Genomic DNA, 230,686 nt, shown 5'->3' on the forward strand with positions numbered 1-230,686 from the left:
TGCCGTAACAGGTGGGAGAGTAGGTCGGTGCCTAATTTTAAACGAAGCCCCTTCAGGAAACTGGAGGGGCTTCTCTTTTTTATCCGTATTGCTCCTCGTCTATGCGTGTTACTCCATCCGCATGCTACAACAAACAGTAATGATTTTACTTTTTTTAAGACAAATTGTAAGTTTTATTGTTCTATAAACAAAAATTGATGAAATGGACTACAGACCTCAAATTATAAAATCGTTGCGCACACTTTTTGTTTCGCGTGAGCACCTGTTTACCGATGTTTTGAATATTGCCACGGCAGGAGAAATGCGTCATATCATGGATGCCTTTGAAGAGGGGGATGTTTATGATTTTCAACTTTCCCACGTAGAAGGTTTAAAGGATCCAAATGTTAAAAAGCTCGTTTTTTTGATTCATCAAATGGATCGTGTATTGGAAGAAGTACAAACGAGCAACCATATCTCCGATACGGAACTTTACGAAATAGAGCGTGATATAGATCGAAGAAATTAATCGTAAAGGAGAAACCATCGTTGAAAACATGATACGTGAAAAAATAATGAAAAACATCTTGATAAGTGGCGGAACCGGATTTATCGGTCGCGCGTTGACTTCGTACTTACTGGACAATTATTTGGATGCGAAGCTAACCATATTGGTTCGCTCAAAACACGACCTGCCAGAATTGCCCCGTGTGACATACTGTTTATGGGACGTGAAAAAAAAGATGATAGACGCATCGGTCCCTGATGATATCGATACTGTTATCCATTTGGCGGGCGCGAACATCTCAGCGAAGCGCTGGACGCGAAGTCGGAAGCAGGTTTTATTGGACAGTAGGACGGAGAGCGGTAAGCTATTGGTCGATTGGGTATTGGGAAAGGGGAAAGCTGTGCAGACTTTTATCTCGGCTTCGGCCATCGGCTGGTATGGGGAAGGCGCGCCAGGAACAATCTTTACTGAACATGATCCGGCCGGGCATGGATTTTTGGCGAATGTTTGCCAACAATGGGAGGCAGCAACCTCTTCTTTGGCAACACAGGGTATCCGTACAGCTTGGATTCGAACAGGACTGGTACTGCACCCTACAGGAGGCATGTGGAAAGCGCTATCGCCGGCATTTAGGTGTAACGTGGCGCCAAGGTTCGCGTCTGGTAAGCAATGCTTCAGTTGGATTGCCTTAGCAGATCTGGTATCCTTGTATGCGTATGTTGCTGACCATGACAATATCGCCGGACCCATCAATGCCGTCTCTCCTCATCCGGTTGCTCAAATCGAATTGACCAAGTCGTTAATAGCGAAACAAAAATCTTCTTTTATAGTGCTGCCCGTACCTCGTTTTATGTTACGATTAGCCTTAGGGGAATTGTCTATAGAATTAATAAAAAACGCTAACGTAAGCGCTGATAAAATTCAACAAATGGGCTTCCGGTTTTCTGCCCCGATATTGGCAGATCTTCCAGACTAGCCGCGCGACAGGTCGAATGAATTGGTGCCATCTTCATACGCCTGTCGAACGCGATGATTTGGACAAGGTTATCTATTTAGCCTAATCCCGCGTTAAAGCTTGTTAAAAGTTTGCTAATCAGGTAATGATGTGCTTTTTTTATCATTGTTAAATCTCTACTATGAAAAAAGTACTCGCATTGCTCACTTTATTCGTGACCATGCATGCATCGGCCCAACAAATTACTTTCTTTATTCGCGACAAATATAGCAGTAAGCCCATCACAGGCGCGAATGTACACCTGCACGATCGCCAAATCCAAAGCAACGATGAAGGACGGGTTGTTTTGGATAACATGTTGGCTGCAGACAGTATCACGATAGCTGCTACGCATTACCATCAGGTTGTATTGACCCGTAGTCAGCTGGCTTTTTCATCGTTTGTTGAACTTGAACCACTACCGCAGTTGTTGGATGAAGTCGTGATCGATCGCATGCGGTCTGCATCACGCGATACAAGCAGTTGGCGTCGTGTGTTGGCAAGACGTATTGAGCGGGAAAACAGAAACAAACGGCGCATGGGAATCTTTATCCCACGAGGAAGTACCGACCCCTACTGGCCAAGGCATATGGCATCCGGTAGTACCGCTGCATTGGTAACGTTAAATCTGCGTAGTCTGTTTTCCTTGCTACAAAAAAAGCAGATCGATGTTTTGGAACCGGATCAATGGAGCGACCTTGAGGAAAAGATGTTAGCGCAATGGTTTCGCGCCGAGATCGTAACACGCGTTACCGGATTAAATGAGGATGCGCTATCTCACTTCATGGTTCGATATAAACCGCAAAGAGCAGATCTTCCGGAATTGACCGAATATGATGTTTTGCTGCACATAAAACGGAGCTATAAAATCTTCACCGCGGATACAGCAAAATAGGGTAGTTGTCGGATTTTCCGTATCCTGTTTTCTGCGCACGAAGGCAATACCATAGCCAGAACAAAATGAAAATCCTGAAGCGGGGAGCTTCAGGATTTTACCAAACCAATTATTAACCTAAATTATGAAATTATGAATTATCTTAAAAACGTTGTCTTGTCAACTATATTATGCTTTCCCACTTCTCTTAACATTTTTTAACATTTTAATGGTGGTAAAAAAAAATCCTGAAGCGGGGAGCTTCAGGATTTTTACTAACTAACCAATTATTAACCTAAATTATGAATTACTTATATAACGCACTAAAGGGAAAATATGTATTTCCACAGGCTTTGTTTAACAATTTTTAACAAAAATTCTAGCTGCCATGCCCAAAAGAGCGGAAGTAGGAAGGTGCCTCACGCGCTATGCTCCGTGCGGTTGCGATTGCACTTACCCGAAATGTCCACTGATATAGTTGGCAGTAAGCTCATGTTTGGGATTGTTAAATAGTTGTTGCGTAGAACCCTCTTCTTTTACCTCGCCCAGGTACATAAATATTGTTTTGTCTGCGACTCGTTGCGCTTGCTGCATATTATGCGTAACAATCACGATCGTATACCGATCTTTCAGATCCGTAATGAGTTCCTCTATCTTTAGGGTACTGATGGGATCCAATGCCGAACACGGTTCGTCCATTAAGATGACCTCGGGGCGTAATGCTACCGTGCGGGCAATACAGAGACGTTGCTGCTGCCCGCCCGATAGTCGTGTCGCCGGCATTTTTAGATCATTTTTAACTTCTTCCCATAGGAATGCTTCGCGCAGTGCTTTTTCGACAACATCCTTGGTGTGCGGAAGATTATTTATTTTCAGGCCGTAGGTAATGTTATCGTAAACACTTTTGGCAAAGGGATTTGCTTTCTGGAAAACCATGCCGATCCGCTGACGGATTTTTGTTGGTGGGATATCTTTTCCATATATATCGGTACCATCTATGCGCAGTTTGCCCATTATTTTAGCGTCAGGCGAAAGGTCGTGCATGCGGTTTAAGCTGCGCAACAGCGTGCTTTTCCCGCAACCAGACGGGCCGATTAATGCGGTAACCTGATGCTCAGCAAAAGAGACATTTATATTTTTCAAAACTTCTTTTTGACCAAAATTTATATGGAGGTTTTCGACGGATAATTTACTTGTCATGCTGTCTGTACTTGTAACGAATGATGAAAGCCGTAAGGTTTAGAAAAAATACCACTACAATAAGTACCAACGCGGTGCCATAGGCTATTGGTCGTACTTCGTCTATCGACTGGTGCTGGGTAGATAACATATAAAGGTGGTATGGCAGTGCCATAAACTCCTGATTGACCGACAGGCTTGTTTGGTTAATGTAAAATGCCGCACCGGTAAACAGGATCGGAGCTGTTTCTCCGGCAGCCCGCGAAAGCGTGAGTACGACGCCTGTCAATATGCCTGACATTGATGAAGGAAGAACGATATCTTTGATGGTTTCAAATTTCGTTGCGCCTACGGCTAGTGCGGCTTCACGCATACTGTTTGGGATGCGTAATAGTGCCTCCTCGGTTGTCGTGATGATATAGGGCAGGGAAAGTAAGCCCAATGTCAGGCCTGCCGCAAGCAAAGAGGTGCCAAATTGCAATCCCTGAACAAATAAAGCTAAACCAAACAGACCGTAGATGATAGACGGAACACCCGATAGATTCCTTATCGAAGCGCGGATCAATCGGGTAAGCCAACTGCTTTTTGCATATTCCTGTAGGTATATGGCGCAGCACACACCGAACGGTATGGCAAATAGGGCTGTTAATAAAGTTAGCAGTACAGTGCCCACAATCGGTGTCAGAATCCCACCTCTCGTCATGCCTTCTTTCGGCAAGGATGATACAAATTCCCAGCTGATGACAGCACTTCCTTTTGAACAGATCTCGTACAAGATCACCAAGAGAAAAAAACAAACAAGTGAAGTACTCAGCAACAAAGTTCCCCATTCGATGACGCTTGTGACATTTTTTCTAAGCTGCATGGTATTTTCTAAAACGATTAATAAAATATTCACCCAACATATTAGCAGCGAGGGTCATGATAAACAATGCTGTAGCAATGGCATATAAGGCATAGTAATGCGTGGTTTGATAAGGCACTTCCCCCATTTCGATTGCGATGGTGGCCGTCATGGTTTTTACGGAAGCGAACATGCTGTTCGGTAGCAGCGCCGCATTTCCAGTGGCCATCAAAACGGTCATGGTTTCGCCAATCGCACGACCGACGCCCAGCATCACGGCAGCAATAATACCAGGTGCTGCAGCCGGAATAGTTATTTTTCGCAGGGTCTGCCATTTGTTTGCGCCAACACCATAGCTAGCCTCCTTGTAGGTTTTCGGTACGGCGTGCATCGCATCCTCTGCTACGGTGATGATGGTGGGTAAAGCCATAACTGCTAACAGCATAGCACCGTTGAGCGCGTTCAGTCCATTTGCCAAATCAGCAATATGGGCTATTCCCGGGCCCACCACCACGATGCCTAAAAAACCGATGACGACCGATGGGATCGCGGCAAGCATTTCGATGGTTGGCTTGAGGATGTTCTTTAGTCGGCGACCGGCATACTCTGCTATGAATGCAGCTGTTCCGATGCCTAATGGTATCGCAATCACCATAGCGCCCAGTGTCACTAAGGTAGTGCTTAGCACCAAAGGCAATATCCCATATTTTGGATCGGATCCCGTTGGATTCCATGTTAAGCCCGTTATAAAATCGGCCGGGCGCACATCGAGAAAGAAGGCAACAGAGTTGTATACCAACATGGCTAAAATAGCTCCCAATAGCAACAAAACCAATAAACCAGTGACCTTAAAGATATAATTAAAAAGCAGGTCTATGCAGCGTCTTGATTTACTGTTCATGGTGTTCGATAATGTAATAACCGTGTTGTTTAATGAGGGATTTTCCGACCAGGCTTTTCTCAAAGTCGATAAAGGGCTTCACTTTATCCCACGATTTAGCAAGTATATACTGATACAGCGGGCGTTGAAAATAGTAACGGCTGGCATTGATAGCTACGGGATCAATCGGCGATTGAGCAACATCGTCTGCATGCACCTTGATTTTTAGGATTTTTACCTGCTGTCCGGCAGCCGGATCGTGGGCGACGTAACCCGCCCCTACATAGCCGATCCCTGATCGATCGGCTTTTATGCCCTCGATGATTTGTGCATTGCCTGTCATCTCCTTCGAGGCATTGGAAAATTCGATCTGGAGTTTCTTTTTGATGAACGAGTGCGTTCCAGAGCTGCTTTGACGACCATAGATATTAATGGGAAGGTCAACTCCGGCCACGGCCGACCAATTTCTGATGTCTCCACTCAGTATCTTGCCCAATGTTTCGATATCTATTTCCGTAATGGGCAGCGCAGCATGCACAATAAAGGCTGTTGCATCTTCGGCAAACACAATGGTGCGTAAAGCGATGTTTTTTTGTTGAAACTGGAGGATTTCCTCTTGCGAAAGCGGACGGGATGAGTTAGCGATATCCGCCTGCCCATTCAGTAGCGAAGTGATGCCCATTCCAGAACCACCACCGGATATCGCAATACTGAACGTTGGATCTTCTACTGTATATTTCTCGGCTAGGGTAACCGCCAAATTGACCTCGGTATCCGAACCTTTCATTTTGATGGCTGGAGCTTTCTGCGCGCAGGAAACAACCACGAAAATCATAAATATATAAAATAAATAAATCAGACGGGCGTACCTACCTTTCATGGTATAAAGATCGACTAACTACATAACTAGATCGTTATCCGTGTATTAAGAAGCCGTTAAATTTGCTGCCGTATCAATCATCAAATTTATTCAACATGCCGAGTAGGCCCGTAAGGCCACCAGTATGCACAAGCAATATACGCTGCCCCGGATCAATCAGGTCTTTTTGAAGCATGTCATGCAAGGCAAAGCAAAGTTTTCCGGTATACGTAGGCTCAATAAGGATACCCGTTCGTTGGGTGAACGCCTTTACGAATGCAATAAGCTCGGGTGTAGTCTTTGCGTATCCACCGAAATGATAGTCTAGCTGAAGTGTTAACCGATGATCCAATGACACCCCTAGGTCCGCTATTGCCTTTTGGATAAATTGACCTCCCTTTAAAACCGGGACGACCTGCAGCTGCGTCGTCAGCTGGGCTTGCTGTATCCCTTGCAATAGTCCGGCAGCCGTCGCGCCCGTCCCGCTTGCACAACAAATATGGTCGTATGACTTTTCGAGCTCACTGATCATCTCACTACACCCTTTTGCCGCGAGCGTGCTGTAGCCACCTTCGTCGATAAAGAAAGCTTCGTGATCATCGGCAAAGTGTTGGTCGAATAATCCTCGTTTGTCGCGATAACCTGTTCGATCCACAAATAGCAGTCGCATGCCAAATAGCGAACATAGTTTCAGCACGGGGTTTTCCACCGCTTCACCGCGCACGAACCCGAAGGTTTGGAAGCCAAATTTAGCACCGGCACAGGCCGTGGCGAGCAAATGGTTGGACCAGGCACCTCCAAAAGTTATCAGACGTTGTTTGCCTTGCCGTCTTGCCTCCTGTAGTGGATACTTTAATTTACGCCATTTATTCCCGGAGAGGTAAGGGTGGATGAGGTCATCGCGTTTAATAAATACCTGCACTTTTTTTTGCCGGTAGAGCGGATGCGAAATTTCTTCCTCTGGGCTATAGAAATCGAATGTTAGCATAATACACAGACAAAGTTAGTAGATTTTAAAGGATTTCGATATTTTTGCGTGATGGCAGAAGCATTAGATTTTCAGGATCAGGAAGAGAACGAACTTTTTGAACATTTACGGATAGAGGCCGATAGGGGCCAGGCGCCGTTACGCTTAGACAAGTTCTTGATGAACAGGGTAGAGAATACATCCAGAAATCGTATTCAACATGCGATAGAGGCCGAAACCGTATTTGTAAATGGCAAGTTGGCAAAGGCGAGCTACAAGGTTAAACCTTTAGATGTTATTACATTAGTGCTTCCAGACCCGCCCCGAGATACCGAAGTATATCCCGAGGATATCCCGTTGGATATTCTTTTTGAGGACGACGATGTATTGTTGGTGAACAAAGAGGCAGGCATGGTCGTCCATCCCGGCTACAACAATTACACGGGCACGTTGGTGAATGCGCTTACTTTTCACCTGAACCAACTGCCGACTATGCCCGGTAATTCCGGTCGTCCTGGGTTGGTGCATCGTATCGATAAGGACACGTCCGGGTTGTTGGTTATCGCTAAAAACGAATGGGCAATGACGCACTTGGCCAAGCAGTTTTTTGACCATTCGATCAAAAGGAAATATGTCGCATTGGTTTGGGGTGATATCGTTGCTGACGGTACGGTCACGGGATATATCGGGCGTAATTTGAAAGACCGTCGCGTGATGGACATGTACGATAGTGAAGAAAAGGGCAAATGGTCCGTGACACATTACCGTGTTCTTGAACGTTTGGGGTACGTAACGCTGATCGAGTGTGAATTGGAAACCGGTCGCACCCACCAAATTCGTACCCATTTAAAATCTATTGGGCACCCCCTTTTTTCTGATGAGCTGTACGGCGGCAGCAAGATATTAAAAGGAACGGTTTTTAATAAATATAAGCAATTCGTTCACAATTGTTTTGAATTGCTACCGAGGCAAGCGCTACATGCGCAATCTTTGGGATTCGTTCATCCACGCAGTAAACAATTCGTAGCGTTTGAAGTACCATTGCCGGCCGATTTTCAGCAGGCGCTAGATAAATGGCGGTCCTATTCCACGACAATGGATTCAATGGGTTAAAAGAAAATTTATGTCTATACAATATATTAATTTTGACGGGCAAATTATCGCTGAAAGCCAGCATATAGCAAACATCGACAGCCGCGCTTTGCGATATGGCGATGGTCTTTTCGAAACCATGTTGTGGAAAGATGGGGATATCCGCTTTTTGAAACGACACATCGATCGATTACAGCAGGGCATGCAAACCCTACAGCTGGAGGAGTCGACAAAATTTGACGAGTTTTTTTTGCGTTCCAAAACTGAGGAGCTTATTCGCAAAAACAATATGCTGGGGCAGCAGGCGCGCGTTCGGTTAACGGTATTTCGTGCTGGCGGCGGCCTCTATTCGCCCGATACGAACAAACCGATGTACTGCCTTCAGGTATCTCGGATAGCAACCTCCCTGCGCGACAAGAAGCTTGGGCTCATAGTCGATCTATACACCGAGTTTAAGAAGCCTTACAGTGACCTCTCACATTTAAAATCAAACAATGCGCTGATCTATGTTATGGCGGGTTTGTACAAGAAGAAGTTTGCCTATGATGAAGTGTTCATTCTTAATCAGGAAGGATACCTTTGTGAAGCATTGACTTCCAATATATTTGTGTATTACGAGAAGGTTCTTTATACGCCGGCGATCACCGAGGGCTGTGTAGCAGGTGTAATGCGCAGCGTGATGATGGACATTGCCAAATCTGAAAATATCCAAGTCGTCGAGGCTCAAATCAGCCCGGAAATTATGAAACAGGCTGATGAGATATTCTGTACGAATGCCGTACAGGGTGTACAGTGGGTGATGGGCTATAAACAGAAACGCTATTTCAACAAAATTTCAAGGATAATGCAGGATAAGCTTCAGCACTGGCCGGATGGCGAGCAAGACTAGGGGGCGCAGGAGCGTGGCTGTTATGGAAGTAGGCTTTGACACCACTTTCATAACAACCGGCTCATCCTAGCCTCCTTTTTTTGTCGATCTACCGCTGTCAATGGGGGCGATTTCAGACAGTTCGTTTCCGATTGCGCTGCACCAAAAGATAGCTGATGTACAGAAAAACCAACCATATTGGTATCAGTTCAACAGATATCTTCAATCCCGTAAACCACATCATCACAAGAACGCCTAAAAGAAATAGCAAGCTAGCATAATTCGTTAATGGATACCATATGGTGGGGAAGATAGAACGTTCTTTCTGCTTGCTCAGTTTCTGTTTGAAAAATATGTGCGTGAGGGAGATCATGATCCAGTTGATGACTAGTGAGGATACGACCAAGCTCATCAAGACTTCCAACGCCCTTTCGGGCATTATCTTGTTGATGACAATACAAACTGCGACTAGGCCCGCAGAAACAAGAATGGCATTAATGGGCGAATGGTTACTGTTCAGTTTTGTTAAAAATCTTGGAGCATTGCGCTGTTCGGCCAATCCAAAAAGCATACGGGAGTTACTGTAAACGCAACTGTTATAAACCGAGAGTGCCGCAGTCAGAACAATAAGATTAAGAACATTGGCAATGATATTCGTCAGATAATAGGTCGCTCCAAAAAGCTCGAACTGTAAACCTTTTAGGCTAGCAAACACCTCGACAAAAGGACTTGTTTCCGATGTGATATCTCGCCAAGGCATCAGTGAAAATAGGATGATCAAAGAGCCAATGTAAAAAATCAAGATGCGCCAAAGTACTTGGTTGGTGGCTTTTGGTATGTTTTTTTCTGGATTTTCTGCTTCGGCCGCGGTAATACCGACAAGCTCAAGGCCTCCGAACGAAAACATGATCATGACCAGCGCAGCCAAAAGGCCTTGGTAAGAGCCACTCTCCGTGGTAGAGAGCCATCCTTTTGGAAAGAAGCCGCCATCATTTGTCAGGTTGTTTATGCTGGCATGCTCGCCGGCATTGCCACTGATCAGTAGATATGATCCAAAGATGATCATGGCAATGATCGCGACAACCTTAACAATGGAAAACCAAAATTCTGTTTCGCCGTAAACTTTCACCGAGGCTAAATTCAATGCATTGATTACGAAAAAAAAGAACAAACTGGAAACCCATAGTGGAATCTCTGGCCACCAAAACTGTACGTAGTGGCCTATAGCCGTCAGTTCAGCCATACTGACCAACAGATATAATACCCAGTAGTTCCACCCCGAAGCATACCCGGCAAATGAACCCCAGTATTTGTTGGCAAAATAGCTGAAGCTGCCCGATACAGGCTCCTGCACGACCATCTCTCCGAGCTGACGCATGATAAAGAAAGCTATTAGGCCAGCGATAGCATAACCTAGAATAACAGATGGACCAGCTAAGACGGCAGCTTGGCCAATCCCCAAAAATAAGCCTGTTCCGATTGCTCCGCCTAAAGCAATCAACTGAATATGCCGATTGCTTAGTCCTCGCTTTAATTTCTTTGTTTCTGTTGTTTTAGTTTCCAAGAGATATACAGTGATAGGTGTATTAGTTAGTTTCGATAGAAAACGCAGCATAGCTATGCTACTGTTTTCTATTGTTTATTCCGATTGTACGATAGCCGACCAGTTCATCCCAGTATGTGCCGATACGCCTGTTATAGATTAGTATTTGGTAATCATTGCCCGTGTCAAAATAGCTCCCAGAGAAGGCATCCGTTACTGCTTTTTTGTCGGGTTCTTCCAATACGTAGGTATAGTCATACAGGCCCTGCTTTAACTTCAATGCGGTCGTCCAACAGTCACGTGTTTGATCATATTGAAGCTTGTTTTCGGCGGTGCGTGTGTAATTATTGAATCCGCCGACAATATAGATATTTCCTGTTACCTTTTTCTCTGTTTTTAGTGAAAAGTGAACGATGGCATAGTCGCTGTCGACAGTCTGATCGTTGAAATCTTGGTTTCTGATATAGAAACGTCCGTTCTCATCAAAGGTAGACGCATAGCTGTTTTGCTGCTGGTCGTTATCGGTATACAGATGCACAATGATGGTGGAGTCGCTTGTCTGCAAGGATTGTACCCGCTCCGAAGCGGTACGGAAGCTCCTAAGATCCACAAAGCGAAACTCGCTACCGCCTTCGAAATCCAATGTTTCGGCGTTATTGTAGCGGAACAGGTTGGTATTGAAGAAATTCGGCTGTCGTAGTTTTAAGGTACGGTCTGGGCGTTGGTTCTGCAATACATAAACTGTTAGGTCGCGTTGAGGATTAGGGATAGTAAGCGCTGTGCTTAAATCAATATTGAGTTTCTGATTATGCGGTCGCTTGTGGACATTTAGCGAGGGCTGAATAGCAGCGGTTATCTTCACCAAATCGTTCAGCACGTAAAACCTGCGGGTGAGCAGCAGCCGTTCCTTGTCGCCGTCTTCATATACTTGAAGAATATAATTTCCCGCCAGTTTTGGTTTTAACGTGGCCGACGGAAAAGCCAATGTGTACCGCGTGTAGGGTTGGATTGTGCCCTTGGAGGGCATAAAGTCGTTTATTCTATCTTCGTTGAAACCGTCGACGTAATCCAAGATCGTTGCGCGGCTAGGGGTCCAGTCCTCGTTGCAATGCACGATGCAAAAATAATAATTGCGCACATCGCCCCGCAGATCATCGAAGGAGAGAAGGAGCTTGCTGTTTCCGCCAATTTGGTAAACCGGAAATTCATTTTCCTCACCCTCCGGATAAAGCTGCACGCTGCGAATACTGGAAAGGTATGATCGATCATCATAGCGCAATTCTTGTCGTGGCGACCGTTCAAAACGTACCTTTTGATTTTTCCTCTTTTGTGCGAACGAAAGTACGGCGAGATTCGATAAAATCAGCAATGACAATAATCGCAAAGTGAAAGCGGTATTCATTCGGTAAAAATAACAAAACCGAGCTATTATCAGGGGACACTGCTGAATTAATTTCACCGTCCCGCACGAAAATCGGTCCAGCAAATAATAGTTTCCGCAGGAGGAATGCGATAGCAAACTAGCCTTTACCCTGGCTTTTCTCTACCTGCTGATTGGATAACGCACATCCACAACCCTTGCCGCAACCCGTCGACTTCTTCCTTGAAGGCATAAATCTCCTCAGCAAGTAACCTATTGCAGCGATGAAAACCAGCGCGACGATAATGTATTGTATAGTTAAATCCATCGTTTATTTCATGAGTTGGTACACGACCAATGCGAGCACATAAGCTATACCGGTCATCATGCATGTCTGTATCGCGGTCCATTTCCAGGATCCGGTTTCGCGTTTCATGATGGCGATAGTACTCATGCACTGCATGGCAAATGCGTAGAATAACAATAACGAGATACCCGACGCCAAATTGTACGCTGGCTGTCCTGTATTTCTATTTATTTCGGATTTCATTTTACTCAGCAATGTTTGTTTTTGTTCATCATCTTCGATATCTACGTCTTCGCCCAAGCTATAGACCGTTGCCATCGTGCCGACAAATACTTCACGTGCCGCAAACGAGGATACCAGTCCGATACCCATTTTCCAATCGTAACCAAGTGGTGCAACGATCGGTTCAATGCCCATGCCAATGTATCCCAAGAACGAGTGTTCTAGTTTGAATGATGCGATTTCCTCGCTGAGATCCGCCTCGCTCAAGTCGGGATTTGCTTCGGTCACGTAGCGCTCTGCTTCGTTAAATCGGTCGTTAGGGCCAAAGTTACCCAATACCCACAATACAATAGCCATCGCCAGGATTATTTTACCTGCACCAAAAAGAAAGCCTGATGTCTTGTCCCACACATTATTGGTGACATTGCGCCAGTCAGGTGTTTTGTAAGAAGGCAATTCAAAAATCAAGAACGATTTATGGTTGCTTTTCACAATTTTATTTAGCACCCAGGCTGATAGCAATGCGGCCACCACACCGAGAATATAGAGCAAGTTCAGCACCAAGCCCTGTAAGCCAAAGCCCAAAAAGGTATTGTTGGGTATCACGAGGGCAATAAGCACGACATAGATCGGTAGGCGTGCAGCACAGGTCATAAATGGCGTAACCAACATGGTGATAAGCCTTTCTTTGGTATTCTCTATATTCCGGGCGGCCATAATGGCTGGAACGGCACAACCGACGCCAGACATCAACGGGATAACGGATTTTCCGTTCAATCCATAGGGGCGTAACCATCTATCCATCAGGAAGACCACACGGCTCATATAACCCGTTTCTTCCATTAGCGAGACCAGTAGGAATAGGATAGCAATTTGCGGTACGAAAATAACGATGCCACCGATACCAGCTAAGATTCCCTGCGTAATCAAATCGGAGATCGGGCCTTCAGGCAGGCTGGCGGCCGTCAGGTCAACAAAAGCGGCGAAATGCTCGTCAATCCAGTCCATGATCGGGGCAGATAGCGTGAATACCAACTGGAAAAGTATAAACAGCAGCAAAAAGAAAATCACATAGCCCCACACCGGATGCAGCAGAATTTTATCTATATGATTTGTTTTGCTGACATGTAGATTCTCCTTCACCAACACTACGTTCGCAATATCGCGTTCTACTTGGGCGTTGCGCTGCATGGCTTCCCATTTCTGCAGCTGGTTGCCTGAAATGTTGTGGTGATTGCGAATTTCCACCAGTCGTCGGCGCTGTTCAAGCGAAATAAACGAGACGTGCTCCTGCGCCAAAAATTGCCAAGTCTGGTATTCGGTGCTTAGCGGGAATAGCTTTTTAGCATCATCCAGTGCCTCCTTGTACTGTCCGTCAGCGATGAAACGGCTGAGGTGATGTGAAGGACGGATATCAAAGGCTTGAACAAGCTCTTGTATGCCTTTGCCATTTCTAGCATCTGTAGTCAAGACCTTCGTACCCAGATAGGCTTCCAGTTTTTGATAGTCAATCTCCAGACCTTTTGCCGCTAGCTCATCGATCATGTTGATAACGAAAATCGCTGGCACACCTAATTCGCGCGCTTGCTGGTAGAGGATAACCGAGCGTTTTATGTTGTTGGGTTCTGCGACAACCACGACCAAATCGGGGAATGATAGACTTTCCTTATTGGCAAGTGAATTGAAGACAATTTCTTCGTCCAATGATGTTGGAAATAGCGTATATGTGCCCGGTAGATCGATAACTGTATATGTTTTTCCGTTGGCTTTTACGTACCCTTCCCTTTTCTCCACGGTGATACCGGGATAGTTTCCTACATGTTGATGTAGCTTGGTGATTCGATTAAACAAGGAGGTTTTTCCAACGTTGGGGTTCCCCAGCAGGGCAATGACTGTGTTCTTCATGGGCTTATCTTTCGACAAAAATGTGGGCAGCTTCCGATTTACGTATGGCGACTAAACTGTTCGAACCAAGGAGATGTAGCCCAATAGGGCCGTTGAAGGGGGCTTTATGCCTAACTTCGATCGTACATCCAGGAAGCAGGCCCATCTCAAAAAATTTGGCAGGTAATTCGGTGGCATTCAATTCGCTAATCTTAGCTACATCACCGACTTTCAAGATGTCCAACGTGAAACTTTTTTGCATTTTCTCTGTTAAAATGATAATATAATCTATATTCGTGATCGAAAATATTTCGCTGTGCGACCAAAGATAACTAATTTAGATTTATTCTACGTAATTTAAGTTGTCACACTTTTGTATTACTAAGCCGCGTTTATGAAGATTGAAGAGGAACTTAAAGTAAAGAAATTCACCAATGATTGGCAGCGTGCTACGGTCAACATATTGTTCACGGCCAGTTGGCTGGGGCTTATATTGGAAAAACGCGCTGCAAAAAAACAGATAACCCTGCAGCAGTTCAACGCGTTACGGATATTGCGTGGTCAGTTGCCCAATCCCACGACGAACAATCTGTTGCGTGATCGCATGATCAGCAATACTCCCGATATATCTCGCTTGGTAGATCGTATTGTTAGTAAGGATCTTGCCTCACGTACCAAAAATAAGGATGATAAGCGTGCTGTAGATCTATACATCACCCAAAAAGGACTCGATCTGCTGGATGAAATGGAAGAAGATATGATGCTTACGGATATCTTGCCCGAGCAATTGTCTGCACAGGAGGCCGCTATGCTAAGTGACCTTTTGGATAAGCTACGTGGCCCAGCTGAAAACCGTTAGTGCTGATGGCCCTCATGATCTCCTACGTGATCGTGTACTTCTTCATGGAGATGTCTGTGATCCGTAGGGTGCGTATGATGCCCGTGGTGGTGGTCGTGCCCCTCAAAAAGGAAGTTGGCTAAAGATACCAATACGCCCAGTAGCACAGCGATCATTTTTTTCTTGTTGAACTTGTGGTGATCCGCCGATCCGGATTCGAACAGTATGGTTGTCGATATGTGCAGGAATATACCGATCACAATAGCCATAATTTTATCGAAGTATTTTGCAATACTGCCGATATCGCCCTCACTGATACCTTTACTGGTGATAAATCCAAGAGGCGTCATGGCAGCGAAGAGTAAAACAAACAGTCCGATTTGGGTTTTGGATAAGCGCGTGCTCAATAAAAGGCTACCCAAGGCAAATGCAGCCGGTATGTGATGGATAGCAATACCAAAGACAAGTTCAGATTGATGACCTGCAGCAAGAGGCATGCCCTCTAGGAAAGCATGCAGACAAAGGCTCACCATAATCCCAAGTGGAAAAACTTGATGGTTATGGTGATGGATATGACCATGCTCAACGCCTTGAGAGAATTGCTCCAAAATCAATTGAAAAAGAAAACCGCCTAAAATATATAATCCTAATATCTCTGGCCGTGTGCCATCGCTTAAGTAAACATGGGGGATAAGGTGCAGCACCGTGATGCTGAACAGATAGGCCCCACTAAAGGAAAGCACGAGTTTAAGCAGGCTGGTATTATCTCGTTTTACAAAGAAAACCGATACCCCGCTGGCAAAAGCAGAAATAAATAGGATGCTGACGATTAGTATTGAACTCATGTTGTTGCTGATGTTTCGGTAAGATTATCGTTTTGGAGAACGTCGGGAAAAAATCGCTTGAACAGATAGCCAACGCCTGTTCCGATCAGGATACCGAGTATGGCCCCGCAAAGGATATCGATAGGGTAGTGTACCCCAACATATATTTGTGAAAAACTGATTACGCTGGCCCAAGTGATCCCTAGCCATAAAGCATGTTTCCAACGTCTGCGGAATAAGGCGATCCAAAAGAAAGCCATGGCAAAATGGTTGGTAGCATGCGAAGAGGTGAAACTGAAACCAGAGCCGCAACGCACGCGGATATTTACCTCGTTCTTAAAAACAAGATCGTTGCAAGGACGTATGCGCTTTACATTCTTTTTTATTAAATGGGATGATAGCGCATCTGAAATGCCAAAATTTGCCAATGTAAATGCAACGATCAAAATTCCCATCTTGCCATAGTGCTTGATGAAGAAAATAATCAGAAAAAGATAAAGCGGAGCCCATGTGTATGGGTTTCGCAAAATTGGGAGTAGCCAATCAAAAAAAGGATTGCTTAATCCTTGATTGATGGCCAGAAAAACTTCCTGGTCAAAATGAATGAGTTGATTCAACATGATTTAAGTAGCTATATAAATACCCCCAAAAATAATTAATAAATATATAGGTCGTGTGCTTTTAACAAAACGACACAATGTTGCAACAAAGGTATGCTTTTGCCTGCAAATGTGAAACTTTTATATGATAATTTGTGATATAAAGTTATTTTTACGGTTCAAATAATTGACTATGACACTTATTAAATCAATATCGGGTATCCGCGGTACTATTGGCGGGCGGTCTGGGGAAGGACTCACACCGATAGATATCGTAAAGTTTACTGCCGCATTTGGAAAGATTCTTTTACGCAATACCGGCAACAATAAAATTGTCGTCGGCCGGGATGCACGGTTGTCTGGCGAAATGGTCAGCAACTTAGTTGTGGGAACATTGCAGAGCATCGGCGCCGATGTTGTCAATCTCGGGTTGTCTACGACACCGACGGTAGAAATCGCCGTACCCTTAGAGCAGGCTGCCGGTGGTATCATCTTGACAGCATCCCATAACCCTGGGCAATGGAATGCGCTCAAACTGCTCAACAGCAAAGGTGAGTTTATTAGCGACGTGGAAGGGAAGGAAGTGCTTGCATTAGGTGAAAACTTGGATTTTGATTTTGCCGAAGTCGCTGCGTTGGGGAATGAAACAAAGGAAGATGGCTATTTACAAAAGCATATCGATGCGGTCTTGGCCTTGCCTTTGGTCGATGTAGCCGCAATTCGCGCGGCAAAGTTCAAGATCGCAGTAGATGCCGTAAATAGCACGGGTGGAATCTTTATTCCGGCGTTGTTGGAGGCATTGGGTGTACAGACAGTATACAAGATACATTGCGATCCGAACGGGCACTTTCCGCACAATCCAGAGCCTTTGAAGGAACACTTGACGGATCTTTCAGACGCTGTATTGCAAAATAGTGCGGATTTGGGAATCGCCGTAGATCCAGATGTGGACCGTTTGGTCTTTATGATGGAGGATGGCGAATTGTTTGGCGAGGAATATACACTGGTGGCTGTCGCAGATTATATTTTAGCACATACCAAAGGGAACACCGTTTCCAACTTGAGCTCGACGCGTGCTTTGCGGGATGTGACCCAAAAGCATGGCGGCGAATATTTTGCTGCTGCAGTAGGCGAGGTCAATGTGGTAACGAAAATGAAAGAAGTCAATGCGGTGATTGGTGGTGAAGGAAACGGTGGCGTGATTTATCCAGATTCCCATTACGGAAGGGATGCACTAGTAGGCGTTGCCCTGTTTTTAAGCCACTTGGCAAAAATGGGCGTAAAGGCATCTGCTTATCGAGCCGATTTGCCCCAATACTTCATGTCCAAAAATAAGATTACGTTGACACCATCGCTGGATATAGACAATCTTTTAGCAAAAATGGAAGATAAATATAAGCAAGAACGGTATAGCAACATCGATGGGTTAAAGATCGATTTTGAGAACGAATGGGTACATCTGCGAAAATCCAACACGGAGCCTATAATCCGTATCTACTCAGAAGGGCCTACCCCAGATGCAGCCGAAGCGATTGCACAACGAATCATCCGAGAGATAGAAGAAATTATCAACTAAAAGAAGCGGCCTAGGCCGCTTCTTTTAGTTATGACCATTTCCAAGCCAGTATTCGGATCCTTTTATTGCCGTGCGTCATCGGGATTATTTCCAGCTGTGGCACTTTGTGGTACTCTAAAATAGCAATTAAGGGTTTTAAGCTGTCTTTATCGGATACCAAGGTTGTGATCCAACCCAATTGTTCCTTAAAGTTCATGCTCTCATAAATCATCGTGCGAATAAACTGCTTTTCGCCGCCATCGCACCATAGCTCATTTGGATGGCCCCCAAAATTCTGGACGGGCAGTTTGCTGCTATCTTTGTGCAGATTATTGAATTTACGGGTTGTTTGCTGCCAGTTATCCTCTCGCGACTTGAAGAATGGGGGGTTGCATACCACGACATCAAAGCGATCTTCGGGAATGATAATACCAGTAAACACTTGGTTTTTCTCCTCCTGCAGCCGGAGACTGATGTCGCGTTTCAAACCCACGTTTGATTTGAGGGTAGACTGCGCATGGTTTAATACTGCCAACTCAATATCCGTGCCGACCGCACTCCATTGATAGCTGCGTTGTGCAACTATCGGATAAACAACCGATGATCCCGTGCCAATGTCCAGCATTTTCACCTTATATCCTTTGGGGATACTGCCATCATGGTCCTTGGCAAGTAAATCCGCCACGTAATGTATATAATCTGCCCGACCCGGAATAGGGGGACAAAGACTATTTTTGATGATAGACCAATTGTCTATTTGGTAATAGGTTTGCAAAAGGGCTTTGTTCAGTTCAAAAACAGCCTCCGGATTGGAGAAATCTATGGACTCGGTGCCTGCGGGGGTTGTTACGATAAATGCTTTTAAGGCCGGATTTTTCGAACTTAATTTTTTTATATCATATCCGTTCGCATGTAAGTTACGCGGATGCAGATTTTTGCTTGCTGATGTACGAGGCATGAATGAGTATTTTATGCAAAGGTAGCATAAATATTGTTGTATTTGGCGAAACTGCTATATTTGACAGCTTAAGGCTTTAGGAATGGCAGATGTTGATATCAAAGATTTTTTAGAAAGGAAAGTGCAGGAATTTAACAAACCCAGCTTTATTGATAGCGATCCGATTTGTATACCCCACCTATTTTCCAGCAAGCAGGACATCGAGATTATGGGTTTTTTTGCCGCCATTCTAGCTTGGGGGCAACGTAAAACCATCATCAATAAATGCAAAGAATTGATCGAGCGTTTCGATGGTGTTCCAGCTCAATTTATCCAACAGCACCAAGAACAGGATTTAAAGCAGCTGTTGGGGTTTAAACATCGCACATTCAATGACACGGACCTCCTGTACTTTGTGGCCTTTTTGCGTTTCCACTATCGTTCATTTTCTTCGTTGGAAGATGCATTCCTCTTAACCCGGCCAACGACACATTTCCGAATGGAAGACGCGCTTAACGCGTTCAAGGATTATTTCTTTTCGTTGCCAGAGCATCCAATACGCACAAAGAAACATATTAGCTCGCCTGCACAGAAATCTAGTTGCAAACGTTTGAACATGTTTCTGCGCTGGATGGTACGACGAGATATCCACGGGGTAGATTTTGGAATTTGGACCCGCATAGCCCCTCGAGATCTTATTTGCCCGTGTGATGTTCACGTAGATCGTGTGGCGCGGAGATTTGGCTTGATCGTCTCCGATAAGATCAACTGGAAAACTGCTGTGGAACTGACGAACAATCTGAAAGCTTTCGATCCGCAGGATCCTGTTAAGTATGATTTTGCGCTTTTTGGAATCGGCGTAGAAGGGGAGGTCTAGAAAGCGGGCTGTCATGCCAACGCTTTCCAGGATATTTTAGGTGTTGGCTATGCGCAGCAAGAGATCAACCATTCTGTTGGAGTACCCAAATTCATTGTCGTACCACCCCACGACCTTTACCAGACCACCAACGATCGACGTGAGCTGTGCATCAAACACACAGGAGTAAGGGTTGTTGATGATGTCGACAGAAACGATAGGATCTTCAGTATAGAAAAGCACATTGGATAAACTGCCCTCGGCCGCTTCCTTAAATTTTTGGTTAATGGCCTCGACGGTAGTGGCTGTACGTAGCGTGCAAGTGAAGTCGGTAAGTGATCCATTGAGCACAGGGACACGAATACCAGCACCACCCAGCCGGCCTTCCAAATGGCCAAACACATTGGTGATTGCCTTGGCAGCGCCTGTCGTGGTGGGAATGATGGACGAGGAGGCCGCGCGGGCACGACGAAGGTCCCGATGTGGGGCATCGTGCAGGTTCTGATCGCCCGTCATGGAATGTACCGTGGTAATATAACCATCATTGATTCCCCAATTTTCATCGAGAATCTTGACCAGGGGTGCGACATTATTAGTGGTGCAGGATGCGTTGGAGAACAGATCGCTGCTCCAGTCGAAGTCCGCATCGTTAATACCCAAGACCACAGTAGGTACATCTTTATCTGTAGATGGAGCGGAGATAATCGTCTGTTTGGCACCTGCCTGCAAATGCTTTGACGCTTGTTCACGACTCGTGAAAAATCCCGTCGATTCGACCACGGCATGAATACCCAGATTGGCCCAAGGCAGATTTTCTGGATCTCTTTCCCGAAACACCCGTATGCGATGCCCATCGACATACAGGCTTTCGTCATCGAAGGTAACCGTATGCGGGAAGGGACCATGAACCGAGTCATATTTCAGCAAATGGGCCAGGGTAGCCGTGTCTGTGAGATCGTTGATGGCGACTACCGCTATACGGTCTTGTAAGTTACGGCGGTAAATATTGCGCAACGTATGACGGCCTATGCGGCCAAAACCATTGATGGCTGTTTTCATTATCTGGTAAACTCAGCCAATACGAAACCGATCTCCTTTTCGCCGTCCCAACTGTTTTTTAACTGCCCATCGGCACCATACACGTAGTTTGCGGGAAATTGCTGCGGCACATGGAATTTTTGTATAAATTCTTGGTTCCGATCGTACAGCACTTCAACGTTTGGCTTATCAACAAGCTCTTTACCGAATGTTTCCAGAAAAGAAGCCATCAAAGCGGGGTCGTTCATGGAGATAAAATAAAGATTGACATCCTTGATCGCGGCATAATTTTTTGCGAGCAGGCCGGCTTCATGTTGGCAATGCCCGCAGCTTGGATCAAACAAAATAAATGCGGTATTCTTCCCCGCAGGAATATCTGCTTTCGTGAATCCAATGCCAGATTTCACTTTATAGAATTTAAAATCAGGCATGCTGGGAGCGGCTTCCTTGGCCATGGCAGGAGCTGCCGCCGGGGAAGATGCTGCTGCATGTTCGTGCTGCGCAGGGGTGGGGTGGGGTGCGTTCGGATTGTCGGCGGTTTGCGCGGTGTTGCCCGACTGGCAGGCGCTGAAAAAGACCAACGTACCTAATGCCATGCTACTGAAAAAGTATTTCATTGATAAGGTGTTTTTTTAATATCCAAAATTATGAAAATTTGCTGCAAGGCAACTTAAAAAAAGCAGGAAATGATGATAAAATGAAAAAAGGCTTCTGATTTTACCAGAAGCCTTCATTCGTATGTTTTGCTTGTTTCTTACGGCGCCACAACTTTTGCAGCCGGAACCTTCTCTTCAGAGATATGATTTCCTCTACCCAAGTCGTATACCGCTGGAGCAGCAAGGATAATCGACGAGTACGTACCTACAACGATACCGATTAAGATCGCGAAGGAGAAACCGCGAATAACTTCGCCGCCGAAAATAAACAGGACGACCAATACAAAGATGATGGTTAACGACGTGATGACCGTACGGCTCAATGTCGTGTTGATGGCATGGTTGATGACATCACCGAAATTTTTGCTGTGCGCCCCCGGTTTGGTCAAATCCTCCCGAATACGATCAAATACAACGACCGTATCGTTTACCGAATAACCCAAGACGGTCAAAATAGCCGCTACAAAATGTTGATCGATATCCAGCGAGAAAGGAACGATACCATCCAAAATGGAGAAAAGTCCCAATAAGATCACACCATCATGGATCGTCGCAACAGCTGCCCCGGCAGAATATTGCCATTTGCGGAAACGGATCAGGATATATCCAGCGATGATCAAAATCGAGAATATGGCAGACCAAACAGCTCTGTCTTTAATATCTGTTGCAATACTTGGCCCAACCTTTTGCGAAGAGAGGATTTCGTACTTGTTGTTAGCAATCTTCGACAGACCTTCATTTAACCGAGCTAAAACTTCTGCATCGGCTTCGTCGCTTGTTTCCTCAATATGGTAGGTCGTCGTTACCCGTACTTGGTTTTCGCTACCAAAAGTCTTGACTTCGGTCGTGGATTGGAAGGTCTCGTCCAAATTTTTTCGTACATCTTCCAGATCTACAGGTTGATCGTAGCGTATCGTATACGTGCGGCCTCCTTTAAAATCAACACCCAATGAGAAACCTTTGGTGAAGATGGCACCCAAACTAATTACTACCGCAACGATCGAAATGGCATAGAATAGCTTGCGCTTCTTGATAAACTGGAAGTTGGCGTTTTGAAGGGTTTTTGCAGACCAAGGGTATGATACCGAAATCTTCATGTCTTTTCCGAGCATATATTCGAAGATCAAACGTGAAATGAAGATCGAAGTGAACAAGGATGTAACGATACCGATCATCAAGGTCGTTGCAAAACCTAAGATAGGTCCGCTACCAAAGAAGAAGAGCACTAAGCCCACCAAGAAAGTGGTTATCTGCGAATCCAAGATGGAAGGCATGGCATGTCTATAACCATCGGCTATGGCCTGACGGATACCTTTTCCAGCCCGTAGCTCCTCCCGGATGCGCTCGTAGATCAGGACGTTGGCATCCACTGCGGTACCCATGGTCAAGACGATACCTGCAATACCGGGAAGGGTTAACACGGCGTTTAAGGAAGCCAATATACCCATCAAGAAAAATACATTGAATAACACGGCGATATTTGCGGCAATGCCCGCACGATTGTAATAGGCAATCATGAAGATCATCACGACGACAATACCGATCACAGCAGAGTTTACACCGGCGTCGATCGCTGCCTGCCCTAACGAAGGACCAACAATAGCTTCTTCCACTATTTTCGCCGTAGCTGGAAGACGACCCGCTTTCAATACGTTTGCCAAATCTTTGGTATCTTCTATCGTGAAGTTACCCGAGATTTGTGAACTACCGTTTGGAATCTCCTCATTCACCGACGGAGCGGAATACACAACACCGTCCAATACGATGGCGATGGATTCTCTATTTTGGGCAGCCTGTGCTGTTACCTTGCGCCATTGGCGCGCGCCTTCCGTATTCATCTCCATGGATACGACAGGTCTGTTCTGTTGATCGAAATTGTCGCGTGCATCGGTCACCACGTCGCCCGTCATAACGGCACCGCTCTCCATGCCGGAAGTTTTAATAGCGTACAACGACAAGAAATTCGGCGTTCTTTGCTCCGGTTTAACGGCCCAAAGGAGTTTGAGGTTCCCTGGTATCGTTGCCTTTACTTCTGGGCGATTGAGATAGGCGTTCACACGTGCCGTATCTTTAAGGTTAGCTGCACCAACCATCGGGCCAGGCATCAGGGTAGGCTGGCCATTATCGCCCATGTATGTTGCCGGATTTAATAAGGCGAATAGGGGATTGCTGGCAGCCAGCTCAGCGGGAACGGCAGTAGAGTCAGTGCTGTCTTTCTTGCCAGCACCAAGGTTGGCAAGAAGATTGTCGTCATTACTCGTGCTATCAGCCGTTGCTGTAGAGTCTTTTGACGCAACGGCAGGTTTTGATGCCGCTGGCGTATTGGTTTTTAGCGAAGAAGCTAAAATATTATTGATGTTTTCTAGTAAAGGGTATACTTGAAAGTTATCATGCGTCGCATAAAACTCCAGTTTGGCCGAACCTTGCAAAAGCTTGCGTACCCGATCCTCATCATTTACGCCTGGCAACTCAATCAGTATGCGATTAGTACCCTGCTGAATCTGGATATTAGGTGACGCAACTCCAAATTTGTCGATACGTGTCCGAAGTACTTTATAGGAGTTTTGAATGGCATTATCGGCTTCTTTATCCAAAAAGCTGCGCACATCAGCGTCGGAGCTGGTTGCCTTGATCAAGGACGAATTATCCTTTGTCGCGAAGAATGTCGCTAATGGTGTGGATGCTCCACTCGCTTTATAGGCTCCGATAAACAACTCTACCACACCTTTGTTTTCGGTCTTGCTCTGCTGAACGGCCGTTTCCAGGGCTGTGTTGAATTTATCGTCTTTGGGATTGTTGGCCAAGTTTCTGATCAGCTCGTCCAAGGAAATTTCCATGGTCACGTTCATGCCCCCTTTGAGATCCAGTCCCAACGCGAGCTCATGCGCTTTAGCTTCTCTGTACGTGAACTTTGCAAGTCCTAAATTATAAACTTCTTCACCTGCCATCGAATCTAGATACGCCTTTTCTTTGGCCATATCGCCTTTGGCATAATTAGAAGCATCTCGTTCTACTTTTCGTGTAACAAATGTGAATGATAGGGAATAGAGGCATGCTATTGACACCACTATTACCAAAAATTTAATCAGCCCTTTACTCTGCATTGTCTGTATTCGTGTATTTGTTTGATAGTTTATATTATTCTCTATGTATGATTTAGCCTCATAATACCTAGCCAAGATTCGCAAAGGTATAAAAATTTTGTATAAAGAATACATTCTTCCATAGATATGCAAACAAAAAACGATTTTAATTGTATGCGGGCAGGAAAGGGTCTGTGGATAAGAAGGATGTGTAGGGAAATAGGGCGAAAGAAAGGTAGGGAGGCAAAGAACGGGCTACGCCTCCCTACGCTGGATGTTATTCGAATTTATTTGATGGTAAATTTGAAACCCAACGTAAAACGAGCAGGTTCAAAAGACGAATTGTTGGTTAGATTCCACCAAGGCTTCCAGTCAAAGTGGAAAGCGATTGGTGCAGTTGGGATTTTATACTCCAAACCGGCAGCTGGTCTAATAGCGAAATAGGTTTGGTCTTCATCGCCAAACCAACGGCGATCGTCCACAAAAGTCAACTGCGGTCCTACGCCCACATACCACCCAAGGCCGTTGGTGCCCGAGATTTGCTGGTTGTAGGAGTAGTCTACCCCCAAGGTGATGATGTCATCACCAAACAAGACCTGTGCGTTACCCGCATTAGCTCCGCCAAAAGAGTGCTTTATTTGTGGTCCTACCAAGGTAGGGCCATCACCTACATCTATCCCAATTCCGATAGCCGTTCTGTAAGGTGTCTGTGCAGCCGCCTCCTGTGCGCCCAGCGCCAAAAATGTCGCTGACAATAACGATAAAAATACTTTTTTCATGGTTGCTTAATCTATAATTTCATAGGCCATCGATTTTCGATGACGCGTTTGGCAACCCTTTGCAAATAGTTTGCCAAACATCGTTATTGCCGCCGAAAAAAGCCAAACAAAATCTGATTTTAATCTGAATGTCATCCTTTTCCAAAAAGCCAATAAATTTTGATAATTTCGATAAAATGCTTAGATTTGCCCGGCAAATAGAAACTCCTAAGATATTTGCCCTATGCAATTAGACCCACAAAAATTTGTAGCTGAAGGTCTCACATACGACGACGTTTTGCTTATCCCCGCTTATTCAGAAATCTTGCCTCGCGACGTTGATACGAGCACGCAATTGACTAGAAAGATCAGGTTGAATATTCCGTTGGTATCTGCCGCGATGGATACGGTGACGGGTGCTGAATTAGCTATTGCTATTGCGCAGGCAGGCGGTATCGGTATGTTACATAAAAACATGTCGATCGAAGAACAGGCGGCGGAAGTCCGTAAAGTAAAAAGGTCAGAAAGTGGGATGATCCAAGATCCAGTCACGTTATTGGAAGGATCCACCGTGGGTGATGCCTTTAAGATTATGAAGGACCATAAGATTGGTGGAATTCCCATTGTTAGTGAAGTGGGTAAACTCGTCGGTATTGTTACAAATCGCGATTTACGCTTCCAAAAAGATATGTCGAAACCGATTAATGAGTTGATGACGAAAGCCAATTTGGTGGTGGCGCCCGAAGGGACGGATTTAATTCAGGCAGAAGAGATCTTGCAGAATGAAAAGATTGAAAAACTGCCGGTGGTGGATGGCGAAGGTAACCTAAAAGGTCTGATTACGTTCAAAGATATACAAAAATACAAACATTACCCAAATGCGGCGAAGGACAGCCATGGGCGTCTGTTGGTAGGTGCCGCAGTAGGGGTGACCGCTGATACGTTAGCGCGTATTGCCGCATTGGTTAAGGCAGGGGTTGATGTGGTGACGATCGATACGGCACACGGTCATTCCAAAGGTGTGTTAGAAAAATTGAAAGAAGTAAAAGCGGCATATCCTGCATTGCAGGTTATCGTCGGTAACATCGCAACCGGCGCAGCTGCAACGGCCTTGGCGGAAGCTGGTGCAGACGCTGTAAAAGTAGGGATAGGTCCCGGCTCCATCTGTACGACGCGGATTATTGCCGGCGTCGGTGTGCCTCAGCTGTATGCCGTATACGAGGTTGCGAAAGCGCTGAAGGGCACTGGAGTACCGTTAATCGCAGACGGCGGTATCAAACAGACTGGGGATATTGCGAAAGCTATAGCCGCAGGTGCAGATACCATTATGGCAGGTTCTTTGTTTGCTGGCGTAGAAGAGGCGCCAGGCGAAACCATTATCTATGAAGGACGTAAGTTCAAGTCGTACAGAGGTATGGGGTCGCTGGAAGCAATGGAAAAAGGTTCCAAAGACCGCTACTTCCAAGATGTAGAAGACGACATTAAAAAATTGGTGCCCGAAGGTATTGTGGGGCGTGTTCCGTACAAAGGAACCCTAGGAGAGGTGGTTTACCAATATATTGGTGGCCTGCGCGCATCAATGGGGTATTGCGGTGCAGCATCGATTGAGCAATTAAAAGCCGCGCAGTTTGTGCGTATAACGGGCGCAGGTTTGCGCGAATCGCATCCGCATAATATCTCTATTACCAAAGAAGCGCCCAACTACAACAGCCGAGGTTAAGGGTGTTAAAATTCCGTTAAACTTTGCTATTGCAAATTTTAGTTATTAAATTGCTGTTAACGAATTAATAATTGTAGCATTTAAAACGGAATATTATGGGAAAAGGAGATAAGAAAACACGTAAAGGAAAAATAATCGCGGGATCGTACGGTAAAAAAAGACCGAAAAGCCGTCCGCGCGTTACCGTTAAAAAGACAGCGGAAAAGGCGTCTTAATAGGAAGAGGCTTTCTCGAATGCAAAACTGCCCCCAAATAGTGACTAACTTTTTGGGGGCAGTTCATGTTTGGTAGTGCCAATCCCCCTCGACATCTCCCACAGCGATTGCCTATTTATCCATGTCTACCCACCTTTTAGGTAGGCGGACAGAGGTTGGAATATGGTGAAAAGCCTTGCTTCACTAGCAAAGTGCGTTGAAAGATATGGGAAATGCCTCAGTTCACTAGTGAAATGCTTTGGTTCACCAGGAGAATGTCCTACTTCACTTTTGAACTGCGTCGAAAGATATGGGAAATGTCTCACTTCACTACTGAAAAGCTTTACTTCGCTATGGAAAAACCTTAAAACATATGGGAAATGCCTCACTTCACTAGTGAGGTGCCATACCTCAATATTGAAATGCGCTGCTTGCCTAGGAACTTGTGGCAGTCAATGTATAGGCACAGCTACCAAAAAAAGAGGCACCCGCTATAGGATGCCTCTTTCAATGCGTTTGAGGTGCCGTTTTCAAGCTACTTCAGGTTGTTGATCGCTTGTTGTTCACGCAATTTTTCAACATTGTTCTTTTCGCCGAATTCCTCTGTTTTTTCTTGGAAGGAATCTAGTATGACCTTAATAGCTTCGGCATTATCTGCGGTACGTTGATAGATGTCCGGTAGTTTAGTTTCAATGGTTTTATCACCCAGTTCGATGTTATCAACCTCGATTTTACCAATTTTTTCTAAAACCGCCTGTTGGCTATTTCTTACATCCTCCAGCTCTCTGGTAATCTTCTCCATGAGTTCGAATTTCTTCAGCTTATCCATAGTCTTCATTTTGTTTTAGTACTGATAATAAAACGTATGGGAGAAGAAATTGTTTTAAAAAAACCGATAAGGCGTATCTTTTTCTTTTGCTCGATTCAAAAAGTTTACGGCAACCTAAAAGCTAAACAGACCTGCCCGGATACACTTTAAGCGCTTCAGCAATACAGTTTAATGCAGCTTGCAGATCATCTTTTTTTAGCACATAAGCCATGCGTACCTGGTTTTGTCCGGCCCCTGCGGTACTGTAAAAACCTGTCGCTGGCGCCATCATCACGGTTTCGTTGTTGTAGGAAAAAGATTCCAGCATCCATTGGCAAAAACGATCGGCATTATCTATCGGCAGTTTGGCCACAACATAAAATGCGCCGCCGGGATTGGGGCAGAAGACACCTTCCATAGCATTGAGCCCAGCCACTAACGTGTCCCGACGTGCCGTGTATTCCTCAGATACTGCCTCGAAATAGCTGTCCGGCGTATCGACTGCTGCTTCACTCGCCAATTGTCCCTCGAGCGAAGGGCTTAGTCGCGCTTGCGCAAATTTGAGCGCTGTCTGGTAGAGCTCTTGATTTTTAGTGATCAAACAGCCGATTCGCGCTCCGCAGGCGGAATATCTTTTGGAAACGGTATCGAATATTACCACATGTTCCTCCATTCCTTCCAGATGCATCGGCGAAATAAATGCACGCCCATCGTAACAAAATTCGCGATATGCTTCATCGGAAAATAGGTACAAGTCATGTTTTAGACAAAGTTCGCGCAGCGCTTCCAATTCTTCTCTCGAATAGAGGTATCCCGTAGGATTGTTAGGGTTACAGATCGCAATAGCTTTCGTTTTCGCGGTAATCAATTTCTCGAATTCCGCAATTGGAGGCAGTGCAAAACCTTGCTCGATGTAAGACATGATGGGGGTGACAACGATGTCTGCGGCACAGGCGAAGCCGTTATAGTTTGCGTAGAAAGGTTCGGGGATGATGATTTCCTCGCCGGGGTTCAAACAAGCCTGCATGGCAATGGTGATGGCTTCCGAGCCCCCATTGGTGACCAAAATATCAGTTGGTTTGACGTTGTAATTTAATTTATTATAGTAATCTGCTAGTTTGGCACGGTAGGATGCTGTACCTTCAGATGCGGTGTAGGCCCATACTTTGAAATCGACCCCTTTCAGGGCATCCAGCATGCCTGCCGGCGTTTCAATATCAGGCTGTCCGATATTGAGGTGATAGATTTTCTTGCCATCTTTCTTCGCTTGATCCGCAAAAGGCGTTAGCTTTCTAATCGGTGAAGCAGGCATTGCCATTCCTTTGTTCGATATCTTTGGCATCGTAGATTAATTTGTTTATGTGCTGCAAAAATAAGAAAAAGAAAATCTAGCGCCGCCCGTGCATGCAAAGTTTTAGCTGCAGGGGCACAAAAAAAGCCATCAAAAAGATGGCTTCCTTTAAAATAAGTTTTGTTATTCAACGCTACCTTTAACCGTTAATGTCTTTACCGGTGTCTTGGTGTTTGACTTGACGGTGAATTGTTTGGTAAATGGACCTTTCGCGGCTGCATTATAGGTAACGGTTATTGTACCCGCATCACCCGGTTTTATTGGCGTTTTTGTAAACTCGGCAACCGAACATCCACAAGATGGTTTTACTTCCGATATGATGATCGGTGCATCACCAGCATTGGTAAACTTGAAGTCATATGTAGCAGGTTTGTTCTGCGGAATATTTCCATAATCATGGGTTTCTTTCTCAAATTTGAATTCCCCAATAGCCGTTGCCATGGCTGTAAATCCAATGATCGCTACAAATAAAGCTACTATTCCTACTGTCTTTTTCATTTTTCGTTTCCTTTAGTATAGATACCTAGTTTTATCAAAATACAAGCCAAAACTACGAATAAAGTATGCCTTCTCCTGAAATTGGGGCTAAACAAACAAAAATATTACAGAGATGTTATATAATCCCTTCTTTCAAAAGGTCTTGTAAGTGTATAATGCCTTGGTATCTGTTGTCTTCCACCACCAGCAGTTGGGCGATGTTATCCTGCCGCATACGGTGCAACGCCTCCACGGCCAACTCTTGGCGGGCAATGGTTTTGGGGGCTCTTGTCATGATATCTCCTGCGGTCAGCCCGGTGAGGTCTTCGTACTTTTCCAACATGCGGCGAATATCGCCATCGGTGATGATTCCGACAATTTCATCTGCATGCATGACGGCCGTCGCTCCCAACCTGTGTTTGGTAATGGTGATTATAACTTCGCGGATGTTGGCATCTGGCGAGAGTGTCGGTTTTCCGTTGTTGTCGGCGAGATCAGCGACCCTCAGGTACAGTTGCTTGCCTAGCGCACCTCCGGGGTGATATTTTGCAAAATCACGATCCGAAAATTGCCTACAGGTTTGCAGGGCCACGGCCAGTGCATCCCCCATGGCCAACTGTGCCGTCGTGCTCGTTGTTGGTGCCAGATTATTGGGGCAAGCTTCGCGTTCGACGGTGGTATTTAGTATATAATCTGCTTGGGTGGCAAGGAAAGAGTTGAGGTTGCCCACGATGGCCACGAGTGTATTACCCGTTTGTTTCAGGAATGGAACCAACACTTTTATCTCTGGCGTATTCCCGCTTTTCGATAGCGCGATGATGAGATCGGCCGGCTGGATGATGCCCAGGTCACCATGTATCGCATCCGCAGCGTGCATAAAAATGGCAGGTGTCCCGGTCGAGTTTAATGTGGCGACCATCTTTTGGGCAATGATTGCACTTTTTCCGATACCGGTAACGATCACCCGTCCTTGCAGATTTAAGATCTGGTTGACGACGTCGACGAAATCTTTATCGATAGTTTTTGTCAGCTGTTGGATGGCCGCAGCCTCCAATTCCAGTGTCTCAACGGCGTTCTTTTTAATGTCGATGTTGTGTATCACAGAAAAAATATCTAATTTTATATTAAGAAACTACAAAAGTAGGTTATTTAAGACGCATTAAAGTCACAGGTCCATCTAATTTTTTGTTCTACAGTCAATGGAAATAGAAAAATCACTATTTGACAATTTGCAGGAATTTTTCGGCTTCGATACATTCAAAGGTGATCAGGAAGCTATCATAACAAACATTCTGAATAAAAAGGATACGTTCGTTATCATGCCTACTGGTGGAGGGAAATCAATCTGTTATCAATTGCCCGCTTTGATGAGCGAGGGCACCGCCATCGTTATCTCTCCTTTGATTGCCTTGATGAAAAATCAGGTGGATCAGATGCGCGCTTTCGGAGGAAATGAAAGTATAGCCCATTTTTTAAATTCGTCGCTTAACAAAAGTGAGATCACCAAGGTGAAGCAAGATGTGACGGATGGGAAGACCAAATTGCTTTATGTCGCGCCAGAATCTTTGGCGAAAGAAGAAAATACCCAATTTTTAAGACAAATCAAAGTTTCTTTCGTAGCGGTTGATGAGGCACATTGTATTTCAGAATGGGGGCATGACTTTCGGCCTGAATACCGTAAAATCCGTCAGGTCATCAATGGGATAGGGCATGGGATTCCAATCATCGCCTTAACGGCAACTGCTACGCCAAAAGTTCAGTCCGATATCCGGAAGAATCTGCAGATGAATGACGCCACCTTGTTTAAGTCTTCGTTTAATCGCTCCAATTTGTACTATGAGGTGCGGACGAAGAAAAATGTGGTGAAGGAGATTGTGAAATTCATCCGCGCGAATGCAGGGAAGACCGGGATCATTTATTGTCTAAGCCGAAAGAAAGTAGAAGAAATAGCCGAAGTGCTCAATATCAACGGTATCAAAGCTTTACCTTATCACGCTGGTTTAGATGCCAAGACGCGTGCAGATACGCAGGATAAATTCTTGATGGAAGATGTGCAGGTCATCGTTGCTACCATTGCATTCGGCATGGGTATCGATAAGCCCGATGTACGCTATGTGATCCACCATGATATTCCGAAATCAATGGAGGGCTACTACCAAGAAACAGGGCGTGCGGGGCGTGATGGTGGCGAGGGGTATTGCTTGGCTTTTTATTCCGAGAAGGACGTCGAGAAGCTAACGAAGTTTATGAAAGATAAGCCCGTTTCCGAGCGGGAAATCGGTACGCAGATATTGAAGGAAGTGATCGACTATTCGGAATCTTCCGTTTGTCGGCGGAAACAGATACTGCACTATTTCGGCGAGCAGTTTGACGAAACGGGCTGTAACAATATGTGCGATAGCTGCCGTACACCGAAAACCCAGTTTGATGCCGAGCAATCGCTATTGGAGGTGCTTGGCTTCGTGAAAGAGCAGGGAGACAAATTTGACGATCACCATATCATCAATGTGATGATTGGCCAAAACAATCAGCCGATATCCTCCTATAAGCACGATACGCATCCGTTATTTGGTAAAGGTAAAGAGTTGGGTGTAAGCTACTGGAAATCCTTGATTCGCCAAGCCGAGCTCAATGGCTTTATGAAAAAAGATATCGATCACTATGGTTTGTTGATTTTGACCGAAAGCGGAAAGAAATATTTGTCAAACCCCTATGCCATTAAGTTTATCTTGAATCGCCCGATGGAAAAATCGGACGAGGATCTCGGCGATGAAATGGGAGCTGGCGCTAGTGTTTTGGATACCGAGCTCCTTAACATGTTGAAAGATCTACGGAAGAAATTAGCAAAACAAAAGTCACTTCCACCATTTGTGATTTTTCAAGATCCTTCTTTGGATGAAATGTGTACACATTACCCGGTAAGCTTGGACGAACTGAAGCAAATTCAAGGAGTTGGGGCTGGCAAGGCCTTGAAATTTGGCGGCCCTTTTGTAGAGATGATCAAAAAATATGTGGACGATAACGATATCGATCGTCCAAAGGATATGGTGGTGAAAAGCACGGCTAACAGATCTGCGCTTAAAGTTTCCATTATCCAAAATATTGACCGTAAAATTGGTTTGGATGATATCGCTTCTTCCAAGGGAATTAGCTATGAAGATTTGTTAAAAGAAGTCGAGTCTATCGTTAATTCGGGTACGAAGTTAAACATCGGTTACTTTGTCGATGAAATGATTGACCGTGACCGGCAAGATGAAGTTTACGATTATTTTCGTGCGGCAGAAGTCGACTCGATAAAGCAAGCTTTGGCCGAGCTGGGAGAGGAAGATTATACGTTTGAGGACGTTCAGCTGATGCGGATCAAGTTCATGTCAGAATTAGGAAATTAAAATTATCAGCAGTTTATATGATTCAACAGTATTTGCCGGGCATAAGAAATGCAGTGTCTACGCAATTTTTTTTAATGGCAGGCCCCTGTGCCATCGAAGGCGAAGAAATTGCGATGCGTATAGCCGAACGTATCGTTACCTTAACAGACAGATTGAATATACCGTATATTTTCAAAGGATCTTATCGTAAAGCAAATCGTTCGAGGGTAGACTCGTTTACGGGTATTGGTGACGAAAAAGCGCTTAAGATATTGGAAAAAGTGGGGCAAACATTTGGTGTGCCCACGGTTACCGATATCCATGAAAGCCATGAAGCCGCTATGGCTGCAGCCTATGTGGACGTTTTGCAGATCCCGGCATTTTTATGTCGGCAGACCGAACTTTTGGTAGCCGCCGCGGAAACCGGCAAGATGGTGAATATAAAAAAAGGGCAGTTTCTGTCTGCCGGATCCATGCAGTTTGCGGTAGACAAAGTGAAGGACTCGGGAAATGACAAGGTGTGCTTAACCGACCGCGGAAACTCGTTCGGTTACCAAGATCTTATTGTGGATTTTCGCGGAATCCCGGAGATGCGTACATTTAATGTGCCGGTCATTATGGACTGTACACATTCGTTGCAGCAGCCAAACCAAAGCTCCGGTGTGACGGGGGGGAAGCCAGCACTGATCGAGACGATAGCCAAAGCAGCCATCGCAGTGGGTGCAGATGGGCTGTTTATCGAAACACATCCTGATCCCGCGAATGCTAAATCAGATGGTGCCAATATGTTACACCTGGACTTGCTGGAGGGACTGCTCGAAAAACTGACCCGCGTGCGTGACGCTGTGCTTTGACAGAGGCCATCCTTTAACATAAAAGCTAAAAAGAACGCGCAAGATATCCTGTGCGTTCTTTTTAGTTTTTATCTGATTTAGACCTAAGCAATAGTTGCGTTCCGTTCTTCGAAGGGAGAGCTTCCATACTCCAAAGAGCCCAATAAATGAGGACAGGCTGAAATAACAATCGGATGAAGCGTGCTGTATCCGAATCTAGTCCAAAAGCATCCCGCTTATTCAGGTACTGCGCGATATTGCCAGGGAACACCAATATCAAAAAGATTGCCAGTAGCCAAGGAATCGATCTGCTTCGGTGTCCGGCGAGTATAACGAGTAATCCTAACGCTATTTCTACGACACCCGAAAGCAGTACGACCTGATCTTTATCCATCGGAACCCAGTTCGGAACTTGTGCGCGAAATGTTTTTCGTCCAAAGGTTAGATGCGCAATGCCTGCAAAGAGCATGAAAGCACCCAGCAGCAATCGAGATCCATGTTTCACGAAGCCGTTTCGACCTATCTTTACCATCATAACAACTGAATTTTATTCTGAAGCGGATAACAAATACTTACCCTTGTCATCATTACCGCTATAACTCGTCTTTCCCTGTTCTGCGATCCACGACGATTGTTTGTCCTGTAGGGGCTATATTTGTGCTATTTTCCGCATCCTCCTGATCGGTATGCAGTTCTTCATTTTCTTCCAGTTCTTCCACATCCGGATTCTCCCGCTTTATGGGATCCACATCTGGCTGCAAGGGCGGTAGGTTTTCTACTTCATCTCCTTCGTCCGGAAATTTGTCCCGTTCATCAGGCTCTGGAATTTCTTCGCCTTTTTTCTGCAAGGCATTTCCGTTTGGCGTGTGCGTATCCATCATCACCATGACCAAGGGCGCGCCGAATGTTGCTTTCTTTTTCATACCATTTTTTTTTATAGAACGATGCTCAGCTTTTTTTGTTCATGCTTCGCCAGAGAAAAATCAGCATAGTAGATACTATCCAAAGGCTTTTGCAATAGACCCGGCAGGACAAGGATGCTCTCGATGCTACTCACAAGGTTTCAATTAGCAGCGCAGCCGGTTACGTGGTTAGGCTTGGGAAAAATAGATGGAGACGCTATTGCCAAACGCTCGTTAGGTGTTTATTGCGATCTTTTTATTAAAATTGTTTTTAAAAAAAGGAGTAAGAATGAAAAACGTGGAAAGGGTGTATCGCATGTCATTTGCTAGTGTGTATCCCCATTATGTACAGAAGGCAGAGAAGAAGGGAAGAACCAAGGCGGAAGTCGATCAGATCGTACACTGGCTCACAGGATACGACGCGAAGGCTTTAGCGTTGATTATAGCAAAAAAAATTGATTTGGAGCACTTTTTTGCGGATGCGCCCGCATTCAATCCTCATGCTTCAAAAATAAGTGGGATGATCTGTGGGTACCGTATTGAAGATATCGAGGATCCATTGTTGAAAAAAGTACGGTACTTGGACAAGTTGATCGATGAACTAGCGAAGGGGAAGGCGATGGAAAAAATTTTAAGAGCGTAAAGGGCGCCGATGGAAGTGTTGCTGCTTATGACACTTCCTGTGACACAATGTTTCGCGATAGGTAGGCGCAAACGTTTGTTTATATCGTATTTTTTTCTTTTTGCCAAATATTTCTGATATTGCAGGATCGCTAATTGCATGAATACAATATGCCTTTGTCAAACCAGCTGTCGGATTTCGAGCTTGTAGCCCTAGCCAAAGAAGGCGACGAGGCTGCATTTGCACAGCTCTATAATCGATACTGGGCAGTACTATTTCTCCATGCTCGTCGCATGATCGCAGACGACGAAGAAGCAAAGGATCTTGTACAAACCTTTTTTTACAAGTTGCTCGTCAATCTTTCCCATTTCACTTTTGAAACATCCTTTTCATCGTATGTGTATCGCGCTGTGCGTAATATGGTGCTGGATCATATGAAACATCAAGGTGTCATAAGGAAGTACTTGGCGTCATTCCAGGATTTTGTGGCGGCTGGAGCGCCCATCACCGATCAGGAGATCCGCCGGCGCGAGCTCGAGCGGTTGATCGAGGAGGAAGTATCTGCATTACCGGCGAAAATGCAAGAGATTTTCCGTTTAAGCAGGATGGAACAGCTGACCCATAAAGAAATAGGGAAAAAACTCAACATATCCGAGCATACAGTAAAGAGCCAAATCAGCAACGCGCTGCGTATTCTTCGAAGCCGACTCGGGTCTGGCATGTTGCTGTTCTTGCTCAACCACAGCGACTTCTAGGCGGCATTCTTTTTCGAAAAATTTTTTATTTTTTTTCTCATACCTGTGTTCGAGTATGTCGTCTTACAAGATATTACCTGAGCAACATGGACGAAAAAGAATTCAAAGATCTGCTTGATCGATATAGCAAAAATGCTTGTTCCGAGCACGAGGAGGCGCTTTTGGAAAGCTGGTATCTCCAAGAAGGCCGCAAGCGCACGCCGGGTGGTGCAGCTGATACTGATTTTGCAGGAGTGGAGCAGGAAATTTGGCATAAACTTTCTGTTCAGGCAGGCTGGCATAAGCCACAGGTGATCAAGCCGCGTTTCAGCATATTGCGTTGGGCGGCTGCGGCAAGCATTGTTTTCACACTAGCCCTAGGCTATTATCTTTACAATGGCCGGCTTTCACATAAAGAAGGTATCGTCGGTCGGGAGCAATCCGAGGTGTTGCCGGGATCCAATAAAGCAACGCTTTACTTGGCTGACGGCTCGGCCGTTGTGCTTGACGAGGGGGGAAGTGAGGAGTTGCTTGCACAGGCAGGTCTCCGTATTTCTAAGTTAGAAAGCGGCGAGCTACTTTACACCGTGTCGAGCGCGGAACAGCAAACAGGTAGTCCTACAGGCTTCCACAGCATAAAAACACCGCGGGGCGGGCAATATCAAGTTGTTCTAGCAGATGGTACACGCGTATGGTTAAATGCAGCGTCGAGCATACGCTACCCGGTGGTGTTTACCGGAGACACCAGGGAGGTAGAGCTGGAAGGTGAGGCCTACTTTGATGTGGAAAAAGATCCATCGCGACGTTTTATCGTACGTACGGCAAAACAAGCGGTAGCTGTTTTGGGGACGGAATTCAATGTAAACGCCTATGCAGATGCGCCCACGGTAAAAACAACGCTTATCGAAGGAAGCGTAGCCTTATCTTCGTCCAAGGATGCCAGCCAGCCGGCGGTAACCCTAAAGCCGGGGCAACAAGCAACCCTCAGCGGACAGACATTTGTGGTTGCTGCCGTGGATGTAGAAGAATCGATCGCGTGGAAAAACGGCTATTTTTTCTTCGAAAAGGAAAAGCTAGCGACGGCGTTGCAGAAAATATCACGTTGGTATGATATCGATGTGGTTTACGAAGAACGGTTACCTGCTTTGGAAATCAATGGGTCGGTTTCTAGGTTTGATGACGTCGAAAAGGTATTGGAGGTGCTTCGTGTAGCGACAGGCAAACGTTTTGAGCTTGAGGGAAGGAGGCTGATCGTAGGAAAATAGAAATGCGCAAAAGAATCGGAGGCGTTCCAGCGCCCCCGATTTAGAAACAGGCTTAACTAATCAAGTGATTAATTACTATAAACCCTTTTAACTAACCAAATGTATGAATTTTACAGCTAAATTCTTAGGCCAAATTATGTGTAGCCGAAAGAGAATCAAACCTGGTGTGATTATGAGATTATCTTTAACCGCGGTCTTGATGACCATTATGTTTTTGCAGATAAGTATTGCTGCGGACGGGCAGAGCATCAGTCTTCACGAGCGGGATGCCAAGCTCAAGGATGTGTTGAAAAAAATAAGAACGCAATCGGGGATCAACTTTATTTATGTCGGCGATGTCTTGGAACATAGCAAGCCCGTCAATATCGTGGCGCGTAAACGACCTGTTCAAGAAGTGTTGGAAGAAACGTTCAAAGACCAACCCATCACTTATCGCCTAAAAAATGGCACCATTATCTTGCAACGCAAAACCGCTTCCGATCAGGCAGAGCGTGTGGAAATAAAGCTTGCCGATATTAAAGGGAAAGTGGTCGACGTAAACGGTGAGCCGTTAGCAGGAGCCAGTATCAAAGTGAAAGGCCAAGACATAAGCACAAGTACGGATGTAGATGGAAACTTTTCGTTGGCGGGTCTTCCACAGGCGGCCGTTCTTATTGTTTCGTATATCGGTTATGAAACGCAAGAGCTTGCAGCGATTAGCACAGCGCCGATGACAATTACTTTGGTCGCTTTGGATTCGGAGCTTGGCGAGGTGGTTGTCGTGGGATATGGGACGCAGAAAAAATCAGAGTTAATAGGTTCGGTCTCGCAAGTCAATGCCGACCGGATCAACAACCGTACGGTTCCTTTGCTATCGCAGGCCTTAACAGGACAGATGCCCGGGGTGTCCGTCATTCAGCGTTCCGGCCAGCCGGGTGCTAGTGGCGGGACGATACGGGTTAGGGGAGTGACCTCCGTCAATGCATCTAACAATCCATTGGTTTTGATTGATGGTATTCCGGGTACGATGAACAACGTGGATCCCAATGATGTAGCCTCGATATCCGTGTTGAAAGATGCCTCGTCGGCAGCTATTTATGGTGCACGTGCGGCAAATGGTGTGGTGCTGGTTACGACAAAGACAGGCGGACAGTTGGATCAATTGCGTGTGGCTTACAATGGATCTATAGGGCTGCAGCGACTTACGGCGACTCCCGAAATGGTCAATTCATGGGAATTTGCCCAAGCGTTGAACGAGGCACAGTCGGGTTCGTTCTCTCCCGAGGAAATCGAATTGTTTCGCAATGGTTCCGACCCGGACAATTATCCGAACGTCAACCATTTGGCTGCTATCCTCAAACCCTCAGCGTTACAGACAGCGCACAACGTTAATATTAGCAACAAGACAAAATCCGGACAATATGCGTTATCGCTGGGCTACCTCGATCAGGACGGTATACTGGAGAAAAATAATTTTAAACGGTATAATGTACGGCTAAACCTGGTATCCAATCTTTCCGACAAGCTCACATTGACTTCTCGGTTGTCCGCTGCTTTGGGAGATAATAACCAACCAACTGCCCCTGCGACCCTAGATATCGAAACGATGACAGACTTGATCGGACAGGCACTTCGCTTCCAGCCTCGCTATGCCATCCGATTAGGAAACGGAGACTATGGGCCGGGACACAACCAACAGGGGACGCCGTTGGCCTGGATGGAGAGTGGTTCTTTCTACCGGAGGCAAACAGCCGAGTTGGGGGCTAATTTGCGTTTGGATTGGAAGGTTATTGATGGCCTGCAACTTTCTGCTATTGGTGGGTATACCCAGGATACGGATCGAAACAGGCGTTTCCGCTCTACGCTCCGTATAAATGATAGCCGTACACTTGGCCCATCGACATTGGCTCAAAATAGCAACTATGAACGGTATAACACGGGCCAACTGTTGGCAGAGTATAACAAAGTATTTGGGGACCATAATGTCAGCATGCTGGCCGGTTATTCGTACGAATCATTCTATCGGGAATTAATGGGGGCTGCACGCGTCGGTTTTGCGAGCAATGATCTGCCTCAATTGATCTTAGGCGGAGCAGATAACCAAAGAAATAGCGGTCGGGCGGATGCTTGGGCGTTGCAATCTTTTTTTGGACGGTTCAAGTATAATTATGCCAATCGTTATCTGTTGGAATCGGTAGTTCGGTACGATGGCTCTTCACGCTTCCCGCCAGCTCAAAAGTATGGCTTCTTTCCTTCATTGGCCATCGGTTGGAACCTCGCTGAGGAGTCGTTCTTGAAGGATAAATGGAGCGGGCTGGATGAGCTGCGACTGAAGGGGTCTTTCGGTATGCTGGGTAACCAAAATATTCTTCTCTCAGACGGCTCGATAAACTACTACCCGTATCAGGAAGTTTTAAACGCTGGTGCCGAACGGAATTATCCTTTCGGAGGCGCAATTCGAACGGGTGTCATGCGTTCTTTTGTGCCGGAAGTGATCATTTGGGAATCCACGCGTACGGTTGATGTCGGATTAGTGGCCAATTTGTGGAAGGGGTTACTGGGAATGGAGGTAGGGTATTTCAAAAAAAATACGTACAACCTGCTGATGAATCCAGGTGCGAGTGTTTCCAACGTATTGGGCTTTACGCCCGGAGCACAGAATTCAGGGCGCTCACAGAATGTAGGTTGGGAATTTAACGCGTCGCACCGATACCATATTGGGCAGGTGAACTATTCGCTATCAGGAAACCTCACCTTGCTGCAGAATAAAATGCTGGATTTAGGCGTGGGCAATGTAAACATGCCGAACGGTATGGTAGGAAATGGTTCATCATTATTTATCAATCATCCGCTGGAGCTGTATTATGGTTACGTGGCAGACGGTCTTTTCGTGGACCAAGCGGATGTTAGTAATTGGCATGATCAAACGGCGATCAATGCCGATCCGCAGCCGGGCGATATCCGCTATCGCGATATCAGTGGTCCTGATGGGGTGCCCGATGGTAAAGTGGACCCGATTTATGACCGTGTTGTGCTCGGCTCGCTTATTCCGAAATATAGTTTTGCCTTTAATTTGGGTGCGGACTATAAAGGCTTTGATCTAGCGGTTATGCTACAGGGCGTAGCTGGTGTCAGTGGATACCTCAATTCCAACGCTGGATTTGGGCTCAGCAATTCTGCGACGATACAGCGGTGGCAGTTTGACGAACGCTGGACGTCGGAAAACCCCGATCGGAATGCGGGCTACCCCCGTATGCAAATGGACTTCAATACCACGCCCAATGCCGTGACTTCTTCATTTTGGTTGTTGAACGGCCGTTATTTACGCCTGAAAAATGTACAGCTAGGCTATACACTGCCCAAAGATGCGGCCAACAAGATTGGGTTAGGAAATTTACGGATGTATGTGAACGGAGAGAATTTACATACTTGGAGTGGTTATCGTCCCGGCTGGGATCCCGAAATCAATACAGGGGGAGCGTACTATCCAATCCTGCAGAATTTTACATTTGGAGTGAACGTTAATTTCTAGTCTAAAAAACAGCACAATGAAAAGTCGAATCGTACACGTGACAATTGCTCTGCTAGGCTTATTTGGCTTGGGGAGCTGCAACAAGAATATAGATCTTAATCCACTGAGTGAATTTTCCAATGAAGCTTTTTGGATCAGTGAAGAAAATACATTGATGGCCTTGACAGCGATGTACCGGGCAGGGATGGTGATGCCCCTCAATGGAGGCGCTGAATTTTCGCCTAGCGACTGGTGGTCGTACAACGGTTTACTCTTTCTGGAGTTTGCAACAGACAACGCATACGACCGCCGTGGCGATAACGCCGCAAATAATCGCATGACGAACGGTACCTTGGTATCGGATAACGCAGCTTTATTACAGTATTGGACAGCTAGCTACCGAAAAATAGCGATGGCCAACTTTTTTCTGGAGAATGTGGACAGGGCGCCCTTGAGCGAGGAGGTCAGTGCGCGCTTTAAAGCAGAAGCACGATTTATACGGGCATGCCAGTATTTCTATCTCGCTCAATTTTGGGGTTCGGTGCCTTTGGTGACGACTACATTAACCCCAGCTCAGGCGAACACGGTTACAAAAGCGGCGAAGTCAGCAATCGTTGACTTTGTGATTACGGAACTGCAGGAAAGTGCTGCCGCACTGCCCTTGCATGCCGCACTACCAGCCGCACAGCGGGGACGAGTGACCCGTCAGGCCGCATGGGCATTTTTGGGTCGTATGTTGCTCGCTGAACGACGCTTTGGAGAAGCCGCTGCCGTGTACAGCAATATCATCCAAGCAGGTGAAAATAGAATAGATCCTAATTACAGCAGCCTCTTTAATGGTACGAATGAAAGCAGCTCCGAACTGATTTTTGCCACGCAATATCTGCAAGGGATGGCCAGTAACGGGATGTTGCAGCACATTTACCCAGCAACGTTGGGAGGTTGGCATCTACATTGCCCGTTGGGCAGTATGATGGAGGCTTATCAATTTGTCGATGGGACAGCGTTCTCCTACAACGATCCGCGCTACAATGCACAGAACTTGGGTGCAAATCGCGACCCTCGGTTGAATATGAGCATTTTGTACAACGGCAACACCTTGAATGGGAGACGCTATGTTACGCATCCCGATTCGACACTGTCGCCCGATCAATTGACGACTTCCAGACAGGCAACGCGGACAGGGTTTGGTCTGCGAAAATTTGCCGTTGAAAATTTTACCGGAAACCTGCAGGACGGTGGCGTTGATGTGCCGGTCATTCGCTATGCGGAGGTCTTGCTGAGCTATCTCGAGGCACGATTGGAAAATGGAGACGCCATTGATCAGACGTTGTTGAACAGCACCATTAATGCCGTTAGAGGACGGTCTTCTGTCAACATGCCGCCCGTGCAGGAAACCGATCCGGCAGCGCTGCGCGCAATCTTGCGAAACGAACGGCGCGTTGAGTTGGCTTTTGAAGGCATACGTTATTGGGACTTATTAAGGTGGGGAACGATTGGACAGGTGTTAAACGGCGATTTTTACGGTGCGCCATATCCTGGAGCGACCAATGTGAGAAGAAAGCCGGGAACAGCAGTCCGAGACACCTACAGCCGTTGGTTTGTGACGTCCAAAGCGTTCCGTGTGGGGCAGGACGAGTTATGGCCTGTGCCACTTTCGGAAGTGAATATCAATCCCAATTTGCGATAATATGAGAACTCATTTTATTTTTTTATCCATCCTGCTCTGTTTGAATGCGCTTGCGCAGCGTAAGCCGAATGTCATTCTGATTTACGCAGATGATCTTGGCTACGGCGACCTGAGCTGCTACGGCGCAGAAAAAATCAAAACACCAAACATCGATAAACTGGCAAGTACAGGTTTGAGGCTGACGAACGGACATGCAACATCGGCGACATGCACGCCCTCACGCTACGCGTTGATGACTGGCGTTTACCCTTGGCGGAAAAAAGGCACAAGTATCTTGCCCGGTGATGCTGCTTTGATTGTTCCGACAGATCGAACGACACTGCCCAAGGTGTTCAAACAAGCTGGCTACAAGACCGCCGTTATCGGAAAATGGCACTTGGGTCTTGGCGAGACGTTGGAAAAAGATTGGAATAAGGAAATTAAACCCGGCCCCAATGAGACGGGCTTTGACTACGCTTTTATTTTTCCGGCGACGGCAGATCGTGTACCTACCGTCTTTATGCAGGATCATCAGGTTGTGGCGCTCGATCATAACGATCCCATCGCCGTGGATTACAAAAAGAAGATAGGGGATGATCCAACCGGGGAGTCGCATCCCGAACTGCTCAAGATGAAAAGCTCGCCCGGTCAGGGACACAATAATACGATTGTAAATGGCATCGGACGCATCGGTTATATGGCGGGCGGACACCTTGCCCGATGGGTAGATGAGGAGATCTCCTACACCTTTCTTGATCAAGCCAGCCACTTTATTGAAGCCAACAAAAAAGATCCGTTCTTTTTGTTCTTCGCCACGACCGAGCCACATGTGCCGCGTATGCCCGCTACCGTTTTTAAGGGTAAGAGCGGATTGGGCCCGCGTGGCGATGCGATCCTACAACTGGACTGGACGGTAGGGGAGATCATGAAGCGGCTGGAGGCCGCAGGCATTGCCGATAATACCTTGCTGATATTTACGAGCGACAACGGGCCAGTCTTGGACGATGGGTATCAGGACGATGCGGTGGCACTGCTCCAAGGGCATACGCCTTGGGGACCATTGCGCGGTGGAAAGTACAGTGCTTTTGAAGCGGGGACTCGGATGCCTTTTATTATCAATTGGCCAAAAAAAATCAAGCCAGGTGTGTCCGATGCTCTAGTTTCACAAATAGACTTCCTCCGCAGTTTTTCAACGATGCTAAGCGGTAGAATTCCGGATATGGATGCTTCGGATAGCGAAAATATGCTGAACGCCTTTTTAGGGAAGGATAAAAGAGGACGCGCTAGTTTGGTCGTGCAGGGCGGTGCACTAGCGCTGCTGCATGGCGACTGGAAGTATATCTCACCGTCGGAAGGAGCTGCCTACAGCAAGCTTGTGGGGATTGAAACGGGTAACCTTCGACGGCCCCAGCTGTACAATCTACGGGACGATATCGCCGAGCAACATAATCTCGCCGACCAATATCCGGAACGCGTGAAGGAGATGGAAGCCCTATTGGAAAAAATAAAATTGGAAAATACGCATAACGCACAGTTGCGTTAGCCCTTCATGGAGATGCAGGTAGATTCGGGGCATCGCCAATTTTCGCTCCGTTTCTACCTTTGCTTAACCCAGCGAGGCTGATGGAACAGCTACATGACGTGCTTATGTTAATATGTTGACTTATGAAAGTTTGGAAAATCATCTATCAGATCGTTTTTTATCTTGCTGCTGGCTTACCACTTTGGGCACAGGAGCAGCCGATAAACGGGAAGCCCAATATCATTTACATTTACGCCGATGATTTGGGCTATGCCGAGCTTGGTGCTTATGGCCAGCAACAAATCAAAACGCCACATTTGGACAGAATGGCTTCAGAAGGTATGCGTTTCACCCAACATTACAGTGGTGCTCCCGTTTGCGCACCGTCCCGGTGTATGTTGATGACAGGTAAACATGCTGGACACGCCTATATCCGGGGCAATTACCCGCTTGGGGGCGGGACGGATGAATCCGAAAGGGGCCAAATGCCGCTTCCTGAAGGTACGTATACGTTACCTAAAATGTTGCAAGAAGCTGGATACGTTACCGGCATGAGCGGAAAGTGGGGATTAGGGATGCACAACACAACGGGTTCGCCTCTTCGGCAAGGTTTTGACTATTACTTTGGCTATTTGGATCAACGGCAGGCCCACAGCCACTACCCGACACATTTGTGGGAGAATGATAGGGAGGTCCCGCTGAACAATACGTTTATTGAAGTACATAGGCCTTTAGATCCAAAGACGGCGACCAAAGCCGACTTTGAAAGCTTTAAAGGGGAAACCTTTGCTCCGGCGCTAATGACCGCCCGCGCTTTGGATTTTATCGATGCACACCAAAAAAGACCTTTTTTTCTATATTTGCCCTACACTTTGCCGCACGCTTCGTTGCAGGCTCCCGATGTTTATATAGATCGGTACAAAGACAAATTTGCGGATACTCCTTACTATGGGCAGGGTGGCTATGCCAGCACCCTGTACCCACGGGCTACATACGCCGCGATGATCAGCTTCTTGGACGATCAGGTCGGCCTTATTATGGATAAAATCAAAGAGCTGGGCTTGGATGAAAATACGATAATCATGTTTTCCAGCGATAATGGAACGGCCTTTAACGGCGGTGTCGACTACAACTTTTTTCAAAGTGTTGGCGGTCTTCATGGCTTTAAAATGGATGTTTACGAAGGAGGCATCCGGGAGCCATTTTTGGTAAGGTGGCCTGGGAAAGTGGCACCAAACTCCACCAGCGACCTTATTTCGGCACAGTATGATGTCATGGCAACCGTTGCTGAAGTAGTGGATGCTCGGTTGGCCAACACAGATGGCGTTTCATTGCTGCCGACCTTGCTGGGAAACGACAGTAAGCAGCAGACGCGTAGCTTTCTTTATTGGGAGTACCCAGAAAAGGGTGGGCAGTTGGCTATTCGGATAGGGGACTGGAAAGGTGTGAAAGTTGATCTCAAAGAAAATCCGGGAAATCCTTGGATGCTATTCAACTTACAAACAGATCGAGGCGAAACGAAGGATGTTGCTCGTGAGCATCCCGATCTGTTGAAAAAATTGGATGAGATAGTTGCCAGAGAACATCAGATGTCGCATTTGCGCGAGTGGAATTTTGTAGACAGCAAAAAACCGTAAAGATTAGACATATCGATACAACAGGGGGAGAGAACAAAGATTGGTCTGTTGTCAGAAGGTGAGGGGAGCGTAACAAACCTCGCCTTCAATCTGCAGGCTATTCGAATCTGCGGTCTTTGCCTTGACGTTTACCTGCACTTGCCATCTTTTTAGCGTGTTAAGATGGTTGAACGACCAGCTAGTTGGCCAAGTGTTGAAGTCGAGCTGTAGCATCAAGACATTACCATTTGGGATTTCTTCAAACGCGGGCCTCTTTACAGCATGGTCTAGGGTGGAAAGCAATGTGCCACCAGCTTGCGGGTATTTGTATAGTTTGTAAAACATGTTCTGGGGCAATGATCGGGCTAACGTATCATCAATCTGCCAAAAACTCGCGATGTGCGGGACTTCAATAGATTGGATATGGGTGGTCTCGACACTTTGAAAGTCTTCATCATAATCATAGCTTATGATCGTATCTTGCTGCTGGACGGTCGATTTGTGTACCAATAGATCCAGATAGGGTAGCTTGTGGCTCTGTAGGTTTTCTACATTCAGGTTTAACAGGTTGGCCAAGCTGTGGCGAAGCGATGGCAAAACCATCAGGGGATACCGACTCCAAAACGCGACTGGCGCATCCGTCTCGGTAAAAACGCGCACCCTATTCTTCCCAACCGGTAATTTTTCATGCAGCGGCCATTTGCCAAAAATAGTCGCCTTAGTTCTCGACAGATGAGCGTGTAGCGATAGTTCTTCGTTTACTTTCCAAAAGCTTATATGATCCAATTCCGGCAACTTCTGTTGTGGATGAAGTTGCCGGATCGGTAACCAGTTTTTTTCTTGCGTCAAGTCAGCAGCACGCCACTTGCGGTTAATACTGTCCTGTGGAGATACCTGGATCAATACATGCTCTTCCACCGTAAAAACGGATATGAACTGATTTATCTTCGCAAACCCTCGCCCTTCGCCGGTATGCTGTTGCATCGCATGACGCGCCAGAAATTTATCCCACCGCGCATGATCCTTTACAGACTGCAAGCTGTAGTAGGTAGTCGGATCTTCAGGAAGATTAAAAAAGAACATGTGCGCGGGAATAGCCAAGCCGGCGTTCCATATATTTTTCATGAGCGCCGATGACGTGCTATCGCTACGCTTATGCGGTATGAGTTTGTCGGAGAAAATGGAGTAGATATTGTCAATAAACAAATCGTCCAATGCAATGGCGAGGATGGATACGCTGTCACGATGCACCAGCTGCCGCTTAGAGCGATAATCCCGGCTGCAATAGATCGCTATGCCCACCGCGATGATGGCTCCAAACACGCCCAATACGATTTTGACTAGCCTACCCATGCCCAACAAGCTATTTGTGATCGACGTTTTCTAGGATTTGCTGTAGCAAATACTGGAGTGCGTTGGTGTTTTCCTTTGGAAAAGCAACCGCAAATTCCCCGCCAATACGGTTCTTTTTCAATCCGTTGACCCGGATGCTGATGTCACCAAAGTGCGATAGATCGTTTACGTTTTTCTGCCAACTGCCTATGATCGGAACACCCATCTTTTGAATAACGGCGGGGATTTTTTCCGTATGCACGGTAGCGACCATCGTGTGGTCGAAAATTTGCCTTTTTATCGAAGCATCTTTACTCGCTGAAAAGCGGTTTTCTTTGATCGCCATTACTTGTGCTTGGTCATTACCCACGAAAACGAGATTGTCCTTAAAAAATACATAGATGGGCATAGACTTCTCATTTTCCGCTATTTTGAAAACACCATCTATTTGGCTTGCTTTGTTTTCTTTTTCAGCAAAGGCCAACAGTTGCTTAAAGATCCGCTGATCTTCGGAGGTAAACATCCATAGGAAATTAGGGATCTCTTCCTCTTTGGTTTTGCTCACCTCTCGGTAATTGTAATCTTCATCATATTCGTAGTCGATGTATGTTGATGTTACTTTTTTAAGATCATTGATAAAAATCACATGGTCGCCTTTCATTACCTTGGCAATTGCCTTTTCGTCCAAGGCGATTTGCATGGCTGTCGTCCCAATACGCACAAGATCGCTATAGGTCGGCATTATCGGTCCATACCACCGAGCAAACAAGGCTGGAAGGCTGTTCAAATAGGCTTCGGTATTTACGTTTAGGGAAAGATAGCCGAGGTGGTTTTCGGGAATGTATTTGGCGAATTTCCGATTCACCTTATTTTTATACATCTTGCGGAATATTTTTTGCACGTCCTTATCCAAACCAACCGAGGCTTTTAACTTCAGGACGTTTTTGTCTTGAATGAAATCCAGAACCGCGTCCTGATATCCATAATCCAAGTTTTTCATGTCGAAGCCTAGGCTCATGGTCAGCACCTCATAGGGAAGAGCGCTGCGATAAACATCGTTGAGGTCTTTTACCCAAATATGGAGCAAGGTGTTTTGCTTGTCAAATCGCAGAATCTTTTTATTTCTGGTGACCTCGGTTGTGGGCTTCAGGAAGGCGTCGAAATCACGTGCTATCCAGGTGCTGAACGCCTGATTTCGGATCGAATCATTTTTATTGTTTCGCGCCATCTCGGCTCGGTAAGATTCATCCGAATAACCATCGAAATCGAGGTCGTAGCCTTCGATGTTCGTCGACAAGGTGTCTACGTTGACGCCTGCCACGTCGGAAAGTAGCGGTGCAATGCTGTCGTAGAGCTCGGCGTCAAAATCGATAGCTTCATCATTCATTCCTTCCACCACAGCATATGCGCTGTCTGCCGCCTCGTCCCATGCTGTTGCGATGTCTATATTGTCGACGGCTGCCGTGCTGTCTACTGCGTAGGGCATATCATACCAATCATTTGTTGGTTTGGGTAGGTCAAGGCCATATGCTGCAGCGATGCTATCGTGCTGAAAAAAGCTACTCTTGTAGTCACCTGTCAACAGAAATAGGCTGTTATCATTCCACGCCAGCTGCGTTTTTCCGTCTTTTGCTATGGCCTTACGGAAGCCGCCAGCAACATGCTCGGGCGATAAGTCAGCAAAGATATGCTGTTCAATCTGATGGCCGGCCTTTAGTGGAATAAGGATGCCCAAATAATAAGAACTGTCGGTGTCGGTTTTGTAAATATAGGTATGCCGATCATAAGCGAGGTCAAAATCCTCAAACTTATGGATATCGAGTGCGTGTTGGGTCTGCAAGGCGTCGAATGCGCCCAATTGGGTAAGCACTGCGTTGAGTTTCTCCAACGAGCTGTGCCTGACGATGGCTTGGCTATTGACTACCGCTACGAGGTCGGCCTGTGTTGGAACGCGGTGTAGGAGATCTTGACCATGGGCCAAGGCTGCTGTCGATAGCGCAAACAACGCTATCAAACACTTTTTTGGAGACATCATTTTTATTTCGTTAATGTGATGGTGTTTGCTAAACTCGTGGAACCTCTGAAAAGGGCAATTGCAGGAACTTTCAGCAGCACAGCTTTTCCGTTGCTGGATATTTTTGCCGACGCATTGGTCTGTGTCTTTATATGCTTTTCAAAGCGGATAATATTTGTATAATAGGCATCGCCGAAAAGCTTTTGATCATCCGCTGAGATTTTGGCGAACTCCTTACCGACATCGGGCATATATTTGTAATGACGCGAGAACGCCGGGACAGAAGGTTGGAATGCATAGCTGTTATAGCTGGTGACATTTGTTTTGAATTGTTTGGATAGCATGTTGCTAAATTCGTTCAATGCCTCGACAGATTTGAAGTTACAGGAAAGTGTGGCAATATAGTTATTGAAATCCAACGTATACTGTACGTTGCTTATCCCGGGGGTGGCTTTTAGCGTCCGAACAGCGCGTTCCATTTCTTTTGTAACGGTGGCTTGTGAGGGGATTTGTATACCATTGACGTTTTTTAGTTTCATGAGTGAAGCGACCTTTGTTTTGCTCTTGCTCAGGTTTAACGTTGCTTTGATACTACCCGAACCATCTTGTTTCATGTCAATCTGTTCAACCAAATCAAAACAGCTGGTCAGTAGGCAGCAACCTAACAGACATAGAAATATGGTGTAAAATTTTTTAATACTGTTCATTTTTATAGTATACATGCAGTTGGTTCAATCCATCTCTTCCGCTTGTTGTTATTAAACTGTCTTCCATTAAAACCCCTGGATACATTATCGGAGTGGGGGATAGGAATGCACCTTGGTGTCGCCTTGGTCAGGTTTGGATGGCGAAGGCTTTTTACCGCAGATAGAACAACGCTATGACTCTAGCTTTACGATGGAAATCATCCCTTCACTAGCAAAAAAAGCGCCAACATTATCCGGTAAATGTTACTTTTCGTGTTTTATGGACGTACGAACCTCGCTATGTAAACGGCACATCCTGAACGTTGGGGCGGCTTACGGATCATGTTAGATCTAAGCATCTAGGGGCGCGCATTCGGGCGATAGTCCGGGTGCTGTCCTGATCCTAATTAATAAAGGCCAGCTCTCCTGGGATAGCTGGCCTTGGCGGTAATCTTAAAGCTGTATGTGCCTAGAGCACTTCAGCGATAAAATTTCCTGGTTGGTTGATCAGGTCTCTTTTTGCTATGATCTCTTGCAAATTGATTTTTCCAATCACATAGTTGAAATCTTCACCATAAAAACGTTCGGTTATGGACTCAAATGCCAAGTTTTGCAGAACGTCATCTGCGGCATAACGCAGGTAAACATTCACCACGTAATTGCTTGTAAATCGGATTTGTCCTGCATCCAAATGTTTTTTGTATTCGTAGCGATAGCCGTAGCGTAAGGCGGCAATATCGGAAAGTACAGCCGATCCTGTAGGATGTCCGCCAGCACCTTTACCGTAGAAGAACTGTTCGTCGGCAAAAGCTGCTTTGACGAGCACGCCGTTGTTTTCGTTTTCCACATTGTACAGAATGTTGTCGGGCCGAACGAACTTTGGCAATACATACAGCACCACTTCATTGTTGTTTATTTCTTTGGCCAAGGGCAACAACTTGATTTTGAAACCTTTTTCTTTCGCAAATAGTATATCCTGATCGGCCAGTTTATCGATTCCCAGATTTAGGATATCTTTCGGATCGACGTATATACCATAGGCGTGGGAGGCGACGATTGCCAATTTGTATTTTGGATCATAGCCGCCTACATCTAGCGTCGGATCCGTTTCTGCAAAACCTAATTCCTGTGCTTTTTTTAGCGCGGCATCATAGCTTTGACCTTCGCTAAATATCTTCGAGAGAATATAGTTGGAGGAACCATTAAATATCCCGGTCACGGAGTGCAGTAGCTCGTTGTCGTAGTATTCTTCCAAATTACGGATAATGGGAATACTTCCGCACACTGCGCCTTCATAGAGTAGTGACGTGCCGTGCTCTTGCTGAATCTGCGCCAATTCCTCGAGGTGGGTTGCGATCATCTTTTTATTGGCAGACACCACATTTTTTCCTGATGTCAACGCTCTTTTCGTGAATGTAAAAGCAGCATCGGCGTCGTCGATCAATTCGACTACGGTATTGATTGCTGGATCAGCCAAGATCGCTTCCGGGTCGGTACTGAATAGTTCCGCGGGCAAACTTCTTTTCTTATCCGCATTTTTTATGACAAATTTCTTTATTTCTAAATTTAGTTTTTTTGTTTTTATAATATCATATAGGCCTTGTCCCACGACACCGAAGCCAAACATGCCTATTATTAATTTCTCTCTCATTTGTGCGTTTTTCTCTTTTTTTGCTTTACGTTTTATACCTGGATTCTTCAGGTTTTTTTGTTTATTACTTTACTTTCTCAAAAGCTGCCTGCAGATCATCTTTGATGTCATCCACGTGCTCGATGCCGACCGAAAGGCGCAGCTGACCGGGAAATACGCCTGCGTTACGTTGTTCTTGGTCGGAAAGCTGCTGATGGGTGGTAGCAGTAGGGTGTATGATCAATGTTTTAGCATCACCAACGTTGGCCAAATGGCTGATAAGCTCCAGCGCGTCTATGAATGCATTCGCTTTTTCTGCACCGCCCTTTATCGTGAAGGATAGTACGGCGCCATAGCCGTTTTTTAAGTATTTTTGGGCAGCCTCATGATAGGGATGGCTTTTTAATCCCGGATAGCTCACCTTTTCGACCTGCGGATGTGCGTCGAGCCATTGTGCGATTTCGTAGGCATTGTCCACATGCCGTTGTACACGCAGCGAAAGTGTTTCCAACCCTTGAACCAATAGAAACGAGTTGAACGGCGACAAGGCTGGCCCGAAGTCGCGTAAGCCTTCTACCCGGGCGCGGATGATAAACTGTATATTTCCGAATGGACCACTGTGGCCAAATACGTCCGAAAATACTAATCCGTGGTACCCTTCGGAAGGTTCGGAGAATTGTTTGAATTTACCGTTTCCCCAATTGTAGTTTCCGCCGTCAATGATCACGCCGCCAATGCTCGTGCCATGTCCGCCAATCCATTTGGTTGCTGATTCGACGACGATATGAGCGCCATGTTCCAAAGGCTTAAAAAGATATCCACCTGCGCCAAAAGTATTGTCGACAATAATAGGAAGATCATATTTCTTTGCCAAAGCAGAAATTTTATCAAAGTCTGGAATGCTGTAGCTTGGGTTGCCTATCGTTTCCAGATAAATAGCTTTTGTTTTTTCATCGATCAGTTTCTCGATGTTTTCGGCTTCGCTATCGGCAGCAAAGCGAGCCTCGATGCCTAAGCGCTTAAAGGATACTTTAAACTGGTTGTAAGTACCGCCGTAGAGGTTTGCACCGGCCACAAAATTATCACCGCTTTCCAATATATTGGTCAGCGCAATAAATTGCGCAGCTTGTCCAGAGGCCACAGCCAACGCCGCAACACCTCCTTCTAATGCTGCGATACGTTTTTCAAACGCATCGGTTGTGGGATTCATAATACGGGTATAGATGTTTCCGAATTCCTTTAATGCGAATAAATTAGCGCCATGCTCGGCATTGTTGAACACATAAGAGGTGGTTTGGTATATGGGCAGCGCGCGGGCGCCCGTAGTAGGATCGACCTCTTGGCCGGCGTGGATCTGTAACGTTTCGAATTTGTGGGATTTACTTGACGACATAATATGCAGATTTAGTGATTAAACAATGTTTTAAAGCACGAGAGAGGGGGAATGGCCGTTCTTCAAATAGAAAGGAAAGCGATGGGTTTGTGCAGTTACCCATTGCCGATTTCATGAACGACTACCGCATTCGACGCGACAGGCCGAAACAGCAGCCTACCTGACACAGCGGTTGAACTATAAAACTAGCGGATAAGATTGTTTTTTTTGCTATCATCGTCTTATTTCATTTATATGCTCCAAGGATATATTTCTTGGACAGGAATTGGCACCTTTTCAACGTATGCTGAAGGTTGCCAGTGGGTCATCGAGCCAGTCTCTCGCCACTTCTTTATAAACCAAGACCTAGCTTGCGGAAGGTGTTGATTAGTGTACCACTATCGAAGTACAAGGCAAATATAGCTGTTTTTAAAAATGCTGCAAATTTTTTTTGAAAGTTTAGATGGGAAACCTACACAATACTGCATAAAAAAGACCTCATTGTGCAATGAGGCCTTTGTGGTGCCAGCTGGATTCGAACCAGCGACACAAGGATTTTCAGTCCTTTGCTCTACCAACTGAGCTATGGCACCGCTAAGTGTTTTTTGATCTGTCACTTTTCAGATTTGGGGTGGTGCCAGCTGGATTCGAACCAGCGACACAAGGATTTTCAGTCCTTTGCTCTACCAACTGAGCTATGGCACCGTTAAGTGTTTTTTGATCTGTCACTTTTCAGATTTGGGGTGGTGCCAGCTGGATTCGAACCAGCGACACAAGGATTTTCAGTCCTTTGCTCTACCAACTGAGCTATGGCACCTTCTGCAACGTTTTTATTGTTTATTGCGTTGCAAATCTAGGTTCTTTTTTCGAATTCTAAAACTTTTGCAGCAATTATTTTTAGCCCTTTGATCAACTTATTGATTTTGATCGAGATAAAATTACATCAAATAAACACGGTAAAAGTTCAAATACGCTATCTTTGCACGTTACAACATTATTATGAGTAAGAAAGGTAGAGTTTTGGTCGCAATGAGTGGTGGAGTGGACAGTTCTGTAGCGGCCGTTATGTTGCACGAACAAGGCTATGACGTTATCGGTATTACGATGAAGACATGGGACTATGCTTCTGCAGGAGGATCTTCGAAAGAAACGGGTTGTTGCAGTTTGGACAGCATCAATGATGCCCGTGCGTTAGCCGTAGGATATGGATTTCCTCATTATATCCTGGATATTCGCGACGAGTTTGGCGATTATGTGATTGACAATTTTGTTGATGAATACATTGCGGGCAGAACGCCGAATCCCTGTGTTTTGTGCAATACGCATATCAAATGGTCGGCTCTGATGAAGCGGGCGGATAAATTGGATTGTGAATTTATTGCAACTGGACATTATGCGAATATACGTATGCATGACAACGGACGTTATGTTATATCGAAAGGCCGCGATGAAAATAAAGATCAATCTTATGTGCTGTGGGGGGTATCGCAAGAGAATCTCGCACGAACCCAGTTTCCTTTAGGTAGTTTTACCAAGAAGGAGATCCGCCAGATGGCGTTGGAAATGGGACAGGCGGAGCTTGCGAAAAAGTCCGAAAGCTATGAGATATGCTTTGTTCCGGATAATGATTATCGTGCTTTCCTACGTCACAAACGACCGACGTTGGACCAAGAGATTGGACCGGGTAACTTTATCCTCTCCGACGGAACGGTGGTAGGGCAGCATATCGGCTATCCATACTTTACGATAGGGCAGCGCAAAGGCCTTGGTATTGCCTTGGGAAAACCGATGTTTGTTATTGAGATCCTTCCCGAAAGCAATTCTGTGGTGCTGGGCGAAGAACATGAGCTGGAAAAATCGCAAGCTTTCGTTCGCGACATTAATTTGGTGAAGTATGCATCATTGGAGCGGCCGATGGAGGCGGTTACCAAGATACGCTATAAGGATGCTGGCGCAGAATCCGTATTGACGCAGCAGGGGAATGTTATGCAAGTGGATTTTGCTCATCAGGTGAAAGGCATTGCGCCAGGACAGTCTGCGGTATTCTATGAGGGCAATGACCTGCTAGGTGGTGGCTTCTTGATGAAGTAAGGCCTAGGATAGATCCTATATAAAAGGGGATGCAAATTTTGCATCCCCTTTTATTTTATCGTTGATCTCGTAGCGATTAGAGTTTTGCGATCTCTTGCGCTAAGTCGATAATCTTGTTGGAGTAGCCCCACTCGTTATCATACCAAGATACTACTTTTACAAAGTTGTCATTCAAGGAGATACCAGCTTTTGCATCAAAGATCGATGTGCGTGCATCACCCAAGAAGTCTGTAGAAACAACCTCATCTTCCGTGTAACCCAAAATGCCTTTCAAGTCGCCTTCAGAAGCATCTTTCATCACTTTCTTGATATCTTCGTAAGAAGCGCCCTTTTCTAGGCGTACAGTTAAATCAACGACAGAAACGTCAGCCGTAGGAACACGAAGTGACATACCGGTTAATTTGCCTTTCAATTCAGGAAGAACCAAACCTACTGCTTTCGCCGCACCTGTTGAAGAAGGGATGATGTTTTGGTAAGCACCACGTCCACCTCTCCAGTCTTTTGCTGAAGGGCCGTCAACCGTTTTTTGCGTTGCTGTCACCGCGTGTACCGTTGTCATCAAACCTTCCGCAATACCGAAGTTATCATGCAACACTTTAGCGATAGGTGCCAAACAGTTTGTAGTACAAGAAGCGTTCGAAACGATGGTATATTCGGCTTTAAGGTCTTTATGGTTAACACCCATTACGAAAGTAGGGGTGTCATCTTTTGCAGGAGCAGACATGACAACTTTCTTAGCACCCGCATCGATATGCTTTTGTGCCAATTCTTTCGTCAAGAAGAAACCTGTAGATTCGATGATTACTTCAGCACCAACTTCGTCCCACTTTAAATTTGATGGATCTTTTTCCGCTGTGATACGGATCGTTTGTCCATTAACGATAAGGTTGCCATCTTTCACCTCTACCGTACCATCAAATCTTCCGTGTGTAGAGTCATATTTAAGCATGTATGCTAAGTAGTCAGGCTCTACCAAATCGTTGATACCAACAATTTCGATATCACTGCGATTGATTGCTGCTCTGAATGCTAAACGGCCAATACGGCCGAATCCGTTAATTCCAATTTTCATTTTATTAATTTTTATTAATGTAATACTTTACTAGATTTTGAACTGGTTCTTTGATGATTTGCCCAATGTTCAATCCATACTCCGTTCCCAGTTCACGGAGTGTATCGGCATAGTTACTTGCTACGGATCCCGTAAAATTTAGTTGACTATCGGGATATGTTTCCGATAAAGGGATCAGGTACGTTTTGATGTAGATTTCCAATCCTTTTTTAATCTGTTGGGCAAAATATGGTTCCTCTCTGTATTCGTATATAAAATCTGCGAAACTCGTCAGGAAGAGGTTTGGGTTGGGGTTATAATAAATTCGATCAAGAATAAGGCGGCGGTCAAGGCTGTGTCGCTGCAACAGTTTCTCCTGCACACCGGTGGGCATGGTTTCGGTTAGGAAATCTTTCAGCAACTGCCTACCGAGCCAATTCGTGGAGCCCTCATCAGCTAAAATGTAGCCAAGCCCATAATTGTTGGGCATTAGTTTTCTGCCATTGTAATAGGCCGCGTTCGAACCACTTCCAATAATACCGATGATCCCTTTTTCGTCGCCAAAGGTAGAAATTGCGGACGCAAGCACGTCGTGGCTCGCTTTAACTTTCGCATTTTTAAAGAAAAGCATAAAAACACGCTCTATCTTTTCTTGCCGCTCGGGTGAAGAGGCGCCAGCACCAAAAAAGTAGATCTTTCTTATCTTCTCAGCGTTATTGATCAGATGGGTGCTCTTGTTGAGTAATTGCAGGATATAGCGGTCGTCTTGTATGTACGAATTGATACCCGATGTGCGAAAACCATGAAGCACCCGCTTCTTGTCAGCTATTCGCCAATCTGCATATCTTGATCCACTGAAAACAACCACAATCATCTTTCCTATTTATTAAATAGCCATAATTTTTGCAATCTCGACAAGATCCTCATTCAGTTTGAGTTCTTTTTTGCTCAAAGCCTCTTCCAAGGGTGTTGTCACGATCTCTGATCCGCGTACTCCAATCGTGGCGCGTGAGTTACCTTTCAGCAATTCGTTGACGGCCGCGTATCCCATACGGGTTGCTAAGACACGATCCGCACTACTTGGTGCGCCTCCGCGTTGCAAATGCCCTAAGATACTAACTTTTGTGTCAAAATAATCAAATTTTTCTTTGACCCGCTTGGCGACGTTGTTTGCGCCGCCATTTTTATCGCCTTCCGCAACAATAACGATCATGGATGATTTATTACTGTCTGCGCCTTGCGCCAACATATCAATAAGCTCATCGATGGCCGTGTCTTTTTCGGGTAGTAAAATAGCTTCTGCACCACCCGCAATTCCTGCGTTCAATGCAATACAACCCGAGTCGCGCCCCATTACCTCCACAAAAAAAAGCCTGTTATGCGATGCGGCTGTATCCCTGATTTTATCAATGGCATCGATAACGGTATTGTTGGCTGTGTCGTATCCAATCGTTAGATCGGTGCCATTCAAATCGTTGTCTATGGTGCCTGGGATGCACATAACCGGGATGTCGTACTCCCGCGAAAAAATTTCGGCACCTGTAAATGTTCCATCGCCACCGATGGCAACTAAAGCGTCTATGCCTGCTGCCTTAACATGCTCATAGGCAATTGCACGTCCTTCCGGCGTTTTAAAAGCCATGCAGCGGGCTGTCTTAAGCATCGTTCCGCCCATTTGTATGATGGAACTGACCGACCGGCTGTCCATGTCAAACATGGTATTGTCGATCATGCCTTGATAACCGTGGTAGATGCCGGTTACTTTCTTTCCTTTATATATCGCTGTTCTTACGGCTGCACGAATTGCTGCATTCATGCCTGGAGAATCTCCTCCTGATGTAAAAACACCTATTCTTGTAATTTCTTCCACTCGATGAATCATTTTAGGTATTACGAATATAGTGTGTATTTATTACACTATTAAATTTTTTTTGCTTTTTTTGGATTAATATGATATAATTGAGGAGGATTGTTCATGTAAAATGACAATTCGATTAAAAAGAACGCACTTAAATTTGAGATTATTTTGCAGACTCATTTTACGATAGACTGTGTTATTTACAGTTTTAACGAAGGAAAGTTACAGGTATTGTTGACCGAGCGGAACGAATATCCTTATAAAGACTGGTGGGCGTTGCCCGGATTTTTTGTAGAAAAAGGTGAGGAGATGGAAGACGCAGTGAAGCGCATCCTTTACGAGCATACCGGTTTGAAAGATATTTTTATGGAGCAGCTCGGTGCGTTTGCCGGAGTAAAGAGGCACCCGCAAGGGCGTATCTTGACTGTAGCCTTTTCAACGATCGTCAAATATGAAGATGTAAAGTCCAAAATCAAGCCGATGACTTCCTATATGCGACAGGCGCAATGGTTTCCAATGGATAGTTTGCCCGAGCTAGCCTTTGACCATCTTCGGATTATCGAACAAAGTTTGCTAAAATTAAAGTATGGCATCAACTACTCAACGGCGGTATACGAGCTATTGCCTGAGAAATTCACGCTGACGCAACTGCAACAGGTATATGAAGCTATATTGGGCAAGGATCTTGATAAACGTAATTTTAGGAAGAAGATTGCTAACGATGGCTTTTTAAAAGAATTACAGGAGGTACAAAAGGGTGTTTCGTATCGTGCTGCAAGATTATACAAATTCGATAAGCGCAAGTTTCAAAAGCAGTTGGGGATCGACTAAAACACTTAGATTCGTCATCATTTTGTTATTTTCCTATTAAATGTCAACTCTTTAAGGCGCGGTCCTTGGCGGGTGTTTTACTTTTTTATATTTTTGAACGTTTTTAGAAAAAAGTCAGAAAGTATAAAGGTAAAAATGGACAACAAGAAGGATCAGATAATTCAAGCCGCCCTGAAGCGATTCGCGCATTACGGTTTTAACAAAACAACGATGAGCGAGATTGCCGTGGATTTGAATATCACAAAAGCAAACCTATATTACTATTACCCTGACAAAAATGCGTTAATCAAAGACGTGTTGGTACATATTTCCGAAGATATCCTGCAGAGCCAATATGCCATCATTGAGGATTATGATGCAAATTTGCTGGATATATTACATCGTGTGCTTGAAAAGCGAGCCAGTTATCTTCGTGACTACTATGTTTTGCATATCAGTGAAAACTTGGAATGGATAAAGGGGCAGGGGGTAGGCACGGTGCTCGAGGAGATGCACAGCAGAGATATTGAGATGATGACGGTGCTCTTTGAAAAGGCGGTTGGGGCTGGAGAGGTAGCGCTGGACAACGCTGCCGAGGATGCAACGTGTTTTATAGAGATCATAAAAGGGCTAAGCCTTATTCGAAGTGTGGCTGACGTCCTTTCTGGAATGCCTAATGCATATAACGTGGATGAGATTCTGCATAGCCAAAAGCGAACGACGGAATTCATCTTCAAAAATAAAATAATCAGCAAAAACTAGTTTACAGATAATCTTCTTAAAAATGAAATTGAAATTTTTGAGTGTTATAGCGGTCGGTCTCCTTTTCCCATGGGGTCCAGTACATGCTCAGGAGATGTTGACGCTCCAACAAGCAGTCAAATTTGCCTTGGATAACAAAAAGGAGGCAAAGAATGCGAAGCTTGACCTAAACAACGCCCAATTTAAAATAGACGAGGTGCGAGCTGGCGCTTTGCCGCAAATAAGTGGAACAGGTAGTTTAACATATAATCCGCTCATTCAGCAGAACGTCATTGTCATGGAAGATCCAGTCACCGGGCAGTCTACGTCCACTGTCATTCAGTTTGGACAGCCTTGGCAGGCCAATTCCAATCTGCAGGTCAGTCAGCAAATATTTAATCAGGCACTCTTCACAGGGCTTAAAGCTGCAAACAGTACGCGAGAGTTTTATCAGATCAATAAAGAACTGACGGATGAGCAACTGATCGAGAAGGTTGCAAATGCTTATTATCAGGTTTTCCAGTCGCAGTTGCAGGTAGCCACAGTAGAGAGCAATTTAGGAAATACCGAAAAAAACCAACGAGTCATACAAGGTTTGGTGGATGCGGGGCTGGCCAAAAAAATTGACCTGGACCGCACGACCGTACAGGTGAATAACTTAAAGGCGCAACTTCAGCAGGCGAAGAATGGTATGGAGATTCAGGAAAATGCATTAAAGTTTGCGATGGGGATGGATATCACGACGCAAATTGATCTTCCTGAGGAGACATTTGCTATTGACCCGGAAGCATTGGAAACCCTACCTATCGACCTGTCCAATCGCACGGAAATTCGCGTGTTAGAAAAACAAGCCGAGCTATTGGAATTGGACAAAAAAGCTGCCATAGCAGACTATTATCCGTCTTTATCCTTTTCAGGAAATTTGGGTTATATGTCATTTGCGGAACGTTTTCCGATTTTCAACGGGAATGCTACAAAAACAACGTATTCGGCCGTGGGGCTGAATTTGTCGATCCCAATTTTCAATGGGGGAAAAACGAAGGCTCAGGTTAATCAGAAGAACGTGGAGATTTTGCGTGCTAAAACAGAATTGGAAGATACCAAACTCGCGTTGATTATGGCTAGCGAAAATGCCCGGACACAGGTTAAGAACAGTTTGTTGACGATCAATTCCAACCAGGCGAATGTTACGCTGGCCAAAGAAGTTTTGGATAATACGGAAAACAACTACAAAAATGGCTTGGCCACGCTCACCGAGCTTTTGGATGCAGAGAATGCCTATGCCGATGCACAAAATAATCTGAATACGTCGCTGTTGGATTACAAAGTGGCGGAAGTACAGTTGATCAAATCAAAAGGAAATTTAAAATCATTAGTAAACGAATAATTAACTCGATATGAAACGGATAATAATTACAGTAATCATCGTGGCAGCTGCTTTGGCGGGGATCATGTTTTTATTGAATAAGAATAAAGCTAAAAATGAGGCACAAACTGCGGTTGTAGCGCAGAAAAATGCTGCGGTGGCGGTACGAGCCGACATGGCGGATATTCGGGAGGTTAATACGCAGTATATTACCAATGGTTCGTTTTCTCCCAAGCAAGAGGTCATGCTTTCTGCAGAGGCGGCAGGCCGCGTGCGCAGGGTGCTGGTTGAAGAGGGGGATGCCGTGCGTGCCGGCCAGACTTTAGCTGTGGTTGATGCGGATAAGCAGAGCGTGGACTTGGCGAACATGCAGGCGAACTACGAAAATGCAAAAGCCGACTTGGCCCGCTACGAAAATGCATTTAAGACGGGAGGCGTTACGCAACAGCAGCTCGATCAAGCTAAACTAAAGGTAGAGAACGCCAAAAATAGCTTGAAATCATCGCAGCTCTCTGCATCCGACGCTAATATCTCGGCATCGTTTGCCGGCTTGGTCAATAAAAGAAATATCGAACCAGGTACTTATGTATCTCCAGGCACACAGATGTTTGAGATCGTGAACGTATCTACCCTCAAACTATTGGTCAATGTTGACGAAAAAAATATCGGACAGGTGAAAGTAGGGCAATCTGTTCAAGTAGAATCAACGGTATTGCCTAACCAAAAATTTAACGGTGTGGTGAAGTTTATCGCACCAAAAGCGGATGCAAGCTTGAATTTTCCGGTGGAGCTGGAGATTCGCAATAATGCATCCAATGATTTGAAAGCAGGGATGTATGGTACCGCTTACTTTGGAAGTGACGCTAAAACGCAGGTGCTCACCGTACCACGGACGGCATTTGTAGGAAGTGTAAGTTCTAACCAAATCTTTGTGATAAAAGATGATAAGGCGATCTTGACCAAGGTAGTTTCCGGCAGAAGTTTCGGTGATTATATCGAGATTATTTCTGGAATAGAAAAAGGAACACCTGTCGTTACATCAGGCCAAATCAATCTTTTGGATGGAACTCAAGTGGAAATTATTAAGTAAAAAGCGAAATCTGTTCAATGAAAATATCTGAAATATCCATAAAAAGGCCAAGTATAATTATCGTACTCTTTATTATACTGACACTTGGTGGTATCTTCTCTTACTCACAGATGGGGTATGAGTTGGTGCCGAAATTTGAGGTTAACGTGATCAATGTGCAAACGGTATATCCGGGAGCCTCGCCATCGGAAGTGGAAACCTCCGTTACGAAGGTGATTGAGGATGCCGTAGCCAGTCTAGAGAACGTGAAGAAGATTGAAGCGAAATCAATGGAATCGGTATCCATGGTGATGATCCAATTGAATACTGGTGCCGATGTAAACTTTTTGCTGACCGATGCGCAAAGAAAAATCAATGCGGTGATCAACGAATTGCCCGATGATGCCGAAACGCCTGCGCTCTCAAAGTTCTCCATTGATGACGTGCCGATCATGAACTTGTCCGTAACGTCCAAACTCACAGAAAAAGAACTTTACGATCTATTGGATCAAAAAATCCAACCGGTTTTCGCTCGGATCAATGGTGTCGCGAAAGTCGATATGGTGGGTGGTGAAGAACGCGAGATACAGGTTAGTGTAAATCCAAGCAAATTGGAGGGTTACGGTTTGTCTATCATGCAGGTACAACAAGCTATTGCGTCGGCCAACTTGGATTTCCCCACGGGAAATGTGAAGACTCGGGACAATCAAACTACGCTGCGTCTTTCGGGTAAATTTGCAACGTTGGATGAGCTGCGTGCACTTCCTTTAAATACACCCAGCGGTGTGATGATCCGTTTAAGCGATGTTGCGGATGTGCAAGACGGTATTAAGGATGTCGAGAAAATTGCTCGTATAGATCGCCAGAATACCATTATGTTGCAGGTCTTCAAACAGTCTGATGCCAACGCTGTGGCTGTTTCGGAACTGGTTCAGCAAATGATAGGCTCGGTGGAGCAAGACTTCTCGGAACAAGGCGTTAAAGTTGGATTGGCGAATGACACGACCGAGTATACCTTGACTGCAGCAGATAATGTGGTGCACGATTTGATGATTGCGATCGGATTGGTAGCCTTTATCATGTTGTTTTTCCTCCATAGCTTGCGCGATGCTTTTATTGCGGTGGTTGCCATTCCACTATCTTTGATTGCGACCTTTATCTTCTTAAATATATTGGGATATACGCTAAATTTGATGTCGTTGCTGGGACTTTCCCTTGTGGTAGGTATTCTCGTGGATGATGCCATCGTGGTGATCGAGAATATACACCGCCATATGCAAATGGGAAAAAACAAGGTGCGGGCTGCTTATGACGGTGCGAAGGAAATCGGTTTCACCGTATCGGCCATTACGCTGGTAATTGTGGTGGTATTCTTGCCTATTGCGATGTCTTCCGGTTTGGTATCTGATATTTTACGCCAATTTTGTGTCACGGTCATGGTTTCTACCTTATTGTCGCTATTGGTTTCGTTTACCATTGTCCCTTGGTTGTATTCCCGTATGGGACAGCTGACACACCTGGATAACAAAACCATTTTCGGCCGGATATTAACGGGATTCGAAGCTGGTTTGACAAAATTGACGCACTGGATTTCCGGTATTTTGGAATGGGCACTGAAGAGCCGGTTGAATAAGGTGCTGACCCTAGCATTGTCCTTGGGGCTATTAGTTGCTTCTTTTATGCTCGTGGGCATGGGCTATATCGGTTCAGACTTTTTTCCGGGGAATGATAAAGGCGAGTTTTACCTGCAGATCGAAATGAATAAGGATGCTTCGCTGGAGCAGACAAATTTCATGACGCAAAAGGCGGAAAACTATCTCGCACAAAAGCCCGAAATCGAGCGTATGATCACGACCGTAGGACAAGCCTCCGATGGAACGATGAGTACATCCGGAACGAAATATAAATCGGAAATACATATTATTACTAAACCGGGATATAACCAGGAAAATCCAACGAAAGTTTATTCTGCGCAACTGCGCCGCGAAATGGAAACGGTGCTGGTTGGTGCCAAGGTGAAGACGGTAAATATGGGTATAATGGGTGCAGAACAAGCTCCGTTGATGTTGACATTGATTGGTTCTTCGCAGGCTGATGCGTTGGATGCTGCGCGGAAGTATGAAGCCATTCTTCGCACAATCCCAGGTGCTTCTGAAGTGAAACTAACGTCGGAAGACGGCAATCCGGAGATCAGTGTGAAAGTAGATCGTGACAAGATGAACGCTTTGGGTTTGGACGTATCGACAGTAGGTATGACGATGCAGACAGCGTTCTCGGGTAACGATGATACAAAATTCCGCGCGGGCGATACCGAGTATGATATCAATATCCGCTTTGATGAAATTGGACGAGGTAACATCGCTGACGTGCAGAACCTTAAATTCATGAACAAGGATGGACAGATGATGCGATTGGAACAGTTTGCCGATGTGTCGTACAGCTCTGGTCCAAGTTTGTTGGAACGCCGGGATAAGTCGCCATCCGTTTCGGTGCAAGCGCAGGTAGTCGGACGCCCGCTGGGATCCGTGGCTGCTGATTGGCAAGCGGAATTTGAAAAGGTGCAGTTGAAACCTGGCGTTTCTTATAAATGGGGTGGAAACATGGAGAATCAGGAGGAGGGATTTGGTACCTTGGGAATCGCCCTGTTAGCTTCTATTCTACTGGTTTACCTCGTAATGGTTGCGCTATATGATAGCTTCGTAACCCCGTTTGTGGTGTTATTCTCTATTCCGTTGTCGTTTATCGGAGCGCTACTGGCCTTGGCCTTGACCAACCAAACGCTGAATATATTCACCATCTTGGGGATCATCATGCTGATTGGTTTGGTAGCGAAAAATGCGATTATGTTGGTTGACTTTGCCAACCATAAGAAGGATGCTGGTTCGACAACTCATGAGGCCCTTATGGCGGCCAACCACGTGCGTTTCCGCCCGATTTTGATGACGACCATTGCGATGGTTATCGGTATGATTCCGATTGCCGTAGCAACCGGCGACGGTGCCGATATGAATCGTGGCCTGGCCATCGTGATCATCGGTGGGTTGCTTTCTTCCTTGTTCTTGACCTTAGTTGTCGTGCCGGTTGTTTATTCCATCTTTGATGGCTTAGGACGTCGGTTTGGTAAGAAGGAGAAAACGCAGTATGCCGAATTGATGACAGCTGATTACGTGAAGAGTGACGACTATGTGGACGAAATGGAAGTCCAACATTAACAAGATATTATCTTTTAGTTTTTCAGTATGTAGAAACGGGGAGGGGGCCTAAGCAACCTTCCCGTTTTTTTTAATCACGTAGCACGCTCTTTAGAAATTTACGCAATTTACAAAGGGCATTTCTTCGTATATTTGTTTAAACGCAAAAAGCTATGAGCACATCCGAAACATCTCCAATTTACGATTTGTCTGCCCGCACTCCCGCAGGGAAGGAGCTTTCCATGATCGATTTTAAGGGCAAGGTGCTGCTTGTTGTCAACACGGCTACACGTTGTGGACTTGCGCCGCAGTTTGATGGGCTTGAGCGGCTTCATCAGCTTTATAAGGATCAGGGGTTGGTGATCTTGGGCTTTCCCTGCGACCAGTTTGCGGGGCAAGAGCCAGAGCGGAATGAAGACATGGAGCAGTTCTGTAAGGTGAACCATGGCGTTACCTTTCAGCTAACGGAGAAGTGCGACGTGAATGGTGCCCATACCCATCCCATCTTTGCTTATTTAAAAAAGGAATTGGGTGGCCTGTTTGGACGCCGTATCAAGTGGAACTTCACGAAGTTTGTCGTCGATAGGCAGGGGCGACCTGTAAAACGCTTTGCGCCGATCAGCAAGCCAGAGGCCATGGAATCTTTAATTCAGAAACTACTAGCGAACAGATAAATGCAGACCATCCGCCTGCAAACGTTTATAAAGGCAAAGGCAGAACTTGTGTTCGACCTTTCTCGTGATATCGATTTGCATCGGCAGTCTGCTGCGGGGACCAACGAGACCGCTGTTGCTGGAAAAACCGAAGGGCTGCTTGCACTTGGTGAGACGGTTACTTGGCGGGCTAAGCATTTTGGCCTGTTTCACCGCCTCACCGTTCAGATAACGGAGATGGAAAGGCCGCTGCGTTTTACCGATGTGATGCTCAAAGGGCCATTTAAGTCTATGCAGCATCAGCACCTTTTTTCAGACGTAGATAACGGCACTTGGATGTACGATGTATTTTCCTTCGAAGCTCCTTTTGGTTACTTAGGGCGTTTTGTAGAGTTGTTATTTTTGCGCAGCTATATGACAGCATTCTTAAAAAAGAGAAATGAGATTTTAAAAGCGGTTGCAGAATCAATGGCATTATCCTCTGACGACCTCTATTCTCCAAATAACTGACTTTTCCTTGTGATTCCATTTTCTTCCTAAACAACAAAAGGACATCGGCATAGATGTCCTTTTGTCGTTTAGGCTTTTTAAGCCTTATTTTTTTTGAACAATCGTTTGGTAGACGACCGATCCTTCATGATCTATGCACTGCACGCTAAGCTGCGTCTTGTTGATGGCAAAGTACATAAAGCCATAGGTCGATGCCTCAAAGCGGCTGTAGGGCAAACCCTTTTTTACAGGTGTCACCTCCGAGCCACTGCCGGATATAAACTGTTGAAAAGACTTGTCGCTAACCTTTAGATGCTGCATGGAATGCTCATGGCCGGAAAGGTAAACCGGGATTTCGTGTTTCTGCAAAATAGGCTCTAACACTTTTCGTACAGCAAGGGTATCATAGTTCTCCGTGCGGGGTCCTGCTGTATAGATCGGGTGGTGGCCTACCACAATTTTCCATTGCGCACTAGACTCGGCCAAAAGCTTGTCGAGCCAGGCTAGTTGTTTGTCGGGCTGTTGTCCCGCCACATGAGGGCCGTATTCGCTGTGTTTGTAAAATTCGGGGATAAGGGGATTGGTGTCGATAAAGGCCATCAACACTTCGCCTTGTTCTCTCAGCTTAAAGGTTTTGCTATAGTAGCGCGCCGGCATTTTCCAACGACGACTGATGGCACTATACCGCACTTGCGCATCGGGGTCTGATTTATAGTCGTGGTTGCCGAGGGTTGGATACCAGTCCCATTGCAGGGAAAAGTCGGTATAAACGTTTTCAAAGGAATAATGCCAAAGTGGATCGTGCTCGCTGATCACCCCTGATGGGTAAAAGTTGTCACCGGTGGATATGATAAAATCGTTGGGATGGTTTGCCGTCCATTTACCCATTTGCTGCGCCACTTGCACTTGGTGGTCGGCGCCATTGCGTCCCCAGTCGCCTAAAGCGACAAAATGTAGATCATATTCATCTTGTAGGTATGCACGGCTATTCAGGTCTTCACTTTCGATCATGGTTGGCCGCGAGGCTGCTGCGAGAGCCATTGGCACAGCGGATAAACCAGCACCCAAGGCCGTGCCTAGGGTGCTTTTCATAAAATCTCTTCTTTTCATGTGCTGCTGATACTTTAGTAGCCTCTGTTTTGAGTCCAATTCGTGTTAACATTCATCACATCTCGAGGGATAGGGAAGATTCTCCGGAAGCGCTCGGAAGTTCCTGCAGGATAAAGGGATTTAAACCCCCAGTCTTCTTCAAATTTGCCAAACCGAATCAAGTCATTCCTGCGCCAAGATTCATCGGTAAATTCGCGAGCACGCTCGTCCAGAAGATCGGCAAGTGTTGGTTCTGTTGTTAACAAAGGCGCATTCACGTAACTGCGGATTTGATTGATGAGTGACCTTGCCGTTTCGCCATTGCTAGCTGTTCCTCCGCGGAGGATGGCTTCGGCTTTCATCAAGAGTACATCCGCATATCTGAAAATAGGTACATCGTTGCTTTGGCTACGTTGGTTGGCGGCAGTAACATTAACATCCATATAGAATTTTACCGAGCGGTAACCCATAGAACGTCCTTTTTGGTCGTTCCCAGCATTGAGTGTTGCTGCTCCATCTGGCCGTAGGGTAATATCTTTGGTTGTTTCCATTTGCCAATTAAAAGTGACATCTGCATCACTACCATTATAGTCCTGATCTATTCCTTTTTTAGAAGTACGGATAAGAAAAGGGCGACTTAGATCCGGCGCATAGTCCGCCCAATAATATTGCAGTCCGCCCATGTAGGCATTATTGCGCTCGTCTCCTGCAAGATTGAACTTGGCAAGAAATGCGGGTAACACGCGCAAGGTTCCGCCCACACTTTGTGGCAGTGCTGCAAATTGATTTTGCCCGCTGCGGTGTATCCAATACCGGGCGTAAGTCATTCCCTGTTGCTTTTCGCGGTCAAATGGCATGGCAAAAATAAAATCCTTAATTTGTGGACCATTATCTGGGCGAAATTTCTCTAAAAATTTATGACTTGTTAGATTGAACTGTCCAGACGCGATCACATCATCACACATCGCAATCACTTGATTCAATTTTTCGTTAGTCATTGAAGGCGTATAGCTAGCTACATCTTCTGTGTTGTAAACAGACCAATTTAGATAGAGCTTTGCCAATAATGCATCGGCCATGAAGCGTGTGGCCTTACCATAGGTTGCTGTTGATACCTCTGCAGGAAGACGCTCTCTAACAGCTAGAAGCTCTGATTCAATGAAGCTGCAGATTTCCGCTCTCGACGTTCTGTTCGGTATACGATCCACCTTACCCGTAATAAGCGGAGCCGCACCGAAATTATCCATTAATACAAAGTAAAAGTAGGCGCGCATGGCACGCATCGGAGCTGATTTCTCGCTTTCATCATCGCCAAAAATGGTCAATACATTGTTTGAAAGGTTTATGCCCGTCATAGCGGCGTTCCACATGCCCGGTAAAATGGCGTTGTCTGGCGTCCAGTTGTGCACATGTAGTTCACGGAACCGTCCGCCGTCGTAATAGTCGGTGCCAAGGGCTAGGCTGACGGCTTCGTCAGAAGATAATGTTTGTACCATCCAATGGTTGTAGCCTATTGCCCCCCGATATGCGGCATATACATCAGCAGAAATAGCCTCAGCTGCTCGTTCGGTGTTTGGGAATTCGGTGTATTGCGACTTGATATCCACATCCAAGTCGGTACATGAAGCGACTGAGCTAGCTAAAATGGACGCTGCGAGTAGTCGAAGATATATTGTTGATTTCATGAGTTTTTAGCAATTTTATAGGTTGAAATTTAATCCGAACATGACCGTTCTCGTGCGTGGGTAGGTTTGACGGTTGTCAACGCCTGGCGTTAAGCCACCTAGATCGACTTCGGGGTCGATTCCTTTGTAGTTCGTCAGTACGAAGACGTTGTTCATCGTTGCATACAATCTGACGTTTTTAAATTGCTTGCCGAGATTGCGGAAATTGTAGGAGAGACTTAAGTTGGCTAGACGTAGATAGTCACCACTTTCAAGATAGCGATCAGATAAATAGTGAGCATTGATATCTGTTGCTCTTTCGGTATCGACAACACTTGCCAATAAGTTTTTTTGTCCTGCATTACCCACAACGTTGGAATGTCTTGCCCGAGTGGCATTCATGATCTGCTGTCCGAATACACCCTGAAACATGGCCGTCAATGCAAAGTTTTTGTAACGGAGATTGTTGTTCCATCCCAAAGTGAACTTTGGCTGTGCACTTCCCGTAACTGTTCTGTCCTTGTTGACCGGCGTGATGGTGGTTTCACCTGTACGTTCTCCTGTTTGTGCATCGCGAACAAAGAAGGTTGATACGCCATTTTCATTGTATCCGGCCCATTCCCATGTATAGAATTGCCCAATAGGAGCTCCTTCCATCAATCGCTGTTGAAAAGCATTGCTTTGTCCAGCGCCACCTAGATCGGCAAGGTCAACGTATACGGTAGAAAATTCTTGGTTGGTAATGCGGGTAACGACATTTTTGTTGTGCGAGGCGACGATCCCGCTAGTCCATTCGAAATGCTCGGATTTAACCGGCACGACGTTTAAGGTAAGCTCGACCCCTTTATTGTTGATTTCTCCGACGTTGGCCGTCAAGGAGCCGTAGAGATATTTCGTCGTGGACACGGCATAGTCGTAAATCAGGTCAGTGGTATTCTTGTCGTAAAATTCTACTGTACCGCTTAATCGATTGTTGAGGAGGGCAAAGTCAATACCTAAGTTCAACATGCCTGTCCGTTCCCAGCGTAAGTCGGGATTCGAATTGCGAAGTGCTGCCAAGGTACGTAAGTCATTGCCAAAAGCATCGGTATAGAAACTAGACGTGGCGCCGTATACTTGGCGTGACGTAAACACATCAAAACCCAATGAGTTCCCACTGACGCCGTAGCCGGCGCGCAACTTAAGGTCGTCAAATAAACCTAGATCACGGACAAATGCTTCCTCCGATAAACGCCAGGCAGCAGATACTGATGGGAATGTTGCCCATCGGTTATTTGCGCCAAAAGCGGATGATCCATCACGCCTTACCGTAGCTTGGAAGAGGTACTTACTATCATAAGCATAATTTAGGCGTCCGTATACGGATATCATCCTTAACGTGGAAAGGTAGTAATTGCCGAAACCGAGAAGATCAACGACATTGGCCATTCCGGGATTGTAGTAGCTTAGCCCATCATCGTAGTAATCTGAAGTAGTCAGCTGAAAGCCATCGTTATTATTGTTTTCTTCCCATGAATAGCCAGCTAGAGCAGAAACCTTATGTCTTCCAAAAAATGTCTTGTCGTAGCTGAGGTTCATCTCCATAACCTTGCGTTCATCTTCTACCGACGCACGAATGGATTTACCGTTTTGATTCCGTGCTGCCATGGAAAGGCTCGTGTAGTATTGCGCATTGTTATACTGTCTATTTTGTAAGGACAGATCGATATTGTAGGTTAAGTTCGGTAGTATCTCGTAGCCAACTTTTGCGTGTGCTTGGATGACTTTGGTTTTCGAAAAGTTTGTATTTTCTTCAATCAACGATACCGGATTGACGTATTGCGAACGATCTGTTTTTTCGAACCAACTGCCATCTTCTTGCCGGATGGGGGAAACCGGCAGGTAATAGTACATCGCATCATATACACTGAGCCCATCGCTTAAGGCCAATACGTCATTTTGCTTGGTTATGCTGGTATTAACATTGAACGAAGCGGTGAGCTTGTCCTCCAATGCCTTTGTTTGTACAAAACCACGTCCGATTTGGCGTCCCATGTCGGTGCCTTTGATCACACCATTGTTTTGCAATGTATTTAAACTTGCACGGTATTGCGTCTTTTCTGTTCCTCCGATCAGCGACACGTTATGGTTCGTGGATATTCCCCGCCGTTCCACTTCCTTTTGCCAGTCTGTATCTGCTCCTAGGTCATCCGTCGGTTCCATAGAAAAACCGTTTTGATCGATGAAATTGCGGTATTGTTCGCCATTCATCATTTGGTAGCGCTTGGCTACGTTGTCCAATGCTAAATAGCCATTATAAGAAATAGAAGATTGCCCAGCCTTACCGCGTTTCGTGGTGACGATGATGACACCATTGGCTGCTTTTGATCCGTAGATCGCTGTGGCCGATGCATCACGAAGTACGTCAATGCTCTTAATGTCATCAGGCGCTACCAAGGTAAGTGATGCTCCCGGAACGCCATCGATAACGTAGTAGGGTTCCATAGCTTCACCCGAGCGGAGTGTCGATGCTCCTCGAAGGCTTACCGATGGGCGTGCATTCGGATTGCTATTATTGGTCGAAATGGTTAAACCGGGGACTTTGCCTTGCAACATTTGGGCAGGTGAAGATAATACCCCTACGTTCATGTCCTCTGCTTTCACCGTTGTGATTGAACTGGTTACATCTTTTCTTGCGATACGTCCATAACCAATAACAACCTCTTCGAGTGCGGTGCTAAGAGGCAATAGTTTAACACTTAAGGCCAGCGGTTTGCCCGCTTGCACGTTGTAGCCAGCGAGCGTGTCGGGCTGAAAGCCTACATAGCTAAAGATAAACTGATAGGGACCACCTTCGGGTAGGTTGCTGAAGGAGAAAAGCCCTTTGTCGCTGGAGCTGGTGGCAAAGCTTTTGCCGGTAGCGCCATGCACGGCCTTGATACTTACGCCCGACAAAAATTCGCCGGATTCATTTTGCGTGGCGCCTTTTACCTGCTCCTGTTGTGCCTGTGCTTGCGAGAGGCCGGCCGTGAGCAAAGCGAAGAAAAGTACGCTTTTTCTTAATTGAGACGGTTTGTTAAACATGGGTTGTTTTACTTATAGGTTTTCTTGTTTGTTGTGTGTGTTGTTTTGCTCTTGTTTGTAGATATGGTATTGTCCATTGGCGTCTACCTCGTAGCGTAGATCATTGATCAAACAGATGACTGCTAGTACATCCTGTACCTGCTCGCGTTCCGGCTCGATCGTGCCCGTGTACTGGATTTTTTCTATGCTTTGGTTGTTGATTTTGATGGAAATGTTGTAGGCTTTTTCCAAGGCTGCGAAGACATCGTCCAACGGTATGTTGTCCAGTTGAAGACGTGGGCTGTTTTGCGCCATCGCTGCTGACGCTGTTGTTGGCTTCGGCTCGATTGCCTTCTTCCCGCTGTGTGCAACCAAACGCATGCCTGCATCGAATAGGAGGTTTTCTCCGATATTGTCTAAAAAGATATTAGCGAAGGCTGGCTTTTTAGCTGTGGATGCAACAAGCACCTTCCCGCTGTGTAGCTTGATGGTCGTTTGGCGCTCGTTTGATCGGGTGTCGATGGTAAAGGAAGTTCCTAGCGCGGTGGTTTTTGTGGCGTTGGCATAAACGCTAAATGGGCGCGAAGGATCTTTGGCTACGGCGAAGTATGCTTTGCCATCGAGCTGTATCTCGCGGCTGTGTGCCGTAAAATGTCTACGGTAGCGGATACTACTGTGGGCAAAAAGTTTTACTTTGGATTGATCAGGAAGTACCACAGCGCTGTCGGTACTTTCGTTGTTGGCTAAGACCACCCAGCCGCTATCTGTTAGCGGAACTTGCTTCTGCTCGACACGACTGCTTTGCATGGCCGATTGTTCCTGGCCGTTCCAGCGCCAGAGGTTAAACGTCATCAGCAACAGTACAGACGCCGCCGCCGCATATGCTATTAATCGCCGAATTCTTACTTCTTTCCTCTCCTTGCGACTTTCTTGCTCGCTTGCTGCATGTATATCCTTTTCGATAGCAGCTTGCATTTTCGCAGAAGGAACTTCACGTTCCGTATTCTGCTGTTCAAAAGACTGCCAGTCTTGGTCATTGAAGATATCTTCAATGATGGTGGGATTCTCTAATATTTTTTTTCGCGCCTGCTGTTTCTTGTCGAATGCGTCTTGCTCGCCTTTTCGCCTGCTTTTTCCGAACTTCATATTGATATTACGCGGCTCGAAAGGGTATCCCCCGTTGCTTAACAATTACTTAATGTGGGGAGTGGTGATGGATCGTGATTAAGTGACCATATGATGCATAGTGTTTGACAATTTCAGGTCGTCACCTTATCACGATGTCACCCTATAACTAACTACAACATGATAGAGTACAGATGCTGTTTGAGTTGCAGGAGTGCCTTACCGATATGCTGCTCGACGGTTTTGGGAGAAATGGAGAACAGTTGTGCAATTTCTTTGTGCGATAGTCCCTGTTTTCTGCTGAGTTCAAAAACAAGTCTTCTCATTTTAGGCATATTTTGTATATCATGCTCCATCAGCTGCAAGAGGTCTTTGCTTTCGATGGCATCGATCAAGCTATCTGTAAATGGCGTTACAGCGGAATCTCCTTCATATTTAAATCGGGTAGCCTCTTTGCGCAGGAGGTCGATCATCACTTGTCTAGCCATGCCAAACAACTGGATATTGATGGCGAGCTGCTCACTGATAATATGCCTTTGTTTCCATAATTTGATGAAAGTCAATTGGGTAACTTCCTCTGCAATGTAGGTGGATTGTGTGCGTTGCAGGATAAAACCATAAATCTGACTATGGTATTTATCATAGACAAGATTGAAAATCTTCTGATTATCGGCCTTTATCGCTTTTACATATTCCATGAGTGCAGCAAAGTTAAAGGCTTTGTTTGGACATCTTTGTTAAGGCATTGTTATGCTTATGTGAATTAGTTTCGCATTTGGTTCCGTGCCATATGCAATACGGGCTGCTGGAAAAAAGGAAGTTTATACCTTTTTTCCAGCAGCCCGCAGGCAGGAAGGCTTTGTATTTCGAAAGTCTATGCTGTCTCGTTTTCTACTTTCTCCAATTTATATAACAGCTCATCGAGCTTCGTCAATCGATAGGAAGCACCTTCTGCTAGGTCGAGTTCTGCTGCTGCGACCTTGCCGAGATTAAGTACATGCGATCGGTCGCCACGGTAGGAAAATCTACATTCAAATTCATTAACGATCAGTACTTTGACTTTCTTTGTCCGGTTTGGAAACAAATCCTTAAAATCTTTTGTAATGCGTATTTGATTTTTCTTGACATCGTCTGCTGTGATTTTATTGCCTCTGGAAGGCAAAACCGCTGAGAGCTGCGCGGCACTGTTGACGGTAGGAAGCGCAGCGATAGTGGCAGATGCCGAAGGTTTACCGATAATGTTGCGGATGTAATAAAGCCTATTTCTCGACTTCTCATTGGATCGTTCGTCAATCTCGAAATCTTCTGTTCGCGATTTGAAGAGATGGGACACCTTCTCGAAACCATAGTTTCTAGCATCGAAGTCCGGTTTTCGCTTAATAATGAGGCTGCCTATTTCACCAAGGAAGGCCCATCCATTCTCGTCGGCGGTGTCGTCAACAGCATCCTTGAGCATCAATAGCGTATCTTCGTCCAGTTCTGCCGTTTGGTTTAGCTCTTCCGGTGCATTAGGCTCGCTGATTGTCGTCTCTGCTGTTGCTGCGGGTGCTTCGACCGCTGTCTGCTCAACCGTCGCCGTTTTTGCTGTTGCTTGACTGTTTTTCTTTGGTGTTTTCTTAGCCGGAGCAACTTTCTCTAAAATTTCAACATAAATAAACTTATCACAGGAAGCGATAAAGGGTTTCGGTGTTTTGCGCTCGCCTATTCCTATGACCAACTTACCAGATTCCCGCAGCCGGGTAGCTAACCGAGTAAAATCGCTATCGCTTGATACAATGCAGAATCCGTCCACCCTGTCGGAATGTAGGATGTCCATCGCATCGATAATAAGAGCCGAGTCAGTCGAGTTTTTTCCTTGGGTATAGCTATACTGCTGTATGGGGGTAATGGCATGTATCAGCAAGCTGTTTTTCCAGTTTTCGACGTAAGGTCGCGTCCAGTCGCCATAAATTCTTTTGATAGTCGGGATACCATACCGGTTTACCTCGTTCAGAATTTCTTCCACTTTCTTTGATGATACATTGTCCGCATCAATCAATATTGCAATTTTTAAATCTTTTTGATTTGCCATGATAAAATATATCCATAGGCCGATTTAGCGTATGGTTCTTCTTGCTACAAAATACGGTATTATATAGAGGATTGCAAATGCAAGCGGGATGCCAGGGTGTCGTAGCGGGGGCTAATCCAACTTGGTATGGCAGCTAAAGGGTATGCGAAGAGAAACAAATGTACCGTTAACGTTGTTTAGTAGTAGATTAAAATCAACGAACCATGAAGGAGCGCATAGTTAAACTTACTGTATTGGGAAGTTTCAATCAGGTACTTATATTTTTGGTGTTGCTTTTTGCCATTTTGCATTTTGGCAAGGCGTTCCTTATCCCGTTGCTCACGAGTGCGTTGTTCGCCATGTTGCTGCTGCCGATCTGTCACAGGCTGGAAGCCAAGGGGATTAAGCGGGGATGGGCGGCCGTGGCGGTTGTATTAACGACACTTCTGTTAATGGTTGGCGTGCTTTATGTCTTGGTGAATGAATTGGTAGAGCTCGCGGGTGATCTTGTTGTGGTTGGCGATAAGATCAGTTTGATGCTGGACAGGGCCTACGGATACATCGCAGAGCATTTCGACATATCGGAGGTCAAGCAGAAGGAATATTTGCAAAAGCAAGTGACACAGTGGTCCAACTCGGCAGGGAAGATGGTTGGTGGAGCCATATTTTCTGTTGTTTCTGTACTGGGCAGCCTCTTAATCATCACGATCTATACGATATTGATGCTCATTTACAGGATACGTATTAAACGCTTTGTATTTCAGTTGGTACGTCGGCATGCCGGTTATGGAGAGGTCGATCATGCGCGGGGCATTGTTGAAAAAATCACAAAAGTCTCTAGCCGTTATGTTGCAGGCATCTTTTTGGTCGTCGCGATATTATCCGTAATTTATTTTGTGGGATTGACAATCATAGGTGTCGAAAATGCGCTCTTCTTTGCCATTCTCGCTGCACTAATTAACGTGATCCCCTACATCGGCTCGGTCGCGGGCGGGGCTATTGTGGTCTTGTATACCTTTATTACGGGGGACACATTGACGATTCCAGTGGTTGTGGCTTTGTTTTTTACCGCTGTACAGCAGCTCGACAGCTATGTGCTAACGCCGAAGATCACCGGTGGCCAAGTAAAAATAGGGCCTTTGTTTACCATCATGGCACTACTGCTGGGGGGGATGCTATGGGGGGCTGCAGGCATGATCTTATTTATTCCGCTGCTCGGTATTTTCAAAGTTATTTTTGATAATATTGACCCACTGAAACCCTATGGCCACCTGATCGGCGATTAAGATTCACTTTCCTCTTTCTTCTTTTCGGTGAGGCTTTTGTACTGCACAATGCATTTGAAAGCAAAATAACCAAAAGCAACCAGCATAAGCACAATGCCCAACCCGATAGCTGTATAGTTTAGTGCCGGTGTTTTTAACTTAGCAGCCAAGCCAATTAGCGCGAGGTGCATCCCTCCATAGAAAAATGCAACTAATAACAAGACGCGTTGTATAACTTTCCTCTTCAATTGAAAACAGTTTTGTTTGGATCCCTATCTATTCACGAAACAGCAATCGCGAGCTGCAATCGGTTAACTTTTAATGCCAAATATCCCAAAGATATCATTTTATATTTCTCGTTCAAGAAAATAAAGAGCCTGAGTAAAAAAATCAGTACGGTAAATGATAACGGGAATAAGATGAAAAAGTTGTCTTGCAGGTACACTTTGTTAGATTGCCAAAGTGCATACGTCAACCGTGCGCACGCTAACAAACGTTTTATTGACCGCCACATCCCCTGTGGAAACAAAAAAAGGTTTTCAAACGGGGAGAATGAAAACCTTTAGCTAACCAATTATAAACCTAAATTATGATGATACAAATATAGTGTATTTTATACACTAAGTGCAAGTTTTTTTTTATAAGCATATACGCGTTTGCCTGAATGACTACCTGATAACCAAGGTGGACATCCAGTAATCGAATTTTCTGCGCTGATTCCTACGGCTTTTGGTCATGTTTACCCGATGAATGGCGGCGTCAATATACTTTGAGCGGCAAGGTCACTTTTGTTAGGGATGGGTGACGATTATCGTTATATTTGATGTTAGAACAGTGGTATATGAACGAGCAACAGGCTATAAAGATCGATGACTTTATCGGGAAGCATCTTCTTTTTAAAAAGGATGTTGACGAGCTGTTGCTTTCGGAGATGCAAATGGATGTTGGACAATTCAGTTTAATATATAAAATATGGAAGCGAAATTAGGTTTAATTACTGGAGGAAGCCGTGGATTGGGTCGAGATATGGCTATTCATTTGGCAAAAGAAGGACACGATGTGATCTTAACGTATAATAGCGATCAGCAAAATGCTCTAGCTACGGCGGAAGAGGTTGAAAATCTTGGGCAGCGTGCTTATATATTTCAATTGGATAGCCGGCATGTGAAAGGCTTCGATAAATTTATCGCTGCAGTCATGAAGGCATTGGAAAAGGATGGACGGACGCAGAAAATTGACTTTTTAATCAATAATGCCGGTACTGCGCTGTATGCCAATTTTTTGGATACGACGGAAGAGCAAATCGATGAGATGTTTCTTATCCACTATAAAGCAGTATTCTTCCTCACGCAAAAATTAATACCTTATCTACATGATGGGGGACGTATCATCAATATATCCTCTGGCTTGGCGCGATTTTCCTTCCCGGGCAGCTCGGGCTACGCGTCAATGAAAGGTGCCGTGGAAGTGTTAACGCGTTACTTGGCTAAAGAGCTTGGGGCACGTAAGATAGCGGTCAACGTAGTGGCGCCGGGCGCTATAGAAACAGATTTTGGTGGTGGCAGGACGCGCGACGATGCGACAATCAATGCCAACATCGCCGCAGCGACTGCATTGGGTCGTGTAGGTCTTCCCGAAGATATTGGGCCGGTCGTTGCATTCCTATGCTCCGAAGGGGCTGGCTGGATAAATGGCCAACGGATCGAAGTGTCGGGCGGCATGTTATTGTAAGCCATAAATTTCAACTAAAAACGGCCTAGATCCAATGGAAGCTAGGCCGTTTTTAGTTGATCGATTTAGGGTTCCAATGTTGCGCTCAAGGTAATTGTGAAACTGAATGCGCCACTTACTGGACAGTTTTCCTTCGCTCCCTTGGCGATTTCCTGAAATTGTTCATCGGCTATGCCAGGTACCTTGGCGTTTAAAGTTAATGCCGACTCGACTATTTTTCCGTTATCCAGCGAGATGACCGATGTCGTCTCCAGCTTTTCCGGTGTAAAGCCAGCTTCGGTTAAATCTGCACTTACTTTCATCGTGAAACATCCGGCATGTGCCGCAGCCAGTAGTTCCTCCGGATTAGTACCTATACCATCGGCAAATCGGCTGTTAAATGAATATTGTGTTTCGTTCAAAACCGTACTTTGGGTAGTCAAATGTCCTTGTCCCTCTTTAATAGTGCCGTTCCAAACGGCTGTCGCTTTGCGTTTCATATGCTCTTTATTGATGTATTGGAATAACAACGGTAATCGAAAATGGTGTGCATTTCCGTAAAAACGTGACCGTTGGCTGATAAAGTAAGGTCAATAAACGGCTGTATGCGCTATTGTTTCTACGCATTAAAAATTTTATGCCTATTTTTAGAGTAAATGAGATAGCGTAACGTCTATCTTACCATGGACATTCCACAGCATTTAGAGATGGCGCAGAAAAACTCCAAATCCGTAACAGATTTGATAAAAACCTATAGTGGCCAGCTGTTGCGTTTTGTGAAAGGAAGAGTGAAGAGAGATGAAGATGCCGAAGACATCCTGCAGGAGGTTTGGTTTCAGTTTAGCCGCCTGACCAATATCGATGAGTTGGAAAATGTAGGTGCTTGGTTGTATCGCGTCACACGTAATAAGATCACGGACAGCTATCGTAAAAGCAAGACCGAGGCGCTCGACGAGATGGTGGAGGATGGTGAGGAAGGGGAATTTCCCATTCGGCAACTATTGCTTGCCGATGATTCGCAGGATCCTGAGCTGAAGATGTTTAAGGATATCTTTTGGGACGAATTGATGAAGGCACTGGATGAATTGCCAGAGAAGCAGCGGAAGGTCTTTCTGCTGAACGAGATGGAAGACAAAACCTTGCAGGAAATTGCTGATATGGAAGGCGAGAAGCTGAAGACCATCATTAGCCGCAAAGGCTACGCGGTGAAGCACTTGCGGTTGCGTTTGAAAAGTTTATATGACGAATTAAAATATTAGGAGATATACGATTATGGGATTTAATAGACATGGAAAAAGAAAAGGCAAATTTGTTTTTATCTTTTTTGCGATACTCTTAGGCTGTGGATTGCTGATCGCACTGCTGCAGTATCTGTGGAATACGTTACTGACCGACATTTTCGGCTTAAGAGCCATCAGCTATTGGGAAGCGCTCGGATTGTTCATCCTGTCGCGCATTTTATTTGGGCGTGGATTTGGAAAGTCCAAAAACGGTTTTCGAAGGAACCAACCGTTGGAAGAGTCCATGTCGGAGGAAGATCGGGAGAAATTAAAAAGCGAATGGAGGAAACGATTTGAAGAAAAATGGAAATGTTAAAAATTGCATAAAAATATGAGTGTGTAAAAAAGGTCGGTACGGTATGTTCGACCTTTTTTTGTGCACAATCGTTCATTTCTTGCGGGGATGGATCTGTTTAAAAGAAATTGTTATATCAGTAATGAGCCTATTATTTAATTTTTTTGTCGGTTTGCGAACAATTTATGGAAGAATTTTAAAAGTACTTAAAGTAAAATCGAGAGATTGCTCGTCTACTACAGCAAAGGCCTTTAATATTAATTGTAAAACAAAAGAAAAAATGAAAAATAAATTTAAATATATCTTACCGAGATTGATAGGCTTGACGGTCGTCTTGGGGGCATTGAGCTTCTTGATTGTCGCACTGTTCAAGATCATGTTATTGCTCACCGTTGTCATGGCAATTGGCATGTGGATCGCTGCAAGGCGTTTCAAAAGAAGGGTTCGCCAGCAGGAGATGGCCGTTCCACACTTTGGGAATGCCGGTTTTTTTGCCAATGAAAATATGATCGCCGTCGTACCTGTGTCATTTAAGTCGCAGTCGGCCAAAGCCGCCATTATTCCCGTTCGATAACCCATTAAAAAATTACAACATGTTTAAAAGAAATCAACAATCCGATAATAACTACCAGCAAGCTGCATTTTGTGGCGCAGCGTTCCGCAATAAATTGGAGAAATTCCAGCAGCACTTTTTTGACGGTGCTTTGAATGAAGGGCATGGAGCGGGCTCGCAAGTGCCAGCGAATATCGTCGAACACCCAGCTTATTTTGAAATTCAGCTCTTCGCTGCAGGCAGAAAGAAAGAACTTTTTAAAGTTGTCGTAGAAAACAACCTGTTGCAGGTGTCGTATGAGGAGCCTGTAACCGAACAGACCTCGGAGTTTCGCCATCAGGAATATGTAGCTGGATCGTTCAATCGTGCATTCAAATTGGACGAGCAGGTGCTTAGCGATAACGTGCAGGCTAGTTTTGAGGATGGTGTGCTTACCATTATCTTGGCCAAGAACCCGGAAGCTACTAAGCCAGTCCAAGAGGTGCACATCAGTTAGCCCTATAACCGCTCTTTCCTAAAGAAGCAGGTAAAAAGCCAACACTTTTCGTCATCGCGAGGGGAAATGACAACGCAACAATCTTTGCATGTAAAGTGCAGATTAGTTTCCTGGAAACCAGCTTACAGCGGTCGTTATACATCCTTGCGATGACGTGTTTTTTATCTAGTCGTATTCCCTCAACAAAAGCCTTTTTTTACGATACCCGTCTATTTATGCATCCGCAGTTTTCAATAAACCAATAGTCTTCGCGCTAACATCCCTATGAAACGGAGGAGGTGCATTATGCAAGGAGATGATTGCGCAATGAAACAACTTAAACCGATTGGGAACCCCTTCAAATGCTAACCGTTCTACGTCTATTACTAGCGAAATTTTCACGTTTGCAACCTGACAACATGTAAAACTTATGGGAAATGCCTTAGTTCACTAGTGAAATGCCTTTTTTCTATAGAAAGCCTGTCTAATGCAGTACAAAGCGTGTTTTTCTATTTCCGAATATTTCGACGCGTAGAAAAAACAATCTTTTTTGTCATTTTAATGTCATGTACGGATGTCTTTTGACGGCTATTTGGAGCAGTTTACTATAAGGTCTATATATTTTTATGTTTTTTAATTATACTAATTCTAAATAACAAAACTTTATTTATATTTGCCAGCGGTAGGTTCTTTTGATAGACTTTACTGCTTTCGAATAGATTGAATTGTATAGATAAAAACAAATAATATGAAATCTTTACCTTATTTACTCCTCGTTTTTGTAGCGTTTTTAGTAGGCGGTCAAACCGCAGCAGCGCACGCCATATGGTTGGAAAGTGCCCCGAATGCCGGCAAAGGGCAGTCTCATGAGATTCGTGTATACTATGGCGAGTATGCAACCGCCGAACTGGAAAAGACCACTGATTGGTATTCAGATTTGCGTTCTTTGAAACTATTTGTGATCAAGCCCGACCAAACGCAGATGGAGCTAAGCTTGGAAGATAAAGACGATCATTTTATAGCCTCTTTCACACCAGAAGAAGATGGTACCTATCTCGTCTATACGACGCATCCCACCAAAGATCTAGGCGGCAAAACACGTTACGAATTTACCTCGCAACTTGCTGTTCAGGTTGGTAAATCCGCTGGGGCTGCACAAAGTAAATTAGCTTACCAACTAGCCGTGGATACGAAAGTTTTTAAAAAAGGTGATAAGGTTGCCATTCGCCTAACCAAGGAAGGTCAAGGGTTAGCTGGCCAGGACGTTCTTTTAATGTCCGAATCAGGCTGGTCAAAAACCTACAAAACCGATGCGCAAGGCATCGCGACTGTTGATGTCCTATGGGCAGGCAAATATGTTGCGGAGTTTGGGCATAGCGAGGAAGCAACAGGCACGTGGCACGGAGCCCCCTACAGCGCAACTTGGCAGGGAATAACGACCAGTTTTTACGTTAAGTAACCACATTTTGCAGTTAGCAAGTTGTTTACTTGCCTAAGATCGACAACCAACGGCAGCTGTCTGCAAGGACGCTGCTACTAAATTTACAAACGTTGTAATTGCTATGTTTTCGTTTATTTTATTGATCTTGTTTTTGGGATTTACTTGTTTGATGAATACGTCGAAGCGCATCAGCTGGCCCGGAAAACACCCTTTTTTGCTGAAGTGGAGTGTACGTCAGAGACAAAGCCGGTTCGCGTCTGCTTCTTTATTTATGCTAGCGCTGCTTTTTAATACCTACCTATTGGGCTTAGGAGCAGGGATCTTCGCAGCCGTTGTGATGCTCATGGCTGTCGGAGGTTTGTGTGTGTTGTTCTTCCCATTCCGCTATATAGGAATCCGTGGCTTTGCAACGCTGTTTATGCTCTTTTTTGTGTTGGAAATGATATGCTGATTTTATGCCTGCCAATAAAAAATACTTAACGAAATCCCCGTGGTTGCGACTTTGCAAGATACTAGCGGGAACCGTCGGTGGTTATGCCGTCATGCTAAGCTTCCACCTAGCACTCAGCAGCTTCTTACCGAAGGGCGAAGTGGTGGCTACAGCCATCATACTTGGATATATCATGTGGTCTTTCCTGCTGCTATGGGCATTTGTCGAAAAGAATGTATGGCGTGTATGGCTAACCTACGTGCTGTTAACAGTTATCTTTTTATTACCTTATTTGCTGACCTCCTCCTTTCATTATGGATCATAGAAAGTACAATATCTATTTTCACACACATACCATTAGCGGGATTATCATTGCATCCTTGCTGTACGTCATATTTTTCGCCGGTTCGTTTTCATTTTTTAAAGATAATATTACCGCTTGGCAACACGGAAAGTCTATGGTGGCGGATACCGTTCAGACGGATTACAACTACCTTTTGGATTCGCTATCCAGACAATACAACCTCGTTGGTAGAAATATTGATCTTTATTATCTAAAGCAAGGCCAGGGCGCTTATGTAAATATGAGTGTTTCGGCAGATACGACTGTCAGCAAACCTATAGCTGCGCAAACAGGTAAAGGAAAGGGCAAGCGCCGACGAGGAGCGTCGGCAGAGGATTCTGCCTATTTTCTATATTATTTTGCGGATAAAAGGCCAACTACCTATTCGGAAGGGTACGACATGGGTGAATTTTTGTATCGTTTGCACTTTTTGGCGCAGCTCAATCAATTACCCATAAAAATCGGTACACCCTTTGGCTACCTGCTTGCAGGCATTGTTTCATTCTTATTTCTTTTTGCATTGATAACGGGTGTCTTTCTGCATTGGGAAAAGGTCAAGACAAATTTTTTCGTATTTCGCCCATTTAGTAAATGGAAGACGGTTTGGACGGATATGCACACCGCACTAGGTGTTATTGGCTTTCCCTTCCAGTTTGTATTCGCCGTTACAGGGATTATCCTGATCGTTAATTTTGTACTCATTACTCCATTTAGCAAATTGCTTTACGACGGAAATGAGGAAGCTGTTTACGAAGAGCTTTTATATAACAAGAATATACAGGTGGACTATCGCTACAGCCCGCTTGGCGAAAAATTCGATTTGAATGCATTTGTTTCCAAATGGGAATCCGAATGGAATGATGCGCGCGTAACGCGCCTTTACATCCGAAATTTCCAAGATCAGAGTATGCAGGTAGGCATTGAATTTAAGCCTGTTTCCCAGGTAGCATTTGCCGGATCGGGATATGCCTTGCAGGAAATAGCTACGGGAAAAGTCTTAGCGTATAAATCCCCTACCAAGGACGGGACATATATTGATATGGTCAAGAGTCTGATCTATCATTTACATTTCGGCGATTTTGGGGGAAAACCGATGCAAATTATATTCTTTTTGCTTGGGTTGATGGGCTGCCTCGTCATCATTTCCGGAATCGTCATTTGGCTAGTTGCAAGAGATAAGAACAACGTGCCCGCCTACAAACGCAAATTTAATTTTTGGGCATCGAATTTTTTCTTAGCGGGCTGCTTGAGTATGTTGCCTGTAACGGCATTTACCTTTGTTATGCTGAAGCTGTTGCCCGTCATTAACCAATCAGTGATCTACAATGTCTTTTTCTATAGCTGGTTAATATTGGGGATTTATTTGATGATTCTGCGTAATCTGGCCCGCATGAATAGGCATGTGCTGATTCTTTCTGTACTCACTTGCTTTGCGGTACCCATTGCCAATGGTATGACGACGAAGCTTTGGTTTTGGACCAGCTGGCAATTGGGCGCTACAGATATTTTCTTTGTTGATGTGCTCTTTACTGTGCTGGCTATCGGCTGCCTTTACGCTTTTATCAGGGTGCGTAAACAAGCAAAGCCTTTCCAGCTTTTAGCCAAAACATAATACCGCATAGTTGCAACCTGCGGGAGAACAAAATCGCATCGGTTCCAAAGAGTACCCATGCGATTTTCGTTTTCAAGCACGTGCTTATTTAAGCATTTTCTGTAACGTGGCAGGCTGATGTAAACGTTTTTCGTTTCACGTGGTTCTTTATATAAAAGGATAATTTATATGGAGCAGATAACAGTGACAACTGAGCGCGGTGTGGAAACGACAACAACGATGAAGAATGGCGACGTACTGATCGAGATCGCCCAGATTCCGAATGATGATACGGGCATTCCGCAAGCGACGGCATTTTACATAAACAATGAGCTTGTTGATCGGCATGTATTTCAACAACGATTAAAACAAGTGTAGTAAATTAGTTGAAGTTGGCTTTTTTCTATTTAGGCTCTGCAGGCATTGCTATTTAATGCTGTAAAAAATGTGGGTAACGCATCTTCCAACGTAACAAAATAAGCAAATTAATGTCTACTTTAGTGCATTAAAATTTAAATATGGCATCAGGAATTTTTGCAATCTTCGACGATATAGCCGCGTTGATGGACGATGTGGCAGTTGCAAGTAAAATTGCTACGCGGAAGACGGCAGGTATATTGGGAGATGATCTGGCAGTGAACGCTGAGAAAGCGACGGGTTTTCTTTCGTCTCGCGAGCTTCCGGTCTTATGGGCAATCACAAAAGGATCGTTGCTCAATAAGGTGATCATTGTGCCCATCGCTTTGCTGCTGCAGGTCTTTTTTCCGATCGCTATAACGGTTGTTCTTATCCTAGGCGGTTTTTATTTGGCTTACGAAGGTGTAGAGAAAATTGTGCACTACCTTTTCCACCCGGCAAAGACTGGGGAAGAGGTGATCGCGAAGAGGGAGGACAATGCGGAAGAAGTGGAACGTGCCAAAATCAAGTCGGCTGTAACCACAGATTTTATCCTTTCGGTAGAGATCGTCATTATCGCCTTAGGTACCGTTTTGGAACGCAGTCTGACCGTTCAGATATTAACCGTTTCGGTGGTCGCGCTTTTGGCCACAGTAGGTGTTTATGGCATTGTCGCGCTGATAGTCCGGATGGATGACGCCGGCTATGCCCTAATCAAAAAATCTGATAATAAAGGGCTTTTGTCGAAATTGGGAGCATTCTTGGTTAAAGCTTTGCCCGTTGTCATTAAATCATTGGCCTTCATTGGAACCGTTGCGCTAATTTTGGTTTCTGGCGGTATCTTTGTTCATAATATCGACTACCTGCACCACTTGCTTCCTGCATTGCCCGCTATGCTAAAAGAAGCACTTGTAGGCTTGGTTGCTGGCTTTCTTGTCGTTGCGGTTGTTACGCTGTTTCAGAAAATGTTCAAAGACCGAACAAGTCGCTAAATAACAACGCCTTAAGGGAGGGATACAATGTTGGCCATGTGGGTGCTATCGTCCATGGGGTAGATGAATCTTTACGCCTCATTTTGTGTTGCGCAGGTATCGGTGTTAACGTCTTGTTCACATTGGTTTTTTATTTTTGATTTTATGAAGGATAATAAAGTGAGTACCGCGGTCGTATTGAAAGAAGTGGTGGACGATTCGCATAACTTTAAAGCACTGCCTAAGCCTAGTGGCGCTTATCCATACCGTTTGCAGCTGGAAGCGGTGGTTGGCGATAAGGTGACGGCTTTACGTGATAAAATGTCTTTTCACATGCTTGGTGATACCGGTAGCCCGCGATTTTCAGCGTTTCAGGCTATTGTGGCGCAGGTGCTGAATGAGCAGAGCAATCGTGAAGTCTATGCAGCCGATACGCCAGCCTTCCTTTATCATCTGGGCGATATCGTTTACAACCATGGTGAAGCCGAGGGTTATCCCCAACAATTTTTGGAGCCCTACGAGCGATACGAGGCACCGATCTTTGCCATTGCCGGAAACCATGACGGAGACATCAATCCGGCTAGCAGGACGCCGTACGATAGCTTGCAGGCTTTCATGGACGTTTTTTGCGGTACCGCACGCCGTGCGATCCACTTCGGCGGTGACAGTCAGCGAAAGAGTATGATTCAGCCGAATGTGTATTGGACGCTCGAAGCACCTTTACTCCGTATCATCGGCCTGTATCCCAACGTGCTCAAACACGGCGCTATCGACAAGGAGCAACGTGCCTGGTTTATCGAGGAACTGCGGCACGCATATGCTAATCGGGAGCAGCAGGTTATTATGCTGTGTATACACCATGCGCCGTACTCGGCGGATACCAATCATGGTTCCAGTGAAAAGATGATTTCTTTTCTTGAGGACGCATTTTTGGAATCCGGTGTGCTTCCTGACATCGTTTTCAGCGGGCATGTGCACAATTATCAGCGCTTTACCCGTACTTATGTGAATGGGCAAAGGGTGCCTTACATTGTAGCTGGTGCTGGTGGATATGTTGATCTACATCAGGTTGCTTCCTTGGCAGAAAGGCGAGTTCGGGCGCTAAAGGTGTCTGACGGCTCAATCGAGCTCAATGCTTTTTGCGAAGATCGCTATGGATTTTTGAAGATCACCTTAGAGCGTACAGCTACCGGATTTGTTATTGACGGCGGATACTATGTGTTGCATGCAGATGCCGAAAAAGCAAAAAATAGCCGAGCTACATTATTCGAAAGGTTCACGGTGCCCATTCACCGTACGTCTCCGATATAGTACGATGACGATTATTCTCAAAAATGTTTATCGTTTTGAGGAAGTGATTAAGTCGCTTGCGGTAAATTTCAGCGGTTAATCAAAAGATTTAGGGTTTTAGCATGGGCTGTAGGATTGTCCAGACATTTTCCGCAACAATGACTTGACCTGCTTTTGTGGGATGTATGCCATCAGCTTGGTTGAGGGTTTGCACACCAGCCACGTCTTCCAGTAAAAAGGGAATTAATTCCATCTGTTGCTCTTTCGCAAGTTTAGGGTAAATTGCTTTAAATTCTTCGAAATATTCTTCGCCAACATTTGGCGGAACCAACATGCCGGCAAGCACGAATGCGCAGTCCGGATACTTCTTTTTCACCTTCTGAACAATTTGATGAAGATTTTTATAGGTGCTTTTCGGATCAATACCGCGCAGACCATCATTTGCGCCCAGTTCGAGGATAAAGATGTCTACAGGATGCTGTAATAACCAGTCGATTCGCTCGTTTCCTCCCGCACTTGTTTCTCCGCTAAGACCTGCATTGACCACATGATAGGGCAAACCTAGCGCATCAATTTTGGTCTGAATAATTGCCGGGAAAGACTCTTTGGGGTCATCAAGCCCATATCCGGCTGTCAGGCTGTTGCCAAAAAACACGATCGTTTTCGTTTTCGACGGTATCGTGTCTTGCTGCCGCTGCTCGGGCGTTAATGGAGTTTCTTCGGCTGTTGTGCGACTGGAGCGATCGGTATGCCCGCAGGCAATGAAAAAAATGACAACTAAAGGAAGAATGTACCGTGTGTAAAGTGAAATCATATGACTAATTTAAGCAAAAGTAATAGAACAACAAATATGTCAAAAGCAATACTGCGCGTGCGCAACGTTACCAAATCTTACGGCGTTGGAGAGTCTGCCGTAACGGTTTTACGAGATATCGACTTTTCCGTAGCAGAAGGAACATCTCTAGCTATCGTAGGTCCATCTGGCAGCGGAAAGACAACCCTTTTGGGGTTATGTGCTGGTTTAGACCAATCGACATCGGGAGACATCCTGCTGAACGATATTGCGTTGAATGGCCTACATGAAGACAAACTCGCCGCTGTGCGTAATGCCTATGTGGGTTTCATATTTCAAAACTTCCAACTGCTGCCCACACTCACTGCCTTGGAAAACGTTATGGTTCCTTTGGAACTACGTGGTGTGCGGAACAACAAAAAGACAGCTCTTGAACTTTTAGAGAAGGTTGGTCTTGGCCATCGCTCGTCCCACTACCCCTCACAGCTTTCGGGCGGCGAGCAGCAACGTGTCGCTCTGGCGCGTGCATTTGCCAACCGGCCCAAAATCCTATTTGCGGACGAGCCAACTGGGAATCTTGATGCCGAGACCGGTGAACTTGTTGAACAATTGCTTTTTGATTTGAATAGATCCGCTGGTACTACGTTGATTTTAGTGACCCATGATTTGGAATTGGCGAATAAAACAGATCGTGTTTTATCGCTAAAAGGAGGGGTTATGGTATGAATTGGCAATGGATTTTTTTAATGGCCTGGCGCGACAGCAGGCGCAGCCGCTCTCGATTATTTTTATATGTCACCTCCATTGTGTTGGGTATATCAGCTTTCGTTGCGATGGACACGTTCAAAACCAACCTCAATAGCGATATTGATGCGCAGGCAGCAGGCCTGCTCGGGGCGGATCTGGAACTTTCGTCGCGTACAGCGCCACAAAAGGAAACACGCAATTTCATAGACAGTATTGCTAAACATAGCAGCGCGATGGCAAAAGAAGAGCGTTTTGTTTCGATGTTGCGCTTTGCTAAATCGGGCGAATCTAGATTGATTCAGGTTCGTGGCCTGTCGGCCGGCTATCCCTTTTATGGGGACGTGCAAAGTGAGCCCCAGCATGTTTTGAACGCCCTGAGCGACCGCTCGCAGATCGTATTGGACAACGAGCTGATGTTGCAGTTTCAGGCGGAGATAGGGGATTCCGTGCAACTTGGAAATCAGACGTTCCATATTGCGGGCAAGCTGATGAAGATGGCCGGCCGGACGGGTTTTGCCAGTAGCATGGCACCGTCGGCATTTCTATCCTTGGAAGCGATGCAAGCCACAGGCCTGAAGCAGGCAGGTAGTCGTGTCGACTACTTTTACTATTTTAAGCTACCAAGCTCTTTCCCGATAGCGGATTTTGCACAGCACCATGAAGAGCGGTTGGAAAGGTATCAGCTAAGTTCCGCAACTGTCGCTTCCACCAAAGCAAACACAGGGCGTTCTTTCGCGGATGTAACGCGCTTCATGCAGCTTGTTGGCTTTGCAGCACTCTTGCTTGGCGCGATCGGTATATCGAGTTCGGTTCATGTATATGTACAAGAGAAGATGATGACGGTGGCTACCCTGAGATGTTTGGGAGCATCCGCCAAAAAGACGTTTGCCGTCTTTTTTGTTCAGTTTGCTGTGATCGGAACTTTTGCCGGGACAATAGGCGCTGTCTTGGGTTCGCTGCTACAGTATCTGTTGCCGACGCTACTGCAGGAGTTTGTACCTGTCAACCTTTCGGCAGCGATATCATGGGCTGCGATTGTGCAGGGAATTGTATTAGGCCTCGGCATCGCCATACTTTTTGCAGCGTTGCCATTGACTTCGATACGCAAGGTATCCCCGCTAAATACCTTGCGGGTAGCGAGAGACACGGCTCCCTTGCTAAAAGATCCGCTGCGCTTGGCGATAATTGCACTTATCGTGTTATGCCTAACCTTATTCGCACGTCTGCAATTAGAAGATTGGAAGCAGACCATCTTTTTCGTTATTGGAATAGCATTGACTTTTGGGGCGCTATATGGTACAGCGCGTGGGCTCATGTTTATGGTGAGCCGTTTTTTTCCGCAACAGTGGCCCTATGTCTGGCGACAGGGCCTCGCTAACCTGTTCCGTCCACAGAATCAAACCACCGTCGTTATTTTGGCTACCGGCTTTGGGACGGCGTTGATTGCCACCTTATCGTTCGTGCAGGAGATGTTATTGAAGCGTGTAGAATTGGGAAATGCGCAAGGGCAGGCTAATGTTGTGCTCTTTGATATACAGCCAGCACAAAGAGAAGCTCTAAAATCGTTGATGTTAAATGAAAAAATGCCCGTGATGGAGGAGGTGCCTATTGTCACGTTGCAGATTTTACGTATTAATGGACATGACCTGCCAGCGGTCATAGCAGATTCCACGCTAGGTTACTCGGCTCGTGCTTTCCGTGGCGAAATACGAGCTACCTATCGCGATTCGTTGGCCGATTCGGAGACACTTGTTGGTGGCGAATGGGTAGGTCAGGTGCAACCGAAGGATACCGCGCAGGTATCATTGGAAGAGGGGTACGCGGAACGGATCGGTGTCAAAGTCGGCGATACGCTATTGCTTAACGTACAGGGGCTTCCCATTCCGGCGCAGGTTTCCAGTTTACGACGTGTTGATTGGAACCGTTTTCAGACCAATTTCCGTATGGTACTGGCGAAAGGATCATTGGAACGGGCACCGCAGTTCTTTGTATTGATGACCAAAGCACCAGATGAAGCTGCTTCTGCCAACTTGCAACGAAAGGTCGTTAGGGAATTTCCCAATGTATCGGTCATTGACCTTCATAGCTTGATTGCTACGCTTGGCGAGATCCTCAATCAGATCGGTGCGGTCATTCGGTTTATCGGCTCATTCAGCATCTTGACAGGTATTGTCGTGCTCTTCGCTTCGCTGATGATCAGCAAGTATCAGCGACTTAACGAGTATGTATTGCTTCGCACAATAGGAGCCAGCAAACGGCAGATCGGACAAATCCTACTCGCGGAATACCTATTTCTAGGATTCTTTTCCGCGATTACAGGTCTAGGCATCGCCATCGCTGCTACCAATACCTTGGCTATCTATGTTTTCGAGGCAACATTTATACCTTCTGCCGTTGTGGTTACCGGCTTCCTCTTGGCCGTTGTTGTTGTGTGCGTCGTTATCGGTGTTTTCAATAGCTTGTCTAGCCTGAATAAACCAACCCTCGAAATTTTAAGGGAAAATTAAATAGGGCAAATCTGCACGGTTGTCGTAGCGCCATTATAGAAAGACGCCTTGATTCGGTCAAGAATCAAGGCGTCTACACCGTATCTAGCTACTGTGCTTAGATAACGCGAACGCGAACGGCGTTTACGCCTTTTTTACCGTTTTCAACTTCGAAAGTCACCGCATCGTCTTCTCTCACTTCGTCTACTAAACCCGATACGTGGACAAATATGTCTTGACCGCCATTAGATGGAGTGATGAATCCGAAACCTTTTGTTGTGTTGAAAAATTTGATTTTTCCTTCTTGCATGATAATTATATTTAAATGTATTGAATTTTATTTAACGTAATTTGGCTACTTTGATGGTGTTGCCGGTAAGTTTTTGGATACCATCTAGGTTTTTCCGTTCCTCGGTGCTGCACAGGGATATAGCTCTTCCTGTCTTGCCAGCTCTACCTGTCCGACCAATGCGGTGCACATAGGTTTCCGATACCTCGGGCAGCTCATAATTAATCACATGAGGCAGCTCGTCGATATCTATGCCACGCGCAGCGATGTCTGTAGCGACCAAGATTTGGATTTTACCGTGTTTGAACTCGCTTAAGGCCTTTTGACGCGCACCTTGCGACTTATTACCGTGAATGGCCATGGCATGAAACCCCTGTTTGTTGAGCAGCTTCGCTACACGGTCAGCACCATGCTTTGTGCGCGTGAAAACTAAGGTTTGGTTAGCGGTTTCGTGACGTAAAAGAGAAACCAAAAACTTCGGTTTATCGGTTTTCTCTACATGGTAAACTGATTGTTCGATTAACGCCGCGGTGGAAGATACCGGATTAACATTGATCTCTACGGTGTCGCGAAGAATAGACGTTGCGAATTTGCGAATCGGCGGAGGCATAGTCGCCGAAAAGAACAGCGTTTGCCGCTTCACCGGCAGGAAACTTAATATTTTTTTAATATCATTTACGAATCCCATGTCCAGCATGGTGTCCGCCTCATCCAACACCAATATTTCAATAGACGAAAGTTTCAGCTGATTTTGTCTAGCTAAATCTAAAAGCCGGCCAGGTGTTGCAATGATGATATCTGTGCCTTTGCGCAAGCTGTTTACCTGAGCGTGAGCGGAAACACCGCCAAATATCAACGTTTGTCTGGTTTTTAAATATTTCCCGTAGGCTGCAAAGTTCTCTTCAATCTGCACGGCAAGTTCACGTGTTGGCGTCAACACCAATACTCGCGGGGCACCATGCTGCGCTTTCACTGCTGCGATTTTTTGTATCGCGGGAATGGCGAAGGCCGCCGTTTTTCCCGTGCCTGTTTGGGCACAGCCGATTAGGTCTTTGTCACCCAAAATAACTGGGATGGCCTTCTCTTGGATAGGGGAAGGGGTGTTATAGCCCATCTCGCGTATAGCGTCTAGGATAGGCGGAATAATGTTTAAATCTTGAAATGTCATGATAGGTTCTGCTCCCTTGATATAATTAGACGCTAGTTTTTGCGTCACGGGATCGATCTTTTATAGAGGCTTTAACGATATTGTAAATTTTTATTTCTGCTGAATCAACCAAGCTGTTCATGTTTTTCTTTGTCGGCAGCTGGTAAAGCGAAAACTGAAAAAGAAAAGGATAAACTAACCAAATCAGAAGTAGCAGAGGCAGTAGCCTTGGATAAGCAACAAAGGTACAGTAAATTTTTGTAAACCAAAGTATTTATTTTTTTTATTCGGTAAAAGGTGCTTAACAGTAAATTGTCAAACGAAGTGTACATTTTTTTGTGCTCGGCCTTCTTCTTCAACCGTTTGACGATTTTGAGAGAGGACGTGATACCGTGAAACGAGCTTTTAATCAATTGACATACAATTTGTTTAAGTGATAATTTGCTGAGCGTGATTTCTTTCGGGCAATGTCGATGCCTTTGCAGAACAGCAAATGCCTATTTTATTTTGTACATTTACCAAAATTGGAAACCCATACGTATCCAGTTAGTCATATGAAGGAAAATTATACCATATTTTTAGACCGCTTTTCGAAGCGATTGCATAGCCTCTTCCATAGTGATTCAAATATCAATGAGCTCAGTATTAACCGTGGTCTTCCACCAGAAATTTGGGAAGGTATTATGGAGCTTAAACCCCTTAGCGTAGCTATACCATCAGAGTATGGAGGACGGGGAACCGATGTAAAGGAATGTTTGGGAATCTTAGCGGCGGCTTCATACGAATCTCTGCCCTTATCATTAACGTTTGGCATCAACATCGCTCTTTTCTTGGAACCCTTTGCCAAATATGGACAGGATCCGATGAAGGAGTACGTGTTTAACCGCTTTTTGGAAGGACAAGCCATGGGTGGATTGATGATTACGGAACCAGATTTTGGCAGCGATGCGTTGAATATGCGTACGTTTTATACACAAGAGGCTACATCTTATCGATTGAAAGGAACCAAACACTGGCAGGGGCTTACGGGGATGGCCGAGTTTTGGCTGGTTGCGGCACGAAAACAATTGGCTGATGGCGAGCTAGCGCGCGACATTGATTTTTTTGTAACGGACAACAATAAGGCTGAGCAACGGATCCATGTGGAGCACTATTTCAACAACTTGGGCTTGTACATGATCCCGTACGGATTGAATACTATCGATGTTACCGTTCCTGTCGAGCAAAAGTTGATGCAGCACAGTACGGGCATAAAAATGATGTTGGACATCTTGCATCGCAGTAGGCTTCAGTTTCCAGGCATGGGAATGGGATTTATTAAAAGGATGTTGGATGAAGCGCTGTCGCATTGTATCAATCGTAAGGTTGGTGCGCAGAAATTATTGGAGTTGGACGCTGTTCAGTATCAACTGTCTCGTATTCAGTCTTCCTATTCGCTTTGTTCAGGCATGTGTGCGCGAAGTACATCGATTAGCGGCATAGCGAACGATTTAGCAACAAAGGGTTTAGAAGCTAATTCGATGAAAGCACTTGTAACGGATTTGATGCAGGAAGCGGCGCAAATTTGCGTCCAGCTATCTGGATCGAGTGGATACAAAATAGATCATGTGGCCGGACGCGGCATAGTCGATAGCCGGCCCTTTCAAATTTTTGAAGGTTCCAACGAAATGCTCTATACGCAAATAGCAGAAATTATCCTCAAGCAGATGCGGAAAGAAAAGCAATCGAATTTGGGGACTTATATACTATCATTGGAACAGACGAAATTAGTAGGCGATCGATTTGCTAAACTCCTTAACTTTACCGTGCCCGAGGGATTAGTCCAACGGCAGTTGATTGTTTTGGGCAGAGTTATTGCCCGCCTGATAACGTTGCAGTATGTGTTTGAGATGGTTGCTAAAGGTTTCCGCACTGATTTGTACGAGAACAGCTTTAAGCATATGGAGACCGATATCCGTAAATTGCTTTCTGATTTTTCAAACGTAAACAACGCGGCGCCTATTATCGAATATCGAGAAGCATCTGATTGGATGGATTTTATTTAATAGCAAACATCCCAACATGTGTAACGACATGTTGGGATGTGTTTTTAAATGTATTGTTTGTTTTGTCGTCCTGCGCTCTATAGCTCGTTATGCGCTAGCACGATACCGGAGAAACCGGCCACTTGTATCTCCTCCTGTACAAATTCATCTGTTTTACCAGACCCGCCCCACTTTTCATCATCGCTATTGAAAAGCATGGTATATTTACCGCCGTTTATTTTGATGGCGTTTGCCGAAGCTGAAAAATTCAGTATACAGGAAATCTTTGCCTTTTTATCGACAACGAGTAATGTAATCGTTTCAGCATCTTCATCGACTTCAACAGTCAGGTTTGCGCGGTTCCATCCGTATGATGAGAGCAGTGTTTTGCGAAGGACTAACAACGCCCTGTAATATTGGAAAAACTGCTGGCCCGCTTCTGTTTCTATCGCTTTCCAATCCAGTACGGAGGCGTCGAAAGTCGATACCGCTTGCGGATCAGGCGGATCGCCATCCGTGTGAAAATCAGCAAATTCTTGTTTACGACCTTGTCGGACGGCTTCAATCAATGTGTCCTCACCATGGCTAACAAAGTATTGGAATGGTGTTTTACTGCCCCATTCTTCGCCCATAAACAACATCGGCGTAAACGGAGACAACAACACAGCAAAAGCCATCAATCGTTGCACAGCAGGAGGAAAAAGCACGGCGCTACGCTCGCCCAACATACGGTTGCCCACCTGATCGTGGTTTTGTGAAAATACAACAAAACGTTGACCGTCAATTCCTTCAGCACTGCTGCCAAAGAAATTTTTCCGATGAGTCGAAAAATTTCCGTTAAAAACATAGGCACTTTCATAGGCTTTTGCGAGGTCTGCAATGCCATTGAATTCTGCGTAATACCCCTTTTTGGCTTCCCCTACAGCGACACGCAGGGCATGGTGAAATTCGTCCAACCATTGTCCACTCATGGCGAAGCCGTTTTTGTCCAAGGGCTCCAAGTAGCGCCTGTCATTTAAATCACACTCGACAAAAAGGTAGTGAACTTTGCCCGTTCGTTTGTCAATAGCGTTTGTCAATTGGCGAATTTCTTGCAGGATGTGTGTCGCGCTGAAGTCCTTAATGGCGTGCACGGCATCCATCCGCAGGCCATCGATATGAAAGTCTTCAAACCACATCCGGACATTGTCTAGGACGAAGTCGCGAACGCCGTAGCTGTAAGCGTCGTCGAAATTTACGGCTTTCCCCCAGGGCGTGCTGTATTTATCGGTGAGATATGGGCCAAACTTTGGAAGGTAATTGCCTTCTGGTCCAAAGTGATTATAGACTACATCAAGAATAACTGCTATCCCTACGGCATGGCAGGCATCGACGAGCGCCTGTAGGCCCTTGGCACCGCCATAACTATGTTGGACAGCAAACAGGAAAACCCCATCGTACCCCCAGTTTCTCTCGCCCGGAAATTGTGCAATGGGCATAATTTCAATGGTGTTGATACCGAGGTCCAACAAATGCGGCAAGCGCGCAATAACGCCTTGAAAATCGTGACTTTCGGAAAACGTTCCCACATGCAATTCATAGATCAAAAGATCTTTTCGGGCGGGAGGAACAAACTCATGGTCTGTCCAATCATAGTGCAGGTCTACCGCTGCCGATGGGCCGTGCACACCTTCTGGCTGTGACTTGGATGCTGGATCCGGCAAGGCTTGACCATCGATCAACAAGTGATAGGTGTCACCGTCTTGCAGCAAATCTGTATCCAGCGTCCAATAGCCATATTTACCAAGAGTCAATGGCAATTTACGATCCGTTTTCAGTAGCTCACATTCCACGGTTTTCGCTTTTGGAGCCCATACGTTTAGCTGTGCTGTAGTACGTTGAAGGGATAGTCCAATGTTTTTGCGGGCGCTATACATGTGAAATAATCTTTATCAAGTTAAAAGCATTCATCCAATTAATCAACCATTTTAGACATCAACAACACAATAGATCGCGCGGGAACCAAAACCTCAGTACCTGCGGCATATGCTTCGTGCTCTTCGATAACATCTAGGTTAGTATCGAGCATTTTTACCCAGCTTTTGCTGTATTTCTCGCTAGGCAGCTTGTAGGTAATCGATTCCCAGTAAGCATTGAACATGATGTAAAAGCTGTTGTCGACGATTTTTGTACCATCATCGTTCAATGAACGGATACCTTGACCGTTAAGAAAAACAGCAAGAGAACGTGCGAAATCATGTTGCCAGTGTGCATCCTCCATCTCGCTTCCTTCGGGTAGAAACCACGCGATATCTTCCAAGCCAACACCTTTAATAGGCATGCCCTGAAACCATTTGCGTCTGCAGAAAGAGGGGTGGGCTTGGCGGAAGGCAATCAGTTGTTTGGTAAAGCTCAGCAAGCTGTCGTCCTTTGTCGCCCAATCGAGCCAAGAGATCTCATTATCCTGGCAATAGGCATTGTTGTTTCCCTGTTGCGTTCGGCCGTATTCATCACCCGCCACGATCATAGGTACACCCTGCGACAAGAAAAGTGTCGCCAAGAGATTTCGTTTTTGTTTCGCGCGTAACGCATTGATTTCTTCGTCATCCGTTGGTCCTTCGGCACCGCAATTCCAGGATCTATTGTGACTTTCGCCGTCATTGTTGTCCTCACCATTTGCTTCGTTATGCTTATCGTTGTACGAAACCAAGTCGTGTAAAGTGAAACCGTCGTGTGCAGTGATGAAATTTATGCTAGCGGTGGGCTTGCGATAATCGTCCAGATAAAGATCGGACGACCCGGTTAACCGTTCAGCAAATTCGCCCAACATGCTGTCCGCACCAATCCAAAAATCGCGTATACAGTCGCGGTACTTACCATTCCATTCGGCCCATCCCGAGGGAAATTTGCCGACTTGATAGCCGCCTTCACCGATATCCCAAGGTTCAGCAATAAGTTTCACTTGCGAGATGACCGGATCTTGGTGGATCACATCAAAAAAGGAGCTTAGCTTATCCACCTCGTGCAACTCGCGTGCGAGCGCAGATGCCAGATCGAAACGGAAGCCGTCGACGTGCATCTCCTGAATCCAATAGCGGAGGCTGTCCATAATAAGGCGCAACACACTTGGTAGCCGAGCATTGAGCGTATTGCCTGTACCGGTATAATCCATGTAGTATCGGGGATCTTCTGCCAATCGGTAGTATGCCGCATTGTCAATGCCGCGGAATGACAAGGTTGGCCCCATTTGGTTGCCTTCTCCTGTATGATTGTATACCACATCAAGAATGACTTCTATGCCGGCTTTATGTAAGGCCTTGACCATGTTTTTAAATTCATGCACTTGTTGCCCTTCTATCCCATTTCCGGCATAACGCACGTCCGGCGCGAAAAATCCTACCGAATTATATCCCCAGTAATTGGTGAGGTTGTTGTCCTTCAAATGACGATCGGTTATAAAATGATGTACCGGCATCAATTCAACGGCTGTAATCCCCAGTTCTTGGAGGTATTTTATGGTGATGGGATGAGCTAGCGCAGAATATGTCCCACGAATTTCTTTTGGGATATCAGGATGCTGCTCCGTAAATCCTTTGACATGCGTTTCGTAAATCACGCTTTTGTGCAATGGGGTACGAAGTGGGCGGTCGCCTTCCCAGTCAAAAGTGTTATCCACGACAACACATTTTGGAATAAAGGGCGCACTATCTACTTCGCTAAAACTAAGGTCTTCATCAGGATGGCCAACCTCATAGCCAAACAGTGCATTATCCCATTCCAATGTGCCGGCGATTGCCTTGGCATAAGGATCAATAAGAAGCTTGTTTGGGTTAAAGCGATGTCCCTGTTGAGGATCGTATGGGCCAAATACGCGGTAGCCATACAATTGTCCAGGACCAATATCAGGTACGTAGACATGCCACACTTGATGCGTACGCTCCTTGATCCTTATCTTAACGGATTCTGTGGGATCTTCGCTTGTATTGAATAAGCATAGGTCTACGCCTTCTGCATTTTCCGCATAAATGGAAAAATTAACGCCCTTGCCGTCATAGGTTGCTCCCAAGGGGTAAGGCGAACCTGCAAATACTGTTGTTTTCATTTTTTTACTAATTTCTTTATAAGGTCATTTGTATGCTATGCTGCCAGCGTTTATAGAACGTGGCCGGATAGAAGAAGCTTGGTGATACATGATGCATGACGACCATCATATCACCATTTATTTCACAAGCTGAACAATCAGATACAGCGCTAAGTTTTCGGAATAACATTTTATTTTAATAAAAGGATATGCACGCAACTTTTTACAGATAAAAAGGTTATACCAACAACATAGTTATTCGGTTTATGATAGCATTGGAGAAATTATTTGTCGAAGGGGCTGAGTTTGGTTTCCTCGTAGAAATCGTGTGGCGGACGGTAATCATGTTTTTATTGATTTTGCTGATTTTGCGTTTGTCAGGACGGCGCGGCGTGCGCCAACTTACGCTTTTCGAAGTCGCCATCATCATCAGTTTAGGTTCGGCTGCTGGTGACCCCATGTTTCAGGAAGATATTCCAGTGCTCTATTCGGTCATTGTTTTCGCATGTGTTATCGTCGTATATAAGCTGGTCACCTGGATAGCCTCTCGCGTAAACTGGGTAGCCGTAGCTATGGAGGGTAAGGCTATGACCATTGTCCAAGACGGCGTTTTTGATGTCAAAAACGAAAATAAGCACGATTTTTCCAAAATGGAGTTTTTTGCAGAGTTACGCAACCAGTCGGTAGAGCATCTCGGACAGGTGAGGGAAGGGATTTTGGAAGTCGATGGTACAATGAGTATTTTATTTTACTCGGATGAGGATACGAAATATGGTTTGCCGCTGTTTCCATCCCGTTATAAAGAGGTGGATGTGCGTGTGCACAACGGACCCTTAGCTTGCATGTATTGCGGCTACGTACAGCATAGAGAAGGCACTGCCCATTTGCGTTGCAGTCGTTGCCAACATGACCAATGGGCCGTTGCCATCAACACAAAACGAAGCACTTAGCGTGTTATCTCCGTGTGTTAAAGCCTATCGTACGCCGTTGTGTAGTCTTTTAACCTATCCTGTACCTTTTTATTCAATGCTTCAGGCAGCATCTGCCAACACCAATTTCCGGCTGTGCTGGATGGGGTATTCATCCTGTGCTTTTCGTCCAAAGAGAGGATGTCTTGCATGGGGATGACGGCGATGTCGGCGACCGACGCATAGGCGGCTTTGATCAGAAAATCAGCTACATTCTTCGCGTAGATGGCCGAGGATAGGTAAGATTGAAGTCGTTTGCGCCCCGCTTCCTGTAGATCATTTTTAAACCAACCTACCGTTGTATTGTTATCATGCGTACCGGTGTAGACGACGAAATTTTGACTATGGTGGTGGGGGACATGCACCGACTGCGGCATATCTTCTCCAAAAGCGAATTGCAAAACCTTCATTCCGGGCAGCTGATATCGGTCTCTTAAGGCATATACAGCGTCGTCAATGTCTCCAAGGTCTTCCGCGATGAAAGGCATGTCCGGAAAGGTCTTTTCTAAGTGTTGAAAAAGCTGTACGCCCGGCGCCTTGATCCATTCTCCATCAACAGCCGTTTCAGCGGGCATCGTGATTTGCCAATAGGCAGCGAAGGCGCGGAAATGATCCAACCGTACCTTATCGTATAGCTTAAGATTCTGTTTGATGCGCATCAACCACCATTTGAAATGATCTTTTTGGTGGTTTTCCCAACGAAATACCGGCATGCCCCATTTTTGCCCATCGGCATTGAAATAATCTGGTGGGACGCCTGCCATACAGGCGATTTTGCCATCTGCTGTTAGCGAAAACAAGGATGGGTTGGCCCAAACGTCGGCGGCATCGTGCCCCACATAGATAGGGATATCGCCAAGTAACGATATATTTAAATGATAACAGTATGCTTTGAGGGCTCGCCATTGCTTGAAAAATATGTATTGTAGCCATTTTTCGTAGCGTATGTCCGTACTATGGTCTGCCATAAAGTTTTGGAGGGATTTGGGATCCCTATTTTTGAAGGCGTCAGGCCATTGGTACCAAGGCGAGTCGTGGTGATGCTTGCGAAGCGCCATGAATAAGGCGTAGTCGTCCAGCCAAGCAGATTCCTGCATACAAAAGTCATCAAAATCTTTGTCCTCTTGGTTTCGAGCATGACCAAAGGCTTGGTAGAGTAGCTCATTTTTAAGGGTTTCAGCCGCTGCGTAGTTGACCCGCTTCTTGGATTTCATTCGTCTTTTTTGTAGATCGCCGTCATCTAGTAAACCTGCTGCGGCCAGCTGTTCCAAACTGATAAGAAGTGGGTTTCCGGCCATTGCACTTAAGGTGCTGTAAGGCGAAAAAAACTGCTCGGTGGATAGAGGGCCAAGGGGCAGTACCTGCCAGTACCGTTGCCCTGCGTTATGCAGTGCATGAGCAAAATCCTGCGCGGGCTTGCCTAGATCTCCTATGCCAAAACTTGCAGGAAGAGAGCTAATGGCCATCAGTATCCCTGCGCGACGTTTCTTTTCAGGCACATCATATTGCAGCACAGCCAAGGGAATATCCGTGAAGACTGCTTTGATAGATACTGCGTTTCCTTCGCCTTTTGTATGCCGCAGGCAGTCGTTCCAGCAAATTTTTCCTTCGGTCGGCAGCAGAACGCGCGTATCGCCCCAATCAAAGTCGTTCAGTTTGCTGTTGTGCAACTTTTTGATACGCGCTAGATGCAACGGAAGTATAACAACGGTCCAGCTATTGCGGTGTCGCCGCGCGAACGCGAGGATATGTTCGCGGTATTTCCCCGCTGTTTTTAAGGGTACATAATTTCCCTTATCGGACAGGCTTTCCGACATTTTGCGGAGGCTTGCTAAGCGGTTGATCAACCAAAGTTTGACTTTCCCATTTTCTCGTTCCTTCCACAGCGTTGTTGCTTGTTCAGCAGGCTGCATCGCATTGATATCTTGCAGAAACTGTGCTCTTTTATCGAAGTCCACGGGTCTGCGGTTGTCGGGGTCGACGAAGCTGAAGTCCCACAAATCTGTTCCTTGATAGACATCTGGTACACCCGGCGACGTAAATTTGAGCACGACCTGACACAAGGAATGAATCATGGCAAAATCACGGAGTTGATGCAAAAGCTTCCGCATGGTTGGTAAAAATGCGTGCTGTTCTTTCAAAAGAAAACGTGCAAAGGTGTGTACCGTTTCCTCATATTGTTCGTTAGGCTGTGCCCAGTCAGAATTTTCCTTTCCTTCTCGAAGGTATTTGGTGAGGTAGTCAGTCAGTCGTTCCGCAAACTGCGGGTCATGCTCATCTTGCATCGGGTACGAGGCAAAAATAGCTTGAAAGATGGCGTATTGGTCATTCGAGGAAGGCATTACGCCTGTAAACTCTTGCGCGATGGTCCGATGCCATTTGTTGACCATCGATGTCCATAACGAGGGGCAAGCAGTTAACACTTGTAAACGGGCTCTGGCGTCTTCCCCGCGTTTGGTGTCGTGGGTTGCGGTGGTATTCAGCGCAGCGGGCCAATGCCGCTGTCGATTGACCATGAACGCATGAAACTGCTCTACACCGATACCAAAGTTAGCAGGATGGTCTCCAACTTCATTTGTTCCTAGAAAACGATTGTAGGTATACATCAGCGTGTCTTCTACACCTTTGGCCATGGCAGGGCCCGTGTATTGCATACAACGTCCGAAAAACTGCGAATAGCGTGCCGAAAAGTCCGGGTCGTCCCCAGATTGAGCGCGTTCACACGCGGCAGCGAAGAGACGTACTTCTAGCGGGTACTGCGGATTCTTCTTCTTTAGCTTTCGGTATACCGTATCTAGCACCTCGAATTCCGGTTTTGGGCATGGGAAAGCTTCGACATAGCTTCGGTATGTTGGAAACAAGACGAGGAACGAGGTTATGACATGCTCCAAATTCTTTACTGATAGCTGGCTTTCTCCATTATCCAGTCTCAGGCGAACGAAAACATCGGCAAGGTGCTTTACCTCGCCCTGCATATATTTCGTTAGTATGGCTGCTTTTTTATCGTATTGTTGTCTTTTCAGGGAGGTCTGTTTGCCGACATACTTCTCATAAAACTTGGTAAATTTCTTTTTGCCGTCTACATCGATCAGGACATTGTTTACCGTGGCAAGAAATTCGTAGCCGGTAGCACCGGCTATTGGCCATTTAGCGGGAAGTTCCTCCGTATGTTCTAAAATCTTTTCGGCAACAATATAGGTGTCTGGCCCTGTCAATTGTCTTAAATCACGCAGATATTGGGTAGGGTTGTAGATACCGTCAATATGGTCTACCCTAAGACCGTCTATCACTTTCTGCTCAAGCAATTGTTTTAGCAGGTGATGGGTATCTTGAAAGACCGTTTCGTTATTGATTTGTAAGCAAATGAGGCCGTTCACGGTGAAAAATCGACGGAAGTTGATGTGGCTATCCGTTTCTTGCCAATGGCAAAGTCGATAATGTTGTTCTTTCAGCAGTTTATGTAGTTCGGTTTTTGAAGCAGTAAGCCGACCTAAAAAATCCTTGAAATCCGGACCCGCTTGGTTTGACGTACTCGGTTTCCTGGAATTTTTTTCCGTTAAAAAATCATCGTGGATTTGTTTGGTAGTCACTGTAGACAAAGGCCATTGCTGATCAAAATACCGAAAGTATAGTTTTTCGCCGTGTTCAACGATACGAATTTCCTGATCATCCAGTACCTGTTGAAGTTTTTTGCCCAAAGTAGGTACCATCAACGGTTCTTGGGTAAACCATTCACCACTTAGGCTGCTGTCGAAGTAATGTCTATAGCGCGACGCTGGGCCATGCTCGAGTACGTCCATCAGCCAACGGTTGCCGGTGTCAAAAGCCATGTGGTTTGGTACAATGTCCTGTAGCCAACCTATTCCACTATCCGTTAATTTCTTCTTGAGGTCAATCAGCTGATCCAAAGTACCTAGTTCTGGGTTGATCACATGCATGTCAATACCATCGTAACCGTGATTACTGGAAGGTACTGCCTGAAGAATTGGAGATGCGTAAATGGTGTCAATGCCAAGTGCCTGAAGATATGGTATGGCTCGCTCTAAATGGTTTAATGTAAAATCGTTGTTTAATTGAAGGCGGTACGTCGCTTTTGGAGCTTTCATGTGATGTTTCTGTAGCGGTGTTTATGTCGGAAATAGAACAAATATCCGTGCTTAAAGTTTTAGCTTCCTGAAAGCGGAAAATAATAAAACGTTTTTTGCCCGGCAGGTGTTATTGTGGTATATGAAGTGGCAAACAAAACGACAATATTACGACAGTTATTTTCGGGTATCATACAACGTTCGAGACATCAATTTTCCGATGGAAATCGATACCTTACTTTGTAAAAACGAAGCGCTGCGGTTAAAGAATCGGGTGATGTACCATGATCATCTCTTAGCGATCGGTGCAGCCAATGTCGATGTTGAAATGCAACAATTCGACTTGGTGTCTCAGCACTTGCTGCTTCTTGATCCGAGATCGATGCAACGAATGGTCGATGAGTTCAAGATCAATATCTTACAGTCTGACATATGGATTGATGACGAAGACTGTATTTTTAAATTGGCAGACGTGCCGGAAGATCAAGTGCTTTTTGAGCTGGACAAAACCTTGACCGCCATCGTGCAGGTCAATGTACTGCCCCAAGAATTGATCGGCTATCGCCAAGTGTGGATCGATTTCAGCCAATGCCAGCAAATACTAAGCGTTCCCGACTTGGATCGCTACCGTAGCCGTTTGGCCTCGTAGAAAGCTAAAGACTTAATTAATTGGATTAAACAGATAAAACAAAATAGGATGAGTACAGAAAATCTAGCACAACAAGATGCTATTGCAAAGCTTAAAGAAATGGTTGATACCATGGATATAGGGATGTTAGGTTCATATCCGCAGGCCACGGGATTTATACATGCGGTGCCTATGAGCCGGCAGGAAGTGGATGATGAAGGTGCCATTTGGTTTCTATTTTCCACGGAGAGTGATACCTATTCACACTTTGAACAGGATAAGAAAGCGAGTTTACTTTATAGCGATATAGGCAGCTATAGCTTTTTAAGTATCAATGGACACGCTGAAGTAAGCCGGGATAAAGAACGTATTGACAAATACTGGAATAAGATGATGGAGGGGTGGTTTGAAAAAGGGAAAGATGATCCGAGGATTCGTGTTTTAAAAGTGGTGCCAGCCGAGGCACACTATTGGGATAACAAGTCAAATAAGTTGGTCACCTTGTTGAAGGTCGCCGTCAGTGCCGTTACCGGACAGAAAAATGATAGCGGGCGACAAGGCGATCTGGATTTTTGATATCCAGCATGGTATAAACACTCGTTAAATCGGTGTTTATACCATACTTAGGTGCTGCGCTTCGTAGAAACTCCTGTTTTCGCCGTTTAAATAACAATAAAGTGATAAAATTAAAACTTCTTGGATTAATTGCCGTTTTCAATCTACACCAGAAACAAGCAACAAAATTTGTAGACTACGCTTGGCTGGCGATTAAGCATGTCGCAATTGCTTTTTGTAATTAAAAGAAGAAAAACATAAGATTTATACGATGAAAATAGGTATCACTTTCTCCGCTTTCGACCTCCTACACGCAGGACACATTAAAATGCTTGAAGACGCAAAAGACCAATGCGATTATCTTATCTGTGGGTTGCAGACGGATCCGACCCTAGACAGACCTGAAAAGAATAAGCCTACACAAACTGTCTTCGAACGGTATATGCAGCTACGCGGGTGCAAACACGTCGATAAGATCGTACCGTATGCGACAGAACAAGATCTGGAAGATATCTTACGGTCCTTTAAATTTCATGTGCGCATATTGGGCGATGAATATATGGACAAAAATTTCACAGGTCGCGCATATTGCGAAGAGAAGGGTGTCGAACTTTACTTTAATCGGCGGGAGAACAGGTTTTCTAGTTCTTCGTTAAGAAAGATTATCGCAACGAAGGAGGAAGTGAAAGATACCGCTATCGTGAACCTGAAAGAGAATGGAGATTTTGCTGCGAAGCGTGCAAACGGTTAAATAGTTGCTTTAGACAATCGAAAATAGATGAAAATAGGAATAACATTTGGTGTATTTGATCTCCTGCATATCGGGCAGTTGGTCATGCTTGAGGAAGCAAAGAGAAACTGTGACTACCTGATTGTCGCCTTAAAGAGTGATACGTCGGATACGGGGTATGAGATGGCGCCTTCACAAACGATGGTGGAGCGATTCATCAAATTGGAAGGCTGCCAATTTGTGGATGAAATCATTCCTTACGAATCTGATAGGGATGTGATGGATATGCTGCAGTCCTTGGCGATTGATGTTCGCTTTGTGGGACAGGAGTACGAAAATAGCAATTTTATTGGGAAAAAATATTGTATCGACGAGGGAATTGCTTTGCACTATACCAAGCGTAAACATCGGTTTTCCAGTGCTGGGCTGCGTACTATTGTTACGGAAAAGGAAATGGCTAAATCTGCTGCAATCCTGGCAACCGATAAAACCAAATTAACGTTGCAACGTTCTTAATATAACAAATAACACAAACAATTAACAATATATAATTAATACATTTTAATAATACATATCAATATGGGAAGTATAGCAGTTTTAAATGAATTGACAGAGATCAATAATGACCGTGTAGCAGGATTTGAGAAAGCACTAGCAGACATCAACGATGAAAATGTTGATTTAAAAGCTATTTTTCAGCGCTACAGTGAGCAGAGCCGTAAGTTTAGCCAAGAATTGAGCGCATTGGTTGCGAGCCATGGTGGCGATATCGAAACAGGTAATAGTGTTGCAGGTACCTTGCATAGAGCTTGGATTGATGTGAAGTCGTTGTTCGGTGGATCCGATCGCGTTAGTATCTTGAACGAAGCGGAGCGAGGAGAGGATGCCATCAAGGCTGCGTATAAATCCGCTTTGGAGGATGCAGAGTTAACTGGTGAAGCTCGGTCGACCGTGATGAGACAGGCTAGCGAGATCAACGAAGGCCATGATGAAATCAAGGCACTACGTGATGCAGCGCGCGCAGCGGAATAGTTGTAGGGTAAAGGAGAAGTGAAAGCCATGCCAAAGCGCATGGCTTTTTTGTTTTTTGGTTACTTGAAAAGAGTGGTTCAAAATCATGCTAAAAGATTTACGGCAACACTAACTGGGGTTTTAAGAAGTTTAACGATGCTCGTAGGATCTCGTGAAAGAAGCCAAAATAGCGCTGCGTTTGCAACATCAACATGTATAGGTGGTATCGCAAACGCAGCGTTTTCTTTATTTTCAGCTGCCGCTAGAAAAGGACCAAGCTTAGTGCAGGCGTCAGCAAGAGCGAAAGTATAGATGAGAGACCCACCAGTATTGCAGCGTTTTCTTCCTCTGTCTCGAGAAAGGAAGCAAATACGACCAAATTTGCCGCAATAGGGAAGCTAGCCATCAAGATCATAAGCATGCTTTGGTCTTCATCTAGAACGCCGACGAAGCTTTTCTCGATAAACACAAGGGCGAGGAGGATAACCGCGCCGGCGAGGTAACGGAGGCCCATAAGCTTACTGAGCGATTTGTAAGCTATTTTTTTAAACGCAATGGTTCCCAATGTTAGTCCGATCAGGAACATGCCTAATGAAGAGACGACCCAACTGACAATATTAGCGACATCTTCCGCTTGTTCAGGCAATTGAATGCTTGCAACGTTCATTCCTATGGCTACGGCGCAAGCATAAATGGCCGGAATTTTGAAAACGTTAACCACGGCTTCCTTTGCGGAGATGCCCTTAGTTCTAGACATGAGGAAAAATCCTATCGTATCCCCGTATAGCGCATTGCCTACATAAGCACTGATGATAAGGGGCATTTGCTTTTCGCCAAATAAGGCCATAACGATTGGTATTCCAAACCATCCGATGTTATAGTAAGAAAAAGCACCTTTAACTAAATTTCCATCAAAATCCTTTCCTACGATTTTTTTACCTAGGATGGCCGGCAAATTCATGGAGAAAGCCAAAATAAAAATAATAGAACCGATGACTGCCGTTTCTTCCAAATCTGCTTTTAGCAGGTTTTCGATGATCAAGAAAGGAATAAAGACGAATAATAACGACTTTGATATCCATCGGCTGTTCAGATCCCATTTCTTTTTTACGGCCCAGCCTAGCAACATAAAGGTATATAGTGGCAACACTTTGGTTGCGAGTTCTTGCAGCACTTCCATTAGGAGATATTCTTTAATAGATCGTCGGTGAGGATATCCGCTTGTTCGACGTTAAACCAAAGGGCGTTGATGTCGAGTTGTAGACCAGCCAATTGATGCCCGATCACATAGTACGGTGAAGGGCTTTTGCGTTTAGCATGGCAGACACGTAAGCTTTCTAAATCAGCGCATATACCTCCGGCAGGATGCTGTTCGATGTAGCCTCTTTTTAAGAGCTTCGGCAACAACGGTTGATCGATCATTTCCTCGACCACGACGGTCGGTCCGGACGCATTAACCACATAATCTGCTTCATTGCTCGTCCCGTCGTCAGTTGTTAAGATAAAGCGACCGGCTTTCCACACGATGTCGTCGGTATTGCCGATGATTTTCAACTGTCCTGACTGCAATACTTTTTGGATTTTAATGGCGTTTTCTATAGGCATGGCATGTCGGTTGATATCGAAATAAGGTTTTATCCATTTCAAGAATAGCAGTTTTTGGTCTACGGGCAACAGTCGCCATATGGGGTATGTTTCTTCGCGGAGCGAATACAGGATGTTTTGTAGCAAACATTGTTTCCCAGTAGCTAAAGCGATATCCTCTTCCAATAGAGCAAGCTGGTCACGGTGTTCGCGTTCCTCAGCTACCCAGTTTAACTTTTTTTCCAAATGGCTCTCTGCTTCTTGCCGAAACATCCGGATCAGATCCGTAAGCCGCAGCGGTTTCGCCTTTTCGCGGATTGATTTCCGCACATTCGCAAGAGTCAATATACGGCGTTGATATGGAATTTCTACCGGAGATTGTACACGTGGCAATAGCCCTTTCAGCGAGAAAAAACTGATAGGCCCCTCATGCCCGTTGTCAATTAACGTGATCAATGCATCGATTGCAGTTAAACTGCTGCCCACGATGCTTACGCGGGCTTTTTTGTTTTTTATGTGTTTAAGCAGGCGGCTAGAAGGCCATGGAGATGGAAAGAAGTTAGGTTGCTTTAGCAATTTGGTAAAGCTGTTGGATGCCGGGTTACCTGTTGCCAAAATGCTATAGTCGGCTTGAAAGCTTTCGTCGTTATCGGTGATGAGCGTGATTTTGTTGTCTCGACCCACCTTGCCGTCCACAACCTCTGATGAAACAAGATCCACTTTAATGCCGTGTTGCTCGGCCAACTGGCGGTGGGTAGCAAACATGTCTTGCACATATTCTCCGAACAACATACGAGGTGGGAAAGCGTCAGGATGAACACTGACTTGGGGGTGTTTACGAGCGATCAGATCTTGATTTTCATGCATCCACTGTACAAAATGCATGCGCTCATGCGGGAAGATACCCATTAAGCCTGCTTTTGTATTCAACAAATGTCCTTCTTGCCCCGTGCCGAACGCTAAGCCCTCACCAAATTTTGTCCTTTTTTCGAAGATAATGAGTCGCAGGTGGTTTGCTGGCTTCCGGACAATGTGCTTGAGGACGAGCTGTAAAAAACAGGCTGTGCCACTTGCGCCGGCACCAATGATGGCGATTGTCGTGCTTTTGTTATATGTCATATCTATCGTTGAACAATATTTTCCGGACATCGTTCAGACAGACGGCAAAAAACAGCCGATACATTGTTTCTTTGTTGCGGTGGTTATACCTAAGGTCGCCGTCATTGGCTTTTAGATCGCTAAAATCGGTGCCCCGAACCAAAGGGTTGCTCCCCGAACAACTTCGCTTTGATGACCCGTGTGGGCCCCATGTAAATAGGCGATTTATTTGGATACACATCATTCGATTCCGACCCCATTTATTTGGTCTTTAAGCAGGCTCTCAGTACGAAGAAAACGGGTGAAGATCTAGTCTTGGTTTTCTTTGCCATTTCCACGGGCTCGGGCTGGATCGAGGAATACAGCATAATAAAAATCCGTCTCCTATCTTACACGACAGTGTAATCACCGGAGACGGACGCTAAAGTATATAGTGGATTAAAAATGCGATGACTGTTACCTTACGACACGCACATTTTTAGCATTAATACCCTTTTTGCCTTCTTCTGTTTCGAACTCGACGGTGTCGTGTTCACGGATATTTCCTAATAATCCAGTTGAGTGTACGAAAATGTCTTTGCCACCATCTGCAGGTGTAATGAAACCGAATCCTTTTGTTTCATTAAAAAACTTCACTTTTCCTTGTTGCATGTTCTTAAAATTTTGTAAATGATCATTTTGTTGTTTCACGTGTTTAGCGTGGAATGATCTTCGTAACAATTTCTATACCAAATAAATCGATTATCTGTCCCGGTTTCCATTGCGGTTCGGGACGACCAATTGCTGGTTCGTGGAAAACTCAAAAAAACATTCTCTTTGCAACATTGTTTTTTTTATATGGAATGGAAAGAACGACTGTGGGGTTATAATGCCGTAGACGGGTTTTACGAGAATCCCCAAAAATTTAATTTTGAATTTAGTCCGGAGCGACTGATTGTTCGTAATTTGGCTCTCCGGCATGCTGATCGGGATTTGTATCGAAATTTCCTATTGGAAAATTTTCCGTTTCACCTACAGAAAGAGATGGAAAAATTTGATCAAGTGATCAATAATTTGTGGTTGTTAACACCCGCTGAAGCGGCCCAGTATGTCGATGAAAAAGAGGTGAACATGATGTGCGCCGATTTGGATTACCGTGAAGGCGATGCTATTTTTCGAGCCTTGCATGTAGAGGCTGCAGAGCTGGCGACCTTCAAAAAAGAGGTAGATCGTGAACTTTTGGAAAACTATGTCTTACCCGAGCAGGTGTTAAATCGATCCTTTCTATGGATTGATGGCTCAGCCTTCGAAAACCTCTAGCATGGCGGCGGTGATCGTTGGGATGGTGATCATCGAATTCTTAACGCTATAGCGTATCCCAACCAAAGGGGGAGATAGTACGCGCGCTCGCGAACGTTCATACTATCGTATGTGCAAGCCACTCGGCAGGTTGAAAAATTTGATCGACCAGGAAAGGATCTTTTGGTTGCGGAATACTTTGGAGTTGAGGTAATGTTTTTAGCTTCAAACGGTGTCCCAAACCAGCAGCACAATACTTAAATTTCAACTACCTTTCGCGCAAAAAAATACGGATGTAGTAGATCAATCCGAGCACCGAAAGAAGATTGAAAATAAAAATAAAACCAAGTAAGAATAAAAAGGAAGAAGGGGCATATAGGTAGTATATAACGAGCAGAGAGACAACAGCCACGGACGACAGAATACCGATTTTGAAATATTTTTTCTGCTGCGCGATGCGATGGGACACACTTGCTTTGCGCTTGACTACATTCTTTAGCTCTACTGCTTCCACGTTGATCGTATCTTTTGCTTACTCTAGGTTGATTTTCTATTACCGATGTTGATGTTTAAACATAGGCTTTGGAAATCTTTAACAAATAACATGCCGCTTTTTGTCGGCGGATGTCTACAGATTCAAATAATTAAGAAAACTTTTTTTTCCTTAAACGGAGGCGTCGTAGGTATGGCGATCGATAACAGAATTACTCATTTCTTCTTGAAATCAGTCAGTTTGACAATGTTTTTAATTTTTTCGTCGAGCTCTCTGGTACTTAACTTCAGCATGGCTATCTCTTCTGGCATATCTTTTCCAAATTTTTCGGATAGATATTCAGCGATGCCCAAAATAGAGGAGACAGGTCTTCTTAATTCGTGCGATTGATAGAATGTTACGCGACGTAAATCTTCGTTTTGCTGCGTCAACTGGCTTTCCTGCTGGATCTTTTGTGTAATATCTAATGCATTACAAGAGACCCCAATGATGCCACCTTGCGGGTCGAAGGCGGGTTCGAAGTACACGAGCCAATGTACAGAAGCTCTATTTTTCACCGTATCTATACGAACGGCAGTTTGTTTTCCCCGTAAAGCCCGCATGTAGTTCTTTAAAAATGTCGCGGCATTTTGTTGCTGCAAGTACCCGCGGATATCATCACCCTCTTTCGGAATCTTTGCACAGTTTTCCTTAACCAAGTCTTGAAAAACTGCATTGTAGCTTAGGATGCCGTAATTGGTGTCCAATAATAAATGCAGCACTAACTTGCTGTTGAAGAATGATGTCAGGCGTATTTGATAAAGCCTGATATCCGCCAACTGCTCCTTCAGCAATATAATACTGGCCTGCAATTCGAATAATTGTATAATTTGTTTAGCTAATATGTTCAACATGGACCTTTGGGTTTCAGAGAACAACAATAAGTCGTCACTAAACACACATAAACTCCCGATGTGGTAAGCATCATGCGTCAATAACGGGATGTTTGCAAAGGAACGTATAAAAGGGCTACCCAACACAGATGGATGTGCTGCCCACGCTGAATCGAGCAGGGTATCCTTGATAAATAGGGCACAAGGGCTCGCGGTGGACGCGTTCCGAAAAGCGTCGGTCCAACGAGTGTCTTCAGGTGCCGGTCCCCAAAGGTAATGGAAGTGCGGGGCTACGTTATCCAATATCGTGATCGTCGCTATTTTGGCGTGGCAAACTTCGGCAGCTAACCGAACCAAATCGCGAACTTCCTTTTCGTTTTCGAATTGCAGACTGAGAAAACGATCGAGGGTACGGAGTCTTTTTATTTCCCTTAATGGCATATATGTGTCGCTTTATGCAGTATGGTCTTTTTACGAAGCTAGGAGGGGCCGAAAGCTTCCTGAAAAATACGTCGGAAACTATCGATGTCAAGGGGTTTTCTTAAGTAGTCCTTCACGAGTTTTTTGGACAAACTAATCTCCCTGTCACTTTCTGCTGTAGACGAACTCACCATATATATATGGCTGTTCTCAAAGAGGTGTAGTTTATCCATCTCATCAACCATCTCCCAACCGTCGATCTCGGGCATATTAATGTCGACCAAGATCAATTTTGGGATGTTTTTTACTACCTTGGCATTCGAGCGGAAGTAGGCTAGCGCATCTGCTCCATTGCTAAAAGAAAGAAGCTTTATGTCGCTGGAACAATAAGCGAAATATGTTCTGCACAAAAACTGAAATACTGGATCATCATCAACAACACTTATCAACATACGCAAACAATATATTTGTTTAGTTAAATAGAAAACTTTCCAACCATCTATTCTAAACTTCAATTATACAAAAAAATGAGTGGAACAATTATTTTCTGTCATATTATTTGATAGCGAAGCTCCTTTACAATTTTTAGTTAGAAATGATAAATAAGGAAATATAACCTAAAATTAGGGAATAAAACAATACTACCAATGACTGTTCGATGGGGATTTTACTATATTTGAATTTAATTAGATTTAATACAAATAGAGTAAGATATGATCAAGAAGGTTCTGCTATCGTTGTGGATATTGTCTTCCTTATCGGGGAAAGCGCAACAGAGTACGTTACTACATGCCGATTTTTGGAAATCGAGTCCTACATTATTAACGGTCAAGGCTGAAATAGAGAAAGGGAACAGCCCATCGCTGCCAAATCCGGCATCGTTTGATCCTGTGACGATGGCTATTATAAACAAAGCGCCAAATGACGTGATTGAGTTTCTGATTGATCAAGAAGGAAATGGCGTAACAAAGAAAACGCATCATAGCCGTAGCTATCTCCATTGGGCAGCATCAAGCGGGAATCTCGATTTGGTAGAACATTTAATTGCCAAAGGCGCAGATGTGCATTACCAAGATAGTCATGGTGATGCTATTGCGGCTTATGCGGCGGCAACAGGCAATAAAAATACAGCGATATTCGATGCTCTTTTTAAGGCTGGAGTAGATCCAAAGCAGACTTACACAGCTGGTGCCACATTGTTGATGCTGGGTATTGCCTCGGATCCGGATCTAACTGTAACCGACTACTTTTTAACAAAAGGTCTATCTCTTGATATGAAAGATGGGAACGGCCGTAGCGCGGCAGATTATGCTAGTAGATTGGGGGATACGATATTGATTGAAAAATTGGCTAAGCGCGGCGTATATCCTACCAACCAAGCGCTGTTTTTTGTAACCCAAGGCTCGCGTCAAAAAACAAATGGACTGGATACCTACCGGTATTTCGTGGAAAAGTTGAAGTTGGATCCTCGCGTGACAAATAAGGAAGGTGCGACTGTACTCCATTCGTTGATGCGCCGCCCAAACATAGATATTATCAACTATTTCCTAGCAAAAGGGGTCGATCCAAACAGGGCCGACCATGATGGGAATACGGCGTTGATGCAAGCTGCCGCAGGGCGGGATAAGACGCTTATCGAAATGCTATTACCGCATGTCGATGAGGTCAATGTGCAGAATGGGAAGGGTGAATCAGCATTGACAAAAGCCGTGGCGAACGGTTCGGCGGAAATCGCGTCGATGCTCTTAAAGCATGGTGCCGATGTACATGTCTTAGACAAAGACGGCAATAATTTGGCTTACCATTGGTTTCATTCGTTTCGTGAACAAGAAGGCGGAGGGCCTCGAGGCGTACAGGATCCAGGAAACGATTTCGAAGATAAATTGAACCTACTTCAGAAAAGCGGACTTTCGGTCACGGCAGCGCAGCGCAATGGGAGCTCACTTTTCCACGTGGCTGTTGCTAAAGAGAATATGCAGTTGATTAAAAAGGCAGCTGCACTAGGTGCTGACATCAATGCGCAGGATAGCGAAGGCACGACAGCCCTCCATAAGGCAGCGCTAATAGCTAAAGATGACCGATTGTTGAAGGCATTGTTAGCCTGCGGTGCAAAAAAGGAATTGAAAACAGAATTTGATGAAACGGCGTATGATTTAGCGAAGGATAATGAGTTTTTGAGCAATAATCAAGTCGCTATCGATTTTCTTAAATAGCATGATAAATAACATGAAAAGTCTTTTATTACTGGTTGTATTGCCTGTCCTTTACGGAAGTATAAGCTATGCACAAACGAGCAACTATAAATGCATGATCCAGATGAACAGTTATGAAGGCGAGGCTGCCTATGTCATCATATCCCTTATCAATCCAAATGGGTCTTATGCAAAGACCTTGGCGGTACTCGGCCCGGATAAACAGTGGTACAATACTTTGAAAGAATGGTATAAATACCAGACAAAAAGCGGGGAAAAGCTAAGTGCTGTGACCAGCGCTTCTGTCGGCGGCGGGGATAGGGCCGTACGCACTCTTGCCATTGACGAGTCTAGATTAAACAAGGGTTACAAGCTTCGGTTCGAGTCGGCCGTTGAGGAAAAGAAATATCACGTCCAAGATGTCGAAATTCCATTGACAAGCGCCGCCATGACAGAACGCGCGGTTGGAAAGGGTTACATCCGTTTCGTCAAACTTAGTAAAGTCCAATAGCGGCCAAGAGCATGACCTTATCGATATGGCGGTATGCGCATTTATTCCTGGCGATCGTCTCCTCGCTCTTTTTAGGCGTGTTATCTGCCACGGGCGTGATTTTAGCAATCGATGCGATTGTTGAAAAATATCCGGATTACCGAGTAAAAAACCTTGAAGCACTTTCTTTGGCGGAGGTAGTTCCCACATTGCGGGAGCTTTATCCTGAAGTTATATCATTAGCTGTTGATCATAATGGTTTTGTCCTTATCGATGCCATTGACGAGAGCGGTAATGCTGTAAGGGGCTTTGTTGATGCCAATACCGGCAAAATGCTAGGACCTATCGCGCCTAAAAGTTCCTTTGTACAAGGCGTTACCACGTTGCATCGCTCGCTTTTTTTACATGAAACTGGGCGCATTATAGTAGGCATTACCTCTTTCTTGTTGTTGCTGATCACAGTAAGCGGCCTGATCTTGCTTCTTAAGCGCCAGCAGGGGCTACGACACCTATTTGCAAAGATCAAGAAGGATAGTTTTGCACAGCATTTCCACGTATGGACTGGACGGTGGAGTGTGTTGCCATTGCTCTTTATCTCGCTCACGGGAACCTATCTTTTTATGTCGCGTATGGGGTTGTTTTCTGAAGAAAATACCGTCACGAAACATGGGGCGAGCGCAAATAGTATAGTGGCTGAACAGACGCTGGACAACTTTCCGGTTTTTCGGCAGACGTCGCTGGCAGATGTAGAGAAACTGGAGTTTCCTTTTGTGGAAGGTGATCCGGAGGAGTTTTTTATCCTAAAACTGAAAGATGTCGAGTTAACCGTCGATCAATTGACCGGTAAAGTCGTTCGCGAGGCGAAAAGCCCATATCATGTCCTTTTGGAAAAATGGAGCTTGGATTTGCATAGTGGGCGGACCAGCATCATGCTAGCCATTGTATTAGGGTTGGCATCCTTACACATCTTGTTTTTGATATATTCTGGATTCTCCATTACCTTTAAGCGTACACGTGTAAAAATAAAAAACGTTATAGAGGCTGATAGGGCTGAAATCATACTGTTGGTAGGTTCCGAAAATGGAAGCACACTTTTTTTTGCCAATCAGGTGCTGCAACAGTTGTTGCAGGCTGGCTACCGAGCTTTTATGGCGGAAATGAACTGTTACAAAAATTTTCCGTGTGTCGAGAAATTAATTGTTTTTACCGCAACATTTGGCCTCGGCGATGCGCCAACCAATGCTCGAAGATTCCTATCCTTGCTTAAGGCTCATCCTCAGGATCATCCGGTTCAATTTGCGGTGCTGGGTTTCGGATCCAGGACCTATTCACATTTCTGTGGTTATGCAAGCTTGGTTGATACCTCGCTAGCGCAACAGAAATGGGCTGTACGACAGTTGCCTTTGTATACCATTAATGACCGTTCTGCCGATGAATTTGTGCAATGGACACATGCTTGGTCGGAAGCCACTCTACTTAGGTTGGCTACATCGCCTGCGGTTTATGCTCAAAAAATCGAGCAACTGCAAGATCTGCAAGTGGTCGATAAAACGGATGTGGGTTTTGATAACCAGACTTTTATGATTACACTCGCTTTGCAGTCGCGGAAGACTTTCCAATCGGGCGATCTCTTAGCGATATATCCAAACGATAAGGGGGCAGAACGGTTTTACTCTATTGGGAAGCACTTTGGGAATGTGCGATTGATCGTGAAGTTGCACGAGCAGGGTATCGGCTCCAGCTACCTTTACCGGTTGCAGGTTGGGCAATCTATTCGCGCACGTGTCGTGAAAAATCTTTCTTTCCATTTTCCCAAAAAAGCGTCCCGAGTACTCATGATCTGTAATGGAACCGGCATTGCGCCTTTCTTGGGGATGGTAAATTGCAACCGCAATCGAAGACCGATATATTTGTATGCAGGTTTCAGGTATCGGAATTCATTAGCTGTGCAGTACCAGCGATATGCTGATGATGCTATTAGGGAACGTCGTTTGACCTCTTTTGCTATGGCCTTTTCTCGAGAGGAGTGTCCACAGTATGTGATGGACTTGGTGCGGCGCGATGCCGTATTTATAAGTGACGTGTTGCGCAGGCAGGGTGTGGTGATGATTTGTGGATCTTTGTCCATGCAAAAAGATGTCGAATCGTTGCTGGATGAAATCGTGCTTTCCAATGCTGGCCTATCGTTGGCTTCGCTCAAAGAAAATGGTCAGTTGTTAACGGATTGCTATTAATGGTTTGATTAGGATGAGAATTGGTATGTGCGTTGCGTTTCTATGCTTGATCTGGCCGGCTAAGCTTTCAGCGCAGGTTACGGTCAAGCGTGTGCTCACGTTGATGGGTTCACGGTTTGAAGTTACCGTCGTGGAGCGAGATAGCATGTCGGCAGCGAAGTGTATTGATACCGTAGCAGCCGAGATAACACGGATCGAGAACCTGATATCAGAATGGCGACCCCACACACAGGTTTCGGAAGTGAACAGGCAAGCTGGTATTAAGCCCGTCCGGGTAGACCGCGAATTGTTTTCCTTGACGCAGCGAGCGCTGCAATTTTCTCGGCTCTCTGGTGGTGCTTTCGATATCAGTATTGCTGCTATGGATCGCCTTTGGCGCTTCGACGACAGCATGACTGAGCTTCCCGCGGCAGCGGCAATACGGCAATCCGTCGCGAAGGTAAATTACAAAAACATCATATTGGACAGCGTTGCTTCAACCATTTATCTCGCCGAAAAAGGTATGAAAATTGGCTTCGGCTCGATCGGGAAAGGATATGCGGCAGATTGTGGGCGGACGCTTCTGAAAAGTATGGGCGTCAAAGGCGGTATTGTGAACGCTTCCGGCGATCTTTCTACTTGGGGGACACAGATAGATGAGCAACCGTGGCGTGTTGGCATAAAAAATCCTCGTAAGGGGAACAAGATGATCGCTATCTTGAAAATGCGAGAGGCTTCCGTTGCAACTTCCGGCAGTTACGAGAAGTACGTCGAATTTAATGGTAAGCGCTACGCCCATATCATCAATCCAAAGACGGGATACCCGGCGTCAGGATTTATCAGTGTCACGGTCTATGGTCCGTCAGCTGAGTTTGCAAATGGCCTTAGTACTTCCATGATGGTTTTAGGCGCTCGAGACGGTGAAAAGCTGCTCCGCCAATTCCCTGCCTACAAGGCCGTTTGGATGACCGATACGGGACGGATAAAACACTTTCGATGAGCAAAGGTTTATCCTGCAAAATAGGTTTATGCAAGACATTAATCGAATAAATGATGCTACCCCAGTCGCTTGTAACAACATCACTAAAATAATACAAATGCTATTTGCTCTTGATGTTTAGTGCGTTGTCTTTTCGGTCGATGAAATTCCGTGTATTTGCAACGATGATTTTGCAAAAAATACAGTTATCCAGTCAAATTATCCTTTCCTATGGTTAAGGTATTTAGTTTTTATTGATTAGATTTGTTGTTCAATTACGTACTAAATAACCATTTCTGTGGCATTACTATTTAAAGATGGCCGTCCGGTGGTGAGATTAAGAGCTTTCCGTGCTATTGATGATCCAGCCACATGTGAGCGTTTTATAGAAGGGCATGCTCGCGTATTAACTGCGATAGGTGTAAAAAAAGTTACTTCCTCTAAGGATGAATGGATGTATAACCCAGCTGCCTTTGTTTTGATCGTCGAGTCGTTAGACGGCGAAAATGTCTACGGTGGTGCGAGGGTTCATGTTGCAGGAGGGACGCAGCCCTTGCCTATTGAGGAAGCTACCGGAAATATGGATCCCAAAATATTTGATCTTGTTTGGGCTTATGCGCGCCACGGCACCGGTGAAGTTTGTGGCCTTTGGAATTCTCGGGAAATTGCCGGATATGGAGTAGGAAGTATTTTCTTGACTAGGGCAGCTGTAGCGATATCCAGCCAAGTCGGTCTCCGTTCATTGTTCGCGCTTTGCGCCCCTTACACGGTTGCGATGGCACAAAGTGTGGGATACCAGCTGGAAACAAGTGTAGGCAATAACGGAACCTTCTATTATCCTAAACTAGATCTCTTGGCGACTACACTTATCCTGCAGGATGTGAAAGAGCTATCCGTGGCAGATGAAGAAGAGCGGAATGCGATCTTTCAAATGAGGAATCAAGTGAACCTGACCGCGATAGAGAAGCTGCGGCGGAGAGAAATTGAAATCGAATACAAATTGGAGCTCCCAAATATGGAGCAATGGGATTTGAAAGGACTGATTGAAAGCCTACACGGCAACCTGCCACGGCCGAATATCGACCATAGTGATGGAATAAATTTTTTTTAATACAGATTTGCTAACACCTTCTACAGATGGAACATATTTATCGACCGGTTATATTTTCGCTTGGTGATCCAAAAGATAAAGATCGGTTACACGCTTTATTAACCAAAAAATTAAACATAACGGTATTTGATAGCATAGAATCACAAATAAAAGATTTGATTAAGGTGCTCCATCCTGCGCAAAATCCCGATGATCGTGAGCTCGCGGATTACATGGTTCAGCATTTAAATGGAAAATCAGTAGCTGATTATGGTGTGTGGGTTTATTATCCATGGAGCAATCGACTCGTACATACCTTGGATGAAGAAGAGTTCGTACGGGTTCGTACCAATCGGAATCGTGAAAAGATCACCCAAGAAGAGCAGGATGTGCTCGCTGCAAAAGTCGTAGGCATAGTGGGGCTCTCTGTGGGACAATCCATCGCATTGACCATGGCTATGGAAAGGGCTTGCGGAACACTGAGGTTGGCAGATTACGACCATGTCGATCTCAGTAATTTAAATCGGATTCGAACAGGCATACATAATCTGGACATTCCCAAAACGGTTATTGCCGCTCGTGAGATCGCGGAGATTGATCCCTTCCTCCGCGTAGAGCTTTTCCATACTGGCTTGACCACAGACAACATGGATGATTTTTTTGCAGGTAGCGGTAAATTAGATGTACTGGTGGAGGTGTGCGATGGCTTAGAAGTTAAATTAAAGAGTAGGGTGGAGGCCCGTAGGCAACGCATCCCGGTAGTGATGGAAACAAATGATCGCGGTATGGTCGATATTGAGCGTTTTGATACAGAACCAAATCGACCCATTCTCCACGGGCTGATTGCAGAGGAATCGATCGACAATGTTGCGGCTTTGACCGGTCAAGAACGTCTTTCTTTGATTTCGCAATTGGTCGATGCGGAGCAGCTTTCCCCGCGGATGAAGCAGTCTTTTGCGGAGGTAGGCAAGAGTTTACGTTCTTGGCCGCAACTAGCTTCTTCCGTTGTGTTAGGTGGCGGCATCACTACTGAGATTGTCCGTCGCATTCTTTTGGGAGAAAAATTGGATTCAGGAAGACGATACTTCGATGTTGATATGATCTTACCGCAAGTTATCAAATTTTAACACATGGTTACAGAGAACATCGCTAGACAAATAGATCTTGGCTTGGAGAAGAGCGTCATGGCGTTCAGGATATTTTTTCTCGCTTATTTATTTTTAGGCTCTTGGTCCATATCGGTAGCCCAGCCCACTATCCAGACGACATCGCAGCATGTGATCAACTACTTCGGGAAAGCAGTCTCCATTTTTCAGGATTCTAGCAACAATTTGACGCTGGCCGATATCCTATCAAAAGATTCGTTGTTTAGACGTTCTACGATGATTGTTCCCAATTTTGGTGTAAGTAAATTCAATAATTGGATTAAGTTTAAAGTAGTTGATCGTACGGCGGATGCCAGCTTGGTGCTGAATATTAGCAATCCCGTAATTGACGAAATTACACTCTATACGATTCAAGGCAGTAATATAGACAGCACAGTGTTGCAATTAGCCGATTCACTTGGTAAACGGCGTTTTGACCATCAATTTTATACTTTTCACCTAGCGCTGGAAAAAGACGAGCCTGCCATTTGCTATCTTAAAGTTGCAGGCACAAAGCAGGTGCTCGTCCCTATGACCTTATCGGACGAGCGAGCGGTAGTTGGCGAAATTTCCCGATTTGACTTCCGATCGGGTATTTATGTCGGCATCATGCTTACCATGCTCCTGTACAACCTATTTTTATACTTTTCGGCAGGTGATAGACACTATTTAGTTTATGTGCACTATATTTTTTGGGTCGCGGTAGCACAAGTAGCTATTTTGGGATATTTTCAACGTTTTTTTCCGAACTCCATCTTAGCCAGCCGCCATTTGATCACTTTCGCTGGGGCGATGTCGGGCATCGCGTCGGTGATCTTTGTTAAATCTTTCTTAAATGTCCGGGGCTATGCGCCCAAGTTATTGAAATGGCTAAATCTGGTGATCATTGGCGATGTAATCGCGCTATCGCTGTTGTTGTTCAACAAGCCTGTGATTAGTTACAATACAGTAAACTTCGTTGCTGCTACAGGATCTGTTATCGTTTTGCTGACAGCCCTTCGCACTTACAAGAATGGAAATAAATCGGCTAAGCTGTTTTTGATCGCTTGGGGTATTTTCTTGGGTAGTGTCATCATTTACGTGTTGAAAGATTATGGGATTTTGCCATACAACTTATGGACGGCACATATCGTCCAAATAGGCGCATCTTTGGAGGCTCTTTTGCTATCCTTTGCGTTAGGGGATAAAATAAACCTGTATCGCAAGGAAAAAGATGCGTCGCAGGCCAGAGAGTTAGCTAGTTCTTTGGAAAACGAGCGTTTAATTAGGGAGCAGAACACCTTGTTGGAAAAGAAAGTTGAAGAACGTACGAGAGCGCTGACGGACTCTAACGAGTCTCTACACGAAGCCTTGCGAGATTTGAAAGATGCACAATCGCAGTTGGTGGAAGCGGAGAAAATGGCTTCTTTAGGCCAGCTTACTGCTGGTGTAGCCCATGAAATCAATAACCCGATTAATTTTGTGACGTCTAATGTAGCGCCTTTAAAGCGTGACATAAATATGGTTTGGGAGACGCTGGATGCCATTGAACAGATGGCTTTCGACGAAAATCTAGCACTGGCCGAGAAGAAAGAACGCATTCAATTATTCAAAGAAGAAATAGATATAGATTATTTAAAGACAGAGGTTGACTTTCTGTTAAAGGGTATGCATGATGGTGCACACCGTACGGCGGAGATCGTCAAAAGCTTACGGATATTTTCCCGTGTGGATGAGGACACGGTAAAATTTGCCGATATCAATGAAGGTTTGGAATCGACCATGGTGATTTTAGGCAGTTTGGTCAGGGATGGCATTGAAGTCGAAAAGATCTATGGCGATTTGCCGAAAGTGGAATGCCATGCAGGGAAGTTGAATCAGGTTTTCTTGAATGTGCTTACCAACGCCATCTATGCTATCAACGAAAAGTTTAAACAAGAATCTGGCGGCCAGCTGCGTATTGCTACCGGGATTCATGAAGAAGGCGTTTCCGTATTCATTCAGATTGTAGATAATGGAATTGGTATTCCTGAAGAAATCCGCGAAAAAATTTTTGAACCCTTTTTTACCACGAAAGATGTTGGAGAAGGGACGGGGTTGGGCATGTCTATCGCCTATAATACGATTGCAAAACACCATGGCAAGATTATTGTCGATTCAACGGTGGGCGAGGGAACTTCCTTTACACTGGTTATTCCTATCGAGCAGAATATTTTGTAAAAGCCGACCCAAAGCAAAGTAAATATGATTAACTTCGTGTATACGCTTTTCAAATTGAAATTTTAGCGTTTTTCGAATATGCAAAAAAAGCTACAGGTACTTTATATAGATGATGAGGTAAACAACCTAGTTGGATTCAAAGCTAATTTTAGGTATAACTATGACGTGCTTATTGCATCGAGTACTAAAGAAGCCGAAGAGATCTTAGCCGCTAACCCATTCATACGAATTATCTTTTGTGATCAGCGCATGCCGGATGAATTGGGTGTGAATTTCTTGCAACGTATAAAGAAAGACTATCCACGACCCATTCGTATACTGTTGACCGCCTATGCTGATATGGAAACGGTTGTCGATGCGGTAAATAAAGGACATATCTTTCGATTTGTTCGTAAGCCCTGGATGGAAGAAGAGATTATTACTTCTGTCGAAGAAGCGGATAAGTTTTACATGGCCAACTCGATGCTCGATATCCAAAATGAGGCCTTACGAAAGGCTTATGACGAGCTAGATAAGTTTGCCTACAGTGTAAGCCATGACCTGCGGGATCCGTTGTCTGGTGTGTTGTCGGCGGTCAAGTTGGCGCTTCAATTTGATCAGGTTGAGCATATTCATGAACTGCTTCGTTTGATGGTGGGGTCGTTGACAAAACTGGATGCTTATATTGATAGTTTGCGCGACTATTACCTTTTGCGAAGGGGTGATTTGACATTGTCAGATATTAACTTTGAGCAGCTGTTCGAAGATATCAGTGAGTTTTATAAAGTTTCCACGCGTAGCGGCGAAGTGGTGTTAAATACTAAGGTGGATCAACATACCGTTTTTCGGAGCGACAAGGTGGTGCTGGAATTAATCTTGCACAATTTGCTTTCCAACGCATTTAAATACCAAAGGCAGGAACACGCCGACAAAGTGATCGATCTTTCTGTAAAGGTGGCAAACGGTCAGGCAGAAATTACCGTGCGTGACACAGGAATCGGCATTCCGAAAGAACATATGGACGATATTTTTACCCTTTTCTTTCGTGCTAGTGATCAGGCACAGGGTATGGGATTTGGCCTATATAACGTGCAAAGCGCTTTATTGAAGTTGAAGGGAAGCATTACCGTGGATTCCGAACTGGGACAAGGCACAACCTTTACCGTGAAAGTGCCTAGTAAACAGTAGGACCGTGTTGCTCCGATGTCGTTTCTACGTGCAGTATAGCCGAATAATCTGGGTCGTTTATGACGTAAACGGTTACAAAAAAGACATTTCTTCGATCTTTTTAGGATAGTAGTTTTTGCCGAAGCAAAAACTCAAGCTGTTCGTTCGATACTTCTAGTTTGGAGTACGTTTCCAAGATTTGCTTCCGTTCGGCATATAGTTCATAAGCACGCTGGATGGTTTGATCCAATTCTTCTTCACTCCAAGGTTTGTTCAGGTAGTGGAATATCTTGCCTTTATTCACAGCATCAACTACCGCCGCCATATCGGTGTATCCAGTCAGCAAAATGCGCATGGGCTCAGGATCGATCTTAATGATCTCTTCCAAAAATTCAACGCCTGTCATTTCTGGCATTCTCTGGTCGGTTATAATGATGTCAACAGGGGTTTGACGCACGATTTCCAAGGCTTTGGCGCCGCTTATCGCCGTCAATACTTGGTATTTTAGACGGAACGTCGCTTTAAACGACATGAGGTTATTTTCTTCATCGTCCACATACAACACCGTAATTTTCTTGCTTTTCTCTGCCATGGCACTTCGTCTTTTTTCAAAAGTAGATAAAAGAAAAATATCTTTCTAAGTTAGTCAAAAAAAAGACCAAATGCAATAATTTTTTATACCCTTGGCGGCCGGCCGTTCCGCGGGCTCACTAGCTTTCGCTACGTTTCAGCGTGAGCACCGTGATCTCTGGCCAAATACCAATCCTCCCCTGCAAACCGTGAAAGCCAAAGCCACGGTTGACATAAAGATATTTTCCATGACGTTGGTAAAGTCCTGCCCATTCTTTATAAAAATATTGGATTGGGCTCCACTTGAAAAAACCAAGGTCTATGCCGAACTGCATGCCGTGCGTGTGTCCCGAAAGTGTTAATTGTACGGGGGATCGATAGGGCAAAACCTGTTCTTCCCAATGGGAAGGATCATGGGACATTAAGATGCGAAAAGAGTCGTCGGCGATGTTCTCCGTGGCCTTCTGCAGGTCCCCATATCGTTGGAAGCCTCCCTTTCCCCAGTTCTCTACACCGATCAAAGTAATACGAGCATTATCTTTTACGAGCTGCACGGCTTTGTTTCGCAACAGGCTGAATCCCATCTCGGCATGTACTTGTTCCAACTGATGGAGGTTGAACGCTTTTGCTGCATGACTTTCCCATTGCATATAATCGCCATAATCGTGGTTACCCAAGATTGCATACTTGCCATAAGGCGCTTTTAGCTGACTGAAAACATCCTTCCACGGCTCCATTTCGGCAGCGGTATGATTGACCAAATCTCCCGTGAACAGCAATAGATCGCTTCTTTGCTGATTGGCCAAGGTAATACCCTGCTGTACGGCACGCTTGCTGCCTAAGCTACCTGCATGTATATCCGATAGCTGGGTGATCGTGAAGCCATCAAAATCTGCCGGTAAATCGGAAAAGTATAGCGTTTCCTTTCTAACCTTGTAATGGTATTTGCCTCGCGTGATACCAAATAACATGCTGATCAGGACCAGTGCCGCCACGATTAAGACCAAGGCAGCTACCACAATGCTCCGCTCGCCAAATCCTGTCAGTAGGCGATACATATCTTCTGCTAGCAACAGCGGAGACGCTATCAGTTTGGGAAGAAGGGACAGCAATAAACCGCTCAGTAGCCAAGGTAAAAACTGTTTGGCACGACTACGCCAAGTTGGAAATACGGCCATCGCCAATAACACGAGTATGCATGCTATATCGACGCCCCAATACAGTAGCGGTATAAGAGGAGATACCACAAAAACGGAGATGGCTTGGTAAAAGTAAATATCGCCAAATATGAATAATATAGTGAGGAGAATAATGCGTGTTGCCATATGTTTTTTAAGATAGACGTATGAAATCGAAAAATACGCTATTAACTTTTGCCGGTATTTATTGTATGCGGTAAGATGTAGCCTTTATGAGAAGAATCCACAAGATTTTCCGTCCATCGTCAGACTAGCGCCTTAATTTTATAAGCTTTAGACATGTGGCTTCTGGATTTGGATTTGATGCAAAATATTAGCAATAGCTGCTAAAAAGAAAACGTTATGGAATGAATTAGCTTTTGGTGGATCGTACGTTGATTGGTTTCAAAAAAAAACCCTTTATCGCTAAATAAAGGGGATTTTGAGTACGCCAAAAGGGATTCGAACCCCTGACCGACGGTTTAGAAAACCGTTGCTCTATCCTGCTGAGCTATTGGCGCATCATTTCTATGGGACAAAAGTATGGAATTACGACTGCTCTGCAAAATAAAATCGCTTTTTTTTGTGCTTTACCAAATAACTTGTTGCCTCCCAAATATATATTTTTCGGGAATCGTTTATTTAATATGGGACGTACGTATTAAAATTTAGTAGATCAACTTTATGTTTACAGAATTTAAAGACTTCGTCATGACATGATGGAAAGACAAAGTACATTGTGAAATAGCCTTCGAGGTGTGACATCTTCTGATCTCCCACTTTAAATAATTTTTTGTAGTTTTAATAGCGCTGTGAACGATGCTCCCGAAGGTATTATGAAACGCAATCGCATAGTACCTGCCTTATATAAAATACGGATTTCGAAGTAAGAGTCGTGAAGGTGGTGATGGCGTGCCTATCATTGGTGATATACAGGTCATACTAGGCTAATATTCAGCTTAGTGGTGAAATGACTATGGGCTTGATTGTAGAAATATGAAATAAAGTTTTGGAGAAATAAGAAAATTCGTACTTTTGTCGCGGAGAGTTGGCAGAGTGGTCGAATGCGGCAGTCTTGAAAACTGTTGACTGTAACAGGTCCGGGGGTTCGAATCCCTCACTCTCCGCCAGATAAAAGCAGCTTTTTTTAAGCTGCTTTTATGGTTTATATAGCACTCGATTCGAACCGAAGGGCTGGCCGGGGTTCGAACCGAAGGAGGTTTAGGGATGCGTGCGGGTTATGCGCGGCTAAACCAATCCTGAACGCTCCGCCAGATAAAAGCAGCTTTTTTTGAGTTGCTTTTATCGTTTATGTAGCACCTGATTCGAACCGAAGGGCTGGCCGGGGTTCGATCCGCAGGAGGTTTAGGGATGTGTGCGGGCTAGCGCGGCTAAACCAATCCTGAACGCTCCGCCAGATAAAAGCAGCTTTTTTTGAGTTGCTTTTATCGTTTATGTAGCACCTGATTCGAACCGAAGGGCTGGCCGGGGTTCGATCCGCAGGAGGTTTAGGGATGTGTGCGGGCTAGCGCGGCTAAACCAATCCCGAACGCTCCGCCAGATAAAAGCAGCTTTTTTTGAGCTGCTTTTATCGTTTATGTAGCACCTGATTCGAACCGAAGGGTTGGCCGGGGTTCGATCCGAAGGAGGTTTAGGGATATGTGCGGGCTAGCGCGGCTAAACCAATCCTGAACGCTCCGCCAGATAAAAGCAGCTTTTTTTGAGTTGCTTTTATCGTTTATGTAGCACCTGATTCGAACCGAAGGGCTGGCCGGGGTTCGATCCGCAGGAGGTTTAGGCATGTGTGCGGGCTAGCGCGGCTAAACCAATCCCGAACGCTCCGCCAGATAAAAGCAGCTTTTTTTGAGCTGCTTTTATCGTTTTATAGTTACTAGTGGCGCAGTTAACCGTTCAATAAAAGCATACATTAGTCATCATACCATTTCAAGGGTTTTACTATGGTCGACCCGTACTTTACCTGCCCGCAGGGTGTAAGACAAAAGCGGCAATCTTTTCACAAAAATCTGTTCAATGCATCTTATGAGCTTTCTTGTTGCTATTTCTGAAGGGAGCTTTCCGATAACGCTACCGCTCATTTAATCGGACGATTTATTGCAATAATGTAAGTTATCCCTTTCCTTTACATGATATCAGTTTTGATAATAACTGATCAAAAACATAAAACCATAAAGATTATGATACGTAAAAATTATCTAAAAGAGCTCGGAATGTGGGGGCTTATAGGTGTGTTGTTCCTGCTGTCATCTCCTTTTGTTCAGGCGCAAGAAGGAAGTATAAAACGCACAATTACGGTAACAGACCGAGAGGGCAAAATAGCACTACCTGGCGCGACGGTAACAAATATCAACACAAAAGCAACCGGCACGACATCAGCGGCAGGGATTGTCGATATCAAAGCATCGGCCGGCGATTCGATATCCGTTCGGATGATAGGCTACCTCGAAGCGACGGTGGTCGTAGGCGATGACCTATTGGTGAAGGTAGAACTCCTTCAGGAACAGGAAACTATCGGCGAAGTCGTTGTTACCGCGTTGGGTATCAAGCGTGAAACCAGGGGGCTTACATTTGCGACGCAACAACTCGGTGCTGAAGCCGTAAATGACGTGCGCGATAATAGTGGAAATGTCATGAGTAGCTTAACAGGAAAGGTCGCGGGTGCAACCGTCACTACTTCTTCTACTGGGCCGGGAGCTGCGGTAAGGGTTGTCCTTCGCGGAAATAAGTCTATATCTGGAAATAACAATGCTTTGGTCGTGGTGGATGGCGTGCCGTATGACAACTCGCCAGGTGTACAGGCCACCGGTACAACACCTAATTACGGAACGAGCGACGGTGCTGCGAACATTAACCCCGACGATATTGAATCTGTAAATATTTTAAAAGGCCCTTCTGCCGCGGCACTTTACGGGAGCCGGGCCGCGAATGGCGCCATAATTATCACGACAAAGCAAGGGCGTTCTGGACGCTACCAAATTGATTATAACGGCGGCGCTTCCATCGATCAAGTAAATATGTTGGCTCAATTTCAAAACACCTACGGACGAGGTAATGGAGGTGTTGAAGGAACCAATGTTGGGGAAAGTTGGGGTGCGCCAGCGACAACGTATGCTGATAATGTGCGTAACGTATTTCGGCACGCGACCACTGTGAATAACAGTATCAGTGCCTATGGCGGAACCGAGAAGATTAACGGTTACATGTCGTATTCCAACAATAATATCGGCGGGATTACGCAGGGAAATGACTTGAAACGCAATACGGTCAATGTGCGGTTGAATACAGAGCTAATTCCAAGATTGCAGACGGACGTCAAGCTGAACTATATGAACCAGCAGATTGATAACCGGCCACGGTTGGGCGATATGGGGCTGCCCGTTGAAGCTTACATTATGCCTCGGGATATGAGCAATGAGGAAGCCCTGAATTTTGAAACCATAAATCCTGTTAATGGGCAGCCTCGACGAGCATATTGGTCCGGATCTACCTTGTATGATAATCCGTACTGGAGCATAAACCGAACCGCAGTAAACGAAGTACGTGATCGGATTACGGCGCTGGGCAGTGTCAGCTACCAACTGACGCCGGGATTAAATTTGTTAGGACGCTACAGCTATGATAAATATAACGACGTCACCTATGGATCTTTTTACGATGGTACCGTTTCTCTCGGTGATGTCAGAGCGGGTGGAAAATACTATGAGACACACAGCAGCTATTGGGAGCAAAATCTAGATCTTCTACTGAATGGTGAACATAAATTAACAGGGGATATTCAACTTCATTATAACGTGGGGACAAGTTTTCTCCGTCGGAATTACGATACGTACCAAAATATGGCCAATGGGTTATCTATTCCCAACCAATTTTCCCTAATGATGGCAACTACGCCAGAATTTTTACTGGTAAATAGGTACATCCGTCAATTAAACTCTGTATATGCCAGCGCTCAGCTAGGCTTTTATGACAACATCTTTTTAGACCTTACGGCACGTAACGATTGGTCATCCACTCTGCCAAGTCCGCATAGCTATTTTTACCCGTCTGCTGGACTTTCGGTTGTATTTAATGAGTGGTTGAATATGCCTAGCTGGGTAACGTTTGGCAAATTGCGCGCATCCTACACGCAAGTTGGTAATGATCCCGCTACTTACTTGTTAAATCAGCTGTATAATTTCACGCTGGGTGCACAGCGAGGCTTCGTGTCCAGAAGTGCGACGAAAGCTATTCCAGACTTAAAGCCAGAACAAACAAAATCCCTTGAGGTGGGATTGAATATGAAATTTTTTGAAAGCAGATTGTCTGTGGATGCTACGTATTACAAGAGTAACACGATTAACCAATTATTGTTCTTGGCATTACCCATGGCCAGCGGCTTCGGAAGGGAATATATCAATGCTGGGAACATCGAAAACAGCGGATTTGAAGTGCAACTTTCAGCGACGCCGATCCGAAAACAGACGTTTTCGTGGGTTACGGATGTTAATTTTTCTACGAACCTAAACACAGTTATTGCATTGCACGAAACGACCAAGCGGGCAAACATTACCGATAACGCTCGGTATGCTACGGTGGTGGTAAATGAGGGCGAACGCTATGGCGATTTATATGGATACGTTTGGGCGCGCGATGCCGCTACCGGCAAATTTCTGGTCGATGCGCGAGGGTTACCGGTGGTGGAAGCCAACCAAAAATTAGGAAACTTTAATCCAGATGCATTGATTGGCTGGTCAAATAGCTTCACCTATAAAAACTTTACTTTGCGTGGCTTGATTGATGCGCGTATTGGCGGCGAGATGGTCTCGGGCACAGCGGGATACCTCGGCGCTTTTGGTGTCGCGGATTTTACGGAACAACATCGTGAAGGAAACTGGGTGATCGATGCCGTAACTGCCGATGGGCAGGCGAATACCACAGCTATAACCGCACAACAATTTTGGACAGCGGTATCGCAAGCCGGACGTGATGGCTGGGGAGAGTTCTTTACCTATGATATGACCAATGTTCGGATGCGCGAATTGGCATTGACCTATAAATTTAACCTGGAATCGGTTAAAGCAATCAAGGCAGCACAGGTGGCACTCACGGGACGTAATCTCTTTTTCTTCTACCGTGGTAAATCGAAATTGGATATCCCGGGATTAGGGAAAATAGATAATCCTGTTGATCCAGAGGGCGCATTGGGTGCAGGAAATTACCAAGGTGTGGAGGTGGGCCTGCCACCTGCGGTAAGGACATTCGGCTTAAATGTAAAATTAACTTTTTAATTGATTACGTATATGAAAAAACATATTTTATACACACTTGCTGCTGTCCTATCGCTTACAGGATGCACAGAAAGTTTCGAGGATTACAATACAGATCCGAATAATTTAACCGAAGTAGGGGAGCGCGAGCGTCCTTTTATGTTTGCCAAGGCGCAGTCTTCTGCCGCGATGAACCGCTCTTTTTACCAAACGGTACAAAACCTCGGTCCAGATCTGTATGCGCAGTATTTTGCACTCACGACAACGTCTTTTACAACAGACAGGTATCAGCTTGTACCCGATTGGCAACGCCGCTTTTGGACGGTCATTTATGTGGATACCGCTCCTCAGCTAAAGAGTATTTTAGATAACGTGGAGCCGAATTCTGGCGAAGGGGCTTTAGCAAATATTGTATGGGTATATGCTTTTCACCGACTGACCGATCAGTTTGGTCCGGTTCCCTATTTTGCAGCAGCGGAGCCACAACAATCCATTCCATACGATGCTATGGACCAAATTTATGATGATTTCTTTGTACGACTCCGTGGGGCGGTAGATGCACTACAGGCATTACCAGCCGACACCCGAATTTACCAAGGATATGAGTTGATGTATGATGGCAATATCCAGAACTGGATTGCCTTTGCCAATTCGTTACGTCTGCGTTTGGCGCTTCGCATTTCTAACATAGATCCAACGCGGGCGAGGGCAGAAGCTGAGGCTGCCGTAGCAGCAGGGGTCATGCTCACAAATGAGCAGAATGCATCGCTATTAAAATCCTTAAATGGGAACGACACGAATGGCCTTTCGCAGGTTGGGACTTGGAACGAGTTTTCGATGAGTTCTACTATAGCCTCCTATCTGAAAGGATACGAGGATCCAAGGTTGGCAGTTTATTTTCAACCCAGTGTTGCTTCCGGTACTTACAACAGCTTGCGAAATGGGATAAGCGCTGCAGATCTTGGAAATGTTCGGAATCAGGCTGCGGCCAACTCCAATATTGGGCGCTATTGGGTGCAGTATAGTGATGATGTGCCGGTGGGTATGCTTGTACAGCGCTTTCATGTAATGGCAGCAGCAGAGTCGTATTTTCTTCGGGCCGAAGGCGCATTAAATGGATGGAATATGGGCGCTGAGGCCCGTCAGCTTTACGAAGAGGGAATTCGGATGAGCATGGCGCAATGGGGATTAGCTGATGGCGCTGCGATTGACAGGTATATTGCCTCAAATAATTTGCCGGTAGCTCCCGGAGACTTTCATAATTCGCCAGCAGTAGGCACGACGCCTATTGCCTGGTCTGCCGATGTCACGGTTCAGCGTGCGCAAATTGGTGTACAAAAATGGTTGGCTATTTTTCCCGATGGCATGGAGGCGTGGGCAGAGTTTCGTCGGTCAGGTTATCCTGCTATGTATAATTTAGTTGTATCGAACAATGCTGATCTCCCTGTCGGTAACTTTATCAAACGCTTGCCTTACCCATTGACAGAACAAACAAATAACCTAGCCGAGTTAGAACGCGGTAGGGCGCTTCTGGGGGGCACCGATAATGCGGCAACAAAACTGTGGTGGGATGTCCATTGATCATGCATCCCGTGAAATTGCTGACCTAAAACGTTGGGTGGATACGAAATACGCCGCGTTAAAATCGGAGCGGCAACGCGGTTCGGAGAAGCAATCTTTGGCATCACTTTTAGACGATCTTCTGCAGCTCGATGCGATGCCACTCGCAGCCCTAGAAACAATCGTTTTGCAAGAATTTGACGAGAAATATTATAGGCTGCTAACGCTTGTCTTCCAAAGCCAAGAAGGAGTTTTCGTTCCAGCAAATCTCTACATCCCGACTGGCCCTGGGCCTTTTCCAGCCCTACTAAATAGCCATGGCCATTGGCATGGTGGAAAAGCGGGCGATATCGTGCAGCAGTCGGCTCAGCGTATGGCACGTGCAGGTTATGTCGTATTATGTATCGATGCCTGGGGCGCAGGAGAGCGAGGAAGTCGGCAGAACGATGAATACCATGGCGCAAATCTGGGTGCAGCTCTTTTTGATGTCGGCACATCATTGCTGGCTTTACAGCTGATCGATAATAAACAAGCGTTGAACCTGCTTTGCAGTTTGCCCTTCGTAGACGAAAACCGTATTGGTGCCTTTGGAGCCAGCGGCGGAGGGAATCAAACGCTGTGGATAACAGCATATGACGAGCGAATAAAAGCGGCTGTACCTGTCGTTAGTGTAGGCACGTTTGAAGGCTATTTATTGCAGCGAAATTGCATATGCGAGTTATTGCCAAATGGGTTACGCGTTTTGGAAGCAAAAGACTTGCTCAGCAGGATTGGTCCGCGGTCTGTACATATGATTTCAGCTACTCGAGAGGATATTCCGGCTTTTCAGTCTGCACAAATGCTGCGCGCCTATCAAGAGGCACACGCAGAGCAACTAAACAAATTCGGCAATTCCTATCTGAGCTATCGACTGTTTGAGGAGGGACACGATTTTTCGCCTGCGATGCAAGAGGAAGCCTTGCTGTTTTTTAATGAGAAAATGGGATGGAAGGGTCGAGGAGCTAATAACAAGTATAGCCGTCAAGAAGCAGCAAAGCTTCACGTTAGGACATTGCTCGATGCTAGACAGGGCCTGATGGGCACGCTGCATTTCGTCCAATGGCGATACGATAAAGCACGCGCGTCTTTAGATAGCCAGGCTAATATTTCAAAAGATGCCACCTTACGGGCACTTCATAAGGTGCTGGCGCTACCTGCCAATATGGGAATTAAAAATATTGAAACCGTAGCAGGACATACAGGCGATTGGGAACGAACGGTGCTGATAACAGACGATGATTATGAGATCCATTTACTCACCAAAGAGGGTGCAGTGAGCCTTCCTACGCGATTACATATGCCGGCGATGGGTATTGCTTCGGTCAGCGAGGCAGACATGCAGTCGTTTGCGCAAGATCAAGCAACTGTGGTGCTGATCGACCTCTTTGGTATGCGGGCACAGCGGACAACACATATGGCGGCGCTCGACCAAGATCTACCGGCTTTTCATAGTTTAGCTCGCACACTGATGTGGCTGGGAGAGACATTGATCGGTAGATGGGTGGCTGACATGCGGCTCGTGGTGGATCACCTTCATAAGAAAAAAGCAACAACCATACATATGCTTGCCTATCGGGAGACATCGCTGGCAGCCCTGTGTTATCAAGCACTTTATCAAGGTGCAGCACGGCTAGCGTTATCTGAACCTGCGCTGAGCTTAATGCCCAAGGAAACAAATTCAGCAACGATTCCCTTCCATATGGCTACACATGTCCCAGGTATCATCACTTGGGGCGATGTATCTATGTTAAGGGCATTGATCGAGGCGCCGATAACGATAATAGAACCAATCGATACAGCAGGGAAGATATTGTCCAGCAAACAGATCGATGATCTAGGTGAACGGGTATCGGTATTGAAAAACAAATTAAGAGCATAAGTTTAATGAAATCAACCAACTTTTTATATGGCAACAGATAGAAGATCATTTTTAAAGTTATCTGCCATGGCGGGACTGGGTTTGGTCGCCGCGAATGGATGTAACGTAGCAAACAAAGAGCAAGAAGGAACAAAATTAAGCAGCATTCTGAAGGAAGCAGAAAAAGATTACAAACCTATTTTTAACATGTGCGGTTATGCTGCGCCAGCAATGGAACGGGTGCGTATTGGCTTTATTGGCGTAGGCAATAGGGGGGCTGCTGCCGTAGAACGTATGAGCAGAATTGATGGTGTAGACATTCAAGGAATCTGTGATGTACGGATGCAGAAAGCGGAAGAAGCAAAAACGCGCATCGTGGCCGGAAACCACGAAGCGAAGATTTATGCAAGTAGCGATCAAGCTTGGAAAGAACTATGTGATCGGACGGATGTTGACCTGATCTACGTGGCAACCCAATGGGCCCTTCATGCCGAGATAGCAGTTTATGCAATGGAGCATGGCAAGCATGTAGCATTAGAAATTCCTGCAGCAACAACTGTCGAAGATTGTTGGCGACTTGTCATGACGAGCGAAACAACCAAGAAGCACTGTGTCATTCTCGAGAACTGCTGCTATGACTTTTTTGAACTGCTTACGCTAAATCTTGCGCGCCAAGGGTTCTTCGGTGAAATCGTTCATTGCGAAGGCGCTTATATTCATGATATCTTGAACAGCTTTTTCGAAAAAGATGCGCGCTATGATTTATGGCGTCTCAAGGAAAATGCGGAGCGTAATGGCAACTTGTATCCCACACACGGGATTGGTCCCATCTGTCAGATTTTAAAAATCAACCGTGGTGATAGAATGGAATACATGACCGCTATGGCGTCCAAAGATTTCTCGCTGGGTAATAAAGCAAGGGAAGTCGCGGCAACGGATGAAAGCTTTAAAGATTTCGTGGACAGGCCTTTCCGCGGAAATATGAATGTATCCAGTATTGCGACGAGTAATGGCAGCACCATGATGTTGCAGCATGACGTCAGTACGCCAAGACCTTATTCGAGAATTCATTTAGTAAGTGGGACTAAAGCCTTCGCCCAAAAATACCCCTTGCCGGGGAAAATTGCCGTTGGGCATGAAGATTTTCTAGACGAGCAAGCTATGCGCGAGTTGGAAAAAAAGTACACACCCAATATTGTCAAGCAGATTGGCGAACTGGCGAAAAGCATAGGCGGGCATGGCGGAATGGATTTTATGATGGATTGGCGATTGATAGATTGCCTGCGTAACGGACTTCCGGTGGATATGGATGTTTATGATGCTGCTTCGTGGAGTGTGATTGGGCCGTTAAGTGAATGGTCTGTAGCTAATGGCTCGCAACCCATCGCTATTCCAGATTTTACAATGGGCAGGTGGCAGGGAAATAAAGTACATGAAATCAATCTAGAATCCGGTGGAACAACAAAAGTGATCAATACAAATCTATAAAAATCAAAACGAAATAAACTGTGGAAATTCAAACCTACGAAACAAGAAAGGCGCTCGGGCAGGCAGCTGGACAACAGGGAGCGCGACAAATTAAAGAAGCTATTGAAAAACAAGGAGAAGCGAATATTATCCTCGCAACTGGGAATAGCCAGTTCGAAACCATAGCAGCACTGGTTGCCGATAAGACTATCGATTGGTCTAAAGTACGCATGTTCCATTTAGACGAATATATAGGCATGTCTGTCACACATAAAGCTAGCTTTCGGAAATACCTGACAGAACGGTTTTTAGATCAGGTGTCACCCTTGGCGGAAGCGATATTGATTAATGGCGAAGATCATCCGGAGCAGGAATGCAAGCGGCTTGAGAAAGCTATATCTGCACATCCTATTGATGTTGCCTTTGTTGGGATCGGTGAAAATGGCCATTTGGCTTTCAACGATCCGCCGGCTGACTTCGATAATGATCGATCTTACCTAGTGGTTGACCTTAACGCGCAATGTCGGCAGCAGCAATTAGGCGAGGGATGGTTTAGCACCTTGGAGCAAGTGCCTCGACAAGCCATATCAATGTCCATCAAGCAGATTATGAAATCCAAACACATCATTTGCTCTGTACCTGACCAACGCAAAGCACAAGCGGTGAAGGATTGCTTGCTGGGGGGGATCACAAACCTAAACCCGGCAAGTATCTTACAACAACATCCGGATTGTACGTGTTATCTTGATAGAGAATCTGCCTCGCTGCTATAAGACGATGCAATACCGGCGGTTGCATTGTACCAACCGGAAAATCAAATAATAGAAATCTTCTTAACGGCAGGTAGCCGTCGAGAAAATAAAGGGCACCCGATTTATTCTTCCCGATAAAAACACACCGAGTCGCGTTCGATAAGGGTGCAGGGAAGGGTAATTTCGTGTGCCTCAAAATTTTTGTTTTTGATGTGTTTTATCAATAGTCGGCAACTTTGTCGACCTATTTCCAAGGCTGGTTCTTCAATTGTTGTGAGGTTTGGCTCAATAATCGTTGCAATGGGGTCGTTGGTAAAGCCGATGACAGCGAAGCTTCTACCGATATCCAGTTGCGCTCGTTTGAGTGCCTGTATGGCGCCTACTGCTTTCCTGTCGTTTACTGCAAAAATGCCATTTGGTGGCGTTGGTAAGGCAAGAAGTTTTTCAGTGTCTGCAAATCCATCTTGCTGGCTAAAGTCCGAAAAGACTACATAACGGTCGTCTATAGCTATCTTCGCTTCCAATAATGCAGTACAGTAGCCCCGCAACCGTTCCTGTGTGAAGGCTAGCTCGGCCGGCCCTGCAAGATGCGCAATACGTGTAAAACCGCGAGATAGCAAGTAACGGGTGGCCATGTAGGCTCCATCAAAATCACTCTGCATTACTTTTGACGCCGTAATGTCCTTTGGAACGCGGTCAAAAAATACAAGTGGCACGTCGTTGTCTAACAAACGCTTAAAATGGTCACTCATGCTGGAATGTGATGATATGGAGATTAACAATCCATCTAAGCTGGTGGTGGCTATATTTTCCAATAATTTTTTTTCACGTGCCACATCATCGTTGGTTACATAAAGTATAATGGTATAGCCATGTTCGTAAGCCTCTTCTTGTATACCAGATATAACCGTAGCGAAGTAATAATTCGTGATAAAAGGAAGCACCACACCGATGTTTTTGGTGTTGCCAGAAGCAAGTGCAGCTGCGTTATTGTTTCTTTTGAAATTTAACTTCTCTGTTAAATTGATGACGCGCTGTCGTGTCTCTGGATTCACATCATGTGCATCGCGCAGCGCTCGTGAAACGGTTGATACCGATATACCTAAGGCTTGTGCAATGTCCTTTATCCCAAAACGCTGTTTCATTACGATGATCTATATACAATTTTACTAAAAAAAAGACAATTCCCTTACCTCATTTTTCTACGCAGAGGTGGTATTGATTGAAGATTTATCCCCCTTCTTTTTGGAATTGCTATTTCTCCGACAACAGGATTTTCAGCTATTTCTTTATTCATAATAATTATTCCACGACATTGCTGTCTTTTTGCATGATCTTTATTTATTTTAGGCGGCAACTAACTAAAAATGACGGCCACTATGATTGCAATAAGAAAATACGCAGTGCGGCTAGTGATCGTTGTAACGAGTTTCTTCGTTATATCATGCAATGAAGTGACGAAAAACGCGAAAGATACAGGTGGTTTGGAACATGTTGTGCAAGATAGAGAGCGGCCCAACGATAGGAAAGAGCATACCAACGATTCGCTAGTAGTACCAACGGACAGAAACGCGCGATTACCGGTGCACGAGACCTGCCAAGAACCATATGGTGACATGGAAGTCGGTTTTACGACAGTCTGTTTTTGGTGGAATGCCGATTTGGAAACCGCCTATGCACGGTTTCGGACGAAGAACAGCGACAATGATGATGGCCGATTTTTGGAACGCCGATTGCCGAAAACGGCTACGCATATCGTTGCCGGAAGCTACCCGCTTGAAATTAGGTATGCTCGTATGTCTACCGATAGCTTGTTGATCGATTTGTTTTTTCCAGGAGGTGAAACGCAGATTATCTTCGAAAAGAAAACCAACGGTGTTGAAGTTCGGACGTTGCATGCTCCCGATTGATCTTCGTATCGTGTAGCACGAGAAGATGCGGCAGGCCGTTTAAGGAGCCTGTTTGGTAATCGACTGAAAGAGCGCGCTATATTCGTTGACCATCTTTTTCCAACTGAAGGTACGAAGGGTAAACAACCGGTATGCTTTTCGATGTTTGGCGTGGAGGCTTTCTTCCTCCAAGAGTTTCCTAATGACCGTTTGCCATGCCTGTGGGTTTTCGTGAAGCACGTGAAGACCATTTTTTTCATGTACGACCGCGTCGGTAATACCTTCGATATCCGATGCCAGCACCATTGTGCCGCACATGCTGGCTTCTAGGCATACCAGTCCAAATCCTTCCATATCGCCATCGATCTTAATATTGGGCATCAGAAACGCTTGGGCATGTGCCAATAATACCTGCAGATCTTCCAACGGCAGTTTGCCTACATGCTTCAGCCGATGCGCATCTTTATTTTCTTGAAGCAACCTACGGATTTCCTGCTGATCGGAAGGGAAGCCTGTGAAGAGCATGAAAAGATGCTGCCACGACTTAGGTAACCATTGCAGCCACTTCTCTTCTTTTGTTTTTTCGTGCTTGAAGGGACCGGCCATCACGAGCATAGCCTCGCACGGAAGATGGGGCAGTACCTCGCGGATAAACCAAGAAAAGCCTTTTCGCTTGACTGGACGTCCAACCATAACGAGGATTTTTTTGTCAATGGGTATGGCATATTGCTGGCATAAGTCCGACCACCTATCAGGCAAATGATCTGCTGGCACGCTATGGTCAATCCCGTTAACGATAACGGAGACCTTATGTGGGTTGATACCACGCTGAACGATAGCTTGTGCGGTAGCTTGACTTACAGCAATGATGTGATCAAAGCGGTTGAAACGTTTCAAAATAAAACGCTGATAGATGCTTAACGGGAATACCACATCCAAACCATGTACAGTCACTACGCGCTTGATATGAGCATAGCCACTGTGCCATAGGCTCAACGACGCAATAAGACCATCGTTAAAATGGATTAGCACGATGTTTGGATGACTGTGCACCGCTTTGAGTATACGATCATTAAGCCGCCTAAAAAATTGCAGGTAGCTTTCCGTTCCTTTGTATACAATTTCGTGAACTATGGCGCATTCCCGCATTCCGTTGATAAGCTCATAGCTCTGTTTTTCCATACCGCCAGTAGCGGGCGGATGTTTATGGCTAACGAATAGTATTTCCATGTTCGTTCAGCGGTAAGGAGTGGGCTTTTTTTATACCGGCATAGCACAGTATGCCCACGAGTATCCAAAACAGTTGACGCGATCGACGTAACAGGGTTACTGCCAGCCAAATGGCTGTGGTGTGTATACCCACGGCTGTGAGCACGAGTTTGTTTCCAAGCTCTTCGACGCCCAATTGGCCCGGCACCACGGCGCCCAAGCTCTTCACGATCACGACGCCCATATCCAAGAGCAATCCATGTATAATCAAGATATCATAGCCCAGAAATTTTAAGATGAAATAAAATTCCAAACTGCCTACCACCCAATGTAGTGCGGATAGCAGGTAAGCACCCCAAAAGATAGCTGGTTTCTGTTGGTAAAAGCGCTGCGCTTTTACCAACAGTATGCGTAGACGCCAAGTGAATTTTTGCCAGATATTTTCCGGTATGGCCCCAGGTGAGTGGTTTGCTACGGTTTTTCGGTGCAGCGTGTAAAAAAGCAAAAGCTTGACAAGAAATACGGATATAGCCAAACCAATCAATAGGTAGGTGAACAGTCCTGACATATGCACTACCGGAAAAAACAGAAGCCATGCTATGGCGGCGATAAGCAGCAATAGTTGGGAGAGCACCACTGTTATTCGCGAGATTACAATGGAGGTTGCCGCCGTTGCTTCAGGGATGTCGTAAGCTTTGAGCAATTCGCCCTTCAGCAAATCGCCCCCAACTATACTTGTAGGATTGTATAGGCCCACGGTTTCTCCAATTTGTCGCACGCCGAACAGTTGGAATATATTGATACGCTTTCTTTCTTCCACGAGGCATATCCACCAAGCCCAGGTGCCCAAGAGGTAAGCAATAAAGGTGCACAGCAGCAAATACAGCAAACGAAAACCTATTTTTTCTATTTCTTGCAGCACCATCAACATATTGGTTTGCACAATGAATACCGCCAATGGTACGCTCACGCAAGTAAGCACGATGATTTTCTGCCACTTTTTGTTTTTTAGCAAGCTGTCCATACCAGGCTGCGGGTTGTAGCGTTGGCTAGCAATTTCACATCTTCGAAATAACGTTGCACGAGATGTTCCCAATCCAATGCCCGCACTTGGGCTAGAGCAGCGTTGCTGATTACTTGGTGTAGCTCAGGATCCCGTAATAAGAGAGAAAGATGAATAAGGTAATCTTCAGGGGCCTTTGGTATACATTTGTACCCATTGTGTCGATGGCGTATCAAGTCAGCGCTACCGCCGCCATCAGCGATGACACAGGGAAGGCCCGATGCCATGGCCTCGATGACGACGTTGCCGTAGGTTTCCGAAGTGGATGTGAAGACGAAAGCGTCACAAGAAGCATATAAAATGGCCAATTCCCTATGTTCAAGTTTCCCAAGAAAGTAGGCCTCTGGCATATGCCGCTGCATCTCTTCCTTGGCAGCACCGTCGCCGGCAATAATGAGGTTATGCGCCAGCCCATTTCTTTGCAGGTGTTGGTAGATTTCGATGAGCGTCTGTATATTTTTCTCCCATACCAATCGGCTGGCAAATAGTATATTGGGCTTGGTATTCCCTGTAATTTTTTGCACAAAGCACAGATCCCTTTTTATGGGATTGAAAAGTGTCAGGTCGATACCACGTTGCCATAGGGTTAATCGCTGGCTGGAAACACCTAGGTTTTCCAGTTGTTTGGTCATCGATTCCGATGGCACGTAAACTGTCGAGCAGCGATTGTAAAACTTTTTGCTAGCGGCGATCATCCAGCGCTCCACGGGCTTTATAAGTGCGGGGAATTTTCGGAAGTAGTAAGGTATATACGAAATGAAATTAGTATGGTAAATGCTAATGACTGGTATATTGCGCTGCTGTGCGTAGCGCAATGCGAAAAAACCCAATAAGGAAGGCGTAGCAATATGGACTACATCTGGTTGGAAGTTGTCCAACTCCTGCTTCAGCTGTTGCTTCACAAACAAAGGTAGGCTGAAGCTGTAATCCTTGTTCAGTGTCGTATTTAGCGATGGAATTTTGAGCGATTCATGGGTAGCCACACGTTTAGGACCTTTCCCGTAGACGAAAAGATAGGAAAACCGATGGGGATCAATTCGGTTGATGATTTGGAACATAGTACGTGATGCGCCATCAAATTCTTCAATAAGTATCTCCGCAAAAAATGCCACTTTTACCATATGATCAGGTTTCGTTGTTTTTTTCGAAGATATAGGATAGATATGTAGTTAATATATATTGATTATTAATGATTTATGAATTTTCACCGTATTGTTTACATTTTCTGTATGATTTTTCCATAAAAGCTTCACCTAGAATTTATGCAGGGCTAACATAAGGCCCTTAGCTTTGGAAATATCAACTACCTGATACAGATGAGTATACACCCTATTCGATCAAACCGATATCAATGGGCACGACAATTTGCTGTTCTTGTTTTGTTGGGAGCGTATGTATGTCCGATCAAAATCAGTCAGTCGGCGATTTATGATCCCTTTGGATCTTGGGCGCCACTGACGGGCGAAGGAAGCTGCAGGGAGGGTGAGCTGAACTTATTGACGTATAACATAGCAGGTTTACCGGAGCTGCTATCCGGTGCCAAAAGTCCGCGTGCGTCAAGCATGGTGGAAATAGGCGTGCGGATGGCTGCCTACGATATCATAAATGTGCAGGAAGATTTCCACTACCACAAAGAGCTGTACAGGGGGGCGAATAAGCATCCTTATCGTACGGCTCATCAAGATCGATTGCCTTACGGCGATGGTTTAAACACGCTGTCGAGATATCCAATTTTATTCACAAAACGTGTTGCTTGGCTGGATTGCAGCGGCGCAGATTGCCTCGCTGCAAAGGGCTTCTCCTTGTCACGCATAATGGTAGCCCAAGGGGTAACCGTCGACGTCTATAATGTCCATGCCAACTCGGAAGATAACCCGCGCGCGACACTGGCAAGGCGCAACAACATGAAACAACTGGCTAAGTATATTGCCGAAAATTCTGACCAACAGGCATTGCTTTTGATGGGCGATTTTAATGCACACTATGCAGCAGCCTGGGATAAATTGCATGATTTCGTTCTCAAAAATAGGCTCACGGATGCTTGGGTCGTGACGAAAAGAGAGGGACGAACGCCGCCCGTGGTAAACGATTTTACTCCTCCGGATAAGCTCGGGCTCACGGATAGCTGTGAAAGCATTGATAAAATATTCTTTAGAAATAGTGCCTATCTAGCATTTACTCCCTGCTCGTATAAAATTCAAAAACAGTATTTTTCGAATCGCTATGGTCAACCCCTATCCGACCATTGTGCCGTTTCGCTTTCCATGAAATGGAAAAGGCTGAAAGGTAATATGCTGTTGAACGTCCACTGATGTACCATTCGTAAAGTAAATGCTGCGAAATGAAGAGTGGTTGTGACCCCCTATACTAATTGAAACGGAGCCTACATCATGTAGCGTGAAGGGTTGATTAGTAAAAAAGACCTAAGTTTCTCCGGCTTAGGTCTTTTCTATAGTGATAATGGTAGTCCGCTCAATTATTTTATTTCATCCGGCAATAGGATAAATTTAAATAGCTGTTCTTCTTTCAGGTATTTTTTTGCCACCGATTGAACAGACTTGACGGTAATCTTATCCAAGTCGTCTAAGTAACGTGTAATGTATGTCGGATCTTCCTCACGTTGGTAAGCGCCAGATAACTGACCCATCCAAAATCGATTCTCTTTCAATGACAATTCCAGTTGTCTTTTTTGTTCGATTTTGAATTTTTCCAAATCCTCTTGCAGTGGGCCATGTTGTTTCACTTTATTGATTTCGTCGAGGGTAGAGGCGATAAGCCCTTTGTATTTATCCACAGCTGTTCCAAAAGATACGGTGAAGCTAAAACGATTCTTCGGATATTTGCTGGTGGATGCGCGAGCCGCCGTTCCATACACGCCACTTTCTTCCTCGCGCAATCGCTCCAAAAGCTTGATCGTCAGTACCCCCTCTAAGGCATTCATATTTAAATTTTCCGTTTCGTTGTAGTTGTAGTCTCCATAAAAACTTAGTACAGCTGTTGCTTTCTCCTCTTTACCTTTGCGCACTATTTTTTCGAAACCTTTTTCGGGCTCATAAATACCTAAATCTTTGGCCTGCTCCATGCGATTGGTAGAAGGTAAGGCAGCGAGATACTGTTCAAGATAAGGAGTTATCTCGACTTCGGTGAATGATCCGACGATGGTGAACGTAAAGTCGGAAGCATCGGCAAATCGCTCTTTGTAGATTTGCAATGCCCGAGCCTGATCGATCTTTTCTACAGCCTCCATGCTGATGGGGCTGCGCCGAATGTTGCCCTTATAGAGGCTTTCCAGCATAGCCTGGCTAAACACAAAATTAGGGTTGCCTTCACGGTTGGCAATCATAGAACGGGTTTTTGTGATCATACTTTGGAAAGCATCGTCTTCGATGCGAGGCGCGGTAAAATAGCCATAGATCATCTCAAAAGCGGTTTTCAACCCCTCCTTATCACTGTGTCCCGATATCCCTTCACTTCGTTCGCTAATGTAGGGACTTATATTCAAGTTCTTTCCGGCCAGATATTTCTGTAGCTCGATGGTATTGAGCTGGCCAATGCCACTACTGTTCACAAGATCTGCTGCCTGGGCTGCTGAATAGTAGTCTTCGTCGGTGTAGCGTGATGTCCCTCCAGGACTGTAGGCGCTGATGAGGATTTCATCGTTTTTAAAGGTGGTAGGTTTTAGCACGACCCGGACGCCGTTAGTGAGTCTAAGCTCTTTGCTTTGCACGGCAGCAATTTCTTTGGAATTCGCTATTTTCCCGGCTACGGGCTCTTCCGCCAACATAGGTAGATCGGAGACGTTATCCTCATAAGCCGCTATCTGTTCGTTCTGTATGGCTGACACCCACGCTTTTGCCATGTTTTCGTCAGGTAAATTGGCTTTTTCACTTTCAGGCGCCATGATAATCATATCCCTGTTGTGGTCTACATAATACTGCTTGCCCAATTGGTTGACCTCCTTAAGCGTTAATGTCGGAAGTAACTGTTTGTATAGATTGTACGAATCTTCGTTGCTTACGGCCGGCCCGTCTTCCAAGTAGTGGTTTAGATAGGTGTTGACATAGCTGTCGGATTTCTTTTTGTCGCGCTCTATATAGGCCATTTCGCTACCTTTACGTATCGACGATACAGCTCGGTCAAATTCAGTTTCGGTAAACCCGTGTTGCTCGACGCGTTCAAGTTCCCGGATCAATGCTTTAAAGCCCGTTTCAAATTCACCAGGTTTCGCAACGAACACAGCATTATAGGCATCAAGCCCTCCGATGAAACTTCCGATACCGACACTGGCTTGAATAAATGGTGGATTGGCGGATTGCGCCAGTTCGCCCAGCCGCGCATTGAGCATGTCGTTGTAAACAGATCTTAAAAGAGTGGTTCGAAATTCGCGTACGGTTTTTACTTTTTGTTCTTCGTGTTTGATGGTAAGCTGTCCTACCGTATACGTCATCTCTGGATCGGTCACCGCAATAAATTGGTTGGTATGCAGGAGTGGTACCCGATATTCTTCGCGTTTGGGGGCATCTGCAGGAGTCTTCAGGTCAGAAAATAGCCTTTTTACTTCACTTTCCATCGCAGCAACATCAATGTCGCCGACGATGATGATGGCTTGTAGATCCGGTCGATACCAGTCTCTATGAAAGTTACGAAGTGTAGCGTAGGGGAAATTTTTGATATTAGATTCCGTACCTATGGGTAGTCGGTTTGAATACCGAGATTTGTTAAGCATGATGGGCAAATACTGATCGCGCATACGTTGTGACGCTCCGCGTCCGCCTCGCATTTCCTCCAGCACGATGCCGCGTTCTTTGTCTATTTCTTCGTCGCTAAGCAATGCATCTTGTGCCCAATCGCGCATAACCTGCAGGCCATTCCTCAACAGCTCCGCATCGTCCGAAGGGATGGGTAGCTGATATACGGTTTGATCAAATCCCGTGTAGGCATTTAAATCGCTACCAAAACGAACGCCTGCCTTCTGCAAATAGTTTACCAATTCGTTTTTCGGGAAATGCTTTAGGCCATTGAAGTTCATATGCTCTAGAAAATGCGCCAATCCGACCTGTTCGTCAGTTTCTAAAATAGAACCTACCTTGGTGGCTAAGTACATGGTAACCCGATCTTTCGGCTCAACGTTCCGTCGGATGTAATAGCGGAAACCGTTGGCTAGTTGTCCGGTTTTTACCTCCTTGTCAAACGGGAGAGGCGTGTCCCAAGACAACGTGTCTGCCTGTATAATTTCTTTGGCGCCGACCGATATGGTAATGGCTTGCACAGGCATGGCCTGGAAGACAGCAGGCAGTAAAAAAGCTATCGCAACTGGTTTGATTATGTTCATAGATATGGATACTTTTATGAAAATATTAGGTGGTAAACTTACAAAAACCGGTAGAATTTCTGCTGATTTTTCGTGCTTTATTTGCTTATCTTTACCCGTATGGAATGGGATGTTGCTAAAAAAGACTTCAAACGCTATTTACAGTTGGAGCGCAATCTGTCAAGCAATTCAATTGATGCTTATCTCAACGACGTGCATAAGCTGGAGGCGTATTGTAGCTATCGCACTATTTCGCTAACGCAAGTTGACACGAAGATTGTGCAGCAGTTTTTGGTATTTATCAATGACTTTCCCATATCGCCTTTTACACAGGCTAGGTTACTCTCCGGATTAAAGACTTTTTTTTCCTTTCTTCAGATCGAATACGAATGGGAAAAGAATCCTGCCGAGCTATTGGAATCGCCGAGATTGAGCCGTAAGATTCCGAGCGTGCTCCATCTCCGAGAGATCGATGCGTTGATAGAAGCGATCGATCTCTCCACAAATGAAGGTACGCGCAATAAAACAATGTTGGAGGTGTTATATGGCTGTGGACTGCGGGTATCGGAGCTTGTAGGCCTCAAAATCTCTAATCTTTATTTGGACGTTGAGTTTATCAAGGTAGAAGGGAAGGGGAACAAAGAACGCTTGATTCCGATTGGTAAACAGGCCATCAAGTATCTGGAAATATATCTGAAAGAGGTTCGACCAATGCTACCGTTGAAACCGGGTTTTGGAGATTTTGTTTTCTTGAATAGGAGGGGCGCACCGCTTAGCCGTGTGATGGTATTTTTGATTATAAAAGATTTGGCGAAGAAAATTGGGTTGACAAAGCCGATCAGCCCTCACACGTTTCGGCATTCCTTTGCCTCACATTTGGTGGAAGGTGGCGCTGATCTTCGCGCTGTCCAAGATATGCTTGGACATGAAAGTATTACCACCACGGAGATCTATACCCATATCGATAAAGATTATCTGCAATCCGTTATCACGCAGTATCATCCACGTTCTTGATGGTAAACGATGTCTTTTCTATTTTTTTTGCAATGTTGTTGCATTTGTTTTACCTTTGCCTCCATCGTATGATGAAGAAGCTATTGTTGCATATCCTTTTGGTCATCGGGCTCGTTGGTCTGGTGTCGGCAAGTGCACTGCAGTATACGCATCATCAAGACCACCACGATTGTGCGGCCGCCACAGATAAGCACGGCCCTGACGCTGAACATTGTTCGTTGTGCTGGTTTGTTTCCCATCAAGTACTCGGTGAAATCCATTTAGCTTCATTGCTACCGGAAGCGGAGTCTTCCCTGGTGATTCCTGCAGAAAAAGCTCGTTTGCTTGTTCGAGTCCTCGATCAAGTCCATCTCTTAATAAGTAATAAAGATCCGCCTGTTACCCTATAGACAGGGTAAATTGTTTTATATCAAAAAAGGCAGATACATAGATGCGGAATAAAGCTATGGGGCTGTTGCTGGGATTGCTTTTTTGCACACCATTGCTACAGGCTCAACAGAAATGTACCATCCGTATGAGCGGAGTGGTCAAATCGGCGCAGGGAGAACCCTTGTTGGACGTTATTGTTCGAACCGAAGGAAATAGGACGGCAAAGACAGATGCCACCGGCAGATTTGTTTTTAACAAGCTATGTGCAGGTAGCTATCCGTTGTCGTTGTCACGTTTGGGATTTTCTTCGGAATCGTATACCATTATTTTGAGTCGGGATACGGCCTTGCTGTTGACGATGGATCCTGATGCGATACATATCCAAGATGTGGAGATCATCGGCCAGCAGCAGGGGGGGCTTTCCAGCAGCGTCCATCGCCTTTCGGCACAGCAGATACAGGAAAATAAGGGCCAAACACTGGCGGAGTCTCTTTCTGATATTTCGGGCGTGTCGACGATTGGCATGGGTAATAGCATCGTGAAGCCGGTGATCAACGGCTTGCACAGTAACCGAATTTTGATCATGAACAACGGGGTGCGACAGGAAGGACAGCAATGGGGCGTCGAGCATGCCCCGGAGATCGATCCCTTTATCGCGGATCGCTTGGAAGTAATCAAAGGAGCGCAAGGTGTGCGCTATGGCGCCGATGCATTGGGGGGTGTGGTGCTCGTGACGCCAGCTGGCATCAACATGGATAAGGCTTTGAGCGGTAATTTTGACCTCTTAGGGCGTAGTAATGGACGAGGTGGCATGATGCAGGGAAGCCTAGAGGGCATCGTAAAAAGTATCCCGCAGCTGGGCTGGCGGGTACAAGCATCGGCGAAGAAGATCGGCGACTATGAGACGCCTGACTATGTGGTGGGCAATACCGGCGTGGAAGAGCTGAACTATAGCGGTGCTCTGACCTATAAGTGGAACAAAAACGCGTTGGAAGCCTTCTATAGTCATTTCGGTACGACACTGGGGATTTTTCGTGGGGCGCATATCGGCACCGTAGCGGATATTGAGGCGCGTATAGCACATGGACGCCCGTTTGAGGAGTATGATTTCAGCTATACGATCGAAGCGCCTCGACAACGGGTAAGCCATGAATTAGCGAAGCTGAAGTGGACCCATACTTTTAATGCCGATAGAAGCTTGGACGTACAATATGGTTTTCAGCGCAACCATCGTCGGGAATATGATGTCCGTCGGGTGGAATCTGACGATTTGCCGATGGCGGATATGGTACTAAGCGCACAAACCTTGGACGTCGTGCTGAAGCAGAAGAATAGCTCCTTTGGTGTGCAGTCACTCATACAGATCAACAACAATACGCCGGGCACAGGTACGACGCCTATTATTCCGAACTTCGATAGCTATAATTTAGGGCTTTTTGCAATTCACCAGTTCCATATCGGACGCCTCCATGCCGAAGCAGGGGGGCGCTACGATTTCAAATACCTGGATGTTGCCGGTTATCGTTACCGGCGCGATGCCGTAAACGAAGATGGCAGCATTGAGCAATATCTGCTCACCGATACCCGGCGTTTTCACAATGCCTCCGGAACGGTAGGAGTCCTCTATCACATGACGCCGCGGTTAAGCTGGAAAAGTAATATCGGTTTAGCTTGGCGAGCACCGTCGGCCAATGAGTTGTACAGTGATGGGTTGCACCATGGCAGTGCAACTTACGAGTTGGGCGATCAGAATCTTCGAAGCGAAAAGGGTTTAAAATGGATAAATACCTTGATTTGGAATACCGATCGCTTAACGGTCACTGCAGATCTGTATGCGCAGTTGCTTTACGATTACATCTATGCGCAGCCTAATCCGGATTCGGTGAGGCAGACGATACGCGGTACATTTCCGCTCTTCGTCTCCCAGCAACATGATGCCCTTTTTTATGGTGCCGACCTGAAGCTCACCTACCAGCTCACCCACAAGTTGCAGTATGAAGCGACGGCTTCGCTTATCCGTGCGAAGAACATCATGTTAAATACGTATCTGCCCTATATTCCGTCGGATAGATTTCAACAGGGCATTTCGTATGCCTGGCTTGGAGAAGACCAACCGCATAGCTATGTGAAGTTGGTACACCGTTTTGTGGCACGTCAAAGCCGCTACGAAGCAAACAGCGATTATGCTGCCCCGCCACCTGCCTATCATCTGATCGATTTTGTGGCAAGCAAGCAGTTTGATCTTGCATCCGGAAGACAGTTTAATATGCTTTTTTCTGTAGACAACGTATGCAATACCGCATACAAAGATTACATGGACCGTTTGCGCTACTTTACGCACCAAATGGGCCGAAATTTCAATTTAAAATTATCTTATCAATTCTAATGTTATTTATCATGAAAAAAATTAGTTTAGTTGTTTCTTTTTTGGCTGTGTTGTTCCTAGCTCCATCTTGCTCGAAAGATGACCCTACACCCGAAGTGGATCAAGAAGAAGTAGGTACGGCAAAGCTTATATTTACGGAAGTGGAACGTGAGCAGCATGGAGACCATGCACATTATCACGACGTCGACAATCCAGAAGTGGTTTCTGTCACGTTCTCTGGTGCCGAAATGCTGCCTCCTGTCGGGGAACATTTGCATTTGGAAGTGGGTAAGAGCTATAAACTTGAGCTAGTGGCAACGGATTTTGCGGGCCGCGAGACACAGCAGACCTTCGTCGCCCGGCCGGACATCCACCAAGCTTTCATTTTAGGCGCACCAGCCAATAGTCTGTCTTACGAATATGCTGACAAAGATGCCGATGGCATTGCGCTGAATGTAGGTGTAACGGGCTATTTAACGGTGAATGCATTGGCCAATACATTTACCTTGAACTATGTATTGCGCCATTTGAATGCAGGGGTGAAAGCGCGTATAACCGCTGCTGATTGGAACAATGTGAATTACAACCAGTTTACGGGCGAAAACGATCTGGATTTGAAGGTTAGCGTTCACTTGGTTGAAGAAGGCGAGCACGATCATTAACTAGGACATGCCTTTTCTAGGTTTTGATCAAGAAAAGTGCGTAGCTCGCGTGCGAAAATAATATTTTTAAAAAAGATTTGATCTACGCTAAAAAGTGTTATTTTTGCACGCAAAGTTCCCGTAGTTCAATGGATAGAATTTCAGATTCCGGTTCTGACGATGTGGGTTCGACCCCCGCCGGGAACACTCAAAATAAAGGTTTCAGCCAGTTCTGAAGCCTTTTTTTGTAATCGATTTACAAAACTTTCCGGGGTAGAAAGTTGCTGCAATAAAAAGGTCAGGTGCTTACAAGCACCTGACCTTTTTATTGCAGGGAATAGGCCGTCTGCCTAGAGCTCGCCACCGGTGGTATCTGTTGATGATTCCGGTGCTTTGTCAATCAATTCCATAAACTGATCCAGTTTTGGCGTAATGATAATCTGCGTGCGACGGTTTCGAGCTTTTCCATCAGGTGTACTGTTGTCGGCGATAGGGTTATATTGCCCACGTCCACCTGCTGTTAACCTTTTCGGATCAACCCCATATTGATTTTGCAAGGCTTGTACGACAGACGAAGCACGAAGGGTACTCAAATCCCAGTTGTTACGGATATTGGTTTTTGAAATCGGATCAGCATCCGTATTCCCTTCAATCAAGACCTCGTAATCTTTATAATCTTGAATGATTTTCGCAATCTTGCTAAGCGTCTCGCCAGCCTGATCGGAAATTTCGTAACTGCCGGATCTGTACAGCATGTTGTCTGATAGCGAAATGTACACAACACCTTTCAGTACCTTTACATCCACATCGCGAAGTTCCTCACGGCTTAAGGATCGGGTTAGGTTATTGGTAAGTACAAGATTCAATGAATCACTTTTGTTTTTCGTGTTCACCAAATGTTGGATGTACTTGTTGGATGCATTGATTTCATCGACCAGTTTGGAGATGTTCGCATTGCCTTGGCTATTTTGATTGATACTCATGTCCAACGTGCCTTGAAGTCGTGCCAATGCTTCTTTTAACGATGCGTTGTTCTTCCGTTCATACTCCAGCTGATCTTCTAGACTTTTGATCTTTGCTCTGGCTTCGGTCAAATCCATTTGACCTTTTTGATACTGCGCCGCCAAATCTTGATGCTGCATTTGCAAGGTGGCATATTTTTTATTGCTTACACAGCTGGCCAGTAATAAGCCAGATAGCAATATCCCTATGGTAATTATTCTTCTATTCATTGTATGATAGCGTGTTTATAGAAGTAAAGTTACAAAAGTAATGCCTAAACAGAATGGCAACAATTATTAATTATTGTTAAATAATAAATTAATTAGGATATATAGCGTGTGAGTGGAGCTTTTCCAATTCCCCATGCTCATTAAACAAAAAAATGCGCAACCTTTGAGTTGCGCATCGCATAGCATGATACAGGCCAATAGCTGTATTAGCCCAAATAAGATTTTAAAATTTTACTTCGCGAGGTATGGCGTAGGCGTTGTAGCGCTTTGTCTTTGATTTGGCGGACACGCTCTCTCGTGAGGTTAAACTTTTCTCCAATTTCTTCTAGAGACAATTGGTGATTGGTACCTAATCCGAAAAATAGCACAATGATTTCCCGTTCTCTTTCCGTTAATGTAGCAAGTGAACGTTTGATCTCTTCCGATAACGATTCATCGATTAAGATACTGTCTGTATCGGGATCCGCATTTTCCAAAACGTCCAATAAAGTGTTTTCCTCGCCCTGTACAAAGGGAGCGTCCATGGATACATGTCTTCCCGAATTGCTCAGGGTGTCAGAAACCTTGTCCACTGTCGTTTCTAAGATGTCTGCCAATTCTTCTGGAGAAGGTTCGCGCTCGTATTCCTGCTCTAATTTGGAGAACGCTTTGCTGATCTTACTCAACGAACCTACTTGGTTCAAAGGTAAACGCACGATACGTGACTGTTCAGCAATCGCCTGCAATATAGACTGACGAATCCACCATACGGCGTAAGAAATGAACTTGAAACCTTTTGTCTCGTCAAAACGCTTTGCTGCTTTTATTAAGCCTAAATTGCCTTCGTTGATCAAGTCACCTAGGGTGAGTCCTTGATTTTGATATTGTTTTGCAACAGAAACAACGAAACGTAGGTTGGTCTTTGTTAATTTCTCTAAAGCTACTTGATCGCCTTCGCGAATGCGTTGGGCCAAGATTACTTCTTCCTCCGCGGTTATTAAGTCTACTTTACCAATCTCGTGCAAATACTTGTCTAGCGATTGCGATTCGCGATTGGTAATGGATTGTGTGATTTTGAGCTGTCTCATTTAATGTCTAAAAACCTTTCTCTTTGAAATGTTTGCAAAAATAGTAAATTCTCACGAATTAACCTTCATCTAAGTGTAAATTAATCACTCTGTATGAGGGAGTTAAGAATGGAGGAATAACGTTTTCTAAACAGCAAAAACTATTCCAATTCTCGAACCATTGTAGGAATAACGCCCATATTGAAAATTTGTTTTCACGGCGTGCAAAAACATTCGCGTTGTAACAGGTTTATTATGAAATGATTTGACTCGCAACTGCTTCAATTTTTTACAGCCTAAGAAAACTATTGTATCGTATAATTGTTACCTCTAAAATATGGTTTAAATATAAAGTCGATCAGCTTATGCCTATTAGGATTCATCTCGATGACATTATGTCCCAAAAAAAGGTCTCTTTAAACGATCTAAGCCAAAAGGTTGGTATCACATTGTCCAACCTGTCCATCATAAAGAACGAAAAATCAAAAGCTATACGTCTAAGCACACTAGACGCCCTGTGTAAGGCTCTCGACTGCCAGCCTGGCGATATTATACAGTATGTGGATGACGATCAATAAAGAAATTATCCCTTAATCAAACCGATAGCCCCGTAAAAATTCGATCACATCCATTTTCTTTTTGCCCTCGAGTTGCAAGGTAATGAGTTGGATCGTTCCATCAAGGGTTGCAAAACGGAGGAACGTTTTTCCGTCTGTCTCATATTCACCGGCTGCTTTATCTATTTTAGGGCCTTTTTGCGCTGCAAAGATCTTCAATCCCTTACCGTTTAGTTGGGTAAATGCAGTGGGGTAGGGACTCAAACCCCTGATATGGTTGTACACGATATCGGTGCTATTGTTCCAGTCTATTTCACAATCTTCTTTGAAGATCTTGGGTGCTACCTTAAGATCAGCAACGCTGATATTCGTTTGCGGTATCGGATTTATAACGTCTTTTTTCAAGGCCTGCACAGTTTCTAGAAGAAGGCTCGCGCCCGCAAGCATCAATTTATCATGGAGCGTACCTGCATTGTCGTCCGGCGATATGTTTACTTTCTTGGAAAACAGGATGTTACCTGTGTCTATTTCGTGTTGCAGCAAAAAAGTCGTTACCCCCGATTCTTTTTCGCCATTTATAATTGCGTGGTTTATGGGGGCAGCTCCACGATATTGGGGAAGAAGCGATGCATGTACGTTAATTGTTCCTTTGGGCGGCATGTTCCAAACAGCTTCTGGCAGCATCCGGAAAGCGACCACCACCTGTAGGTCGGCCTTATAAGAAGCTAGTTGTGTCAAAAAATCCGTACTCCGTAACTTTTCCGGTTGGAGAACGGGAATATCGTTTGCTGCAGCAAATTTTTTCACGGCGGATTCCTGGACCTTTTGCCCACGTCCCGCAGGCTTGTCTACGGCAGTCACCACTGCCACAACATGTTCTCCAGCTTCCAACAAAGCCTGCAGTGATGCGACGGCAAAGTCGGGTGTTCCCATAAATACGATGCGCATATATTATTCAATTTATTTAGTAATCGCGTCGGCACCCTTGTAAGTGACAAAAAATGCTAACTTTGCGAAGGTACAAATTATTTTCAGGTTGAATTTTCCTTATTTCCTCGCTAAGCGGATCATTTTTACGGGTACTCGAACATTCTCGAAGCTTATTGTGCGGGTAACCATCGGCGCCTTGGCATTGGCCATTTCCGCTATCATCCTCTCTGTGGCTATCTTGAAAGGTTTCAAGACGGAAATTATTGATAAACAACGTGGCTTCTTTGGCGATGTGGTGATTACAAAAAATGACCTGAATGCATCTTATGAAAATACCCCTATAAAATTAGGGAGCAAGGACCTGCAGAAAATAAAAAATATCCCCGGTGTACAGGAGATTACGCCGTTTGCCACAAAAGCCGGCATCATGAACGTGAAAGGCGAGGTGGAGGGGGTGTTGTTGAAAGGGATAGACGGAACGTATAATCAGCAATTCCTGCAAAAAAATATTGTTAAGGGCGATACCTTGGATTTTTCGGAGAATGCGGGTACGCAGCTGTTGATTTCTACCTACTTGGCTAACCGCCTTTCGCTCGAAGTCGGGGATAAGTTTATCATGTACTTTATACAGGAACCCATTCGGAAGAGACCGTTTACGATCCGCGGCATTTATACCACCCATTCCGAAGAATTGGATAAGACTTACGTAATTGGTTCCCTGGATCTGATCAGACGACTAAATGATTTGGACGATACGGATGTGGGCGCATACCAAGTACGCCTGCGATCTTTTGATTCGTTGGAGACGACAGCGCAGCGTATTGCAGCAGAACTACCGTTGGAGTTAAATGCATCAACCATCGTAGAACAGATGCCCGATATTTTCAATTGGCTTAACATGTTGGATATGAACGATAACATCATATTCGTTCTCATGATGATGGTGGCGATTATCAATATGGTTTCCTCCCTGTTGATCAGTATTCTGGAGCGATCTTCTATGATTGGGGTGCTTAAGGCTTTGGGCTACGCCAATACCGGTATTCGGCAGGTTTTTTTATATGGATCATTGTACCTGATAGGAGTGGGCTTGCTTGCCGGAAACCTTATCGCCTTAAGCCTTTATCTGTTTCAGACCTATACGCATTTCTTCGCTTTGGATCCATCCACTTATTACATTGCATACGTCCCGATGGATATAAGCTGGTACCAAGTATTAGGCTTAAATGCGGCCGTTGCCGTTATTGGATTGCTGACGCTCTTCGTGCCGGCGATGTTGATCAGTCGCATCTCGCCGATTAAAACCATACAATTCAAGTAGATACTTTCGCTGATACTTTTTTCGCAAACGTTCAGGCGCAGGAATTGTTCCCTCTATTAGGAATTGGGCCAAATAAGTTGTAAATTCAGGTCCGTTTAACAATGTTCGTTTAACTATTGCATGGATAAATTCATACAGCATATTTCACATGTATTCTCAACGCCAATAACCAATCCGGTGTTGGTCTTCACGATTATCCTGACCATCATTTTGGTGTCTCCCATTATACTGCGGCCGATAAAGGTTCCCGGTATTATTGGATTGATTCTTTTTGGTGTACTATTCGGGCCACATGGCCTCAACTGGCTGGCTAAGATCGATAAAGTCACCCTGCAGGGGAATGGTGTAGATGCTATTGACCTTTTTTCGACCATTGGCCTTTTGTACATTATGTTTATCGCAGGGCTTGAGCTCGATATGAATGAGTTCAAAAAAACAAAAAACAAAAGCCTACTTTTTGGTTTGCTGACCTTTGTAATTCCAATCAGTATTGGTTTTCCGGTCTGCTATTACCTGCTTAACTACGAACTGCTTCCAAGCATCTTAATAGCTAGTATGTTTGCCACACATACATTGGTTTCTTACCCGATCGTGAACAGCTATGGTATTTCCAAAAATGAGGCAGTAGCGATCACCATCGGTGGGACTATTCTGACGGATACAGCGGTATTAATTATCCTCGCTATCCTGACTGGTGCGTCACAAGGAGAAATCAACCAACAATTTTGGGTAACCCTCGGTGTTTCTTTCACGCTGTTTTTGCTGATTATGTTTGGGGTGATTCCGCGGATAGCAAAATGGTTCTTTCAAAAGATTGAAAGCGAAAAGACGGCACATTATATTTTTGTCTTAGCAGTAGTGTTTTTCGCTGCTTTTTTAGCCGAAATAGCTGGCTTAGAACCTATTATCGGAGCCTTTGTTGCCGGTTTGGCCCTAAACAAATTGATCCCACATTCATCCGCGTTGATGAACCGTATCGAGTTTATTGGAAATGCGATATTCATTCCCTTTTTCTTAATATCTGTAGGGATGATCGTTGATGTAAGTGTGCTTACCAAAGGGCCGATGGCGTTGATCATTGCCGGTACCTTGACATTGGTCGCTGTAACGGGGAAATTTTTAGCGGCTACGGCAACCAAATTTTTCTTCAAGTATTCCAAAAACCAACGAAATTTAATTTTCGGGCTAAGCAACGCCCATGCTGCCGCTACGTTAGCCATTATCATGGTGGGGTTTGAAAGGGAAATTATCGATGAAAATGTCCTGAATGGAACGATATTGCTGATATTGATAACCTGTATCATCGCTTCGATTGTGACCGAAAATGCTTCCCGCCGCATCGTTATGGAGGGGCATCAAGATGATGAGCACGTCGAACATGTCCCAGAACATGAAGAGCGGATCCTTATTCCCATTGCGAATCTAGCCAGTATGGAACCCATCCTTGACTTTGCCACCCTTGTCAAATCGAAAAAATCACACCACCCGTTGCACATCCTAAGCGTCGTCGCCGATAACGAACAGGCTGAAATGAATGCCGCAAACGCGCGTAAAAATTTGGATAACATGGCCAAATATGCCTCAGGTTCGGAAACGGAGGTGGAACTTTTGACAACAATCGATTTGAATATTGCTAGCGGTATAGGTCGTACATCAAAAGAGCTTTTTGCGGACTGCCTTATTCTGGGCTGGCCGAGTGCGACTTCCTTTATCGAAAAGATTGTCGGTGAAAAAACGGAAAGTATCTTGAATCGTACGGACGCTAACCTGTTTATGTGCCGACTGGACAAGTCTTTTGTCTCACATAAATCCATTGCGCTCTTCGTGCCTCCGCTTGCCGAATCTGAAGTTGGATTTGAATATTGGTTGGAGAAAATGCTGAAATTGGGGCAGGAGCTTTCGTTGCCGCTACGTTTTGTTTGTAACAGACGAACCGAAGGCGCATTGATGGAGACGCTGACGGCGAGTAAAACGAGTGTCCCCTATGCCTTTGAAAATTATGAGGATTGGGACAACATCTACGGACTGGCGGCGTTTAACACGGTAGACGCACTGTTGGTATTTGTGTCTTCACGCTACGGCGAGGTGTCTTACCGCGATGCGTTGGACGGTTTGGCGAAACGTATAGGGCGTTACTTCAAAAACCAAAATCTGCTCTTGATTTTTCCGAGCAGAAGAGAAAACCAGCACATCGATGACTACGAAGATGTACAGACTGCCCCAATCTTCCGAAAGATTAGTCGCGAAATAGGAAATATGTTTAATAAGGAAAAGTAAATACGAAGAAGCTATGGAAGCAAAGATTTCAATACAGAAAACAGGTCAATTAAATGTTCCAGCTACACCGACAATTCCTTTTATCATTGGTGATGGGATAGGGCCTGATATTTGGCGTGCTGCGGTTCGTGTTTTTGACCAGGCTGTAGCGAAGTCGTATCGAGGCGAGCGTAAGATTGTTTGGAAAGAGGTGCTTGCTGGCGAAAAGGCATTCAACGAAGTCGGTAGTTGGTTACCAGATGAAACGTTGGCAGCTTTCCGCGATTACTTGGTCGGGATTAAAGGTCCGTTGACTACGCCCACTGGCGGCGGCATACGTTCGCTCAATGTAGCGCTAAGAAAATCGTTGGATCTATATGTTTGTTTGAGGCCAACGCATTGGTACGAAGGAGTACCGTCGCCAGTTAAGCATCCCGAACAGGTAGATATGGTTATCTTTCGTGAAAATACCGAAGATATCTATGCCGGAATTGAGTTTGCAGCGGGTTCTGTCGAGGCCGACAAAATACAAAGCTTTTTGCAAGAAGAACTGCATGTTGATTATGGCTTTTCCGGATCAACTGGCGTGGGTATTAAGCTGGTGTCCGAGGAAGGGTCAAAGCGACTGGTGCGTGCCGCCATCTCGTATGCGCTAGACCACCAAAAACCTTCGGTGACGATTGTGCACAAAGGTAATATCATGAAGTTTACGGAAGGGGCCTTTAAACAATGGGGGTTTGAAGTTGCCGAAACGGAATTTGCGGACCGTACCTACACATGGGGACAATGGGAACGCACCAAAGAACTGCATGGACAGGAAGCTGCCAATGAAGAGCAGAAACAAGCGGAGCGCGATGGCAAAGTAATCATCAAGGATATGATTGCAGATAATTTTTTACAACAGATTTTACTTGCACCAAGCGATTTTTCGGTTGTCGCAACGCTCAATTTAAACGGCGATTACATCTCGGATGCTTTGGCTGCCATGGTGGGCGGAATAGGTATTGCGCCAGGTGCTAATATAAATTATGCCACCGGACATGCCATTTTCGAGGCGACCCATGGTACTGCGCCCCGTTTTGCGGACACCGACAGCATGAATCCTTCCTCGGTTATTTTAAGTGGTGCCATGATGTTGGACTATATAGGCTGGAATGAAGCTGCTTCCGCCATCCGACAGGCCTTGGCCGAAACGATAAAAAAGCGTACTGTCACCATCGATTTTTATAATTTGATGAAAGATGCTACGTTGTTGAAGACAAGTGCATTTGCAGATGCTATTATAGCTAAACTTTAATTTGTCAAGCGGTAGCATAGCATGGATATAGAAGACTTGCCTACAATCGTGCGAAAATCTGCGATCTTAAGCGATAGCGAAAAGCTGATGCTTGCAACGGTAGATACCCTGCCTGATGAGGACGAGATCGATCAGGTTAGAGCTTTGCCTGAAATACGCGAGCTGCTTCAATCGTTTATCGGCGATGAACATACTCGAAATACGCATTTGCAACTAAAGGCAAGCGCTTACCTTCAGGCGCAAGATTTGCAGATGGCTTGGAAGGTTTTACTCCTTTAGAAACCCAAGAATGACTTTAAAGCGGAACGCGTTGGTTAGCTATGGAGCGATCTTGCTGACTTGCGATTTGTCGACTCCCTCGCAAGGAGTATAGGCTTTAATACCACCGGTTCCATCTCCTTGTCGTCGCTATCCTTCCGTTCTATGATTTTCAGGAATAGCTTCGCACACTCTTTGCCCATTTGTATGGCCTGTTGATCAATCGTGGAAAGGCTAGGGATAATGTGTTCCGAAAAATTTTGGTTTGCAAAGCCAATGACACCAATAGTTGGCGGCGTTATTTGGTGCTCGTGGAGCGCTTTGATAATACCTAAAGCTACGTAATCATCCCCTCCAATGATTGCATCCGGCCTTTCTTTCAAACGCAACAGTTGATGTGTGCCGAGATACCCGCCATCCACGGTCAGTTCTCCAAAAATGGCGTAGGCAGCATGCGCTTCAAGGCCAGCTTCTTCCAGTGCTTTTTGATAACCATCATATCGTTCTTTAAAAATTTTTATATGATGTTTCGTTGTGATATAGGCAATCTTTTTGTAACCCTGATCAAGCAAGTGCTTGGTGGCCATATAGCCCGCTAGCTCATCGTCAATTTTTACGACTGGTACAAGCAGATCATCATGCGTACGGTCAAAAATAATTAACGGCTTGCCCTCCTCCTTCACTTTCCCAAGGTGAGACAGATCCTGTGTTTCCAATGACAACGAAGCTATGATACCATCTACTTGCGCTTCTAGAAGTGTCGATATACCATTTTTTTCCGATTCTAAAGACTCATTTGTTTGATAAAGCAGGATACTGTATCCAAACGACTTGAGATATTTTTCCAACGAATGGATAACGGATGCGAAAAACTGGATCTGCGCACTGGGCAGAAGCACACCAATAATAAATGTTTTTCCAGAAGTGAGCGACGATGCCACCTTATTCGGACGGTAATTTAATTTCTTTGCCATCTCCAAAACGGATTCACGGGTGCGCTCGCTGATAGTCGAGATGTTGTTTAATGCTCGGGATACAGTGGATACCGTAATGTTAAGTTCCTTTGCAATATCGTAGATGGTAGTTTTCTTTGCCAAAATGAATCTGTTTTTCGAAATATTTTGTAAATATAAAATTTTATAAATAATTTTATGCAAGCGGTTGCATTTACACCAATTGTATATATGTTATTATTAGGAATAGATTTAGGAACGTCATCGATCAAAGTTTCGGTTGTAGACGCTCAAACGAATGAGCGGGTTGTTGCAGCGCAATATCCAGAAGTGGAAGCACCGATTCTTTCTGATAGGCCAGGTTGGGCTGAGCAAGATCCACGTAGCTGGTGGGAATACACGAAGTTAGCAATACAGAAAGCACACCGTTCTGGATTATACGATCCGCAGACCATCGGTGCGATAGGTATCGCTTATCAGATGCATGGATTGGTGCTGGTCGATGATCAACAGCAGCCGCTGCGAAACGCAATTATTTGGTGCGACAGCAGGGCTGTAGAGGTTGGGAATCGCGCGATGGAGGATCTGCAGCACGCAGGCTTTCTTGCCAGCCACCTGAATTCGCCCGGTAATTTCACCGCCTCGAAATTAGCTTGGGTAAAGGAAAACGAACCAGAGATTTATGCCAAGGTGCATAAATTTATGCTACCGGGAGATTACCTAAGCATGTGTTTAACAGGGGATATCAATTCCAACGTCAGTTCGATTTCGGAAGGTGTACTTTGGGATTTCCAAACCAATAGCCTATCTCGCACCTTACTTGACTACTATGATATCGATGAGGCGCTGGTGCCGGAGCTACGTCCCGTGTTCTCCAGCTATGGGCGCTTACGTCCGGAAGTGGCTCAAGAACTAGGTCTTTCTGCGCAGGTTTCGGTAAACTACAAAGCAGGCGATCAACCCAACAATGCCTTGTCGCTTAATGTGTTGGAGCCTGGTGAGGTAGCAGCTACTGCGGGAACATCGGGCGTTATCTATGCCGTAACGGACGCCTTATTGTATGATCGAGAATCGCGCGTAAATACCTTCGCCCATGTAAATCATCAAAAAGAAAACCCGAATTTAGGTGTGCTCCTCTGTATCAACGGAACCGGCATACAAAACAGTTGGATTAAAAAGATATCTGCCAGCGGATATGACTATGATCAAATAAATCAGGAAGCAGCCGCCATACCCATTGGATCAGACGGTGTTCGTATCCTTCCGTTTGGAAATGGAGCAGAACGCATGCTCAAAAATAAGACGGTGCATGCGCATATTGAAAACCTGGATTTTATCAGGCATGGTGAAGCGCATCTTTGGCGTGCGGCTCAAGAAGGTATCGCATTTTCCTTCCGCTATGGTCTCGATATTTTGCGGGATAATGGCTTGCATCCTAAAGTTGTTAAGGCTGGTTATGCAAATCTTTTCTTAAGCCCGGTTTTTCAGCAGTCGTTTGCAGGCGTAACCGGAGTGTCGGTGGAGCTGTACGATAACGATGGCAGTGTCGGAGCGGCGTTAGGTGCTGGCCTGGGCCTGGGAGTTTATCGTTCTCGGAACGAAGCTTTTGTGGGTTTAAAGAGTCGCGCTACAGTTGCCCCGAAAGCGGTGGAGCGATATGAAGATCTTTATCAGCAATGGAAACAAAGTTTAATGTATAAACTATCAAATTTAATATAAATGGACATTTTAGTAGGAAATCAAACGTATTTTAAGGAGATCGGACAAATCAAGTATGAAGGTCCTGATTCGGATAACCCGTTAGCCTTTCGCTGGTATGATGCATCACGTGTGGTAGCAGGAAAGACGATGGCTGAACATTTCAAATTCGCCTGTGCTTATTGGCATTCGTTTAACGGCAACGGTTCGGACCCCTTTGGTGGACCGACACTTTTCTTTCCATGGGATAAAAAAAATGGTATCATCGACCGTGCCAAAGATAAAATGGATGCTGCCTTTGAATTCATGACAAAGATGCAACTTCCTTATTACTGTTTTCACGACGTGGATCTTGTTGACTTTACGGATAATGTATTAGAAAATGAGGACAATTTGGCTGAGATCGTCGCTTATGCGAAGGAAAAGCAGCGGTTAAGTGGTATTAAGCTATTGTGGGGGACAGCCAATCTGTTTAGTCATCATCGATACATGAACGGTGCATCTACAAACCCGGATTTTCATGTGTTGGCACATGGTGGTGCGCAGGTTAAAGCCGCGTTGGACGCCACCATCGCACTTGGGGGCGAGAATTATGTGTTTTGGGGTGGTCGTGAAGGATACATGTCCCTGTTGAATACCAACATGAAGCGCGAACAGGAGCATCTCGCTCGTTTCCTTCATCTTTCTAAAGATTATGCACGTAAAAATGGATTTACGGGTACTTTTTTTATCGAACCGAAGCCCTGCGAGCCGACCAAGCACCAGTATGATTTTGATGCGGCCACCGTGATCGGTTTCTTGCAGAAGTACGATCTGCTGGGGGATTTCAAGTTGAATTTGGAAGTGAACCATGCCACGTTGGCCGGACATACGTTCCAGCACGAACTGCAGGTTGCCGCAGATGCGGGATTATTGGGATCAATCGATGCCAATCGCGGCGATTCGCAAAACGGTTGGGACACCGATCAGTTTCCGACCGATTTAAATGAGTTGACCGAATCCTTACTGATCATTTTGGAGGCTGGTGGTTTGCAGGGCGGCGGTGTGAATTTCGATGCGAAAATTCGAAGAAATTCAACTGATCCAACCGATTTGTTCTACGCCCATATTGGCGGCATGGATAATTTTGCGCGCGCCTTGGTTATTGCGGATAATATCCTCCAAAAATCGGACTATAAGAAAATTCGTGCCGAACGTTATGCGAGTTTTGATACCGGCGCGGGGGCCGAGTACGAAAAAGGTAACCTTACACTCGAAAACCTTCGTGACTTTGCCGTAGAACATGGTGAACCTGCGCGTATAAGTGGCAGACAGGAATATTTGGAAAATTTAATCAATAGATATATTTAATTTTTGAGATCTTTTGCTACCTTAGCTGCATTGATCAAATAAACCGTATGAATAATATACTATCGACCAAAGATTATTTGGTGTTTCTCGTTTACTTTGTTATCGTTGCTGCATATGGCATTTGGGTGTACAATAAAAAGCGGTCCCGCGTTATAGGTGGTGATTCAAAAGATTACTTTTTGGCCGAAGGTTCGTTGACTTGGTGGGCCATTGGCGCATCCTTGATCGCTTCCAATATTTCTGCCGAACAGTTTATCGGAATGAGTGGTTCTGGCTTTAAGATGGGCCTCGCGATTGCCACTTACGAGTGGATGGCTGCCATTACGTTAATCATTGTTGCCGTATTTTTTATACCGGTTTACCTGAAGAATAAGATCTTCACGATGCCGCAATTTCTGAACAAGCGGTACAATGGGACGGTGGCGATGATCATGGCTGTCTTTTGGTTGATGCTTTATGTGGTCGTTAACTTGACATCCATCCTTTACCTCGGCGCGTTGGCGGTAAGTAGTATTTCCGGGTTTAGTATAGAGCTTTGTATGTATGCCATTGCGGTATTCGCAGTGATCATCACCCTGGGGGGCATGAAGGTGATCGGGTACACCGATGTTATCCAAGTATTCTTTCTCATATTGGGTGGGCTTGCTACCACCTACTTGGCACTGGATTTGGTTTCTCAGCACTATGGCGGTGAAGGTGTGATCAATGGCTACGGTATTATGGTCAACAAGGCTTCGGAGCATTTTCACATGATCCTTAAAACAGATAACGAAAATTATCTGGATTTACCTGGCCTGTCGGTCTTGATCGGAGGTATGTGGATCGTAAACCTGAACTACTGGGGCTGTAACCAATATATCACGCAACGTGCACTGGGCGCGGATTTAAAGACGGCTCGGAATGGACTGCTGTTTGCCGCTTTCCTGAAGCTTTTGATGCCGATCATTGTGGTGTTGCCAGGGATCGCTGCTTATGTGCTTTGGAAAGACGGGTTATTTCAAACCGAAATGTTGCAAGGTGGTGAAGTAAACCCTGATAGGGCATATCCGGTATTGTTGAACCTGTTGCCTGCCGGTCTGAAGGGCTTATCTTTTGCGGCACTTACGGCAGCAGTTGTGGCCTCTTTAGCGGGTAAAGCAAACAGTATAGCTACGATCTTTTCCCTTGATATCTATCAAAAGGTGTTCAATAGAACAGCAAGCGAACGTCAATTGGTGAATACGGGTAAGATTACGATTATCATATCAATGATTTTGGCAGTCTTGATTGCGCCGCACTTGGGTATAGATAAAAAAGGTGGTTTTCAGTATATCCAAGAATATACCGGTTTTGTTTCTCCGGGTATCTTTGCGATGTTTATCTTAGGCTTTTTCTGGAAGAAGGCGACGCCGAATGCGGCACTTTTTGCCACAATTGGCGGATTTTTACTGTCCGTTTGCTTTAAATTCTTGCCCACGGTCGTCGATTTATCATTCCTGAGCAGCACTGGGTTTTCGGTGTTAAGCCCTGTGAGTGGTCTATACGAGATTCCTTTTTTGGATCGGATGGGCTTTGTCTTCATCATCTGTATTGTCGGCATGTACCTGATCAGTGTTATCGAAACGTCTCGCGGTGTAGTGCCCAATGGTTTGGAAGTCGATACCAAAATGTTCAAAGCACACCCTGGATTTGTTGCCGGCGCCCTTGGGGTAGCGATTGCTACAGCCGTTCTGTATGCAATCTATTGGTAATAAAGAGTCAGAAAAAGAATATACAACAAAGGAGTTTGACCTGCTGGGCAAACTCCTTTGTTGTATATTAGCCTATTTTATAAACATTAAACATATCCGTCGCTGGATTTGCTCAGTATCTCGCTAAAGGTACAGAAGTATTGGATATGGGAAGGTTCCTTTGCTGAACATCCTTCCGTGTACTGGTATGAAAAAGGAAGAAATCTAGACGACGTTTCCGGCAATTGTTTGTAGCTCAGGCTCCGTCGCTTTAGATTTCTCCTTCCTTATTTCTTCACGAGTAGATTTTAATATCCCGGATTCTGTTGTGCAGCTATACCGGGGTTCGCATTGATTTCGTCCTGCGAGATCGGTAGGATCAATTTATAAAAACTGCTATTTATGGAAGTCTCGCGGGTGGGCACGCTGATTCCCGCGAACGCATCATCAAAGCTGATGGTCTTCTGCAGTCTTAGCATATCAAAATAGCGCAGGCCTTCTTGGTAAAATTCTTTACTTTTTTCGGCTAAGATCAGTGCTTCGCTAACGCTGTTAACATCGATAGCAGGCAGATTGGGCGATCGTTTATGTATCTCCTGCGTGTAGGCTGCGGCTTTTGCTCGGTCAGGAGCAGGGAGCTTCAGGGCTGCTTCGGCCGCAATGAGGTATAGTTCAGAGAGGCGTATGACCTTGATGTTTACGGCCGTGTAATTCGCTGAACCCTTGTCGCCGGCAAAGGTTGTTGATCCGAGGTATTTGTAGCAGGAACCCAAACGGTTGGCGGAGGACTCATCGCGCGCCATGACGCCCCAACGGACATCTTCGGGATCCTGTGCCAATGCCGTTAAGAAGCCCGTGCTTGCCAAGAAATTACCTAAAGCGCCGGTTTGATGCCCTCGCCGCATAAAATAGAAGCCCAAGGAGGCGCGTGCGAGATCCGCTTGGTTTTGCTCGATAACAAGCTCGTAGATGGATTCAGACCCAAACTGGCTTTGCCATGCATTTACCCATTGGGTGTTGCTGTACAGATTGTATAATCCACTTTCGATAACTTCTTCCGCTGCTGCGAGCGCTTCCGTGTAATTTCCCATCGTCAGGTACACACGTGCCTGTAAAGCTTTGTTTGCATAGAAATTAAGGTATCCATCGCGCTTGGTTTTAGGAAGGCCAGTTTCACCCGCAATCAGATCGGCGACAATCTGTTGGTAGTTTTCTTCTACGGTCGCACGTAGGGGCTTTTCATCATAATTTAACGTTTTGATCACCATCGGCACCCCGAATGCCGTCCTGTCGGTAGCAAAAGGTTTTCCGTAGATACGTACCAAGTCAAAGTAGGCCAAGGCACGGAGGGTGTAAGCTTCCCCTTTTGCTGTGGCAAAATTTTCCGTCGACCCGTCGGCTTCTAGACGAGCTATATTTTCCAAAAGGTTGTTGGTTTGGTAGATGACGTTATAGATCGTTGTCCAAAAAGAGGCGAAACTATTTGCTTGTGGATTGTGGTTGAAGGTGTACAGCGCATCCAAACCACGGCCTTGCGAAAAAAGCGTTACATCGCCACCTTTTGCTTCGCCATAAATGATAAAGTTACGTCCATAATAAGCCGAATTAGTCATTTGGCGTTGAATACCGTTGATAACAATCTGTGCGTCGTTTGCGGTCTGTATAGCTTTGTCTGCGTCACTGGCATTTGCTGGAGGTACATCCAAGAAGTCTTTGCAAGCACTGCTGCATAACAAGACTACAAGGGCACAGCTTAGGGTTTTTATATATGCTTTCATTTTTAAGTTCATTGCGTTAGAAGTTTAGTTCGATACCAAAGGTGTAGGTTTTGCCGAGCGGCGTTTCCCAACCACGGGTTCCAAATTGCCCAACTTCGGGGTCGGCCATTTTGTAAGCAGCGGTGGTTAAGAGATTGGTGCCATTAAAGAACAACCGAGCGTTGCTGATTTTGGCACGCTGGGTGAGGGTGGAGGGTAAGGTGTATGCCACATTGATGTTTTTTAACCGCAGAAACGAAGCGTCGTAGATGTGCCTGCTACTAAATTGTATGGCGTCCGTCAAATCGTTTCCATCGATTTTAGGTTGGCTGCCCGTGGGATTGTTTGGGGACCACATATTGTCGTAGTACTGTTGTGAGCGTATCCGTTCCCAATAATAACCATCGTCGTTCACGTCCTTCTCCGCTCCGTCATAAAGCTTGCCACCTATTTTATATGCAAAATTTAAGCCTAGGCTAATACTTTTGTAGCTAAAATCGCTATTGATTCCTCCGTAAACACGAGGTACAGCACTTCCGATGATGATTTGACTGGCTTTTGAATAGCTGTAAGTCGCTGCGCGCCCGTTGAAATCAAAATCAATTGTTTCGTTGTTGGTGTACCAAACATTCCTGCCATTTTCGGGATTGACACCCGCCCATTCATAACCGTAAAACGCAAGGACGGATTCACCCTCTCGGTAAATAAATTGAGCACGGCCATCGCCTCCGGTAGGGTCGTTCCACAAAATGTCGTTTCCAGCATCAAGCGATTTCACGCGCGAGGAGAGAAAGGCTGCGTTCACACGCAACGACCAAGAGAGATTTTCCTTGCGTACGAGGTCGCCGCCAAGGTCCAGTTCTATGCCACTGTTGCTGATCACACCAACATTTTGTAGGGCCCGCGCGAATCCTGTCGTACCAGAGGTTGGTACATCTTGTAAAAGATCTTTTGAGTCGCGGTTGAAGTATTCCACAGATCCAGTTAGCCGATTTTGAAAAAAGCCAAACTCCAGGGCCAAATCATAGGTGTTACTTTTCTCCCAAGTAAGCAACGTGTTTCCGAGTCCTTTGTCAATATTCACCAATGAACCATCGCTCACTAAGCCACCAGGGCTCCCTTTGTAATTGTACTTATAGTACATCAATGTTCGCCAAGCAAAATTGGCATTTGGTAAGGTGCCGTTCACACCGTAGGAGGCTCTTAGACGCAATGTGCTAACAAGTGTACTCTCGGTTAAAAAAGCCTCTTTGTGAAGGCTCCATGCGCCTGAAACCGACCAAAAGGTGCCCCAACGGCTATCGGGATGAAAGCGCGATGAACCGTCCCGACGGATGGATGCGCCTGCAAAATAACGTTCGTCGTAATTATAGTCTATTCGCCCGAGTGAAGACATCAGGTTGTTGCCCCACATATCACTGTCAGCCCGGAAGTTTGCACCTGTGCCAATGGAACTGCTTGTGCTTGATCCCAGATTTACACCATTGCTGAATTGGTAATCCGTGCTGTTTTTTTCAGCTTCATATCCAGCTAGCAAACTGATATGATGTGAATCGACCGTTTTTGTATAGGTCAGCGTATTGGAGGATACATATTTGCGAATGTTGGTATTCCATTTACTGGCTGAACCTCGATCTGTGGCACCGTTAAAGTGCAGTGCAGCATAATATAAATCATCAGTCACAGCGGTGTTGTCAAAGGAGAAGATTGTTTTCGCGGTGAATCCCGGGATGATTTCCCAAGAAAGGGATTGAACAGCTCCCAGCTTTAACGTTCGCGTATTATTGTCCCAGTGGTTATTGTAATAATCGGAGTTAAACGCTAGACTGCCGAATTGGGCCGTCCAAGGATCTCCCGTTTTATAGTCTGTTGGCCAATAAAACGGAAAGAGTAGGTTTCGAGACTGAAAAAAGGGATTCGATCCTGTGCTACGGGTGTCATTAAAACCTGTTTTATCCGTATTGGCCACATTTAAATTGACATTGTATTCGACACGTTTCGAAAGGCGTTGATGGAGGTTGACACGTCCGGCTATGCGTTCGTATTCATTGATGATTGCCCGTCCTTTATCTGTGGTGTAAGAGAGTGACGAATAGTACTTCGTATTTTCTGTACCCCCACTCAGCGATAAGTCATTTGTTTGGAAAACGCCCGTTCTGAACAGGTAATCCTCCCAATCAAAGTAACGTCCGGCCCGGTTTTCGATACCATCTTCCATACCTAATATACGAACATTGGACATTCGATTGGCATCATCGACTTCAAATCGGTAGCCGTGTTTATTAAATCTATTGTTTATTTGATTCAATGCATAGGTGCTAGCTTCCTGATCTGTATAATTCACACCGGTCGCATTATTCCTGTTGGATGTGCGGTAGTCGTGAAAGATTTGATATTCCATGTTAATTTGCGCCTGGGGATCCGCTACCTCGTAATTGTCCGTTGCCCAAGATGGTGTTATACCTAATGAGGATCGTACACTAACCACTGGCTTTCCTGTTTTCCCCCGTTTAGTCGTGATCACAATCACACCGTTAGCCGCTCGCGAGCCGTATAGCGAAGATGCTGCAGCATCCTTCAAGACGGTAATGGATGCGATATCTGCAGGATTCAATGTACTCATGACATTTGAAGTAGCATACAACTGTCCACTCATTTGACCTACATTTCCCGATATAACAGGTACGCCATCAATAACATAGAGCGGTTCATTGGAGGCGTTCATCGAGCCAATCCCGCGGATGCGAATGTTGGATGTGGCGCCCGCTTGTCCCGAAGCCGTGGAAACCTGTAACCCGGCAACACGTCCATTCAACGCGCTCTCAAAAGAGGTTATAGGTTGGTTCTCTATTTCTTTAGGCGTGACTGTTGCAGCAGATCCCGTATACGTACTTTTTTTTGCCGTCCCGTAAGCCACAACCATCACTTCGTCCAAGGCGGTATCATCAGGGCTGAGCGTTATCTGCACGGTCCGTTTTCCGTCGATGGGAATTTCTTGTGTGGCGTAGCCCACAGCGGAAATGACCAATATGCCGTTTGATGGTGCGGGAAGGGTGAAAAGTCCACTTTCATTGGTGGAGGTTCCGTTTTGACTACCTTTTACATGGATGGTCACGCCAGAGACTGGCAGACCCGTGGCATCGGTAACTTTTCCTGCCAAAGCAGTTTGTTGCGCATAAGCGATCTGTGTGGCACTGCAAGCCATGATACAGAGTGAGGTTAGTAGTTTTGTATTCATAATAGTAATTAGCTTTTGTCTAGAACAATTACTGGCAAAATGTGCTACACGAATGTGTAGGCAAGGTGAAAGAACCCTCCCGCCTTGCTTGCTGATTAGTTAGTTAAGCAGGATACCAGCAACGTGGTACAAATTTTTAGGTATTTTTTGGTAAGCGTTTTGCTCCTATTCCCGGTCTATCGGGTAAATGGCACCGGCCGTCCCTTACCTGCATGCCGTCAAAGATGTCGTTGGCTATCAGTAGTGCACCGTCCAAATCAGCCCAATCCACTAAAGGAGCCAGCTGCGCTGCTGCCGATATTGCACAGGACGTCTCGGTCATACAGCCCAGCATGACTTTCATATCCAGTGCGCGAGCTAGCTCGGCCATTTTCTTGGCTTCGCGCATGCCTGTACATTTCATTAACTTAATGTTTATGCCTGTGTAAACACCCAGTAAACCACGGACATCGCTGTAGCGTTGGCAACCTTCGTCGGCTATTGTTGGGATTGGTGATCGTTCGGTGAGCCAAGCCATATCGTCGATTTGCTCTTTGGGCATCGGTTGCTCCAAAAACAATACATTCCTTTCGCTAAGCCAATGGCTCATTTCCAATGCTTCTTCTTTATTTTTCCAGCCTTGATTTACATCTGCACAAAGCGGCACATCACTTACGGATCGAATGGTTTCGATGATCATTTTGTCCGTTTCGAGCCCGAGTTTCACTTTCAGGACTTTATACTGCTCGGCTTCCGCCACTTTTTGCCGAATGACTTCCGCCGTGTCTATACCAATGGTGAAGGAGGTGGGCGGGATCAAGGAGGGGTTTAGCCCCCAAATCTTGTAGAATGGCTGGGCGAGCAACTTTCCGATAAGATCATGCAATGCAATGTCCACAGCAGCTTTGGCTGCCGTATTTTTCGGCATCAACTGGTCTATGTAGTGCAAAATTTCTTCGGTCTCCCAAGGGGTGGAAAAACCGGAGAGATCTATCTGGTTTAAAAAATGCAGAACGCTTTCCTGTGATTCTCCTAAATAGGGAGGCATACTCGCCTCACCGTAGCCGGTCACGCCGTCATAAATTAACTCGGTAATAACTACAGGGGTTGTCGTGCGGCTAAACGAAGCTACGGTAAAAACATGTTTCATTTCTAGCGTGTAAGGAATGAAACGCAGGGTGAATTTACCCATTCTTTTACTTTGCCAAACTGCTTTGTCCATATGCGATCTATTTAACATTATTGTAATACCTGCTCATATCGATCTTTTGAATTCCGGTATCTGTTGTTTGTAGGTATCGTCGCGCGGCCACGACCGTTCGTGCTTGAAAATCGTCGTAATCAGCAGCCTGCTTAAGCATACTATTTATGCGTACGGTACCGGCAGCATGGATAAATTGGCCGTTCCCTAAATAAAGGGCGACATGGGTGACACGGGCATGGCTACTCCTGTTTTTACCACCAGCAAAAAAAAGCAAATCAGCCGGTTTTAGATTTTTGAGTGCCTTTTCTGCATCGAAGTTGCCTACACTATCAAGTATGTCCACCGGCTGTCCATGTAGTACCTGTTGCGATGCGTCTCGAGGAATGACCAGCCCGTTCATGAAGTACGACGTCTTGGTAAATCCGCTACAGTCAACACCTTTCACCGATGTTCCACCCCAAAGGTAAGGGAGGCCCAGCATCGACTTTGCACTATTTAGCACGTTTTCGGCTGACGGAGACCGGCTTTTTAGCCATTCGTCAAATCGAACGGCTTCATCTTTAGGCACGAAAGCTTGGCGGCCGTCAGGGTAGGCAACATGGTAAAATTGCTTGTCTTCTCCTAATAAGGCTAATATGTTCCCATAAACCAAGTCGGATACGCGCAGGCTTTTTCGATCGGGGGCAGATAATGATTTTCCAAATTCATTCGTGTAGATAATCCGATGGCCGTCAATCCAGTTACGAAGTTCATTTTCTGTTTTTGGACTTACCGATGAGGTCGGCACCCAAGCGATATAACCTTCCGGCGTGCGGACTCGGAAATCCCCCCCTTGCTTTTGCAAAATATCCACGGCGGTACCTAATAGTACTTGCGTAGCCATTTCTGCCGCATGCGAGGGCTGGGTACGTAAGTTGGCGACCGAAAGGTTGATAAGCCCCCTTTGCTTGCCCTCAACCGTACTATCTGGTAGCGGTACAATGGTTATGTGATTCGCATCCATGTCCAGCTGCCGTTGCAGCGGTAATCGAAGTGTGGAATCACTGATTAGTATGCGGTAAGAGGGCCTGATGGAATCAATTTTACGCAACTCTAAGATAGAGGTTCGCTTGTCAAGTCCTATGCTAGAAGCGAATTCAGAAAGTTTTTCAGCTATTTGTTTATGCCTGTCACCACTGGTTTGCGCCCGTATTGCCGTGAACGTTGATAGCAGGAAGAAAGAGATGCATAAGAAGCTGATATTTGCCGTATTTTTCATAGTCATTAAGCGAATATACCATTTAGGAAGGAAAGTACCCATTCTATGATGCGTTTTTTTATTTGTTTTTATCTTATTGTTGTATTAATCTGCAAGTATACCTATCAGTAATCGTTTTATTTACACAAGGTGCGTTAGATCTTGCTTTTGAATAACCAAGATTTATCGATTTAGTCCGCAAGGTATCTCGCATGGTTTATTTTTTTGTATAATTGCAGGCATTAAGCAATATATTTCATCGGATGAATTCAAGACGTCAATTTATAAAGAAAACCTTAGTTGGAGCGGCGGCGGCGACAGCTGTCAGTCAAGCTATTGCAGTGCCAGGTTCGCGAAAAGGAGTAAAGCCCATTGTTATATCTACTTGGGATTTTGGTGTTGCGGCGAATAAGGCTGCATGGGAAGTGCTAAAAGATAATGGACGTTCTTTGGATGCGGTGGAACAAGGAGTGAAGGTTGCCGAAGCTGACCTGTCGAACCCTACAGTAGGAAAGGGAGGCTACCCCGATCGAGATGGACATGTGACATTGGATGCCTGTATTATGGATGAGCTTGGTAACTGCGGATCAGTAGCTGCCTTGGAACACATCGCGCATCCTATTTCAGTCGCGCGATTAGTCATGGAGAAGACACCGCATGTCATGCTAGTGGGAGAGGGTGCTCTGCAGTTTGCCATGGAAAACGGCTTTGAACGGGAAAACCTGTTGATCCCGTCGTCCGAAAAAGCTTGGCAGGAATGGCTGAAGGAAAAGAAGTATAAGCCGATCATGAACATAGAAAACAAGTCGTTCAATACCGAGCGTCTTCCGGGAAACCAGTATAACCATGATACCATTGGTATGTTGGCTTTGGATGCAGCGGGCAATCTGTCGGGCGCTTGTACCACCAGCGGGATGGCCTTTAAGATGCGCGGTCGGGTAGGTGATAGTCCGATTATCGGCGCAGGATTGTATATTGATAACGAAGTTGGCGGGGCTACTTCTACGGGCGTTGGTGAGGAAGTTATCCGTACAGTGGGTAGTTTCTTGGTCGTGGAATTGATGCGACAGGGTTATTCGCCGGAGGCGGCTTGTAAGGAGGCGGTAGCTAGGATCGTCAAGAAGAAACCGGATACCGCTAGAGAAATACAGGTAGGTTTTTTGGCGTTGAACAAAAAAGGTGAATATGGGTCCTACGCACTGCAATCGGGTTTTACGTATGCGGTATGTGATGCGCAGAAGCAGGACTTAGTGATTAAGGGGAAGCATATTTTTTAGCGTTGCGTATAGCGTAGCGCGTATTGGGTAGTGCGAATGATGTCATGCGAATCATGCAGGGTGTAATTTTTCTTGACATTGTCATGTTTTAGTTTTTTCACTTTTTAATTTTTCCTTTTTAATTTTAGATATGAAAGCAACATTTGGAGGCGGATGTTTTTGGTGCACGGAAGTGATTTTCCAAAATACAGATGGCGTGAATACGGTTTTGCCCGGCTATATGGGGGGCAAGAATGATCATCCTACCTATAAAGAGGTATGCAACGGCGATACAGATCATGTAGAGGTTGTGCAGTTGGATTTTGACGAGGAGAAGGTGAGCTTTGAGGAGCTCTTGAAAATATTCTTCAAGACGCACAATCCTACGACGCTTAATAGGCAAGGCAACGACGTGGGTACGCAGTACCGCTCGGTGGTATTTTACCACGACGATGCACAAAAGGAAGCGGCAGTGAAGTTTATCCAAGGTTTGGAAGAATCAGGTGCTTTTGAAGATCCTGTCGTGACTGCCGTAGAACCCGCCGTTACCTTTTGGGAGGCCGAGGATTATCACCACGATTACTTTAATCAAAATCCAGGTAACCCTTTTTGCGCTGCGGTGATTGCGCCGAAGCTGCAGAAATTTTTGAAAGAATATAAGAGCTAAGCAAAAAAACACCTCCAAAAGAGGTGTTTTTTTTATCCTATTTCAATCAATTAGTTTCTGTTAAAACAAGGAAGTCTGTCCATCGTCGTCCGACTTAGAATCTTCTCCTTTATCCAAATTGATACCATCGGGGTTTGTGATTTCCAAGCCTACATGGCCATTTCCTGCAGGAACAACCGTGTCGGTCGTTTCGCTATTTTTTGTGTTATCGACTAGGCCTGCTGCCGACTCTTCGCCAGCATGGGTTCCTCCTTCGCTTGTCGCTTTAGCTGCTTCTTCCTGCTCAGCCTTGATCGATAGATCAATTTCTTCGGTCAGCAGTTTTACCGTTTTTACCGTGTGGAAAGATAGTCTGTTGCCTTGTGCCTTCATCCCCTTCACATCAATGATTTCGTTCAGCGGTTGTTCAAGGCTTTCAGGCGTTTGGCTTTTTCCTTTGAGCAAGTTCACTTGGACAATAGGCGAGGAACCGTTTGTTACCACAATTAGTTTGGAACCCGGGCTATCATTGATAAAGGAGAGTCTTTTGCGCACTGGTTGGTCGTCGAATTTAAAACGCTTAACAAAGAAAGTTCCTGTTTTTCCATCCTGATGGATGGCGGTGTAAACGTGTTCGGGGATATATTTCTCCATGCGCAGCAGATTTGTGTCGAAATGGTTGCTGAGATCGAAGCTGGAGAATTCGTATGAACCATCCGGATATACCAACAGTATTTTATCATCCCCATCAAACTCGCCAAGGAAACGCCCGCGCTCGTCAGCATTTAAGCGACGTAGTACATCATCAAACCATATCTTGCGGCCCGCCAAGGTGGATACACCTGCATGTTTGAAGGTGATCTTTTTTACCGGATACTTGGACACGATATTTCCTTGTGAACCACGCCCTTTTATGGCGATCTCCGCAAAGTCTTGGTCGAACGTTAGCTTACGTAGTTTGGAGTGGGGCTTTAGTTGAATGTTAATGACTTCTGCCTCTCCATTAGGGTTAGCGGTGAAGTAAAGCAATTTAGATCCTTTGGTGCCTTTGGTGATATCGTATTCTTTATCGCGCGTTACACCTGTCACGGCGAAGCGCTTGATATAGCTTGTACCTGTGGCGCCATCGCTATATACCGCATTATAGGTGGTGCGTTCATCGCCTTTTTTAAACACCGCAATATGGATAATGTTTTTGCCAACAAACACCTTATCCTGTATTTTTGTAACGGAATATTTGCCGTCTCCACGGAATACAATGATATCGTCGATATCCGAACATTCTGATACGAACTCATCTTTCCGCATGCCCGTACCGATGAACCCCTCTTCACGATTAACGTATAGTTTGGCGTTGGCCAAGGCTACTTGTGTCGCTTCTACCTTATCGAAAACACGAATTTCCGTTTTTCGTTCGCGCCCCTTACTATATTTGCTGCGCAAATGCTCAAACCAGTCAATACTGTAGGCTGTTAAATTCTTTAAGTTTTTACGTACGACTTTGATGTCTTCTTCCAAAGCTCTCATCTGCTCATCAGCTTTGCTCACGTCAAAGCGTGTGATGCTACTCATCGGCTTGTCAATCAGTCGCTTGTAATCATCTGGCTGAATCTCCCTATAAAATTGGGTAAAGAACGGTTCAAATAGGCGGTTTAACACCATAACGACTGTTTGAAAATCGCCTGCATTTTCGTAATCAGCATGTTTGTACATGCCTTCTTGAATAAATATTTTCAATAAAGAGCTAAAGAAAATCTTTTCCTGTAGCTCGTGGAGTTTTATTTCCAATTCCTGTTTAAGCAGGTCCCTCGTTTGCTGCGTATTGGCGATCAAGATGTCGTTCACACTCATGAAGTGCGGTTTGTTATCAATGATTACGCAAGTGTTGGGAGATATGGAAGTTTCACAGGCCGTGAAGGCATATAGGGCGTCGATGGTGACATCAGGCGAGATACCCGGAGCCAAATGGACAATAATCTCGACATTTTCCGCCGTATTATCCTCGATCTTTTTGATCTTGATCTTTCCTTTGTCGTTTGCCGTGACCACGCTCTCGATCAATCCCCCTGTGGTTGTTCCAAAAGGGATCTGCGTGATGGCCAAGGTTTTTTTATCGCGTTCCTCGATGGTTGCGCGTACACGTATTTTGCCGCCACGACGTCCTTCATTATAGTTGGATACGTCTGCTTGTCCGCCCGTAGGGAAGTCGGGAAATAGATTCGGCCGTTCGCCTTTCAATACTTGTATGGAGCCGTCGATAAGCTCGATAAAGTTGTGCGGCATAATTTTGGTGGCTAGGCCGACGGCAATACCTTCGGCACCTTGCGCCAAGAGCAACGGAAACTTGACGGGCAAGGTCACCGGCTCTTTGTTTCGTCCGTCATAGCTAAGTTGCCATTCGGTAGTGTCTGGATTGAACACCACTTCGTTGGCGAATTTCGATAGCCGACCCTCAATATAACGCGGCGCTGCCGCGGAGTCGCCCGTTATCGGGTCGCCCCAATTTCCTTGACAATCGATAAGCAAATCTTTCTGCCCAATTTGTACCATTGCATCACCTATCGAGGCATCCCCATGTGGGTGATACTTCATCGTATTCCCGATGACGTTAGCCGCCTTATTGTATCGGCCATCGTCCATCTCTTTTAAGGAATGGAGGATACGGCGCTGAACAGGTTTAAATCCATCGTTGATATGGGGCACGGCGCGATCCAAGATGACATATGATGCATAGTCTAGGAACCAATTTTCATATAGACCGGATAATGGTATGGTCGTACTATTTAATTCTTGGTCTTGACCTGCTGTATTTGGGTCGCTGTTTTCTTCTGAAAAGTTTGTTTCTTCGCTCATTTACGACAAAGTGGCTTTATTTCGGTACAGTTTCTTTGCTTTTTAAAGCAGGTAAAAATAACAAAATTCGTCCATTATACCGATTAATATTTTTGAGGGCGATAAAAAAAAGGCCGCTTTCCATCCAGAAAGCGGCCACAAACTAACCCACCCCCTTTACGTTGTTAATCTAATAACGTAAATTGAGTTTCCTTGGCATCGTTGGAATTGGTGCCGATAAATAGTTTAAAATCTCCGGGTTCCGCGACAAATTGTAAATCGTTATTATAGAACTTCAGGTCTTCGGACGTAATCTCAAATTGGATGTCGCGGGATTCGCCTTTCTTCAGGAATACTTTTTGGAAACCTTTTAATTCTTTGACGGGGCGGGTTATAGATGCGTATACATCCCGAAGATAGAGCTGCACGACTTCTTCGCCGTCGTAGTTTCCAGTGTTGCTGAGCCGCACGGTAGCCAAGATTTTTTCACTGGGCCGCAGACTGGTTTTGCTTAGCCGGATATCGCCGTAGTGGAAATGGGTATAGCTTAAACCGTAGCCGAAAGGGTAAAGCGGTTGGTTGTCCACATCTAGGTAGTTGGAACGGAATTTTTGAAACCAAGCATCCTCCGCCAAGGGGCGTCCTGTCGTTTTTGCAGCATAGTATAGCGGAATCTGCCCGACGTTTTTCGGAAACGTGGCCGGCAGCTTTCCTGATGGATTCACATCGCCAAACAATACGTCGGCCACGGCTTTACCCGTTTCTGTTCCACCAAACCAAACATTTAATATGGCTGGTACGTGTTCATGCTCCCAAGTTAAGGTCATTGGGCGCCCCGCAAAGAGTACAAGCACAACCGGTTTTCCTGTTTTTAATAAAGCCTCCAGTAGTCGTCGTTGCGTGGCAGGGATATCCAAGTCTGTACGGCTTGAGCTTTCTCCACTCATTTCGGAGGATTCGCCCAAAGCGGCGACAATGACATCGGCGGATGAAGCAACTTGCACAGCCTCGGCAATGATATCTGCCTCGGGGCGCTCGTCACGTGGAATGCTGCGACCGAACATCGTAGCTCGTTCTTGGTAAGCAGCATCGGAGATGAGGTTCGAACCGAGGTGATGGATAATCTTGACTTTGTTTCCAAGGGCTGCTTGCATGCCTTCCAACAGGCTGGGCGTATTTTCGAGGTCAGCGCTGACACTCCAGGTGCCGGGCATATTGGATCCGGTATTCGCCAAAGGGCCGATAAGAGCTACTGTTCCACTTTTCTTTAAGGGGAGTGTGTGTTGCTCATTTTTAAGGAGTACAAACGACTTGGCTGCAACTTCTCGCGCTTTCGCAAGGTGAGTAGCCGTCAGGATATTGTCCTTTGCACGTTTATCGTTGCAATAGCGGAAAGGATCGTCGAAGAGACCTAGTTTGTACTTAGCGATCAATACCAAGCGACAGGCTTCATCGATTTCTGCAAGCGAAATTTTGCCTTCATCTAGTGATTTTTTTAAGGTCGTCAAAAATCCTTCGCCCACCATGTCCATATGGATGCCGGCTTTAAGCGCAAGTGCGGATACGGTCTGTAGATCGCCTAATCCGTGATCCACAAGCTCATTGATACCGGTGTAGTCGGTTACAACCATGCCTTTAAATCCCCATTGCTGACGCAGTACATCGGTCATGAGCCATTTATTGGCCGTTGCGGGCACGCCATTGATATCGTTGAATGAGGCCATAACGGTTCCTGCTCCCGCGTCGATTGCTGCTTTGTATGGCGGCAGGTATTCGTTGTACATGCGGTGTAGGCTCATGTCTGTTGTGTTATAGTCTCTGCCCGATTCGGCCGCGCCATATAAGGCGAAATGCTTAACGCAGGCCATCAGGGTGTTGTTGGCTTTCAGGTCTGTGCCTTGATAGCCTTTTACCATTTCGGCAGCAATGCGCGAACTGAGGTATGTATCCTCGCCACTTCCTTCGGATATACGTCCCCAACGCGGATCGCGCGAGATATCTACCATGGGCGAGAAGGTCCAGTTGAGGCCGTCGGCCGTAGCCTCAATGGCAGCGATACGTGCCGACTCGCGGATAAGGGTCATATCCCAGGTAGCGGCCAGACCTAAAGGAATAGGGAAAAGCGTTTTATAACCATGGATGACGTCCATACCAAAGATAATAGGTATACCCAATCGCGATTGTTTGACAGCGAGCTCCTGCGCAGCCCTGATCTTAGCGGGACTAGACATGCTGAAAATACCGCCGATTTGGCCGGACTTGATTTTGCTTTCTACTCCAGTAGAGACAACCGATCCGGTAACGGCTTCGCCGCCGGTGACCAAGTTTAACTGACCGATTTTTTCGTCTACTGTCATCTTGCCCATCAGTTCGGAAACGAACTTGTCCATCTTGGGATTATTCTGCGCCTGCACCCGCACGCTACAACCGGTGGCGATAGCGAGCATCCATATTGCTATTTTTCTCATATATGTCGTTTGTTGTTTAGGTGATTTTGTGTCTGTTTTCGCTACTCTACTTTGACGATCGGGTAGCGTGTCGATATGCCGTTTTCATTGATGGCTTCGATCGTGAAATAGTAAGGTTTTTGACTATCCATAGCTTTGTAATAGTATTCATTGGCATCGTGAACCATGATACAGTTGTATAGTTTATCCGGTTCCAAGCCCGTGTAAATATTGTAAGCGTAGGCATTGTCCAGGGGGCTCCATTTAATCCAAGCACTGCGTTTGTCTTTTTCGGTGCGCATAACGACAAACTGCTTCACAGGATCGGCAGTAGCACGATGGCGATCCCATTCCGAAAAATTGGGAATAGGGGTGTAGCCGTAATCGATATTGATCGGATTGCAATAGGTTGTTTGGCGTGTTTGCCCCTGCACGGTGCACAGGAGCAATATCGCCATACCGAAACAAGCAAGTAGTTGTTTCATTGTTTAGTTGTTTAGTTCAGGACTTTGGAATCCCAATTTCTTTAAGCCGGCCTGCACATCGGCTGCCTGCATAAACAGTTTCCAGATGAAGCCATCTTTGTAATTTTGTATCATAACGACAATAGGACCTTGGTCGATGGCTAAATACCGCTGTGGATACCAGTTTTTTGTTTCGCTGTAGGCATCGTAGAAACCATATTTTCCCCATACGTTGTCGCCCAGGCTATCACTTAAATAGTGCATAAAGCTTATGCTTTCTTTGGGCGTGTAGGGCATAGAAGATAAAGCTGCGGTAGGGGAAATTACGCCTGTAGGGTCATTGTCCGGGTGATGTGCGTTGTAGCCATTGGTTGAATAGCTTGCTGTCCAGCCCCAGCCTTTGTCGGCGCCATAGCCTTTGAAGTTATTCGGATTTTCGTTAGCGTAAGCGATGTTGATTTTCGTATGGTTGGTAACGACATCCTCGTAGTTGGCATATTGGTCTTTCAACCCAATAGGGTTGAGACCCAAAAAGGAGTAGTGCGCCCAAAATAGTGGTCCCACTTCGCCTTCTTTAGCGTTGTGTTTGACGAGCGTCGGTATATCGTACTTTTTTATGTCGGTTTTTATTGCGCCATCGCGCGCCCAGCCTTTATGGTAGGTGGATGCCGGGATAGGATGGGTAGGGGAAGATGCGGCCATGATGTAGGCGATCATACACTCGTCAAAGCCTTGGATGGCATGGTTCATGCCCCAACCGTGTTTCGGGCTCCAGTGCCAGTAGAGGAGGTCTTTGCCGTTACGGTAAAAATTCCAGTTAATGCCTTTCCATAGTTCGTCGGCTTGGGCAGCTACCTTTTGCTCCTCTGTAGAACCATTTTTGTAAAACTCGCGAATACAGATTAAAGCTTCCGCCATAAAAGCTGTCTCCACGATGTCGCCACCATCATCGTTGGCACTGAAGGCTTTTGCCTTGCCGGTGTCGCCAAAGTACCAGTGCGACCAGGCGCCCTGAAATCGATCGATCTTGCCCAAAAAGTTTAACGACTTCTGCAGGTGGGATAGCCCTTCTTCTTTACTGATAAACTCATTATGTATACCCACTAAAATTGCCATCAATCCAAACCCGCTGCCACCGATCGTTACTACATTTTGATCGTTCTCCGGATATTCCCCATCGATATGTATGCGTTCGCGTGCCAATCCGGAATTGGGCTCGGCGCCTTCCCAAAAATATTGGAAGGTTTGCTTTTGTACGGCGGTGAGCAGGCTGTCATCGGTACGGAAATCATGTCCGTTCCTATCATTTTCGCTATCCAAAGAAGCATTACATGCAATTAAAAAATAGAGAGTAGCCGTAATATAGAGTAAGAATTTCTGCATAACTAAAGAAAAAGGGGTAGGGGTCTACGAAGCGGCCCCCCAACCTAAATAAGATAATTTATACTAATGACAATCAATAACGAACTTTCTGCACTTGACCTATATGTAAATCTCCCCTTTAAATTATTAATAATTTGGGTTTTGTATGAGCACGCCGCCTGATCTGTCGATCTCAGGTTGTGGAATAGGGAAATAGCGATTGCGTGTTTGATAATTGGTATGTCCCGCATCATGTAACGTCTCCACATCTATACCCCAACGTACCAAATCGAAGAATCGCTCATTTTCCATTCCCAATTCAACCTGTCTTTCATGGCGTATCGCTGTCCTTAACGCGCCTTGATTGGTTGTTGTTATTGGAGGTAGTATAGATGAGTTGTTTCCTCGAGCTCTTGATCTAATCATCTCTAAGTAGTTCAGGGCAAGCTGGACATTAGCATCGCCTCCTACCTCGTTCGCAGCCTCGGCAGCAAGTAGCACAACATCAGCGTAACGAATGACCCTAAAATTAAACCAATTACCGGATCTACTACCGTATTGCCGTCTGAGAGCAGGGTTTGTATACACCTTCTTATTCCAGTACGGCCGGGGTAAGTTCGCGGGAAGCGTTTCTCCATAAGGTGCATTGGTGCTGCCGCTGTACAATAGTGTGGCATCCTTCCTTGGATCACCATTTTCAAAAGCATTGACAAGCCTTTCATTCGGAACATTCCATCCCCAACCTAAATCGAGCTCTCCGGATCCCCTCACACCTTGTCTGTTCGCATACGTAATGCCGAAATCTTGAACACCGTCGAACAATGCCTGAATTTCAAATACGGATTCTCTACTGTTTTCATTTTCTTCTCGAAAGATCATATTGTAAGGTACACTTAGATCATAGACACCCGAATTAATAATTTGAGTGGCCGAATTTAAGGCCTCTGCGTAACGTTGTCTAGCCATAAACGTTTTTGTCTGGACAGCCAGCGCGCTGCCTCTTGTCGCGCGACCTGGAAAATTATCCCATCTTTCCGGTAGAATAGCAACTGCCTCTCTTAGATCTGCATCAATCAGCTCATAAATTTGCGCAATGGTTGACTTTGGTACGTTCGCTGACGCCTGATCTATGATACGAAAGTTGATAAGAGGCACTTCACCGAACGTTCGTACAAGATTGAAGTATGCCCATGCACGTAAGAATTTCGCTTCCCCAACATTGAGTGCAGTTATCTCAGTAGCTGTACCGATAGAATCAGCCGCGGCCATAACATTGTTGGTCAGGTTTATCAGTGCATAATGCCCCGTCCAGTAGCTATTTGTTAGCCAGTGGGAGAGTGGGTAGTTGAAATCATCATAAATAGGACTGGCAGCAGCAAAGTCTCCTGGACTACTGCCAACGATGGCGTCATCCGACCTGATATTGTGTACAGCAATGTATGGAAGTCCGCTTGTTGCCTCGCTTCGTAAGCCTGCGTAGGCAGCGAATACCTGACCTTCAAGCGACCCTGATGGGAGGTCGTCTTCTGTAAATCGTCCCTTAGGTTTAATATCTAGCCAATCGGTTCCACAACTTGCAAATATCGTTACGATTATGGCGGCTAACGTCTTTAAATATATGTTATTTATTTTTTTCATTTCACTGGTAGCTTAAATTAAAAATTGATGTTTACGCCGAAGGTATATATCGCGGGTACTGGATAGGTACCATTGTCAACACCAAACGATGTCGCACTACCTCCTATTTCGGGAGTAAAGCCCGTATTGTTAGACCAGGTAATAGCATTTTGTGCATTCAAGAATAATCGCAGATTCGTAAGTTTCAGGTTGTTTATGCTTGATTGTGGAAACGTATATGCTAATGTTACGTCGCGAAGACGGAAAAAGCTTCCACTTTCGATAAAGTAAGTAGAGTATTGCCTATTGTTTGCTCGTCCCTCATGTACAATTGGCTCCCAATCACTGGTTCCGGGGCCATTCCATCGCTGTAGTCTATCTGTTAAGAAGTTATACGTTGCAAATTGGTTTTGGTTCCATGTGCGCATAATTTCGTTTCCATGCACGCCTTGAAACTCTACATTCAGGTCAAACCTCTTATAGGCCGTACCCAGTGATAAACCGTAAAAGAAGTCCGGCGTAGGGTTTCCGATCATTGTTCTGTCACTGGTGTTGATAACTCCGTCGCCATTTATATCTTTAAACCTTATGTCTCCCGGTCTAAATTCGCCTCCTCCTAAGCCATTTGTAGCGGCTTGCGCAATCTCAGCTGGTGTTTGAAAGATACCGTCATGCACGTATCCCCAAAAGTAACCTATAGGCTCGCCCGCTATCGTTCTTGAAGGTCCATCGATGATGTCATAACCGCTTGTAGAAAGGGAAATAACCTTGTTGTTGACGGTTGTTATATTACCGCCTATGCGAAAACTTACATCATCTGAAATTTTTTGATTCCAGTTTACTGAGGCTTCTAGCCCATTGTTTTCTATATTTCCAAGGTTGCTTAGGCCAGGCAGACTACCTGCAATACCGGGTACCGTAACTAAGACACCATCCGTATTTTTTCTATAGTAAACCGCTTCAATATTTAGTCTGTTGTTGAAAGTTGTCGCTTCGAATCCCGCTTCCCAACTTTTTACCACTTCCCAACGTAAATTTTGGTCTGGTATGTATGCCGGACCGTACGCCGGGATCAATAAGTTCCCGAAAACCGCAGAACTACTGGGTACTAATTGAGGATACATAGGATATCTGTTTCCTCCTACATTTTGATTTCCCAAGGTACCCCACGACCCTTTAATCTTTAAGTTGTTGAAAATATTTTGGTCTGCCATGAAACCTTCGTTTGTAACAACCCAAGCCGCACCAAGTGCGTAAAAATTTTGCCAAGCAGAGGTTCCCCGTGCAAAAGCAGAGCTACCATCTCTTCTGAAAGAGGCATTCAAAAGGTACTTAGAATCGTAGTTGTAAATTGCTCGCGCTAGATAGGATAGCGTTCTATATTCCGAGGCGGTGCCATTTCCAGTTTGCGTACTGACGTCACCAATCCCAGTGTACCAGTAATCGGGATCATTGGGGATTTCAAGACCTGATCCCTGCGTTCTGCGGCTAGTGACGTTTTCTACTCCTTGCATGTAGGTGGTGTAGCCAAGCGTAGCTTGCAGGTTGTTTTTTCCAAAGCTATTTTTATAATTCAACAACCAATCTGTTTGATATTTGTAATGCTTATTTTGTTCTTGGTTGACTGATGTCAACAAATTGTCAATACGTTCTCTTTTGTCATCCCCAGCAATGTCTGGATTGTACACAGATACCAAACCATTATAGGCTCTAATCTGATTAAACCCATAATCAGCGGACAGATTCACACGGAAGGAAAGGCTTTTTAGAATGTCGAATTCACCGTAAAGATTTGTAACCACCCTATAATTATTGGCGATATAGGTGTTTTTCCGTTCTTCAATAGGTACCAGCGGGTTATTTACTTGCCCGCGTTGAAAGTCTGGCATACTATGATAAAGTCCATAGTCTTCGTTGAAGACAGGTGCTATTGGAGCAGCTAGAATTGCCCCAAATACGTTTCTTTCCTGCGGAAGCTGGGATCTGTACCCGTTTACGACAATTCCTGTACGGAAACGATCGGTGATCTTCAACTCATTACTTAAATTTAAGGTCAATTGGTTTTGTCGTTCATGGTTAATGATTCCTTCGTCGTACGCATAGCCTATTCCCATTCTAAAGCTATTTCTTTCTGTAGCACCGGTGACGCTTAAGTTGTTGTAATTAATGATACCATTTCGAAAGATTTCATCTTGCCAATCCGTATTTGCATTCCAAAATGTATAATCATAAGGGGAGTCACCTTGATTGACTAGTTGCTCATCATACAACTCTCTGAATTGTGAGGCATCAGTCAATTTCATCCTGTGTCCGACGTCTTTTATGCCAATCCTGGAACTAAATTCGAAATTCAATTGACCATTTTTGGCACGTTTTGTTGTTACGGCAATGACGCCGTTCGCTCCGCGGACCCCAAAGATTGCTAACGATGATGGATCTTTCAGTACTTCCATACTTTCAATATCATTGGGATTAAGGAAGTTGATATTATCATTTAACAAACCATCAACTACATAAAGAGGCTTGTATCCATTGATGGAATTTGTTCCTCTGATACGTATATCAGGCTCCTGCCCGGGGCGGCCTGAATTAGTAACCTGCAAACCTGCAACTTTTCCTTGCAAATTAGCAACCGGGTTTGTGCCAGGTCGATCTACAATTTCCGATCCTTTTATTTGTACGATAGAACCGGTTAGGTCACGCTTTTGAGCCGTACCATAACCAATCACCACCACTTCTTCCAAGGCCTGATCGTTACTAATCAGGAAAACATCCAAATTGGTTTGGTTTCCCACGTGCGCAGACTGTGCGGCATAGCCGATAAATCGGAAGGTAAGGGAATCAGAAGCGCTGGCTTCGATCGTAAAACGTCCCGCAGCATCCGTTTGGGTGTTTTGCCCACTGCTGGCAGATACCGTCACACCCGGGAGTACGAACAGCGAGCCGCTGTCCTTTACCGTTCCCGTAACGGTTTTAACCTGTGCATATCCCATGGATAGGATAGCGGTTAAACATAAGAAAAGTGTAAATAACTTCCTCATAGAGCTAGTTTCTTTTAGTTTGTTTGTTTTTAACAATAACTGGTTATCGTAACACAGTGTTTATAATCTGAACAAAGATGTGATGTATTCGTTTAGGGAAGAAATTATTTACCTTCACATTGCTACTTCATAACGTTTTCAACGCTACAAACCTACGCTTGCTTGTTTTTCAAATATTTGATATTCAATTTTTTAATATCAGTGAGTGATTGCTCAAATTCTTTTTCAAAGTGTATTTTTTACACATTTGGTTTGTAGTAGTGATGATGTAGTATGTTAGAGCTCTAGTAGGAATTCGCTGAGGTTTTTTTCGGTTGGAATGTTGAATTTTTTCCGGAGTCGGTAGCGCCTGATTTCTATCCCGCGTGTGCTTATGTTCATTAAAGAAGCCATATCCTTACTTGACATATTCAGCCGCAAGTAAGCGCAAAGTTTTAGGTCATTAGGTGATAAGCTGGGGTAATCAGTTTTCAATTTCTTGAAGAAGTTCTCATGCGATTCATTGAAACTCTTCTCGAAAAGATCCCAGTCGCGCTCATCGCTCCGCGCATCGTCAATTAATTTGTTGACTTTCTGTAGCTGATCTGGAGACAGTTTTTTTCCATCACGATCTTTGATACGAAGAAGTTCGCCATGCAGATTGTTCAAAAGCTCATTTTTGTAAACGATATTCGTTGCTGCATTGGCCAGCTCCCGGTTTTTTGCGTCAAGCTCCAAGATCAGCTGCTCATTTTTTAGCTCCATCAGCTTCTTTTCATTCTGCTCGCTTTCTTTGCGAAGCAAATCTTGTTGCCTTTGCTGCAGCTTATGGCGGATTGCCAATTTATCTCGCTTAATCTTTTCTGTGACAAATCTGCGTGCCAAAAAGAAACCCAGTACAGTGAGGATTACGTATAGCAACAAGGCGGGCCATTGCAAATGCCAAGGGGGTAAAATTTGAAAGGGTAGTGTGGTTGTCTCGGAGACCGAGCCGTTGTCGGCTATAGCCCGTACCTTAAAGGTATAGTTCCCAGGGTTTAGATTTGTGAAGTCGATGTAAGGAATTTCGGCGGGTACAGACCATTCTGTCTGGGTACCCTCTAAGATAGACTGATATTTAACTGCCGTATGACTGTACCAAGGTGAAGCAAACTGAATGCGTATATTATTTTGATTATTCGGAATGGCAACTGTTGCATCCAAGTGGTGGAGCGTATCGCTAGCGTTAGAAATTTCTTGTAGTCCTATGATAAGCGGACTGGCAGGGGCGGCAGTTTGTCTACGGTTTAGATCGTAAAAAGCGATGCCATTATCCAAACCAAACAACAGTTTCTGATCCACCTGCTCGATCACTTCATAGTTTTTCATTACGATATCTTGCAAACTATTGAAGCTGAATGAATCCACCGAAATCTCGTTATTATGGAACGTCACTTCGGCAAATTGTCCTTCATGTGCAAACATATATTTGTTGCTTCGCAGGGCGCTGATCTTCTTCGCGCGTGAAAAAGATCCCAACGCACTGTTAAGCTCCGTATAGGGTTTAAAGCGAGACAGCACACTATCGTAAATGAAGATACCTTTGTCGGTAGCAAATACAATATTCTGCTGTACCGTAGACGGTGTAATACGTTGGATATTCGGGAAATCTTCATTAAAGGCAAATGCTTTCAGCACGCGGATCTGCTGCTGATCACTGCTGAATTCGGCGAGCTGTATAGCATTGTTAAACACCACCCAAAATTGCTTATCATTTCGAGGATAGACGGCGATAACCGCGGCCTTCGGATCAGGGTATTTCCGCTTCAGACGCCAACCGTTGTCGTTCTCAAACAACGCTAAACCGGTATAATTGCCTTGTAGAAACAGCAATGGGCTGTTTGGTAGCTGCATATTAGACCAGCCCCCAGTCCAGTTCGATACGCTTTTTATACTTCCGCCATCGACAAGAAATGTGCCCTCATTGTGTCCACAAATCAGTTGATTATCAAAAATATCCAAGCTCCATACCTGTCCTTGAGAGCCAGGGATAAATTTTAGGTCAAAAGATTTTAAAATTGGGGATGCGGGCCAGTTGCTGTAGAATAGACCTTGGTTGGTGCCGAGATAAATCTTGTTTTTGAATATCTTGATCGCATAGACGGTTCCAATTTCACCAAAAATATCCCGATAGTAGTAGAAAGGGGAATTTATTTCAATACGGTCGATCCCATTGTCAAGCCCTGCCCATATATTACCTTGTCGATCAAGGTTCATGCTCAATACCGTGTTGTTTTGCAGGCCATTACGCTTGTGGATATGCTGTAATAACCTTCCTTCATTATCGATAATAAAAATCCCGTTTTTGATCGTTCCGAAAGCAAAAGAGCGTTCGTTGATTTTTAAGCCATTGTTCAGTTGAGCTTCTTTAAGAAGTTTATTGATAGGAGATTCCGGTTTCCAAGGCTGCACTTTCCCTTCCGCAGTGAGGAGGTACAAGCCCTCTTTGGCCGTTCCTACTAAAAACTGTTGGCGATCGAAAGGAAGGACAGTTAATACGTTCTTGAGTTTATGTTCAAGTTTTGTAAAACCTTTTTCGCTCCAGCGTTCTAAACCGGAGGGAATTCGTTCTATCCAGACATGTTGGTACACTTGATGAGCAAAGAGAAAGGGTTCTCCTTGACCATACTGCAGTTCTACTTTATTATCTTTATAGATATAGCATTTCGAGAAAGACTGGAAGATTACACAGTCGTCGACAAATAGAATTTTCCAAATTTCATCGTTTTCCAATAGCTTTGGTTCGACGAGCTTAGACAAGTTGTGATATTTCAACTTGCCACCTTTTTTTTCGAAGTAACCGAATTCTTCCTTGCCACCGATGTAAATATGTCCATCTGCTCCTATGGCCACGCTTCGTGCGAAATTTCGGTTGCTCAGCGGGTAAAGGTTCCAGTAAGCGCCGTTAAAAGTCACTAATCCGTTGTTGTTGGCCGCATAGATGGTGCCGTCCTTCCCTTGGACAATACTCCAATTTTGGTTACCTGCCTTATACTGTGATTTGGTGTAATTCTGCACGTATGGCGTTCCGATCGATGAAATCGCTTGCGCTTGAGCAGTGTTGTAAAACAGAATTGATAGAAGATAAATAGTGATAATACGAACCATGGCTGTAACCGTACGAGCATGCAAGTTACAAACTCCATGCGTTTAAAACAAAGTATTATTTAAGACGTAAATCATGTCGGATTTCAGTATTATTGCCTTATGATTTCATATGCCAATGCCAAGATCAATCTCGGTTTGCAGGTCACAAGCAAGCGGGAAGACGGTTACCATGAGTTGGAAACCATATTTTATCCTTTTCCGCTGTACGACATCATTGAGATATCGAGAGGAGATGCTGATAAAACGACGATGAAAATTACAGGTATGGATCTTGAACTGGATGAAAATAATCTCTGTTACAGGGCGTATAATCTGCTGGCCAACACGTTCGAACTACCACCGGTACATATCCATCTGCACAAGCAAATCCCATTCGGGGCAGGGCTGGGCGGAGGGTCTTCGGACGCGGCGGCGGTATTGAAGATGTTGAATGACAATTTTCTTTTGGGACTGACAGCAGAAGAGCTCGCTTCATTTGCAGCTACACTTGGTGCGGACTGCCCATTTTTCGTCTACGGTACAACGATGTACGCTACCGGAATAGGTACTAAACTGACACCTTTGAATTTGGACCTTTCCAGCTATTACATGGTCTTGCTTAAACCCGATGTGCATGTTTCGACGGCATCAGCTTACGCGTCAATAAAGCCGCAGCCACGGGAGTTTGATATCCGCGAGCTGGTTAGCCTTCCTGTGCAGGATTGGAAATTCTACCTACGAAACGATTTCGAGGAGGGTATCTTTGCAAACCATCCACAGATTAAAAGATGTAAATTGGCGATGTATGAACACGGGGCTTTATATGCAAGCATGTCTGGTTCAGGATCTGCTGTATATGGTATTTTTGACAGAAAGGTCGATTTGTCGGTACTTGCTGATTTAGGTAAGATATATTATCCGGTCATATTTTGACGGGTTTATCAATCGCTATTTCTTCGAAAGCCAAAATTTAGATAAAAAATAAAGCCCATCTAACAAGATGAGCTTTTTTCCGTACCTAGGGCGGGAATCGAACCCGCACTCCTTTAACAGGAACAGGATTTTAAGTCCTGCGTGTCTACCAGTTCCACCACCTAGGCAACTGAGCGAAAGACGAGATTCGAACTCGCGACCCCAACCTTGGCAAGGTTGTGCTCTACCAACTGAGCTACTTTCGCTTTTGATGATGCAAATATAGAGAGAAAACTTTATTCTAGAAATTATTTACTTGTTTTTTGCGGTGCTTTCGGCTAACATTCTAGGAATGTGCGTAATATTTTTTTTACCCGATGGCGTAATCGTTGTCTTTCCATTCAACTGGTTCAATATTTGCTTATTTTTGCCGTAAATCAATTTTGTCATGAGGTGTTTTTATTCGATCGTTACCACATTAATCATACTATTGGTCGCTTTTACGGAAAGCAAGGCCGATACTTACCCCGAAGTTATTTTCGATAATAGCCTCGTAAAAGGAGTATATGCGAAAAGTAGAGTCGAATACGAAGGGTCGTCCTGGGTGGAGAATTTAAATAACCATTTGTTAGTTTCGGATACGCTTTTCTTTACTCCCGGCAATGCGCTATCCTTACAGTACAAATCTGCAGAAAACGGCCATTGGCATGTCGATCTGCAATATAGCCGACAAAAGTTAAATTATCAGGTCAATCCGTCCGATTTTCTAGTATTCCAGCTTTTTGTCAAATCTGAGGATACGCAAGACGCGGATCTGCCACTCATCGGTATCCGACAGCGAGAAAATGAGTCTGACTTTCTGGATATCACGCCTTACATCGAAGATTTCGGCTATAACATGTGGATGCGTGTAAAAATCCCCATGTCTAAATTCCGGAATGTAATGGGAAAGGAGCCTATTACTGCCGTCCGCATGGTGCAGCACCGCACATCGGGTAAGACCCACCAATTGTTTATCGATCAAGTTGAGTTTCTGCCGAGGGGGGCGTCGCAAGTCAAGCTTTCATCGCCTGCGATTCTTTCCAGTGCCGTGGCGTATGACAAGCAGGTACACCTACAGTGGCAGTTGCCTTTGACACCATCTATACGCTATATAAAGATATACCGCTCGGAAGATGGCAAAAATTTCACGCCTGTCGGCATTCGACCCATATCGATGCAGGGTTGTCTAGATTATGTTCCCGATCTGAACAGAACGTATTTCTATAAGATTGCGTGGATCGATTACAATTATGTGGAGTCGCCATTTTCGCAGATAAAAGAGGTAAAGACCAAACGTCTTGATGAGCATGAGCTCTTGGATTTGGTGCAAGGTGCACATGTCAATTATTTCTTGGAGAATTACGATATCAATAGCGGACTATATTTACCTTTTGGTATGAAAGAGAGAGCTTTGGTGTCTGTTAAAGAAAGTGGTAACGCTATATTAAGTTTAATTGTTGGTGTGGAGAAGGGTCGTGTGAATAGGCAGGTGGCGTTGGGTAGAATAGGGCGCATGCTGAGTTTTCTGAGCAAGGCGCAAAATCGTTACGGCATCTTTCCGGCTTACTTTGACGGTAGGACGGGTCTACCCGATTATAGGGAAGGGGAGCCCACCTACGATGTCCTAGCTACATCTTCGGTGATAGAAGCGCTATTGGTGGCGCGACAATATTTTAGCAAAGAAGATGAGAAGGAAGCGTCGCTCCGGGACAACATCACGACGCTTTATGAGGCCATTCAATGGGATCGACTTTTAGCAGAGGGGTATCAAGATGTGCTGCTGGAGAAGGTTTCTGGTTTGGACCCTTCCAAGCAATATCCAACCCTAGGTGGTATCAATGAGTCAATTAATGCGTATCTATTGGCAATGAGTTCGCCCAGCCATCCAATCCCGCTTTCCGCCTATGAGAATGGAATTAAAAATGTGGACATCCGGTATTCTTCGGCCTACAATAGAATGGATAGCTTGGCAAGAGATACCATCTCGATGGTAAAAGAAAGTTTTCGCTTGGCTTTCAATCCATTCAGTAATAACTTTGAAGGTTTGGCCGAGCGAATCTCGATATTACAGGATACCAGCATGTATGGTGAGCAACTTGTCTTTGGCAATGCGAAAGGAAGCTTGCTAGATTTTTACAAGCCGTTTTTCACATTAAACCCATCACTATTGCCTGACGATAAAATCAGCTATGAAGAGGCGATTCGGTCTTACATCAAAGTGCGGAAGCGTCGCGATAACGAAATAGGTGTTGGATCCACCAACTCCGATATTTGGGGCTTTTATCAATTATCCGATAGCATTGGCAGTTACCGGATTAATCCGGCTATTGGACCAGCATCGATGTTTCTACTGCCCAACGAAGGTAAAAAGTCCGTTTTCGCACTTTATGAAAATTATGGGGAGAATTTCTTTACCGAATATGGATTTCGCGCATGGCTCGACCTGCGGGACAGTGATGTCTCTGATGAGTATTTTGCGACAAACCAAGCTGCTGTAGCGGTTGGAATCGAAAATGCGCGCACCGGGCTGATATGGAAACTATATGGCGATATCCCCGAAATAAAATCGCTGTTGGGAAAACTACACACGGAAAGGCAAAAAAGGAATTGAATTAGTCGCTAAAACAGGCAATTTTGTTATATTTACAGACAATTAAACGCAATTTCATGAAACATACGACCACTGCTGCATTATTTTTTGCTTTCACACTAAGCTTCACCGCCTGCAAGCAACGCGCGATCATGGTTAATCCAGGCGCTGTTGTAACGAAAGATGGGACGGATGATGGGCTAAAGAATGTGAAAAGTGAATTTGAAGATGCTTCTCGTACGGAAGAAGGCATTAAATTTACGCTGTCTTCTGATTTACTATTTCCAACAAATTCGTCGTATTTAACAGAAAAGGCAAAAATAGAATTGAGTAAACTTTCCAAACTGCTCAACGAAGATAGAACCAAGAAAATTCGTGTAGACGGTCATACAGATTCTACGGGCGAAGCGAATTACAATCAATGGCTTTCTGAAAAACGTGCAGCCTCTGTAAAAAAATTCTTGGAAGATTCTGGTGTCAGTGCTGCGCGAATAACGACAAAGGGTTTGGGACAGACAAAACCTGTATCGGACAACAAAACACCTGAAGGCCGTCAAAAAAACAGACGCGTAGAGGTGGTGATCTTGAATTAAGATATTTGAATATACGTTTTTAGACCGTCATCCGAATCATTTTTCAGGTATTTGGATGACGGTCTTGTTTTATGTCCAAGTGTGTTCCTCATACGCTGCCTTCCAAAATAAGAATTCTAAATGGGAGGCTGTCTTAAATGCGGTCAGCATTTGTTCTCGTACCGCTGCCGTGGTTTGCTCCGCCATTTGATCCACATAGGATTTTGCTAAGTCCACACTTTCGGCAAAATCTTCTCCGCTGTAGGTTTCTATCCAAGCTGCATATGGATTTTTTGATCCAGACTGTGTTTGATAGAGTTGATCACCCACCACCTGGTAAATCCAAAAACAGGGGAGAACCGCCGCCATGGCGACTTCCAAGGACTCAAAAGCGGCCATGCTTTTTAGAAAATGAATATAATGGTGACAGACGGGCTCGATACATATATCCATATCACTGGGAATGCCAAACTGCTTGAAATAGGTTTCGTGAAGAGCCTTTTCGACAAGGAGCGCATTTTTTCCGAAGTCAAAAAAATGTTGTGCCTGCTCGTTGGAGATACATTTGCTGCCAATATAAGCCAACACGCGGCCAAAATGTTCGAGGTATTTGGCATCTTGCAGCATGTAAAATTGGAATTTTTCCATCGGAAGTACGCCACTTCTTAGTTCTTTCACGAAAGGCATCTCAAGGATGCTGTTAACTAAGGGATTGATGGATTTCCACGCATGATCAGTCCAGCTCATAGCATATTAATTTCTGGGGATTATGGAAATGATTTAACGGTCCGTTTCCTTGACCAATTTGAAGATCTTTGCTGGCTAAGATAGCCTGATGTACATAGTCCAAGCTTAAGGCGACAGCTTCTTCCAACGATTTTTTTCGAGCAAGGTAACTTGCTAATGCAGAAGATAATGTGCAACCCGAACCATGCGTGTTTTTGCTGTCTATACGGCTCGATTCATAGCGGTAGGTGTCACTATGCTGTTGCAGCAATAACGTCGTTAAGGTGTCGCTGTTTAGGTGCCCCCCTTTAACGAGTACCGCTTTGCAGCCCATTGCAAGAAGTTTTTTGCCCGCCTCTTCCATCGCAATTGGCGTATCCACCTTTTCATCTACCAAAACAGAAACTTCGTCCAAATTTGGCGTAATTAAGTCAGCTAATGGAAAGAGCTCTGTTGTACAGGCCTGTATGGTGTCCTGTTGTATCAATCGATGGCCCGACGTGGATACCATGACAGGGTCAAGTACGATATGGCCACGGTAATCCCGAAGAAAATCAGCGATAACGCGCACAAGCGCGACGCTATGTACCATACCGATTTTGATGGTATCTGGATAAATATCGTCAAAAATAGCAGCCATTTGATCGCGCACCGCGGTGGGCGGGATATCATAAATCTCCCTTACTCCTTGCGTATTTTGTACAGGAAGGGCCGTCAATACGTTCATGGCATAGCAGCCCAACGCCGATATCGTTTTGGTATCTGCTTGAATACCTGCACCGCCGCTTCCATCGAAACCAGCGATGCTCAGTACAGTGGGTACCGTGTATAGGTTAACATCTTTCATTTTTTTAAGTTGATTTATATTCCTTGCAGGGATTGTGTCTTTTGTGCTGATCCACGGAAATGCACTGTTTGGCACTTCTTTAAACAGATAAACGCTATGATATCAGCATCTTTTTTAAACGCTCGCTAGCTTTCCGAGGCTCTGGCGCTGCGCAAATCGCAGATACAACAGCTATGCTATTGGCTCCCGCAGCGAGGGCTTTGGCGGCCGTGTCAACGTTCATTTTGCCGATGGCGATTAGCGGCTTATCGGTTTGCATGCGCAGTGTACGGATACCGTCAATACCCCATTCGGTGATCGTGTCCAACTTGGTTGCCGTTGCAAATACCGGGCTAACGGCCAAATGATGCACGGCCGCCACTTGATTGCTGTTTAGCTGTGCGAGGTTTTCAATCGACCAGCCGATGCGCAGTTGGTCGCCGTATTGCTCGAGAATGCTTAAGGGAGACCGATCCTGCTGCCCAACGTGTACGCCCCACGCATCGACATCTACGGCAATATCAACGGCATCGTTGATGATCAGTGGTATTTCGTATTGCTCGGTCAGTTGTTTCAACGCCCAAGCTTTCCGAAAGAAATCTTTTTTGGATAAATCCTTCTCCCGCAATTGGATAATATCTATCCCTCCCAGCATAGCTTGCTCGGCCACCCAAAGCCATGGACGTCCAACGCAATCCCGTTCCGAAATCACGAGATATAAAGGATAAGGAAACGTTGGGTCAATGGACATACTCTTTGATATTTAAGTGGGTACTGATCTCTACTTCGCTCAAATTGTAGAGCGTATCATAGAGGTTTTTTTGTAAAGAACCAGGACCGCTGGACTGCCTTGCAGCAAGTTCGCCCGCCAAGCTGCAGACACTGACGCCTGCTAAGGCCTCCAAAAATGGGTCGTCGCCCTGCGCGATAAAGGCCGCAATAATCGCCGAGGATGTGCAGCCCAACCCGGTTACTTTTGTCATCATGGGAGAGCCGTTGTGTATGCTTACACTACGTTGTTCGCCAATAACGTAATCCACTTCCCCCGAGATGCAGACCTGCGCGCCGGAGGTTTTTTGCAGTTGGTGTCCAGAGGCCGATGCCTGCGCGCTCCCTGCCGTGCTATCGACGCCCTTGCCTCCCGACAATGCAAAATCAGATAAAGCGATAATTTCTGAAGCATTCCCCCGAATGACGGTAGGGCGGTAGCGCAGCAATTCTTGAAGCACCTCGTTCCGGAATGCCGAAATGCCTGCACCTACGGGATCCAATATCCAAGGACGCCCAATACGATGTGCATATTCAGCTGCTGCGCACATAGACGAAGCCCACTCTTCGCTCAATGTACCAATGTTAATCAGCAGGGCATTGCTCATAGCAACGACCTCCTTAACCTCGCGCGGGCTATGCACCATAACTGGAGATGCCCCCAATGCCAATAACGCATTTGCAGTATTGTTCATCACCACGAAGTTAGTGATGTTGTGAACCAATGGACGTTGCTCGCGCAGATGTTGTAATCGTTCAGCGATTTGTTTTACCATTAACGTAAAGCTTATTTGTGCTACTGCTTTTGGCTTCAGGGGGGAGATGATAGCGCATGGGCGGCATGCCAAGCTTGCGCGATTGCTTTTTCCTACGCCGGTGTTAACCGGATCAGGTTCAAAGGGACTGTCTCAATTCTTTTTAGAATACCCCTAAAGCCAATCAAACTTAACGATTTTTGATGGTAAATGCAAACGCGCCAACGAGGGATTGGGCAAGCCGTTTTTGCCCTGTTAATTTTCTTACACCTGTTGAAAGATATCGGTACTGGCCGTGATGTAGTAGTTTTTATACCGAATAATATCCCTGGAATTGCTGACGTATTTTACAGTCGAATGCTTGAATATATAAGCGGTAGCACGTTGCTCCATGGCGCGCAGGAAAAATTCAAAGTCCGCATAAAGGCGTTTACGTTCTTCAAGCGGAAACTTACTGTTTTTGACAATTTCTAAAAACTGTTCATTGTCGATCTTGAACGTTATGCTATCCGCATGCTCCTTGCTGAAATAGAGAAGCGGAGAAGGGCGTTCATCCATAAACAGTGCAAACCCCACTTCATCATGATCCAGTTTAACGACGAAAGCATGGAAATGCACCGTTCCAATTTTTTGGCTGTCGATAGCGATTAGTTTCGTAAACATAGCGCAGGTAATATGGTTGTTTAAATATACATAATATTTCCATAAATAACTAATTAGGTATATTTCTACTTTTGCAGCAATGACTGGGTTGCCAAGATGCGATTAAAATTGTAGTTTTTTGATTTCCCACGCAATGGTGTCCATCAACAGCCATTGATTATGAAGGCACGGAAGTCCTGCTATGATTTTGAGGGTTTCTTGGGCCATCATCAAGGCCAATATGCCCGGTGTGCTAGCCAATACACCATTCAGGTCGCAGCTGGGCACGTCGTCGGGATTCGGTGGCTCCGGAAATATTGCCCTTAAATCTTTCGATCCACGGTGATGAAACACGGCCATCTGGAGTTCGAAATTGAGCACGCTACCGTAAACCAAGACTTTCTGTTGTTGAAAACAAGCTTCATTGACAATATAACGTGTGTCGAAATTATCACAGCCGTCGACAATGACATCGTATGCTCGCACATAGTCAGCTGCGTTATCCAAATCTATTCGATCTTGTATGGGTATAAACTCGATATCCGAGTTGAGCTGTTGTATTTTTTGCACCAAACTATATACTTTGGGCATGCCGATCGTTTTCTCCGTATGCGCTATCTGCCGATGAAGGTTGTGGATCTCCACACGATCGAAATCTATACAGGCCAATTTACCCACTCCTGCGCCCGCTAGATACAGACAGATGGGGCTGCCAAGTCCGCCAGCACCAATCACAAGAACCTTGGCTTGCTTGATGTTTATTTGCCCTGTTAAACCGATTTCGGGTAGGGAAATTTGCTTTTTATAACGGATGATTTGATCTTTTGTTAGTTGCGTCATATTCAATTATCGATAAATTCGGGTTGCCAGTCTTTCCATACGGGTTGGTAGCCCATTTTTCTAATTTGTTCGACCACCATTTCCACAGGTCGGTCATCGCTTATTTCAAATTGCTCAAGAGAGGCGGGTTCCACGACATAGCCGCCCGGGTTTGTTTTGGATCCTGCACTCATGGAGGTAATGCCTAGGTGAATGAGGTGGTTGCGGAAGGACTCATGTTCACGTGTTGATAAGGATATTTCCAGATCTGGATTCCACAGCCGGTAAGCACAGATCAGCTGGACCACATCGGTGTCATCCATCACAAAATGTGGAGTCACCACTCCTTCTGCAGGACGTAATCGTGGAAATGATACGGCATATTTGCTCTTCCAATAGCGGCGTTGCAAGTAATCGATGTGCAAGGCATTGAAAAAGCTGTCGACACGCCAGTCCGCTAAGCCTAACAATACGCCGACTCCAATTTTGTGTATGCCAGCTTGTCCGATGCGGTCTGGCGTGTTTAACCGATAGTAAAAGTTGGACTTTTTACCTTTCGGATGATGGTCCTTGTAAACCTTTTGATGATAGGTCTCTTGATAAACGAGGACGGCATTTATGTTTGCTTGGTGGAGTGCTTTGTAATCTTCTTTTTCCAAAGGTTGCACCTCAATGGACAGCTGCGGAAAAATCGTATCCAACTGCTTGATCGCTTCAAGGAAATAAGGGGTGTTTACGGTTTTGTTTGCCTCACCGGCTACCAATAACACATGTTGAAATCCCATATTTCGAAGTGCCAACGCCTCTAGTTTGATCTCCGCAGCCGAGAGTGTACGCCGCCTGATCGTATTATCCATGCTGAATCCACAATACGTACATATATTATGGCACTCATTGCTGAGGTAGAGCGGCGCATACAGCTGTATGTTTTTTCCAAACCGCTGCACGGTCAATCGTTGGGAAAGCTGTGCCATTTCTTCCAAAAAAGGTTTGGCCGCAGGAGACAGTAGGGCGATAAAGTCGGAAAGATCCCTATGTTTTTTTACTAAAGCACGTTGCACATCGCCTGCCTCACAATGCGCTATTTGGTCTTTTATACGATCCCAATCATAGCGATCGAACACATCTTTGAATGATTTATCCATGGGGCTGGGGTTTTGTTAAGAAGTTTGTCAAAGGGCTGCTTGATGAGGCTTCTATGCTGCTTTGTTGTAGGCGTGCCTGTTGCGCCATTCGCCCGGCGCGAACAGCCAGTGCAAATGCCTCTGCGACTAGCTGTGGATCATCAGCGGTTGCAATGGCCGTATTCACCAGCACAGCGTCTGCTCCCAGTTCCATGGCTTTTGCGGCATCTGACGGAGCGCCGATCCCTGCATCGACAATGACTGGTACGGTGCTTTGTGCCAAAATGATCTCCAAAAAATCGAGGGTTTTCAAGCCCTGGTTACTTCCTATCGGCGAGCCGAGCGGCATGACTGCAGCCGTACCGACATCTTCTAACCGTTTGCAGAGCACCGGGTCGGCATGAATGTAAGGAAGCACGATAAAGCCCGCTTTAGCTAAGGCCTCGCAGGCATACAGTGTCTCTATAGGATCGGGTAGAAGATATTTCGGATCTGGATGTATTTCTAGCTTTACCCAATTTGTTTCCATCGCCTCACGTGCGAGTTCTGCAGCGAGAACGGCCTCTTTAGCCGTGCGCGCCCCAGAGGTATTCGGCAGTAATTGGATGCGCTGCCGGGGAATATGCGCCAGCAACTCATCGGTGTTGGTTTCCATATCGATACGTTTCAGCGCTACCGTAACCATTTCGGTTTCCGACGCAGAAATAGCTGCTCGCATAAGTGCAGACGATCCAAATTTCCCAGTTCCTAAGAATAGCCTTGACTCGAATGTTCTATCGGCAATTTTCAATTTCTTGTCCATATAGTAATGTATTGAGATGTTCAATGTGTTGTTCGTCTGTAAAATTGGCTTGGATGCACTTGGATAACGCAACGCCATACAGCCCTATCTTCCGTAGTCTTGATATATCGGGTTTGGCTATGCCCCCAATCGCAAATATAGGTGGGCACGGTACTGACCCTAAGTCCTTTATAACTGATCTATAACCTTCAAAGCCCAATAAAGGACTTAGTTTCTCTTTTGTTTCGGTATAACGTAACGGTCCTAGACCGATATAGTCGCACCCTTCTTTTATACGTTGTTGAACGTCTGCTGTGCTATTTGCGGTCCCTCCGATAATTTTTGAGGGAGACAGGATAGCTTTGGCTTCCAAAACAGGCATATCCCCCAGACCTAGATGAACGCCATCAACAGCTGCATCATTCGCAAGAGATACATAGTCGTTTATAATCAGCGTAAAAGAAAATTGTTCTTTTAACAGGATGACCCGTTTAATGAGCCTATCGATTTCGTGATCTGCTGTATGCTTTATGCGAATTTGAATCCAAGATACACCGCGCACAAGGGCGAGCCTAATATTAATATAATGTTCCTCCGGTGTTTTCCCGGAGGAAATGTATTGTAGGCGACTATATTTCATATCAAAAGGTTACTTTTTTATTTATCCATTCCGTTTGACTTTCGTAACAATCCCTAGCTTCGCGAATAGGATCTGACGCTTCCCACAACCCTCCACATAAGGCAAAGTCGTTAAACGTATGACTGTCCATGCGTTGCAGCCTATCTGCGTTTATTCCGCCTAGGGCGATGGCTGATGTAAATCTGTTTGTTCTTCCGAGGAGAGGCAGGCAGTGATCCACGCCGTATCCTTTTTTGGAAATGCTCGGAAATACCGGACTGACAAACGCCATTTTAAAGCCGGGGCCAAGCGCATTGAACTCGCCCCAGCTGTGTGTGGAGGTGCTGGTGTATAGGCGCTGTTCATTAATAGCCACTTGGTTTCTACCTGCTGTGGAAAGATGCAGATGGGGTACGCCGTTTTCCCTAGAAAGTGTAGAGAATTGATGTGCGATAAGGCGCAGGCGTTCTTCCAGTGAAAAGACGGAAAGAATGCGCTCGTAATCCTTCTCGGATACAGTCGGTTTGCGAATATGAACATATACATGGGGCCAAGCAATCAAACTTTTTAGGATATAAATTTCATTGCGAGGGAAGCCGTTTAATGTGATAACATGCATTGCTATAGATAGATTTCTTTTCCTTTATCAATAAATTCTGCAGACTTCAGCTGAAGACCCTCGGCCACACTGTCCCGGATCTCCTGCGTAATTTTCATGGAACAGAATTTTGGCCCGCACATGGAGCAGAAGTGAGCAATTTTCGCACCTTCTGCAGGTAATGTTTCATCGTGAAACGCACGTGCCGTATCCGGATCCAAGGAGAGATTGAATTGATCTTCCCATCGAAATTCGAAACGAGCCTTGCTCAGGGCATTGTCTCGGTATTGAGCACCGGGATGGCCTTTCGCCAAATCAGCCGCATGGGCAGCAATTTTATACGTGATGACGCCATCTTTGACATCTTTTTTATTGGGCAGTCCCAAATGCTCTTTTGGTGTCACATAACAAAGCATGGCACAGCCGTACCAGCCGATCATGGCGGCGCCAATGGCCGACGTGATGTGGTCGTATCCGGGGGCTATGTCGGTCGTGAGCGGCCCTAGTGTATAAAACGGCGCTTCCTCACAAGTTTCCAGCTGTTTTTCCATATTTTCTTTAATCAGGTGCATAGGCACGTGTCCTGGTCCCTCCACCATAACCTGTACATCGTGCTTCCACGCAATCTTGGTCAATTCGCCCAAAGTCTCTAGCTCGGCAAACTGCGCCGCGTCGTTTGCGTCTGCTATTGAGCCGGGGCGTAAGCCATCACCCAAGGAAAAGGCTACATCATATTCCTTCATAATTTTGCAGATCTCTTCAAAATGGGTATATAGGAAGTTTTCTTGGTGATGGAAAAGACACCATTTGGCCATGATGGATCCGCCGCGAGAGACAATTCCTGTGGTCCGATTGGCCGTGAGATGAATATAGCGTAGCAACACGCCGGCATGAATGGTAAAGTAAGAAACACCCTGTTCTGCCTGCTCAATAAGGGTATCCTTGAAAATTTCCCAAGATAAGTTTTCTGCGATGCCATTTACCTTTTCCAAGGCCTGATAGATCGGGACGGTACCGATCGGGACCGGAGAGTTCCGCAAGATCCATTCCCGCGTTTCGTGGATGTTCTTACCGGTAGAAAGGTCCATGATCGTATCTGCTCCCCAGCGACATGCCCATACGGCTTTCTCCACTTCCTCTTCGATAGTGGAGGTGACGGCGCTGTTGCCGATGTTTGCATTTATCTTTACCAAGAAGTTTCTACCGATGATCATGGGCTCACTTTCCGGGTGATTGATGTTATTGGGGATTATCGCGCGCCCAGCAGCGATCTCCTGTCGTACAAACTCGGGCGTGATGTAGTTTTTTGGCGTATTGGCGCCGAAGCTGTTGCCGGGATGCTGCACGGCCAAGGGATCTATCTGAACGCTGTTTGCTTCGATACGCTGGTTTTCCCGTATCGCTACATATTCCATCTCTGCCGTGATGATACCCTGCCTTGCGTAGTGGAGTTGTGTGATATGTCGTCCTAATTTCGCACGTTTAGGACGATGTAGATAATCAAAACGAAGGTGATCTAAGCTGTTATCACGTAGTCTTTCCCGACCGTAGGAAGAACTTGCAGCTTCCAGTAGCTCAACATCATCTCGATCTAAAATCCACTGCTCGCGAAGTCGTGGTAGACCCTCTCGGATATTGATGTCGATGGATGGGTCCGTGTAAGGACCCGAAGTATCATATACAGTAATCGGCGCATTATCTGTTCCTGTACCATTGCTAAGCCTAGTTTTGTCGAGACTGATCTCGCGCATGGCAACTTGAATGGGAAACAATTCGCCTTGCACGTAAACTTTGCGTGACTTGGGGAACGGGGCGGTAGAAAGTGCTTTTGTTTGTTGGTTCATGATACAAATGTATTATCCGCCTTGAGTAGCGGTGATTATTAACAATTCTGCCTGATCGGGAACCGAAGTTTGTTGCCAAAGGGAACGTGGGACGACCTGTTGGTTCATGGCTACTGCAATTCCTTTTGGCTTTAAATCCGGAACCAATAAATCCAAGACTTCTTGCAGGGACGCGGGGTAAGGCTCGCGTAACTGATGATGTTGATTGTTGATTTTTAGTTGCATATCCTAATGTATGGTTTAAAGATACTTTAGGTATGCCTACAAAAGGCCGTTGAATAGCCCAAAAGAAGTGCACCTACTTTTCCCTCCGCTAGTATGAACTAGATCAGGTTCCAAGGGTAAAATCTCAGCCTGGTTTTACAGACACCCCTAAAGTATACGATACAAGTATAAGAATATATATCCGGAATAAGAATTTTTTTAATGTTAGGATGCATGTATGGGGTCGATTGCTGAAAGAATTTTCGTAGTATTGGTTATGCGCAAGGTCATCATGGTTTTTTTTGTCTTTACAATGCTTTATGGATGTGTTTCCCGACGTCCGATACCTCCGTCAGATGCGAAGCGTCAAGATAGTACCACATTGGTATTGAAAGAAGGGCAGACCGTATTTCTGGAAAGAGAACAGGTCAATTTGACATTTAACCGGGTGGTAGAAGATAGTCGATGTCCCGAAGGAGTAAATTGTGTTTGGGCAGGTATTGGAGCCGTAGAATTAACCGCGATGGGAACGTATACACGTCCCCAAACGTTCATCCTAGCAACGGAAAAAAATGCGAAAAAAAACTACGAACCATCTGCCGTTTTTAATGGCTACACATACCGTTTGAACGCATTGATGCCTTATCCTACTCAAGAAAAGTCCAGCAAACGAGAGACTTACAGCGTGGAAATTAGCGTGAACTGATGAATGATATTTCAGAAAAACAGCTAGCCAACCTGAACGATCGGTACGATGATAAATGCCATGGCCTATCTGACAGCGCAAATTCTTTTTGTTGATTTATTTTGCTTATTAGTTTATTTTTTCTTACATTTGTGTCGTATTAGATAACGGGTGAGCGAAATTACCTATGAAGCTCGCAAATAAAAAAGCAATGATTTGACAGAAATAAGTGTGATAGGCGGCGGCAGCTGGGCCACTGCTTTAGTAAAAATTTTGACGGAAAACAAAGTCCGTGTGCATTGGTACTTGCGTAGACAAGAGCAGGTAGATGCAATTAATGAGCAGGGGGTCAATCCTGACTATTTAAACTTTGTGAAACTAGATACCCATTATCTGGTAGCGTCCTCGGATCTGAACCACGTCTTGCAAAAATCCACTATTTTACTTTTTGTCGTTCCCAGCGCACATTTTCCGCAACTTTGTTCAACGATTGATGCAGAATCGCTGCAGGATAAAAAGGTTATTACCTCCATAAAGGGTACGGTCGGAAAAGAAAATGTTTTGCCATCAGCATTTATTTCTAACTATTTTGGCATTCCCTCTTCACGACAGGCTGTGCTAGCAGGTCCATGCCATGCCGAGGAAATCGGTATGGGGAAAAAAACGTATATGACGATTTGTTCGCCAAATGATGTCTTTCTGCAGCATTTGAAGCCGGGCTTCAGCAGCCGTTACCTATCTATCAATCTACATACAGACATCGCGGGGATTGAATATGCTGCAATTTATAAAAATGTCGTTGGCTTGGTATGTGGGATGGCCAAAGGGCTTCAATACGGCGATAATTTTATGGCTGTTCTGGTAGCCAATGCGATTTACGAGCTGCAGCTCTTACTAGAGGGGCTACATGTGGCGGACCATCGCATCGCTTGTTCGAGCTATCTGGGTGATTTATTGGTTACAGCTTATTCGCCCCACAGCCGGAACCGCAGTTTTGGCGAGCTTATCGGACGGGGATACAGTGTTGAACAGACACAGAATGCCATGTCCATGGTCGCCGAAGGCTATGCTGCTACACAGGGACTTTATGAAACAGCAAAAAATTTAGGGTTGAATATGCCCATTATCAACACGGCCTATCGTGTTCTTTATAACCACATGGCCGTTACTTCAGAATTTAAATTATTAGAAAGGAATATCATATGATGCTATTAGCGACGGATTTAGATGGAACATTTTTAGGTGGAAGCATGGAAAACAGGCTTCGCCTGTATCGGCTTATCAAGCAACATACGCATATACAACTTGTTTTTGTTACCGGACGTGGTGTGGAATCGGTGATTCCACTGTTGAACGACCCACTGATCCCGCGACCCAATTATATTATTGCCGATGTGGGCGCTACCGTGGTCAACGGCCTTACCTTAGAGCCGGTTGCTTCCATACAGGCCGATATCGAAGCGCGTTGGCCATCCACTTACGCGATACGTGAGAAGGTGCTTGAAGTTGCTCCTGTTACTTTTCAGGAGGTGCCGCAACAACGACGCTGCTCTTTTTTCTACGATTCGGACGCGAATTTGGATGCGATATACCAAGTTGCAGAAAGTTTTGACTGCGATATCATCACGTCTGTAGATAAGTATTTGGATGTGCTACCACGTGGTGTAAATAAAGGTAGTACCTTAAAAGCTTTGGTAGATCATTTGCATGTAGATGAGGATGCTGTATTGGTAGCAGGGGATACCCTTAACGACCTCTCGTTGTATAGAACAGGGTACAAAGGTGTGGTTGTCGGGCAAGCTGAACCAGGACTGATCGAACAAACAGCAGAGGATACCCATGTCTACCAGGCACAAGAGCCGGGTGCTGGCGGAATTTTAGAGTCTTTTTCGCACTTCCCTTCTTTTCAAAAATATGCGGATGAGGTTCGCAAACGGAAAATGCTACATCTCAAAAAAGGTTCAAATCAATTGGTCGTGGTTTACCATCGTTTACCCTTTGAGCAAGAAGTTGTAAATGGTAAATCAATCCGCGTGTCGCCAAAGAGCCCGAATGGCATCATCCCTTCCTTATTAGGCCTTTTCGAGAAAGGTCGATCAGGTATCTGGATAGGGGAGGAAGAGCAACAAAAAGATCGTCCGGAGATACCCAACGAATTAATTGACGAAGAGAGGTACCCACATTTGGTAGCCTCCACCATTAGCCTTCCCAAGGAAGATATCGATAAATTCTACCGTGTTTTTTCAAAAGAGGCTTTTTGGCCGACAATATTTTCATTTGTTGATAAGGCCAAGTTCAACCACGATGATTGGGAGCACTATTTAAAGATCAACCGTATTTTTGCCGAGCGGATAGCCAAGGAAGCCGATCAAGATGCTTTGGTGTGGATCCACGAATATAATCTGTGGATGGTGCCAGCCTATCTCAAGGCACTGCGTCCCGATCTACGCATTGGTTTCTTCCACCATACTTCCTTTCCGGCAGCAGATATCTTTAATATTATCCCATGGCGTAAAGAAATCATTGGAAGCTTGCTGCTATGTGATTTTATCAGTTTCCACATTCCACGTTACGTGGAGAACTTTATCGACGTATTGCGCAGCCACACTCCATTTAAGGTCGTTAGAAAAATCAATGCGGCGAAACAGTTCCTGACCTATAGCTGTGCGCTCGGCGTCGATCAAATGACGAAACTGATCGAGATTGACGGTCGGCAGATTCGATTGGGAGCACAACCGGTAGGCGTTAACATGGAAAAGGTAGAAAGCATCCTGAAGAAGTCCGATATCCGTAAAAAAATTGAAAGCGCCTTGGTGAAAAAATCTGAACAGGAAATGAGCACTATCCTCTCTGTTGAGCGATTGGATTACGTTAAGGGCCCGCTGGAAAAGATACAAGCATTTGGTGAATTTTTAGAGGAGTATCCCGAATATCGGGGTAAGGTGGAGTTGGTGAACATCTGTACGCCACCATCTCAAGGTATGAAGATTTACGATGATATTCGAGACGAAGTGAACAGAGCGGTGGGCGCCATTAACGGTCGTTTTGCCACAATGGATTGGGTGCCTATCCAATATTTTTACCGCGCACTTCCGTTTGAAGAAGTCGTTAGCCTCTACGCAAGCAGTGATATCGCATGGATCACACCGCTTCGTGACGGCTTGAATCTGGTTGCCAAAGAGTATGTCGCGGTTCAAGGTATTATTGGCGGAGATGGAGCGTTGGTTCTTTCGGAGTTTGCAGGTGCTTCGGTAGAGCTGCCCTACGCCATTCTGACAAATCCGTATGATACGAAAAGCATGAAGGAAAGCTTGCTGAAAGCATTGTTAATGCCGGAAGATGAGCGTGCTGCACGGATTAAAAGGTTGTATGATCAAGTAAAGTATTACGACATACATTACTGGGGGAAAGACTTCGTGAAAGAACTGGAAAAAGCGCGAAAAGGTTAACATCTTTTGTTGATACGGTGCTAGCGGGCAGTGGTTATCAATAAATTCATTACCTTAGTGCTTCTAAAAAAACAACGGATGAAAAAGCTGATAGTAGGCATGTTGACGTGGGGCTTTGTAGTGGTATCGAGCATTGCCAACGCGCAAATTGTAACAGATAACAGCAAGGAAGAGCTAGGCAAACCTTACCGACCTGAGGCTGATGCCCAGGCCGATATCGATAGCTTATTGCAGATAGCCAAGATAGATGGTAAAACGTTGATTATTCAGGCTGGTGGAAATTGGTGTATTTGGTGCCTTCGCTTCAACAATTATATCCATCGCGATGCGGAAGTGCGCGCCCTGCTGGAAAGTGACTTTTTATATTACCATCTCAACTACTCCAAAGAGAACACAAACGAAGCTGTGTTTGAACGCTACGCACCGAAAGGCAGCGCGCTGGGATATCCGTTTTTTATCATACTGAATGATCAGGGCGAAGTGCTCGCCGTGCGCGACAGTGGTTCCTTGGAAGCGGGACAAAGCTACGACCGCTCGAAGGTCTTGGCCTTCTTCAATAGCTATAGGCGATAGTAGCAGCTATTTTGATATGTTGGAAGAACTGCTGATTGAACAGGTTACTGCTGCTGTCACTTGGCGTTTGCGGCAAGTGGTGCTATACCCTGCAGGCACACTTGCCGATGTCATGATTGATGGGGATTTTGAGGCTACCCATTTTGGGGCTTATCACGATAACAATCTTGTTGGGGTAATTTCGCTATTTGCTGCAGGCGACAGTTTGCAGTTTAGGAAGTTTGCCGTCCGGGCAGACTACCAAGGCAAGGGCGTGGGAACTGCGCTTCTGCGCAGGGTATTTGCCTATGCCAAGGAATGGGAGATCACTTTAATTTGGTGCCACGCCCGCTTATCCGCGATATCGTATTATGAGCGGGTAGGTATGCACCAAGAGGGGATCCCCTTTGAACGAAATGGTGTGGGGTATGTGCGTATGACATTAGCGATTTAAGGCCCTTTAGTCAAAAAACGATATAGAAAGTAACGCTTTTTCGTCGTTGCTAGACCGGGGGAAAAGCGACGCGGCAATCTCACCTTATACAAATAAAGAGTGCCGCGTCATGCTTCCCCGAGAAAATGCATTTTAAGTGAATCAACCTTAAGATGGTTTTGTTTTATTAACTAATTCTTGTCGAGCAAGTGTCGAAATTTTGTACGGTTGTCGATAATCATCCATATGTTAATTAGCAAGAGCGGCAATGAAATGGCCAAGCCGCTTGGCTCGAAGGTGGAATTGTGCACGACGATACCGATCATCACCGGGAGGATGACAACCGAGCCCAAAGCCCGTGTCCTTGGAAAAATAAATAATATGCCGCCGACGATTTCTACCAATCCTACCAAGGGAATTATCCATTTCAGTCGCTCGATTGCAGCAAAAATTTCTGCTTGTTCGGGCGTAAGCGCTGGCATGGGCATGTAGTTGAAAAATTTGTTCAGACCTGCGTTAATGAACATCAAGCCGAATAGTAAGCTGAAGATGAATTTAATAATTTTCATGACGATTACGTTTATATTGTTGATCCTAGCAAATGTAGTGTAGAAATCTGTATTTCCAATAGTCGTTTCCATTTCTTGCCTTAGGGAAAGGCCTGGAAAAAACTTAAAAGGGTTGGCAGCTTTATTTGCCACCAACCCTGTCTATTATCTACGGAGCGGGTGCTCTTTATTTATTTCCGTTATGTCAACATCATCACGATTGGAGTCGCCCAACAGGTGTTCGGCAAAGTAGTCTGCCATTTTCCAAAAGAAGTATTCTGTCATGTTGCCGAAACCATGGCGTTGACCCGGCAAGAGCACGAAATCGAATCGCTTATTTGCTTTGATTAGTGCTTCGGCCATACGGATCGAGTTTGCGGGATGTACATTATTATCGATGTCACCGGTAGCAATGAGCAGTTTACCTTTTAAGTTTTTAGCCAATTCCGTGTTTTTTTCTATCTGATAGGAGAAGGTTGTATCACCTTTCGCACTGACCTTCTCGGCCACACCATGGTGGCGCTCGCTCCACCAGCGGTTGTAAATATTGTTTTCATGGTTTCCGGCGCCGGACACGGCTACTTTAAAGAAATCGGGATACACTAACATGGCTGCGGTAGACATAAATCCACCACCAGAATGCCCCGTAATACCTACACGATCAATATCGATAAACGAATAGCGATTAGCCAATTGCTCGGCAGCCACTTTTTTGTCTTCTAGACCGTAGTCGCGGAGATTACCGTAGCCGTAGGTATGGTACCATTTCGAACGATCGGGATGGCCACCGCGATTACCCACTGTGATCACGATAAAGCCCATTTGTGCGAGGCGATCAATCCGGTCCATACTGCGGCCGAAGGCTTTGTTAACAGCTTCGGTTTGCGGTCCCGGATAAACATACTCCACGATAGGGTATACGCGGGTAGAGTCAAAATCGAAAGGTTTGTACATCACCCCGTATAGATCGGTGATGCCGTCGCCCGCCTTCACACTGAAAGGCTCCGGAAATTTGTAGCCCGCCGCAAACAATAGATCCAAGTCGGCTTCTTCCAATTTCATGATCAGTTGCCCACTGGAACTATATAAGTGTGATTGCGGGACGGAGTTTACGCGGGATGAATTGTTGACGAAATATTTACCACTTTCACTCATCTCTACCTGATGGTCGAAATCACCTTTGTTCAGCAATCTCGGCTCGCCACCGGATAGCGGCAACGTGTAGTGATGGAGGTAGTACGGATCTTCATTACGCTCTTTCCCGTTGGCAGTAAAGGTAAATTGCTGTGTCGACGCGTCAAAACCAGTCACATCATTACAGTTGAACTCGCCATGAGTTAGTTGTTTGACTAGCTTTCCATCCTTATTGTATAGGTAGAAATGTCCCCATCCGTCGCGTTGCGACCAATGTATAAACTGACTCCCATTTTTGATGAAATATGGTTTTTTAATATCCAAATATACATTAGAGCGCTCCTCTACCACCTGACGGGTTTGACCACTGATGTTTACGGCAACGATATCAATTCGTTTTAGGTCACGGCTGGACCGGTTAATGTAGAATTCGTCGTTATCGCCCAACCAGTAGCTAATATAATATTTCCCTTTGTAGCTCGACTTGTCAGCATCTTTATTGTAAATGCCCACGGTTTGGTTTTTAAACGCGTTTATTGGGATCTTTTTGGCAGTTAATGCTTGTGCGTTAAACACGTATAGATCTACCTCTGTCGAGTCGATCTCACCCGGCATTAAATATTTGTAGGTCTCCAAGGTTGGACGCTGTTGGCCAACATTGTTGATGACCCAAAGCGGACTCAGGTGACGGTTGTCTTTACGGGTCAATGCGAAATATTGTCCATTTGGGGACCAAAGTAACCGCACACCTTGCCGTTTCGTGGTTTCGTCATCCTCTTTGTCGCCCCCTGTAGTGGTGCTGTACTGATCGCCTCCCCAAGCATAATGTTGTACGCCATCTGTCGTGAATTGGTGCTCGACAATAGTGGAATCCTTTTCGTCTTTCAAGGCTTTGGCATAGTTTGCTTTGTCCATCCAGTAAAGGTTGTAGTTTTTTGCAAAGAAAATACGGCTGGTATCTGGGGAAAAGCTCGCCCAGTATGGTTTTGGCTTTTCTTTACTGCTTTCTTCCAATTCTTTAACTTGTTTCGTGGCGAGATCATATTCTAGATAGAATATTTTCTTTTTGAGTGTGTCAGATTTGTTTTTGAGCTTCCCGATTTCCTCTTTGCTTTTTACCGTGTCCTTCGTGCTCTTGACTTCGAAACGGAGGCGTTTTTCATCATCCGTAAATGTTAAGTTTTCGAGCGATAGGTGTTGTGCATCGAACGGGTTTTTTACAATGCTCGTTACCTGGGCTGCAAGATCCGCATTATTGAAAAGAAGTTGCCGTGATTTTGCCTGTGGATCGACCAAATACCACTTCTTTCCGGTCGAAGTACGATATTCATACCAAAATCGGTCGCTGTGATTTATCCAATTCGGTCGGACATCGGTCGAGAAAATAAGATTTTGCAACTTGGTTGGAGAGAATTTTGCAGCTAAGCCATAGTTGGCCTTATCGGGCTGCTTTTTTTGCTCTTGAGCTGGCGAAATAAAGTATATGCCAGCCAATAGAACGGTGCAGAGTTTTCGCATATTGGTGTTAGTGATTTTTTCGCTAAAGTAGCGAAAAGTGTAACCTATATCGGCGGGCTAATTGTAAAAATTTAACGACATGAAAGTTTTGTGGCGTTCGCCCTAATGTGGGTGCGGTGTAAAAAGACGAGCGCTGCGCACCAGCTTATTTAGCAGATATACGTTAACTAAAAATGATCGAAGAGGACGACAGCTTATGACGGGTCCTAGAAACAGGGAGAGTGTACAAGCTATACGGAAAGATTATTACCGTTTTCTTTCATTCTCCGATAGGATCTCAAGGTCTTTGCAAAAGTTAGCAGCCAGCGTTTCGTCAGTCGCCCAAGATGTAATAATACGCACGGCAGCGTGTGTTTCATCGATCTCGGTCCATATATAAAAGGCATATTTGGCAAGAAGTTGATCAATCACTTTTCTTGGTAAAATAGGGAATAGCTGGTTGGTTTGGGGAGGTGTCAAGAACGAAAATCCCAATGCTATGAGACGGTCGGCAATCTGCTGGGCGCAACGGTTAGCTTTTTTCGCAAGATTAAAATATAGATCATCTGTAAATAAGGTGAGAAATTGTATACCTAAAATGCGGCCTTTGGCTAGTAGCGCACCTTTTTGCTTGAGGATGTAATCAAAATCCTCAGCTAGGTCTGCTGTGCGGAATACAATGGCTTCTCCAAGTAGTGCGCCGTTTTTTGTTCCGCCAATATAAAAGACGTCTGTATAGGAGGCGATGTCGGCGAGGGATAAATCATTGTCTTTCGCCGTTAAAGCGTGTCCCAACCGCGCGCCGTCGAGGAAAAGAAAAAGGTCATGCTGCCTACATATCGCATGCAACGCCATAAGTTCGTCTTTGCGGTAGATTGTTCCTAGTTCGGTAGAATTAGAGATATACAACATTTTCGGTTTCACCACATGTGGGCGCAGTTGGTGCGCGGCTATGACTGCGGCAACGTCTGACGCTGTTACTTTACCATTTACCGAATCCACGGTAATGATACGGTGTCCGATAGCTTCGATGGCTCCGGTTTCGTTGGCGTAGATATGGCCGGTTTTCGCGCTAATTACGGCTTCATGCGGTCGCAAGAGGTGAGAAATCACCAATAAATTGGCCTGGGTTCCGCCAGAAACGAAATAGATCGGTGCCTCCGGATTGTTGATCTGGCCGCGAATCGCTTCCTTCGCATTTTTGGAATAATGATCTTCGCCGTAACCTAGCTCTTGCACAAGATTACTGCTGAAGAGTTGTTCCAAAATCAGGGGATGTGCCCCTTCGGCGTAATCATTTTTAAAGTTGTACATCGCGTCGTTTCAAGCTACAAAAGTACGGTGTTTATGCCAACCATTGGTTTTTTTCTAAACTTTTAGGTAGTGAAATAGGTTCTTTATTTGAACAAAATTAAATAGACAGCTTATGGCAAAGGAAAAATTTCAGGTAGTAAAGTCGCACTTTACCATTTTAAAAAATGCAGTAACAGGTTTCATGGGCGAGGATGGTCTAAAATTTAGCGCGTCATTGGCCTATTACACAGTGTTTTCCTTAGGTCCAATGTTGGTTTTGATCATCTCTTTGGCTGGTGTTTTTCTCGGTCAAGATGCTACGCAAGGAAAAGTTTACGAAGAGCTGCGGGAATTTGTCGGTTCGAGTGCGGCGCAACAAGTGCAGGAAGTTATTGCGAACCTATCTCTTTCAGGTAAGTCTACCATGGCGCTGATCATCAGTGCGGTGACTTTGCTTTTGGGAGCCACTACGGTATTTGGGGATATTCAAAACTCCATCAACAAAATTTGGCAAGTGCGCCCAAAAGTGAAAAAAGGATGGGTAAAGTTGATTAAAGATCGACTGCTTTCCTCGTCGCTTGTTATTGGACTAGGTTTTTTACTGGTTGTTACACTGATTGTAAATGGCATTATACTTGCGTTTACCGATCGTTTACAACGATTTTTCCCTGAGATTACGGTTTTTTTGTTTAGTTCGATTAATTTTTTGATATCCTTCGGGGTAATATTCATTTTGTTTGGCGTAATTTTTAAAGTGTTGCCAGATGTCAATATCAAGTGGAAGACTGTCCGTTCCGGTGCCTTGTTCACTGCATTGCTATTTGTTATTGGACGCTTTGGAATTGGCCTATACATAGAGAGCTCAAGTACAGAATCCACGTATGGCGCAGCGAGTTCAATTGTGCTAATTTTACTTTGGGTTTACTATACGGCAGCGATTCTGTATCTAGGTGCAACCTACACACGGGAGTATGCCGCTTATAAAGGGGTGCCGATAGAACCATCAGAATTTGCCGTGCATGTCGAGCTGCAAGAAACAGAGCGCGAAGTAAAAGTCGTTCCACCATCGACAGTCGGAAAGGAAGTTAGCGCGGATTAGTGCGTATAACAAAAAGCTATATATAAAAAAGGCATCTTAAAGGGTGCCTTTTTTTTTTACGAATGTCCCGTCCTGAAATATGGATACAAAAAAGAATCGTTATGGAAGATCATACACATTACATTAAGCGCACCCAGCGTGATTACACGATGAGTTTCAAGCTTACTCAAGAGGAGGAATGCGTTTGCAGTCTGTTAATAATGGCAATGCGTATACACGTAGCTACCAATACAATTCCTCGGGAAGCGTGATATCGGATGGTGCAAAACAGTTTAAGTATAACGAGCTTGGGCTTCCCAAACGAATTGACGATAAAAATAATATTCAAAAAGTTGCCTATATTTACGATGCAGAGGGACGCAAGCTTATCAAAAATGGTATCCAAGAAACTAGACATTATATAGACGGAGTTGAATATTTGGTAAACGGAACGATGGCAACCATAGATTTATTGCATACACATAATGGTTTAGCAAGACGAGTAGGCAACAATTATCTATTTGAGTATTTTTTAAAGGATCATTTAGGCAACACGCGTGTGGTACACGACGGTTCTGCAAATGTATTACAACAAACCGACTATTACCCTTTTGGACTAGAAATCAATCGAAAAATTAGCTCAAAGACAATATTCTTTTGATAAAAAATCGGTCACGGGTATTTCCTCAGATTGGGGAGATATTAAATCACGTGTTGATATAAGTAAAAATTGGGTAATAGGAATTAATCAAAATGGAAAATATATCTATATGTCTTCCTTTGATTCTAAAAGCATGAAGGATTTAATGAAGCAATTACGAAAAAATCAATAGCATGAAAATCTTTAGCATTGTCTTATTGTTGTCTACTTTGTTTACAGGCTGTGTTGCAAAAAGGGACATTTCTGGAAAGTATATGAATTCCGTGTTTGGGAGTATTGAGTTTTATAATGATTCGACTTACTATTTTGAAAAATCTACATATAATTTATTTTCCTATTCGTCAGGCGCGTGGAAAAAGTCTGCATCGAATTTTTTAGTGTTTTCTAGCGATGTCAAGAACGTGGCTGCTCCCTTGCTTTTAGAAAATTATGAATTGTCAGAGGGAGCCAATTACAACAGCATTAAAATTACACCCTATTTGTCTGATTTAGATAGTTTACAGGATTACCAGTGCTACATTTTTTTAGATGATGAATATTACAAAAAGGTGAGGTGTGATTCTTTAGCGGATATGTATGTTTCTAAGCATTTTAATGATATTTATTTTAAGATAGCAAAAGAACCATTGCTTTCAATGACGACGGCTATTTCGAAGCCTTTGACTACAGAGAAATTCACAGTTAGTAGTACATCAGGGAATATAATGAGTTTTAAGCTGTTCATAGAAAATTATAAATTCTTTTATGAACACTTTGATAATTATGTGCTTAAGGTTGGAAAAAAAAACTTGTTTTTTTTAGACCCCTATCACAATAAATGGTGTAGAATAAAGCGCATGGATAAGCAAAAGAACATATTTTCTTCCTTTGGTAAATCGTTCAGAAGAAATCCTTTAAAAATAGAGTAGTGTTTCTCTTATCGCCTTGATTCGCGATATCAATAATAAAAGGCTGTTTCATCAATCGAAACAGCCTTTTTGATTACAGTTTTGTCGGTGAGCAGCCCTGCTATCTACCAAGTCCTATTTTTATAATTTCGCTCGATATCTTCCAGTAAAGCCGTTGCATAATCCACGCCATTGAGTTGTCCGGCGTGCATGAGCGCACCGGGGCTAAAGACATTGATCTCCATAATCTTGTCTCCGACAATATCCAATCCGACGAAATACATACCATCTTCTTTCAGTTTTTCCGATACTTGGCTGACCGTATGCAGAATGCTATCGTCAATACCTGCCGCTTGAGCTTTACCGCCTTGATGTATGTTGCTACGAATATCGCCTTGTTGCTGTACGCGATTCACACTGGCGTATTTTCCATCCACGACTAGGGGCTTGCCATTAACCAAAAAGAAGCGAATATCTCCTTTCGCTGCAGCAGGAAGGTATTCTTGTGCTAAAAGATAGCCGTCACGTGCAATCACTTCTACAGTCTGTTTGAGGTTATGCCGTTCATCTTTCTTTTGCAGGAACACATTTTTCCCGCCAGAGCCTATCAAAGGCTTTAGGATCATTTGGTCTTCCTGTTGATCTAGAAAATGAACGACGTCGTCGTAGCTACGCGTAATTACAGTTTTTGGCCGAATATTTTTTGGGAAATATTCTAGGTAGAGCTTATTGGTTGCCTGCATAAGTTTGTCCGGGTCATTGATCACCCATGTGCCCTGCCGCTTGATCAACTGCGCAAACTGCAAGGCTGTTGCCGAGGCCCAAGGCCGGCTGATCATATCCAGCACAGGATCATACCGGATCCACAATACATCCATCTGTTTTGCATCGATAAATTTCTTTTTCTTCTCACGCAAATTATCCAACAATGCCTCTTCATCGGCAATATCTTCGCTAGGTTCCAAAATTCTACAATGTGCCCCTACGCTGTGCTCGTCGTGATACGAGAAATCCGCTAATCCGATATAAAAAATTTTGTGCCCGCGTTTGTGGGCCTTGAAAGCCAATAAGGTGGTTGTAAAGCTGACCTCCTCTTTATGGGTTTGGTTGATTAAAAATGCGATGTTCATACGTATATGCTAGTAATTTATCATTTTAAAAATGCTTGCGAAATGGTTGACCTTTTTAAGTTTATTTACATAAGGTTCTTGTAGATAACGCGGTTTCAATAAAGGTTGTTTTAGAATCCCGCGCTGCATCAGGTCGGCAATAATGGGTAGATAGTCTTCACGTATTTTGCCAATGGTTAGAATATCCAAATCTTTGCCCTCCTGTATGTATTCTATCAGTTCCATGAATCCTTGAAGGTAAAGCGCGTCCTTTGTCAGTCCACCTGAACGATATACACGCATCGTCATGCTGAACGCTGTTTCTTCGTCAAAACGAAAATCTTCATGAAGCATATCAAACGTTTCCACGAAGGAGTGCCCAAGAAGCATGTAGCGTACCGCCAACACGCGTCCGGCAAGGATACGCAAGCGATCGTTTGTCAGTCCGTCTACCATGTATTCAGCGAGTACAGCCAATCCCTCTTGCAGCTGCTCATAGCCCGGAACTCCTTGACGGAAGAGACTGAATGTTTGCTCTTTTCCGTTAAAATAGGTGATGATGTGTGTACCTACCTCGTGTTGGATAAGGGCTTGTGCGCGTTTTCGGCTGATGCGGTATTGTTTACTGATATTCAGTACGCCATGGTTAACCATCACGCCAGCGATATCATCTCGAATACGGATGCTCGTGCCGAAGCGCGGTGCCTGTTGTTGCAAAAAGGAAATTTCTTCTCTGGCCAACTGTGCAAATTGCTGCGCATCGAGTTCGTCCTCCTCGGGCCTTTCCGTTTGGGGGATGCTGTCAATGGCGATGAGAAGCGCCTTGGCCACTTCATATAAACTATCGCTGACATTTCCAAAAACCATGAGGCTACCGTGTTTGAAATCAGGCGTTCCCCGAGAGGCCAACATCGTCATCATGTCGTCCAGCTCGCGACGTTTGTCTCTGAACAGATAAGCAATCGTTGGATCGTAAATATCTTCGATGCGTAAATTGTACAAATTGCGTTTTACAATGTCAGGATCAATAGGCATCGGTCTATAGTGGAATTTCGGCGTCTTCCTGAATTTTTCTTTTTTAAATTGTAACCAAGCGTCATTGGCGTTTATGGGGGTGGTTAGGAGTAAAAAATCGAACCGCTGACTTTCCTTTGCCAAACCAGCATCAATCTCGTAAATGTGTTCATTCAAGCGTTCGTGTACTTTCATTCGGAAATGCGCCGCACGAACGTTGGTGTGTAATCGTACAAATTCAAAGAATAGCCTAGATAGGCTTTTTGCTAATGCTTCACGCATATTTCGGAGCAATATGGGCAGATGTTTACCGTCCGTATCCTCGTATCGTTTCCGGATAGATAAGCCCAGCGACAGCACAAGGTTATCTTTGGCATCCTGTACATCGGCCAATGCCGGGAGATGCGGTGGGCTTGGAAGTTTGGTGCCTTTTTTTAAATCTACGAGTAGTTCCTGCGACTCGGTACGGATGTTCTTTGTGAGGTATTCTGCCAATTCCAATCCGTTTTTTTGTGCCAGATGCACCGCCACATCGCTTGTTTGCTCTTCTTCAATGGCATTCCAAACTTCCACTAAAAGACAGGTTCCAAACTCATCAGCCAAGGCTCTAGAGATCTTGCGAATCCAGCTGCCGATTTCATCAGCGGCCTTTTCGGGGATGAAAATGATACTAGCCAATTCAGATTTTGCCAGTTCCGCTAGCAATCGATCTTTGCCATCCAAAGGTGTTCTATAGATGAAAATGTAGGGAACGATCTTATTAAAAATTATTTTCCCTGTATTGGGTATCTGCTTGTGGATCGGCCTGTTATCTTTTATTGCTTGTAGTACTTGCGGCAATATTTTATCTTGAGCTTCCATCGGACAGCATGTTTTGTAAATCCTTGAGTGCATGCATCAGCAACTGTTTATAGGCCTGTATCACGGGTGTTAATGGCACCCCTGTCCACTCGTCCATGAAATCTTTCCGAAACTCCACTGAAAGCACACAGCCTTTATCGCCATATTTTTGAAGCAAATACTGCGCAAGTTGGCCACCTTTGAACTTCACGTTTTCGCGGATGTCAATGTTCGTGTCAAGCACTTGCTGCGCCGATACGGTCGCCATAAACCGATCGATAACGGGGCGCCATTTCTCGTCGTTATACAGCGTACCCAAATTTATCTGTGGGTTTACGACTTCGTCGACGATTTCATCGGGGCTTTTTCGCTTTGCGTTGTAGCTATGGATGTCGAAGACAATAAAATAACCATGCGCTGCAATGCTTTCCGCAATCCACATATCTATTTTTTTATAGATAGATAGGTAATCTTGCTGAAGCTGTTGCAGTAGGTGCTCAGGGGGAAGCTCCCTGTAAACCTGAAGCCCCCATGCCATTTCCGGATGGCGATAGATGGCTTTTTCCAAGGTTCTATTGATATCCAATTGAAAACGGGATGTCCGTACGATAAACTGATTGCAAGGAAGTTCAGCCATACATCCCGTATGTGGATCTTCCTCGCGTAGACGCTCGTCTTCGTTGAGCTGGTAATAGCTTTCCAGCATAGGACTGATATGGTGCCCGTCGTGGATGGCGAAAGCCCAAAAGGCATTAGCTGCTTTACGTACATTAAACTCAAATAGTGTCGGCATACAATAAGGTTTTATTCTTTGTATTGATAACGTGTTAAACAATAAATAGTTTTGATTATGCCTTGGATAAGGGCGAGGTCTTCAGGCTTTCATCAGATCTCGCCCACGTGCTTTTAAACGAAATTGACCCAACGGGAATTTAGGCATTAAAATTTCGCTGCAAAAGCCTTAAATGCTGCGAGCACATCCTTTAAGAATTTAGATGTTTCCTCGCTATTCAGATGACCCTCGTCATCAAATAGATTTTGTATGTTGGCAATATATACTTCCGGTTGCTGAAGAGTCGGCATATTTAAAAAGACTAACGATTGCCGAAGGTGATGATTGGCGCCGAAACCGCTGATATTACTAATCGAAGTAGAAATGACAAGCGCCGGTTTTCCATCCCAACTACTGCTGCCGTAAGGACGTGAGCCTACGTCAAGCGCATTTTTTAAGACAGCTGGGACCGATCTGTTGTATTCTGGCGTAATGAAGATAACGCCTGCCAATGATTTGATCTTATCACGGAACGGTTTATACTCCGCAGGACTGCCTTCTTCGTCGAAATCTTGATTATACATACTGAGTTGGCCAATTTCGATCAGTTCGAAGGTGTAGCCACTCGGTGCATTCGCTATAAGAAAATTTGCGGTTTTCTTACTGAATGACTCTTTTCTTAAAGAGCCGACAAGTATACCTATTGTTTTTTCTGCCATAATGTTTCCTTTCTTTTTCTTAGGGAACAATGATGGCGCCATTAAGTTTTGATAAAACGGCCGAACCTAAAAGATACCGGAGGGGCACAGCGGGCTCCTCCGGCATGATGGCTATTTTACTTCAATGACTGTTCCTTCTTGCTTATCGGCAGGAGGTGGAGTGTCATCTCTTTGCTTCTCTACCGTGATTTTGCATTCGGTCAACAAAGCCGCTAAAGCGCCGATAGCAGCAAATATAGGGGCAAATACAACGCCTACCACACCGATGGTAACCGGGAAGCTCATTAACTCTTTGCCCGATTTGTCGGATATGCTGATCTTGGTGACATTCCCTTCGGCAATAATTTCTTTGATTTTCTTCAGGAGGTTCTCGCCATTGACGAAAAATGTTTCTTTAATTGACATAACGATTCTATTTTAATACATTTAATAATACAACAATTTTATGTTTACCTTGTTTACGGAAGCTGCAGCTTTTCCAGCATCTGCATCCGTATGTTGGTTTGATGCTGCAAAAGCTTGTCATAATCCGATTCCCGGTCGGTCAGCTTCATGACGAGCACAAACAGTTCTATGGCCAAGAAGAAAAGCATAAACAGCAAATAAACGAATATACCAATTTTTGACGAGGTGACCACATCGTGCAGCAAGGTAAGCTCGTCCAAAAATCCGGTGGCCGCTTTCAGTTCGTTCTCTTTGCGCTCTTTGATGGTTGTAATGGAGGCTGCCAACTCAAATTTCTTGGTCTGCAGTGTTTCAATTTGTTTATGCAGTTGCTCCATTTCCAATTTCTTGGGGTTCTCCATGACCGAACGATTGGTAGTCTGCGTGCTATTAAGTTCCTTGCCAGTATTGTCTTTTGTTACACTTTTGTTGGTGTAAGTAGTGACGATGACCGGGTTTTTCTTAAGGTCTAGGCTTACGGCATCGTATTTTTTTGTGGCCGAGGCGATCAAGCTGTCCAAGTCGGCTATTTGTTTTTGCAGATCCGCTTCAGATTGCTTGACGGCCAGTTTAACCCGTTCGTCCATCACTTGGGCCTTGCGGAGCTCGATGTCGTCTTTAAAGGTTATTTGATCCATAATAAAGGCACCCAGAATAGACATCACCACGGCCAGCAGAATACGGAAACCACTGGACCAGGCGCTTACCTTGGTGGATAGGATAATGATGCGCTCGATCTGTATAATGACAAAACACATCAACAGGGCACCGGCGAGGCCGCCCACCATGCCGAAGTGGAGGTATCGCGTAGCAAAGCTGTAACCGATGAAAAACCAAACCAAGGTAATCAGCAGCATGGCTGAGGTATATTTTTTTACGTTTTTTGACGACTGTTCACTGGAATTTTTTACGAGATTGTAATTAAATCCCGTTAGGAAACAGCCGAATTTCAACCACCAGTCTTTCATGTGCTAAAATTTTTTGGATAATAAATACGTTTGTGTGATGGAGGCCATCCCTTTCATAAAACCACGTTTGTAGGCCAATACGGCGCGTTCACATAGACCGGTGTCCGTTTCCAAAGAATTTTCAAAAGCGGCAACTTTGGCAATATGTGCCTGCAGGTCGGTCTGCTTGATCTTAAGCTCTTCTACAAGATCTACTAGGCCCGCGCGTCCGCGGGAATGTATATGAAATTCCAAATCTTTCATCAGCGACTCATGGTAAGTCTTCACTTGGTGTATAAGGATTTCTAAATCATATTTTATCAGGCGCAGGTTATCGTTTTTGTAACCTTCGTCCGGGCTTATCAAGGCGTCGTTGAAGCCGCGACCTTCGAAATCCTGCTGCAGATAGGCATAGATCAAAAATATACCTTGATTATCGTGTACAGAGGCACCGTTCAGCTGGTTGTGATCTACCTTAGGTACCGATGTGCTGTCGGGCGTCAGTGCTGTTGGCTCTATCGGTGTTGCCGATAGCTCCTTCTTATTAAATTTTGAAAACCATCCCATCGTTATTGCTTGTTTTTGGCAAAGTAAGTTGCCGAGAGGTATTTCTGACAGCTATTTTAGGTGAGTGGTCGTAAAAATTAGGCGAAAGCCCAAAGAACGTCGGTGAAAAAATGTCGAAAAGTCTGTAACAAAATAGTTAATAGCACTACTAATGTAGAAAACTAAAACTTTAGCCGATGAGTTTACAGATAACCGGATTAACAAAAACGTATAAAAATGGCGTGAAGGCGCTGGACAATATTCACCTTGAAATAGGGAAGGGGATGTTTGGCCTATTGGGGCCTAATGGGGCGGGCAAGTCGTCGCTGATGCGGACCATTGCTACCCTGCAACAACCGGATGCCGGTGGTATCCGCTTTCGCGATATCGATGTGCTAAACGATAAAATGGGTTTGCGCAAAGTGTTGGGCTACCTCCCACAAGAATTTGGTGTCTACCCAAATATTTCTGCCGAAGAGCTATTGGACTACTTTGCGCAGCTGAAGGGCATAACCGTGAAAAGTGACCGGAAGAAAATTATTCAAGAGGTATTGGAGATTACCAATCTGTTTGATGTGCGGGATAAAAGTGTAAGCGGCTATTCCGGGGGGATGAAGCAACGTTTTGGTATTGCGCAATTGTTGCTGAATAGGCCACAGCTAATTATTGTAGATGAACCGACGGCTGGATTGGATCCCGCGGAACGTCAGCGTTTCCTAAATGTGCTGCGTGAAATAGGCACGGACAATACCGTTATTTTCTCCACCCATATTGTGGATGATGTACGGGAGCTATGCCATGAACTGGCGATCCTCAACGGAGGTCGAGTGTTGTATCGCGGTACAGCGCAGCAGGGACAAGATATGTTGGCGGGCAAAATATGGACAAAAACCATCGATCGCGTCGATTTTGAGGAAGAGAACAAGCGCTACAATCTGATTTCTTCCAATTATAATCCTGATAACTCATTGAACATAAGGATGTACCATGAAGTGAAGCCGGATGATTCGGTGCACGACGCTAAGCCCATATTGGAAGATGTTTATTTCGTAAACCTAAAGCAGGAAGTCGTACATGTTTAAGGCCATTTTTACATTTGAGCTAAAACGCTGGTTTAAGAATCCTGCGTTTTACATTTACGGAGCCCTTTTTTTTGTATTCGCACTTTTTACCATGGGTAGTAGCTTAGGCGTTTTGGATCAGGCCACGGCGACGACCTCCAGCCCGGTATACGCCAATTCGCCAATGAGTGTGAGCGGTATGTTGAATGCGTTATCGATTTTCGTTTATTTTGTTCTTCCAACTATCGTGGGAGCCTCCATTTATCGTGATTTCCGGTATGGCGTCCATCATGTGCTCTATTCCTATTCGTTGGATAAAACATCGTACCTCTCCGCTAAGTTTCTGAGCTCGCTCTTGGTTACCGTGCTTATTGTGTGCATGACAACGCTGGGTTTCTTGGCGGCGCAGTTGCTCCCCAATGTAAATCCAGAGTTGCTGGGTCCCAATCACCCATGGTCTTTTTTACAGGCGTATTTCTATTTCGTCATTCCAAACTTAATCTTATTTGGAGCCATAGTGTTTGCATTAGTTACCTATACACGAAATATCTACATCGGTTTTATATTCATTATTTTTCTTTTTGTGCTGGACGCTTTCCTAGGGCAGTTGCGTAGCAATATGGATAATGAGTTTTTTGCCTCCTTGATTGACCCTTTTGGCTTCGATGCAATGCGCTACGAAACCAAATATTGGACCGTGGACGAACAAAACGTAAACAACATTCCATTCCGCGGGGCGATCCTTTACAACAGATTGATCTGGGGGGGATTGGGGCTAGCTGTGTTGGCTACGATATACCTGACTTTCAGCTTCTCCTATGCAGGACTGCAAGTGGGCAAGACAAAAGCATCAAAACGCGTGACTAAAAACAATTTTGGAAGCATCATGATGGTCAACCTTCCAACGGTAAAGTTGAATTATTCATTTTTTTCTTCCTTGAAAACGGCTTGGAACCTCTCACAGCACGATTTTAAGTACATCATCAAAAACTGGGTATTCATCATCATGATGATATTTGCGGTATTGATGGTGGCGGTGATGACCTCTTCAGCGGGACAGCTATATGGGACGGAAACCTATCCCGTCACTTGGATGATGCTGCGCAACACCGGTAGCATTTACAGCTTTTTCCTGACGTTGATTATATACCTGTTTTCAGGACTGTTGGTGCAACGAGCGAGTTTGGCGCGCATGAACTTGTTGGTCGATGCGACGGCTATCCCCAACTGGGCGATGTTCCTCTCGAAGTTTATTGCCATGCTCAAGATCACTTTGCTCGTGCTGTTCGTCAGTATGCTGACAGGTATTGGATACCAAATTTCGAAAGGATATTTTCAGGTGGAAATTGGACATTACCTCTATGAGCTTTTCGTGCTGGATATGTTGAACTATGTTTTGTTGATCCTGTTCGCCCTGTTCATACATGCCTTTTTCAAAAACTATTACATCGGATTTTTTGTCTGCTTGGTGATTGTTATGGTGATGCCTATGCTATCCAAAGTTGGTCTGGAACAGTCTATTTTTAAATTCAACCAAGGGCCGCGCTACAGCTATTCGGATATGAATGGCTACGGTGACGTAAGACATTATATTTGGTACAAGGTGTATTGGTTTCTGTTTGTGCTTTTTCTGAGCGGCATTACGCTATTATTTTGGCGCCGTGGTATCATTTCGAGCATCAAAGATCGTTGGTTAACCGCAAAAAGCCGAGCGACAGCGGCGATCTATATCCCGATGTTGACTGCGCTATTGCTTTTCATATCCTTGGGATTTGCCATCTACCGAGAGAAGAATATCGTTGACCGCTATGTGTCGGCCAAGCAGCAAGAGCAGGAACAGGTGGATTATGAAAAGAAATACAAAAAGTACCAAGGCAAGGCGCAGCCTCGTATTGTGCAGGTAAAGGTACAGATGGATATCTATCCCTCCAAGCGTGATTTTGTGGCCAAGGTAGACTACGTATTAAAGAACAAGTCGTCGGTCGCCATTGACTCTGTTTTCATCAACTACAATGATCTGGTGGATTCCATGCGCCTTGTTGGAGCCAAATTGGTCTTAAAAGATAGTTTGGCAGATTTTGATATTTATAAACTGGATCGTCCAATGGCGCCTGGCGATAGCATACAATTGTTTTCCCACGTTAAAAATAAGCCAAACAACTTTTTATTTGATCGCTCGGTTATTTTGGAAAATGGAACCTTTGTTAACAATAGTTCTTTCCCGAGCATAGGTTACCAAGATGGCGTCGAACTACTGGACAATGATGTGCGCAAAAAATATGGTTTACCCGCGCGCGATCGGATGGCGGAACCTACGGATAAGAAAGCACGGCAAAATACCTACATTGCCAACGATTCCGATTGGATACGCTTTGAAACGGTGGTGAGTACGGACGCCGATCAGATAGCTATTGCGCCAGGAATCCTCCAGAAGGATTGGAAAGAAGGCAATCGCCACTTTTTCCATTACCAAATGGATCAAAAGATGCTCAATTTTTATTCGTTCATCAGCGCGCGCTACGAAGTAAAAAAGGAGCATTGGCAGGGTATTAACCTGGAAATATACTACCACAAGGGACATGAGTACAACCTGGATCGCATGATGGCATCGATGAAGAAATCGTTAGCATATTATGGCAGCTCGTTCAGCCCGTATCAATTCAACCAAATGCGTATCATCGAATTTCCAGTAACGCATGGCACCTTTGCCCAGGCGTTTGCCAATACGGTTCCGTTTTCGGAAGGGATCGGTTTTATCGCTCATGTGGATGATAGAAATCCCAACGCCGTGGATTATCCCTATAGCGTGATTTCGCACGAACTTGCCCATCAGTGGTGGGCGCACCAAGTGATCGGAGCAAACGTCAAGGGATCTACCATGTTATCGGAGTCTATGGCAGAATATAGTTCGCTCAAAGTATTGGAGAAGACTTATGGTCATTTTCAAATGCGCAAATTTTTGAAAGAGTCGCTTGATAGCTATCTTACGGGGCGCGGCAATGAACCATTTAAAGAAAATCCACTGATTCTCAACGAAAATCAACAGTATATCCATTACAATAAAGGAGCTGTCGTGATGTATGCCATGAGTGACTTTATGGGGGAAGAGAAATTCAACAGTTTTTTGAAAGACTATGTCTCGCATGTAGCTTTTCAAGAGGCACCCTACACCACATCTTTGGAATTTGTGGATCTGCTGAAGCAACATACGCCAGACTCCTTGAAGTACCTCATCAAAGACATGTATGAAACAATAACGGTCTATGACAATAATGTGGAAACGGCGACGTACAAGAAGTTGTCTGACGATAAATATCAGGTCGATATAACGTTCAAAGTTCAGAAGTACCGCACGGACGATAAGGGGAAACGCGCTTACGAGGATGTGAAAGGACAGGCATTGAAAGAAAAGGTTGGAAAAAAAGAATTACAATCATTACCGCTGCAGGATTATGTAGATATCGCGGTATTCGGCGAGTCGAAGAAACAGGGTAATGCTGATGTCGATAACGAGATCTATATGGCGAGGCACAAGGTGACGAAGATCAACAACAAGGTTTCGTTGATCGTATCCGAACTGCCCAAAGAGGTTGGCGTCGATCCGTATAATAAGTTGATCGATACCAATTCCGATGATAACCGGAAAACACTTTAAATGATGTAGGCGGTATAAAGAAGATAAAAGCAACTACCTTTCGTCACTGCGAGAAGGAGGAACGACGGCGGAGCAATCTTAGAAAATAAAAATGCAGATTGCTTCGTCATACGTCCTCGCATGGCGCATTTTGAAGTCGATCAATGATCTTTTTGGACGGCTTTTTTTTGCTTTATTCTCGCTCGGGGTCTCGTACCATCAATGCCATTCGTCGCGGCCTAACATCTTTCTGTTTGTGATTTCTACCGTATCTTGCATCGCATCAATCTTGCGCTTGCTATCAAGTTTGGGTTGTCCGGCGTCTACCCACGCCGAGAACCAATAGCATCCAATTCGTCGGATCGATGCCCGCATTCTACGTTCGACCATTCCTTGCATACGGTGGTGATACGCTTTGGTGTAGGCGTCAGAATAGGTATACATCAGCATATTGTTGCGGTGTATGTAGCTGCGCTGCTGATCTTTCGGGAATTCTTGAGCAAGCTGCCGTTCGATAGCAAGTACAGCCGCTACGCGCTCATGGCTCTCTCTAACGATGAGCCAAGCGGTATCTAGGGGGCTTTTGATGTAGGTGGCCTTACCGACCAACAGCTTGTAGCGGCTGGCAAACATTTCCGGAATGCGGCTTTCCCAAAAGGCATGGATACCAATTTGCCCAGTATATTGGCCGTTGTAGTTTCGCGTTGTATGTAGTGGCACATGGGCGTCGGCCAGGTAGTGGCCAAGGTCGGCAGAATGTCGGATGATGCCTTGCACGCTTTGTTCGCGAAATGCTTTGACCAGCTTTTGGTAGGTAAGATGGATCTGCCAAGGGATAATACCATGCGCGCGTAGTTGACGCTCCTGGTATTTTTCTTTAGCTTTTGACCAATGGATCGGTATGGAATCGATCTGTCCGCTATCGTAGTCGTCGATATCAATATAATGACGTGGAGATTCTAACGTGTCGACGTAACATCGTTTGTCTGGATCGACAGCTTTTTCTGTAACAAGGTGGATGTTCTTTTTGTAAAACGCTGCTAGCTCCGTGGGGAGTGTGTGTACGGCATGCCGATTGATAAGCTTATGGGCAAAAAATCCCCAAGAGGAAAGCAATAGGATCAAGGGTATGCTTAGGAAGCATGTTATTTTATACATAATTGGTTTGCTTATTCCCATTAAATTTAAGCAAAATTCTGTAAATCTCCTCTTTTGTTACATCCGTTTTAGGTTTAAAATTTGTACTTTGGAGCGGAGAAAAAAAGCAGTTATGAAAATACTCTACGCGGTTCAGGGTACGGGAAACGGGCATTTATGCCGTGCCTTGGACATCATTCCGATTTTGCAGGAGCTGGGTGAAGTTGATGTGCTGGTCAGCGGTATACAGGCAGACATCCAACTGCCTTTTGAGGTGAAATATCGGCTACACGGCTTAAGCTTTATTTTCGGTAAGTCGGGCGGTGTGGATTTATGGCGTACCTTTATGAGTTCTACGGTACGCAAGTTTGTACAGGAAATCAATCAGCTTCCGGTAGAACAGTACGATTTGGTAATCAATGATTTTGAGCCTATTTCTGCTTGGGCTTGCCAAACCCGCGACGTGCCCTGTATTGGCTTGAGCCATCAAATTGGCGCCTTGGATGCGGCTAGCCCGAAACCCGATGAAAAGGATATGTTGGGTAAGTTTATCATGAAAAACTACGCGCCTGCGAGCAGTTCTTATGGCTTTCACTTTAAGGCTTACAGTAAGAATGTTTTCACACCGGTCATCCGGCAATCTATCCGGCAACTGGAACCAAAAGATTTGGGACATTACACCGTCTACTTGCCCTCTTATGACGATGCGCATCTATTGAAACATTTGTCGAAGTTTCCGGATATTCAGTGGGACGTATACTCCAAACATAACAAGAGGCAGTTTACATTGAAAAATGTGACCATTAACCCGATTCAGAGCGACAGCTTTGTGAAGAGCATGGCCGATGCAGCGGGGGTCTTATGTGGTGCTGGTTTCGAAACGCCGGCGGAGGCGCTGTATCTGGGTAAAAAGCTACTGGTAGTACCCATGAAAAATCAATATGAACAACATCTTAATGCAGCAGCTTTAGAGCAGATGGGTGTGCCGGTGATAAACAGTCTGAAGCGAAAATATGAATATGCCATGGAGGCGTGGTTAAATAGTAAAAATAAAGTGCGTGTCGACTACCCCGACGAAACGCGGGAGATCGTGACAAAAATTGTAGAAAAACATAAGTAAAAAATATGAAGAAGATTGGATATGGCGTATTGGCATTGGCCCTGATACAGACTGCAGCGGGACATGCGCAGGATCTGAAATCGGCTGGTGATTCGGTGTCTTACGCTCTTGGTATTGATGTGGGATCGTCTTTGGCGAGCAATGGAGTGAATATCCGTCCGGAAAGCTTTTTAAAAGGCTTGAATGACGGTGTGAAAGGTGCTGACAGGTTGATCGGCCAGGAAGAAGGTATCCGCATTATTAAAGCGGCTTTTGCAAAAGCCGCAGAAGAGAAAGCGAGCCTGCTGAAAAAAGAAGAAACGACTTTTTTTGAAAGCATAAAAAATAAGGCCGAGGTGAAGCACCTCAGCGACGGCCTCTACTATGAGGTGTTGAAAGAAGGTAGCGGTGCAAAACCAACGGCTACCGACGAGGTGACGGTTCACTACAAAGGGGCATTGGCTAATGGAAAGGTGTTTGATAGTTCCTATGAAAGGGGAGAGCCGATAGATCTAGGGTTGGACCGCGTGATAAAAGGATGGCAAATGGGGATTCCTTTGATGTCGGTAGGATCTAAATACAGGCTGTATATTCCATCGGAGCTGGGCTATGGTGAGCGCGGAGCTGGAGGCGATATTCCCCCCTACAGCGCATTGGTGTTTGAGATCGAGTTGTTAGGAATAAAGGATAATAATGCAGTTAACTAGACTGGGCAGTTCCTCGTTGATGGTGTCGCCGGTCGGCCTTGGTGGCATGTCGCTGAAGGGCGGCACGACAAAGCATAATACCGAAATCTTGCTACAGGCCGTAGACGCGGGCATCAATTATTTTGATACAGCCGATCTCTATGAGCGTGGCATGAATGAAGAACTGATCGGTCAGGCGCTTCGTTCAGTACGTGATCAAGTAGTTATTGCGACGAAAGTTGGTAATCAATGGCGTTCGGATGGCAGCACTTGGGACTGGAAAGCGTCGAAGCCCTACATCATCAAGGCTGTGGAAGCATCGCTTTCGCGGCTACGCACTGATCGTATTGATCTTTATCAGTTGCATGGCGGCACTATTGACGATCCTATTGAAGAAATCATTGAAGCCTTTGAAGAACTTGTCAACGCCGGGAAGATACGCTACTATGGTTTATCCTCTATTCGACCCAACGTGATCGGTGCTTATGCCGAAAAGTCAAACATCGTGAGTGTAATGATGCAGTATAGCCTGCTTGATAGGCGACCGGAAGATGTTTTTTCAATGTTGCAGAAAAATGGGATTGGCCTGATTAGTCGCGGCGCACTGACGCAAGGCTTGTTGATCGATAAGCCCTTGGAGCAATATCTGCAGTTGACGTCCAGTGAGGTGGGACATGCCAAACGCAGTGTAGAGCGATTGGCGCAAAAGTTGGGTGTGTCCACGTTGCAGGTGTTACTTTCCTATGTGCTGAGCCAAGATGTCGTAGATGTAGCGGTAGTAGGTGTACGTACGTTGGCACAAATAAGGGATCTGCAAGCGGCGAGCCAAAAACTAATGCCATTCTCTTCAGCCGCATTGGCCGACTTGACTAGCGGTTTGCGACGTTTAGCGTATATGGAGCACCGATAAGCTATTTCTTATCCTATATCAATGCGGGGGCGACGTTTTTGAAGCATATTTGTATTGTAATTAACAAAAGAAAGGTTTACTTATGGCAAATTATGTATTTCATGCGGCCGCAAGTCGCGGATATGCCGATCACGGATGGCTACGTTCTAAGCACACGTTTAGCTTTGCCAACTATTTCAATCCCGAGCGAATGAACTTCGGCGCCTTACGCGTCTTAAACGATGATCA

At 45.2% G+C, this 230,686-nt stretch carries 193 protein-coding genes, 8 tRNA genes and 3 riboswitches (1 of these 204 cut by a window edge); of the genes, 99 read left to right on the forward strand and 102 right to left on the reverse strand.

The features are described 5' to 3' along the window. Positions 1–202: 202 nt before the first annotated feature. From IE165_RS07350 to IE165_RS07360, 3 genes are all read left to right on the forward strand, one after another. Positions 203–508: a hypothetical protein gene (locus tag IE165_RS07350; RefSeq protein ID WP_189625970.1), complete on the forward strand. Its 306-nt coding sequence runs from the start codon at positions 203–205 to the stop codon at positions 506–508. Between the two features lie 46 nt (positions 509–554). Further along, on the forward strand, positions 555–1,463 hold the full coding sequence (locus IE165_RS07355) for a TIGR01777 family oxidoreductase (RefSeq protein WP_189625971.1): 909 nt from the start codon (positions 555–557) through the stop codon (positions 1,461–1,463). Between the two features lie 160 nt (positions 1,464–1,623). Next, positions 1,624–2,376 (forward strand): hypothetical protein, encoded by a 753-nt coding sequence (locus IE165_RS07360; protein ID WP_189625972.1) that lies wholly within the window; start codon positions 1,624–1,626, stop codon positions 2,374–2,376. A 432-nt stretch (positions 2,377–2,808) separates the two neighbouring features. Here the strand turns inward: IE165_RS07360 and pstB are convergent, their stop codons facing one another. From pstB to IE165_RS07385, 5 genes are all read right to left on the reverse strand, one after another. Beyond that, positions 2,809–3,555: a phosphate ABC transporter ATP-binding protein PstB gene (gene pstB, locus IE165_RS07365; protein ID WP_189625973.1), complete on the reverse strand. Its 747-nt coding sequence runs from the start codon at positions 3,553–3,555 to the stop codon at positions 2,809–2,811. Next, positions 3,545–4,399: a phosphate ABC transporter permease PstA gene (gene pstA / locus IE165_RS07370; RefSeq protein ID WP_189625974.1), complete on the reverse strand. Its 855-nt coding sequence runs from the start codon at positions 4,397–4,399 to the stop codon at positions 3,545–3,547. Before pstA ends, pstB begins: the two co-directional genes overlap by 11 nt. After that, on the reverse strand, positions 4,389–5,279 hold the full coding sequence (gene pstC, locus IE165_RS07375; RefSeq protein WP_189625975.1) for a phosphate ABC transporter permease subunit PstC: 891 nt from the start codon (positions 5,277–5,279) through the stop codon (positions 4,389–4,391). The genes pstA and pstC overlap by 11 nt, the downstream gene beginning before the upstream one ends. Next, positions 5,269–6,138, reverse strand: a complete 870-nt coding sequence (locus tag IE165_RS07380; RefSeq protein ID WP_229826429.1) for a PstS family phosphate ABC transporter substrate-binding protein — start codon at positions 6,136–6,138, stop codon at positions 5,269–5,271. Before IE165_RS07380 ends, pstC begins: the two co-directional genes overlap by 11 nt. Before the next feature lie 73 nt (positions 6,139–6,211). Then, positions 6,212–7,105 carry a 1-aminocyclopropane-1-carboxylate deaminase/D-cysteine desulfhydrase gene (locus tag IE165_RS07385; protein WP_189625976.1) on the reverse strand — a complete coding sequence of 298 codons (894 nt, stop codon included), beginning with the start codon at positions 7,103–7,105 and terminating at the stop codon, positions 6,212–6,214. 51 nt (positions 7,106–7,156) lie between these two features. Between IE165_RS07385 and IE165_RS07390 the strand changes: the two genes are divergently transcribed. Together IE165_RS07390 and IE165_RS07395 are read left to right on the forward strand one after the other, a co-directional pair. Then, the gene (locus IE165_RS07390) at positions 7,157–8,197 is read left to right on the forward strand and encodes an RluA family pseudouridine synthase (protein WP_189625977.1); all 1,041 of its coding nucleotides are present in this window, start codon (positions 7,157–7,159) and stop codon (positions 8,195–8,197) included. Positions 8,198–8,207: 10 nt separating this feature from the next. Then, the gene (locus tag IE165_RS07395; protein ID WP_189625978.1) at positions 8,208–9,065 is read left to right on the forward strand and encodes an aminotransferase class IV; all 858 of its coding nucleotides are present in this window, start codon (positions 8,208–8,210) and stop codon (positions 9,063–9,065) included. A gap of 112 nt (positions 9,066–9,177) precedes the next feature. Here the strand turns inward: IE165_RS07395 and IE165_RS07400 are convergent, their stop codons facing one another. The 5 genes from IE165_RS07400 to IE165_RS07420 all read right to left on the reverse strand — a co-directional run bounded on the left by IE165_RS07400 (position 9,178) and on the right by IE165_RS07420 (position 14,622). Continuing rightward, complete coding sequence (locus IE165_RS07400) at positions 9,178–10,608, reverse strand: amino acid permease (RefSeq protein WP_229826431.1); 1,431 nt, start codon at positions 10,606–10,608, stop codon at positions 9,178–9,180. Between the two features lie 58 nt (positions 10,609–10,666). Further along, positions 10,667–11,989 carry a type IX secretion system plug protein gene (locus tag IE165_RS07405; protein WP_189625980.1) on the reverse strand — a complete coding sequence of 441 codons (1,323 nt, stop codon included), beginning with the start codon at positions 11,987–11,989 and terminating at the stop codon, positions 10,667–10,669. Positions 11,990–12,107: 118 nt separating this feature from the next. Continuing rightward, positions 12,108–12,275, reverse strand: coding sequence for a FeoB-associated Cys-rich membrane protein (locus IE165_RS18630; RefSeq protein WP_189625981.1), 168 nt, complete (start codon positions 12,273–12,275; stop codon positions 12,108–12,110). Positions 12,276–12,278: 3 nt separating this feature from the next. Beyond that, positions 12,279–14,381 (reverse strand): ferrous iron transport protein B, encoded by a 2,103-nt coding sequence (gene feoB, locus IE165_RS07415; RefSeq protein WP_189625982.1) that lies wholly within the window; start codon positions 14,379–14,381, stop codon positions 12,279–12,281. Positions 14,382–14,385: 4 nt separating this feature from the next. Beyond that, complete coding sequence (locus tag IE165_RS07420) at positions 14,386–14,622, reverse strand: FeoA family protein (RefSeq protein WP_189625983.1); 237 nt, start codon at positions 14,620–14,622, stop codon at positions 14,386–14,388. 132 nt (positions 14,623–14,754) lie between these two features. Here IE165_RS07420 and IE165_RS07425 point away from each other — a divergent pair, with 132 nt between their 5' ends. Continuing rightward, on the forward strand, positions 14,755–15,219 hold the full coding sequence (locus tag IE165_RS07425) for a MarR family winged helix-turn-helix transcriptional regulator (RefSeq protein WP_189625984.1): 465 nt from the start codon (positions 14,755–14,757) through the stop codon (positions 15,217–15,219). Here the strand turns inward: IE165_RS07425 and IE165_RS07430 are convergent. Both IE165_RS07430 and IE165_RS07435 read right to left on the reverse strand, forming a co-directional pair. After that, the gene (locus tag IE165_RS07430; RefSeq protein WP_189625985.1) at positions 15,216–16,043 is read right to left on the reverse strand and encodes a ZIP family metal transporter; all 828 of its coding nucleotides are present in this window, start codon (positions 16,041–16,043) and stop codon (positions 15,216–15,218) included. The genes IE165_RS07425 and IE165_RS07430 overlap by 4 nt on opposite strands. Beyond that, entirely contained in the window at positions 16,040–16,642 is a 603-nt protein-coding gene (locus tag IE165_RS07435) for a phosphatase PAP2 family protein (RefSeq protein ID WP_189625986.1), read from the reverse strand. The genes IE165_RS07430 and IE165_RS07435 overlap by 4 nt, the downstream gene beginning before the upstream one ends. 172 nt (positions 16,643–16,814) lie before the next feature. Between IE165_RS07435 and glmM the strand changes: the two genes are divergently transcribed. Further along, on the forward strand, positions 16,815–18,197 hold the full coding sequence (gene glmM / locus IE165_RS07440; RefSeq protein ID WP_189625987.1) for a phosphoglucosamine mutase: 1,383 nt from the start codon (positions 16,815–16,817) through the stop codon (positions 18,195–18,197). A 28-nt stretch (positions 18,198–18,225) separates the two neighbouring features. On the opposite strand, the gene rlmF is transcribed toward glmM, so the two are convergent. After that, positions 18,226–19,134, reverse strand: coding sequence for a 23S rRNA (adenine(1618)-N(6))-methyltransferase RlmF (rlmF, locus tag IE165_RS07445; protein WP_189625988.1), 909 nt, complete (start codon positions 19,132–19,134; stop codon positions 18,226–18,228). 82 nt (positions 19,135–19,216) lie between these two features. On the opposite strand from rlmF, the gene IE165_RS07450 reads away from it, so the two are divergent. After that, a complete protein-coding gene (locus IE165_RS07450) occupies positions 19,217–19,990 on the forward strand; it encodes a TIGR02757 family protein (protein WP_189625989.1) in 774 nt (257 codons plus the stop codon). A 36-nt stretch (positions 19,991–20,026) separates the two neighbouring features. Here IE165_RS07450 and gap (IE165_RS07455) read toward each other — a convergent pair whose 3' ends face one another. The 4 genes from gap (IE165_RS07455) to IE165_RS07470 all read right to left on the reverse strand — a co-directional run bounded on the left by gap (IE165_RS07455) (position 20,027) and on the right by IE165_RS07470 (position 25,525). Continuing rightward, positions 20,027–21,028, reverse strand: coding sequence for a type I glyceraldehyde-3-phosphate dehydrogenase (gene gap / locus IE165_RS07455; RefSeq protein ID WP_189625990.1), 1,002 nt, complete (start codon positions 21,026–21,028; stop codon positions 20,027–20,029). Beyond that, a complete protein-coding gene (locus IE165_RS07460) occupies positions 21,028–21,624 on the reverse strand; it encodes a peroxiredoxin family protein (protein ID WP_189625991.1) in 597 nt (198 codons plus the stop codon). Before IE165_RS07460 ends, gap (IE165_RS07455) begins: the two co-directional genes overlap by 1 nt. Positions 21,625–21,761: 137 nt before the next feature. Beyond that, the gene (secDF, locus tag IE165_RS07465; RefSeq protein ID WP_189625992.1) at positions 21,762–24,767 is read right to left on the reverse strand and encodes a protein translocase subunit SecDF; all 3,006 of its coding nucleotides are present in this window, start codon (positions 24,765–24,767) and stop codon (positions 21,762–21,764) included. 266 nt (positions 24,768–25,033) lie between these two features. Then, the gene (locus IE165_RS07470; protein ID WP_189625993.1) at positions 25,034–25,525 is read right to left on the reverse strand and encodes a hypothetical protein; all 492 of its coding nucleotides are present in this window, start codon (positions 25,523–25,525) and stop codon (positions 25,034–25,036) included. 223 nt (positions 25,526–25,748) lie between these two features. On the opposite strand from IE165_RS07470, the gene guaB reads away from it, so the two are divergent. Continuing rightward, positions 25,749–27,224 (forward strand): IMP dehydrogenase, encoded by a 1,476-nt coding sequence (gene guaB / locus IE165_RS07475; protein ID WP_189625994.1) that lies wholly within the window; start codon positions 25,749–25,751, stop codon positions 27,222–27,224. 95 nt (positions 27,225–27,319) lie between these two features. Beyond that, entirely contained in the window at positions 27,320–27,439 is a 120-nt protein-coding gene (locus IE165_RS07480; protein ID WP_189625995.1) for a 30S ribosomal protein THX, read from the forward strand. A gap of 514 nt (positions 27,440–27,953) precedes the next feature. Here IE165_RS07480 and IE165_RS07485 read toward each other — a convergent pair. The 4 genes from IE165_RS07485 to IE165_RS07500 all read right to left on the reverse strand — a co-directional run bounded on the left by IE165_RS07485 (position 27,954) and on the right by IE165_RS07500 (position 31,153). Beyond that, positions 27,954–28,247, reverse strand: a complete 294-nt coding sequence (locus tag IE165_RS07485; RefSeq protein ID WP_189626220.1) for a hypothetical protein — start codon at positions 28,245–28,247, stop codon at positions 27,954–27,956. A 121-nt stretch (positions 28,248–28,368) separates the two neighbouring features. Next, positions 28,369–29,568, reverse strand: coding sequence for a pyridoxal phosphate-dependent aminotransferase (locus IE165_RS07490; RefSeq protein ID WP_189625996.1), 1,200 nt, complete (start codon positions 29,566–29,568; stop codon positions 28,369–28,371). 132 nt (positions 29,569–29,700) lie between these two features. Beyond that, on the reverse strand, positions 29,701–30,075 hold the full coding sequence (locus IE165_RS07495; protein ID WP_189625997.1) for a DUF1573 domain-containing protein: 375 nt from the start codon (positions 30,073–30,075) through the stop codon (positions 29,701–29,703). A gap of 115 nt (positions 30,076–30,190) precedes the next feature. After that, on the reverse strand, positions 30,191–31,153 hold the full coding sequence (locus IE165_RS07500) for a KpsF/GutQ family sugar-phosphate isomerase (protein WP_373297918.1): 963 nt from the start codon (positions 31,151–31,153) through the stop codon (positions 30,191–30,193). 100 nt (positions 31,154–31,253) lie between these two features. Here IE165_RS07500 and recQ point away from each other — a divergent pair, with 100 nt between their 5' ends. Together recQ and kdsA are read left to right on the forward strand one after the other, a co-directional pair. After that, a complete protein-coding gene (recQ, locus tag IE165_RS07505) occupies positions 31,254–33,443 on the forward strand; it encodes a DNA helicase RecQ (protein WP_189625999.1) in 2,190 nt (729 codons plus the stop codon). 17 nt (positions 33,444–33,460) lie between these two features. Further along, positions 33,461–34,276 carry a 3-deoxy-8-phosphooctulonate synthase gene (gene kdsA / locus IE165_RS07510; protein WP_189626000.1) on the forward strand — a complete coding sequence of 272 codons (816 nt, stop codon included), beginning with the start codon at positions 33,461–33,463 and terminating at the stop codon, positions 34,274–34,276. A gap of 61 nt (positions 34,277–34,337) precedes the next feature. Here kdsA and IE165_RS07515 read toward each other — a convergent pair whose 3' ends face one another. Both IE165_RS07515 and IE165_RS07520 read right to left on the reverse strand, forming a co-directional pair. Further along, on the reverse strand, positions 34,338–34,790 hold the full coding sequence (locus IE165_RS07515; protein WP_229826432.1) for a DoxX family protein: 453 nt from the start codon (positions 34,788–34,790) through the stop codon (positions 34,338–34,340). Positions 34,791–34,848: 58 nt separating this feature from the next. After that, a complete protein-coding gene (locus tag IE165_RS07520; protein ID WP_189626001.1) occupies positions 34,849–35,178 on the reverse strand; it encodes a hypothetical protein in 330 nt (109 codons plus the stop codon). Positions 35,179–35,446: 268 nt separating this feature from the next. On the opposite strand from IE165_RS07520, the gene IE165_RS07525 reads away from it, so the two are divergent. From IE165_RS07525 to IE165_RS07555, 7 genes are all read left to right on the forward strand, one after another. Next, positions 35,447–35,800, forward strand: a complete 354-nt coding sequence (locus IE165_RS07525) for a DUF2200 domain-containing protein (RefSeq protein ID WP_189626002.1) — start codon at positions 35,447–35,449, stop codon at positions 35,798–35,800. Positions 35,801–35,949: 149 nt separating this feature from the next. Then, complete coding sequence (locus IE165_RS07530) at positions 35,950–36,534, forward strand: RNA polymerase sigma factor (protein ID WP_189626003.1); 585 nt, start codon at positions 35,950–35,952, stop codon at positions 36,532–36,534. 86 nt (positions 36,535–36,620) lie between these two features. Then, positions 36,621–37,778: a FecR family protein gene (locus tag IE165_RS07535; RefSeq protein WP_189626004.1), complete on the forward strand. Its 1,158-nt coding sequence runs from the start codon at positions 36,621–36,623 to the stop codon at positions 37,776–37,778. Positions 37,779–37,950: 172 nt separating this feature from the next. Beyond that, complete coding sequence (locus IE165_RS07540; protein WP_189626005.1) at positions 37,951–41,289, forward strand: SusC/RagA family TonB-linked outer membrane protein; 3,339 nt, start codon at positions 37,951–37,953, stop codon at positions 41,287–41,289. A 16-nt stretch (positions 41,290–41,305) separates the two neighbouring features. Then, on the forward strand, positions 41,306–42,958 hold the full coding sequence (locus IE165_RS07545) for a RagB/SusD family nutrient uptake outer membrane protein (RefSeq protein ID WP_189626006.1): 1,653 nt from the start codon (positions 41,306–41,308) through the stop codon (positions 42,956–42,958). A gap of 1 nt (position 42,959) precedes the next feature. Next, positions 42,960–44,480 carry a sulfatase family protein gene (locus IE165_RS07550; RefSeq protein ID WP_189626007.1) on the forward strand — a complete coding sequence of 507 codons (1,521 nt, stop codon included), beginning with the start codon at positions 42,960–42,962 and terminating at the stop codon, positions 44,478–44,480. A 122-nt stretch (positions 44,481–44,602) separates the two neighbouring features. Continuing rightward, positions 44,603–46,096, forward strand: coding sequence for an arylsulfatase (locus IE165_RS07555; RefSeq protein ID WP_189626008.1), 1,494 nt, complete (start codon positions 44,603–44,605; stop codon positions 46,094–46,096). Positions 46,097–46,147: 51 nt separating this feature from the next. Here IE165_RS07555 and IE165_RS07560 read toward each other — a convergent pair whose 3' ends face one another. From IE165_RS07560 to IE165_RS07595, 8 genes are all read right to left on the reverse strand, one after another. Then, positions 46,148–47,428 carry a hypothetical protein gene (locus IE165_RS07560; protein ID WP_189626009.1) on the reverse strand — a complete coding sequence of 427 codons (1,281 nt, stop codon included), beginning with the start codon at positions 47,426–47,428 and terminating at the stop codon, positions 46,148–46,150. Positions 47,429–47,438: 10 nt separating this feature from the next. Beyond that, on the reverse strand, positions 47,439–49,442 hold the full coding sequence (locus tag IE165_RS07565) for a hypothetical protein (RefSeq protein ID WP_189626010.1): 2,004 nt from the start codon (positions 49,440–49,442) through the stop codon (positions 47,439–47,441). 2 nt (positions 49,443–49,444) lie between these two features. Continuing rightward, positions 49,445–50,128, reverse strand: a complete 684-nt coding sequence (locus IE165_RS07570; RefSeq protein WP_189626011.1) for a hypothetical protein — start codon at positions 50,126–50,128, stop codon at positions 49,445–49,447. A 448-nt stretch (positions 50,129–50,576) separates the two neighbouring features. Then, the gene (locus IE165_RS07575) at positions 50,577–51,758 is read right to left on the reverse strand and encodes a homoserine dehydrogenase (RefSeq protein ID WP_189626012.1); all 1,182 of its coding nucleotides are present in this window, start codon (positions 51,756–51,758) and stop codon (positions 50,577–50,579) included. Positions 51,759–51,822: 64 nt separating this feature from the next. Then, positions 51,823–53,130 (reverse strand): O-acetylhomoserine aminocarboxypropyltransferase/cysteine synthase family protein, encoded by a 1,308-nt coding sequence (locus IE165_RS07580; protein WP_189626013.1) that lies wholly within the window; start codon positions 53,128–53,130, stop codon positions 51,823–51,825. Positions 53,131–53,357: 227 nt separating this feature from the next. After that, a riboswitch (SAM riboswitch) is annotated at positions 53,358–53,470 on the reverse strand. A gap of 159 nt (positions 53,471–53,629) precedes the next feature. Continuing rightward, positions 53,630–53,702 (reverse strand) — tRNA-Phe (locus tag IE165_RS07585). Positions 53,703–53,741: 39 nt separating this feature from the next. After that, positions 53,742–53,814, reverse strand: a tRNA-Phe gene (locus tag IE165_RS07590). Positions 53,815–53,853: 39 nt separating this feature from the next. Continuing rightward, a tRNA-Phe gene (locus IE165_RS07595) sits at positions 53,854–53,926 on the reverse strand. 182 nt (positions 53,927–54,108) lie between these two features. Between IE165_RS07595 and mnmA the strand changes: the two genes are divergently transcribed. Next, positions 54,109–55,200, forward strand: a complete 1,092-nt coding sequence (gene mnmA, locus IE165_RS07600) for a tRNA 2-thiouridine(34) synthase MnmA (RefSeq protein ID WP_189626014.1) — start codon at positions 54,109–54,111, stop codon at positions 55,198–55,200. A 76-nt stretch (positions 55,201–55,276) separates the two neighbouring features. Here the strand turns inward: mnmA and gap (IE165_RS07605) are convergent, their stop codons facing one another. Genes gap (IE165_RS07605) through pfkA form a run of 3 tightly spaced genes read right to left on the reverse strand, consistent with a single transcriptional unit; the run spans position 55,277 to position 58,121 of the window. Next, entirely contained in the window at positions 55,277–56,272 is a 996-nt protein-coding gene (gene gap / locus IE165_RS07605) for a type I glyceraldehyde-3-phosphate dehydrogenase (RefSeq protein WP_189626015.1), read from the reverse strand. A gap of 4 nt (positions 56,273–56,276) precedes the next feature. Beyond that, entirely contained in the window at positions 56,277–57,125 is an 849-nt protein-coding gene (locus IE165_RS07610; protein WP_189626016.1) for a hypothetical protein, read from the reverse strand. Between the two features lie 12 nt (positions 57,126–57,137). Beyond that, complete coding sequence (gene pfkA / locus IE165_RS07615; protein ID WP_189626017.1) at positions 57,138–58,121, reverse strand: 6-phosphofructokinase; 984 nt, start codon at positions 58,119–58,121, stop codon at positions 57,138–57,140. Positions 58,122–58,277: 156 nt separating this feature from the next. Here pfkA and IE165_RS07620 point away from each other — a divergent pair, with 156 nt between their 5' ends. From IE165_RS07620 to IE165_RS07650, 7 genes are all read left to right on the forward strand, one after another. Then, complete coding sequence (locus IE165_RS07620) at positions 58,278–58,940, forward strand: NUDIX hydrolase (RefSeq protein ID WP_189626018.1); 663 nt, start codon at positions 58,278–58,280, stop codon at positions 58,938–58,940. A 135-nt stretch (positions 58,941–59,075) separates the two neighbouring features. Next, complete coding sequence (locus tag IE165_RS07625; RefSeq protein WP_189626019.1) at positions 59,076–59,681, forward strand: TetR/AcrR family transcriptional regulator; 606 nt, start codon at positions 59,076–59,078, stop codon at positions 59,679–59,681. A gap of 22 nt (positions 59,682–59,703) precedes the next feature. After that, positions 59,704–61,047: a TolC family protein gene (locus IE165_RS07630; RefSeq protein ID WP_189626020.1), complete on the forward strand. Its 1,344-nt coding sequence runs from the start codon at positions 59,704–59,706 to the stop codon at positions 61,045–61,047. Between the two features lie 10 nt (positions 61,048–61,057). Beyond that, positions 61,058–62,116 carry an efflux RND transporter periplasmic adaptor subunit gene (locus IE165_RS07635; protein ID WP_189626021.1) on the forward strand — a complete coding sequence of 353 codons (1,059 nt, stop codon included), beginning with the start codon at positions 61,058–61,060 and terminating at the stop codon, positions 62,114–62,116. 17 nt (positions 62,117–62,133) lie between these two features. Continuing rightward, the gene (locus IE165_RS07640; RefSeq protein ID WP_189626022.1) at positions 62,134–65,307 is read left to right on the forward strand and encodes an efflux RND transporter permease subunit; all 3,174 of its coding nucleotides are present in this window, start codon (positions 62,134–62,136) and stop codon (positions 65,305–65,307) included. 152 nt (positions 65,308–65,459) lie between these two features. Next, positions 65,460–65,960, forward strand: a complete 501-nt coding sequence (locus IE165_RS07645; RefSeq protein ID WP_189626023.1) for a glutathione peroxidase — start codon at positions 65,460–65,462, stop codon at positions 65,958–65,960. Beyond that, the gene (locus tag IE165_RS07650) at positions 65,961–66,449 is read left to right on the forward strand and encodes an SRPBCC family protein (RefSeq protein WP_189626024.1); all 489 of its coding nucleotides are present in this window, start codon (positions 65,961–65,963) and stop codon (positions 66,447–66,449) included. It begins immediately after the preceding gene. An 84-nt stretch (positions 66,450–66,533) separates the two neighbouring features. Here IE165_RS07650 and IE165_RS07655 read toward each other — a convergent pair whose 3' ends face one another. The 6 genes from IE165_RS07655 to IE165_RS07680 all read right to left on the reverse strand — a co-directional run bounded on the left by IE165_RS07655 (position 66,534) and on the right by IE165_RS07680 (position 75,419). Further along, entirely contained in the window at positions 66,534–67,538 is a 1,005-nt protein-coding gene (locus tag IE165_RS07655) for a metallophosphoesterase (protein ID WP_189626025.1), read from the reverse strand. Positions 67,539–67,552: 14 nt separating this feature from the next. Next, a complete protein-coding gene (locus tag IE165_RS07660; protein ID WP_189626026.1) occupies positions 67,553–69,202 on the reverse strand; it encodes a RagB/SusD family nutrient uptake outer membrane protein in 1,650 nt (549 codons plus the stop codon). A 15-nt stretch (positions 69,203–69,217) separates the two neighbouring features. Then, positions 69,218–72,244, reverse strand: coding sequence for a SusC/RagA family TonB-linked outer membrane protein (locus tag IE165_RS07665; protein ID WP_189626027.1), 3,027 nt, complete (start codon positions 72,242–72,244; stop codon positions 69,218–69,220). Between the two features lie 12 nt (positions 72,245–72,256). After that, a complete protein-coding gene (locus tag IE165_RS07670; protein WP_189626028.1) occupies positions 72,257–73,369 on the reverse strand; it encodes a FecR family protein in 1,113 nt (370 codons plus the stop codon). A 152-nt stretch (positions 73,370–73,521) separates the two neighbouring features. Beyond that, positions 73,522–74,046, reverse strand: a complete 525-nt coding sequence (locus IE165_RS07675; protein WP_189626029.1) for an RNA polymerase sigma factor — start codon at positions 74,044–74,046, stop codon at positions 73,522–73,524. Between the two features lie 176 nt (positions 74,047–74,222). Beyond that, positions 74,223–75,419 (reverse strand): NYN domain-containing protein, encoded by a 1,197-nt coding sequence (locus IE165_RS07680; protein ID WP_189626030.1) that lies wholly within the window; start codon positions 75,417–75,419, stop codon positions 74,223–74,225. A 203-nt stretch (positions 75,420–75,622) separates the two neighbouring features. On the opposite strand from IE165_RS07680, the gene IE165_RS07685 reads away from it, so the two are divergent. Then, positions 75,623–76,684, forward strand: coding sequence for an AI-2E family transporter (locus IE165_RS07685; protein WP_189626031.1), 1,062 nt, complete (start codon positions 75,623–75,625; stop codon positions 76,682–76,684). Here IE165_RS07685 and IE165_RS07690 read toward each other — a convergent pair. Next, complete coding sequence (locus IE165_RS07690; RefSeq protein ID WP_189626032.1) at positions 76,681–76,911, reverse strand: hypothetical protein; 231 nt, start codon at positions 76,909–76,911, stop codon at positions 76,681–76,683. The two genes, IE165_RS07685 and IE165_RS07690, sit on opposite strands and share 4 nt — an antisense overlap. 575 nt (positions 76,912–77,486) lie before the next feature. Between IE165_RS07690 and IE165_RS07695 the strand changes: the two genes are divergently transcribed. Then, on the forward strand, positions 77,487–77,651 hold the full coding sequence (locus tag IE165_RS07695; RefSeq protein WP_189626033.1) for a hypothetical protein: 165 nt from the start codon (positions 77,487–77,489) through the stop codon (positions 77,649–77,651). Beyond that, positions 77,636–78,394: an SDR family NAD(P)-dependent oxidoreductase gene (locus IE165_RS07700; protein ID WP_189626034.1), complete on the forward strand. Its 759-nt coding sequence runs from the start codon at positions 77,636–77,638 to the stop codon at positions 78,392–78,394. The genes IE165_RS07695 and IE165_RS07700 overlap by 16 nt, the downstream gene beginning before the upstream one ends. A gap of 65 nt (positions 78,395–78,459) precedes the next feature. Here IE165_RS07700 and IE165_RS07705 read toward each other — a convergent pair whose 3' ends face one another. Further along, positions 78,460–78,873, reverse strand: coding sequence for an OsmC family protein (locus IE165_RS07705; protein ID WP_189626035.1), 414 nt, complete (start codon positions 78,871–78,873; stop codon positions 78,460–78,462). Between the two features lie 183 nt (positions 78,874–79,056). Between IE165_RS07705 and IE165_RS07710 the strand changes: the two genes are divergently transcribed. The 11 genes from IE165_RS07710 (at position 79,057) to IE165_RS07760 (ending at position 87,459) form a co-directional block, all read left to right on the forward strand. Continuing rightward, the gene (locus IE165_RS07710; protein WP_229826434.1) at positions 79,057–79,632 is read left to right on the forward strand and encodes an RNA polymerase sigma factor; all 576 of its coding nucleotides are present in this window, start codon (positions 79,057–79,059) and stop codon (positions 79,630–79,632) included. 13 nt (positions 79,633–79,645) lie between these two features. Further along, positions 79,646–79,969, forward strand: coding sequence for a hypothetical protein (locus tag IE165_RS07715; protein ID WP_229826436.1), 324 nt, complete (start codon positions 79,646–79,648; stop codon positions 79,967–79,969). Positions 79,970–80,228: 259 nt separating this feature from the next. Further along, entirely contained in the window at positions 80,229–80,522 is a 294-nt protein-coding gene (locus IE165_RS07720) for a hypothetical protein (protein ID WP_189626036.1), read from the forward strand. A 19-nt stretch (positions 80,523–80,541) separates the two neighbouring features. After that, a complete protein-coding gene (locus IE165_RS07725; RefSeq protein ID WP_189626037.1) occupies positions 80,542–80,997 on the forward strand; it encodes an Hsp20/alpha crystallin family protein in 456 nt (151 codons plus the stop codon). Positions 80,998–81,724: 727 nt separating this feature from the next. Further along, the gene (locus IE165_RS07730; RefSeq protein ID WP_189626038.1) at positions 81,725–82,435 is read left to right on the forward strand and encodes a DUF4198 domain-containing protein; all 711 of its coding nucleotides are present in this window, start codon (positions 81,725–81,727) and stop codon (positions 82,433–82,435) included. 151 nt (positions 82,436–82,586) lie between these two features. Further along, entirely contained in the window at positions 82,587–82,868 is a 282-nt protein-coding gene (locus IE165_RS07735; protein ID WP_189626039.1) for a hypothetical protein, read from the forward strand. 4 nt (positions 82,869–82,872) lie between these two features. After that, complete coding sequence (locus tag IE165_RS07740; protein WP_189626040.1) at positions 82,873–83,172, forward strand: hypothetical protein; 300 nt, start codon at positions 82,873–82,875, stop codon at positions 83,170–83,172. After that, complete coding sequence (locus IE165_RS07745; protein WP_189626041.1) at positions 83,162–84,802, forward strand: PepSY-associated TM helix domain-containing protein; 1,641 nt, start codon at positions 83,162–83,164, stop codon at positions 84,800–84,802. The genes IE165_RS07740 and IE165_RS07745 overlap by 11 nt, the downstream gene beginning before the upstream one ends. 168 nt (positions 84,803–84,970) lie before the next feature. Next, complete coding sequence (locus IE165_RS07750; RefSeq protein ID WP_189626042.1) at positions 84,971–85,159, forward strand: hypothetical protein; 189 nt, start codon at positions 84,971–84,973, stop codon at positions 85,157–85,159. Positions 85,160–85,299: 140 nt separating this feature from the next. Further along, positions 85,300–86,169: a DUF808 domain-containing protein gene (locus IE165_RS07755; RefSeq protein WP_189626043.1), complete on the forward strand. Its 870-nt coding sequence runs from the start codon at positions 85,300–85,302 to the stop codon at positions 86,167–86,169. Between the two features lie 144 nt (positions 86,170–86,313). Beyond that, complete coding sequence (locus tag IE165_RS07760; protein ID WP_189626044.1) at positions 86,314–87,459, forward strand: metallophosphoesterase family protein; 1,146 nt, start codon at positions 86,314–86,316, stop codon at positions 87,457–87,459. 88 nt (positions 87,460–87,547) lie between these two features. Here the strand turns inward: IE165_RS07760 and IE165_RS07765 are convergent, their stop codons facing one another. Beyond that, the gene (locus IE165_RS07765) at positions 87,548–88,252 is read right to left on the reverse strand and encodes an arylesterase (RefSeq protein WP_189626045.1); all 705 of its coding nucleotides are present in this window, start codon (positions 88,250–88,252) and stop codon (positions 87,548–87,550) included. A 36-nt stretch (positions 88,253–88,288) separates the two neighbouring features. On the opposite strand from IE165_RS07765, the gene IE165_RS07770 reads away from it, so the two are divergent. Together IE165_RS07770 and IE165_RS07775 are read left to right on the forward strand one after the other, a co-directional pair. Continuing rightward, positions 88,289–88,957 (forward strand): ABC transporter ATP-binding protein, encoded by a 669-nt coding sequence (locus IE165_RS07770; RefSeq protein WP_189626046.1) that lies wholly within the window; start codon positions 88,289–88,291, stop codon positions 88,955–88,957. Next, positions 88,954–91,485 carry an ABC transporter permease gene (locus IE165_RS07775; protein WP_189626047.1) on the forward strand — a complete coding sequence of 844 codons (2,532 nt, stop codon included), beginning with the start codon at positions 88,954–88,956 and terminating at the stop codon, positions 91,483–91,485. The genes IE165_RS07770 and IE165_RS07775 overlap by 4 nt, the downstream gene beginning before the upstream one ends. 97 nt (positions 91,486–91,582) lie before the next feature. Here the strand turns inward: IE165_RS07775 and IE165_RS07780 are convergent, their stop codons facing one another. Together IE165_RS07780 and IE165_RS07785 are read right to left on the reverse strand one after the other, a co-directional pair. Further along, a complete protein-coding gene (locus tag IE165_RS07780) occupies positions 91,583–91,774 on the reverse strand; it encodes a cold-shock protein (protein WP_189626048.1) in 192 nt (63 codons plus the stop codon). 31 nt (positions 91,775–91,805) lie between these two features. Further along, entirely contained in the window at positions 91,806–92,969 is a 1,164-nt protein-coding gene (locus tag IE165_RS07785) for a DEAD/DEAH box helicase (protein ID WP_308434292.1), read from the reverse strand. Positions 92,970–93,454: 485 nt separating this feature from the next. Here IE165_RS07785 and IE165_RS07790 point away from each other — a divergent pair, with 485 nt between their 5' ends. Next, the gene (locus tag IE165_RS07790; protein ID WP_189626049.1) at positions 93,455–94,945 is read left to right on the forward strand and encodes an acyl-CoA dehydrogenase family protein; all 1,491 of its coding nucleotides are present in this window, start codon (positions 93,455–93,457) and stop codon (positions 94,943–94,945) included. A 77-nt stretch (positions 94,946–95,022) separates the two neighbouring features. On the opposite strand, the gene treZ is transcribed toward IE165_RS07790, so the two are convergent. Further along, entirely contained in the window at positions 95,023–96,840 is a 1,818-nt protein-coding gene (treZ, locus tag IE165_RS07795; RefSeq protein WP_189626050.1) for a malto-oligosyltrehalose trehalohydrolase, read from the reverse strand. Between the two features lie 38 nt (positions 96,841–96,878). Next, positions 96,879–99,005 (reverse strand): glycogen debranching protein GlgX, encoded by a 2,127-nt coding sequence (gene glgX, locus IE165_RS07800; protein ID WP_189626051.1) that lies wholly within the window; start codon positions 99,003–99,005, stop codon positions 96,879–96,881. A 245-nt stretch (positions 99,006–99,250) separates the two neighbouring features. On the opposite strand from glgX, the gene IE165_RS07805 reads away from it, so the two are divergent. Further along, positions 99,251–99,934, forward strand: a complete 684-nt coding sequence (locus IE165_RS07805) for a DUF421 domain-containing protein (RefSeq protein WP_189626052.1) — start codon at positions 99,251–99,253, stop codon at positions 99,932–99,934. Positions 99,935–99,951: 17 nt separating this feature from the next. Here IE165_RS07805 and treY read toward each other — a convergent pair whose 3' ends face one another. Beyond that, the gene (gene treY, locus IE165_RS07810) at positions 99,952–104,058 is read right to left on the reverse strand and encodes a malto-oligosyltrehalose synthase (protein WP_189626053.1); all 4,107 of its coding nucleotides are present in this window, start codon (positions 104,056–104,058) and stop codon (positions 99,952–99,954) included. 121 nt (positions 104,059–104,179) lie between these two features. On the opposite strand from treY, the gene IE165_RS07815 reads away from it, so the two are divergent. The 5 genes from IE165_RS07815 (at position 104,180) to IE165_RS07835 (ending at position 106,982) form a co-directional block, all read left to right on the forward strand. After that, complete coding sequence (locus tag IE165_RS07815) at positions 104,180–104,686, forward strand: hypothetical protein (RefSeq protein WP_189626054.1); 507 nt, start codon at positions 104,180–104,182, stop codon at positions 104,684–104,686. Positions 104,687–104,734: 48 nt separating this feature from the next. Next, on the forward strand, positions 104,735–105,241 hold the full coding sequence (locus IE165_RS07820; RefSeq protein ID WP_189626055.1) for a pyridoxamine 5'-phosphate oxidase family protein: 507 nt from the start codon (positions 104,735–104,737) through the stop codon (positions 105,239–105,241). A 250-nt stretch (positions 105,242–105,491) separates the two neighbouring features. After that, positions 105,492–105,971, forward strand: coding sequence for an adenylyltransferase/cytidyltransferase family protein (locus IE165_RS07825; RefSeq protein ID WP_189626056.1), 480 nt, complete (start codon positions 105,492–105,494; stop codon positions 105,969–105,971). Positions 105,972–105,998: 27 nt separating this feature from the next. After that, positions 105,999–106,466: an adenylyltransferase/cytidyltransferase family protein gene (locus IE165_RS07830; RefSeq protein ID WP_189626057.1), complete on the forward strand. Its 468-nt coding sequence runs from the start codon at positions 105,999–106,001 to the stop codon at positions 106,464–106,466. A gap of 63 nt (positions 106,467–106,529) precedes the next feature. Further along, entirely contained in the window at positions 106,530–106,982 is a 453-nt protein-coding gene (locus IE165_RS07835; RefSeq protein WP_189626058.1) for a ferritin-like domain-containing protein, read from the forward strand. Between the two features lie 241 nt (positions 106,983–107,223). Here the strand turns inward: IE165_RS07835 and IE165_RS07840 are convergent, their stop codons facing one another. From IE165_RS07840 to IE165_RS07850, 3 genes are all read right to left on the reverse strand, one after another. After that, the gene (locus IE165_RS07840; protein ID WP_189626059.1) at positions 107,224–108,141 is read right to left on the reverse strand and encodes an AEC family transporter; all 918 of its coding nucleotides are present in this window, start codon (positions 108,139–108,141) and stop codon (positions 107,224–107,226) included. Continuing rightward, positions 108,141–109,664 carry an FAD/NAD(P)-binding protein gene (locus IE165_RS07845; protein ID WP_189626060.1) on the reverse strand — a complete coding sequence of 508 codons (1,524 nt, stop codon included), beginning with the start codon at positions 109,662–109,664 and terminating at the stop codon, positions 108,141–108,143. The genes IE165_RS07840 and IE165_RS07845 overlap by 1 nt, the downstream gene beginning before the upstream one ends. A gap of 435 nt (positions 109,665–110,099) precedes the next feature. Next, a complete protein-coding gene (locus IE165_RS07850; protein ID WP_189626225.1) occupies positions 110,100–110,294 on the reverse strand; it encodes a cold-shock protein in 195 nt (64 codons plus the stop codon). Positions 110,295–110,480: 186 nt separating this feature from the next. On the opposite strand from IE165_RS07850, the gene IE165_RS07855 reads away from it, so the two are divergent. Beyond that, on the forward strand, positions 110,481–110,942 hold the full coding sequence (locus IE165_RS07855; RefSeq protein ID WP_189626061.1) for a hypothetical protein: 462 nt from the start codon (positions 110,481–110,483) through the stop codon (positions 110,940–110,942). A gap of 247 nt (positions 110,943–111,189) precedes the next feature. On the opposite strand, the gene IE165_RS07860 is transcribed toward IE165_RS07855, so the two are convergent. From IE165_RS07860 to IE165_RS07870, 3 genes are all read right to left on the reverse strand, one after another. Further along, positions 111,190–111,435: a hypothetical protein gene (locus IE165_RS07860; protein ID WP_189626062.1), complete on the reverse strand. Its 246-nt coding sequence runs from the start codon at positions 111,433–111,435 to the stop codon at positions 111,190–111,192. A gap of 194 nt (positions 111,436–111,629) precedes the next feature. Continuing rightward, the gene (locus tag IE165_RS07865; protein ID WP_189626063.1) at positions 111,630–112,727 is read right to left on the reverse strand and encodes a GAF domain-containing protein; all 1,098 of its coding nucleotides are present in this window, start codon (positions 112,725–112,727) and stop codon (positions 111,630–111,632) included. 38 nt (positions 112,728–112,765) lie between these two features. After that, entirely contained in the window at positions 112,766–113,158 is a 393-nt protein-coding gene (locus IE165_RS07870; RefSeq protein ID WP_189626064.1) for a response regulator, read from the reverse strand. Positions 113,159–113,419: 261 nt separating this feature from the next. On the opposite strand from IE165_RS07870, the gene IE165_RS07875 reads away from it, so the two are divergent. The 8 genes from IE165_RS07875 (at position 113,420) to IE165_RS07910 (ending at position 124,181) form a co-directional block, all read left to right on the forward strand. Further along, positions 113,420–114,919: an ankyrin repeat domain-containing protein gene (locus tag IE165_RS07875; protein WP_229826438.1), complete on the forward strand. Its 1,500-nt coding sequence runs from the start codon at positions 113,420–113,422 to the stop codon at positions 114,917–114,919. A gap of 13 nt (positions 114,920–114,932) precedes the next feature. Then, complete coding sequence (locus tag IE165_RS07880) at positions 114,933–115,409, forward strand: DUF2271 domain-containing protein (RefSeq protein ID WP_189626065.1); 477 nt, start codon at positions 114,933–114,935, stop codon at positions 115,407–115,409. 11 nt (positions 115,410–115,420) lie between these two features. Continuing rightward, positions 115,421–117,622 carry a PepSY domain-containing protein gene (locus IE165_RS07885; RefSeq protein WP_189626066.1) on the forward strand — a complete coding sequence of 734 codons (2,202 nt, stop codon included), beginning with the start codon at positions 115,421–115,423 and terminating at the stop codon, positions 117,620–117,622. Between the two features lie 13 nt (positions 117,623–117,635). After that, entirely contained in the window at positions 117,636–118,601 is a 966-nt protein-coding gene (locus IE165_RS07890; RefSeq protein ID WP_189626067.1) for an FAD:protein FMN transferase, read from the forward strand. Positions 118,602–118,878: 277 nt separating this feature from the next. Next, complete coding sequence (locus IE165_RS07895) at positions 118,879–119,691, forward strand: hypothetical protein (RefSeq protein ID WP_189626068.1); 813 nt, start codon at positions 118,879–118,881, stop codon at positions 119,689–119,691. Positions 119,692–119,717: 26 nt separating this feature from the next. Continuing rightward, entirely contained in the window at positions 119,718–120,797 is a 1,080-nt protein-coding gene (locus IE165_RS07900) for an Rv1355c family protein (protein ID WP_189626069.1), read from the forward strand. Between the two features lie 3 nt (positions 120,798–120,800). Further along, the gene (locus IE165_RS07905; RefSeq protein WP_229826439.1) at positions 120,801–123,014 is read left to right on the forward strand and encodes a sensor histidine kinase; all 2,214 of its coding nucleotides are present in this window, start codon (positions 120,801–120,803) and stop codon (positions 123,012–123,014) included. A gap of 78 nt (positions 123,015–123,092) precedes the next feature. Then, positions 123,093–124,181: a sensor histidine kinase gene (locus IE165_RS07910; RefSeq protein WP_189626070.1), complete on the forward strand. Its 1,089-nt coding sequence runs from the start codon at positions 123,093–123,095 to the stop codon at positions 124,179–124,181. Between the two features lie 100 nt (positions 124,182–124,281). Here the strand turns inward: IE165_RS07910 and IE165_RS07915 are convergent, their stop codons facing one another. The 3 genes from IE165_RS07915 to IE165_RS07925 form a co-directional block, all read right to left on the reverse strand. Beyond that, on the reverse strand, positions 124,282–124,752 hold the full coding sequence (locus tag IE165_RS07915) for a response regulator (RefSeq protein ID WP_189626071.1): 471 nt from the start codon (positions 124,750–124,752) through the stop codon (positions 124,282–124,284). Positions 124,753–124,870: 118 nt separating this feature from the next. Continuing rightward, positions 124,871–126,055 (reverse strand): metallophosphoesterase, encoded by a 1,185-nt coding sequence (locus IE165_RS07920; protein ID WP_189626072.1) that lies wholly within the window; start codon positions 126,053–126,055, stop codon positions 124,871–124,873. A 300-nt stretch (positions 126,056–126,355) separates the two neighbouring features. After that, positions 126,356–126,429: transfer RNA gene (locus IE165_RS07925), tRNA-Arg, on the reverse strand. Between the two features lie 521 nt (positions 126,430–126,950). On the opposite strand from IE165_RS07925, the gene IE165_RS07930 reads away from it, so the two are divergent. From IE165_RS07930 to IE165_RS07955, 6 genes are all read left to right on the forward strand, one after another. Further along, a tRNA-Ser gene (locus IE165_RS07930) sits at positions 126,951–127,038 on the forward strand. 1,065 nt (positions 127,039–128,103) lie between these two features. Then, positions 128,104–131,193 carry a SusC/RagA family TonB-linked outer membrane protein gene (locus IE165_RS07935; protein WP_229826446.1) on the forward strand — a complete coding sequence of 1,030 codons (3,090 nt, stop codon included), beginning with the start codon at positions 128,104–128,106 and terminating at the stop codon, positions 131,191–131,193. Positions 131,194–131,205: 12 nt separating this feature from the next. Then, a complete protein-coding gene (locus IE165_RS07940; RefSeq protein ID WP_189626073.1) occupies positions 131,206–132,753 on the forward strand; it encodes a SusD/RagB family nutrient-binding outer membrane lipoprotein in 1,548 nt (515 codons plus the stop codon). Further along, on the forward strand, positions 132,743–134,650 hold the full coding sequence (locus IE165_RS07945; RefSeq protein ID WP_189626074.1) for an alpha/beta hydrolase family protein: 1,908 nt from the start codon (positions 132,743–132,745) through the stop codon (positions 134,648–134,650). Before IE165_RS07940 ends, IE165_RS07945 begins: the two co-directional genes overlap by 11 nt. Positions 134,651–134,677: 27 nt before the next feature. After that, on the forward strand, positions 134,678–136,117 hold the full coding sequence (locus IE165_RS07950; RefSeq protein WP_189626075.1) for a Gfo/Idh/MocA family protein: 1,440 nt from the start codon (positions 134,678–134,680) through the stop codon (positions 136,115–136,117). Between the two features lie 20 nt (positions 136,118–136,137). Continuing rightward, positions 136,138–136,869 carry a glucosamine-6-phosphate deaminase gene (locus tag IE165_RS07955; RefSeq protein WP_189626076.1) on the forward strand — a complete coding sequence of 244 codons (732 nt, stop codon included), beginning with the start codon at positions 136,138–136,140 and terminating at the stop codon, positions 136,867–136,869. Positions 136,870–136,970: 101 nt separating this feature from the next. Here IE165_RS07955 and IE165_RS07960 read toward each other — a convergent pair whose 3' ends face one another. Continuing rightward, a complete protein-coding gene (locus tag IE165_RS07960) occupies positions 136,971–137,993 on the reverse strand; it encodes a LacI family DNA-binding transcriptional regulator (protein ID WP_189626077.1) in 1,023 nt (340 codons plus the stop codon). A gap of 234 nt (positions 137,994–138,227) precedes the next feature. On the opposite strand from IE165_RS07960, the gene IE165_RS07965 reads away from it, so the two are divergent. Beyond that, a complete protein-coding gene (locus IE165_RS07965; RefSeq protein ID WP_189626078.1) occupies positions 138,228–138,758 on the forward strand; it encodes a hypothetical protein in 531 nt (176 codons plus the stop codon). Between the two features lie 39 nt (positions 138,759–138,797). Here the strand turns inward: IE165_RS07965 and IE165_RS07970 are convergent, their stop codons facing one another. From IE165_RS07970 to IE165_RS07980, 3 genes are read right to left on the reverse strand one after another with little or no spacing between them, the layout of a single operon-like run. Continuing rightward, on the reverse strand, positions 138,798–139,967 hold the full coding sequence (locus tag IE165_RS07970) for a glycosyltransferase family 4 protein (RefSeq protein WP_189626079.1): 1,170 nt from the start codon (positions 139,965–139,967) through the stop codon (positions 138,798–138,800). Then, on the reverse strand, positions 139,948–140,970 hold the full coding sequence (locus IE165_RS07975) for a lysylphosphatidylglycerol synthase transmembrane domain-containing protein (protein WP_189626080.1): 1,023 nt from the start codon (positions 140,968–140,970) through the stop codon (positions 139,948–139,950). Before IE165_RS07975 ends, IE165_RS07970 begins: the two co-directional genes overlap by 20 nt. Next, positions 140,955–142,130, reverse strand: coding sequence for a glycosyltransferase family 4 protein (locus IE165_RS07980; RefSeq protein ID WP_189626081.1), 1,176 nt, complete (start codon positions 142,128–142,130; stop codon positions 140,955–140,957). The genes IE165_RS07975 and IE165_RS07980 overlap by 16 nt, the downstream gene beginning before the upstream one ends. Positions 142,131–142,325: 195 nt before the next feature. Here IE165_RS07980 and IE165_RS07985 point away from each other — a divergent pair, with 195 nt between their 5' ends. Beyond that, a complete protein-coding gene (locus IE165_RS07985; protein ID WP_189626082.1) occupies positions 142,326–143,321 on the forward strand; it encodes an endonuclease/exonuclease/phosphatase family protein in 996 nt (331 codons plus the stop codon). A 164-nt stretch (positions 143,322–143,485) separates the two neighbouring features. Here IE165_RS07985 and IE165_RS07990 read toward each other — a convergent pair whose 3' ends face one another. Next, complete coding sequence (locus IE165_RS07990) at positions 143,486–146,341, reverse strand: M16 family metallopeptidase (protein WP_189626083.1); 2,856 nt, start codon at positions 146,339–146,341, stop codon at positions 143,486–143,488. Positions 146,342–146,440: 99 nt separating this feature from the next. On the opposite strand from IE165_RS07990, the gene xerD reads away from it, so the two are divergent. From xerD to IE165_RS08015, 5 genes are all read left to right on the forward strand, one after another. Then, entirely contained in the window at positions 146,441–147,334 is an 894-nt protein-coding gene (xerD, locus tag IE165_RS07995) for a site-specific tyrosine recombinase XerD (protein WP_189626084.1), read from the forward strand. A gap of 68 nt (positions 147,335–147,402) precedes the next feature. Continuing rightward, the gene (locus IE165_RS08000; protein WP_189626085.1) at positions 147,403–147,723 is read left to right on the forward strand and encodes a hypothetical protein; all 321 of its coding nucleotides are present in this window, start codon (positions 147,403–147,405) and stop codon (positions 147,721–147,723) included. Between the two features lie 41 nt (positions 147,724–147,764). Continuing rightward, complete coding sequence (locus IE165_RS08005) at positions 147,765–150,089, forward strand: TonB-dependent receptor (protein WP_189626086.1); 2,325 nt, start codon at positions 147,765–147,767, stop codon at positions 150,087–150,089. An 11-nt stretch (positions 150,090–150,100) separates the two neighbouring features. Further along, a complete protein-coding gene (locus IE165_RS08010) occupies positions 150,101–150,730 on the forward strand; it encodes a hypothetical protein (RefSeq protein WP_189626087.1) in 630 nt (209 codons plus the stop codon). A 114-nt stretch (positions 150,731–150,844) separates the two neighbouring features. Then, positions 150,845–150,916 (forward strand) — tRNA-Arg (locus IE165_RS08015). A 143-nt stretch (positions 150,917–151,059) separates the two neighbouring features. On the opposite strand, the gene IE165_RS08020 is transcribed toward IE165_RS08015, so the two are convergent. After that, positions 151,060–151,941 carry an OmpA/MotB family protein gene (locus IE165_RS08020; protein ID WP_189626088.1) on the reverse strand — a complete coding sequence of 294 codons (882 nt, stop codon included), beginning with the start codon at positions 151,939–151,941 and terminating at the stop codon, positions 151,060–151,062. Between the two features lie 206 nt (positions 151,942–152,147). After that, positions 152,148–153,008 carry a sigma-70 family RNA polymerase sigma factor gene (locus IE165_RS08025; protein WP_189626089.1) on the reverse strand — a complete coding sequence of 287 codons (861 nt, stop codon included), beginning with the start codon at positions 153,006–153,008 and terminating at the stop codon, positions 152,148–152,150. Positions 153,009–153,352: 344 nt separating this feature from the next. Between IE165_RS08025 and IE165_RS08030 the strand changes: the two genes are divergently transcribed. Next, a complete protein-coding gene (locus IE165_RS08030) occupies positions 153,353–153,565 on the forward strand; it encodes a helix-turn-helix domain-containing protein (protein WP_189626090.1) in 213 nt (70 codons plus the stop codon). Positions 153,566–153,577: 12 nt separating this feature from the next. On the opposite strand, the gene fmt is transcribed toward IE165_RS08030, so the two are convergent. Next, positions 153,578–154,492, reverse strand: coding sequence for a methionyl-tRNA formyltransferase (gene fmt / locus IE165_RS08035; RefSeq protein ID WP_189626091.1), 915 nt, complete (start codon positions 154,490–154,492; stop codon positions 153,578–153,580). Between the two features lie 88 nt (positions 154,493–154,580). Between fmt and IE165_RS08040 the strand changes: the two genes are divergently transcribed. From IE165_RS08040 to IE165_RS08055, 4 genes are all read left to right on the forward strand, one after another. Beyond that, a complete protein-coding gene (locus IE165_RS08040) occupies positions 154,581–155,795 on the forward strand; it encodes an ABC transporter permease (RefSeq protein ID WP_189626092.1) in 1,215 nt (404 codons plus the stop codon). Positions 155,796–155,915: 120 nt separating this feature from the next. Further along, entirely contained in the window at positions 155,916–158,072 is a 2,157-nt protein-coding gene (locus IE165_RS08045; RefSeq protein WP_189626093.1) for a cation:proton antiporter, read from the forward strand. A gap of 13 nt (positions 158,073–158,085) precedes the next feature. Continuing rightward, on the forward strand, positions 158,086–159,348 hold the full coding sequence (gene icd / locus IE165_RS08050; protein WP_189626094.1) for an NADP-dependent isocitrate dehydrogenase: 1,263 nt from the start codon (positions 158,086–158,088) through the stop codon (positions 159,346–159,348). 21 nt (positions 159,349–159,369) lie between these two features. Further along, positions 159,370–159,627, forward strand: coding sequence for a hypothetical protein (locus IE165_RS08055; RefSeq protein WP_189626095.1), 258 nt, complete (start codon positions 159,370–159,372; stop codon positions 159,625–159,627). Between the two features lie 35 nt (positions 159,628–159,662). Here the strand turns inward: IE165_RS08055 and IE165_RS08060 are convergent, their stop codons facing one another. Next, a complete protein-coding gene (locus IE165_RS08060) occupies positions 159,663–160,703 on the reverse strand; it encodes a LacI family DNA-binding transcriptional regulator (protein WP_189626096.1) in 1,041 nt (346 codons plus the stop codon). An 87-nt stretch (positions 160,704–160,790) separates the two neighbouring features. On the opposite strand from IE165_RS08060, the gene IE165_RS08065 reads away from it, so the two are divergent. The 3 genes from IE165_RS08065 to IE165_RS08075 are packed head-to-tail and all read left to right on the forward strand — an operon-like array spanning position 160,791 to position 165,337. Further along, positions 160,791–162,278: a xylulokinase gene (locus IE165_RS08065; RefSeq protein ID WP_189626097.1), complete on the forward strand. Its 1,488-nt coding sequence runs from the start codon at positions 160,791–160,793 to the stop codon at positions 162,276–162,278. Then, positions 162,279–163,607, forward strand: a complete 1,329-nt coding sequence (xylA, locus tag IE165_RS08070; protein WP_189626098.1) for a xylose isomerase — start codon at positions 162,279–162,281, stop codon at positions 163,605–163,607. Between the two features lie 47 nt (positions 163,608–163,654). Next, positions 163,655–165,337, forward strand: coding sequence for a sodium/sugar symporter (locus IE165_RS08075; RefSeq protein ID WP_189626099.1), 1,683 nt, complete (start codon positions 163,655–163,657; stop codon positions 165,335–165,337). Between the two features lie 287 nt (positions 165,338–165,624). On the opposite strand, the gene IE165_RS08080 is transcribed toward IE165_RS08075, so the two are convergent. From IE165_RS08080 to IE165_RS08095, 4 genes are all read right to left on the reverse strand, one after another. Next, entirely contained in the window at positions 165,625–167,094 is a 1,470-nt protein-coding gene (locus IE165_RS08080) for a RagB/SusD family nutrient uptake outer membrane protein (protein WP_189626100.1), read from the reverse strand. A gap of 16 nt (positions 167,095–167,110) precedes the next feature. After that, complete coding sequence (locus tag IE165_RS08085; RefSeq protein ID WP_189626101.1) at positions 167,111–170,311, reverse strand: SusC/RagA family TonB-linked outer membrane protein; 3,201 nt, start codon at positions 170,309–170,311, stop codon at positions 167,111–167,113. A 136-nt stretch (positions 170,312–170,447) separates the two neighbouring features. Next, entirely contained in the window at positions 170,448–171,512 is a 1,065-nt protein-coding gene (locus IE165_RS08090) for a dipeptide epimerase (protein WP_229826447.1), read from the reverse strand. Between the two features lie 7 nt (positions 171,513–171,519). Next, positions 171,520–172,752, reverse strand: coding sequence for a C40 family peptidase (locus tag IE165_RS08095; protein WP_229826448.1), 1,233 nt, complete (start codon positions 172,750–172,752; stop codon positions 171,520–171,522). A 242-nt stretch (positions 172,753–172,994) separates the two neighbouring features. Between IE165_RS08095 and IE165_RS08100 the strand changes: the two genes are divergently transcribed. Both IE165_RS08100 and msrA read left to right on the forward strand, forming a co-directional pair. Beyond that, on the forward strand, positions 172,995–174,008 hold the full coding sequence (locus tag IE165_RS08100) for a glycosylasparaginase (RefSeq protein ID WP_189626103.1): 1,014 nt from the start codon (positions 172,995–172,997) through the stop codon (positions 174,006–174,008). A gap of 130 nt (positions 174,009–174,138) precedes the next feature. Beyond that, positions 174,139–174,654 (forward strand): peptide-methionine (S)-S-oxide reductase MsrA, encoded by a 516-nt coding sequence (gene msrA / locus IE165_RS08105; protein ID WP_189626104.1) that lies wholly within the window; start codon positions 174,139–174,141, stop codon positions 174,652–174,654. Between the two features lie 60 nt (positions 174,655–174,714). Here the strand turns inward: msrA and IE165_RS08110 are convergent, their stop codons facing one another. The 7 genes from IE165_RS08110 to IE165_RS08140 all read right to left on the reverse strand — a co-directional run bounded on the left by IE165_RS08110 (position 174,715) and on the right by IE165_RS08140 (position 189,522). Next, entirely contained in the window at positions 174,715–177,486 is a 2,772-nt protein-coding gene (locus IE165_RS08110) for a DNA gyrase/topoisomerase IV subunit A (protein ID WP_189626105.1), read from the reverse strand. Between the two features lie 164 nt (positions 177,487–177,650). Further along, entirely contained in the window at positions 177,651–179,933 is a 2,283-nt protein-coding gene (gene bglX / locus IE165_RS08115) for a beta-glucosidase BglX (RefSeq protein WP_189626106.1), read from the reverse strand. A gap of 41 nt (positions 179,934–179,974) precedes the next feature. Next, on the reverse strand, positions 179,975–180,397 hold the full coding sequence (locus IE165_RS18515) for a hypothetical protein (RefSeq protein ID WP_229826449.1): 423 nt from the start codon (positions 180,395–180,397) through the stop codon (positions 179,975–179,977). A gap of 3 nt (positions 180,398–180,400) precedes the next feature. After that, the gene (locus IE165_RS08125) at positions 180,401–181,759 is read right to left on the reverse strand and encodes a glucoamylase family protein (RefSeq protein WP_189626107.1); all 1,359 of its coding nucleotides are present in this window, start codon (positions 181,757–181,759) and stop codon (positions 180,401–180,403) included. Positions 181,760–181,885: 126 nt separating this feature from the next. After that, positions 181,886–183,376 (reverse strand): RagB/SusD family nutrient uptake outer membrane protein, encoded by a 1,491-nt coding sequence (locus IE165_RS08130; RefSeq protein WP_189626108.1) that lies wholly within the window; start codon positions 183,374–183,376, stop codon positions 181,886–181,888. 17 nt (positions 183,377–183,393) lie between these two features. Continuing rightward, positions 183,394–186,396, reverse strand: a complete 3,003-nt coding sequence (locus tag IE165_RS08135) for a SusC/RagA family TonB-linked outer membrane protein (protein WP_189626109.1) — start codon at positions 186,394–186,396, stop codon at positions 183,394–183,396. A gap of 276 nt (positions 186,397–186,672) precedes the next feature. Further along, positions 186,673–189,522, reverse strand: coding sequence for a triple tyrosine motif-containing protein (locus tag IE165_RS08140; protein ID WP_189626110.1), 2,850 nt, complete (start codon positions 189,520–189,522; stop codon positions 186,673–186,675). Between the two features lie 99 nt (positions 189,523–189,621). On the opposite strand from IE165_RS08140, the gene ispE reads away from it, so the two are divergent. Next, positions 189,622–190,434, forward strand: a complete 813-nt coding sequence (ispE, locus tag IE165_RS08145; RefSeq protein WP_189626111.1) for a 4-(cytidine 5'-diphospho)-2-C-methyl-D-erythritol kinase — start codon at positions 189,622–189,624, stop codon at positions 190,432–190,434. 82 nt (positions 190,435–190,516) lie between these two features. Here the strand turns inward: ispE and IE165_RS08150 are convergent. Together IE165_RS08150 and IE165_RS08155 are read right to left on the reverse strand one after the other, a co-directional pair. Next, positions 190,517–190,601: transfer RNA gene (locus IE165_RS08150), tRNA-Leu, on the reverse strand. Between the two features lie 5 nt (positions 190,602–190,606). Then, positions 190,607–190,679 (reverse strand) — tRNA-Gly (locus IE165_RS08155). Positions 190,680–190,861: 182 nt separating this feature from the next. On the opposite strand from IE165_RS08155, the gene IE165_RS08160 reads away from it, so the two are divergent. Both IE165_RS08160 and IE165_RS08165 read left to right on the forward strand, forming a co-directional pair. After that, positions 190,862–193,066: a glucoamylase family protein gene (locus IE165_RS08160; protein ID WP_229826450.1), complete on the forward strand. Its 2,205-nt coding sequence runs from the start codon at positions 190,862–190,864 to the stop codon at positions 193,064–193,066. Between the two features lie 56 nt (positions 193,067–193,122). Beyond that, the gene (locus IE165_RS08165) at positions 193,123–193,638 is read left to right on the forward strand and encodes an OmpA family protein (protein ID WP_189626112.1); all 516 of its coding nucleotides are present in this window, start codon (positions 193,123–193,125) and stop codon (positions 193,636–193,638) included. 69 nt (positions 193,639–193,707) lie between these two features. Here the strand turns inward: IE165_RS08165 and tenA are convergent, their stop codons facing one another. The 12 genes from tenA to thiS form a co-directional block, all read right to left on the reverse strand. Continuing rightward, entirely contained in the window at positions 193,708–194,364 is a 657-nt protein-coding gene (gene tenA, locus IE165_RS08170; protein ID WP_189626113.1) for a thiaminase II, read from the reverse strand. Beyond that, positions 194,351–195,190, reverse strand: a complete 840-nt coding sequence (thiD, locus tag IE165_RS08175) for a bifunctional hydroxymethylpyrimidine kinase/phosphomethylpyrimidine kinase (protein ID WP_189626114.1) — start codon at positions 195,188–195,190, stop codon at positions 194,351–194,353. The genes tenA and thiD overlap by 14 nt, the downstream gene beginning before the upstream one ends. A 94-nt stretch (positions 195,191–195,284) precedes the next feature. Continuing rightward, complete coding sequence (gene thiE / locus IE165_RS08180; RefSeq protein ID WP_189626115.1) at positions 195,285–195,920, reverse strand: thiamine phosphate synthase; 636 nt, start codon at positions 195,918–195,920, stop codon at positions 195,285–195,287. After that, the gene (gene thiM, locus IE165_RS08185) at positions 195,910–196,713 is read right to left on the reverse strand and encodes a hydroxyethylthiazole kinase (RefSeq protein WP_189626116.1); all 804 of its coding nucleotides are present in this window, start codon (positions 196,711–196,713) and stop codon (positions 195,910–195,912) included. The genes thiE and thiM overlap by 11 nt, the downstream gene beginning before the upstream one ends. A gap of 72 nt (positions 196,714–196,785) precedes the next feature. After that, a riboswitch (TPP riboswitch) is annotated at positions 196,786–196,878 on the reverse strand. Positions 196,879–196,956: 78 nt separating this feature from the next. Next, positions 196,957–197,355: a hypothetical protein gene (locus IE165_RS08190; protein ID WP_189626117.1), complete on the reverse strand. Its 399-nt coding sequence runs from the start codon at positions 197,353–197,355 to the stop codon at positions 196,957–196,959. A 102-nt stretch (positions 197,356–197,457) separates the two neighbouring features. Continuing rightward, a complete protein-coding gene (locus IE165_RS08195; RefSeq protein ID WP_189626118.1) occupies positions 197,458–198,174 on the reverse strand; it encodes a HesA/MoeB/ThiF family protein in 717 nt (238 codons plus the stop codon). 2 nt (positions 198,175–198,176) lie between these two features. Next, positions 198,177–199,298 carry a 2-iminoacetate synthase ThiH gene (thiH, locus tag IE165_RS08200; RefSeq protein ID WP_189626119.1) on the reverse strand — a complete coding sequence of 374 codons (1,122 nt, stop codon included), beginning with the start codon at positions 199,296–199,298 and terminating at the stop codon, positions 198,177–198,179. After that, positions 199,291–200,079, reverse strand: a complete 789-nt coding sequence (locus IE165_RS08205) for a thiazole synthase (RefSeq protein ID WP_189626120.1) — start codon at positions 200,077–200,079, stop codon at positions 199,291–199,293. Before IE165_RS08205 ends, thiH begins: the two co-directional genes overlap by 8 nt. Continuing rightward, positions 200,051–200,698, reverse strand: coding sequence for a thiamine phosphate synthase (locus IE165_RS08210; protein WP_189626121.1), 648 nt, complete (start codon positions 200,696–200,698; stop codon positions 200,051–200,053). The genes IE165_RS08205 and IE165_RS08210 overlap by 29 nt, the downstream gene beginning before the upstream one ends. 1 nt (position 200,699) lies before the next feature. Further along, entirely contained in the window at positions 200,700–201,296 is a 597-nt protein-coding gene (locus IE165_RS08215; protein WP_189626122.1) for a beta/alpha barrel domain-containing protein, read from the reverse strand. Between the two features lie 2 nt (positions 201,297–201,298). Then, positions 201,299–203,119 (reverse strand): phosphomethylpyrimidine synthase ThiC, encoded by a 1,821-nt coding sequence (thiC, locus tag IE165_RS08220; protein ID WP_189626123.1) that lies wholly within the window; start codon positions 203,117–203,119, stop codon positions 201,299–201,301. A 12-nt stretch (positions 203,120–203,131) separates the two neighbouring features. Beyond that, complete coding sequence (gene thiS, locus IE165_RS08225) at positions 203,132–203,344, reverse strand: sulfur carrier protein ThiS (RefSeq protein WP_189626124.1); 213 nt, start codon at positions 203,342–203,344, stop codon at positions 203,132–203,134. Between the two features lie 63 nt (positions 203,345–203,407). Next, positions 203,408–203,503: riboswitch (TPP riboswitch) on the reverse strand. Positions 203,504–203,561: 58 nt separating this feature from the next. Here thiS and IE165_RS08230 point away from each other — a divergent pair. The 5 genes from IE165_RS08230 to IE165_RS08250 all read left to right on the forward strand — a co-directional run bounded on the left by IE165_RS08230 (position 203,562) and on the right by IE165_RS08250 (position 208,463). Continuing rightward, a complete protein-coding gene (locus IE165_RS08230) occupies positions 203,562–204,029 on the forward strand; it encodes a hypothetical protein (RefSeq protein WP_189626125.1) in 468 nt (155 codons plus the stop codon). A gap of 195 nt (positions 204,030–204,224) precedes the next feature. Then, positions 204,225–205,214 (forward strand): NAD(P)H-dependent glycerol-3-phosphate dehydrogenase, encoded by a 990-nt coding sequence (locus IE165_RS08235; RefSeq protein WP_189626126.1) that lies wholly within the window; start codon positions 204,225–204,227, stop codon positions 205,212–205,214. After that, positions 205,211–207,457: a glucosylglycerol-phosphate synthase gene (gene ggpS / locus IE165_RS08240; protein WP_229826452.1), complete on the forward strand. Its 2,247-nt coding sequence runs from the start codon at positions 205,211–205,213 to the stop codon at positions 207,455–207,457. The genes IE165_RS08235 and ggpS overlap by 4 nt, the downstream gene beginning before the upstream one ends. A gap of 78 nt (positions 207,458–207,535) precedes the next feature. After that, entirely contained in the window at positions 207,536–208,030 is a 495-nt protein-coding gene (locus IE165_RS08245; protein WP_189626127.1) for a thioredoxin family protein, read from the forward strand. Between the two features lie 16 nt (positions 208,031–208,046). Then, positions 208,047–208,463, forward strand: a complete 417-nt coding sequence (locus tag IE165_RS08250) for a GNAT family N-acetyltransferase (RefSeq protein ID WP_189626128.1) — start codon at positions 208,047–208,049, stop codon at positions 208,461–208,463. 170 nt (positions 208,464–208,633) lie between these two features. Here the strand turns inward: IE165_RS08250 and IE165_RS08255 are convergent, their stop codons facing one another. From IE165_RS08255 to IE165_RS08265, 3 genes are all read right to left on the reverse strand, one after another. Then, on the reverse strand, positions 208,634–209,011 hold the full coding sequence (locus tag IE165_RS08255; protein WP_189626129.1) for a DoxX family protein: 378 nt from the start codon (positions 209,009–209,011) through the stop codon (positions 208,634–208,636). 144 nt (positions 209,012–209,155) lie between these two features. Then, positions 209,156–211,642, reverse strand: coding sequence for a S9 family peptidase (locus IE165_RS08260; protein ID WP_189626130.1), 2,487 nt, complete (start codon positions 211,640–211,642; stop codon positions 209,156–209,158). 246 nt (positions 211,643–211,888) lie between these two features. Further along, complete coding sequence (locus IE165_RS08265; RefSeq protein ID WP_189626131.1) at positions 211,889–212,935, reverse strand: threonine aldolase family protein; 1,047 nt, start codon at positions 212,933–212,935, stop codon at positions 211,889–211,891. 112 nt (positions 212,936–213,047) lie between these two features. Between IE165_RS08265 and IE165_RS08270 the strand changes: the two genes are divergently transcribed. The 3 genes from IE165_RS08270 to IE165_RS08280 all read left to right on the forward strand — a co-directional run bounded on the left by IE165_RS08270 (position 213,048) and on the right by IE165_RS08280 (position 215,561). Further along, positions 213,048–214,013 (forward strand): YihY/virulence factor BrkB family protein, encoded by a 966-nt coding sequence (locus tag IE165_RS08270; RefSeq protein ID WP_189626132.1) that lies wholly within the window; start codon positions 213,048–213,050, stop codon positions 214,011–214,013. 178 nt (positions 214,014–214,191) lie between these two features. Then, entirely contained in the window at positions 214,192–214,653 is a 462-nt protein-coding gene (locus tag IE165_RS08275; RefSeq protein WP_189626133.1) for a hypothetical protein, read from the forward strand. A 173-nt stretch (positions 214,654–214,826) separates the two neighbouring features. Then, positions 214,827–215,561, forward strand: coding sequence for a hypothetical protein (locus IE165_RS08280; RefSeq protein WP_189626134.1), 735 nt, complete (start codon positions 214,827–214,829; stop codon positions 215,559–215,561). 104 nt (positions 215,562–215,665) lie between these two features. Here IE165_RS08280 and IE165_RS08285 read toward each other — a convergent pair whose 3' ends face one another. The 7 genes from IE165_RS08285 to IE165_RS08315 form a co-directional block, all read right to left on the reverse strand. Next, positions 215,666–216,670: an ATP-grasp domain-containing protein gene (locus IE165_RS08285; protein ID WP_189626135.1), complete on the reverse strand. Its 1,005-nt coding sequence runs from the start codon at positions 216,668–216,670 to the stop codon at positions 215,666–215,668. A gap of 9 nt (positions 216,671–216,679) precedes the next feature. After that, on the reverse strand, positions 216,680–218,524 hold the full coding sequence (locus tag IE165_RS08290; RefSeq protein WP_189626136.1) for a peptidase MATCAP family protein: 1,845 nt from the start codon (positions 218,522–218,524) through the stop codon (positions 216,680–216,682). Next, positions 218,508–219,296, reverse strand: a complete 789-nt coding sequence (locus tag IE165_RS08295) for an N-formylglutamate amidohydrolase (RefSeq protein WP_189626137.1) — start codon at positions 219,294–219,296, stop codon at positions 218,508–218,510. Before IE165_RS08295 ends, IE165_RS08290 begins: the two co-directional genes overlap by 17 nt. A 146-nt stretch (positions 219,297–219,442) precedes the next feature. Then, complete coding sequence (locus IE165_RS08300; protein WP_189626138.1) at positions 219,443–219,994, reverse strand: NADPH-dependent FMN reductase; 552 nt, start codon at positions 219,992–219,994, stop codon at positions 219,443–219,445. A 111-nt stretch (positions 219,995–220,105) separates the two neighbouring features. Beyond that, entirely contained in the window at positions 220,106–220,399 is a 294-nt protein-coding gene (locus IE165_RS08305) for a DUF4342 domain-containing protein (protein ID WP_189626139.1), read from the reverse strand. A 53-nt stretch (positions 220,400–220,452) separates the two neighbouring features. Next, complete coding sequence (locus tag IE165_RS08310; RefSeq protein ID WP_189626140.1) at positions 220,453–221,406, reverse strand: DUF4407 domain-containing protein; 954 nt, start codon at positions 221,404–221,406, stop codon at positions 220,453–220,455. A 3-nt stretch (positions 221,407–221,409) separates the two neighbouring features. Then, on the reverse strand, positions 221,410–221,952 hold the full coding sequence (locus tag IE165_RS08315) for a hypothetical protein (protein WP_189626141.1): 543 nt from the start codon (positions 221,950–221,952) through the stop codon (positions 221,410–221,412). A gap of 176 nt (positions 221,953–222,128) precedes the next feature. On the opposite strand from IE165_RS08315, the gene IE165_RS08320 reads away from it, so the two are divergent. After that, the gene (locus IE165_RS08320) at positions 222,129–223,013 is read left to right on the forward strand and encodes an ABC transporter ATP-binding protein (RefSeq protein ID WP_189626142.1); all 885 of its coding nucleotides are present in this window, start codon (positions 222,129–222,131) and stop codon (positions 223,011–223,013) included. A 91-nt stretch (positions 223,014–223,104) separates the two neighbouring features. Further along, complete coding sequence (locus IE165_RS08325) at positions 223,105–226,647, forward strand: M1 family aminopeptidase (protein ID WP_229826455.1); 3,543 nt, start codon at positions 223,105–223,107, stop codon at positions 226,645–226,647. Positions 226,648–226,845: 198 nt separating this feature from the next. On the opposite strand, the gene IE165_RS08330 is transcribed toward IE165_RS08325, so the two are convergent. Further along, positions 226,846–227,784, reverse strand: a complete 939-nt coding sequence (locus IE165_RS08330; protein ID WP_189626144.1) for a zinc dependent phospholipase C family protein — start codon at positions 227,782–227,784, stop codon at positions 226,846–226,848. A gap of 112 nt (positions 227,785–227,896) precedes the next feature. On the opposite strand from IE165_RS08330, the gene IE165_RS08335 reads away from it, so the two are divergent. The 4 genes from IE165_RS08335 to IE165_RS08350 all read left to right on the forward strand — a co-directional run. Next, entirely contained in the window at positions 227,897–228,883 is a 987-nt protein-coding gene (locus IE165_RS08335) for a glycosyltransferase family protein (RefSeq protein ID WP_189626145.1), read from the forward strand. Between the two features lie 5 nt (positions 228,884–228,888). Continuing rightward, positions 228,889–229,569: a BamJ family beta-barrel-assembly machinery protein gene (gene bamJ, locus IE165_RS08340; protein WP_189626146.1), complete on the forward strand. Its 681-nt coding sequence runs from the start codon at positions 228,889–228,891 to the stop codon at positions 229,567–229,569. Continuing rightward, a complete protein-coding gene (locus IE165_RS08345; RefSeq protein ID WP_189626147.1) occupies positions 229,556–230,458 on the forward strand; it encodes an aldo/keto reductase in 903 nt (300 codons plus the stop codon). The genes bamJ and IE165_RS08345 overlap by 14 nt, the downstream gene beginning before the upstream one ends. An 82-nt stretch (positions 230,459–230,540) precedes the next feature. Further along, a protein-coding gene (locus IE165_RS08350; RefSeq protein ID WP_189626148.1) for a pirin family protein crosses the window boundary here: on the forward strand, positions 230,541–230,686 show its beginning. Its footprint extends 568 nt past the window's final position; the window shows 146 of its 714 coding nt (coding positions 1–146); the start codon lies at positions 230,541–230,543; the stop codon falls past the right edge of the window.

The sequence above is a fragment of the Sphingobacterium griseoflavum genome (assembly GCF_014653155.1).
Classification (GTDB): Bacteria; Bacteroidota; Bacteroidia; order Sphingobacteriales; family Sphingobacteriaceae; genus Sphingobacterium; species Sphingobacterium griseoflavum.

Excerpts from the sequence above, each read along its gene's own strand:
- IE165_RS07350 (WP_189625970.1), top strand. The coding sequence starts at position 203 with ATGGACTACAGACCTCAAATTATAAAATCGTTGCGCACACTTTTTGTT.
- IE165_RS07355 (WP_189625971.1), top strand. The coding sequence starts at position 555 with ATGAAAAACATCTTGATAAGTGGCGGAACCGGATTTATCGGTCGCGCG.
- IE165_RS07360 (WP_189625972.1), top strand. The coding sequence starts at position 1,624 with ATGAAAAAAGTACTCGCATTGCTCACTTTATTCGTGACCATGCATGCA.
- pstB (WP_189625973.1), bottom strand. The coding sequence starts at position 3,555 with ATGACAAGTAAATTATCCGTCGAAAACCTCCATATAAATTTTGGTCAA.
- pstA (WP_189625974.1), bottom strand. The coding sequence starts at position 4,399 with ATGCAGCTTAGAAAAAATGTCACAAGCGTCATCGAATGGGGAACTTTG.
- pstC (WP_189625975.1), bottom strand. The coding sequence starts at position 5,279 with ATGAACAGTAAATCAAGACGCTGCATAGACCTGCTTTTTAATTATATC.
- IE165_RS07380 (WP_229826429.1), bottom strand. The coding sequence starts at position 6,138 with ATGAAAGGTAGGTACGCCCGTCTGATTTATTTATTTTATATATTTATG.
- IE165_RS07385 (WP_189625976.1), bottom strand. The coding sequence starts at position 7,105 with ATGCTAACATTCGATTTCTATAGCCCAGAGGAAGAAATTTCGCATCCG.
- IE165_RS07390 (WP_189625977.1), top strand. The coding sequence starts at position 7,157 with ATGGCAGAAGCATTAGATTTTCAGGATCAGGAAGAGAACGAACTTTTT.
- IE165_RS07395 (WP_189625978.1), top strand. The coding sequence starts at position 8,208 with ATGTCTATACAATATATTAATTTTGACGGGCAAATTATCGCTGAAAGC.
- IE165_RS07405 (WP_189625980.1), bottom strand. The coding sequence starts at position 11,989 with ATGAATACCGCTTTCACTTTGCGATTATTGTCATTGCTGATTTTATCG.
- IE165_RS18630 (WP_189625981.1), bottom strand. The coding sequence starts at position 12,275 with ATGGATTTAACTATACAATACATTATCGTCGCGCTGGTTTTCATCGCT.
- feoB (WP_189625982.1), bottom strand. The coding sequence starts at position 14,381 with ATGAAGAACACAGTCATTGCCCTGCTGGGGAACCCCAACGTTGGAAAA.
- IE165_RS07420 (WP_189625983.1), bottom strand. The coding sequence starts at position 14,622 with ATGCAAAAAAGTTTCACGTTGGACATCTTGAAAGTCGGTGATGTAGCT.
- IE165_RS07425 (WP_189625984.1), top strand. The coding sequence starts at position 14,755 with ATGAAGATTGAAGAGGAACTTAAAGTAAAGAAATTCACCAATGATTGG.
- IE165_RS07430 (WP_189625985.1), bottom strand. The coding sequence starts at position 16,043 with ATGAGTTCAATACTAATCGTCAGCATCCTATTTATTTCTGCTTTTGCC.
- IE165_RS07435 (WP_189625986.1), bottom strand. The coding sequence starts at position 16,642 with ATGTTGAATCAACTCATTCATTTTGACCAGGAAGTTTTTCTGGCCATC.
- glmM (WP_189625987.1), top strand. The coding sequence starts at position 16,815 with ATGACACTTATTAAATCAATATCGGGTATCCGCGGTACTATTGGCGGG.
- rlmF (WP_189625988.1), bottom strand. The coding sequence starts at position 19,134 with ATGCCTCGTACATCAGCAAGCAAAAATCTGCATCCGCGTAACTTACAT.
- IE165_RS07450 (WP_189625989.1), top strand. The coding sequence starts at position 19,217 with ATGGCAGATGTTGATATCAAAGATTTTTTAGAAAGGAAAGTGCAGGAA.
- gap (WP_189625990.1), bottom strand. The coding sequence starts at position 21,028 with ATGAAAACAGCCATCAATGGTTTTGGCCGCATAGGCCGTCATACGTTG.
- IE165_RS07460 (WP_189625991.1), bottom strand. The coding sequence starts at position 21,624 with ATGAAATACTTTTTCAGTAGCATGGCATTAGGTACGTTGGTCTTTTTC.
- secDF (WP_189625992.1), bottom strand. The coding sequence starts at position 24,767 with ATGCAGAGTAAAGGGCTGATTAAATTTTTGGTAATAGTGGTGTCAATA.
- IE165_RS07470 (WP_189625993.1), bottom strand. The coding sequence starts at position 25,525 with ATGAAAAAAGTATTTTTATCGTTATTGTCAGCGACATTTTTGGCGCTG.
- guaB (WP_189625994.1), top strand. The coding sequence starts at position 25,749 with ATGCAATTAGACCCACAAAAATTTGTAGCTGAAGGTCTCACATACGAC.
- IE165_RS07480 (WP_189625995.1), top strand. The coding sequence starts at position 27,320 with ATGGGAAAAGGAGATAAGAAAACACGTAAAGGAAAAATAATCGCGGGA.
- IE165_RS07485 (WP_189626220.1), bottom strand. The coding sequence starts at position 28,247 with ATGGATAAGCTGAAGAAATTCGAACTCATGGAGAAGATTACCAGAGAG.
- IE165_RS07490 (WP_189625996.1), bottom strand. The coding sequence starts at position 29,568 with ATGCCAAAGATATCGAACAAAGGAATGGCAATGCCTGCTTCACCGATT.
- IE165_RS07495 (WP_189625997.1), bottom strand. The coding sequence starts at position 30,075 with ATGAAAAAGACAGTAGGAATAGTAGCTTTATTTGTAGCGATCATTGGA.
- recQ (WP_189625999.1), top strand. The coding sequence starts at position 31,254 with ATGGAAATAGAAAAATCACTATTTGACAATTTGCAGGAATTTTTCGGC.
- kdsA (WP_189626000.1), top strand. The coding sequence starts at position 33,461 with ATGATTCAACAGTATTTGCCGGGCATAAGAAATGCAGTGTCTACGCAA.
- IE165_RS07515 (WP_229826432.1), bottom strand. The coding sequence starts at position 34,790 with ATGATGGTAAAGATAGGTCGAAACGGCTTCGTGAAACATGGATCTCGA.
- IE165_RS07520 (WP_189626001.1), bottom strand. The coding sequence starts at position 35,178 with ATGAAAAAGAAAGCAACATTCGGCGCGCCCTTGGTCATGGTGATGATG.
- IE165_RS07525 (WP_189626002.1), top strand. The coding sequence starts at position 35,447 with ATGAAAAACGTGGAAAGGGTGTATCGCATGTCATTTGCTAGTGTGTAT.
- IE165_RS07530 (WP_189626003.1), top strand. The coding sequence starts at position 35,950 with ATGCCTTTGTCAAACCAGCTGTCGGATTTCGAGCTTGTAGCCCTAGCC.
- IE165_RS07535 (WP_189626004.1), top strand. The coding sequence starts at position 36,621 with ATGGACGAAAAAGAATTCAAAGATCTGCTTGATCGATATAGCAAAAAT.
- IE165_RS07540 (WP_189626005.1), top strand. The coding sequence starts at position 37,951 with ATGAGATTATCTTTAACCGCGGTCTTGATGACCATTATGTTTTTGCAG.
- IE165_RS07545 (WP_189626006.1), top strand. The coding sequence starts at position 41,306 with ATGAAAAGTCGAATCGTACACGTGACAATTGCTCTGCTAGGCTTATTT.
- IE165_RS07550 (WP_189626007.1), top strand. The coding sequence starts at position 42,960 with ATGAGAACTCATTTTATTTTTTTATCCATCCTGCTCTGTTTGAATGCG.
- IE165_RS07555 (WP_189626008.1), top strand. The coding sequence starts at position 44,603 with ATGAAAGTTTGGAAAATCATCTATCAGATCGTTTTTTATCTTGCTGCT.
- IE165_RS07560 (WP_189626009.1), bottom strand. The coding sequence starts at position 47,428 with ATGGGTAGGCTAGTCAAAATCGTATTGGGCGTGTTTGGAGCCATCATC.
- IE165_RS07565 (WP_189626010.1), bottom strand. The coding sequence starts at position 49,442 with ATGATGTCTCCAAAAAAGTGTTTGATAGCGTTGTTTGCGCTATCGACA.
- IE165_RS07570 (WP_189626011.1), bottom strand. The coding sequence starts at position 50,128 with ATGAACAGTATTAAAAAATTTTACACCATATTTCTATGTCTGTTAGGT.
- IE165_RS07575 (WP_189626012.1), bottom strand. The coding sequence starts at position 51,758 with ATGAGAGAGAAATTAATAATAGGCATGTTTGGCTTCGGTGTCGTGGGA.
- IE165_RS07580 (WP_189626013.1), bottom strand. The coding sequence starts at position 53,130 with ATGTCGTCAAGTAAATCCCACAAATTCGAAACGTTACAGATCCACGCC.
- mnmA (WP_189626014.1), top strand. The coding sequence starts at position 54,109 with ATGAGTAAGAAAGGTAGAGTTTTGGTCGCAATGAGTGGTGGAGTGGAC.
- gap (WP_189626015.1), bottom strand. The coding sequence starts at position 56,272 with ATGAAAATTGGAATTAACGGATTCGGCCGTATTGGCCGTTTAGCATTC.
- IE165_RS07610 (WP_189626016.1), bottom strand. The coding sequence starts at position 57,125 with ATGATTGTGGTTGTTTTCAGTGGATCAAGATATGCAGATTGGCGAATA.
- IE165_RS07625 (WP_189626019.1), top strand. The coding sequence starts at position 59,076 with ATGGACAACAAGAAGGATCAGATAATTCAAGCCGCCCTGAAGCGATTC.
- IE165_RS07630 (WP_189626020.1), top strand. The coding sequence starts at position 59,704 with ATGAAATTGAAATTTTTGAGTGTTATAGCGGTCGGTCTCCTTTTCCCA.
- IE165_RS07635 (WP_189626021.1), top strand. The coding sequence starts at position 61,058 with ATGAAACGGATAATAATTACAGTAATCATCGTGGCAGCTGCTTTGGCG.
- IE165_RS07640 (WP_189626022.1), top strand. The coding sequence starts at position 62,134 with ATGAAAATATCTGAAATATCCATAAAAAGGCCAAGTATAATTATCGTA.
- IE165_RS07645 (WP_189626023.1), top strand. The coding sequence starts at position 65,460 with ATGAGCACATCCGAAACATCTCCAATTTACGATTTGTCTGCCCGCACT.
- IE165_RS07650 (WP_189626024.1), top strand. The coding sequence starts at position 65,961 with ATGCAGACCATCCGCCTGCAAACGTTTATAAAGGCAAAGGCAGAACTT.
- IE165_RS07655 (WP_189626025.1), bottom strand. The coding sequence starts at position 67,538 with ATGAAAAGAAGAGATTTTATGAAAAGCACCCTAGGCACGGCCTTGGGT.
- IE165_RS07660 (WP_189626026.1), bottom strand. The coding sequence starts at position 69,202 with ATGAAATCAACAATATATCTTCGACTACTCGCAGCGTCCATTTTAGCT.
- IE165_RS07665 (WP_189626027.1), bottom strand. The coding sequence starts at position 72,244 with ATGTTTAACAAACCGTCTCAATTAAGAAAAAGCGTACTTTTCTTCGCT.
- IE165_RS07670 (WP_189626028.1), bottom strand. The coding sequence starts at position 73,369 with ATGAAGTTCGGAAAAAGCAGGCGAAAAGGCGAGCAAGACGCATTCGAC.
- IE165_RS07675 (WP_189626029.1), bottom strand. The coding sequence starts at position 74,046 with ATGGAATATGTAAAAGCGATAAAGGCCGATAATCAGAAGATTTTCAAT.
- IE165_RS07680 (WP_189626030.1), bottom strand. The coding sequence starts at position 75,419 with ATGGCAAATCAAAAAGATTTAAAAATTGCAATATTGATTGATGCGGAC.
- IE165_RS07685 (WP_189626031.1), top strand. The coding sequence starts at position 75,623 with ATGAAGGAGCGCATAGTTAAACTTACTGTATTGGGAAGTTTCAATCAG.
- IE165_RS07695 (WP_189626033.1), top strand. The coding sequence starts at position 77,487 with ATGTTAGAACAGTGGTATATGAACGAGCAACAGGCTATAAAGATCGAT.
- IE165_RS07700 (WP_189626034.1), top strand. The coding sequence starts at position 77,636 with ATGGAAGCGAAATTAGGTTTAATTACTGGAGGAAGCCGTGGATTGGGT.
- IE165_RS07705 (WP_189626035.1), bottom strand. The coding sequence starts at position 78,873 with ATGAAACGCAAAGCGACAGCCGTTTGGAACGGCACTATTAAAGAGGGA.
- IE165_RS07710 (WP_229826434.1), top strand. The coding sequence starts at position 79,057 with ATGGACATTCCACAGCATTTAGAGATGGCGCAGAAAAACTCCAAATCC.
- IE165_RS07715 (WP_229826436.1), top strand. The coding sequence starts at position 79,646 with ATGGGATTTAATAGACATGGAAAAAGAAAAGGCAAATTTGTTTTTATC.
- IE165_RS07720 (WP_189626036.1), top strand. The coding sequence starts at position 80,229 with ATGAAAAATAAATTTAAATATATCTTACCGAGATTGATAGGCTTGACG.
- IE165_RS07725 (WP_189626037.1), top strand. The coding sequence starts at position 80,542 with ATGTTTAAAAGAAATCAACAATCCGATAATAACTACCAGCAAGCTGCA.
- IE165_RS07730 (WP_189626038.1), top strand. The coding sequence starts at position 81,725 with ATGAAATCTTTACCTTATTTACTCCTCGTTTTTGTAGCGTTTTTAGTA.
- IE165_RS07735 (WP_189626039.1), top strand. The coding sequence starts at position 82,587 with ATGAATACGTCGAAGCGCATCAGCTGGCCCGGAAAACACCCTTTTTTG.
- IE165_RS07740 (WP_189626040.1), top strand. The coding sequence starts at position 82,873 with ATGCCTGCCAATAAAAAATACTTAACGAAATCCCCGTGGTTGCGACTT.
- IE165_RS07745 (WP_189626041.1), top strand. The coding sequence starts at position 83,162 with ATGGATCATAGAAAGTACAATATCTATTTTCACACACATACCATTAGC.
- IE165_RS07750 (WP_189626042.1), top strand. The coding sequence starts at position 84,971 with ATGGAGCAGATAACAGTGACAACTGAGCGCGGTGTGGAAACGACAACA.
- IE165_RS07755 (WP_189626043.1), top strand. The coding sequence starts at position 85,300 with ATGGCATCAGGAATTTTTGCAATCTTCGACGATATAGCCGCGTTGATG.
- IE165_RS07760 (WP_189626044.1), top strand. The coding sequence starts at position 86,314 with ATGAAGGATAATAAAGTGAGTACCGCGGTCGTATTGAAAGAAGTGGTG.
- IE165_RS07765 (WP_189626045.1), bottom strand. The coding sequence starts at position 88,252 with ATGATTTCACTTTACACACGGTACATTCTTCCTTTAGTTGTCATTTTT.
- IE165_RS07770 (WP_189626046.1), top strand. The coding sequence starts at position 88,289 with ATGTCAAAAGCAATACTGCGCGTGCGCAACGTTACCAAATCTTACGGC.
- IE165_RS07775 (WP_189626047.1), top strand. The coding sequence starts at position 88,954 with ATGAATTGGCAATGGATTTTTTTAATGGCCTGGCGCGACAGCAGGCGC.
- IE165_RS07780 (WP_189626048.1), bottom strand. The coding sequence starts at position 91,774 with ATGCAAGAAGGAAAAATCAAATTTTTCAACACAACAAAAGGTTTCGGA.
- IE165_RS07790 (WP_189626049.1), top strand. The coding sequence starts at position 93,455 with ATGAAGGAAAATTATACCATATTTTTAGACCGCTTTTCGAAGCGATTG.
- treZ (WP_189626050.1), bottom strand. The coding sequence starts at position 96,840 with ATGTATAGCGCCCGCAAAAACATTGGACTATCCCTTCAACGTACTACA.
- glgX (WP_189626051.1), bottom strand. The coding sequence starts at position 99,005 with ATGAAAACAACAGTATTTGCAGGTTCGCCTTACCCCTTGGGAGCAACC.
- IE165_RS07805 (WP_189626052.1), top strand. The coding sequence starts at position 99,251 with ATGATAGCATTGGAGAAATTATTTGTCGAAGGGGCTGAGTTTGGTTTC.
- treY (WP_189626053.1), bottom strand. The coding sequence starts at position 104,058 with ATGAAAGCTCCAAAAGCGACGTACCGCCTTCAATTAAACAACGATTTT.
- IE165_RS07815 (WP_189626054.1), top strand. The coding sequence starts at position 104,180 with ATGAAGTGGCAAACAAAACGACAATATTACGACAGTTATTTTCGGGTA.
- IE165_RS07820 (WP_189626055.1), top strand. The coding sequence starts at position 104,735 with ATGAGTACAGAAAATCTAGCACAACAAGATGCTATTGCAAAGCTTAAA.
- IE165_RS07825 (WP_189626056.1), top strand. The coding sequence starts at position 105,492 with ATGAAAATAGGTATCACTTTCTCCGCTTTCGACCTCCTACACGCAGGA.
- IE165_RS07830 (WP_189626057.1), top strand. The coding sequence starts at position 105,999 with ATGAAAATAGGAATAACATTTGGTGTATTTGATCTCCTGCATATCGGG.
- IE165_RS07835 (WP_189626058.1), top strand. The coding sequence starts at position 106,530 with ATGGGAAGTATAGCAGTTTTAAATGAATTGACAGAGATCAATAATGAC.
- IE165_RS07840 (WP_189626059.1), bottom strand. The coding sequence starts at position 108,141 with ATGGAAGTGCTGCAAGAACTCGCAACCAAAGTGTTGCCACTATATACC.
- IE165_RS07845 (WP_189626060.1), bottom strand. The coding sequence starts at position 109,664 with ATGACATATAACAAAAGCACGACAATCGCCATCATTGGTGCCGGCGCA.
- IE165_RS07850 (WP_189626225.1), bottom strand. The coding sequence starts at position 110,294 with ATGCAACAAGGAAAAGTGAAGTTTTTTAATGAAACAAAAGGATTCGGT.
- IE165_RS07855 (WP_189626061.1), top strand. The coding sequence starts at position 110,481 with ATGGAATGGAAAGAACGACTGTGGGGTTATAATGCCGTAGACGGGTTT.
- IE165_RS07865 (WP_189626063.1), bottom strand. The coding sequence starts at position 112,727 with ATGCCATTAAGGGAAATAAAAAGACTCCGTACCCTCGATCGTTTTCTC.
- IE165_RS07870 (WP_189626064.1), bottom strand. The coding sequence starts at position 113,158 with ATGTTGATAAGTGTTGTTGATGATGATCCAGTATTTCAGTTTTTGTGC.
- IE165_RS07875 (WP_229826438.1), top strand. The coding sequence starts at position 113,420 with ATGATCAAGAAGGTTCTGCTATCGTTGTGGATATTGTCTTCCTTATCG.
- IE165_RS07880 (WP_189626065.1), top strand. The coding sequence starts at position 114,933 with ATGAAAAGTCTTTTATTACTGGTTGTATTGCCTGTCCTTTACGGAAGT.
- IE165_RS07885 (WP_189626066.1), top strand. The coding sequence starts at position 115,421 with ATGACCTTATCGATATGGCGGTATGCGCATTTATTCCTGGCGATCGTC.
- IE165_RS07890 (WP_189626067.1), top strand. The coding sequence starts at position 117,636 with ATGAGAATTGGTATGTGCGTTGCGTTTCTATGCTTGATCTGGCCGGCT.
- IE165_RS07900 (WP_189626069.1), top strand. The coding sequence starts at position 119,718 with ATGGAACATATTTATCGACCGGTTATATTTTCGCTTGGTGATCCAAAA.
- IE165_RS07905 (WP_229826439.1), top strand. The coding sequence starts at position 120,801 with ATGGTTACAGAGAACATCGCTAGACAAATAGATCTTGGCTTGGAGAAG.
- IE165_RS07910 (WP_189626070.1), top strand. The coding sequence starts at position 123,093 with ATGCAAAAAAAGCTACAGGTACTTTATATAGATGATGAGGTAAACAAC.
- IE165_RS07915 (WP_189626071.1), bottom strand. The coding sequence starts at position 124,752 with ATGGCAGAGAAAAGCAAGAAAATTACGGTGTTGTATGTGGACGATGAA.
- IE165_RS07920 (WP_189626072.1), bottom strand. The coding sequence starts at position 126,055 with ATGGCAACACGCATTATTCTCCTCACTATATTATTCATATTTGGCGAT.
- IE165_RS07935 (WP_229826446.1), top strand. The coding sequence starts at position 128,104 with ATGATACGTAAAAATTATCTAAAAGAGCTCGGAATGTGGGGGCTTATA.
- IE165_RS07940 (WP_189626073.1), top strand. The coding sequence starts at position 131,206 with ATGAAAAAACATATTTTATACACACTTGCTGCTGTCCTATCGCTTACA.
- IE165_RS07945 (WP_189626074.1), top strand. The coding sequence starts at position 132,743 with ATGTCCATTGATCATGCATCCCGTGAAATTGCTGACCTAAAACGTTGG.
- IE165_RS07950 (WP_189626075.1), top strand. The coding sequence starts at position 134,678 with ATGGCAACAGATAGAAGATCATTTTTAAAGTTATCTGCCATGGCGGGA.
- IE165_RS07960 (WP_189626077.1), bottom strand. The coding sequence starts at position 137,993 with ATGAAACAGCGTTTTGGGATAAAGGACATTGCACAAGCCTTAGGTATA.
- IE165_RS07965 (WP_189626078.1), top strand. The coding sequence starts at position 138,228 with ATGATTGCAATAAGAAAATACGCAGTGCGGCTAGTGATCGTTGTAACG.
- IE165_RS07970 (WP_189626079.1), bottom strand. The coding sequence starts at position 139,967 with ATGGAAATACTATTCGTTAGCCATAAACATCCGCCCGCTACTGGCGGT.
- IE165_RS07975 (WP_189626080.1), bottom strand. The coding sequence starts at position 140,970 with ATGGACAGCTTGCTAAAAAACAAAAAGTGGCAGAAAATCATCGTGCTT.
- IE165_RS07980 (WP_189626081.1), bottom strand. The coding sequence starts at position 142,130 with ATGGTAAAAGTGGCATTTTTTGCGGAGATACTTATTGAAGAATTTGAT.
- IE165_RS07985 (WP_189626082.1), top strand. The coding sequence starts at position 142,326 with ATGAGTATACACCCTATTCGATCAAACCGATATCAATGGGCACGACAA.
- IE165_RS07990 (WP_189626083.1), bottom strand. The coding sequence starts at position 146,341 with ATGAACATAATCAAACCAGTTGCGATAGCTTTTTTACTGCCTGCTGTC.
- xerD (WP_189626084.1), top strand. The coding sequence starts at position 146,441 with ATGGAATGGGATGTTGCTAAAAAAGACTTCAAACGCTATTTACAGTTG.
- IE165_RS08000 (WP_189626085.1), top strand. The coding sequence starts at position 147,403 with ATGATGAAGAAGCTATTGTTGCATATCCTTTTGGTCATCGGGCTCGTT.
- IE165_RS08005 (WP_189626086.1), top strand. The coding sequence starts at position 147,765 with ATGCGGAATAAAGCTATGGGGCTGTTGCTGGGATTGCTTTTTTGCACA.
- IE165_RS08010 (WP_189626087.1), top strand. The coding sequence starts at position 150,101 with ATGAAAAAAATTAGTTTAGTTGTTTCTTTTTTGGCTGTGTTGTTCCTA.
- IE165_RS08020 (WP_189626088.1), bottom strand. The coding sequence starts at position 151,941 with ATGAATAGAAGAATAATTACCATAGGGATATTGCTATCTGGCTTATTA.
- IE165_RS08025 (WP_189626089.1), bottom strand. The coding sequence starts at position 153,008 with ATGAGACAGCTCAAAATCACACAATCCATTACCAATCGCGAATCGCAA.
- IE165_RS08030 (WP_189626090.1), top strand. The coding sequence starts at position 153,353 with ATGCCTATTAGGATTCATCTCGATGACATTATGTCCCAAAAAAAGGTC.
- fmt (WP_189626091.1), bottom strand. The coding sequence starts at position 154,492 with ATGCGCATCGTATTTATGGGAACACCCGACTTTGCCGTCGCATCACTG.
- IE165_RS08045 (WP_189626093.1), top strand. The coding sequence starts at position 155,916 with ATGGATAAATTCATACAGCATATTTCACATGTATTCTCAACGCCAATA.
- icd (WP_189626094.1), top strand. The coding sequence starts at position 158,086 with ATGGAAGCAAAGATTTCAATACAGAAAACAGGTCAATTAAATGTTCCA.
- IE165_RS08055 (WP_189626095.1), top strand. The coding sequence starts at position 159,370 with ATGGATATAGAAGACTTGCCTACAATCGTGCGAAAATCTGCGATCTTA.
- IE165_RS08065 (WP_189626097.1), top strand. The coding sequence starts at position 160,791 with ATGTTATTATTAGGAATAGATTTAGGAACGTCATCGATCAAAGTTTCG.
- xylA (WP_189626098.1), top strand. The coding sequence starts at position 162,279 with ATGGACATTTTAGTAGGAAATCAAACGTATTTTAAGGAGATCGGACAA.
- IE165_RS08075 (WP_189626099.1), top strand. The coding sequence starts at position 163,655 with ATGAATAATATACTATCGACCAAAGATTATTTGGTGTTTCTCGTTTAC.
- IE165_RS08080 (WP_189626100.1), bottom strand. The coding sequence starts at position 167,094 with ATGAAAGCATATATAAAAACCCTAAGCTGTGCCCTTGTAGTCTTGTTA.
- IE165_RS08085 (WP_189626101.1), bottom strand. The coding sequence starts at position 170,311 with ATGAATACAAAACTACTAACCTCACTCTGTATCATGGCTTGCAGTGCC.
- IE165_RS08090 (WP_229826447.1), bottom strand. The coding sequence starts at position 171,512 with ATGGACAAAGCAGTTTGGCAAAGTAAAAGAATGGGTAAATTCACCCTG.
- IE165_RS08095 (WP_229826448.1), bottom strand. The coding sequence starts at position 172,752 with ATGAAAAATACGGCAAATATCAGCTTCTTATGCATCTCTTTCTTCCTG.
- IE165_RS08100 (WP_189626103.1), top strand. The coding sequence starts at position 172,995 with ATGAATTCAAGACGTCAATTTATAAAGAAAACCTTAGTTGGAGCGGCG.
- msrA (WP_189626104.1), top strand. The coding sequence starts at position 174,139 with ATGAAAGCAACATTTGGAGGCGGATGTTTTTGGTGCACGGAAGTGATT.
- IE165_RS08110 (WP_189626105.1), bottom strand. The coding sequence starts at position 177,486 with ATGAGCGAAGAAACAAACTTTTCAGAAGAAAACAGCGACCCAAATACA.
- bglX (WP_189626106.1), bottom strand. The coding sequence starts at position 179,933 with ATGAGAAAAATAGCAATATGGATGCTCGCTATCGCCACCGGTTGTAGC.
- IE165_RS18515 (WP_229826449.1), bottom strand. The coding sequence starts at position 180,397 with ATGAAACAACTACTTGCTTGTTTCGGTATGGCGATATTGCTCCTGTGC.
- IE165_RS08125 (WP_189626107.1), bottom strand. The coding sequence starts at position 181,759 with ATGCAGAAATTCTTACTCTATATTACGGCTACTCTCTATTTTTTAATT.
- IE165_RS08130 (WP_189626108.1), bottom strand. The coding sequence starts at position 183,376 with ATGAAAAAAATAAATAACATATATTTAAAGACGTTAGCCGCCATAATC.
- IE165_RS08135 (WP_189626109.1), bottom strand. The coding sequence starts at position 186,396 with ATGAGGAAGTTATTTACACTTTTCTTATGTTTAACCGCTATCCTATCC.
- IE165_RS08140 (WP_189626110.1), bottom strand. The coding sequence starts at position 189,522 with ATGGTTCGTATTATCACTATTTATCTTCTATCAATTCTGTTTTACAAC.
- ispE (WP_189626111.1), top strand. The coding sequence starts at position 189,622 with ATGATTTCATATGCCAATGCCAAGATCAATCTCGGTTTGCAGGTCACA.
- IE165_RS08160 (WP_229826450.1), top strand. The coding sequence starts at position 190,862 with ATGAGGTGTTTTTATTCGATCGTTACCACATTAATCATACTATTGGTC.
- IE165_RS08165 (WP_189626112.1), top strand. The coding sequence starts at position 193,123 with ATGAAACATACGACCACTGCTGCATTATTTTTTGCTTTCACACTAAGC.
- tenA (WP_189626113.1), bottom strand. The coding sequence starts at position 194,364 with ATGAGCTGGACTGATCATGCGTGGAAATCCATCAATCCCTTAGTTAAC.
- thiD (WP_189626114.1), bottom strand. The coding sequence starts at position 195,190 with ATGAAAGATGTTAACCTATACACGGTACCCACTGTACTGAGCATCGCT.
- thiE (WP_189626115.1), bottom strand. The coding sequence starts at position 195,920 with ATGTCCATTGACCCAACGTTTCCTTATCCTTTATATCTCGTGATTTCG.
- thiM (WP_189626116.1), bottom strand. The coding sequence starts at position 196,713 with ATGGTAAAACAAATCGCTGAACGATTACAACATCTGCGCGAGCAACGT.
- IE165_RS08190 (WP_189626117.1), bottom strand. The coding sequence starts at position 197,355 with ATGTTTACGAAACTAATCGCTATCGACAGCCAAAAAATTGGAACGGTG.
- IE165_RS08195 (WP_189626118.1), bottom strand. The coding sequence starts at position 198,174 with ATGACGCAACTAACAAAAGATCAAATCATCCGTTATAAAAAGCAAATT.
- thiH (WP_189626119.1), bottom strand. The coding sequence starts at position 199,298 with ATGGATAAATCATTCAAAGATGTGTTCGATCGCTATGATTGGGATCGT.
- IE165_RS08205 (WP_189626120.1), bottom strand. The coding sequence starts at position 200,079 with ATGGACAAGAAATTGAAAATTGCCGATAGAACATTCGAGTCAAGGCTA.
- IE165_RS08210 (WP_189626121.1), bottom strand. The coding sequence starts at position 200,698 with ATGAAATATAGTCGCCTACAATACATTTCCTCCGGGAAAACACCGGAG.
- IE165_RS08215 (WP_189626122.1), bottom strand. The coding sequence starts at position 201,296 with ATGCATGTTATCACATTAAACGGCTTCCCTCGCAATGAAATTTATATC.
- thiC (WP_189626123.1), bottom strand. The coding sequence starts at position 203,119 with ATGAACCAACAAACAAAAGCACTTTCTACCGCCCCGTTCCCCAAGTCA.
- thiS (WP_189626124.1), bottom strand. The coding sequence starts at position 203,344 with ATGCAACTAAAAATCAACAATCAACATCATCAGTTACGCGAGCCTTAC.
- IE165_RS08230 (WP_189626125.1), top strand. The coding sequence starts at position 203,562 with ATGGGGTCGATTGCTGAAAGAATTTTCGTAGTATTGGTTATGCGCAAG.
- ggpS (WP_229826452.1), top strand. The coding sequence starts at position 205,211 with ATGATGCTATTAGCGACGGATTTAGATGGAACATTTTTAGGTGGAAGC.
- IE165_RS08245 (WP_189626127.1), top strand. The coding sequence starts at position 207,536 with ATGAAAAAGCTGATAGTAGGCATGTTGACGTGGGGCTTTGTAGTGGTA.
- IE165_RS08250 (WP_189626128.1), top strand. The coding sequence starts at position 208,047 with ATGTTGGAAGAACTGCTGATTGAACAGGTTACTGCTGCTGTCACTTGG.
- IE165_RS08255 (WP_189626129.1), bottom strand. The coding sequence starts at position 209,011 with ATGAAAATTATTAAATTCATCTTCAGCTTACTATTCGGCTTGATGTTC.
- IE165_RS08260 (WP_189626130.1), bottom strand. The coding sequence starts at position 211,642 with ATGCGAAAACTCTGCACCGTTCTATTGGCTGGCATATACTTTATTTCG.
- IE165_RS08265 (WP_189626131.1), bottom strand. The coding sequence starts at position 212,935 with ATGTACAACTTTAAAAATGATTACGCCGAAGGGGCACATCCCCTGATT.
- IE165_RS08270 (WP_189626132.1), top strand. The coding sequence starts at position 213,048 with ATGGCAAAGGAAAAATTTCAGGTAGTAAAGTCGCACTTTACCATTTTA.
- IE165_RS08275 (WP_189626133.1), top strand. The coding sequence starts at position 214,192 with ATGCGTTTGCAGTCTGTTAATAATGGCAATGCGTATACACGTAGCTAC.
- IE165_RS08280 (WP_189626134.1), top strand. The coding sequence starts at position 214,827 with ATGAAAATCTTTAGCATTGTCTTATTGTTGTCTACTTTGTTTACAGGC.
- IE165_RS08285 (WP_189626135.1), bottom strand. The coding sequence starts at position 216,670 with ATGAACATCGCATTTTTAATCAACCAAACCCATAAAGAGGAGGTCAGC.
- IE165_RS08290 (WP_189626136.1), bottom strand. The coding sequence starts at position 218,524 with ATGGAAGCTCAAGATAAAATATTGCCGCAAGTACTACAAGCAATAAAA.
- IE165_RS08295 (WP_189626137.1), bottom strand. The coding sequence starts at position 219,296 with ATGCCGACACTATTTGAGTTTAATGTACGTAAAGCAGCTAATGCCTTT.
- IE165_RS08300 (WP_189626138.1), bottom strand. The coding sequence starts at position 219,994 with ATGGCAGAAAAAACAATAGGTATACTTGTCGGCTCTTTAAGAAAAGAG.
- IE165_RS08305 (WP_189626139.1), bottom strand. The coding sequence starts at position 220,399 with ATGTCAATTAAAGAAACATTTTTCGTCAATGGCGAGAACCTCCTGAAG.
- IE165_RS08310 (WP_189626140.1), bottom strand. The coding sequence starts at position 221,406 with ATGAAAGACTGGTGGTTGAAATTCGGCTGTTTCCTAACGGGATTTAAT.
- IE165_RS08315 (WP_189626141.1), bottom strand. The coding sequence starts at position 221,952 with ATGGGATGGTTTTCAAAATTTAATAAGAAGGAGCTATCGGCAACACCG.
- IE165_RS08320 (WP_189626142.1), top strand. The coding sequence starts at position 222,129 with ATGAGTTTACAGATAACCGGATTAACAAAAACGTATAAAAATGGCGTG.
- IE165_RS08325 (WP_229826455.1), top strand. The coding sequence starts at position 223,105 with ATGGGTAGTAGCTTAGGCGTTTTGGATCAGGCCACGGCGACGACCTCC.
- IE165_RS08330 (WP_189626144.1), bottom strand. The coding sequence starts at position 227,784 with ATGTATAAAATAACATGCTTCCTAAGCATACCCTTGATCCTATTGCTT.
- IE165_RS08335 (WP_189626145.1), top strand. The coding sequence starts at position 227,897 with ATGAAAATACTCTACGCGGTTCAGGGTACGGGAAACGGGCATTTATGC.
- bamJ (WP_189626146.1), top strand. The coding sequence starts at position 228,889 with ATGAAGAAGATTGGATATGGCGTATTGGCATTGGCCCTGATACAGACT.
- IE165_RS08345 (WP_189626147.1), top strand. The coding sequence starts at position 229,556 with ATGCAGTTAACTAGACTGGGCAGTTCCTCGTTGATGGTGTCGCCGGTC.